Raw genomic sequence first — 223,086 nt, forward strand, 5'->3', positions numbered from 1 at the left:
GCGGTTGGGCACGATGGGCAGCACCGAGATGCGGTTGGCCTCGGCCTGGGTGGCCAGATCCTCGTGGCGCACCACCTGCAGCCAGTGCAGGCGCAGGGCCAGCAGGCTGAAGCCGAAGAGCACGGCCAGACCCGCCACCAGCACCCGGCGGTGGAAGCGCCGCAGTTCGCCCTGCGTGTCGCGCAGCTCGGCCAGGCGAGGCGTGTTCATCGCAGGCGGGGCTTCAAAGCGGCCGGTTCTCGTCCGGATCCGGCGCGCGCCGCTGCGGGGCTTGCAGCAGGTGCACGGCCAGCGGCCACAGCGCGGCCTGGATCAGCGGCGCCAGCATCAGCGACCAGCCCGGAAAGCTGCCGCCCGCGATCATGCGCACCAGCAGCGCCACCGCCTGCGCCGCGGCGAACAGCGGCAGCACCTGCAGGGCCTGGGTCGGCGTGGAGAACCACAGCAGGCGGCGGTGGATGGTGATCGCGAAATAGCTGAGCAGGGTGTAGGCCAGGGCATGCTGGCCGAGCAGGCCCGTCTGGTGCACATCGGTCAGCAGGCCGAAGACGAAAGCCCAGCCCATGCCGACGCGACGCGGCTGGTGCACGTTCCAGAAGACCAGCACCAGGGCCAGCAGGTCGGGCCGCATCGGCTCGCGGCCCAGCGGCAGCAGGTTCAGCAGCAGGGCCAGGCCCAGCGAGAAGGCGATGAACCAGGGCTTGACGGGCAGAAGCAGCCGGTCGGCCGCGCGCGGCAGGATCATCGCGACGCTCCGGCAGGGGCGGCCCGTGCGCCCGGGGCAGCCGCCGATGCGTCGGCGCGGGGCGCCGGCGCCGCAGCGACGCCGGGCGCCGACGCGGCGGCGCGGGCTGCGGGCGCGCGGCTGGGCAGCGCGGCGGTTGCCGAGGCCGAGGCCGCGGGCAGCGCGGCGGCCGCCGAGGCGGCCTCCTCGGGCCGGCCCAGGGCCTCGCGCAGCGGCGCGATCACCAGCACATGGCGCACGGCGTCCGGCCGGGTGAGGGGCGCCAGGGTGACCTTGGCGAAGGTCGATCCGGCGCGCCGGTCCACCGCCGCGATCCGTGCCACCGGCAGGCCGGCCGGGTAGATGCCGTCGATGCCCGAGGTCTGGAGCAGGTCGCCCGCCTGCACATCGGCATTGACCGGCATGAAGCGCAGTTCCATGCCGCCGCCGGTGGTGGCGGTCGAGGGATCGCCGAAGGCCGCCGCGCGCGACTGGGTGCGCTCGTTGAGCACCGGAATGGCGGCGTCCTTGTCGGTCAGCAGCGTCACCTCGGCGCTCAGCGGCTGCACGCGGGTGACCTGGCCGACCACGCCTTCGGCATCCAGCACCGGCGAGGCGATCAGGACCCCGTGCAGGCTGCCGCGGTCGATCAGCAGCTTGCGCGAGAAGGGATCGGCCGCTTCGTACAGCACCTCGGCGGCCACGCTCTGGATGGGCAGGGCCGCGCGCAGGCCCAGCAGCTTGCGAAGCTGCGCGTTCTCATCGGCCAGCTCGTCCATGCGGGCCTGGCGTTCGGCCTGGCGCAGCAGCGTGGCCTGGGCCTGGCGCTCGCGGGCCTGGGCGCTGTCCAGCCCATCCAGACGCTCGGCCAGCCCGTCCCAGAGATGCACGGGCACCACCAGGCCGCGCTGGAAGGGATGCAGCAGGGTGGCCAGGGTCGCGCGCAGCGGGTCGGCCATCTGGAAGCGGCTGTCCGCCACCATCAGGAACAGCGACAGCGCGGCAAAGAACAGCAACTGGGACAAGCCCGAGGGGCCCTGCTTGAAGAAGGGCGGCGGGCTGCGTTCCAGGGTGCCCAGCGGCATGGCGTTGGCGCTCGTGACGTCCGGAGAGGCGCGGCCCGCAGGCCGGCAGCCGGAAGGGCGGCGGCTTTACTCCGAGGTGAAGATGGCGCCGAGGCGCTCCATGCGCTCCAGCGCCATGCCGCAGCCGCGCACCACGCAGGTCAGCGGGTCTTCGGCCACCAGCACCGGCAGGCCGGTTTCCTCGGCCAGCAGGCGGTCCAGGTCGCGCAGCAGGGCGCCGCCGCCGGTCAGCATCATGCCGCGCTCGGCGATGTCGGCACCCAGCTCCGGCGGGGTCTGCTCCAGCGCGTTCTTGACCGAGCTGACGATGTTGTTGAGCGGGTCGGTCAGCGCTTCGAGGATCTCGTTGCTGCTGATGGTGAAGCTGCGCGGCACGCCTTCGGAGAGGTTGCGGCCCTTGACTTCCATCTCCTTGACCTCGGAGCCGGGGAAGGCGCTGCCGATGGTCTTCTTGATGGATTCGGCCGTCGGCTCGCCGATCAACATGCCGTAGTTGCGGCGGATGTAGTTGATGATGGCTTCATCGAACTTGTCGCCGCCCACCCGCACGCTGCCCTTGTAGACCATGCCGCCCAGGCTGATGACGCCGACTTCCGTCGTGCCGCCACCGATGTCGACGACCATCGAGCCCGAGGCCTCGGACACCGGCAGGCCGGCGCCGATGGCTGCGGCCATCGGCTCCTCGATCAGGTAGACCTCGCTCGCGCCGGCCCCCAGGGCCGATTCGCGGATCGCGCGGCGCTCGACCTGGGTCGAGCCGCAGGGCACGCAGATGATGATGCGCGGGCTGGGCTTCAGCACGGACCGCGGATGGACCATCTTGATGAACTGCTTGAGCATCTGCTCGGTCACGGTGAAGTCGGCAATCACGCCGTCCTTCATCGGCCGGATGGCCTCGATGTTGCCGGGCACCTTGCCCAGCATGGCCTTGGCTTCCTTGCCGACGGCCTGGATGGTCTTCTTGCCGCTCGGGCCGCCTTCCTGGCGAATGGCGACGACCGAGGGCTCGTCGAGGACGATGCCCTTGCCCCGCACATAGATCAGGGTGTTCGCGGTGCCGAGGTCGATCGCCAGATCGGTGGAGAGGTAACGGCGCAGGGATCCGTACATGGGGGAATCGGGTCGTGGCAACAGGCGGCAGGCGCGGCGGACAGCGCATCGACCGGATGGGCCGGTGGAACGGGGCCTGGGGCCAGGAGGTGAACCGGACGCGGGGGCGGGGCGGAGCGGGAGGGGCCCTCGGGCGCAGCCCGGAGCGGGTTGCGTGCGCCGCAGCCCTGGGGATTTCACCCTGGCGCCTGCACACGAACCGGCCCCGAACATGCCGGGGAACAGCCGCGGATAATACCCGACGCCTCCCCCTCTGGAGTGCTTCCGCAGCCTGCGGAACCCGGGGGGCCGGCAGGCCCCGACCGCGCCGCGCCCACCCCCGGGCCGGCGCCACCCCGAGACACCATGGCCCTGACCCCCCACGACGTGCAGCGCATCGCGATGCTCGCCCGGCTCGACCTGAGCCCGGCCGAATCCGACACCATGCTCACCCAGCTCAACGGCTTCTTCGACATCGTCGAGCGCATGCGCGCCGTCGACACCACGGGCGTCGAGCCGCTCCACACCCCCCTGTCGGCCGTGCAGGACGTGGCCCTGCGGCTGCGCGAGGACGTCGTCAGCGTGCCGCCCTCCGAGGCCGCCCGGGAAGCCAACCAGCGCAGCGCGCCGGCCCTGGCCGACGGCCTCTTCCTTGTGCCCCGCGTGATCGAGTGAGCCCGGCCCCCCTCCCATGAGCGAACTTCACACCCTGGGCCTCGCGGCCCTGGCCGAGGGCCTGGCGGCGCGGCGCTTCTCCAGCCTGGAACTTGCCGAAACCCTGCTGGCCCGCGCCCGCGCGCATGCCGGCCTGAACGCCTTCCTGCACTTCGACGAGGCCGCCGCGGCCGAGGCCACCCGGGCCGCCGCCCGCGCCAGCGATGCGCGCCGCGCCGCCGGCCAGGCCCTGGGCCCGCTCGACGGCCTGCTCATCGCGCACAAGGACGTCTTCGTCACCACCGACTTCCCGACCACCGCGGCCTCCCGGATGCTGGTGGGTGCGCAAGGCCCCTACCGCTCGCCCTTCGACGCGACCGTCGTCGAGCGCCTGCAAGCAGCCGGCACGGTCAGCCTGGGCAAGCTGAACTGCGACGAGTTCGCCATGGGCGGCGCCAACGAGCATTCCGCCTTCGGCGCGGCGAAGAACCCCTGGGACAGGGCCCGCATCCCCGGCGGCTCCTCCGGCGGCTCGGCCGTCGCCGTGGCGGCGCGCCTGCTGCCGGCGGCCACCGGCACCGACACCGGCGGCTCGGTGCGCCAGCCCGCCGCGCTCTGCGGCGTGACGGGCCTGAAGCCTACCTACGGCCGCTGCTCGCGCCACGGCATGATCGCCTTCGCCTCCAGTCTGGACCAGGCCGGCGTGCTGGCCCGCAGCGCGGCCGACTGCGCGCTGCTGATCGACACCATGGCCGGCTTCGACCCGCTGGATTCGACCAGCGCCGAGTTCGCCGGCACCGAGCCCAACCGCCCTGGCCTGATCGGCGCCCAGCTTGCGGCCCGCCGCGCCGCGGTGGCCGACCCGGCCCGCCCGCTGGCCGGCCTGCGCATCGGCCTGCCGAAGGAGTTCTTCGGCGAAGGCCTGGCCGCCGACGTGCGCGCCGCCGTGCAGCAGGGCCTGGCGCAGTTGCAGGCGCTCGGCGCCACGCTGGTCGACGTGAGCCTGCCGCGCACCGAGCTGGCCATCCCCGTCTACTACATCATCGCGCCGGCCGAGGCCAGCTCCAACCTGAGCCGCTACGACGGCGTGAGGTACGGCCACCGCGCCGAGGGCGCCAAGGACCTGCTGGAGCTGTATCGCAAGAGCCGCAGCGAGGGCTTCGGCGCCGAGGTCAAGCGCCGCATCATGATCGGCACCTATGTGCTGAGCCACGGCTACTACGACGCCTACTACCTGCAAGCGCAGAAGCTGCGCCGCATGATCGCCGACGACTTCCAGGCCGCCTTCCAGGCCTGCGACCTGATTGCCGGCCCGGTCACCCCCACCGTGGCCCGGCCGCTCGGCGGGGGCAGCGATCCGGTGACCGAGTACCTTGCCGACATCTTCACCCTGCCCGCCAGCCTGGCCGGCCTGCCGGGCATGAGCGTGCCGACGGGCTTCGGCGCCGGGGGGCCTCTCGGCCTACCGGTCGGCCTGCAACTCATCGGCAACGTCTGGCAGGAGGCCACCCTGCTGCACACCGCCGAAGCCTTCCAGCAGGCCACCGACTTCCACCTCCGCACGCCGGAGGGCTATTGAGATGAGCGCCCCCCTGATCCGCGGCTACGAGGTCGTCATCGGCCTCGAAACCCATGCCCAGCTCTCGACCACGTCGAAGATCTTCTCCGGTGCGCCCACGGCCTTCGGTGCCGCGCCCAACACCCAGGCCGCGCCGCTGGACCTGGCCTTGCCCGGCACCCTGCCGGTGATGAACCGCGGTGCGGTCGAGCGCGCCATCCAGTTCGGCCTGGCGGTCGGCGGCACGGTGGCGCCGCGCTCGATCTTCGCGCGCAAGAACTACTTCTACCCCGACCTGCCCAAGGGCTACCAGATCAGCCAGTACGAGAACCCGGTCGTGCAGGGCGGGGCGATCGACTTCCTGCTCGACGGCCAGGCGCGCAGCGTGCGGCTGACCCGCGCGCACCTGGAAGAGGATGCCGGCAAGTCGGTGCACGGCGCGGTGGAAGGCGCCAGCGGCATCGACCTGAACCGCGCCGGCACGCCGCTGCTGGAGATCGTCTCCGAGCCCGAGATGCGCTCGGCCGCCGAGGCCGTGGCCTATGCCAAGGCCCTGCACACCCTGGTGGTCTGGCTGGGCCTGTGCGACGGCAACATGCAGGAAGGCAGCTTCCGCTGCGATGCCAATGTGTCGATCCGCCGCCCCGGCGCGCCCTTCGGCACGCGGCGCGAGATCAAGAACCTCAACAGCTTCCGTTTCCTGCAACTGGCCATCGAGGCCGAGGTGCAGTGGCAGATCGAGCGACTGGAGGACGGCCTGCCCATCCAGCAGGCCACCGTGCTGTTCGACCCCGACGCCAACGGCGGCCGCGGCGAGACGCGCAGCATGCGCAGCAAGGAAGACGCGCACGACTACCGCTACTTCCCCGACCCCGACCTGCCGCCGCTGGTGATCGCGCCCGGCTGGGTCGAGCGCGTGATGGCCGCCATGCCCGAGCTGCCCGGCGTGATGGCCGCGCGCTTCCAGCGCGAGGACGGCCTGCCGGCCTACGACGCGGCCATGGTCACGCAGAGCCTGCCCTTCGCCCGCTTCTATGAAGCTGCGCGGGATGCCTGCAAGGCCCTGGCGGCCGGCCGCGATGCGACCGGCGTGCCCAAGCTCGTCGCCAACTGGCTGATGGGCGAGGTGAGCAAGCGCCTGAACACCGAGGAACTCGGCATCGAGACCAGCCCGGTGAGCCCGGCCCAGCTCGCCGCACTGATCGTCCGCATCGCCGACGGCACGATCTCCAACAATGCCGGCAAGCAGGTCTTCGACGCCCTGTGGGGCGGCGAGGGCGCCGACATCGATGCGCTGATCGAGGCCAAGGGCCTCAAGCAGATGAGCGACACGGGCGAGCTTGAAGCCATCCTCGACGCCGTGCTGGCCGCCAACGCCAAGTCGGTCGAGGAATTCCGCGCCGGCAAGGACAAGGCCTTCAACGCCCTGGTCGGCCAGGCCATGAAGGCCACGAAAGGCAAGGCCAACCCGGGTCTGGTCAACGAGCTGCTGAAGAAGAAGCTCGCCGGCTGAGCCTGGCGGGCTGGGCCGCCCCTCGGGCGGCCCGCAGCCGATCAGACGCCGTAGCGCTCGCGGTAGGCCAGCACGCGCGGGCGGTGCTCGGCCAGGGCCGGGTCGGCGCTGGCTTGCAGGTAGTCCAGCAGGTCGGCCAGGGTCGCGATCGGCTGAACCACCAGGCCGTGGCGGGCTTGCACCTCCTGCACGGCCGAGTGCGGCGTGTCCTGCACGCTGCCGTCGGCGGCCGGGGCGGTGCCGCGCTCCTGGCGGTCGAGCGCGATCGCCACGCCGACCGGCGTCGCGCCCGCGGCCGTGATCATCGCGATCGACTCGCGCACCGAGGTGCCGGCCGAGATCACGTCGTCGATGATCAGCACGCGGCCCTGCATGGGCGCACCGACCAGGGTGCCGCCCTCGCCATGGTCCTTGGCCTCCTTGCGGTTGTAGGCAAAGGGCTTGTTGTGGCCCAGGCGCGCCAGCTCGATCGACACCGCCGCGGCCAGGGTGATGCCCTTGTAGGCCGGGCCGAAGATCATGTCGAAGCCCAGGCCCGAGGCCGCCAGACGGCGTGCATAGAATGAAGCGAGCCGCCCCAGCTTGAGGCCATCGTCGAACAGGCCAGCATTGAAGAAGTAGGGGCTCAGGCGGCCGGCCTTGGTCTTGAACTCCCCGAAGCGAAGCACGCCGGCCTCGACGGCGAAGGCCACAAAATCTCGCGCCAGCGTGTCGCCGGTCGAGGCCTGGGGAAGGGTTGCATCGGACATGGGGGCTCGGCTTGCGGCTGGTTTCGTTGAATCTTAATGGCGTGCGCTCGGCCGCCTCCAAGGGCTGGATGGAATGGGCCGCGGCCACCGCGCCCGACCTGATGGGCGTGCAGGAGCTCAAGGCCCAGGCGCCCGACCTGGCCGGCCGCTTCGAGGCCGTGGCCGGCCTGCAAGGCCACTTCCATTGCGCCGAGAAGAAGGGCTATTCGGGCGTCGGCCTCTACAGCCGCGTCGCGCCCAGCGAGGTGCGCATCGGCCTGGGGGCCGCCGACCCTTCGGGCGAATTCGATGCCGAGGGCCGCTGGGTCGAGCTGCGCTTCGACGGCGCGGGCCAGGCCCATGGTTTCGGCAAGCTCAGCATCATCAGCTGCTACTTCCCCAGCGGATCCAGCAGCGAAGAGCGCCAGCAGGCCAAGTTCCGCTTCCTCGACCGCATGGCGCCGCTGCTGCGCGCGCTGGCTGCCGAGCGCGAATTCATCCTGGTCGGCGACGTGAACATCGCCCACCGCGAGATCGACCTGAAGAACTGGAAGGGCAACCTGAAGAACAGCGGCTTCCTGCCCGAGGAACGTGCCTGGATGGATGCCCTGCTGCGCCCCGCGGCCGAAGGCGGCGGCGGCCTGGTCGATGTGCACCGCATGCTGCGGCCCGAGGACGGCGGCGAGGCCTACACCTGGTGGAGCAACCGCGGCCAGGCCTGGGCCAAGAACGTCGGCTGGCGCATCGACTACCAGCTCGCCACCCCGCGGGTGGCGGCCACCGCGCAGGCCGTCAGCGTCTACAAGGACCAGCGCTTCTCCGACCATGCGCCGCTGACGGTGGACTACGGCTTCAGGCTCTGAGCCTGAGCCTGGACGGGCAGGGCCGCCGGCCGGCGGCCCTGCACCCGGCCCGGCCTCAGCGGCTGGCCAGCCCCACCCCGGGCGCCAGCACGAAGCGCGCGGCGGCCTCCGACAGGCGCACGGCCTGCTGGCGCAGGCTTTCCGCGGCGGCGGCGCTTTCCTCGACCAGGGCGGCGTTCTGCTGGGTCGACTGGTCGAGCATGGCCACGGCGCTGTTGACCTGCTCGATGCCGCGGCTCTGTTCCTCGTTGGCTGCGCTCATCTCGTGCATCAGGTCGGCCACCTGCTGCACCTGGGCGACCACCGAAGCCATCGTGGCGCCGGCCTGGCCGACCAGCTCGCTGCCGGAGGCGACCTTGCCCGTGGCATCGGCGATGAGGCCGCGGATCTCGCGCGCGGCCTGCGCGCTGCGCTGGGCCAGGGTGCGGACTTCGCCGGCCACCACCGCAAAGCCCCGGCCCTGCTCGCCGGCCCGCGCGGCTTCCACCGCGGCATTTAGCGCCAGGATGTTGGTCTGGAAGGCCAGGCCGTCGATCACGCCGGTGATCTCGCCGATGCGGCTGCTGCTGCCGCGGATGTCGTCCATGGTCTGAACGACCTGCTGCACGACGGCGCCGCCCTCGCGGGCCACGCCCGAGGCCGTGCTGGCCAGCTCGCGGGCATGGCGGGCATGGTCGGCATGCGAGCGCACGCTGCCGTTCATCTGCTCCATCGAGGCCGCGGTTTCCTGCAGGTTGCTGGCCTGCTGCTCGGTGCGGGCCGAGAGGTCCTGGTTGCCGGCGGCGATCTGGGTCGAGGCGGTCTGCACCGCGTCGACACCCTGGCGCACTTCGGCGATCACGGCGCCGACATGGTCCATCACGGCATCGAGGGCCCGGGCGATCTGGCCCAGTTCGTCCCGGCTGCTCAGGCTGATGCGACGGCTCAGGTCGCCGCGCGCCATGGCCGCGGCGGCATCGAGCGTGCGCTGCACGGCGCTTGCGGTCTGACGGGTCACGGCCCAGACCAGCAGGCTGCCCAGCAGCAGCATGGCGCCGGCCAGGCCCAGCACCAGCAGCACGCTGCGGTCGGCCCGGTCGACCCGCTCGTGCAGCAGGCCGTCCAGGGCGGCCAGGCTGTCGTCGATCAGCTTGAACTGGCTGTCGATGGCCTCGGTGCTGCGCTGGAAGAAGGCATCGGGGTCCAGCGCGGGCGTCCCGCCCTGCATCAGCGTGCGCTCCAGCATGGCCAGGATGGCGGTGAAGCGGGCGCTGGCCTGCTCGCGCACGGGCTTGAGGGTTTCGCCGATGGCCGGGTCCGCCTTGGCCGCTTTGTCCAGCGCGATGCTTGCATCCTGGGCCCGGCTGCGCAGCAGGCCTTCGGCCACCATCATGCGGCTGCGCTGCTCCGGCTCAAGCTGGCCGCGCACCAGGGCGGCGGTGCCTTGGGCGCGAAGCTGGCCCAGCGATTCGGTCACCTGCGGCAAGTGGCCCAGGCCGCCAAGGATCAGGTAGTAGCTGACCGCCTCCGGATCGAGCGCCATGGTCGAGTCATCGACCACGCCCTCCAGCAGGTGCAGCGCACCGGCCACCAGGGCGGTGTGGCGCCGGAAGCTTTCGGCCGCGACGATGCGCTTGGCAGCGATGTCGGCCGTCAGCACCTGCCAGTCGCGGCGCTGCGCTTGCAGGGTTTCGGCGAGCGGCGGGTACACGGCCAGGCTGCCCTGCCACTGCGCCAGCGCCTCCATCAGCCGCCCTTGCAGGGCGCTGCGGCGGCGTTCGAACTCGGGCTCGCCGCTGAGCGCGGCCTGGGTCAGGCCGCGGTGCTGCTGGGCCAGGCGAATGACGGCCAGCGCCGTCCGCGCCGGGGCCAGGCCGTCGGCCTCGGCCTGGGCCGCATCGCGCAGCGACAGGGCCTGGCGCAGGCCGGCCACGGTCGGGATGCCGGCCATGACCAGGGCCAGGATGCCGAGCAGCAGAAACTTCTGCCCGATCTTCAGGTGCTGCAGGAATTGCATCGACGCTCCACGACATCCGGACGCGGATCATGCCGATACATGCCCCTCCTGCCCGGGCGTCAAGGATGCGCGCCGCGGCCCGCCGCGCATCGGGCGAACAGCGGGGCGCCGGCGGCGCTGTTCCGGCCCCGCGGCGGCTCAGTTCGCGCTGGGGGCAGACCCGGGCGTGACGGGCTTCTCGGTCTCGGCCGGCGCGCACAGCACCCGGAACTTGTGCCAGAGCTGCTCGCGGCTTTCGACATGCGCCGGATTCACCGGGATGCAGGCCACCGGGCACAGGGCCACGCACTGCGGCTCGTCGAAGTGGCCGACGCATTCGGTGCAGCGCCGGGGGTCGATCACATAGACCTCGGGCCCCATCGAGATGGCCTGGTTCGGGCACTCGGGCTCGCAGACGTCGCAGTTGATGCACTCGTCCGTGATCATCAGCGCCATGGCCGCATGCTCCTCAGGCCTGGGCCGGCTTCTCGCCGACCTTCTCGTGCAGCCGGTCCAGCACGCTGGGGGCGACGAACTTGGAGACATCGCCGCCCAGCAGCGCGATCTCGCGCACGAAGGTGCCGCTGATGAACTGGTACTGGTCGCTGGGCGTGAGGAACAGGGTCTCGACCTCGGGCATCAGTTGGCGGTTCATGCCGGCCATCTGGAACTCGTATTCGAAGTCGCTGACCGCGCGCAGGCCGCGCATCACCACCTTGCCGCCATGCTCGACGACGAAGTCGCGCAGCAGGCCACGGAAGGCAATGACCTCGACATTCGGCAGGCAGGATGCGACCTCGCGCGCCATGTCCAGGCGCTCGGCGATCGAGAACATCGTGCGCTTGTGGTGGCCGGCGGCCACCGCCAGGATCAGGCGTTCGAACAGCCGGCTGCCGCGCCGCATCAGGTCCTCGTGGCCGAGGGTGATGGGGTCGAAGGTGCCAGGGTAGATGGCCGTCAGGCGGGTGCTCGATGTCATGGCGTGGCCGCTGCGAACGTCATGCAGTCAGTGTAGGGCCCGGGCCGGCGGCCTCCAGGGCTTGCAGCAGATGGGCATGGACGGCGCCGGCCCGCAGTTGGCGATGCAGGCGCAGGCCGAGCGCAGCCAGCTCGGCCTCGGGCCAGGCGCGCTCGGCTTCCAGGTAGATCCAGCCGCGCGGCGCCAGCAGCGGCCGGGCGAGTTGCAGCGCCGTGCGGTCCAGGCCCTGGTGGAAGGGCGGGTCGAGCAGCAGCAGCTCGAAGCCGGCCGGCGGGGCCCGGCGCATCCAGGCGCAGGCCTCGGCGGTTTCGACGCGCAGGGGGCTGTCCGGCCCCGGGGCGAGCAGGTGGGCGCTGGCTTGCAGGCCGCGGGCCAGGCGCGGGTCCTGCTCCAGCAAGCGGACTTCTGCGGCGCCGCGCGAGGCGGCCTCGAAGCCGAGCGCGCCGCTGCCGGCAAAGGCGTCGAGCACGCGCCAGCCGTCCAGGCTCTGGCCCAGCCAGTTGAAGAGGGTCTCGCGCACGCGGTCGGGCGTCGGCCGCAGGCCGGGCGCATCGGGCACGGGCAGCTTGCGGCGCTTCCAGCGGCCGCCGATCAGGCGCAGCTCGCCCGGGCCGCGGCGCGCGGCGGGCGCCGCGGGGCGGGAGGGGGCAGGGGGGCGAGCCGTCACGGCGGCGATTCTAGGAAGGCGATGGCGGCAGGCCGGCCGCTGCCCGGCCCGGGTCAGGTCGGCAGGTATCCTGAGCGCATGTTCAGTTTCTTTCGCAAGAAGAGCCCGGCACCGGCCGATCCGCCCGCGGTCGTGAAGCCGCCGCCGGCCGCGCAGCCGGCCGCGACGGCCCCCGGGGCGCCGGCCACGCCCGTCCCCGAGCCTGCCCCCGCGCCGCGTGCGTCCTGGTTCAGCCGGCTCAGCGCCGGCTTGAAGAAGACCGGCAGCTCCATCGCCCAGGTCTTCACCGGCACGCAGATCGACGAGACGCTCTACGAGGAGCTGGAGGCCGCCCTGCTCATGGCCGATGCCGGCGTTGGCGCCACCCGCCACCTGCTGGAGGACCTGCGCCGCCGCGTGAAGGCGGCCAAGGCCACCGATCCGGCGGCGGTGAAGGGCCTGCTGATCGAGGCCATCACCGAGCTGCTGCAGCCCTTGGAGCGCCCCCTGCAACTGGGCAGCGCCGAGCCCACCGTCTTGATGGTGGTCGGTGTGAACGGCGCCGGCAAGACCACGACCATCGGCAAGCTCACCCGCCATCTGGCCGACGGCGGCCACAAGGTGCTGCTGGCCGCGGCCGACACCTTCCGCGCCGCGGCGCGCGAGCAGCTTGCCGTCTGGGCCGACCGGGCCGGCGCCGCGCCGCAGGCCGACAAGCTGGTCGAGATCGTCAGCCAGGAGAGCGGCGATCCGGCCGCGGTCTGCTTCGATGCCGTCAAGGCGGGCCAGGCGCGCGGCTGCGCGGCGGTCATTGCCGACACCGCCGGTCGCCTGCCGACCCAGCTCCACCTCATGGAGGAGCTGAAGAAGATCCAGCGCACCCTGGGCAAGGCCATGGACGGTGCGCCGCATGAGGTGCTGCTGGTCCTGGACGGCAACACCGGCCAGAACGCGCTGAGCCAGGTGCAGGCCTTCGACGCCGCGCTGGGCCTGAGCGGCCTGGTGGTCACCAAGCTCGACGGCACGGCCAAGGGCGGCGTGCTGGCCGCGATCGCGCTGTGGGCGCGACAGCGGGCGGCCGGGCCGGTGCCGGTCTACTTCATCGGCGTGGGCGAGAAGCTTGAGGACCTGGAGCGCTTCCAGGCCCGCGAGTTTGCCGACGCCCTGCTGCAGGGGCGCTGAGCGCCGCCGGGCCCGGCCCCCGGCCGCGCCCTAGTGCTGGTGCGTGTCCAGCGGGCCGGCGCCGGCCATGGGCGGCGGCTCGGCATCGGGCGGCAGCTCGCCGAGGTAGCCCTCGCCGGCCGGCAGCGCGCCGTTCTCGTCCAGCCGGCGCGGCTGGCGCAGGCCGCCACGCAGGAAGCGCGTGCCGCTGCCCTGCGGCCGCGGCAGGTAGCGCGCCAGCTCGGTCAGCGCGAGCTGGTAGACGTCGCGCTTGAACTCGATCACCACCTCCAGCGGCACCCAGTAGTCGTTCCAGCGCCAGGCGTCGAACTCGGGGTGGCTGGTCGCGCGCAGGTTCATGTCGCTGTCGCGGCCGGTGAGTTGCAGCAGGAACCAGATCTGCTTCTGGCCCTTGTAGTGGCCGCGGGCATCCCGCCGGATGAAGTGGTCCGGCACCTCGTAGCGCAGCCAGTCGCGGGTGCGACCGACGATGCGGACATGCTCGGGCTGCAGGCCCACCTCTTCGTGCAGCTCGCGGAACATGGCCTGTTCAGGCGTCTCGCCGTGCTTGATGCCGCCTTGAGGAAATTGCCAGGAGTGCGTGCGGATCCGCTTCCCCCAGAAGACCTGGTTGCGCTGGTTCAGCAGGACGATGCCGACGTTGGGCCGAAAGCCTTCACGGTCGAGCATAATGAAACCTCGATAACGGATTGATTTCATTATTGCAGCGGGCCCGAGCGATGCCAATCGCCGACGGCCTGCCGGCACCGCGCAAGGCGGGGCCGGTCTCTCGGGGCAGGGTCACCCGCCGGTCCGCGGCAAGCAGCACCCGCCCCCCATGAAAGCCAGCCAGTTCTTCATCGCGACCCTCAAGGAAGCGCCGGCCGATGCCGAGGTCGTCAGCCACCAGTTGATGATGCGCGCCGGCATGATCAAGCGCCTGGGCGCCGGCATCTACAACTACATGCCCATGGGCCTGCGGGTGATCCGCAAGGTCGAGGCCATCCTCCGCGAGGAGATGGTCCGCGCCGGCGCCGTCGAGCTGCTGATGCCGGTGGTGCAGCCCGCCGAGCTGTGGCAGGAGACCGGCCGCTTCGAGAAGATGGGCCCGGAGCTGATGCGGGTGAAGGATCGCCACGAGCGCGACTTCATCATCCAGCCGACCAGCGAAGAGGTGGTGACCGACATCGCCCGCCAGGAACTGCGCAGCTACAAGCAGTTGCCGAAGAACTTCTTCCACATCCAGACCAAGTTCCGCGACGAGCGCCGCCCGCGCTTCGGCGTGATGCGCGGCCGCGAGTTCACGATGAAGGATGCCTACTCCTTCGACCGCGATGCCGAGGCCGCCGGCCGCAGCTACGAGCAGATGTTCGCGGCCTACCTGAAGATCTTCGACCGCCTGGGCCTGCAATACCGCGCGGTGGCGGCCGACACCGGCGCGATCGGCGGTGACCGCTCGCACGAGTTCCAGGTCATCGCCGAGACCGGCGAGGACGCGATCGTCTACTGCCCCAGCAGCGACTACGCCGCCAACATCGAGCTGGCCGAGGCCTTGCCGCTGGGCCCTGAGCGCGCCGCGCCCGCCGAGGCCCTGGCCCAGGTCGCCACGCCCTCGACCAGCACCTGCGCCGACGTGGCCAAGCTGCTCGGCCTGCCCATCGAACGCACGGTCAAGAGCCTGGTGCTGGCCAGCGACACGCTGGACGAGACCGGTCATCCGGTGAAGACCCAGCTCTGGCTGCTGCTGGTCCGCGGCGATCACGAACTGAACGAGGTCAAGGCCGGCAAGATCGAGCTGCCCGACGGCAGCGGCCTGAAGGCCGGCTTCCGCTTCGCGACCGCGGCCGAGATCGAGGCCGCCTTCGGCAGCAAGCCGGGCTACCTCGGTCCGGTGGGCCTGAAGGGCGTGAAGGTCGTCGCCGACCGCACGGTCGCGCGGATGAGCGATTTCGTCTGCGGCGCCAATGCGGCCGACGCCCACCTGCGCGGCGTGAACTGGGGCCGCGACCTGCCCGAGCCCGATGCCGTGGCCGACCTGCGCAATGTCGTCGCCGGCGACCCCTCGCCGGACGGCCAGGGCGTGCTGGCCATCCAGCGCGGCATCGAGGTGGGCCATGTCTTCTACCTCGGCACCAAGTATTCGAAGGCGATGAACGCCACCTTCCTCGACGAGACCGGCAAGCCCAGGCTCTTCGAGATGGGCTGCTACGGCATCGGCGTGACCCGCATCCTGGGTGCGGCGATCGAGCAGAACCACGACGCGCGCGGCATCGTCTGGCCGGCCTCGATCGCGCCCTTCCAGGTGGCCGTCTGCCCCATCGGATACGACCGCTCCGAAGCCGTCAAGGCCGCGGCCGACGCCCTGCATGCCGAGCTGCTGGCGGCCGGAGTCGACGCCATCCTCGACGATCGCGGCGAGCGACCCGGCGCGATGTTCGCCGACTGGGAACTGATCGGCGTGCCGCAGCGGGTGGTGCTGTCCGACCGCGGCCTCAAGGAAGGCCAGGTCGAGCTGCAAGGCCGCCGCGACGCCGCCGCCACGAGCTGCCCGGTGGACCAGGCGGCTGCCCAGATCCGGGCCAGGCTCGCCGCGTGAGCCCGAGGGCGCCCCTTCCGGCCCCCGGCCGGCGGGGCGTCCTGGGCTGCCTGCTGCTCGGCCTGCTGCCGGCGGCGCCGGTGCGGGCAGGCCGGCAGGTCGAGGAGGCGCTGGCCGACAGCGTGCGCACCGCGCTCAGCGCGGCCATCCACCGCGCGGCGCCGCCGCAGCTTGCCTTCGACAGCCCGCAGTCGCAGGCTGCCTACCAGCGTTGGCATGCAGCCGTCGGCCAGCGCCTGCTGCGCCGCATGCCCGAGGCGGCGCTGCGCGAAGCTTTTCTGGAAACCCTCTGGTACGAAAGCGCCCGCGCCGGGCTCGAACGGGCGCTGGTGCTGGGCCTGATCGAGGTCGAGAGCGGTTTCCGCAAGTACGCGATCAGCCGCGCCGGGGCGCGCGGCCTGATGCAGGTGATGCCCTTCTGGGTGCGCCTGATCGGCGATGGCGACCCGGCCCGGCTCTTCCACCTACAAACCAATCTGCGCTTCGGCTGCGTGATCCTGCGCCACTACCTGGACACCGAGCGCGGCAACCTCTTCCTGGCCCTGGGCCGCTACAACGGCAGCCGCGGCCAGGCGGCCTATCCGAATGCGGTGCTCGCCGCGCGCAGGCGCTGGGACTTGCCCGCCGAGGTACCGGCCGGCTGAGCCGGCGCCGGGCTCAGAGCCCCGTCCAGGCCTGCGGCTTCGCGCCCTGCAATTGCAGCAGGGCCAGCACCCGCTCGACCGTCTCGTCGACCAGTTCGTCGATCGAGGTCGGCTTCAAGTAGAAAGCCGGCAGCGGCGGGAAGACGATGCCGCCCATCTCGGTGACGGCCGTCATGTTGCGCAGATGGGCCAGGTTGAAGGGCGTCTCGCGCACCATCAGCAGCAGGCGGCGGCGCTCCTTGAGCGTGACGTCGGCGGCGCGGGTGAGCAGGTTGTCGCCCAGGCCGTGGGCGATGGCCGCCAGCGTCTTCATCGAGCAGGGCGCGACCACCATGGCCGCCGTCGCGAAGCTGCCGCTGGCGATGCAGGCCCCGACATCGCCGGGCGCATGCGCATGGTCGGCCAGGGCTTCCAGGCCCTTGCGGTCCAGGCCGAGTTCATGGTGCGCATTGAGCACGCCGGCCGGGGTGGCGACCAGGTGCGTCTCCACGCCCAGCGCCCGGGCGCGGCCCAGCAGCCGGGTGGCATAGACGGCGCCGGTGGCGCCCGTCAGGCCGACGACGAGGCGGGGCGTCGCCATCACCGGGCGGCGCTCGCCGCGCGTCCGCACCCCAGCGGCTGCCGCGGAGCCGGCGCGGCCGGTCCGCCAGCGGCGCCCGCTGGCGGGGGCGCGGCAAAGCCGCAACGGGGCGGGGTCACGTCGTCAGCAGTTGCTGGAGTTCGCCGGCCTCGTACATCTCCATCATGATGTCCGAGCCGCCGACGAATTCGCCCTTCACATAGAGCTGGGGGATGGTCGGCCAGTTGGCGTAGCTCTTGATGCCCTGGCGGATGGCCTCGTCGTCCAGCACGTTGACGGTGTGCAGGTCGGTCGCGCCGCAGGCCTTGAGGATCTGCACCGCGCGGCCGGAGAAGCCGCACATCGGGAACTGCGCGCTGCCCTTCATGAAGAGCACGACGCGGTGGGACTTGACGAGTTGGTCGATGGTCTGGAGAACGTCGCTCATGGCTTCCCGCGGGAGAAAAACGTGGAGTCCGGAGTATCGCCGCGCGGCGCAAGCCCTCCGGGCCGCCGGCCCCCGGTGCAGCGGCGGTGGCCGGCCAGGTCCTGGCGGTGCTGCACGGCCTCGAAGCCGGCAGCGCGCAGCAGCGCGGCCACCGCGTCGGCCTGGTCCCAGCCATGTTCCAGCAGCAGCCAGCCGCCAGCTTGAAGGTGGGCGGCCGCGCCGGCGCTGATCTGCCGGATCGCGTCCAGACCGTCGGGGCCGGAGGCCAGGGCCATCGCCGGTTCGTGATGCAGGGCGGCGAGGTGGGGATCGCCCTCGGCGATGTAGGGCGGGTTGCTGAGCAGCAGCTCGAAGCGCTCGCCGGCCAGCGGAAGCCACCAGTCGCCAAGGCGGGCCTCGAAGCGGGGGAGGGAAGATGCCGCTTCGGGGCCGTCCGCGCCGCGGGCCTCCCGGTCCAGGCCCAGGCGCTGCGCATTGGCGCTGGCCACGGCCAGGGCGGCCGCGCTGGCGTCCACGGCCACCAGGCGGGCGGCCGGCCGGGCGGCGGCCACGGCCAGGGCGATCGCGCCGCTGCCGGTGCCCAGGTCGGCCACCCGCCAGGCGGCCTCGGGCGGCAGCAGGTCCAGGGCCCAGTCGACCAGGGTCTCGGTGTCGGGCCGCGGCACCAGCACGGCGGAGTCGACGGCCAGTTCGAGGCCGTGGAAATCCTTGCAGCCGAGCAGGTAGGCCAGCGGCTCGCCGGCCGCGCGCCGTGCGAGCTGCGCGGCCCAGGCCGGCGCCGCGGCTCCGAGCGGGGCCTCGTCGTGGGCCATCAGCCAGCTTCGTGGGCGCTGCAAGAGGGCGCCGAGCAGGGCCAGCGCATCCAGCCGCTCGACGCCCGCCGCGCGGGCTGCGGCCAGGGCCTCGCCGAGGGTGGTGTCGGCGGACGGGCTCATGCCGCGGCCTCGGCCAGCGCGGCGAGCTGGGCCGCTTCGCGCGCGGCGATCAGGGCCTCGGTCACCGGGGCCAGGTCGCCGTCGAGGATGGCGCCGAGCTGGTAAAGCGTCAGGTTGATGCGGTGGTCGCTCAGCCGGCCCTGCGGCACGTTGTAGGTGCGGATGCGGTCGCTGCGATCGCCGCTGCCGATGAGCGCGCGGCGGGTGGCGGCCTCGCGCGCCTCGCGTTCGAGCTTGTCCTTGTCGCGCAGCCGCGCGGCCAGCACGGCCAGGGCCCGGGCCTTGTTGCGGTGCTGGCTGCGGTCGTCCTGGCATTCGGCGACCAGGCCGGTCGGCAGGTGGGTCACGCGCACGGCGGAGTCGGTCTTGTTGATGTGCTGGCCGCCGGCGCCGCTGGCGCGGAAGGTGTCGATGCGCAGCTCGGCCGGGTTCAGGGTGACGGCCTCGGCCTCGTCGGGCTCGGCCATCACCGCCACCGTGCAGGCGCTGGTGTGGATGCGGCCCTGCGATTCGGTGGCCGGCACGCGCTGCACGCGGTGGCCGCCGGACTCGAAGCGCATGCGGCCGTAGACCCCTTCGCCCGCCAAGCGGACGATGACCTCCTTGTAGCCGCCCAGTTCGCTGGGGCTGGCCGAAAGGATCTCGGCCTGCCAGCCCTGGCGCTCGGCATGGCGCAGGTACATGCGCAGCAGGTCGCCCGCGAACAGGGCCGACTCGTCGCCGCCGGTGCCGGCGCGGATCTCCAGGTAGGCGTCGCGCGCGTCGTCCGGGTCGCGCGGCAGCATCAGGCGCTCCAGCTCGGCTTCCAGGCGCGCCAGCTCGGCCTCGGCGGCGGCGATCTCCTCCTCGGCCATCGTCCGCATCGCCTCATCCTCGCCGGCTTCGTGCCGCAGGGCCTCGGCCGCGGTGCGGTCGGCGCTGCGGCGGGCATGGCGCTGGGCGCGCTCGACCTGGCCTTGCAGCTCGGTGTGTTCGCGGCTCAGGCGGCGGAAGGCCGCCGCGTCGCGCATCAGCTCGGGGTCGGCCAGCAGGCGGTCCAGGTCGGCCAGGCGTTCGGCCTGGCGCTGCAAATGCTGCCGCAGCGAGGGTTTCATGGGAACCGGCGACGGAGGAGGCGGGGGCGTCTTGAGAGCCTGCGGGGCCGCGGACAGGACGGGCCGAGGCAAGGAGCGGGCGGCAGCGGGGGAGGGCGTGGCCCCAGGCCGGCACCGGGGCGGCGGGGCGGCCCGGGCCGGCGGGCGGCGATGCAGGCGGGGCCCGATCGCCCCCCGTACGGACCGGGGGCGGCCGCGACGCGGCGCTAGGCCCCGTCGCCTTCGGCCGGCTCGCTGCCGCGCGGGCCGCGCAGGAAGAGCCGCGAGACCGTGCCCACCATCTGCTGCCGCTGCACCGGGTCGGCGCCGTGCAGCTCGGCCATCGTGCCGTGCAGCAGCTTCTGGGTGAGGCCGCGGCTCAGGGCATCGAGCACGGCCTCCACCGGCTCGCCGCGCGCCAGCAGGCGGCGGGCGCGGGCGAGTTCGGCCTCGCGCCAGACATCGGTCTGCGCATGCAGGGCACGGATCAGCGGCGGCACGGTGGCGCGCTGGTCCAGCCAGTGCACGAAGCTCTGCACGCCGGTCTCGATGATGGCCTCGGCCTGGGCCACGGCGGCCTGGCGCTTCTCGCCGGCGCTCTGCACGATGGCCGAGAGGTCGTCGACGGTGTAGAGGTAGATGTCGTCCAGCCGCGCCACCTCGGGCTCGATGTCACGCGGCACGGCCAGGTCGACCATGAAGACCGGCCGGTGGCGGCGGCGCTTGAGCGCCCGCTCGACCGCGCCCAGGCCGATCAGCGGCAGGCTGCTGGCCGTGCAGGAGACGACGATGTCGAATTCGTGCAGCCGGGTCGAGAGATCCGTCAGGCGCAGGGCCTCGGCGCCGAAGCGCAGGGCCAGCTTCTCGCCGCGTTCCAGGCTGCGGTTGGCAATCGCCATGCCGGCGGGCTGGCGCGCGGCGAAGTGGGTGGCGGCCAGCTCGATCATCTCGCCGGCGCCGACGAAGAGCACCCGCGTCTTCTGCAAGTCCTCGAAGAGCTGGCCGGCCAGGCGCACCGCGGCGGCGGCCATGCTGATCGAGTGGGCGCCGATCTCGGTGGCGGTGCGCACTTCCTTGGCCACCGCGAAGCTGCGCTGGAAGAGCTGGTGCAGCGTGCTGCCCAGGGTGCCGGCGCTGTCGGCCTCGCGCACGGCCTGCTTCATCTGGCCAAGGATCTGCGGCTCGCCGAGCACCATGGAATCGAGCCCGCTCGCGACGCGGAAGGCATGCCGCGCGGCGGCGTCGCCCTGCAGCAGGTAGCTGTGCGGGCGCAGGGCCTCTCCCTGGATGCCGCCCACGCTGGCCAGCCAGTCCAGGGCCGGCTTGACCAGGGCGGGCTCGGCCGAGCAGTACAGCTCGGTGCGGTTGCAGGTCGAGAGCAGGGCCGCCTCGGGCGGCCGGGCCACGCGCTTCTCGGCGCCCAGGCGCTCGCGGAAGGCTTGCAGCGTCGGCCCGAGCTGGTCGAGCGTGAACGCGAAGCGGCCACGCAGGTCGACCGGCGCGGTGGTGTGGTTCAGGCCCAGGGCAAAGACGCTCACGGGGCGGATTCTAGAATTCGAAGTCGATTTCGCCGAGCCCCGTTCGGATCGAAGGCCTCCGGCCCCTCGTGCTCCCCCGGCGAGGCAAGCCGATGCAGACGCGCCGGCCCCCGGATCGCCCCCGGCCGCCCCCACCCCGCCCCCGACCCGATGAGCCCCGGCCTGGCCCTGCTCCACCTCCTCAACCTGCTGCTGCCCGGCCTGCTGCTGGGCGCGCTGACGGCCGCGGCGGCCAAGCTGATCTGGCGCCGCGAGCTGGCCGACCGGCCCTGGCGCCGCCTGGCCGCCTGGAGCGGTGCCGCCGCCGCCGCGGCCACCGTGCTCGGCCTGGTCCTGCTCGGCCGCGATGGCAGCATGGCGGCCCATGCCGCCAGCGTGGCCGCGGCCGCGCTGGCCCTCTACGCCGCCGGTTTTCGCGCCGGTCGCTGAACCCGCGCAAGCCTGCTGAAGGACCGGCCCGTGGCCTACACCGTCAAGGAAACTTTCTACACCCTGCAGGGCGAGGGCACGCATGCGGGCCGGCCGGCTGTCTTCTGCCGCTTCGCCGGCTGCAACCTCTGGAGCGGCCGCGAGGCCGACCGCGCCGAGGCCGTCTGCCGCTTCTGCGACACCGACTTCGTCGGCCACGACGGCCTGGGCGGCGGCAAGTTCGCCGATGCGGCCGCGCTGGCCGCGCATGTCGCCGGCTTCTGGCCGGCCGCACCCGGCGGTCACCGTTTCTGCGTGCTGACCGGTGGCGAGCCGCTGCTGCAGGTGGACGGACCGCTGATCGAGGCCCTGCATGCCCAAGGCTTCGAGATCGCGGTGGAGACCAATGGCACGCTCGCCGCGCCGCCCGGCATCGACTGGCTCTGCGTCAGCCCCAAGGCCGGTGCCCCGCTGCTGCAGCAGGCCGGCGACGAGCTGAAGGTCGTCGTGCCCCAGCCCGGCCTGGACCTGGCCGCGCTGGAGGCCCTGCCCTTCGCCAGCCGCCGCGTGCAGCCCATGGACAGCGCCGACCCGGCCGCCCGCCGCGCCGCCGCGGACTGGGCGCTGCGCTGGTGCCTGGAGCATCCGGCCTGGTCGCTCAGCGTGCAGACCCACAAGGTGCTGGGCATCCGCTGAGACGCTGCCGGCCCGGTGCCGGCAGCGGCCGGCCGCCTGCCGGACAATCCGCGCCTCGCCGGCGCCTGCCGGCCGCCCCGTCCCCATGTTCGAACTCAGCCAGTCCTTCTACTTCGAGTCCGCCCACACCCTGCGGCGCCGTGTCGGCGATGCCGCCGAGGAGGCCGGCAGCCGCCGCATCCACGGCCACACCTACCAGGCCGAGGTGGTGCTGGCCGGCACGCCGGATGCCGAGAGCGGCATGCTGGTGGACCTGGCCATCGTGCGGGCCGCGGTCGCCCGCCTGCGCGAGCGCCTGGACCACCACCTGCTCGACGAAGTGCCCGGCCTGGGTCTGCCGACGCTGGAGCGGCTCTGCGTCTTCATCTTCGATGCGCTGAAGGCCGAGCTGCCGCAGGCGGTGGAAGTCAGCGTCTGGCGCGAGCGCAGCGGCGACCGCTGCACCTACCGGCCTTGAGCGTCCGTCCCGGACCCCCCGCGTCCATGGACCTGGCCGAGCGCAGCCGCCGCGCCGTCTGGCACCCCTGCACGCAGATGCAGCGGCACGAGGCCGAGCCGCTGCTGGCCATCGCCCGCGCCGAGGGGCCCTGGCTGATCGACGAGCAGGGCGGCCGCCATCTGGACGCGATCAGTTCCTGGTGGACCAATCTCTTCGGCCATGGCCACCCGCGCATGGTCGAGGCGCTCAGCGCGCAACTGCGCACGCTCGACCATGTGATGCTGGCCGGCCTGACCCACGGCCCGGTCGTCGAGCTGTCCGAGCGCCTGGGCGCAGCCACCGGCCTGGGCCATGCCTTCTATGCGAGCGATGGTTCCTCGGCCACCGAGATCGCGCTGAAGATGAGCGCCCACGCCTGGGCCAATGCCGGCCGGCCGGCCAAGCAGCATTTCGCCGGCCTGGCGGGCGGCTACCACGGCGAGACGGTGGGCGCCCTGGCCGTCACCGACATCCCGCTCTTCCGCGCCGCCTATGCGCCGCTGATCCGCCTGGCCGCCACCCTGCCCAGCCCCGATGCACGCGGCGCGCAGGCCGGCGAGGACGCGCATGCCGTGGCCCTGCGCGTGGCCGCCGAGATCGACACCTGGCTGGCCGCGCATGCCGACACCACCGCGGCCTTCATCCTGGAGCCGCTGATCCAGTGCGCCGGCGGCTTTGCCATGCACGACGCCGAATTCCTGCGCCGCGTGCGCGCCAGTTGCACGCGGCATCAGGTGCATCTGGTGCTCGACGAGATCGCGGTCGGCTTCGGCCGCACCGGCACGCTGTTCGCGCACCAGCAGGCGGCGACCCCGGACCAGGCCCTGCGGCCGGATTTCCTCTGCCTCTCCAAGGGCCTGACCGGCGGCGTGCTGCCCCTGTCGGCCGTGCTGACGACCGAGGCGGTCTACGCCGCCTTCTACGACCGCGAGCCCGCGCGCGGCTTCCTGCACAGCCACAGCTACACCGGCAACCCGCTGGCCTGCCGCGCCGCGCTGACCGTGCTGGACCTGTTCGAGCAGGACGATGTGCTGGCCCGCAATGCCGCCACCGCCGCCGCGCTGGACGCCGCGCTGGCACCCCTGCACACCCACCCGGCCCTGCGCCATGCGCGCCGCCTGGGCATGGTCTGGGCCTGGGACCTGGCGCCCGGATGGGCCGCCGCGCTCGCGCATGAGCCGGGCGGCTTCGCCGGCGCCTTCCACCGCGCGGCGCGCGCCCGCGGCCTGCTGCTGCGGCCCATCGGCCCCACGCTCTACCTGATGCCGCCCTATGTCCTGGGCGCGGCCGAGATCGCCCACCTGGCCGAGGGCACGCTGGCCGCGCTGGAGGCCACGCTGGCCGGCGCGCGGGCGCCCGACCCCCGGGCGGCCCCGCATGCCCCGCTGCCCTGAAACGGCATGAACGAAATCCCCGCGCTGCCGCCCTTCGCCTGCTTCGTCACCGGCACCGACACCGGCGTCGGCAAGAGCCGCTTCAGCGTCGCCCTGCTGCAGGCCCTGCACCGGGCCGGCCATGCGCGGGTGGTCGGCATGAAGCCGGTGGCTGCCGGGGCCGAGCGGCAGCCCGATGGATCCTGGCTGAACGAGGACGTGGCGGCACTGCGCGCGGCCTCCACCCTGGCCGTGCCGGCTGCGCTGGACAACCCGGTCGTTCTGCCCCTGCCGGCCTCGCCGCATGCCGCGGCGGCGGCAGCGGGCCTGCGCATCCACCTGCCGCCCATCGTCGCGGCCTGCCGCGCCTTGCAGGCCCAGGCCGATGCCGTGGTGGTGGAAGGTGCAGGGGGCCTGCGCGTGCCGCTGTCCGACACGCTCGACGGCGGCGACCTGGCCCAGGCCCTGGGCCTGCCGGTGATCCTGGTCGTCGGCCTGCGCCTGGGCTGCCTCAACCATGCCCTGCTGACGGCCGAGGCCCTGGCCGCCCGCGGCCTGCACCTGGCCGGCTGGGTGGCCAATGTCATCGAGCCGGGCATGCTGGCCGCCGCGGCCAATGTCGAGTACCTGCAGGCCCGCCTGCCCGCGCCGCTGCTGGCGCACTGGCCCTGGGCGCCCGGCCTGCCGCCGCCCGCGCCGGACCTGCACGCGCTGCTGCACCCGGCCGCCGCTGCGCCGCGGGCCGCTGCTTCTTCCTGATCGGCACATGCAGGCCGCGCGCCGACCGCGCCGGCCTGAAGCCGCGCCCGCTCAGGGCGATGCGCTGGCCGCTTGCAGCGGCGCCACGGCTGGCTCGATTCCCAGATCGCCATCGTCCGGATGGCGCCAGTCCGAGGCGCGCAGGGCTTCGCGCAGCGCCTCGGCCTCGGCCCGCCGGCCCTGGGCGAGCAGGGCGCGCAGCTTGACGGCGATCAGCGCCGGATTGCCTGCGCGGGCGCCGTCCTCGGAAAGGCGCAGGCTGTCGTCCCAGGCCTGATTGGCCTCGGCCGGACGGCCCGCCCGCTCGCAGGCGCGGGCCAGGGCCACGGCCAGCTCGGCCGCCAGGCGCTGGTGCGAGGCGAAGAGCCGCTGCTGCCCCGGGGCATCGCGCGGCAGGCGATCGAGGAGGGCGCGCGCTGCGGCTCGGCTGGCTTCGTCCTCGGGCCGCAGCCGCAGCCGCTCGGCCAGCAGCATGGCCGGCAGCAGGCGCTGCCATTCCACATCCTGCGGGTCGACCTCGGGCTGCGCACGCGCGAGCATGGCGTCCACCTCGCCCAGCCGCAGGGCGCTGTCGGCCGGCCGGCCCTGCAGGCGCAGCAGGCGCGCGTCCTGCACCAGGGCCACGCCAAGCTGCCAGGTGTTGAACACGCTCTCGCGCTCGGCCGCGATCATCTCGCGCAGCCGGTCCAGCCCCGGCGTCTGCGCCTGTCGGCTGGCGGCCAGCTCGCCCATCTCCAGCAGGTATTGCGCCGTGATGATCTGGGCGCTGGCCTCGATGTAGTGCACCCGCTGGTCGCTCCCCGCCTGGGGGGGCTGCCGCACCAGCGACAGCATCCTGCGGGCGCCCTCCAGCGCCTCGCGCAGCTTGCCGTGGGCGGCAAGCGCCCGGGCCTGCCAGCCGGCGCCGTGGGCGGCATAGATCCATTGCCCGGGGACGCGCTGCGCCAGCTCGATGACCTTCCGGCGGGCGGCCTCGTGCCGGGCCAGCGCGGCCGGCAGGTCGTGCTGCTCCATCAGCACCACGCCCATATTGCTCAGGCCGCCGGTGTAGCTGTCGAGCAGGCCGGGATGCTCCGGGGCGATCGTCAGCCCGCGCTCGGACAGGGCGAGCGAATCCTGGATAGCGGCCACCCACATCGCCATCTCGCCGCGCAGGCCGGCCACCCAGCCCAGCCGGTCGAGGCTCAGGCTGTGGGCGGCGATGCGGTCGGGATCGTCCGGCGACATCGCCAGCAGCATGGCGGTGGTGTCGGCGGCGGCGCGGCGGCTGCGCTCGGCCTCGGCGAGCCGGCCGCGTTCTTCGGCCAGGTCGCTCAGCATCTGGAGCACGGCGGCCTGGCGCAGCAGGTCCTCGCCGCGCTGACGGCGGGCGGGCTGGCTGGCGTAATAGGCCAGCACCTTGCTGCCGACGGCGTCGAGCACGTCCAGCCGGCCCACCGCATCCAGCCGTTCGCGCAGGTCGCCCAGCATGAATTCCAGCAGCCCCTCGGCCTGCTGGCGCTGGCGGTTGGCCTCTTCGGCCTGGCGCAGGGCCAGGCCGGCGCTGACGAGCAGCAGCGCGCCGGACAGGCTGCCCGCCAGCACCGCCCAGCGGTTGCGCTGCACGAACTTGCGCAGGCGGTAGGCCGCGCGGTCGGGCCGGGCGCGCACCGGCTCTTGCCGGAGCCAGCGGCGCAGGTCGTCGGCGAATTCGGCGGCGGTTGCATAGCGCTCGGCCGGGGCCTTCTTCAGCGCCTTGGCGACGACGGTTTCCAGGTCGCCGCGCAGCAGCCGCGCGCGCCGGGCCGCCGCCGCGCCGCCCTGGCGCAGCACGGTCTCGGACAGGCGCCGCGGCGTGTGCTCGACCACCGCGCGCAGCCGGTCCAGGGTGGTGGCGGTCGGCGCGGGCGTCGGGTGCTCGCCGCTCAGCAGGGTGTAGAGCAGCACGCCGAGGGCATAGACATCGGTGGCGGTGGTGACTTCGCCGCCCTGGAGCTGCTCGGGCGCCGCGTACTGCGGGGTGAATGCGCTGCCGGCCTCACGCGTCAGCTCGGTGGCCTGGCCGGGGGTCTCGGCATCGGCCAGCAGCTTGCCGATGCCGAAGTCCAGCAGCTTCACCTGGCCCTGGGCGCTGACGAGGATGTTCGAGGGCTTGAGGTCGCGGTGCAGGATCAGCCGGCTGTGTGCATGGGCGACCGCGCTGAGCACGTCGAGGAAAAGCCGCAGCCGGGCTGGCAGGTCGAGCCCGAGCTGCTCGCAGTGCTGGTCGATCGGCAGGCCCTCGACATGGTCGAGCACCAGGTAGGGCTGGCCGTCCGGCCCGACGCCGGCATCGATCAGCCGCGCGATGTGCGGATGGTCGAGCCGCGCCAGCAACTGGCCTTCGCGGGCGAAGCGCTCGGCCTCGCCGCGGCTGCGCAGGCCGGTGCGCAGCAGCTTGATCGCAACCCGGCCCTCGTAGCGGCCGTCGGTGCGCCGGGCCTGCCACACGCTGCCCATGCCGCCTTCGCCCAGCGCATGTTCCAGGGTGTAGGCGCCGAGGGTCTGGCCGCCTCGGGCTGCGGCGCCCCCGCCCAGGGCCGGCTGGTCGAGGAAGCCTTCGGCATCCAGCGCCGCCAGTTCGTTGAGCAGGGCGGCAAGCTCCTCGGCCTCTGCACCCTGGCCGGCGGCGCGCAGGGCATCGAGATGCGCGGCCCGCGCGGCCAGGTCCAGGTCGAGCAGCATGTCGATCCGGGCCGACAGTTCGGCCCAGCGGGCGGGGTCCGGCGGGCTCGGGCTCAAGCGCGCAGCGACATCGCCAGGAAGAGCCGCGCCTTCTGCCAGTCGCGCTGCACGGTGCGTTCGGTCACGCCCAGACCGGCGGCGATCTCGGCCTCGCTCAGGCCGCCGAAATAGCGCAGCTCGACGACCTGGGCCTGGCGCGGGTCGACCGCGGCCAGGCTGTCCAGGGCCTCATGCACCCGCAGCAGTTCCTCGTCCTGCGCGCCGATCTGCTCGACATGCTGGGTGTCCAGCGGCACATGCTCGATGCCGCCACCGCGGCGCTGCGTCTGCCGCGTGCGCACCAGGTCGACCACCACGCTGCGCATCGCGCGGGCGGCGTAGGCAAAGAAGTGCTTGCGGTCGGCGAAGGCCGGCATGTCCTGCATCTTCAGCCGCAGGAAGGATTCGTGGACCAAGGAAGTCGTGTCCAGCAGGGTCATCGCGCCGGCATCGCGCACCCGGCTGCGGGCGAGCTGGCGCAGCTCGGCATACAGCTTGGTGTAGAGCCGTTCGGCGGCTTCGGGGTCGCCGTCGCCAGCTTCGCGCAGCAGGAGGGTGAGGTCGGCGGCCATGGAGGAACGACGTCGGGACAAGGTCCGCGGATGCATCAGTCTAGTGCGCACCCCCATTCTTGGGGGGGTTGTCGTGTTTCCCGTCGGCTTCCCGTTTGAGCAAGGGAGAAGCGCTGCGTGTGCTTCCCGAGCCCCCAACCGCCCCGAGGACCCCGACCATGGACAAGATCGTTGTGCAAGCCGATCGCGACGCGCTGTACCAGCGCCTGGGCCTGCCCGGGGTGCCAGCCCGACCGGTGGCTTGGCTGGACCAGTTCCCCCCGACCGACGAGCGACTTCCCTCCGAGGCCATGCCCGCGCCCTCGGGCGATGCCGGCCGCGCGCCGCGCGTGCTGCTGCACAGCCTCCAGGGCGGCGTGGGCCTGAGCACCCTGGCCGTCGGCCTGGCCAGCCAGTTGGCGCGGGCCGGCCTCCAGGCCCGTCTGCTCGACCTGGGCCGCCAGGGGCAGGCCAGCTTCTATTTTCAGGAGATCGAGCCGCTGCCCGGTCACGATGCGGCCTGGCTCGATGGCCGGCGCTTCGGTCGGCGGCTGGGGGTGATCTGCCCGCCGGCAGCGCAGCCGCCCGGCTTCGACACCCTGGCCCTGCGCTGCCAGCAGGTCTTTGGCGAGGGCGCGGAGCAGAGCTTCCTCGTGGCCGATCTGCCCGCGGCCGGGCATGCCCATGCGCAGGCCCTGCTGGCCCAGGTCGATCTGGCGGTGATCCCGCTGCGGCCCGACCTCTTCGCCCTGCAAGCGGCCGACCGCATGCTGCGCCTTGTCGAGGCCGTCCGCGCCCCGGCGCTCTTCGTGCTCAACGGCTTCAACCCCGAGCTGCGCGCCCAGCGCAGCGTGCAGACCGCCTTGCACGATCTGCTGGGCAAGCGCCTGCTGGACGCAACCCTGCCCCAGGACCCGGGCCTGGCCGATCGCCACATGGCCTGCGAGCCGCTGGAGGCCGCCCTTTATCGCAGCGTCGGCTTCCAGGCCCTCTATGCCCGCTGCGCGCTGGCGGCCATGCGCCGCATGGCGCATCTCTGACCTTTGCCCTTTTTCATGGCCCTCGGCATTCATTCCCTGATCGTCCTGGCCGCGCTGCTTGCCGCCCCGGCACCGCATGCGGCCGACCCGCTCGCGCAGCCCGCGCATGGCGCCGAGCCACTTGCCCGTCCGGCACAAGATAGCGAGGCCGGCTCGGTTGGACTGCTGCTGCTCGGCCTGCTGGCCGTAGGCGGCCTCCTGCTGGTCCGCCGGCGGGAGTGACCGTCTCCCCTGAACGAGGGGGGTTCCAGCCTCCGATATCGATGGTGCTGCGTAACAACGACAACGTAAGTCGTTACGACACGCCACCCTGTACGCCCGGGTCCGGAGGCTTGTTCCTCCTGCCCCGCCGACTTCTCCAACCGACTGCCCCCATGCCCATCCTCCGTGCGCTCACCCTGGCCCTGCTGGGCCTTCCGGCCTTGGCCTCCGCCCAGCTTGTCACCACCGCCTACACCGACCGCGGCAGCTTCGAAGCCGCCGCCGGCACCGTGATCCAGCAGGACTTCAACGGCTACACCAGCGACATCGACCTGCGCAGCACTGCCTTCGACTTCGGCGATTTCTCGGTCCGCGGCCTGGGTGATGGACAGCGTGACGATGCCGGTGCCGATCGCAACTACCTCGATGCCCCCGTCTTCGCGCCGGCCAACATCGTGGGCGGCCTGCCGGTGTTCAACAGTGCGCACCTGAACCTGCTGGTCAAGTCCTCCTCGCTGCTCTCGCCGACCACGTCCAAGGTGAGCTTCGAGTTCGACAGCCCGCTGCTGGCCTTCGGCGCCAACCTGGCCGGCATCAACTCGCTGCTGGGTTCGGGCGTGAAGATCCAGGTCGACGGCATCGACCTCGCCGCCCAGCCGATGAGCACCGCCGGCCAGCCCAGCGACATCCAGTTCTTCGGCTTCACCTCGACCACCGGCTTCACCAAGGTCGAGTTCCTGAGCGACGGCAGCCTGCTCGTGCCGCATGTGCCCTTCCTGCTCGACAACCTTGTCTACGCCCAGGCGCCGGTGCTGAGCCCGGTGCCCGAGCCCGAAACCTACGCTCTGATACTCGGCGGCCTGGGCCTGCTGGCCGCCCTGCGCCGTCGCCGCGCCTGAGCGGCTGAGGACGCCTGCCCGGCGTCCGGCCCCTGCCCCGCACGGCTTGCGCCGACAGCCCCGCCCCGGCGGGGCTTTTTCATGCCCGGCTGGACAATGGCGGCGCCGCCTCCCCAGTCCCGCCTGCCCATGCCCACCCCCGATGCCGCGCTCGCGCCCGAACTGGACGACTGGATCGCCCAGGGCTTGCAGCGCCGCCGCCGTGCGGTGCGACCGGTGCCCGGATCGGGCGGCGTGCGGCTGCTGGTCGACGGCATTGAGTGCCTGGCCTTCTGCAGCAACGACTACCTGGGCCTGGCCCAGCATCCGGCGCTGATCGCCGCCGCGCAGGCGGCCACCGCCGGCTTCGGTGCCGGCGCAACGGCCTCGCCCATGGTCTGCGGCCACAGCGAGGCGCAGGCCGCGCTGGAGACCGAACTGGCTGCCTTCCTCGGCCGGCCGCGCGCGCTCTACTTCTACGCCGGCTATGCGGCCAACCTGGGCGCGCTGCCGGCCCTGGTCGGGCGCGGGGATGTGATCGTCTCCGACCGCCTGAACCATGCTTGCCTGATCGACGGTGCGCGGCTTTCCGGCGCCACCGTGCGGCGGGTGCCGCATGCCGACCTGGCGGCGGTCGATGCCGCCCTTGCCGGGGCGGCCGGCGCGCGGCGGCGGCTGGTGGTCGTCGACGCCGTCTTCAGCATGGACGGCGACCTGGCCGACCTGCCCGCCCTGCTGGCCCTGTGCGAGACGCATGACGCCTGGCTCTACATCGACGATGCGCACGGCCTGGGCGTGCTCGGCCCGCGCGGCCAGGGCAGCGTGGCGCATTGGGGTCTGGACGGTGCGCCCTGCCTGGAGCGGCTCATCCACATGGCCACCCTGGGCAAGGCCGCGGGCGTCGCCGGCGGCGTGATCGCCGGCAGCGAGACCGTGATCGAGTGGCTGCTGCAACGGGCGCGCACCTACATGTTCGCCACCGCCGCGCCGCCCGCCACCTGCGCCGCGCTGCGCGTGGCGCTGCGCCTGATCGCCGAGGAGCCGCAGCGCCGCAGCCAACTCGTCCTGCTGCGCGAGCGCCTGCGCGCCGGCTTGCAGGGCCTGCCCTGGCAACTGGCGCCGTCCGACACGGCCATCCAGCCGCTCATCGTGGGCGACAGCGCTGCCGCCCTGGCCCTGTCGGCTGCGCTGGAGACGCGCGGCCTCTGGGTTCCGGCCATCCGCCCGCCCACCGTGCCCGAGGGCAGCGCCCGGCTGCGCATCACCCTGAGCGCCGCGCACGGCCTGGACGATGTCGACCGACTGAGCCTCGCCCTGCAGGCTCTGGCCGCCGCCCAGGCTTGAGCCGACGCTGCCATGGACGCCCGCCGCCGTCGCCTCAGCCTGGCCCTGCCGCTGGCCGCACTGGGCCGGCCCGCCGCCGCCGAGCCAGCCGGCCAGCTGCCGGCCGACCCCGGCGGGCCCGGCCCCTGGGCCCGCGGCCGCATCGACCTGGACCTGCCCGCCGACGCGTCGCAAGGCAGCCGCCCGCTCGCCCTGGCCTTGCACCAGCCGCTGGACGCGCCGCCCGGCCCGCGGCCGCTGCTGCTCGTCTCGCACGGCGCCGGGGGCGACCGCGACAGCCACCGCGCCCAGGCCGAGCACCTGGCCTCGCACGGCTTCGTCGTGGCCTGCGTCGAGCATCCGGCCAGCGGCCCGGCCCGGCTGCGCCGGGGCGGTCGCCTGCGGGCGAATCTGGCCGCCATGACGCGCGATGCCGAGGAGGTGCTCGGCCGGCCGCAGGACCTGCGCCGCGTGCTGGACCGCCTGCTCGCCGGCACCCTGGAGGTCTCCGGCCCCGTGCCGCGCATCGACCCGGCGCGGATCGCCGCCCTCGGCCACAGCTTCGGCGCCGCCACCGTGCTGATGCTGGCCGGCGCGCGGGTCGCGCTCGACGTGCTCCAGCCGCCGCAAGCCGGCGCGCCGGGCTTCGGGCCGGACCGCTTCGAGCCGCGGCTGCGCACGGTGATCGCGCTGTCGCCGCAGGCCGAGGCGCCCCCCTTCTTCCGTCCCGGCAGCTTTGCCAGCCTGCGCTGCCCGGTGCTGGGCCTGAGCGGCAGCCGCGATGCCAGCCAGGGCGAGATCGGCCCCGAGGACCGCCGCGCCGCCTTCGACCGTTGGCCGGTCGATGGCAGCCGGCATGGCCTGGTCTGGATCGAGGGCGCAGCCCACCTCGACTTCGCCGACGACGGCGCGCTGCCGACCGCGCCGCGCCCCCGCCTGCGCCGCGAGGCCGCCCGGGCGCCCAGCGCACCCGGCCCCCTGGCGCGCGCCCGCGAGGCGGTGCAGCCGCTGGTCCGCGCGGCCTGCCTGCTGCATCTGCGCGATCGGCTCTTCGACGATGCCCAGGCCCGAGCCCGCCTCGGTGCCCCCGGCCTGACGCCCTGGCTGGGCGGTATGGCGCGCGGGGTCGAGGTGCTGCGGCGCTAGCGGCAAATCCCGGCGCTGCGGCGGGAAGGCCGCTCTTCCTACACTGCGCGCCCACCCTCACGATGGACTGCCATGACGATCCGCCACGTGCTTTGTCTCGCCGTGCTCGGCGCATCTGCCCTCGGGGCGGCCCAGGCCGCGCCGCCGCTGCCCTACAAGACCGTCGCCGAGGCGCTGGCGGCGCTGTCGGCCAAGGACGGCGCGATCAAGACCGAGGCCGAGGGCTGGGTCACGGTGACGGAGCCGGTCGAAGGGGTGCAGTGGAGCTTCGTGCCGCCGACGCATGGGGCCTACCCCAGCATGGTCCGGCGCAGCATCGCGCGCCCGCCGGGCGAGCCGGCGCGTGTCGAGATGGCGACGATCTGCGAAGCCTCGGCCAGTGCCTGCACGGCGCTGGCGCAGGAGTTCGAGGCGCAGAACAGCCGCTTCGAGCAGTACGTGCGCAGCCGCGGCCGCAAGCCGCCGCCCGGCGCGGCGCCGGGCACGCCCTGAGCCGGGCTTGAGCGCCGCAGGCCGCCCGGGCCTGCGGCACGGCATCAGCCGCGCAGCGGCGGGCGGGTGGGCGATCCCGGATCGTCGCCCCCGCCCTGGGCGGCCAGCCCGCGCTTGGCGCGTTCGCTGAGCGCGTTCGGAAAGTACAGCGCGGTCAGGCTCTTGCTGTGCACCGGCGAGTGGCCGCCGGCCTGGGCGGCCGGGTCGGGATGGTGGCGGCGCCAGTCGCGCACCCAGTGCAGCTCGTCGCACAGTTCCAGCAGGCCCAGCGTCTCGCGGTCGCCGACGAGCAGGCCGCAGACCTTCAGGCCCAGCGCGGCCCGGGCCTGATCCAGCGCATCGAGCGTGGCGGCAGTGCAGCCGAACTCGCCATCGCTCACCACCAGCAGGTCGGCCTGCTGCCAGCCCGCGGCCTGCACGCGCTGCAGGGCGGTGGTGATGGGCTGGGCCAGGTCGGTGCCGCCGTCGAAGGACTGGCCGATGAAGTCCAGCAGCGCGTCCAGTCCCTGGGCATCGAAGCCCAGGCGGTGCTCCAGCACCTCGCCCGCGCCGCCGAAGGCCAGCACATGGCAGCCGCGGCCCTCGCGGCGGGCGACCCGCGCGGCTTCCAGCACGACGGCCTTGGCCACGCGCTCGGGCGCGCCGCGCATCGAGCCCGAGGTGTCGACGCAGACCAGCATGGGCCCGCGCGCGGCCGGTGGCGGGGCCGCCTGCGCGGCGGCGGCCACCCACTGATCGGGCGCGCCGGGCCGCGGCTCGGGCCAGACCGCGGCTTCGTCCCAGACCATCAGCCGCGATTCCGCCAGCCGCGCCCGCCACAGGCGGTGCAGCAGCGGATGGCCGAACTGCGCGGCCTCGGCCGGCAGCATGCGGGCCAGATCGCGGCCGGGGCGCACGCCGGTGATCTCGCCCGGCGCGCCGGGCAGGCGGGTGTCGACCGCCGCGCCGCGCCGCCGCCGGGGCGATTCGGCCTGCGGCTGGGACTGCGGCGGGCTGGCATCCGGACGCTGCCGGCCGAGGCGGGCGATCAGCGCGGCCAGCTCGGTCTGGCGCCGCATCAGGGCCATCAGGTCGCGCGCCTCGTGCAGTTCGCGGCGGCGGAGCTGGCCGGCCAGGCCATCCCATTCCAGCTCGCCGAGTTCGCCCAGGTCCTTCAGCAGGCCGAGCAGGTCGGCCAGGTCGGCGCCCAGGGTCTCCCACTCGGCGCGGAAGGCCGCGACCATGGCGGCGATGGCCTCGTCACGCGACTGGCCGGCCGGCCGGTCGATCAGTGTGTCCAGATGCCACAGCGCCGTGCGCAGCACCTGTTCCGCCACGGCGGGCAGCGCGCGGGCGGCCTCGGGCAGACCGAGCGTACCGAAGGCCGCGCGCAGCGGCGTCACCGCCTCGGCATCGCCGAGCAGGGCCTCGGCCGGTGGCAGCTCGCCCGCCAGCAGGGCCGCGCGCCAGGCGGGCAACTCGGCCAGGCGCGGCGCGGGCCGGCCGCTGGAATTGATCAGGGCCGGCAGCCACAGCTCGCGCGGCAGCGCGGCCACGTCTGACCAGGGCCGGTCGGCGAAGCCGGGCGCGGCCGGGGGGCCCTCGGCGCCGGCTGCGGAGGCAGGCGCTTCAGGCCAGGCGGATGAGGGCAGGGCGCTCATGCCGGCACGCGTGGGCTGCGTCTCACGCCCCTTCAGGCGCGGGCGGGCGTGCCGGGGCGCTGGCTCAGGCCGGCGACGGCGGCCTGCACGGCATCGCGCGCTGCGGGCCGGGCGGGCTGGCCGTCGGCGGCCGGGGCGGGCTCGCCGGCCCACCGGGGCGCTTCGGGCGCCTCGGGCGCTTCCCCGATCAGTTTCGGATCGATCGGCAGGGCGGCAAAGCCCGCCCGGCAGGCCGCAAGCCGTGCCAGCAAGCCGGCCACTGCCGCCGCGCTGGCTGCCTGCGCCGCCTGCAAGCGGGCGGCCAGCGCAGGGGGCAGCCAGGGGCTGCGGGCCAGCTCGGCGCCCAGCCGGGCGGCGCGGGCTTGCAGCGGGGCCTGGGCCGCCTCGGCCTGGGCGATCAGCGCATCGAGCTGCGCCAGCCGGGCCTGCACATGCACGGGGCTCCAGCGGCGGCGGGACTTGGCTTCCAGCGCCGCGGCGCGGATGCGCAGGCCGCCTGCGTCGGCATGGTCCAGCCCTTCGCCACCGAGGTTGCGGGCCAGGGCCATCTTGCCGGCCTGGCCGGCGTCGTCGCCGGCTTCGGCCGGCGCGCTTTCCTCGATGCGGAGCTGGGCCTCGAAGGCCTGCACGGCACGGTCGAAGGCCTGGGTGTCGACCGGCTGCGCGCCGAGCAGCTCGGCCTCGACCCAGGCCTGCAGCTCGGCCACCTGGGCTGGCGTGCCGCCCAGGCAGTGCGGCAGCAGCCAGAGGTCCAGGGTCTGCACGGCCTGGCGGCCGCTGCTGGCCGCGGCGGTGCGCAGCAGGCCGGCGGTCTGGCGCCAGCGGCGGTCGGACACGGCGATCTGCCGCGCCGCGCAGCGCGCCCGGGCCGCTTGCAGCCCGGCCAGCACCTCGGCCGGCAGCGTCACCGTGCGGGCGGTGGCCGCCAGCTCGGCGCGTTCGGCGGCGGTGATGGGCGGGGCTTCGGCCGCGGGCGCGGCCTCGCCGAGTTCGAGCAGGGCGGCGAAGCTGGCATCGCCGATCGGCGCGACCGGCACCCGCACCAGGAAGCGGTCGTGGAAGGCCTGCAGGGCCTCGTCCTCCGGCACCTCGTTGCTGGCCGCGACCACGCAGACCAGCGGCACCGGCGCCCGCGTGCTGCCGTTGTCGAAGACGCGCTCGTTGAGCAGGGTCAGCAAGGCATTCAGGATGGCCGAGTTGGCCTTGAAGACTTCGTCGAGAAAGGCCAGGCCGGCGGTCGGCAGGTAGCCGTCGACCAGGCGCTCGTAGCGGTCGGCCTCCAGGGCCTTGAGCGAGAGCGGGCCGAACAGCTCCTCGGGCACCGAGAAGCGGGTCAGCAGGCGCTCGAAGTAGCGTGCGCCGTCGAAGGCGGTGTGTAGGCGCCGGGCCAGCGCGCTCTTGGCGGTGCCGGGCGGGCCGATCAGCAGCACATGCTCGCCGGCCAGGGCGGCCAGCAGGGCCAGGCGCACGGCCTCGCCACGTTCGAGCAGGCCGGCTTCGAGGGCGGCCAGCCGGGGGGGCAGCAGGTCGGGGAAGGGCGCGGTCATGCGGCGATTGTGGCCGCCGGTCGGCTGGGGCCCCATCGCGGGGCCATGCTCGGCGCCAACGCCCCGGCGTCGGCAGACAAGCTATGGTGTTCGCATGGGGCACCTACTGATCGTTCAGCACGGCGACTACGGCGCCGCCTTTCATCGGATGGAACAAGGTCTCCCCGAAACGTATCGCGACCAAAAGGCGTCGGTCGATGTCATGCGGGAGATTGCAGGCAGCGAGCGTGTTACCACACTGGCCATTTGTGACCGGCAACATGAAGAAGAACTTTTGCCCAACCTCTGGTCCATCGGCATCATGCGAGATCGGGCTTACTCGGTACGCCATGTTTGGGGTTTGCTGAACAGGCTTGCGCCCAGCAAGATCATCTTGCGCACCCCGCATCGCTACGCCATGCTTTGGGCACGGTGGAGCGGTTTGCCCACGCTTCCCATCTTTGCGAACACGTTTACCAGCACGACCTTGCGCCACAGGCAGGAAAACTTTCTGACCCGCTGGCTTGTATCTGGCGCAAACATGCCCTGCGTGGCCAACCACAGTTTGAATGCATCGGTTTCCCTTCAGGAACACCTTGGCCTGGCGCCTGAACGGATCGTTCCATGGGATCGGAGCATCCTCCATGCCGATTCGCACCCAAAGCCCGCTGCCCCGGACGACCGTCCTTTCCGCGTCTTTTACGCGGGTCCGATTTCCGAAGCCAAAGGCGTGGGCGACTTGCTGGAGGCCGCAGCGCTCTTGGCCCGCGAGGCAAGGCCTCTACATGTCGACTTTGCCGGGGCCGGGGACTTGTCTTCGTGGCGGCGGAGAGCGGCCGATCTGGGTGTAGGCAACTGGACGCGGTTCCTGGGCAGCCTGGCCAATGCAGAAGTCCGCCAACGCATGCGGGAGGCGGATGCCGTGGTCGTGCCCTCGCGACATACCTATGCTGAAGGCTTGCCCAACACCCTGTGCGAAGCCCTGGCTTCACGCACCCCGGTTGTGGTCTCCGATCACCCTTCGTTTGCCTCTCGCCTGCGCCACAACAAGGATTGCCTGATCTTCTGCGCAGCAGCCCCTCAATCCTTGGCAGCGGAACTTGCGAACCTGCGTAATAAGGCCGATCTGCAAATCGCCCTGTCACACAATGCCCCCGAAGCCCTCAGGCGCCTACCTTTTGGGATCAACTGGTTCACCCTGATCCGAACCTTTGTCAAAGATCCGCATGATGCAACAGGCTGGGTTGCACGAAACAGCCTTGCAGCCCTTCAGGCCAGTCAGGCCGCAGCCGCAGGCATGCCCGAGGCAGGCTGCTGAAGTAATCGCCCGTGCGAACTCGTCAGCCTTTGCCTTGGCCCAGGAAGGATGTCGGATCGATCCACGCTATGCGCTCGCGGTTCTGGCCGGAGCCGAGTTCATCGGCGAAGGCAAGGCATCCCGAGCCCGCCGGTTCAGCCTGGGGGCACGATTGGGCTGCACCCACCGGCACGGGATGAAGGTGCGCTCGCGGACTCGCAAGCGAGCCGGAGGGCGCCCACACGGAGTCCGATCACCGCGCCTGGGTCGGTGTCGGCTCAAGGGCGGGCCAGGCGACGCTGTGCACCCGGAGCGTTTCGCGGCGGTCTTCAGCAGCCGCTGGTTGCTGGGCTGACCATGCCTGGACTCCTTGGCCCTTGGTTGAGCCTTGGTCGCCTTGCTGCGGTGTGGCGGCGCCACGAGCAGGAGCTTTCCTCAGGCGGCCCCGGCCTTGGGGCCGCGCTGAAGAGATGCCTCACGGTCTTTCTCCCATCCATGCGGCTTCAGGATGGGATCTCGCGAGGCAGACTATTGCTTGACCGCCTCGACCTGGATGATCAGCTTGATGTTGTCCGGGATGCCCGGCAGGCCGTAGACCATGCCCCACTGGCTGCGCTGGATGGTGGTCTCGAAGTCGCCGCCGCAGACCTCGCGCTTGAGCATGGGGTTGGGGTAGCAGTTGAAGCGCTGGCCCTTGACGGTGACCGGCAGGGTCTTGCCCAGCAGGGTGAGCTGGCCGCTCACTTCGGTGACCTTGTCGCCGTCGAAGACGAACTTGTCGGACACGAAGCGCGCGGTCGGGAAGGCCTCGCTGTTGAAGAAGTCCTTGCCGCGCAGGTGCTTGTCGAAGGGCGCGGTGCCGGTGTTGATCGAGCCGGTCTCGATCGTCACGTCGAGCTTGCCGGTCTTGGCGGCCCGGTCGAGCGTGACCGTGCCTTCCTTCTTGTCGAAGCGGCCGCGGTTGGTCGAGGTGCCGAAGTGCAGGGCCTCGAAGGTGACGAAGGTGTGCGTGGTCTCGAGGGCGTAGTGGGCCACCTCCGCCTGGGCGGCGGTGCCGGCCAGGGCGAGCAGGGTGGCGGCGGTCAGGCTGCGGGAAAAGCGCATGGAAGGTCCTTGGGTCGGGGGGGAGGGAAGGGAAGGGGAAGGAAGGCGAAAGGGCTGTGGGCGGTGGCGCGACCGGCGCTTGTTCAGAGCGCCGGCACGCCGCGCAGTGCGAACTTGAAGCGCACCTGCACCTCGTCGGCCACCAGCGAGGTGTCGCCCCACTCGCCGCTGCCGATCTGGAAGGCCAGGCGCTTGATCGCGAACTGGCCGCTGGCGGTGCTCAGGCCGCCGGCCTGGCTGAGCGTGACCGGCACGGTCAGCGCCTGGGCCTTGCCCTTGAGGCTGAGCTGGCCGGCCACCTCGAAGCGGCCGCCGCCCAGGGCCTTGATCGCGCTGGACGTGAAGCGCGCCTGCGGGAACTTGCCGATGTCGAACCATTCGGGCTTGCGCAGCTCGGCATCGCTTTCCGGCACGCCGAGCGTCGCGCTGCCCAGGTCCACGCTGAAGGCGATGCGGCCGCTGGCCGGCTGGCGCGGGTCGAAGGCGATCTGCGCGTCGAAGCGCTTGAACACGCCCTCGACCGGCACGCCCATCTGCTTGCTGACGAACTGAAGCTGGCTCTGCGCGGCGTCCAGCGTGGCGGCGGGCGGGGTCTGGGCCAGGGCGGCGGTCGACAGGGCCAGGGCGGGCAGCAGGAAGAGGATGCGGTTCATGGGGTGGCGATGTTCGGGGTGGGGCCCCGCGGCGGGTCGGCCCCGGGGGCGTGGCGGTGGTGCTTGGCGTGGCCTGCGTGCGGCGGGGCTGCGGGCGGGCGGCTCAGCCGCGGCCCAGGCCCATGCGGGCCAGCAAGCCGTCGCGGTCGATCAACTGGTGCTTCAGGGCCGCGCCGAGGTGCAGTGCCACCAGGCCCAGCAGGCTGTAGGCCGCGATCCAGTGCAGCGGCTTGAGCGTGGCGGCCAGGGTCTCGCGGACCGGCACCCAGTCCGGCAGCGGCAGCACCCCGAACCACACGATGGGGAAGCCCTTGGCCGAGCTGTAGGCCCAGCCCGTCAGCGGCACCAGGAAGAACAGCAGGTACATCAGCCCGTGGGTGGCGTGATGCGCCCGCTGCTGCCAGCCCGGCATGCGCCGGGCGATGGCCGCCGGCAGCGGCGGCGGCCGGTGGCCCAGGCGCCACAGCAGGCGCAGCAGCGACAGGGCCAGGATCGTGATGCCGGCCCACTTGTGCCAGTTGTAGAGCTTGAGCTGGGTGGGTGAGAACTTCAGCCCGGTCATGTAGAGCCCGACCGCCGCGCTGCCGAGGATGGCCCCCGCCAGCAGCCAGTGCAGTGCGATGGCGGGGGCGGTGTAGCGGCCCAGGGGCAGCGTCTTGGCGGCGGGGGAGGCATTCATGGGCAGGGCATCCGGCGAGGCAGGCCTTCACTGTAGGCAGCCCCCCCGCCGCCAGGGCGCTGCGGGCTTGTCGGCAGCATGCAAAGCCGCTGAAGGCGGGGCCGAGGCCTGCTTGGGCTGGGGCGGGGCGCCGCGGCCGGCCCCGCCACAGGTGCGGGCTGGGGCGGGCCGTGGAGATGCCACACTTCGGGCGCTTTCGCCTGCCTGTCCCCCTCCCTTGCCGCCCTGATGAAGCACGATCTGACCCTGACCCAGCGTTTGCGCACGTCAGGCCTCTGGATGGCGCTGGGAACCTTCGCCGGACACGGCTTGCGCTTCGGCAGCAGCCTGGTGCTGACCCGCCTGCTGATGCCCGAGCACTTCGGCGTGATGGCTCTGGCCACCGTCTTGATGGTTGCCGTGAGTCTGCTGTCGGACATCGGCATCCAGCCGGCCTTGATCAACAGCCCGCGTGCGCGCGACCCCGTCTTTCTCTCCACCCTGTATTCGCTGCAGTTGCTGCGCTCGACCGCGATCTTCCTGCTGTGCTGCCTGCTGGCGCTCGGGGTGCACCATGCGGCCGCGGCGGGCTGGTTTGCGGCGGGCTCGGTCTACACCGCGCCGGAACTGCCCTGGTTGATCGTCGGCACCGCCGTGGGGGCGCTGATCAACGGCGGCCACAGCATCAAGCTGCTGACGGCCACCCGTGACCTGCAGATCGGCCGCGTGACGGTACTGGAGCTGGTCTGCCAGGCCTGCGGCCTCCTCGCCGCAGCCTTTGCCGCCTACCTCAGTCGCTCGGTCTTCGCCCTGCTGGTGGCGCCGCTGGTCGTCAGCATGCTGAAGCTGCCGCTTTCTCGCTATGTCCTGGCCGGCCCCCCGGACCGCCTGGGCTGGGACCCGAGCGTCGTGCGCGAGGTGCTGCATCAGGCGCGCTGGATCATCCTGTCCACCGTCTTCACGATGGTGATGATGAATGCCGACCGCCTCTTTCTGGCCAGCGTCATCGACCCCGCCACCCTGGGGCAGTATGCGATCGCTCTGGCCGTCTACAGCGTGTTCGACGCGGTGTTGCTGCAGACCCAGAGCAAGCTGGTCTACCCCGCTTTCAGCGAGGTGACGCGTAGCCGCCCCGCCGATCTGCCGCGCATCCGCAAGCGGACCCAGTTCTGGCTCGACTTGGGTCTGGGGGTCCTGGCCGGCGGCCTGTCCGCCATGGCCGTGACCCTGGTCGAGTTTCTCTACGACGACCGTTACGCCGGGGCCGGGCCGATGCTGGCGGTGCTGGCCCTGGGCATGGTCTTCACCCGCTCCGGGGTGGCGCAGGCGGTGTTCATGTCAGCCGGCAAGTTCCACAAGCTGACCCTGGTCAATGCCCTGAGCGCCGCCCTGCTGCTCATCCTGCTGCCCATCGGGCATGCCCTGGGCGGGCTCATGGGTGCGATCACCGTGGTCGCCGCCTATCGCCTGCCCGGCCAGATCCTGATCTGGGTGCTGGAGGCGCGCATGGGCTTCGCCTGGACGCCCCGCGAGTTGCTGGTGCTGCCGGCCCTGGCCCTGGGCTGGGGCCTCGGCTGGGGCCTGCGCAGCCTGCTGGCGCTGTTCGGCGCCTGAGCAGCGCCGGCCGCCTCAGAGGAATCGGTCGAGCAGCCGGCGCGAGGCCCGGTCCAGCCGGCGCGGCTGCGGCACGCGCAGGCACAGGCCGTGGCTGTCGCTGATGAGCAGGCTGCCATCGGTCAGCCGGCGGATGTCCTCCTCGCCCTTGAGCACCAGGCTGAAGGGGCCGCGGTCGGTCTCGACCGTCCAGGTGCTGGGGGTGGAGAAGCTGGAGACGGCGACCAGGCGGGTCAGTTCGGGGCGGAACTCGCGTTCGCGCAACTCGGCCTCGATCAGGGCGCGCGGGCCCTCGGGCAGTGCCGCCAGGCGCTCGATCCAGGCGGCTTCGTGACCGTCGGGGCCGACCAGGGACAGGCCCTCGTCCGGCGCGGTGAGCGGGAAGGCGCGCACCGGCACCACGGCGCAGGCTTCGCGGCCGTCGGCCGGCCGCAGCATCAGGCGGCCGAAGGCATCGCGGTGCAGGTCGAGCCCGGCGGGCGTCGCGGCGGGGCTCATGCGCGGATCTCCTGGGGGCTGTCGAGGGCCGCTTCTTCCCGCCGGGCCTGAGCCTCGTGCAGGCGCCAGTAGGCGCCGCCGCGGGCCATCAGCTCGGCATGCGGGCCGACTTCGACGATCTCGCCGCGGTCCATCACCACGATGCGGTCGGCCTTGCGCAGCGTCGACAGGCGGTGGGCGATGGCGATCGTCGTCCGGCCCTGCACCAGGTTGTCCAGGGCCTTCTGGATTTCCTTCTCGGTCTCGGTGTCGACCGCCGAGGTGGCCTCGTCGAGGATCAGGATCCTCGGGTCGATCAGCAGCGCACGGGCGATGGAGATGCGCTGCCGCTCGCCGCCCGAGAGGCCCTGGCCGCGCTCGCCGACGATGCTGTCGTAGCCCTGCGGCAGGCGCAGGATGAAGTCGTGCGCATGCGCGGCACGGGCCGCGGCGACGATCTCGGCGCGGGTGGCCTCCGGCCGGCCGTAGGCGATGTTCTCGGCCACGGTGCCGAAGAAGAGGAAGGGCTCTTGCAGCACCAGGCCGATCTGGCGCCGGTAGTCGGCCAGGCGGTGCTGGCGGATGTCGCTGCCGTCCAGCTCGATCGCGCCTTCGCTCACGTCGTAGAAGCGGCAGATCAGATTGACCAGGGTGCTCTTGCCCGAGCCGCTGTGGCCGACCAGGCCGATCATTTCGCCGGGGCGGATGTCGAGGTCCAGGCTGCGGATCACCCGCCGCGCGCCGTAGCGGAAGCCCAGGCCGCGCAGCGTCAGCCGGCCCTGCACCGGGTGGGCGAGGGGCTTGGGCTCGGCCGGGTCGGGCACGTTCGAGACATGGTCGAGGATGTCGAAGATGCGCTTGGCGCCCGAGGCGGCCTTCTGCGTGACCGAGACGATGCGGCTCATCGAATCCAGCCGCGCATAGAAGCGGCCGATGTAGGCGATGAAGGCGGTCAGCACGCCGACGGTGATCGCGTCGCCCGCCACCAGCCAGATGCCGCAGGCCCAGACGATCAGCAGGCCGATCTCGGTCATCAGGCCGACGGTCGGCGAGAACAGGCTCCAGGTCTTGTTGAGCTTGTCGTTGACGGCCAGGTTGTGGGCATTGGCGGCATGGAAGCGCTGGGCCTCGCGGCCCTCCTGCGCGAAGGCCTTGACCACGCGGATGCCGGGGATGGTGTCGGCCAGCACATTGGTGACCTCGCCCCAGACGCGGTCGATGCGCTCGAAGCCGGTCCGCAGCCGCTCGCGCACGCGGTGGATCAGCCAGGCGATGGCCGGCAGCGGCAGCAGCGTCACCAGGGCCAGGCCGGGGTGGATGGACAGCAGGATGCCGGCGGTCATCAGCATCATCAGCACATCGGTCGCGAAGTCCAGCGCGTGCAGCGAGAGGAAGACATTGATGCGGTCGGTCTCCGAGCCGATGCGGGCCATCAGGTCGCCGGTGCGCTTGCCGCCGAAGTATTCGAGGCTGAGCGTCAGCAGGTGCTGGAAGGTGGTGGTGCGCAGGTCGGCGCCGATGCGCTCGGACACCAGGGCCAGCACATAGGTGCGTGCCCAGCCCAGGCCCCAGGCTGCCAGGGCGCTGAGCAGCAGACCGCCGAGCAGCAGGGCGACCTGCATCGGGTCGATGGCCTGGCCGTTCTGGTGCGGGATCAGCACCTCGTCCATCAGCGGAATGGTGAGGTAGGGCGGGATCAGCGTGGCCGCGGTCGAGGCCAGCGTCAGGCCGAAGCCCAGGGCAAGCTGCCGGCGATAGGGCCGGGCGAAGCGGCCCAGGCGCAGCAGCACCCAGGTGGAGGCGGGCGGGGCTTCTTCGTCTTCGGTGCCGTGGCCGCAGGCCGGGCAGTCGCCGCGGCCCGCGGGCAGGGCCGCGCCGCAGGCGGGGCAGGGGGCGGGCGGCTCGGCCGCGGCCGGCGCCAGGCGGGCGTCGAAGGCCTTGAGGAAGGCCTGCGCCTGCGGCAGCCGGCCCAGGGTCAGGCGCCAGCGCGCCCGCAAGCCCTGCGGGCCGAGCAGGCTCAGGCTGGCCAGGCCGGCCAGCTCGCCCAGCTCCAGCCGGTCGTCCGGACGCAGCTCGAAAGCTTGCTCCAGCTTGTCGCCGAGCTGAACGGTGAGCCGATCAGGCCCGCTTGCATCGCCCCCCCACAGCAACAGCCGCTGTTCGGTGAATTGCCCCTGGGGGTCGACGTCAACCGTCAGGCTCGCGCTGGCGTTGACCCCGGCATCGAGCTGCGCCGGCAGATCGGCCCGCCCGGGCTGGTTCGGCGCCTCGGAGGCCAATCTCGAATGATGATCATGCATGGTGTGGAGGGGGGCTCGCCGGGCCCGGCGAGCGTTCCGGCGCCGATCCGGAGGGCGGCGGATTCTCGCCGAAGCGGCCCCTGGGACCCGGCAACAACGCGCGGCGCCCTCGCTGCGCCGACCGCCGCCGGGGGCGCCGCGACAATCGGTGCCCCTGCCGCCTGCTCGGGTGGCGTTCCCGGTGGATCGAGCATGCCCCCGCCCTTCGAACTCAAGATCCTCAAGGTCAGGCACCTGCGCGGCCCCAACGTCTGGACCTACCGCGCCTGCCTGGAAGCCTGGCTGGACCTGGGGGTGCTGGAGGATTGGCCGTCCAACCGCATCCCCGGGTTCACCGCGCGGCTGACGGCCCTGCTGCCGGCCCTGGTCGAGCACCATTGCGGCGTCGGCGAACGCGGCGGCTTCCTGCAGCGCCTCGAAGAAGGCACCTGGGCCGGCCACATCCTTGAACATGTGGTGATCGAGCTGCTCAACCTGGCCGGCATGCCGACCGGCTTCGGCCAGACGCGCAGCACCTCGCAGCCCGGCGTCTACCGCATGGTCTTCCGCGCCCGCGAGGAGCAAGTGGCGCGCGTCGCCCTGGCCCAGGGCCATGCCCTGCTGCATGCGGCCCTGAACGATCTGCCCTTCGAGGTGAGCCCGTCGGTCGCCGCCGTGCGCCAGAAGATCGACGAGCGCTACCTCGGTCCCTCGACGGCGGCCATCGTCGACGCCGCCAACGAGCGTCGCATTCCGCACATCCGCCTGAACGAGGGCAACCTCGTGCAGCTCGGCCATGGCGCGCGCCAGCGCCGCATCTGGACGGCCGAGACCGATCAGACCAGCGCGATTGCCGAAGGCATCGCCAGCGACAAGGACCTCACCAAGCGCCTGCTTGCCGCCTGCGGCGTGCCGGTGCCCGAGGGCGAGGTGGCCGAAAGCCCGGCCGACGCCTGGGCCATCGCGCAGGACATCGGCGGCCCGGTGGTCGTCAAGCCCTCCGATGCCAACCATGGCCGTGGCGTGTCGATCGAGCTGAGCGCCCAGGCCGACATCGAGGCCGCCTGGGCCGTGGCCGATGCCGAGGGCAGCGAGGTGCTGGTCGAGCGCTTCATCCCCGGCGACGAGCACCGCCTGCTGGTCGTCGGCGACCGCATGGTGGCTGCTGCACGCGGCGAGCGCGTCTTCATCACCGGCGACGGCCGCTCCACCGTACGTCAACTGATCGACCGCCAGGTCAACACCGACCCGCGCCGCGGCGAGACCGAGGACCTGCTGCTCGAAACCCTGGTGCTCGAACGCGAGCCCGCCACCCGCCTGCTGCTGGCCCGCCAGGGCCTGGACGGCGAGTCGGTGCCCGAGGCCGGTCGCCGCGTGCTCGTGCAGCGCAACGGCAACCTCGCGGTCGACTGCACCGACGAGGTCCATCCCGACGTGGCCGAGCAGGTGGCGCTGGCCGCCCGCGTGGTCGGCCTGGACATCGCCGGCATCGACCTGGTCTGCGAGGACATCGGCCAGCCGCTGCAGGCCCAGGGCGGCGCGATCGTTGAAGTCAATGCCGGCCCCGGCCTGCTGATGCACCTGAAGCCGGCCGTCGGCGCGCCGCAGCCGGTCGGCCAGGCGATCGTCGAGCACCTGTTCGGCGAAGCCGAGGACGGCAAGGCCGCCGGCCGCGTGCCCATCGTCGGCGTGGCCGGCTCGCGCGACAGCAGCACCATCGCCCGCCTGGTGGCCTGGCTGCTGCACCTGGGCGGCAAGCATGTCGGCCTGGCCTGCCGCGAGGGCCTGTACCTGAACCGCCGCTGCATCGAGCCGGTCGACGCGACCCGCTGGGATGCCGCACAGCGCCTGCTGATGAACCGCCGCGTCGAGGCCGCCGTGTTCGAGAACGATGCCGCGGCCATCCTGCGCGACGGCCTGCCCTACGACCGCTGCTGCGTCGGCATCGTCAGCGACCTCGGGGGTGCCGAAGCCCTGGCCGAGCACGACATCGGCGCCAGCGATCAGCTCGTCCGCGTGCTGCGCACCCAGGTCGATGTCGTGCTGCCCGAAGGCACGGCGGTGCTCAATGCCGAGGATGAGCGCGTCGCCGGCCTGGCCTCGCTCTGCGACGGCGAGGTGCTGCTGTATGCGGCGGCCGATCCGCGCGAGGCCGGGCCTGTCGGGGCCGCGCCGGCCGCGGCCCGCCTGGAGGCGCACCGTGCTGCGGGCGGCCGCATCGTGTTCCGCCGGGGCGAGCGCGTCGTGCTGGCGCGCGGCAGCCAGGAGATCCCGCTGCCGGCCTCGACCCGCCTGCCGCCCGGCCTGGCCGGTTCGCCGGAGGCCGACCCGCTGCTGGCCGCCGTCGGCGCCGCCTGGGCCTATGGCATCTCGCCCGACCTGATCGCCGCCGGCGTGCAGACCTTCGACCCGCATCCGCGCCCGTCGACCCACTGAAGGCACGCCCGTCCGGGCGGTGCGCGCCGGGTCTGCCGAAGGACCGCCGCGCCGCCCCCCTTGCCCGGCCCTGCCGGGCCTCCCAGCCCCCACCCATCCCATGGAAGTCTCCCGCATCCGGGCCCTGCGCGGCCCGAACCTGTGGAGCCGTCAGACGGCGATCGAGGCCGTCGTCCACTGCGGCCCGGACGAGCGCGATCTCGCCGCCCGGCCCGGCCTCGAAGGCCGCGTCCGCGCCCTCTACCCCGGCATCGGCCCGCTGCGCCCGCGCGCCGGCCTGGCCGAGGCGGTGCCGCTGGCCCAGGTGCTTGAAGCCGCCGCGCTGCAACTGCAAGCCCAGGCCGGCTGCCCGGTCAGCTTCAGCCGCACGACGGCGACGGTCGAGACCGGCACCTACCAGGTCGTGGTCGAGTATTCGGAGGAGGCCGTCGGCCGCGCCGCCCTGGCCGAGGCCGAGGCCCTGGTGCAGGCCGCGCTGCAGGCCGAGGGTCGCTTCGACCCCGAGGCGGCGATCGCCCGCCTGCGCGAGCTGGACGAGGACGAGCGCCTGGGCCCGAGCACGGGTGCCATCGTCGACGCGGCCCGCGCGCGCGGCATTCCCATCCGCCGCCTGACCCGCGGCAGCCTGGTGCAGATGGGCTGGGGCGCCAAGGCCCGGCGCATCCAGGCCGCCGAGGTCGACCAGACCGGCGCGGTGGCCGAGTCCATCGCCCAGGACAAGGACCTGACCAAGGCCCTGCTGCGTGCGGCCGGCGTACCGGTGCCGCTGGGCCGGCCGGTGCAGGATGTGGACGATGGCTGGACGGCGGCGCTGGAGGTCGGCCTGCCCGTGGTCGTCAAGCCGCAGGACGGCAACCAGGGCAAGGGCGTGACGGTCAACATCCAGACCCGCGAGCACTTCGCCATCGCCTACGGCGCGGCGGCCGAGTACGGCGAGGTCATGGTCGAGCGCTTCCTCGCCGGTCACGATTTCCGCCTGCTCGTCGTCGGCGACCAGGTGCTGGCCGCCGCCCGCCGCGACCCGCCCCAGGTGCTGGGCGACGGCGTGCACAGCGTGGCCCAGCTGGTCGACCAGCTCAATGCCGATCCGCGCCGCGGCGAGGGCCATGCCACCTCGCTGACCAAGATCCGGCTCGACACCATCGCCCTGGCCCGCTTGCAGGTGCAGGGCCTGGGGCCGGATTCGGTGCCCGAGCGCGGCCGGCGCGTCGTGCTGCGCAACAACGCCAACCTCAGCACCGGCGGCAGCGCGACCGACGTGACCGACGATGTCCACCCCGAGGTGGCGGCCCGCGCGGTCGATGCCGCGCAGATGGTCGGGCTCGACATCTGCGGCGTCGACATCGTCTGCGAGACCGTGCTGCGCCCGCTGGAGGAGCAGGGCGGCGGCATCGTCGAGGTCAATGCCGCGCCCGGCCTGCGCATGCACCTGAGCCCGTCCTACGGCAAGCCGCGCCAGCTCGGCCCGGCCATGGTCGAGCTGATGTTCCCGCATGGCGAGGACGGCCGCATCCCGGTCGTCGCCGTCACCGGCACGAATGGCAAGACCACGGTGACGCGGCTGATCGCCCACCTGTTCGCCAGCGCCGGCCTGCGCGTGGGCATGACCAACACCGACGGCGTCTACGTGAACGGCCGCACCATCGACCGCGGCGATTGCAGCGGCCCGAAGAGCGCGCGCAATGTGCTGGCCCATCCGGATGTCGATGCCGCCGTTTTCGAGACCGCCCGCGGCGGCGTGCTGCGCGAGGGCCTGGGCTTCGACCGCTGCCAGGTGGCCGTGGTCACCAACATCGGCAGCGGCGACCACCTGGGCCTGAACTACATCACCACGGTCGAGGACCTGGCGGTGCTCAAGCGCGTGATCGTGCAGAACGTCGCCCCCGGCGGCTGGGGCGTGCTGAATGCGGCCGACCCGAATGTGGCGCTGATGGCCGAGGTCTGCCCCGGCGGCGTGATCTTCTTCGCCGCCGACCGGCAACTGCCCGTCATGGCCCAGCACCGCGCCCAGGGCCGGCGCGTGGTCTACGTCGAGGGCGATGCCATCGTCGCGGCCGAGGGCTCCTGGCGCGAGCGCCTGCTGCTGCGCGAGCTGCCGATCACCCGCAACGGCAGCATTCCCTTCCAGGTCGAGAACGTGATGGCTGCCGTTGCCGCCGGCTGGGGCGCGGGCCTGAGCTGGGATGCGATCCGCCGCGGCCTGGCCAGCTTCGTCAACGATGCCGACAACGCGCCGGGCCGCTTCAACCTGATGGAGATCGACGGCGCGACGGTGATCGCCGACTACGGCCACAACCCCGATGCGATGCGCGCCCTGGTGGCTGCCGTCGACGCGCTGCCCCAGACCCCGGGCCAGCGCCGCAGCGTGGTGATCAGCGGCGCCGGCGACCGCCGCGACCAGGACATCCGCGAGCAGACCGAAATCCTCGGCGCCGCCTTCGACACCGTCGTGCTCTACCAGGACGCCTGCCAGCGCGGCCGCGCCGATGGCGAGGTGCTGGGCCTGTTGCGCGAGGGCCTGCGCGGCGCCGCCCGCAGCCGCGAGGTGCTGGAAGTCCATGGCGAGTTCCTGGCCATCGACACCGCGCTGGCCGCGCTGCGGCCGGGCGACCTCTGCCTGGTGCTGATCGACCAGGTCGATGCGGCGCTGGACCATCTGCGCCAGCGCCTGGGGCGGGCGGCCTGAGGTCTCTGGGGCGGCGGCGCCCTGTGGTGCGCTGCCCACAGCGGCGCAAGCGATGAGCGATCCCCCGTCTGAGGGGGGGGCGCTCCTGGGAAGATGGCGGGGTCAGCGTCATGGGCTTGCATGGCCCGCATGTCCCGGCCCGGTCGGCGGCATCGTCCTTGCAAGCTCCCGCCACCTGCCTGCGCGTTCTGCGGGCGCGTCCCCCCGGCCCATGCTGCGGAGCTGCCGCGCCCCTGGTGCCGCGGCCCGGCTTCCCGCCCGAGATGTCTGCCCCGCCCTCACCGTCTTCCCTGCACACCCTGCTGCTGAGCGAGCTGCCTGCCTGGATGGAGAGCCTGCGCAGCGGCCTGATCGCGCACCTGCCACTGCTCGTGCAGGCCGGTGCGCCCGCGGCGTCCTGCGCCGACGTGGCGGCCGTCGTCCGCCAGCACCTGCCGCTCTGGACGGCCGAGACCGCCCGGGCCTTGCACGACTGGCCTGAAAGCGCGCCCTTCCACCGCACCCAGCCCGGGGCCGGCGGCTTTCATGACGAAGGCGAAGCCGAGGCCTCGGCCGCCCTGCTGCGCCTGGCCGAGGCGCTGGAGGTTCAGCAGGCCCCGCGCCTGGCCCGGCTGCGCGAGCGCCTCGGGATGCAGTCCGCCGCCGGCACGCCGCAGGCCGGGCAGCACCGCCAGGACCCGCTGCAACCCGAGGGCCTGATCCATGCCGTCTGGCTGGGCAGCGCCGCGCTCGACCTGGCCCCGCCCAGCCGCTACCTGCTGCTGCAAGCGGCGGCCGGCCCGATGCTGACCCTGGCCGGCTCGGCCCTGGGCCATCTGGAGGCCCACCTGCCGCCGGCCGACGAGAAGGCCCAGCCCGCCGTCGCGCTGGACCCCAGCCTGCTGCGCCGCGCCCGGCCGGCCGGGCCGCCGGCCACGGGCCTGCCGCTCTACCGGGCGGGCGCGCTCGACAGCCTGCGCCTGGCCATCCAGCCCCGGGTCGAGGCGGTGGGCCCGGAGGTCGCCCGTTCCCTGCGCGAGCTGGACGAGATGATCTGCCGCATCGTCTCCGCGCCGGGGCCGGTGACCGGCCCCGAGGGGTCCAGCCGCCTGCCCAATCCCGTGCTGGACAGCCTGCCCTGGATCCAGTCGGTGGCGCGATACGACAGCGACCGGCAGGTGATCGAGCTGATCGCCCAGTTGTTCGAAGTCCTGCAGCAAGACCCGCAACTGCCGCGCAGCGTGCGCCAGCGCCTGGGCCTGCTGCAACTGCCGGTGCTGCGCACCGCGCTGGCCGAGCCCCGGGTGCTCGACAGCGCCGAGCACCCGGCCTGGCGGCTGATCGACCGCATCGGCCGGCACACCCTGGGTTTCAGCGATCCGCAGGACCCGCGCCTGCTGCGCGCCGCCGAGGGCATCGAGTGGGTCTGCGACCGGCTTTCCACCCGCGAGCGGCCCACCGGCGCAGCCTTCGAATCGGCCCTGGGCGTGCTGGAGCAGATCCTGGCCGGCGAGCTGGCCCTGGAGCGCCAGCAGCGCGGCGCCGACCGCGAACATGCCCTGCGCGAGCGCCAACTGCGTCGCGCCCAGACCGTGCAGCGCCGCCGCATCCAGGCCCGCCTGATGGAGCAGGAACAAGTGCGCGGCGAGCCGCTCCAGGCCCTGCTGCGTGGTTTCCTGCTGGGCGTCTGGCCGCGGGTGCTGGCCCAGGCCGCGCTCGACGAGGACGAGGGCCCGCAGGCTTTCGAGCGACTCGACCGCGTGCTCACGCCCCTGCTCCACACCCTGGCGCAGGTCGGACCGGACGGGCAGGAGCTGATGGATCCCTTGCTGGAGCGCGTGCAGCAGGGCTGCGCCGACGCCGGCGTGCCGCCCGCCCGTCACGAGGCGGTGAGCGCCTGCGTCGAGCGCCTGGCCGGGCGCCGCCTGCCGGCACCGGAGGCTGGCCCGCCCGCCGACGACGACGGGTCGGACTTGCTGCATGCCGCCATCCTGGCCTCTTTCTTCGACCTGGGGCAGCCGATCGACGAGCCGGTGCCCGAAGCCGTCGCCCATGTCCCGCGCGACTGGCTGCACCGCTTGCAGCCGGGCGACTGGTGCCGCATGCCGGTGGATGGCCGCTGGCGGGTGCTGCGCCTGCTCGAGGGCGGGCCGAGCGAGCGCGTCTACCTCTTCAGCGAGGCCGCGCGCGACGGCATCCACGCCTTCAGCGCCCGGGCCCTGGAGCGCCTGATGCTCGCCGGACTGGCCGGGCCCTACGAGTCCCGCAGCCTGCTCGAACGCACGGTCGATGGCCTGCTGGCGCGTGGGCACTGAGCGGCCCCGCGGCGCCTGGGCGCCCGCCGGCCGGCGGCGCCTGCCCGGCCTCTTGCTGGCGGCGCTCGCGCAGCTCGTGGCGCTCGCGCCGGCTGCCGCGGGCCCGGTGCCGCCTGCGGTGGCCGGGCTGCCGGCCCGGGCGGCTTCCGCCCCGGCCGAGGCCCGGCCCGGCGTGCCGGGGCGTCCGCGCATTGCCCTGGTCCTGTCGGGCGGCGGGGCGCGCGGCCTGGCCCACATCGGCGTGCTCAAGGTGCTGGAGCGCGCCCGGGTGCCGGTGGACCTGATCGTCGGCACCTCGATGGGCGCGATCATCGGCGGCCTCTATGCCAGCGGCATGGAAGCCTCGGCCATCGACGCCGAGATCCGGCGGGTCGACTGGGACGGCCTGTTCGCCAACCGCGTCGCCCGGCCCGAGCTGCCGCTGCGCCAGAAGGAGGACGACTACGCCGTCACCCCGGCGCTGGAGGTCGGCCTGCGCGACGGCGAACTGCGCGTGCCGCTGGGCACCGTCTCGACCCGCGGCCTGGAGCTGCTGCTGCGCCGCTACACCCTGCCGGTGGCCGAGCTGCGCGACTTCGACCGCCTGCCCATTCCCTTCCGCGCCGTCGCCACCGACATGGAGACCGGCCGGCCCGAGATCCTGGCCCACGGCGACCTGGCCCTGGCGATGCGCTCGAGCATGAGCGTGCCGGGCGTGTTCGCGCCCACCGAGCTCGGCGGCCGCCTGCTGGGCGATGGTGGCCTGGTCGACAACCTGCCGGTGGCCGTGGCGCGCAGCCTGGGGGCCGAGCGCATCATCGCCGTCAACATCGGCACGCCGCTGCAGCCGCGCGAGTCGCTCGACACCCTGCTCGGGGTGACGGCGCAGATGATCAACATCCTCACCGAGCAGAACGTGCAGCGCAGCCTGGCGCGGCTCGATGCGCAGCGCGACCTGCTGATCGCCCCCGACCTCGGCCGGCTGACGGCCGCCGACTTCCAGGAGGCTGCGGCCTTCATCGCCCTGGGCGAGGACCAGGCCGCGCAGCAATGGCCGGCCCTGCGCGCGCTGGCCCTGCCCGAGGCCGACTACCGGGCCTGGCGCGCGGCGCGCGGCGACTTCTCCACCCCGCGCAGCGCCCTGGCGCGGGTCGGCTTCAGTGGCTCCGACCAGACCCGGCCCGAGCGCTACGCCGGCCTGCTGGAGAGCCAGGCCGGCGAGCGCTTCGACGTGGCCGCGGCCGAGCGCGACGTGCGCCGCCTGGCCGCCGCCGGCGACTACACCCGGGTCGATTACCAGTTGCTGCCCGGCGCTGATGGCGACAGCCTGATCTTCAGCGTCGAGGAGAAGACCTGGGGCCCGAACTTCTTCCGCGTCGGCCTGGACTTCAGCACCGATTTCAGCGGCCGCGGCGGCTTCAACGTCAAGCTGCTGCATCACCGGCCCTGGCTGGACGAGGCCGGCCTGAGCTGGCGCAACCTCGTGCAGATCGGCACCGAACCCGGCTGGACCAGCGAGCTGCGGCGTCCGCTGGGTGAGCTGGCTTCGCCGCTGGGCGGCTGGTTCGCCGCGCTGGCGGGCGAGCTGGGCCGCGAGGAGGTACTCACTTACGCGGGTGCCGAGGGCGGGGAGACCGGCCGCATCCGCCGCACCCGCAGCCGACTGGGCCTGGACCTGGGCCAGCCCCTGGGCACCTTGGGCGAGCTGCGCCTGGGCGCCTACAGCGAGCGCTGGCGCGACCGCGTGGTCGTCGCCAGCGAGGCCTTCGACGGCCTGCGCGGCGGCATCACCCGGCGCGAGCGCGGCCTGCGCCTGCGCCTGGCCTTCGACCGGCTCGATTTCGCCAGCTTCCCGCAGGCCGGCTGGCGGGCGCGGCTGGAACTGGCCGCCGGCGCCCTGGACGACCAGGCCAGCACGGATCGCCGCCAGAGCTTCACCCGCATCGAGGCCGAGGGCACCCAGGCCTGGACCCTGGGGCGCCGCCATGTGCTGACGCTCTCGGGCCGGCTGCTGGCCAGCGGCCACGGCCGCAACACCGGGCAGGGGCTGGATGCGCTGGGGGGCTTCCAGCAGCTCTCGGGCTACAAGCCGGGGCAGATCGACGGCAACCAGATCCTCTTCGGCCGGGCCGTCTATTACGCGCGGCTCAGCCCCACGGCCCTGACCCGCGGCCTCTTCGCCGGCGCCTCGGCCGAGCTGGGCAATGCCTGGCGTCGGCGGGAGGACATCCGCCTGGGCGATCTGCGCAGCGGTTTCTCGGTCTTCCTGGGGGCCGACACCGGCCTGGGCCCGCTCTACCTGGGCCTGGTGCATGCGCCGCGCGGCGACACCGGCCTGGTGCTGCGCCTGGGCGCACCCTGATCAGGGCGCGGCGGGCGGCGGGCTGTCGCTTGCGCTGGCCTCGGTGGGCGCGTGGGCTTCGGGCGCCGGGCCGGGCTCGGGTACGGCGTCCTGCGGCGTGTCGCCCGCGGGTTCGGCGCCGGGTTCGGCGGCGGGCGCAGCGGCCAGGGCCGCGGCCCAGCGGGCGCGGCAGCCATCGGCCCATTCCCGCAGGCTGCCGGCGAGGTCGTCGACCCCCACCCGCTTGAGGGCGGAGAAAAGCAGCAAGCCGACGTCGGCATCCTCGGTGACATGCTCGGCCAGGGCCTCTTGCGCGGCGGCCAGCGCGCGGGTGGATTCGGCGCGGTTGAGCTTGTCGGTCTTGGTCAGCACGACCATCAGCTTGACCTCGCCGACAGCAATGCGCGGCCGCACGAAGTCGAGCAGGCGCTGATCCAGATCGGTCAGGCCCAGGCGCGGATCGACCAGCAGCACCACGCCGGCCAGGTTGCGGCGCTGGGCCAAGTAGTCGGCCATCACCTGCTGCCAGCGCAGCTTGGCCTGGCGTTCGACGGCCGCATAGCCGTAGCCGGGCAGGTCGGCGAACAGGGCCTCAGGCGCATCCTTGGGGCCGACGCTGAACAGATTGATGTGCTGGGTGCGGCCGGGGGTCTTCGAGGCGAAGGCCAGGCGGCGCTGCTGGGCCAGGGTGTTGATCGCCGTGGACTTGCCGGCATTGCTGCGGCCGACGAAGGCGATCTCGGGCAGCAGGCTGGTCGGAAGCTGGTCGAGACGGGCCGCGGTCGTCAGGAAGCGCGCGGTGTGCGTCCAGGCCAGGGCCGTGCGAAGGCTGCCTGCCTGGGGGGAAGCGTCGGGTATCAAGGGCTCAGTCATCCGGCATTGTAAAATCGAGTGTTTTCCCGAACCGCCATGACATCGCGAGACCGCGGTTTCTCGCGTGGTTGCCGATCTCTTCCGTCCACACAGCCTCCACCATGAAGTCCGTCCTGACCCTGCTGCTGGCGGCCGCGCTGGCTGCGCCCGCCCTTGCCGAGACCCCCCAGGCGCCGGTCAAGGCCGACCTGAAGAAGGGCGAGGCCATCGCCCAGACCTGCATCGCCTGCCACAGCGCCGATGGCAGCCGCGGTTCGCCGGCCAATCCCATCCTGCAAGGCCAGCACCCGGAATACCTCGTCCGCCAGCTCCAGGGCTTCAAGTCGGGCCAGCGCGCCAACGCGATCATGCAGGGCTTTGCCTCGGCCCTGAGCGAAGAAGACATGCGCAATGTCGCCGCCTTCTACGCCAGCAAGACGGCCAAGCCCGGCGCGGCCAAGAACAAGGACACCGTCGCCCTGGGTGAGTCGATCTACCGCGGCGGCATCCCGTCCAAGGCCGTTCCGGCCTGCGCGGGCTGCCACAGCCCCAGCGGTGCCGGCATCCCCTCGGTCTACCCCCGCCTTGGCGGCCAGCATGCCGACTACACCGCGGCGCAGCTCACCGGCTTCCGCGATGGCATTCGCAAGAACAATGCGCAGATGAGCACCATCGCCCAGCGCATGAGCGATCGCGAGATCCAGGCCGTGTCCGATTACATCGCCGGCCTGTATTGAGCCGACGGCCTCGGGCCCGTCCGGGCGCCGCGTGATCGCTCCCCCCGACCCGGTGTCGCCTGCGTGCGTCACCGGGTCGAGTTTTGTCCGGCCGCTGGGGGGCCTGCGGGCATCAGGCCCTTGTGGCCAGCTCAGACGAACTTAAGCCGCCGCTGATACGCTCCTTCAGTCGGCGCTGAACTTTCTCCGCGCTTCGCGCTCTGCCACCCGCCTTGCGGTGTGCGCAAGTGCCCTCGGCCTCCCCGGCCCGCCTGTTGTCCCCGTCCCCCGAACCATGTCCGCCAGCACCACCGGCCTGACCCTGAACACCCGCTCGCGCCCGCTGCGCGAGGCGGTCGAGGTGCTGTCCTCGATGCGCTTTGCCATCGCGCTGCTGACGGTGATCTGCATCGCCTCGGTCATCGGCACGGTCGTCACGCAGCGCGAGCCGGGCGTCAACTATGTCAACCAGTTCGGCCCCTTCTGGGCCGAGATGTTCGACCGGGTCGGCCTCTACAACGTCTACAGCGCCTGGTGGTTCCTGCTGATCCTGGCCTTCCTGGTGGTCTCGACCAGCCTGTGCATCGCGCGCAATGCCCCCAAGATCTTGGTCGATCTGCGCAGCTACAAGGAGCAGGTGCGATCCAACGCGCTCAAGGCCTTCCCGCACCGCGGCGAGGGTGAGCTGGGCGAGGCGCCCGAGGCCGCCCTGCAACGCGTGACCGGCCTGCTCGGCCGCCGCGGCTGGCGCTACAAGCTCGACGTGCGCGAGGCCCGTGCCGGCCAGGCCGGCGGGGTGATGGTCGCGGCCCGGCAGGGGGCGACCAACAAGCTGGGCTACCTGGCCGCGCATGGCGCCATCGTGCTGATCTGCATCGGCGGCCTGTTCGATGGCGATCTGGTCGTGCAGGCCCAGATGGCCCTGGGCGGCAAGCAGGCCTACAGCGGCGACGGCGCCCTGAGCACCGTGCCGCCCGAGCATGTGCTGAGCCCCGACAACCCGACCTACCGGGGTTCGCTCTTCGTCGGCGAGGGCCAGCGCTCGGGCGTGGCCGTGCTCAACCTGGCCGATGGCATCGTGCTGCAGCCGCTGCCCTTCGAGATCGAGCTGAAGAAGTTCGTCGTCGACTACTACGAGACCGGCATGCCCAAGCTCTTTTCGAGCGAGGTGCTGATCCGCGACCGCGAGACCGGGGCCGTGCGCGCCGAGACCATCCGCGTCAACCATCCGGCCGAGAGCCACGGCGTGGCCATCTACCAGTCCAGCTTCGAGGACGGCGGCTCGCGCCTGAAGTTCAAGGCCTGGCCGCTCAAGGGCGGTCCGGCCTTTGCCGTCGACGGCGCCGTCGGTGGCCGCACCCAGCTCAATGAGGCGGGTTCGGGCGAGCAGCTCGGCCTGGAGTTCACCGGCCTGCGCACCATCAATGTCGAGAACGTGACCGAGCCCGGCGCGGCCACGGCGGGCGCGGTCGACGTCCGCAAGGTCGACCTGGTCGACAGCGTGCAGCGCCACCTGGGCTCGGGCGCCAAGGCGCCGACCGAGCGCACCCTGCGCAACATCGGCCCGTCCTTCAGCTACAAGCTGCGCGATGCCGCAGGCCAGGCGCGCGAATTCAACAACTACATGCTGCCGGTGGAGCTCGAAGGCCAGCGCGTCTACCTGGCCGGTGTGCGCGACAACCCCAACGAAAGCTTCCGCTACCTGCGCATCCCCGTGGACGCCGAGGGTGGCATCGGCGACTGGATGCGCCTGCAAGCGGCCCTGCGCGACCCGGTGCGCCGCGAGGCCGCAGCCCGCAGCTACGTCGAACGCGCCACGCCCGACGAGCGACCGGAGATGCGCGACGCCCTGCGCGCCTCGGCCCAGCGCACCCTGGGCATGTTCGCGGGCGCCGAGCGCATCGACCCGCCCGGCGCGGCTGCGCCCGAAGGCCCGCCGCCGGCCGGCCTGATGGCGCTCTCCGCCTTCCTCGAGCAGAACGTGCCCGAGTCCGACCGCGAGCGCACCTCGGAAGTGCTGCTGCGCATCCTCAACGGCAGCCTGCTGGAGTTGCTGCAGCAGGCGCGTGCGGCCGAAGGCCTCAAGCCCCTGGCGCTGGATGAGTCGCTGCAGGCCTTCATGAGCCAGTCGCTGATCGCGCTGTCGGATGTCGCCTTCTTCCCGGCGCCGCTGCTGCTGACGCTGGAGAACTTCGAGCAGGTCCAGGCCAGCGTCTTCCAGGTCACCCGGGCGCCGGGCAAGACCCTGGTCTACCTGGGCTGTGCCTTCCTGATCGTGGGCGTGTTCGCGATGCTCTACATCCGCGAGCGCCGGCTGTGGGTCTGGCTGGAGGACCTCGGCGAAGGCCGCACCCGCCTGACGGCCGCCTTGTCCTCGACCCGCCAGACCCTGGATACCGACCGAGAATTCGATCAGTTGCGCACCGCCCTGCTGGCGGGACCGCGCACGGAGGAGCGTCCTGCATGAACACCACCACCTTGCGTCTTGAATCGCCCGGCCTGCTAGCCCGGCGTTCGGTTTACGACTGGGTCTTTGCTCTGTTGATCGTCGTCGGGGCAGGCTATGCCTGGCAACGCTACGGCGACAGCATGGACTTCTACGAGCGCGCCATCCTGCTGGGTGCCGTGCCTTCGGCCATCGCCCTCGGCTGGTTCTGGGGGCCGCTGCGCACGCTGATGCTGGGCGTGGGCGCGGCCAGCCTGCTGGCCATCGGCCTCTATGCCCAGGTCAGCGACGGTTTCGGTGCCGACCTGGACGCCGGCCAGAACAAGCTGCTGCTCAAGTATTTCCTGGCCAGCCAGAGCGCCATCCTGTGGATGGGCGTGCTCTTCTGGCTCAGCACCTTGTTCTACTGGATCGGCCTGCTGGGCCGCGGCCGCGCGGAAACCGCCGAGCGCCTGGGCAGCGTCTTCGCCTGGGGCGGCGTGGCCATGGCCCTGGTCGGCACCATGGTGCGCTGGTACGAAAGCCACCAGATCGCGCCCGATGTCGGCCACATCCCGGTCAGCAACCTCTACGAAGTCTTCGTGATGTTCGCCTGGATGACGGCGGCCTTCCATCTCTACTTCGAGTCGCTCTACCTCGGCCGCGCCCGCGAGGGCGGCACCGTGCACGGCGAATCCTCGGTGCGTTCGCTGGGCGCCTTCGTCATGCTGATCGTCAGCGCGGCGGTCGGCTTCCTGCTCTGGTACACGGTCACGCGCGAGGCGCAGCAGATCCAGCCCCTGGTGCCGGCCCTGCAGAGCTGGTGGATGAAGGTGCATGTGCCGGCCAATTTCGTGGGCTACGGCACCTTCGCGCTGTCGGCCATGGTGGCCTGGGCCTATCTGCTCAAGAGCGGCTCGCCGTCCTCGCTGCGCACCGCCTTCGTCTATGTGCCCATCGGCCTGAGCCTGGTGCTGCTGGGCTTCCAGAACTTCGGCGGCGTGACGCCCCAGGTCGAGACGGCGCTGGGCAAGAGCCTGCGCATGGTGGTGGGCGTCGGCCTGTTCTGCGCGCTGACGCTGGCGCTGCGCCGGCCCATCGTCGCCAAGCTGCCGAGCCTGGAACTGCTCGACGACGTGATGTACAAGGCGATTGCCGTCGGCTTTGCCTTCTTCACCATCGCGACCGTGCTGGGCGCGCTGTGGGCCGCCGAGGCCTGGGGCGGCTACTGGTCCTGGGACCCGAAGGAGACCTGGGCGCTGATCGTCTGGCTCAACTACGCGGCTTGGCTGCACATGCGCCTGATGAAGGGCCTGCGCGGCACCGTGGCGGCCTGGTGGGCCCTGGTCGGCCTGGTCATCACGACCTTCGCCTTCCTCGGTGTGAACATGTTCCTCAGCGGCCTGCACAGCTACGGCGAGCTCTGATCGTCAGGGCCGGGCTCGCCGCGCCGGGAGGCGGACGGGCCCCATGCCCGCAGGCCGGCGGCCGCGGGCGGCAGGCTGTAAGGTGAGTGATGCAGAGCCGACCACTCCCCATCGCCGAAGCCTGCCAGGAGCCCCCATGATCTCGTCCCGCGAACGCCGACTCGGCCTCGTCCACCCCCAAGCGTCCGACATCACCCCGCGGGCCGTGTTCGAGCAGCGGCGGGCCCTGATGCAGCGCATGGCCGCGGGCGGCGCCGGTGCGGTGCTGGCGAGCTGGGCCGCCCGCGACGCCCGCGCCCAGGTGGCCGCCACCGTGGCGCCGGGCCAGTTGCCGGCGCTCAAGTCGGTGCGCAGCAGTCTGGCCGGGGCCCTGGCCTCCGACACGGCCACGCCCCACAAGCTGGTCACGACCTACAACAACTACTACGAGTTCGGCACCGAGAAGGCCGATCCGGCCCGCCGCGCCCACACCCTGAAGACCGAGCCCTGGACGGTGTCCATCGAGGGCGAGGTGCGCAAGCCCATGAAGCTCGACCTGGACGCGCTGCTCAAGCTCGCGCCCATGGAAGAGCGCATCTACCGCATGCGCTGCGTCGAGGGCTGGTCCATGGTGATCCCCTGGATCGGCTGGTCGATGGCCGATCTGATCCGCAAGGTCGAGCCGACCGGCAATGCCAAGTTCGTCGAGTTCACCACCCTCGCTGACCCGGCGCAGATGCCCGGCCTGCGCTCGCGCGTGCTGGACTGGCCTTATGTGGAAGGCCTGCGTCTCGACGAGGCCATGAACCCGCTGACGATGATGGCCTTCGGCCTCTACGGCGAGGTGCTGCCCAAGCAGAACGGTGCGCCGCTGCGCCTGGTGGTGCCCTGGAAGTACGGCTTCAAGAGCGGCAAGTCCATCGTCCGCATCCGCTTCACCGAGAAGCAGCCGGCCACCTCCTGGAATGTGGCGGCCGCGCGCGAGTACGGCTTCTATTCCAACGTCAACCCCAAGGTCGACCACCCGCGCTGGAGCCAGGCCACCGAGCGCCGCATCGGCGACGACGGCCTGTTGCAGCGCCGCCGCCCGACCCTGATGTTCAACGGTTACGAGGCCCAGGTGGGCCAGCTCTATGCCGGCATGGACCTCGCCAAGTTCTACTGAGCCGCGCCGGCCCCGCCGGCCGCTGCTGCTGCATCCCCTGGCCCAGCCCCTGCTGGTGCTGCTGGGCCTGCTGCCGCTGGCCGAGCTAATCTGGCGGATCGCCGCCGACGCCTTGGGTGCCAACCCGGCCGAAGCCCTGATCCGCCAGACCGGCGACTGGACGCTGCGCATGCTCTGCCTGACCCTGGCCGTCACGCCGCTGCGCGAGGCCCTGGGCCTGCCCGCCCTGGCGCGCTTTCGCCGCACCCTCGGACTGTTCGTCTACTTCTACGCCCTGCTGCACCTGAGCGCCTATGCCTGGCTGGACATGGGCCTGGACCCGGCCGCCGTGGTGACGGACATCCTCAAGCGCCCCTTCATCCTGGTCGGCTTCCTGGCCCTGCTGCTGCTGACGCCGCTGGCCGCGACCTCCTTCAATGCCGCGATCCGGCGCCTGGGCGCGGTGCGCTGGAAGCGCCTGCACCGGGCCGTGTACGCAGTGGCCGGCCTGGCCCTGCTGCACTTCTTCTGGATGCGTGCGGGCAAGCAGGACTTTGCCGAGGTGGCGGTCTATGCCGCTGTGATCGCGCTGCTGCTGGGCTGGCGCCTGCGCGGCATGCTGGCCCGCAGGCGCAGCGCCTGAGCCTGGCTCAGGCGCTGCCGGGCGGCAGCGGAATGTCGGCCGGCAGCGGCCGCGGGATGGGCCGGCGCTGGCCCTGCCGGTCGATGGCCACATAGGTGAGCTGGGCCTCGGTCACCTTCACCACGATGGGGTCTGCCGGGTTGCGCTCGGCATAGACCTCGACCGCGACCGTGACCGAGGTGTTGCCCACCGCCACCACGCGGGCATAGAGGCTAAGCAGATCGCCGACCGACACCGACTGGCGGAAGACGAATTCCTTGACCGCGATGGTTGCGATGCGCCCGCGCGCGAGCCGGGCCGAGAGCACGGCGCCCGCCAGGTCCACCTGCGACATGATCCAGCCGCCAAAGATGTCGCCATTGCCATTGGCATCGGCCGGCATGGGCAGCACGCGCAGCACCGGGGACTCGCCGACGGGCAGGGCGCTGAGCTCGGGCTGGGGGCGGGAACGGGTGTCGCGCGGGTCTTCGATCATGGGATTCCGTGGCGTGGCTGCGGGGGCGGGCTCAACGGCGACACTGCGCGGCTGGCCCTTTCCTGGATTGTCGAATATGCGTGCCCATGACCCTGTCGCGCCCCCGGCGCCGGCCGCTCTGGCCGGGTCGGCTGCGGCTGCGCCGAACCCGCGCTCCGACTGGCGCACCCTCGGCCGGCTGCTGCCCTATTTCTGGCAATACCGCGTCCGGGTGGCCCTGGCCCTGGCCTGCCTGATCGGCGCCAAGGCCGCCAATGTCAGCGTGCCGCTGCTGCTCAAGCAACTGGTCGACAGCCTGGCCCTGCCGGCCGGCGATCCGCGCGCCGTGCTGGTGGTGCCGGTGGGCTTGCTGCTGGCCTATGGCGGGCTGCGCCTGTCGACCTCGCTGTTCACCGAGCTGCGCGACCTGGTCTTCGCCAAGGCCAGCGAGGGTGCGGCCCGCTCGATCGCGCTGCAGGTCTTCGAGCACCTGCATGCGCTGAGCCTGCGCTTTCACCTGGAGCGCCAGACCGGCGGCATGACCCGCGACATCGAGCGCGGCACCCGCGCCGTGCAGTCCCTGGTCAGCTACTCGCTCTACAGCATCGTGCCGACGCTGGTCGAGGTCGGCCTGGTGCTGGCCATCCTGGGCACGCAGTTCGATGCCGGCTTCGTGCTGATCACCTTGGCCGCGCTCGTGGCCTACATCGTCTTCACCGTGCTCGTGACCGAGTGGCGGACCAAGTACCGCCGCAAGCTCAACGAGCTGGATTCGAGCGCGCACACCCAGGCCATCGATTCGCTGCTGAACTACGAGACGGTCAAGGTCTTCAGCAACGAAGGCCACGAGGCCCGCCGCTACGAGGCCAGCCTGGAGGCCCTGCGGCGCGCAAGGCTGCGCTCGCAGTCGACGCTGTCGATCCTGAACACCGGGCAGCAGTTGCTGATTGCCGCGGCGCTGATCGCGATGCTGTGGCGCGCGACCGAAGGCGTGGTCTCGGGCCGGCTCAGCCTGGGCGATCTGGTGATGATCAATGCCTTCATGATCCAGCTCTACATCCCGCTGAACTTCCTAGGCGTGATCTACCGCGAGATCAAGCAGGCGCTGACCGACCTCGACAAGATGTTCCTGCTGCTCGAGCGCGAGCGCGAGATCCAGGACGCGCCCGGTGCCGTCGAACTGCTGCGCCCGCCCGGCAGCCCGCCGCCGGCCTTGCGTTTCGAGGACGTGCACTTTGCCTACGACCCCGGCCGCCCCGGCGCACCGGGCCGGCCGGTGCTTCAGGGCCTGAGCTTCGAGATTCCGGCCGGCCACACGGTGGCGGTGGTCGGCCCCTCGGGCGCGGGCAAGAGCACGCTGGCGCGGCTGCTCTACCGCTTCTACGACGTGCAGGGCGGCCGCATCACCCTGGACGGTCGCGACCTGCGCCAGCTCACCCAAGCCAGCCTGCGCCGGGCCATCGGCATCGTCCCGCAGGACACCGTGCTCTTCAACGACAGCGTGGCCTACAACATCGCCTACGGCCGGCCGGGCGCGGCGCAGGCGGAGATCGAGGCGGCGGCCCGCGCCGCGCACATCCACGACTTCATTGCCGGCGCGCCGGCCGGCTATGCCACGCGCGTCGGCGAGCGCGGCCTCAAGCTCAGCGGCGGCGAGAAGCAGCGCGTAGCCATTGCCCGCATGCTGCTCAAGGATCCGCCGATCGTGATCTTCGATGAAGCCACCTCGGCCCTGGATTCCGCCAACGAGCGCGCGATCCAGGCCGAGCTGCGCGCCGCAGCCCGGGGCAAGACGGCGCTGGTCATCGCCCACCGCCTGTCGACCGTGGTCGATGCCGACCAGATCCTGGTGCTGGAGGCCGGCCGCATCGTCGAGCGCGGCCGCCATGCCGAGCTGCTCGCCCGCGGCGGCGTCTACGCGCGCATGTGGGCCCTGCAGGCCCAGGGCGGCGAGGGCGCTGTGCGAGACTGACCCGTTACGCCCCGCGCGCGCCCGAGTCTTCCTATGGCCCTCAAGTCCACCATCTTCAAGGCCGAGCTGCAGATTGCCGACATGGACCGCGGCGTCTACGCCAGCCCGCAGCTCACCCTGGCCCAGCACCCCTCCGAGAACGAGGAGCGGCTGATGGTGCGCCTGCTGGCCTATGCGCTCAACACCCGCGGCGAGGTCGACCAGCCGCCCCTGGCCTTCGCCCGCGGCATGACCGAGATGGACGAGCCCGACCTCTGGCGCAAGACCTATGCGGACGAGATCGAGCTGTGGATCGACGTCGGCCTGCCCGACGAGAAGTGGATCCGCAAGGCCAGCCACCGCAGCCGCGAGACCCTGGTCTATGCCTGGGGCGGCAAGACGCCGATCTGGTGGGCCCAGCACAAGGGCACGCTGAGCCGCCTGCCGGGCCTGCAGGTCTGGCAACTGCCCGTCGAGCAGGTGGCGGCCATGGCCGGGCTGGTCGCCCGCAGCATGCGCTTGCAGTGCACGGTGCAGGACGGCCAGATCTGGCTGGGCGACGGCGAGCAGACGGTCGAGATCCAGCCGCAGCGCCTGCATCCAGCACCCTGAAGAGGCCGGCGCCGCGCCGCGCCGCCCGCGCATGCCTCCGACCGCCGGCCGCCCGGCGACCCGCCGCCCGGCATGCCGCAGGGCATGCGGCATGGCATGGAGCTTGCGCGAGCCTTGCGACCCGTGCGCTGCCGCCTCGGCGCTTTTTGACGCCGTTTCTGCCGCCGCTCCCCTGGGGTATGTCCGGGGGGTCGTGCACGTGGTCCCCACACGTCCGGCGCCGGATGCCTGGGTTAGATTGCCCCGAGGCATGCCGTCCCATCCTGCGGCGTCCGCACCTTTTTCTGGAGCTTTCCGATGAAACATACACTCCTGACCCTCGCCCTGGCCGGCCTCGCTTTTGGTGCCCAGGCCGACACCCTGAAGAAGATCAAGGACAGCGGCAGCGTCACCATGGGCGTGCGCGAGTCCTCCGGCGCGCTCAGCTACACCCTGGGCGACGGCAAGTTCGTTGGCTACCACGTCGAACTCTGCGAGCGCGTGCTCAAGGACGTGCAGAAGCAGCTCGGCCTCGGCGCCCTGACCACCAAGTACCAGCCGGTCACCTCGCAGAACCGCATCCCGCTGGTGCAGAACGGCACCGTGGACATCGAGTGCGGCTCGACCACCAACAACGCGACCCGCCAGAAGGACGTGAGCTTCGCCGTCACCACCTTCGTCGAGGAAGTGCGCATCGCCGTCAAGTCGAACAGCGGCATCACCGGCATCGGCCAGCTCAACGGCAAGAAGGTCGCCACCACCACGGGTACCACCTCCGTGCAGACGCTGCGCAAGAACGAGCGTGCCACCGGCGTGAACTTCGAAGAGGTCTACGGCAAGGACCACGCCGACAGCTTCCTGCTGCTCGAATCGGGCCGCGCCGACGCCTTCGTGATGGACGGCGCCATCCTGGCCGGCAACATCGCCAAGGCCAAGAACCCGGCCGACTTCAAGATCGTCGGCGAGGTGCTCAGCGTCGAGCCCATCGCCATCATGATGCGCAAGGACGACCCGGCCTTCAAGAAGGCGGTCGACGACAGCCTGATGGCCATGATGAAGAGCGGCGAGATCGCCAAGATCTGGGACAAGTGGTTCCTGCAGCCCATCCCGCCCGCCAACACCAAGGTCGGCATGCCGGCCAATGACAACACCAAGGCGGCCTGGGCGGCGCCGAACGACAAGCCGATGGAAGCCTACGCGGCCAAGTGAGTGCAGGGGGCGGGGCGGTTCGCGGTGCGCCGGGCGCACGCTAGCCGCAGCCCGCCCGAGGAAGGTCGGACGAGGAGGCGCCGGTGGGCAACTGGGATTGGCAGGTGTTCTGCAAGGACACCATCGACGGCGAAGTGCGGCCGTCCTGCTTCGGCGAGGGCGGGGACATCACCTACCTCGACTGGATGCTTTCGGCCTGGGGCTGGACGCTGTCGGTGGCCCTGCTGGCGCTGGTCGTCGCGCTGGCCGTCGGCTCGCTGATGGGCATCCTGCGCACGGTGCCCGACAAGCGCCTGGCCTTCCTCGGCAATGCCTGGACCGAGCTCTTCCGCAACATCCCCCTGCTGGTCCAGATCTTCCTCTGGTACCACGTGATCCCGGGCCTGATCCCGCCGCTCAAGCAGGTGCCGAGCTTCGCGCTGGTGGTGCTGGGCCTGGGTTTTTTCACGTCGGCGCGCATCGCCGAGCAGGTCAAGGCCGGCATCCAGGCCCTGCCCAAGGGCCAGCGCTATGCCGGACTGGCCGTGGGCCTGACCCTGCCGCAGACCTACCGCTACGTGCTGCTGCCCATGGCCTTCCGCATCGTCATCCCGCCGCTGACCAGCGAGAGCATGAACATCATCAAGAACAGCTCGGTGGCCTTCGCGGTCAGCATTGCCGAGCTGACGATGTTCGCGATGCAGGCGCAGGAGGAGACCTCGCGCGGCATCGAGGTCTACCTGGCGGTGAGCGCGCTGTACTTCGTCTCGGCCTTCACGATCAACCGCATCATGCTGGTGGTCGAGGACCGGGTCCGCGTGCCCGGCATGGTCGGAGGCAAGTGAGATGTTGAACCTCGACTACAGCTTCCTCGACTGGGGTGTCGTCAGCGGCTTCATCCTGAAGGGCCTGGTCTTCTCGGTGCAGCTCACGCTGATCGCCATGGTTTGCGGCATCGCCCTGGGCACGGTGCTGGCGCTGATGCGGCTCTCGGGCAAGCCCTGGCTGGTGATCCCCGCCTCGATCTATGTGAACACCCTCCGGTCCATCCCGCTGGTGATGGTGATCCTGTGGTTCTTCCTGCTCATCCCGCTGCTGATCGGCCAGCCCATGGGCGCGGAGTTGTCGGCCATCATCACCTTCACGATCTTCGAGGCGGCCTACTACTCCGAGATCATGCGGGCCGGCATCCAGAGCGTGCCCCGCGGCCAAGTGCAGGCCGGCTACGCGGTGGGCATGAGCTACGGGCAGACGATGCAGCTCATCGTGCTGCCGCAGGCCTTCCGCAACATGCTGCCGGTGCTGCTGACGCAGACCATCATCTTGTTCCAGGACACCTCGCTGGTCTACGCCATCGGCGCCTACGACCTGCTCAAGGGCTTCGAGGTGGCCGGCAAGAACTTCAACCGGCCGGTCGAGACCTACCTGCTCGCCGCGCTCGTCTACTTCATCATCTGCTTCAGCCTGTCGATGCTCGTGCGTCGTTTGCAGCAGAAGATCCAGATCATCCGCTGAACCACGGACCCCGCCATGATCGAGATCCAGAACGTCTCCAAGTGGTACGGCAGCTTCCAGGTGCTGACCGACTGCACGACCACCATCCAGAAGGGCGAGGTCGTCGTCGTCTGCGGCCCCTCGGGCTCGGGCAAGAGCACGCTGATCAAGACGGTGAATGCGCTGGAGCCCTTCCAGAAGGGCGACATCGTCGTCAACGGCATCAGCATCGCCGACCCCAAGACCGACCTGCCCAAGCTGCGCAGCCGTGTCGGCATGGTCTTCCAGCACTTCGAGCTGTTCCCGCACCTGAGCGTGACGGAGAACCTGACCCTGGCACAGATCAAGGTGCTGGGCCGCGGCAAGGACGATGCCCTGGCCCGGGGCCTGAAGATGCTCGACCGGGTCGGCCTGATCAAGCACAAGGACAAGTTCCCCGGCCAGCTCTCCGGCGGTCAGCAGCAGCGGGTGGCCATTGCCCGCGCGCTGTCGATGGATCCGATGGTCATGCTCTTCGACGAGCCGACCTCGGCCCTGGACCCGGAGATGGTCGGCGAGGTGCTCGACGTCATGGTCCAGCTCGCCAACGAGGGCATGACCATGATGTGCGTGACCCACGAGATGGGCTTCGCGCGCAAGGTCAGCCACCGCGTCATCTTCATGGACGCCGGCAAGATCATCGAGGACTGCAAGAAGGAAAGCTTCTTCGGCGAGCCCGAGGCGCGCTCGGCGCGGGCCAAGGACTTCCTTTCGAAGATCCTGCAGCACTGAAGCGGCTCGGGCGCCGCGATGCTCTGCTTGGCCCCGCCCGGGCAGGCCGGGCGGCTCAGTCCAGCAGACCGCTGAGCTTGAGCTGAAGTCGTGCCCGCCAGGCGCGCGGGGCCTGGATATCGGCGGCCACATGCGGCCGGTCGGACCGGCGCAGCAACATCGCCGCGGTGGCGGCGTCCAGGCTGCGCAGCTCGCGAAGGTCCCAGGACGCTGGTTTGTCGCCGGCCGGCTGGGCCGCCAGGGCCTGGCGCAGCGCCGGGCCGCCCTCGCCGCTGAGCTGGTAGCTGCGGCCGTTGACGCGAAGCTGGGCGGGGGCCTGCTCGCGCCCCGCCGCCGGTCGGGCGCCGAACAGCCACTGCGGCAGCACCCGCCCCAGCAGCAGCCGCAGCAGCCCGCCGCCGTCGTACAGGTAGCGCCGCCAGATGCCGCGCTCGGTGGCAATCCGCCACAGCCACTCCAGCCCCAGGCTGCGGGCCCAGACGGGCGCCCGGTCCAGCCGGCCGGCGGTGAAGTTCACGACCGCGCCGAGGTGGCTGATCAGCGGGGCCTGCACCCGGTCGCGGTTGCGCAGCGCCCAGGCCTGACCCTTGACCGCGCCGAGTGCGACGACGAGGAAGTCGGCGCCGCTGGCATTCAGCGCGGCCAGGGTGGCTTCGTCGCTGAGACTTTCGACATCGCCGAAGCCGGCCGCGAAGCCGCCCACGCCGGTCAGGCCGGGGGACAGGCCTTCGGCATGCCGCCGGGCGAGCTGGGCTGAGGCCTCTTCCGCCGCCCCGGGCGGGCCGCCGAAGAAGGCCACCTTCAGCGGCGGGCCGGGCAGGCGCTGAAGGTCCTCGAACAGGTCGGAGCCGGCCACCCGCTCCGGCAGCGGCAGGCCGAGCAGGCGGGCCAGCCAGACCAGGGGCTGACCGTCGACCAGCACGAGATCGCTTTCCAGCACCGATCGGCGAAAGGCCGGGGCCGACTGGGCGGCGACCAAGAAGTTGACATTGACCGTCGAGAAGAAGCAGCGCTCGCCTGCGCGAGCCCGGGCGCGGAGGAGTTCCGCCGCCTCGCGACGGCTCACCGCGTCAAAGGGCAGGCCGAGCAGGGCATAGGCATCGAAGGTCTTCGGCTCATGCTGCTTCACAGCGGCCCTTGAGCCGTCAGCAGGTCCATCCTTGACGGTCATGAATCAGGCGTGGCGCCACTGGGGGGGTGGGGCCATGCGCGGGCTCGGGCTCGGCCTTGCCGGGACCTTGGCAGTGACAGGCTTCAGCCGGCTGTAGGTCAGCGCCAGGCCGGCCACCAGGATCTTCAGGGTGATGACACCGACGATTGGGCTGCACGTCGCAACGAAGATCATCATGCCGATGCTTGCGGCAAAGATGCTCCGCCCCATGCCATCCAGCTCGACGTCACGCTTGCGGTTGCGCGCCCAGGCCTGGAAGGTGGCAAAGAGCACCAGCAGGAAGACGCCGACGTAAAGCACGAGGCCGAACAGGCCCGTCGACAAGGCAATGATCACGTAGGTGTTGACGAAGTCGATGAAGCCGTCGCCCTGCATCAGATGGGTGAAGGCATGGTTGGTCTCATAAGTGAAGGTGCCCAACCAGGGGTTCTGGCGAATCACTTCGATCGAGGCCTTGAGCAGTTCCTGTCGGAAGACCACGGTCTCAGCATCAAGGGTGCCGATGAAGGGTAGATGGTCAACGATCTTGGGGCCCAGTGGACTAATGAGCACCAGTGGCAGCACGAGCAGCCCCAATCCGCTGAGCTTGGCCAATCGCGCCACACCGTCGCGGCTGATGAGCAAGTAGGCGAACAGCCCAACCGCTGCGCCCAGCCAGGGGCCTCGGGAAAGCGGTGCCCAAAGGCCCGCGCAGACCACCATGATCAGGAAAGCATGGAGGGCCTTGGACGCCCGCAAGCCCATCGACACGATGAAGCACAGCGCCACCATCATGAACAGGCCCATGACCAATGGATGGCCCCCGGGGCCTGCGGCACGCAGACTATCTCCGCGGGTCAGGTGGACGTGGCGGAAAGTCTTCAAGTCCAGGGTGAGGATCAGGTCCGGGTAAAGCAGCCAGCCCTTGAGGTTTTCGAACACGACGATCGGCGCAACCACCATCCAACCCAGCACCAGGGCACCCATCACCTCCCGGACGTCATTGCGGCTGGTCAGGCCGCGGGTGACGGCGTAGTAGGGAATGATCACGTCGAGGAACATGCCGATGCCCTCGCGCACCGTCACAGTCAGCGGAAGGCCGGAGGTGCTGAGCAGGGTGATGCGCAGCACGATGTAGCCGAGCACCCACAGGTCGACGAGACGGATCCAGCCTGTCAAGCGCTGATTGCGGTTGTTGATCAGCACGCTCACGCAAAGCGGCAGCAGGAGGACAAGGTTCAACACCCGCAGGTAGTTCAGGTCCAGCAGGTAGTTGATGGCCCCCAGACCGGGCAACGGGGCCGAGTAGGGTGGGATGCAGAAAGCAAGGAAGGCATACAGCGCGATGGTCTGCTTGTCGCGCAGTTTCAGAAGAAACAGGATCAGGAAGAGCAGGAAGGCGAAGATCCAGAAACTGCTCGAGATAAAGGCCGCGAAGGTGATGCCCAGCCAGCCCGCAGCCCGTGTCCAGTAGGTTTGCGGCGACATGCCGCGCTGGATGTAGAACCTGCTGCACAACAGGAACATGCCCCCCGCCAGCACGAAGATGACGAAAAGCGCCTTGAGGTGAACGAGGGTCATGATCGGTCGGGCGTGAGGGTGCGGTCGCTGCGGCTGCTGGCTCAGGCACTCGGCGACGAGGTCGGGGTGCGCGTGTCCTGGCGCTTGAACAGGCGTCCGACCAGCATCAGCAAGGCGTCCATCGCGATGAAGCTGAGCAGGGCGACCAGCATCAGCACCATGCCGGCCAAACCGTGCAGGAAACCCTGACCCGCTTCATCACCCAGGTGGTAGGTGATCAGGACCAGGATGATCACGCGGATGATGTTGGCGGCGAAGGCGATCGGCGGGATCAGCAGCATCATCACCGCGTTGTGGACGATGCCCCTGCGCTGCATGATGTACATGTAGAGCACGCCCAGGGCCGTCAAGCTGAACATGGAGTTCAGGCCCGAGCAGGCATCGGCCACCAGCAACTGGTACTGGCCGACGGTCAGGGTGACGCCGGTCCGTGCGATCGGGTAGCCCGCGAAGTACAGCAGCTCTTCCGCGATCACCGAGACGTACTGCTTCAGGCTGGAGGTCGCTGCGTCGATCACGAAGCCCGGCAAGGGAATCATGAAGACCAGGTAGAGCAGCGGAAACCAGACGCGCTTCAGCAGTTCACGCCCGCCCAGCAGCAGCAGCAGCCCCGACAGGATGGGCAGTTGCGCCGCGAAGACAAAGATGGAGAGGTCGAGCGCGCGACCGCCGAGGTAGATCAGCAGGCCGAGCACGAGCAGCGGCCAGCCCATGGGCGAGCCTTGCCCGATGCGCCCCACGATGAGTTCGCGCTCGCGGTAGAACAACCAGGCGACCACCGCGAGCACGATGGTGCCGTGGCCATGCTCCTCGCTCTGCCAGATCGTCTCCAGCGCCCAGGCATAGACGGGGCCATAGAGCACCAGGAAGGCAAGCAGCACCAGCCCGAGCGCCATCTGAGCCGGACCGAGGCCGGGCAGCAGCTTCATCGTCTGGCCCGGACCGCTCATGCCACGCGGGCCTTCTGCGGCTTCTTCTTGCTGACCGGCACGTCGACCAGCACCGAGCCGACCGTCGGTGCACCCACGTCCGACAGCGCGCCGATCATGTTGCTGAACAGCTTGGATCGGGTCTGGTGGCTGCGCGCCACGGCCAGCGCGGCGCCGGTGAAGCGGGCCATCAGCAGCGCATCGTCACCCAGCTCGAAGGCCGGCGTGTCGATGATCACCACGTCGAAGGTCGACATGCTCTGTTCGAGGATGCGGTCGATCGATGAGGTGCCCAGCAGCTCGGACGGATTGGGCGGCGTGGGGCCGGCAGGCAGCACGGCCAGGCCCGGCAGGCCGGGGATGAAGCTCACCGCGCGGTCATGCAGCCGCCCGGCCAGCAGGCTGGATAGGCCGGAGCCGCCCTCCAGCCGGAAGAGCTCGTGCTGGCGCGGGTTGCGCAGGTCGGCATCGATCAGCAGGGTGCGCTCGCCCACCTGGGCAAAGGACACCGCCAGGTTGGCCGCGAGATGGCTGCGGCCGTCGCCGCGCGAGGTGCTCACCACGCTCAGCGCGGTGCGCTTGCCCGGGGCATTGAACCAGCGCATCTGCAACTGGCTGCGCAGTGCGCGGATCTGATCGCCCTCGACGCCGAAGGGCCGGTAGGCCGCGACCACCTCGTCGCTGACGGGCTTGTTCGGGCCCGTCGGCAGGAAGGGGTAATTGAACTGAAGCGACAGGGCGTAGAGCACGTCCGCCTCGGTCAGCACCCCCAGCCGGATGCCGGCTTCGCCGAATCGCAGGCCCTCGGTCTTTTGCATCTGCAGGACGCGCTCGGCGTCCTGCGGGCTCAGGATGCCCGCGTCGACCAGGATGGCGCCGATCGAGCGATCGGCTGTCCTGGCCTTGGAATAGTTCATGGTGGCTGCGTTCAAGACGACTCTCCGTTCATCGTCAGCTGCGGGGCCGGGCGAGCGCGCGGGCGCATCAGCGCGATCGGCACTGCCGCCCGGCTGCCACGCTTGGCCGTCGGCGAGATCACGCCCAGCAGCGGAATGCCTTCGATGTCGTTCAGGTCATTGGCTTCGCGGACCCGGCGGTCGAGCATTTCAAGGCCCAGGGCCAAGGCGACTGCAAGCACCACGCCCAGTGCAGCGGACAGCAACACATTGACTGCGACGCGAGGCTTGGCGGGCACCAGCGGCTCGATGGCCGGGCTGATCACCCGGGCATTGGACTGCTCCGACTTGCCTTCCAGGTTCAGCTGGTTGCGCCGGTCGGCCACCGAGAAGAAGGCCTTCTGGGCGCTCTCCACGTCTCTTTGCAGGTTGGAGATTTCGTCGAGCTGGGTGCGCATGGCCAGCACGGTGCGCTTCTGCTGCTCGACCAGGGAACGAAGCTCCTCGACCTTCTGGCCCGACTGGCGGCTGATACTGGCGGTGGCGCCACTCACCCGGCGCATTTCCGCGCTGAGTTGGTCGCGCAGGCCACTGATCTGCGCCTCAAGCAGGACGCGCTGGGGATGGCGCGAGCCCACCACGCTGCTGATCTCGGTCAACTTGGATTCGGCCGAGGCAAGCTGCGACTTCAAGCCCTGAACGGCTTGGCTGTCCTGGATGTCCGGCGACGTCTCGATGCCGGAGTCCCGCTGGCGCGCCGCGAACTCGGTGCGCTGGGCCATGGCCTGCGCAAGCTGCACATTGAGCGATTCGAGACGGGCCGACTCGGCGTCGATGCGCTGCGGCGAGGCGACGATGCCGTGCTTGTTCTGGTAGGCCGTCAGCCTGGCTTGCGCTTCCTCGAGCTGCTTGCGCAGCGACTCGGACTGCGACTCGTAGTATTCAGCGAAGTCCTTGGCCGGCTCGGTGCGCAGCGAGGAACTGGTGGCGATGTAGGCCTGCGCGAAGGCATTGGCTGCTGCCGCAGCGAACTTGGGATCCTGCGATCCGTAGGCCACAGTCACCACATTGCTGTAGCGACCGCCTTGAACGGACAGATTGTTCAGAAGGAGTTCGCCGAAGTAGCGGTCCATCGGCACCTTGCCCTCGGTCTCTGCCCGCCAGTTCTCCAGGGATTCGGCATGACGGTCCATGCCCAGCAACTGAACGGCCTTGGCCGCCACCCGTTCGCTTCGGATGATGTCCGACTGCGTGCCCAGGTAAGACGTTGCTGCGATGGCCGGCATGAAGGCGGACATCAGCGGATCGGACCGCATCTCGATGATCAGCGAGGTCTCCGCGACATAGACCTTGGGCAACAGCAAGTTGACCCCCAGGGTGCCGCCGGTGATCAACAGGACGAGGGCCAGCATCATCTTCCAGCGCAAGCGCAGGATGCTGATGAGTTGTTGAAGATTCATGGTGGGTCCTGCTCAATCAGAAGATCGACTCGCGCACATAAATGATGTCGTCCGGGCGAAGCAGATCGTTCATGCCGGGTTCGAGCACTTCAATCTTGCCGTCGGCCTTGCGGCGGTTGACACGCAGGCCCTTCTCGGTGCCGCGCGGGGTCAGGCCACCGCCGGCTGCCAGGGCCTGCATCAGCGTCATGTTGCGCTCGAGTCGCATGACGCCGGGTTTCTGGATCTGGCCGTAGATGTAAATCTGCGGCGCGCGGTCGACGAAGAGCACGTCGCCGTTCTGGAGCTCGATGTCGGCCGTCGTGTCCTGGGTCGGGCCGAGCACGGCGGGCATGTCGATTTCCTTGCGGAAAGGCTTGCCTTCGCGAACACCGGACAGCACCAGGGTGTCCGAGCCCGTCGGGGCCACGCCACCGGCCTGGGCCAGCACTTCCATCAGCTTGGTGCCACCCACTTCGAGCGGATAGCGGCCGGGCTTGCCGACCTGGCCGAGCACGGCCACCAGGTTCGCGCGGATCTGGGCCAGCAGCACCGTGACCTGCGGCTCCTTGACGAAGTCGCCCAAACGCAGGCCGTCGGCAATCGCCTTCTCGGCATTCGATACCGACAGGCCGCCGATGCGCACGCTGCCGATCAGCGGAAAGCGGATGGTGCCGTTCTCGTTGACCCGAGCCTCCAGGCCCAGGTCCGGGTTCTGGAAGACCGTCACCTTGATCACGTCACCCGGGCCGATGACGTATTCGCTGCGGTCGGCCGCCGAGGCAGCCTGGGCCACCGGGGCCTGAGCCTGGGCGTGCAGGGGTTGCGCCAGCAGGGCCACGGCAATGACGCTGCCCGTGGCCAGGGTGCGGAGGAAAGGAAAGACGTGCATCAAAAACTCCGGCTTCGGAAACTCACTTCAGGCCGCGGACACCGCGGTCGAGCATGTCATTGCTGGTGGCATCGGCGGCGGACGCCGGTGCCGGGGTGGGCGCAGGCGCGGGGGCCGGCGCTTGTTGTTCGGCAGCGGGCGGTGTCGGCAGGTCAAGCGCGTTGGCAGAAGCAGCTTCCGGGCCGCCGCTCGGCCGTGCGTCCTTCATGTCGGCGAACTTGCCCAGGTACTCCACCTTGCCGACATCCCTCAGGCCCTTGAGGTCCTTGGTGATCAGCTCGCGCTTGCGTTCGTTGATCAGGAAGCGCTCGATCGCGGGGCGGGCCTGCGCCTCGGTGACCGGCGCGTTGCGTGACGAGGCCAGGTAGATGACCTGCAGATTGGTGCCGCTGAGGTTGAGCATCACCTCGCCGTCACGCATCTTGGCGAAGCGGCCGATCGAGGCCAGCGGAATCTGCTCGGCCGAACGCACGGCCTGCGAGGCGCGCACCTTCTGGCCGCTTTCGCTGAGGATCTTGGCGATCTGGGTCGGATCCTTGGCTTTGGCCAGTTGGGCTTGCAGGGCCGTCAGGGCCTCGGCGGGACCCTCGACCAGGAACTCCTGCAACTGGAAGATGCGGCGCTCGCTGAACAGGGCCGGGTTCTTCTCGTAGTAGGCGGTGATTTCGGCCGCGCTGGGCGGGCTGACACCGTTGCCGATGCGGTCGATGTAGGCGCGGGAGATGATCTCCCGCCGGGCCGCGTCGAGCGCCTGCACCACGGCCGGGTCGCGGTCCATCTTCTGCTCGATGGCCTTCTGGACGGTCAGCTCCTGGTCGACCAGCCGATCCAGGACGAGCCGGCTGGCCGACTCCATCTGCTCGGGCTTCAGGTTCTGCTGGCGCTGGAGCATGAAGTTGATCTGGTGGACCGAGATCTCTTCCTTGTTCACCCGGGCCGCGATCTGGGACGCCGGCTTGTCCTTGTCCTCTGCGCCCCCGCAGGCGGCCAGCAAGAGGGCGCTGGCGAGGACACCCAGGTGGGCGCGCAGGCGGAAGTTGGCGGTACGGGCTCGGGGCATGGGGCTCATCGCACAGGTCCAGGATGGGGTTTGAAGGAGTGGGGCAAACAGGATCGCGGCCAGCGCGGGCTCAGGGTGGACGCCGGCCAGACCACGGCCCGCCGGATTCCGTCCCACGTCAGGCACTGGCCGGACCGGCGCCGCAGCGTAGACCAACATGCAGCGCCACCACCCCCCCACTGAGGTTGTGTACGTCGACGTGACCGAAGCCTGCGGTCTTCATCATGGCCTTGAGTTCCGCTTGCCCGGGATGCATGCGGATCGATTCAGCGAGGTATCGGTAGCTATCGGCATCGCCCGCCACAAATTGACCCAGGCGCGGCAGGACCTTGAAGGAATACCAGTCGTAGGGCGTTTCCAGCGGCTTGGCGACTTTCGAAAACTCCAGCACCAGCAGGCGACCGCCGGGCTTGAGCACGCGGTGCATTTCGGCCAGGGCACGCGCCTTGTCGGTCATGTTGCGCAGGCCGAAGGCGACGCTGACGACATCGAAGCTGCCTTCGCGGAAGGGCAGTTGCTCGGCGTCGCAGAGCGTGGTGGGCAGCACCGTCCCGGCATCGTGCAGCCGGTCGCGACCGCAGCCGAGCATGGCGGCATTGATGTCGGTGTGGACGACGGTGCCCTCGGGGCCGACGCGGCGGGCGAAGCCCTCGGCCAGGTCGCCGGTGCCGCCGGCCAGGTCCAGCACCCGGTCTCCGGGCCGGACCCGCGCCACCGCCAGGGTGTAGGCCTTCCAGACCCGGTGCAGGCCGAGCGACATCAAGTCGTTCATCAGGTCGTACTTGCGCGCGACCGAGTCGAAGACGCCGCGTACCCGCTGGGCCTTCTCGCGGGCCTCGACCGTCTGGAAACCGAAGTGCGTCTGTTCTGTCATGGCGGAAGGGCCGGGCTCAGTGGCTGCACGCGCCGCTGCCGCAGCCCCCGCCGGAGGCGCTGGCCGCGTCCTTCATCGGCGCATCGCGGTCCAGGCCGGCGGCGGCCAGGCGCTCCAGATGGGCCTGCCACAGCGCATCCTGGTTGCAGGCCAGGTGGTGCAGGTAATCCCAGGCATAAAGGCCCGAGCTGTGACCGTCGGAAAAAGTGGGTTGAATCGCGTAATGGCCGACCGCCTCAATCTCGACGATGCCCACCTCGCGCTTGCCGGTTTGAAGGGTTTCCTGCCCGGGACCGTGGCCTTGCACCTCGGCCGAGGGAGAAAGCACCCGCAGGAATTCAAAAGGAAGCCGGTAGCTCCGGCCGTCTGCATAGCCGATCTCCAGCACGCGTGACTGCTGATGCACGGTCAGCGCGGTCGGAATGGGGGTGTCGTCTTGAAGGCCAGCCATGGTTCGTGTCGGCTCGGGGCCACACCATTCAACGTTGCAGGGATCGGGCCAGATGCAGGTCCGACAAGCCGCTTAGTGTAGCCAGCCGCCATGACGGCTCCACGGCTTCGTGCACCGTCAGGGGGCGAGCCGTTCACGGATCCGGTGCCACACGGCGGGCTGCGCCGCGGCCCAGGCCGCTTGCCGGGCCGGGTCGACGCTGCGTTGCGCCGGGGCCCAGATCGGCGCCGGCCAGCGGCTGTCCGCATGGTCGCGGGCGATCACATGCCAGTGCAGGTGCGGCACCATGTTGCCCAGGCTGGCCAGGTTGATCTTGGCCGGTACCAGCAGCTCGCGCAGCACCTGCTCGACACTCAGCACCGCGGCCATCAGCCGGGCCTGCTGGCCGGCGTCCAGCTCGCTCATCTCGGCGACATGCGCGTTCCAGACCACGCGGTAGAAGGCCGGGACCTCCGGCTCCGCGGCCTGGATCACGCGCAGCTCCTCATTGCGCCAGACCAGCGCGCCGCCGTCCCCGGCGCAGAGCTCGCAGGGCGTGGCAGCGGCGGCGTTCACAGCAGCACCCGCTCGATGCCGCCCGCATTGGCGCGACGCACGTAGTCGGGCAGCCACTGCTCGCCGAGGATCTGGCGGGCCATCTCGACGACGATGTAGTCGGCTTCCAGCAGGCCATTGACCTTGCCCTCGCCGCCACCCTTCAGGTCGCCCTCGTAGCGCGACAGGCCCTGCAGGCAGCTCGGGCAGGACGTCAGCACCTTGACCGTGCCGCCCTCGGCCAGCTTGCCGCCGGCTTGCAGCGCGGCGGCGGACTTGCGCAGCTCCTCGGTCTTGCGGAAGCGCACCTGGGTGGCGATGTCAGGCCGCGTCACGCCCAGCGTGCCGCTCTCGCCGCAGCAGCGTTCGCTGGCCTGCACCTCGGGGCCGAGCAGGGCCTGCACCGTCTTCATCGGCGCTTGCAGCTTCATCGGGCTGTGGCAGGGGTCGTGATAGAGGTAGTTCGCACCGCTCGAGGCCTGGGGCAGGGTGATGCCCTTTTCCAGCAGGAACTCGTGGATGTCGATGATCCGGCAGCCGGGGAAGATGTCCTCGAAGCGATAGCCTTGCAACTGGTCGTAGCAGGTGCCGCAGCTCACCACCACCGTCTTGATGTCCAGGTAGTTCAGCGTGTTGGCCACGCGGTGGAACAGCACCCGGTTGTCGGTGATGATCTTGTCGGCCTTCTCGAACTGGCCGCTGCCGCGCTGCGGGTAGCCGCAGCACAAGTAGCCCGGCGGCAGCACGGTCTGCACACCGGCCTCCCACAGCATGGCCTGGGTGGCCAGGCCGACCTGGCTGAACAGGCGCTCCGAGCCGCAGCCCGGGAAGTAGAAGACCGCCTCGCTGTCGGCCGTGGTGCGCGCGGGGTCGCGGAGGATCGGCACGTAGTTGCGGTCCTCCACATCCAGCAGCGCGCGGGCCGTCTTCTTGGGCAGGCCGCCCGGCATCTTCTTGTTGATGAAGTGGATGACCTGCTCGCGGATTGGCGCCGCGCCCAGCGTGGCCGGCGGCGCGGCAGTCTGCGCCTTGGCCAGCGGCTTGAGCAGATCGTTCATGAAGCGCTGGACCTTGAAGCCCACGCCGACCATGGCGCTGCGGGCCAGCTTGATCGTCTCCGGATTGCGCGCGTTCAGGAAGAACATCGCCGCCGCATTACCGGGGCGGAAGCTCTTCTTGCCCATCTTGCGCAGCAGGTGGCGCATGGCCATCGACACATCGCCGAAGTCGATCTTCACCGGGCAGGGGCTGGCGCACTTGTGGCAGACCGTGCAGTGGTCGGCCACGTCCTCGAACTCCTGCCAGTGCTTGAGGCTGACGCCGCGGCGGGTCTGCTCCTCGTAGAGGAAGGCCTCGATCAGCAGGCTGGTGGCGAGGATCTTGTTGCGCGGGCTGTAGAGCAGGTTGGCGCGCGGCACATGGGTGGCGCAGACCGGCTTGCACTTGCCGCAGCGCAGGCAGTCCTTGACGCTGTCGGCAATCGCGCCGATGTCGCTTTGCTGCAGGATCAGCGACTCATGCCCCATCAGGCCGAAGCTCGGCGTGTAGGCGTGGCTCAGGTCGGCCGGATGCAGCTCGGCCGCCGCGGCGCCGTCCGGGCCGGCGGCCCGCAGCGCCTGCTGGGCGCCGCCGCGCAGCAGCTTGCCGCGGTTGAAGCGGCCTTCCGGATCGACGCGGCGCTTGTATTCGGCAAAGGGGGCCAGCTCCTCGTCGCTGAGGAACTCCAGCTTGGTGATGCCGATGCCATGCTCGCCCGAGATCACGCCGCCCAGGCTGCGCGCCAGCGCCATGATGCGGGCCACCGCCTCATGGGCGGTCTGCAGCATGGCGTAGTGGTCGCTGTTGACCGGGATGTTGGTGTGCACATTGCCGTCGCCGGCATGCATGTGCAGGGCCACCCACACGCGGCCGCGCAGCACCTCCTGGTGGATCGCGCGGCAGGCCGCCAGCACCGGCGTGAAGGCCGCGCCGGCGAAGAGCTGCTGCAGCGGCGCGAGAAGCTGGGTCTTCCACGAGGCACGCAGGCGCCCGTCCTGCAGATGCTCGCAGACCAGGCCCTCGGCCTCGATGCGCAGCGCGCCGGGCAGGGCCGCCACCGGCCGGTCCAGGCCGTCCAGCCAGGCCTGCCACTGCGCCTGCACGCCGGCGACCAGGGCCAGCGCGCGGGCGGCGCGGTCCTCGAGCAGCTCGGCGCTGGCGATCTCGGCGGCATCGTCGGTCTTGCCCAGCGGCAATTGGCCGGCGGCGAAGAAGTCGCCCAGCCGGGCGGCCAGCTCCAGCTTGTTGCGCAGGCTCAGCTCGATGTTGATCCGCTCGATGCCATTGGTGTAGTCGCCCATCCGCGGCAGCGGGATGACGACGTCCTCATTCACCTTGAAGGCATTGGTGTGCTTGGCGATGGCCGCGGTGCGCTTGCGATCCAGCCAGAACTTCTTGCGCGCCTCGGCGCTGACGGCGGTGAAGCCCTCGCCGCCGCGGGCGTTGGCGATGCGCACCACCTCGCTGGCGGCGCGCGCCACGCTGGCCTCGTCGTCGCCGACCAGGTCGCCGATCAGCACCATCTTCGGCAGCTTGCCGCCGCCGCGCTGGCTCTTGGTCGCGTAGCCGACCGCCTTCAGGTAGCGGTCGTCCAGATGCTCCAGGCCGGCCAGCAGCACCGGCGCCTGGCCTTCGGCGGGCTGGGCCAGGGCGGCCATCCGGTCCTTGATCTCGACGATGGCCGGCACGGCATCGCGCGCATTGCCGAAGAACTCCAGGCAGACCGTGCGAGCATGCGCCGGCAGGCGGTGCACGATCCAGCGCGCGCTGGTGATCAGGCCGTCGCAGCCTTCCTTCTGGATGCCCGGCAGGCCGGCCAGGAACTTGTCGGTCACGTCCTTGCCCAGGCCCTCCTTGCGGAAGACGCGGCCCGGGATGTCCAGGCGCTCGGTGCGCAGCACGCTGCGGCCGTCGCTGTCCAGGTGGCGCAGCTCGAAGCTCGCCACCTCCACATCATGGATCTTGCCGAGGTTGTGGTTCAGGCGGACCACCTCCAGCCAGGTGGCCTCGGGCGTCACCATCTTCCAGCTCGCCAGGTTGTCCAGCGCGGTGCCCCAGAGCACGGCCTTCTTGCCGCCGGCATTCATGGCGATGTTGCCGCCGATGCAACTGGCCTCGGCGCTGGTCGGGTCGACCGCGAAGACATGGCCGGCGCGCTCGGCCGCATCGGCCACCCGCTGGGTGACGACGCCAGCCTCGCTGGCCACCGTCGGCACCGGCGCGTCCAGGCCGGGCAGGCGGACCCACTCCACCTCGCTCATCGCTTCGAGCTTCTCGGTGTTGATCACCGCGCTCTTCCAGCTCAGCGGCACGGCGCCGCCGGTGTAGCCGGTGCCGCCGCCGCGCGGGACGATGGTCAGGCCCAGCAGGGTGCAGCCGGCCACCAGTTCGGCCATCTCGGCCTCGCTGTCGGGCGTCAGCACCAGGAAGGGGTATTCGACCCGCCAGTCGGTCGCATCGGTCACGTGCGACACCCGCGAGAGCGCATCGAACTTGATGTTGTCGCGCGCGGTGTGGCGGCCCAGCACGCGCAGGGCGCGGCGGCGCAGCAGGGCGCTTTCGTCGAAATGCGCGGCAAAGCGGTCGACCGCGGCGCGCGCGGCGGCCAGCAGCGCGCTGACCATCGCATCCCGCTCGGGGTTCTTCGGCTGGCGGCGCTTTTCCACCTCGGCCAGGCGGTGGTGCAGGGCCTCGATCAGCAGGCCGCGCCGCTTGGGGCTGCCCAGCAGATCGTCCTGCAGATAGGGATTGCGCTGCACGACCCAGATGTCGCCCAGCACCTCGTAGAGCATGCGGGCCGAGCGGCCGGTCTGGCGCTCGCCGCGCAGCAGCAGCAACTGCTCCCAGGCGGACGGGCCCAGCAGCCGCAGCACGATCTCCCGGTCGGACAGCGAGGTGTAGTTGTAGGGGATTTCGCGCAGGCGGATCGACGAGTGGGCCGCGTCGATCGGAGCCGGCTCGGTGGTCCCGGTGAGGCTCTGGGCCTGCACACGGTGGAGCGGGTGCGGTGCGTTCATGGACTCCGGCGCCCCGAAGAAGCGTAGGCGCGGGGGTGGGATGCTAGCGCAGTCCCGGGGAAACCCTGGGGTCCGGGGGATGGGCTTGGACTGCCCGGCCGCGCGAGACGCGTCCAGGCCTTCGCCCTGCGGGCTCTGACTGCCCTTGCGTGCGAGACACGCAAGGGCCTTCGCCAGGCACCGGCCCGCCCGCAGGGGCGGTCCGGTGTCCGGGCTTGGACTGCCCGGCCGCGCGAGACGCGTCCAGGCCTTCGCGAGGCAGATGCCGGCCCGCAGGGGCCGACATCTGTCCCTGCTTGGACTGCCCTTGCGTGCGAGACACGCAAGGGCCTTCGCCAGGCACCGGCCCGCCCGCAGGGGCGGACCGGTGTCCGGGCTCAGCTCCGGTAATCGGCGTTGATGGTGACGTAGTCGTGCGAGAGGTCGCAGGTCCACACCGTGGCGCGCGGGCGGTTCTCGCCGGCCGGGGCGCGGCCCAGGTCGACCTTGACGGTGATCTCGGCCTGCTTCATCACGCGCTGGCCGTCGGCCTCCCGGTAGTCGGGATGGCGGCCGCCGCGGGTGGCCACATGCACCTCGTCGAGCCACAGCTCGATCAGGGTCTGGTCCAGGTCGGCAATGCCGGCATAGCCGACGGCGGCCAGGATGCGGCCCAGGTTGGGGTCGCTGGCGAAGAAGGCCGTCTTGACCAGCGGCGAGTGGGCGATGGCATAGGCCACCTGCCGGCACTCTTCCTTGGTCTTGCCGCCTTCCACGCGCAGGGTGATGAACTTGGTCGCGCCCTCGCCGTCGCGCACGATGGCCTGGGCCAGTTGCTCGGCCACCGAGATCACGGCGGCGCGCAGCGCCAGGCCGGCCGGGCTGTCCAGGCTGTCGATCTCGTCGTGCGCGGCCTGCCGGCTGGCGATCAGCAGGAAGCTGTCGTTCGTCGAGGTGTCGCCGTCGATGGTGATGCGGTTGAAGCTGCGGTCCGCGGCCTCGCGCACCAGCTCCTGCATCAGGCGCGGGGCAATGTTCGCGTCGGTCGCGATGTAGCCCAGCATGGTCGCCATGTTCGGCCGGATCATGCCGGCGCCCTTGGCGATGCCGGTCACCGTGACCAGCTGGCCGCCGATGCCGATCTGCCGGCTGGCCGCCTTGGGCAGGGTGTCGGTGGTCATGATGGCCTCGGCGGCCGTGGCCCACTGGTTGGTCTTCAGGTCGGCAAGCGCGGCGGGCAGGGCCGCCTCGATGCGCTCGACCGGCAGGGTCTCCATGATCACGCCGGTCGAGAAGGGCAGCACCTGCTCGGGCGACAGGTTCAGGTGGCGGGCCAGCGCGATGCAGCCCTGGCGGGCGCGGACCAGGCCGTCCTCGCCGGTGCCCGCATTGGCATTGCCGGTGTTGATCAGCAGGGCGCGCACGCCGTGGCCGGCGGCCAGATGCTCGCGGCAGACCTGCACCGGCGCGGCACAGAAGCGGTTCTGCGTGAAGACGCCGGCCACCGCGCTGCCTTCGGCCAGGCGCCAGACGCTCAGGTCGCGGCGGCCGGCCTTGCGGATGCCGGCCATCGCCGTGCCGATCTCGATGCCGGGCACCGGCAGCAGGGTCGAGGGATGGGGGGCAGTCAGGTTCACCGGCATCGCGGGCTCCGTAGAAAGCGCAGGGGGTCGATGAAAACCGGGGCCTTGGGGCCCCGGGTGTCGAAAGCTTCGGCCAGCCCCGCTTGGGGCCGGGCCCGCATCATGCGAGCTTGCCGTGACAGGCCTTGTACTTCTTGCCGCTGCCGCAGGGGCAGGGGTCGTTGCGGCCGACGCGCGGGGCGGGCGGCGCGGCGGTGGCCGGGTCGGTCTCGGCGCTGACCGAACCGTCCTCGTTGGGATGGGTGTAGGTCACGTTGGCGAACTGCTCGGCCCGGGCCTCGACAGCCTCGGTGGCGCGCTCGGCCTCTTCGCGACTGCCAATGACGACGGTCAGCAGCAGCTTGCTGGTCTGGTCGCGCACGGTGTCGAGCAGCTTGGAGAAAAGCTCGAAGGCCTCGCGCTTGTATTCCTGCTTCGGGTTCTTCTGGGCGTAGCCGCGCAGGTGGATGCCCTGGCGCAGGTAGTCCAGCGCCGAGAGGTGGTCGCGCCAGTGCTGGTCCAGGGACTGGAGCAGCACGCTGCGCTCGAAGGGCGCGAACTGCGCGCGGCCGGCGAGGGCCACCTTCACCTCGTAGGCAGCATCGCCGGCCTGCACGACGCGCTCGACGATGTCCTCGTCGGTCACCGCCTCGGCCCCGGCCACCCAGCTCACCAGCTCGACCGGCAGCTGCCACTCGTCGCGCAGGGCGGATTCCAGGCCTGGCAGGTCCCACTGCTCCTCGACGCTTTCGGCCGGCACGAAGGTCCGCACCACATCGGTCAGCGCGCCGCGGCGCAGGTGGGTGATCTGCTCGCCGATGTCGCTCGATTCGAGGATCTCGTTGCGCTGCGCGTAGATGACCTTGCGCTGGTCGTTGGCGACGTCGTCGTACTCCAGCAACTGCTTGCGCATGTCGAAGTTGCGCGCCTCGACCTTGCGCTGCGCGCCCTCGATGCTGCGGCTGACGATGCCGGCCTCGATGGCTTCGCCCTCGGGCATCTTCAGCCGATCCATGATGGCCTTGACCCGGTCGCCGGCGAAGATGCGCATCAGCGGGTCTTCGAGCGAGAGGTAGAAGCGCGAGGCGCCCGGATCGCCCTGGCGGCCCGAACGGCCGCGCAACTGGTTGTCGATGCGGCGGCTCTCGTGCCGCTCGGTCGCGACGATGCGCAGGCCGCCCGCGGCCTTGACCTGAGCATTCAGCGCGACCCACTCGTCCTTGAGCTGCTGGATGCGGGCGGCCTTGTCGGCTTCCGACAGCGCGGCATCGGCCTCGATGAACTGGCACTGCTTCTCGACATTGCCACCCAGCACGATGTCGGTGCCGCGGCCGGCCATGTTGGTGGCGATGGTGATCACGCCAGGCCGGCCGGCCTGGGCGACGATCTCCGCCTCGCGCGCATGCTGCTTGGCGTTCAGCACCTGGTGCGGCAGGTCCGCCGCTTCCAGCATCTTGGCGATCAGCTCGGACTTCTCGACCGAGGTCGTGCCCACCAGCACCGGCTGGCCGCGCGCATGGCAGTCGCGGATGTCCTCGACCACGGCATTGAACTTCTCGCGGTCGGTCTTGTAGACGAGGTCGAGCTGGTCCTTGCGGACGGTCGGCCGGTTCGGCGGGATGACCACCGTCTCCAGGCCGTAGATCTCCTGGAACTCGTAGGCCTCGGTGTCGGCCGTGCCCGTCATGCCGCCCAGCTTGGCGTACATGCGGAAGTAGTTCTGGAAGGTGATCGAGGCCAGGGTCTGGTTCTCGGGCTGGATGGCCACGCCTTCCTTGGCCTCCACGGCCTGGTGCAGGCCGTCGCTCCAGCGCCGGCCGGCCATCAGCCGGCCGGTGAACTCGTCGACGATCACCACCTCCGGCCCGTGCTGGCCGGGCTGCACGACATAGTGCTGGTCGCGGTGGAAGAGGTGATGGGCCTTCAGCGCGGCATACAGGTGATGCATCAGGCTGATGTTGGCCGCGTCGTAGAGGCTGGCCCCCTCCGGCAGCAGGCCGGCCTGCTGCAGCAGTTGCTCGGCCTTCTCGTGGCCGTCCTCGGTCAGGAAGACCTGGTGGGTCTTCTCGTCGGCGGTGAAGTCGCCGGCCTCGATCACGCCCTCGCCGGTGCGCGGGTCGGCTTCGCCGATCTGGCGCTTGAGTTGGGGGATGACGGCGTCGATCTTCAGGTAGAGGCTGGTCTGGTCCTCAGCCTGGCCGCTGATGATCAGCGGGGTGCGGGCCTCGTCGATCAGGATCGAGTCCACCTCGTCGACGATCGCGAAGTTCAGGCCGCGCTGCACGCGGTCCTGCACCTCGTGGACCATGTTGTCGCGCAGGTAGTCGAAGCCGTATTCGTTGTTGGTGCCGTAGGTGATGTCGGCGCCGTAGGCGGCCTGCTTCTCCTCGCGCGTCATCTGCGCGAGGTTCACGCCCACGCTCAGGCCCAGGAAGTTGTAGAGCACGCCCATCCACTCGGCGTCGCGGCGGGCCAGGTAATCGTTGACGGTGACGACATGCACGCCCTGGCCCGACACCGCATTCAGCACGACCGGCAGGGTCGCCATCAGGGTCTTGCCCTCGCCGGTGCGCATCTCGGCGACCTTGCCGGCATGCAGGGCCATACCGCCGATCATCTGCACGTCGAAATGGCGCATCTTCAGCGCCCGCTTGCTGCCCTCCCGCACCAGGGCGAAGACCTCGGGCAGCAGGGCGTCCAGGCTCTCACCCGCGGCATGGCGGCTCTTGAAGCGCGCCATCTCCTCCCGCAGGGCCTCGTCGGCCATCGGTTCGTAGCGCGGCTCAAGCGCATTGATCTGCGCGACGACCTTGCGGTACTGCTTGAGCAGGCGGTCGTTGCGACTGCCGAAGATCGAAGTGAGGAGCTTGGGCAACATGCGGGGCAGGCGTCGGAAAACGCATCGGAAATCCACCGCCGCGAGAGTGCGACGGGGCGCCGCATCCCATGCATGCATCGCATCGGCCCGGCAAGGGCCCGCAGGGCGCGGACAAAGCGCGGCAGTCTAGCACCGGGCTTTTGACCGTCCGGCCCGCGCGGGAGGGGCCGCCTTATGATCCGCCGCAGCATGTCGCAGACCCCTTCCCGCCCCAAGCGGCCCGCCTCGGCGCTGGCGCGGCACCGGGTGGCCTCGGGCGGGCCGGCGGTGCCGGCCGCGCTGCCCATGGCCGAGGCCCTGGCCCGCTCGGGCCCCTTGCAGGACCTGATGAACCGCCTGCGTGCGGCCGAAGCCCGCGTCGCGGTGGTGCGGGCGCTGCTGCCGCCGGCCCTGGCCGAGCGGGTGCAACCCGGGCCGCTGGAGGCCGATGGCAGTTGGTCGCTGATCGCGCCGAATCCGGCCGCCGCCGCCAAGCTGCGGCAATGGCTGCCGACCCTGGCCGCCGCGCTCAAGGCGCGCGGCCTGGGCGAGGGCGCGGTCGCGGTGCGGGTCGGCGGCCGGGCGGTGCCGGCGCCGCCCGGGCCGGCGGGCTTCAGCCGTCGCCGTCCCTAGCCTCGGCGCCGGGCAGGGGGCTGGCCAGCACCTTGTCGATGCGCTTGCCGTCCATGTCGACGACCTCGAAGCGCCAGCTTTCCCACTCCACGGTGTCGGTGGTGGCGGGCACGCGGCCCAGCAGGAACATCATCAGCCCGGCCAGGGTGTTGTAACGGCCGCGGTCCTCCTCGGGCAGCTCGCGCAGCAGCAGGCGGTCCTTCAGCTCGGGCACGGGGATCAGGCCGTCGACCAGCCAGGAGCCGTCCGCGCGCTGCACCGCCCAGGCGGCCTCGCCCGGCGTGGGCGCGAATTCGCCGGTGATGGCTTCCAGCACATCCTGCAGCGTGACCAGGCCCTGCACCTCGCCGTATTCGTCGATCACCAGGGCCAGGTGCACATCGGCCGAGCGGAAGTGGTCGAGCAGCTCCATGCCGCTCTGGGTCTCGGGCACGAAGACGGCGGCTTGCAGGTCGCCGGCCAGGTCCAGCGGCTCGCCGCGCAGGCTGCGCGCAAGCAGGCTGCTGGCGCTGGCGATGCCGATGATGTCGTCGAGCCCGCCGCGGCAGACGGGAAAGCGGCTGTGCCCGGCGCTGCCGAGCTTGAGCAGATTGGTCTCCAGCGGCTCAGCTAGGTCGAGGTAGACGATGTCGGCCCGCGGCACCATCAGCGACAGGATCTCGCGCTCGTCGAGCCGGAAAACATTGCGCACCATCTGGTGCTCCTGCTGCTCGATCACGCCGGCGTCCGAGCCCTCGGCCAGCAGGGCCTCGATGTCTTCCTCGGTCACGGCCGAGTTGTTCTGGTTGCGCACGCCGAACAGCCGCATCATCAGCTCGGTCGAGCCGGTCAGCAGGCGCACGAAGGGCTTGGCCAGGGTGGCCAGCATCAGCATCGGCCGGGCGACGATGCGGGCGATCGGCTCGGGATTGATCTGGCCCAGGCGCTTGGGCAGCAGCTCGCCGAGCACGATGGAGAAGTAGGTGATCGCGAAGACCACGGTCGCGGTGGCGGCCAGGTCGGCAGTCTCTTCGGCGATCTCGAAACGGGCTTGCAGACTGTCGGACAGCGGTCCGGCCAGCGCAGCTTCGCCGACGATGCCGTTGAGCACGCCGATCGAGGTGATGCCGATCTGGATGGTCGACAGGAAGCGGGTCGGATGCTCGCCCAGTTCCAGCGCGGCGGCGGCGGACCGGTCGCCTTCGTCCACCATCTTCTGCAGCCGTGCCCGGCGCGCGGTCACCAGGGCGATCTCGCTCATCGCGAACAGGCCGTTCAGGACGATGAGGCCGAACAGTAACGCTATTTCCATGGGGTGCAGCGCGGGGCTGCCGGGGTCGGGATGGTCGGATTTTGTCAGGGCCCGCCCGACGCGCCGCGCCCGGCCGACCTTGCCCGACGGCGGCCCGCCGCAGGGACACTGCACCCATGCGCCCTCCCCATGATCCGGCGGCTTCCGAGGCCCGCCCCGCCCCGCCCGGCCCCGTGCCGCTGCCCCAGGCCCTGGCCTACTGGCTGCGGCTGGGCTGCATCAGCTTCGGCGGGCCGGCCGGGCAGATCGCGCTGATGCATGCCGAGCTGGTCGAGCGGCGGCGCTGGATCTCCGAGCGGCGCTTCTTCCATGCGCTGAACTACTGCATGGTGCTGCCCGGCCCCGAGGCGCAGCAGCTCGCCACCTACCTGGGCTGGCTGATGCACGGCCGCTGGGGCGGGCTGCTGGCGGGCGGCCTTTTCGTGCTGCCTTCGCTGCTGCTGCTGGTGGCGCTGAGCTGGATCTACCTGCGTCACGGCAGCCAGCCCCTGGTGGCCGGGGTGCTGGCCGGCATCCAGCCGGCGGTCGTGGCCCTGGTGGCGGTGGCGGCGCTGCGGATCGGCCGTCGCAGCCTGCGCGATCCGCTGTGGATCGGCATCGCCGTGGCGGCCTTTCTCGCGCTGGAGCTGGCTGGCCTGCCTTTCGTGCTGATCGTCGCCGGGGCGGCCGCGTCTGGCACCCTGGCCCTGCGCTGGCGACCGCAGGCCCTGCACGCCGGATCGGCGGCGGAGGGGGGCGCAGCGCTCGGCGCACCGCCCGCCTGGATCGACGACGACAGCCCGCCGCCGCGGCATGCGCAGCTCAGCCTGTCCGCGGCCCTGGGGGTGCTGGCCTGCGGCCTGGCGCTGGGTGGGGCCGGCCTGGGGCTGCTGGCCGGGTGGGGCGGTACCGACGGCCTGCTGGTCGAGTTGGCCCTGTTCTTCACCCAGGCCGCGCTGCTGAGCTTTGGCGGCGCCTATGCGGTGCTGCCCTTCCTCGTGCAGGGGGCCGTCGAGCAGCACGGCTGGCTGACGGCCTTGCAGATGCTGGATGGCCTGGCCCTGGGCGAATCGACCCCCGGCCCGCTGATCATGGTGGTCGCCTACATCGGCTTCCTGGCCGGCGCCGGGCGCGAGCTGCTGGGGCCGGACACCCTCTTCCTCTCCGGCCTGCTGGCGGCGACGGTGGCCACGGCTTACACCTTCCTGCCGTCCTTCGTCTTCATCTTCCTCGGCGCGCCCTTCATCGAACGCAGCCGCGGGCGGCTGGGCGTGATCGCGCCGCTGGCCGGCATCCATGCCGCGGTGGTCGGGGTGATTGCGAGCCTGGCGCTGTTTTTCGCGCGGCAGGTCATCTGGCCGGCCGGCTCGGGCTTCGATGCCGTGGCGGCGGCCCTGGCTCTGCTGTACTTCGGCTTGCTGGCCCGGGGATGGATCGGCGTGCTGCCGCTGATCGCGCTGGCCGGCACCCTGGGTGCCCTGCGCAGCCTGCTGGCCTGAGACCGGGGCGAAGGGTGGTGCCGACTGTCCGAATCGAACGGACGACCTGCTGTTTACAAGACAGCTGCTCTACCAACTGAGCTAAGCCGGCGGCTGCCCGGATTCTAGGAGCGGGTCCGGCCCGCGGGCCGGGCCGTCAAGCCGCACATGGCCTCACTTGATGCGCTTGAGCGCGGGGCGGCGGGGCGCCTTGCCGCCGGCCGGAGCGGGCGGCGGCTCGGGCGTGGGCTCATCCTCGGTCGAGCTGCTCTCCGGGGCCGGGGCCAGGCGCAGACCACCCTCGCTGGCCGGGCCGAAACGGCCGGCTTCACGCGGCGGCGTGGCGGCTTGCAGGCCGGGCGGCAGCCGGCCGGTGACATCGTTGGGCGCGGGAAAGGCCATGCCCTGGCCGTTCTCGCGAGCATAGATGGCCACCACATGATCGACCGGCACGATGATCTCGCGCGGCACGCCACCGAAGCGCGCCTTGAAGCGGATCTCCTCGTTGCCCAGCTCCAGGCCGCTGGTCGCGTCGAAGCTGGTGTTCAGCACGATTTCCTGGTTCTTCACGAACTCGGCCGGCACCTGCACCGTCGCGTCGACATGGACGGCGAGGTAGGGCGTGTAGCCGTTGTCCGTGCACCAGTCGTGCAGGGCGCGGATCAGGTAAGGGCGGGTGGATTGCCCCGGGCCCTCGGGTCGCAGCGGGATGTTCATGGGCGGGCTCTCCGTGCGGGGGTGGCGCGGGCCGCGCCCTCGCCCCGAAGGCGTGGCGCGGCAGTCCGCATCACTTGCGCATGACCTTCTCGGACGGCGTCAGCGCCTCGATGTAGGCCGGGCGCGAGAAGATGCGCTCGGCGTACTTCAGCAGCGGCAGCGCATTCTTCGACAGGTCGATGCCGTAGTAGTCCAGGCGCCACAGCAGCGGCGCGATCGCCACATCGAGCATGCTGAAGTCGTCGCCCAGCATGAACTTGTTCTTCAGGAAGATGGGCGCGAGCTGGGTCAGTCGGTCGCGGATCTGGCTGCGCGCCTTCTCCAGCATCTTGTCGGTCGCCTTCACGCCCCGGCCTTCGAGCGCATTCACATGGGTGAACAGCTCCTTCTCGAAGTTGAAGAGGAAGAGCCGCACGCGGGCGCGCGCCACCGGGTCGCCGGGCATGAGCTGCGGGTGCGGGAAGCGCTCGTCGATGTACTCGTTGATGATGTGCGACTCGTACAGGATGAGGTCGCGCTCCACCAGGATGGGCACCTCGTTGTACGGGTTCATCAAGGCGATGTCTTCCGGCTTCGCGAACAGGTCGACGTCGCGGACCTCGAAGTCCATGCCCTTCTCGAACAGCACGAAGCGGCAGCGGTGCGAGTAGGGGCAGGTGGTGCCGGAATAAAGGACCATCATGACGTCGGGCTCCTGTCTTTGTTCGTTCTGTCTCTCGGAAAACACGAAGCGGAGCAGGCGTCCGAACGCCTGCTCCGCCCTCACCCGGGCCGCCTCGGCGGCCCGTTCAGATCACACGCTTACTTCACTTCTTTCCAGTAGGCGGCATTCAGTCGCCAGGCGATGACCATGAAGACCGCCAGGAACAGCAGCACCCACACGCCCAGTCGGACCCGCTGCTGGGCCACCGGCTCGCCCATCCAGGTCATGTAGGCGACCAGGTCGGCCACAGCGTCATCGTAGGCCTGCGGGCCCAGCTTGCCGGGGCTCAATTGCTCGTAGCCGGCGAAGACCGTGTGCTTCACGGCCGGATCATGGTCGTCCGCGACTTCCTTGTACACCGCGGCGCGCTGGCCTTGCAGCTCCCACAGCACATGCGGCATGCCCACGCCGGGGTAGGCGAGGTTGTTCCAGCCGGTCGCCTTGCTGTCGTCGCGGAAGTAGGTGCGCAGGTAGGTGTAGAGGTAGTCGGCGCCGGTGCCGTTCTTGCCGGAACGCGAGCGGGCGATCACCGTCAGGTCGGGCGGCAGGCCACCGAACCAGTCCTTGGCGTCCTTCGCATCCAGGGCCACCTTCATGGTCTCGCCGATCTTGTCGGTGTTGAACATGAGGTTGGCCTTGATCTGCGCATCGCTCAGGCCCAGGTCGCGCAGCCGGGTGTAGCGCATGAAGGCCGCGGCGTGGCAGTTCAGGCAGTAGTTGGTGAAGAGCTTGGCGCCGTGCTGCAGGGCGGCCAGGTCGGTCAGCTTCTTCTCGGGGAAGGTGTCCCAGGCGATGCCTTCCGAGGCGGCGCGCGCGCCGCCCACGGTGGCCATCAGCGCCAGGAAGAGGGCAAGGAGCTTCTTCATGATGGAGGGTTTTCTCTCGGCGGAAGGCTTCAGTGCGCGGCGAAGACCACGCGGTCGGGCACCGGCTTGAAGTTGCCCAGGCGCGTCCACCAGGGCATCAGCAGGAAGAAGCCGAAGTACACCAGGGTGCCGATCTGCGAGAGCAGCTCGCCCATGGGCGAGGGCGCCTGGATGCCAAGGTAGCCGAGGATGACGAAGAAGACCACGAAGATGCCGTAGAGCGCCTTGTGCCAGTCCGGACGGTAGCGGATCGAGCGCACCGGGCTGCGGTCCAGCCAGGGCAGGAAGAACAGGATGACGACCGCGCCACCCATCACAACCACGCCCCAGAACTTGGCTTCGAAGGTCTTCAGCAGGGCCACGCCGACCAGCGCGCCGATCACCAGCATCAGCTTGCCCTTGGACGAGTAGCCGCCCTTGAGCAGGCTCAGCACCACGCTCAGGCCGATGATCACGCACAGCACGTCGATCATCGGATCGGTCGTCGCGCGCAGCATCGAGTAATAGGGCGTGAAGTACCAGACCGGGGCGATGTGCGCCGGGGTCTTGAGCGGGTCGGCCGGGATGAAGTTGTTGAACTCCAGGAAGTAGCCGCCGAACTCGGGCGCGAAGAACACGATGGCCGTGAAGATCATCAGGAAGCCCGAGACCCCCAGGATGTCGTGCACCGTGTAGTAGGGATGGAAGGGGATGCCGTCCAGGGGTTTGCCCGTCGCATCCTTGTGCGCCTTGATGTCGACGCCGTCCGGGTTGTTCGAGCCGACTTCGTGCAGCGCGATGATGTGCGCCACCACCAGGCCCAGCAGCACCAGCGGCACGGCGATGACGTGGAAGCTGAAGAAGCGGTTCAGGGTGGCGTCGCTCACCACATAGTCGCCGCGGATCAGCAGGGCCAGGTCGGGGCCGACGAAGGGCACGGCCGCGAACAGGTTCACGATCACCTGCGCACCCCAGTAGGACATCTGGCCCCAGGGCAGCAGGTAGCCCATGAAGGCCTCGGCCATCAGGCACAGGAAGATTGCGCAGCCGAAGATCCAGACCAGCTCGCGCGGTTGGCGGTAGCTGCCGTAGATCAGCCCGCGGAACATGTGCAGGTAGACCACCACGAAGAAGGCCGAGGCTCCGGTCGAGTGCATGTAGCGCACCAGCCAGCCCCAGGGCACGTCGCGCATGATGTATTCGACCGAGGCGAAGGCCAGGGCCGCATCCGGCTTGTAGTGCATCACCAAGAAGATGCCGGTGACGATCTGGATCACCAGCACCAGCAGCGCCAGCGAGCCGAAGAAGTACCAGAAATTGAAGTTCTTCGGCGCGTAGTACTCGGAGAGGTGCTCCTTGTACATCTTGGTCGCCGGGAAGCGGTTGTCCACCCAGTTCATCAGCTTCTGGGCGGCCGGCGCGTTCGCCGGGACGGTCTTGAATTCAGCCATGGTTGCCTCGTGATACTCGCGTTCAGGCCTTCTTGGCTTCACCGATCCGCAGGACGGTGTCGCTGACGAAAGTGTAGGGAGGCACTTCGAGGTTGTCCGGCGCAGGCTTGTTCTTGTAGACCCGGCCGGCCAGGTCGAAGGTCGAGCCGTGGCAGGGGCAGAGGAAGCCGCCGGCCCAGTCGGCCGGCAGCGAGGGCTGGGCGCCGGGGGTGAAGCGGTCCACCGGCGAGCAACCCAGGTGCGAGCAGATGCCGACCGCGACGAAGACCTCGGGCTTGATCGAGCGCCAGGTGTTGCGGGTCTCCTCCATGGGCGTGACCTCGGCGGCCTTGCGCTCGGAGTTCGGGTCGGCGACCAGGGCCTCGGTGGCCTTGAGCGACTCAAGCTGCTCGGGCGTGCGGCGGATGATCCACACCGGCTTGCCGCGCCATTCCACGGTCAGCTTCTCGCCCGGTTTCAGGGCCGAGATGTCGACTTCGATGGGGGCGCCGGCGGCGCGGGCGCGCTCCGACGGTTGCAGGGTGCTGACGAAGGGCACCGCGACCGCAGCCCCGCCGGCCACGCCGGCACAGGTGGATGCGATCAACCAGGTGCGCTTGCCCTGATCGACGGTCTGATCACTCATGAGGATCCTCGGCAAAAACGTTGGCAAGGCGGGACATTGGGGTCAACCCGAAATTCTAGACCAGCCACACCGCCGCGCCCCGGATGTCCGAGGTTGCCGCTTGCCCGCCCTGGGGCATCGGCCGCGGCGGCTTGCTTGACGCGTCCCGGCGCTGCGGAATACTCGCGCCGCCGGGGCCGTCCCGGCGACGGGCCGGAGGATGGGCATGGGCGTTGTCGACGAGTTCAAGCAGTTCGCGATCAAGGGCAATGTGATCGACCTTGCCGTGGGCGTGATCATCGGCGGCGCCTTCGGCAAGATCGTCGACTCGATGGTGGGCGACATCATCATGCCCCTGGTCAGCCAGCTCTTCGGCGGCCTCGACTTCAGCAGCTACTACCTTGCGCTGGCCGGCCAAGCGCCCGGCCTGCCGCTGGCCGAGGCGCGCAAGGCGGGGGCGGTCTTCGCCTATGGCAACTTCATCACCGTCTCGCTGAACTTCCTGATCCTGGCTTTCGTGATTTTCATGATGGTCAAGCAGATCAACCGCCTGAAGGCCAGCGAGCCGCCGCCCCCGCCGGCCGAGCCGGCGCCGCCGCCCGAGGACATCGCCCTGTTGCGCGAGATCCGCGACGCGCTGAGCCGGCGCTGAATCCGCGCCGCCTTGGGCCGTGGCTCAGGCCCCGGCCAGGCGGCGGGCCATTCGCGCGGCGGCGATCAGGCTGGCCGGGTCGGCGCAGCCAAGGCCGGCCTTGTCGAAGGCGGTGCCATGGTCCGGGCTGGTCCGCACGAAGGGCAGGCCCAGGGTCACGTTCACGCCCTGCTCGACGCCGAGGTACTTCACCGGGATCAGGCCCTGGTCGTGGTACTGGGCGATCACCAGGTCGAATTCGCCGGCCCGGGCCCGCATGAAGACGGTGTCCGGCGCGAAGGGGCCCTGGGCATCGATGCCCTCGGCCCGCGCGGCGGCCACGGCCGGCGCGATGTGGCGGATCTCCTCGTCGCCGAACAGGCCGCCCTCGCCGGCATGCGGGTTCAGGCCGGCCACCGCGATGCGCGGCCGCGGCTGGCCCCAGCCGGCCGCCGCGGCATGGGCGATGCGGATCGTCGCCAGCACGTTCTCCGCCGTGACCTGTTCGATCGCCTGGCGCAGCGCGACATGGATGCTGACCAGCACGGTCTTCAGCTCCTCGTTGGCCAGCATCATCCGCACCGGCGGCAGCGCCTCGCCCGGCCGGCCGCCCTCGGCTTGCAGCAACTCGGTGTGGCCGGGGTAGGGCTCGCCGGCCGCGGCCAGGGCTTCCTTGTGGATGGGAGCGGTCACCAGGGCGGCGGCCTGCCCGGCGCGCACCTGGGCGATGCCGGCGCGGATGCAGGCCGCAGCCGCCCGGCCGGCGTCGGCCGCGATGCGGCCGGGCGGCTGCGCGGCCAGGCCCGCCGGCAGGCCCGGCACCGGCCAGACCGGCAGCACGCCGGGCGGCAGGTCCAGGGCATCGGCCGGCTCGCCGATCAGCGCGACGGGCAGCGGCAGCACGGCGGCATGGGTGGCCGGGTCGCGGGCGTTGTCGGCCGCGGCCACCCAGGCGGCGGCGCGGCGCATCACCGCCGCATCGCCCAGCACATAGCCGCCGGGCACATCGCCTTGCGCAAAGGCGCGCACCAGGATCTCGGGCCCGATGCCGTTCGGGTCGCCCATCGTCAGGGCCAGGGGGAGCGGGGCGGGCATGCGGGGCTCAGGCCGGGTTGTCGATGTCGATGAAGCGGTGGCTCAGGCCGAATTGCGCGGCCAGGTGCTCGCCCAGGGCCGGCGCGCCGTAGCGCTCTGTCGCATGGTGGCCGGCGGCCAGGAAGGCCACGCCGGTCTCGCGCGCCAGATGGGCCTGGGGCTCGGAGATCTCGCCGGTCAGGAAGGCGTCCGCGCCGGCCGCGATCGCAGCCTCGAACCAGCCCTGCGCCCCGCCGGTGCACCAGGCGATGCGCGCCAGCGGCCGACCATCGCCGGTCACGACGGTGGCAGGGCGGCCCAGCGCGGCCTCAATCCGCTGCACCAGCTCGGCCAAGGGCAGGGGCTGGGCCGGCTCGGCCAGGGCGCCGAGCTGCTGCTCGCCAAAGCGACGGGCCACTGCCAGGCCCAGGCGCTGGCCGAGCTGGGCGTTGTTGCCTAGCTCGGGGTGGGCATCCAGCGGCAGGTGGTAGGCGAACAGGTTCAGGTCGGCCGCGATCAGCCGGGCCACCCGGGCCTTGAGCCAGCCGGTCAGCCGGCCGTCCTGGCCGCGCCAGAACAGGCCGTGATGGACCAGCAGCGCATCGGCGCCGTCGGCGATCGCGGCTTCGATGAAGGCCAGGCTGGCGGTCACGCCGCTCACGAGGTGGCGGATCTCCGCCCGGCCCTCGACCTGCAAACCGTTCGGCCCATAATCCTTGAACCGATCCATCTCCAGCAGGCGGCCTGCATAAGCCTCCAGCGCCCCACGCGTCGTCGTCATCGGCTGCCCTGCTTCCTTCATGCGCAAAACCTGGCTGATATTTTCGCAGGCGGTCACGGTCGCCCTGGCCCTGCTCTTCGTCGTCGCCACCCTCAAGCCGGAATGGCTGGACCGCCGGCCCCTGGCCACCGTGGTGCCGGTGATGCCTGCGCCCTCGGGCAGCCCGGCGCCGGTGATGATCAGCCAGGTGCCCGGCACCGCCGGCCTGGGCTTTGCGCCGGCTGCCAAGAAGGCCGCGCCTGCGGTGGTCAGCGTCGTCACCAGCAAGGCCGTGCAGCGCGGCCCGCAGTCGGTCGACCCCTGGTTCCGCTTCTTCTTCGGCGACCGTGGCGAGCCGCAGCCGCAGGGCGGCGTCGGCTCGGGCGTGATCGTCAGTGCCGACGGCTATGTGCTGACCAACAACCACGTGATCGACGGCGTCGACGAGATCGAGGTCATCGTCTCCGACGGCCGGCGCACCGCCGCGCGAGTGATCGGCAACGATCCCGAGACCGATCTGGCCGTGCTGAAGATCGAGATCGACAAGCTGCCCACCATCACCTTCGGCGCCTCCGACGCGCTGCAAGTGGGCGATGCGGTGCTGGCCATCGGCAACCCCTTCGGCGTGGGGCAGACGGTGACCTCGGGCATCGTCAGCGCGCTGGGCCGCAGCCAGCTCGGCATCAACACCTTCGAGAACTTCATCCAGACCGATGCGGCCATCAACCCCGGCAATTCCGGTGGCGCGCTGGTCGATGCCAACGGTCATCTGATGGGCATCAACACCGCCATCTACTCGCGCTCGGGCGGCAGCCTGGGCATCGGCTTTGCCATTCCCTCGGCCACCGCCCGGCAGGTGATGGACGGCTTGATCCGCGACGGCACCGTGGTGCGTGGCTGGATCGGCGTCGAGCCACGCGACCTCAGCCCCGAGATCGTCGAGACCTTCAAGCTGCCGATCCGCGACGGCGTGCTGATCACCGGCGTGCTGCAGGGCGGCCCGGCAAGCAGCGCCGGCCTGCGCCCCGGCGACGTCGTCACCCGCGTGGCCGAACAGCCGGTGGCCAACACCGCGCAACTGCTCAATGCGGTGGCTGCGCTCAAGCCCGGCAGCCGCGCGCCGCTGCAAGTGCAGCGCGGCGACGAGGCCATCGTGCTGAGCGTGGTGGTGGCCCAGCGGCCCAAGCCGCCGTCCCGCCCGCGCTGAGCGCGCTGCGCGCCGACCGGGCGCTCAGTCCGGCCGGGCGGGTTGCGGCAGATGCCGCCTGACCCCCAGCCAGGCCAGCAGGCCGATGCTCATCAGCCCCAGCGAGCCCAGCGCCAGCGCGACGGTGGAATGCATCACCAGCGGCGTCAGCAGGCCCGCCACGAGGCCGTTGGCCAGGCTGCCCACCCCCATTTGCAGGGATGAGGCCATGCCGCGCCGCGTCGGCGCCAGGTCCAGCACCATCAGCGTGACCACCGGCACCATCAGCGCCCAGCCGAAGGAGAAGATGGCCACCGGCAGCATCGCCCAGGCCGCATGGGCCGGGAAGGCCAGGTTGGCCGCCACATTGAGCAGCGAGATGCCGACCATGATGCGGAAGCCGCGCCGGATCTGCCGCGCCGGCGGCAGCTTGCCCGCCAGCCGCCCGCTCCACCAGGCGCCGGCCATGATGCCGGCGATGTTCAGCACGAAGAACCAGAAGTACTCGGTCGGCGCCAGGCCCAGGTGCTCGCCCAGCCAGGCGGGTGCCGCCATCACATAGAGGAACATGCCGTTGAAGGGCACGCCGCTGGCCAGGGCCAGAGCCAGGAAGCGCGGGTCGGCCAGCAGTTCGGCATAGCCGGCCAGCAGCGGCTTCAGGCGCAGCGGCTGGCGCTGGCTGGCATGCAGCGACTCCGGCAGCAGCCGGCCGTGGAAGGCGAGCAGCAGGGCGCCGACGCCGGCCAGGAACCAGAACACCGCATGCCAGTCGAGCCGGTCGAAGAGCAGGCCGCCGACCATGGGCGCGATCGCCGGCGCGATGCCGAAGAACAGCGTGACCTGCGACATCACCTTCTGCGCCTCGGCCGGCGGGAACATGTCGCGGATGATGGCCCGCGACACCACCACCCCCGCCCCGGCCGACAGGCCCTGCAGCGTGCGGAAGGCGATCAACTGGCCGATGGTCTGCGACAGGGCGCAGCCGGCCGAGGCGATCGTGAACACCGCCAGGCCCACCAGCACCACCGGCCGCCGGCCCAGCGCGTCCGACAGCGCGCCGTGGAACAGGCTCATGAAGGCGAAGCCGAACAGGTAGGCCGACAGCGTCTGCTGCATCTGCGCCGGTGTCGCGCCCACCGAGGCCGCGATGCCGGCGAAGGCCGGCAGGTAGGTGTCGATCGCGAAGGGCCCCAGCGCACCCAGGCCGGCAAGCAGCGCGGCCAGCATCCAGCGGGGGGCCCGCCAGAGGGCGGCGGCTTCGGGGTTCATCCGGACAAGGGTTGGAATCGCCGCCGGACGCAGGGCCGGGCGGCTGCCGCACGGTGGCGGAAGGTGCCCGCAGCCAGCCCCGCAGGCAAGCTGAAGGGCCGGGCCATGGGCCGATGCTTAGTGTGAAGCGGGCCGATAGGCCGGATTCTGTGCAGGGTCGAAGGCTTGCGCCCGCGACCCCGTGACCGCCATTCCTCTGGGCCAGGGATCGCTCGCCTGGCTCGGTGCTACCCACCCGCCGGCACGTGCGGGACCACACTCCACGCGACCCCGAGGGATCGCGCACGCCGGCCTATTCGGTATTGCTGCGCGCAGAGATTGCCCGTTTCACCCCACCCGGTCGCCCGGGCGGACTCGTCTCTGTTGCTCTGATCCTCACCTCGCGGTGGAGAGCCGTTAGCTCCTGCGCTGCCCTGTGCAGTCCGGACCTTCCTCCCGTGCCACCTTTCGGATCCGGCACCGGCGGCGGTCTGGCCCGCTTCACGGGTGCGATTGTCGCAGGCCGGGCGCGCTCAGGCCCGCGGCCGGCTGCGGCGCTTGTCACGCAGCAGGAACTGGCTGCCGCGGCGTTCCAGGTCGAAGAGCTGGGTGGCTTCGATCAGGTCGATCAGCTTGCGGTAGCCGTAGTTGCGCGGGTCGAAGCTGGCCTGGTTGCCGATCTGCTGACCGACGGCGCCCAGCGGCGACCAGCCGTCCTCGCCCTCGGCGCTCTCCACCGCATTGCGCAGCAAGCTGACAAGGCGGGCATCCTGCTTGAGCGCGGCGCGGTCCAGGCGCAGGGGGCCGGCGGCCCGCGCCGGTGTGGCGGCCGGTGCGGCGCTGAGGCTGTCGACCATCGCAGCCACTTGCGGGGGCAGTTCGGCCTCGCTCTCGTCCGAGGCAAGGGTCGGCGCGGGGCTGGCCGCTGGGAGCGCGGTCTTGCGGGCGGGGGCTTTCTTGGCCGCCGCCTTCTTGCCCGCCGGTCGTGCGGCGGGGGCGGGGCTCGGTTCGGGCTCGTCCAGCACGGCGGGTGCACCGAGGTTCTCGAGGAAGAGGAAGCGCGAGCAGGCGTTCACGAAGGGCGCGGGTGTCTTCTTCGCGCCGAAGCCGAAGACCAGGGCGCCCTTGGCCCGCAGGTGCATGACGAGGGGGGTGAAGTCGGCATCGCTGCTGACGATGCCGAAGGCCTCGGGCCGGTCGGTGTAGAGCAGCTCCAGCGCCTCGATGGTCATCACCATGTCGGTCGCGTTCTTGCCCTTGCTCACGTCGAACTGCTGCACCGGGCGGATGGCGTATTCGTGCAGCACGGCTTCCCAGCCCTTGAGCTCCTGCTTCTTCCAGTTGCCGTAGGCGCGGCGGATGTTGCTGACGCCGTGCTTGGCGAGCTCGGCCAGGATCACGTCGATCTTGGCGGCCGGCGAGTTGTCGGCGTCGATCAGCAGGGCGATGCGCGCCTCGCGCGGCAGGCCGGAGGGGGGATGCAGATTCATGCCCCCATCATGCCCGCAGCGCCGCCGCGCGGGCCGCGGCGCCCGGGAGGCGGGGGCTCAGGCTTGAAGCCGCCAGGCCAGGGTCTCGCCGCCGCGCAGGGGCTTGAGCACGGTTTCGCCGAAGGGCAGGGATTCGGGCAGGGCCCAGGGCGCGCGCCGCAGCGTCACGGTGCCGGCATTGACGGGCAGGCCGTAGAAGGCCGGGCCGTGCAGGCTGGCGAAGCCTTCGAGCTTGTCCAGCGCCCCGGCGGCCTCGAAGGCCTCGACATACAGCTCCAGCGCGCTCAGCGCGGTGTAGCAGCCGGCGCAGGCGGCGGCATGTTCCTTGAGCGGCGCGGCATGCGGCGCGCTGTCGGTGCCGAGGAAGAAGCGCGGGCTGCCGGAGGTGGCCGCCTCGACCAGGGCCAGGCGATGCGTCTCGCGCTTGAGCACCGGCAGGCAGTAGTAGTGCGGCCGCAGGCCGCCCTGGAAGATGGCGTTGCGGTTGTAGAGCAAATGGTGTGCGGTCACGGTCGCGGCGATCGGGCCCTCCGCGTCGCGCACATAGTGCGCCGCCTCGCGGGTGGTGATGTGCTCGAAGACGATCTTCAGCGCCGGGAAGTCGCGGCGCAGCGGCCGCAGCACGCGGTCGATGAAGACGGCCTCGCGGTCGAAGAGGTCGATGTCGCCATCGGTCACCTCGCCGTGGATCAGCAGCAGGATGCCCTCGCGCTGCATGGCCTCCAGCGTCGCGTGGCACTTGCGCAGGTCGGTCACGCCGGCATCGCTGTTGGTGGTCGCGCCGGCGGGGTAGAGCTTGAAGGCGACGACGCCGGCCGCCTTGGCGCGCTGCACTTCCTCGGGCGGCGTGTTGTCGGTCAGGTAGAGGACCATCAGCGGCTCGAAGTCCGTGCCCGGCCCGGTGGTCGGGCGGGCCGCCAGGATGCGTTCGCGGTAGGCCAGGGCCTGGGCCGCGGTGGTGACCGGCGGCTTCAGGTTGGGCATGACGATGGCGCGGGCGAACTGCCGCGCGGTGTCCGGCAACACGGCGGCCAGGGCCGCGCCATCGCGCAGATGCAGGTGCCAGTCGTCGGGGCGGGTGAGGGTGAGGAGGTCGGCGCTCATGGGCGAATTGTCGGCCCTGGGCGCATCCGCCCTCCGGCGGGCGGCGTAGACCGTTCGGTCACAATCCCAGCCCGTGCGGATGCGCTGGCAGGATGGCTGCTCACGGCATCGCCGCCCGGCCGATCCCCTGCCGCCTGTTTTTCCAGAAGGATGGATGTTCATGCAGCCTCTCGCCGTCCGACGTGCGTTCCTGGCCAGCGGCCTGATGCTGGGCGCGTCTGCCCTTGCCTATGCCGTGCGGCCGCGCCGTCATGCCAGCGAGTCGGGAAGCCAGTTGGACCTGGAGACCTTGGTGCCCGCCCGTTTCGGCGCCTGGGAAGTCGACACCACCCTGGCCCAGCCCCTGGTCAATCCGCAGACTCAGGAACTGCTCGACAAGCTCTACAACCAGATCCTGTCGCGCACCTACCTCGGGCCGCAGGGCGAGCGCGTCATGCTGTCGCTGGCCTACGGCGGAGACCAGCGCAGCTCGCTTCAGGCCCACATGCCCGAGGTCTGCTACCCGGCCCAGGGCTTCAAGCTGCTGGACCTGAACGACGGCGCGATCGAGCTGCCCGGCGGCAGCATACCGGTGCGTCGGCTGATGACCGAGCTCGGCCCGCGCAAGGAGCCGGTGACCTACTGGTTCACGATGGGCGGCGCCACCGTCAAGGACACCTGGGACAAGCGCATGGTGCAGTTGCGCCTGCTGCTGACCGGGCAGATTCCGGACGGCCTGCTCTTCCGCGTCTCCACCCTCGATGCCGACCCGCAGGCCGGCTGGGCAGCGCAGCAGCGCTTCGTGGCCGACCTGCTGGCGGCGGTCGATGCGCCGACGCGCACCCGCCTGGCCGGGCTGGCGCCAGCAACCGCGCCCTGAACCGGGCTGGCGCTCGCAATCGCGCCCCGAGGCCGCGCCGCTCGTCCGCGCGGTGGCGGCCGGCCGGCGCCCTCAGCCCAGGCCCTGGGGCTCGCGGGTCTGCCAGGCCCAACTGTCGGTGCACATGGCGTCCAGCCCGCGCTTGGCCTGCCAGCCCAGCAGCTCGCGGGCAAGCGCCGGGTCGGCCCAGTAGGCCGGCAGGTCGCCGGCCCGGCGCGGGCCGAAGTGATGCGCGATCGGGTGGCCGCAGGCGCGCTCGTAGGCGCGCAGCACCTCCAGCACGCTGTGGCCCCGGCCGGTGCCCAGGTTGACCGTCAGGCTGCCGGGCTGGCCCAGCAGGCGGTCGAGCGCGGCGACATGGCCCTCGGCCAAATCTTCCACATGCAGGTAGTCGCGCATGCAGGTGCCGTCCGGCGTCGGATAGTCCTTGCCGAAGATCTGCAGCGACTCGCGCCGGCCGATCGCCACCTGGGCGATGAAGGGCATCAGGTTGTTCGGGATGCCGCGCGGGTCCTCGCCCAGGCGACCGCTGGGGTGCGCGCCGACCGGGTTGAAGTAGCGCAGGCAGGCGAGCTGCCAGGCCGGCTCGCGCTGGCCCAGGGCGCTCAGCCACTGCTCGCCATGCAGCTTGGTCAGGCCGTAGGGGTGGGTGGCGCCCAGCCGCATCGTCTCGCGCCAGGGCGGGGGCTCCTCGCCGGCATAGACCGTGGCCGAGGAGCTGAAGACGAAGCGGTGCACGCCATGCGCGAGCAGGGCCTCGCAGACCGTCCACAGCCCGCCCAGATTGACCCGGGCGTAGTCGAAGGGCTTCTGCACCGATTCGCCGACCGCCTTGAGCGCGGCGAAGTGCACGACGGCATCGACGGGATGGCGGGCGAGCACCGCTTCGACCTCGGCCCGCACGGTGACGTCGGCCCGCTCGAAGACGGGCGTCCTGCCCGAGAGCTCGGCAATGCGCTCCAGCACCCGGGGCGAGCTGTTGGCGAAGTTGTCGAGGCCGACCACTTCATGACCGGCCGCCAGCAGGGCCAGCCAGGTGTGGGAGCCGATGTAGCCGGTGGCTCCCGTCAGCAGCACCCGTGCGCCGCGACCGCTCATTCGAGCGCGACCGAGGCCGTGCAACCGAAGGTGTTGGCCGAATAGCTGCGGGTGTTGGCCACGGCGTCGCGCTGGGCGTGGCTGAGCTCGCAGCTCAGGCCGACGATGCGGTGCACGGCCCAGGAGGCATTGAGCGAGGCGCGGCGGATGGTCGTCGTCTCGTCGGTGCCGGCCAGGGTCCGGTCCAGGTCCTCGCGGGAATAGGAGACCTTGCCCCGCACGGCGATCTTCGACGTGGCCGCCCAGGTCGCGCCGAAATCCAGGGTGTTGGTCACGCGAGCGTCCGAGAGGAAGCTCAGGTTGGGATCCAAGACCGGCGTGCCGCCCGGGGGCGTGCCCGCGCCGATGCGCTCGCTGGCCGTGGCGCCCGAGTTGGTCTGGCGCGAGAAACCACCTTCCAAGTTGATCTTGGAGGTCAGCGCATAGGTCGCGTTGAAGCTGCCGGTCAGGCCCGAGAAGTCGCGGGCGGTGATGTTGTCGTGCTGCTCGTCGGTGTACGAGATGTTGCCGCGCAGGCTGAGGCGGTCACCGGGCAGGTAGTTGACGGTGAAGCTGAGGTCCTTGCGGTCGTAGTCGTCGTCCGGGTACTCGCCGTCGGTGTAGCTGGTGCGCACGCCCAGGGTCAGGGCCGGGCTGGGCTTGTAGCGCACGCCCACGCCGATCTGGCGAGTATCGCGTTCGCGCAGGCCGGCCGAGTCGATGCTGTAGTCCACGCTGGTCAGGTCGCCGAAGGCATCCAGGCTCCAGGCCGCGAACAGGCCGTAGCGGGCGTCGAAGTTCAGGTAGCGGGTGCTTTCCTGGTTGCGCTGCTCGCGAACCACCGTGCCGCCGCCGATCGCGTCGACTAGCTGGTCCAGCGGCACCTGATCCCGCGTCACGCCCGCCTGGACCTTGCCGGCCCAGTTGCTGCCGATCTCCCACTGCAGCCGGGTGTTGAGTCGGTAGCCATTGCCATCGAGCTGGTCGTTGTCGCGGTACATGTGGCGCAGGACGGTGGCCTCCGCATTCAGCACCTGGCGGCTGAGGAAGAGCCGGGTACCGACCGTGGCCGACGTGGTCGAGACCATGTCGGAATCCTCCTGGTCGTTGCCGCGGCGGAAGAGGTTGTCCTCAAAGCGCAGGGACTGCGACAAGCGGTAGTACACGCCGCGGGTCGGCTCCGACAGGCCGCTGGGCGAGACCGCCACATTGCCGGACGCACCGCCTGCGGCGGCCTCGCTGGCCGAGCCGGCCGGCGCAGCGCCTCCGGCATCGGCCTGGGCCAGGGCGATGCCGCTCCAGGCGGCCATCACCGATAGGGCAAGCACCGAGGGCAGCAGGTTCTTGCGGAGCGAGGTGTTCTTGGCGTTCATCCGGTTCTCCTGGGGCAGTGGAATGGCATGGGGATCGGGTGGCGGGCCGTCAATAGGCCTGACGGTCGAACGCGAGCAACTTGATCGTACGCGCGATGATCTGGAGATCCAGGCTCAGCGACCAGTTGCGCAGGTACTCCAGGTCGTATTCGACCCGGGCCTGCATCTTCTCCAGCGTCTCGGTTTCGCCGCGCAGGCCGTTGACCTGGGCCCAGCCGGTGATGCCCGGCTTGACCTTGTGGCGAACCATGTACGCGCGGATCAGGCGTCGGTACTGCTCGTTGTGGGCCACGGCATGGGGGCGGGGCCCGACGATGCTCATGCGGCCCTGCAACACGTTGATGAATTGTGGCAACTCATCCAACGAGGTGCGCCGCAGGAAGGCGCCAAAAGGGGTGATGCGCGCATCGCCACGGGTGGCCTGCCGGACGACGGCGCCGTCGTCCATGGTCCGCATCGAGCGGAATTTGTAGACGACGATCTCCTCGCCGTCCAGCCCGTTGCGGCGCTGGCGGAAGATGACCGGGCCGGGCGAACTCAGCTTCACGCCCACGGCCAGCATCATGAGGAGCGGCGCGATGAGGACCAGGATCAGGCTGGAGATCAGCACGTCCGACACCCGCTTGATCAGCTTGTTGGTGCCGGTGAAGGGCGTCTCCAGGATGCCGACCACGGGCACGCCGTTGAGGTCTTGCAGCCGGCCCTGGATGATGCTGATGCCGAAGATGTCGGGCACATAGAACAGCGAGGCCGTGGTGCCCTGTAGCGAGGCCAGCAGTTGCTGGATGCGCGGCTGCGAACCCATGGGCAGGGTGATGTAGACCTCATGCACGCCGTAGGCGCGGATGTAGTCGGCCACCTCGTCGAAACGGCCCAGGCGCTGGGGGGCGGCTTCGGGGTCGAGTCGGTCGCCCTCGCGGTCGTCGAAATAGCCCGACAGATGCAACTGCCCCTCGACCTGGGCCATCAGCGCCCGCGCCACCTTCACGCCCAGGGGGCCGGCGCCGACGATCACCGCACTGCGCCGGTTCCATGGGCGCGAGGCCCGCTTGCGAATGATGCGGCGGCCGATCAGCACCGCGATCCACAGCAGCAGCGGCGTCAGCGCCGCCCACCAGGCCAGCACCCGGAAGTCAAAGAAACCGAAGCTGCTGGTTGCGTAACCGCACAACGCGAAGATCGCGAGCAAGGTGATCCACGAACTCAGGATATCCACCGCCGAGCTCAGCGGCCGATCGAGAAACCGATCGCGTCCGGGAAAGGTCAGCGCGAAGACCAGCAAGCAAAGCGTGAGCGTGGCCCTCTGCACGGACTCCCCGTGGCCGTGGGTGACGCCCAGAAAGGTGCCGACGATGATGGCCGGCTCGAGGAACGCCGCAACCAGCGAGCGCACCGACTGCGGTGCGCTGTAGAAGGTTCGCTTGTGGTCGCGTTGTTCGTACATCGTGGGGTCGAGCCAGGGGGGCGAGGCCGGCAATCGCACCAGCCAGAGGGGCGGAACGTCCGCAAGCGCACTCACCAACAGCCAGCGTCGCGGCCCGCATTGTGTCAAAGCCCGGTGATCCGCCCCTGCGGACCGGTCCGGCGTGGTGCGCCTCCTACAATCGATGCATGTTTCAGGCCTTTCAAGACGCGCTTGCGCCGGACCGCTGGTGGACCCCGGTCCATGAACGGCTCACCCTGCTGATCAACCACCTTCTGTTCAGCGAGCCGGCGGCGCTGGAGCGCCTGCGCCCGCACGCCGGGCGCTGCGTGGAATGCCGGGTCGAGGGCGAGGCCCTGCCCGGCCTGCGCCTGCCGGCCAGCCGCTGGCGCATCACCCCGGCCGGGGCGCTGGAGGCTGAAGCCCTGGACGAGCAGCCCGCCGACCTGCGCCTGACCGTGCATCTGCTGCCGCTGCCGCAGGCCCTGCCGCAGATGCTGGCCGGGCGTCGCCCGCCCGTCGACATCGACGGGGATGCCCAGCTTGCCGCCGACGCCGCCTGGCTGATGGACCACCTGCGCTGGGATGCCGAGGCCGATGTCGAGCGCCTGCTCGGCCCCCTGCTGGGGCCGCGCCTGGTCGAGGCCGGACGTGCCCTGGCCGCCGGGCTGCGCGCCTTTGCCAGCCGCCTGCAGGCGGCCTGGCCCGGCGCGGCGCGGGGATGAGGCATGCGCTGCGGCTCGCGTTCATCGCGCTGACCGCCCTCCGTTTCGGGCTCGACCAGCTCGTCCTCGGCAGCCTGCCGCACCCGGGCCTGCGCCTGCTGGGCCGCGTGGTGCGACTGGGCCGGCGCTTTGACGCGCCGCGCGGCGAACGCCTGCGCCAGGCCCTGGAGCGGCTCGGGCCGATCTTCGTCAAGTTCGGCCAGGTGCTCTCGACGCGCCGCGACCTGCTGCCGCCCGACGTGGCCGACGAGCTGGCGCGCCTGCAGGACCGCGTGCCGCCCATCCCCAGCGACCAGGCCCGTGCCCTGGTCGAGGCGGCCTACGGCCGGCCGGTCGACCAGGTCTTCGCGCACTTCGAGCGCGAGCCGGTCGCCAGCGCCTCGATCGCCCAGGTGCACTTCGCCCGGCTCAAGGACGGGCGCGAGGTCGCCGTCAAGGTGCTGCGGCCGGGCATCCTCGAGATCATCGATTCCGACCTGGCCCTGCTGCGCAGCGCGGCCCGCTGGATCGAGCGGCTCAGCGCCGACGGCCGGCGCCTGAAGCCGCGCGAGGTCGTCGCCGAGTTCGACAAATACCTGCACGACGAGCTGGACCTGGTCCGCGAGGCTTCTTGCGCCGCGCAACTGCGCCGCAACATGGACGGCCTGAACCTGGTGCTGATCCCCGAGATGCACTGGGACTGGTGCACGCCCACCGTGCTGGTGATGCAGCGCATGCACGGCGTGCCGATCAACCAGATCGAGCGCCTGCGCGCGGCCGGGGTGGACTTCAAGAAGCTCGCCCGCGACGGCGTGACCATCTTCTTCACCCAGGTCTTCCGCGACGGCTTCTTCCATGCTGACATGCACCCCGGCAACATCCAGGTCAGCCTGGACCGGGCCAGCTTCGGTCGCTACATCGCGCTGGACTTCGGGATCATCGGCACCCTGACCGAGACCGACAAGGACTACCTCGCGCAGAACTTCATCGCCTTCTTCCGCCGCGACTACAAGCGCGTGGCCGAGCTGCATGTGGAGAGCGGCTGGGTGCCGGCGGCCACCCGTATCGACGAGCTGGAGGGCGCGATCCGCGCCGTCTGCGAGCCCTACTTCGACCGGCCGCTCAAGGAAATCTCGCTCGGCCTGGTGCTGATGCGGCTGTTCCAGACCTCGCGCCGCTTCAATGTCGAGATCCAGCCCCAGCTCGTGCTGCTGCAGAAGACCCTGCTGAACATCGAGGGCCTGGGCCGGCAGCTCGACCCCGAGCTCGACCTCTGGAGCACGGCCAAGCCCTTCCTCGAACGCTGGATGAACGAGCAGGTCGGCTGGCGTGGCTTGGTCGAGCGCCTCAAGAACGAGGCGCCGCGCTATGCCCGCATGCTGCCCGAGCTGCCGCGCCTTGTGCACGAGGCCCTTGGCGCCCAGACCCTTCAGGCCCGCGAGCTGGCCGAGCAGCGCCAGCAGCTTGCCGTGCTGCTGCGCGAGCAGCGCCGCACCCATCGCCTGCTGCTGGCCACCGTCTTCCTGGGCCTGGGCTTTGCTCTCGGCGGCATGCTGGTCCTGCTGCTCCAGCACCTGAGCTTCTCGGTCTCCTGAGGCCGCGCGGGGAAGGGGCCTGGGCCGGGCCGGCACGGTGGCCGCAAGCCCTCTTCGGCACGGAGCTTGCGCACATAATCCGCCGCGCCCGCCGGGGGCCAGCCCCCTTCCGTCGACCCGCCCGCGACCTCCATGAACACGACGCTGATCAGCGCGATCGCGCTCTACCTCGTCCTGACCCTCGTGGTCGGCCTGCTTGCCGCCCGGCGCGTGCACAGCGCGAAGGACTTCGCGCTGGCCGGTCGCAGCCTGCCGCTGTATGTGGTCGTCGCGACCACCTTCGCCACCTGGTTCGGCTCCGAACTGGTGCTGGGCGTCAGCGCCAAGTTTGTCGAGGGCGGCTTCAATGCGGTGATCGAGGACCCGATCGGCTCCTCCTTCTGCCTGATCCTGGTCGGCCTCTTCTTCGCCCGCAAGCTCTACAAGAAGACGCTGCTGACCATTGGCGACTACTACCGCCAGCGCTTCGGCCCGGCGGTTGAGGGCCTGTGCTCGCTGATGATCCTGCTGAGCTACCTGGGCTGGGTGGCGGCGCAGATCACCGCCCTCGGCCTGGTCTTCAACCTGCTCAGCGACGGCGCCATCCCGGTGCTGGCCGGCATGGCGCTGGGCACCACGGTCGTGCTGGTCTACACCCTGTTCGGCGGCATGTGGTCGGTGGCGGTGACCGACCTGGTGCAGATGGTCGTCATCGTGCTCGGCCTGATCGCCATCGCCTTCATGGCGGCCGACCTGGCTGGTGGCGCCGACAAGGTGATCGCCGTCGCGGCCGAGCGCGATCTCTTCCGCTTCCTGCCCGAGCCCAGCGCGCACGAGTGGCTGTTCTTCATCGGCGCGGCCGTCACGCTCATGTTTGGCTCCATCCCGCAGCAGGACGTCTTCCAGCGCGTCATGGCCGCCAAGGATGCCGACACCGCCGCGCGCGGCCCGGTGCTCGGCGGCCTGCTCTACCTGCTGGTCGGCCTGGTGCCGATGTTCACCGTCACCAGCGCGCTGCTGGTCATGCCCGAGGAAGCCACCGCGCTGCTGGCCGACGACCCGCAGAAGGTGCTGCCGGCGCTCATCCTCAACCACATGCCGCTGGTGGCGCAGGTCTTCTTCTTCGGCGCGCTGCTCTCGGCCATCATGTCGACCGCCTCGGCCACGCTGCTGGCGCCCTCGACGATCTTCGTCGAGAACGTGCTGCGCCACCTGCGGCCGGCCATGGACGATGCGACCCTGCTGCGCACCCTGCGCCTCACCGTGGTCGGCTTCACCGTGCTGGTCTTCGCCTATGCGGTCTTCGTCGAGGGCACGCCGATCTATGACATGGTGGCCAGCGCCTACCAGATCACCCTGGCCGGCGCCTTCGTGCCCTTGGTCGCGGGCTTGTTCTGGAAGCGCGCCAGCACCCAGGGCGCGCTGCTGTCCATCGTGCTGGGCATCGGCCTGTGGGCGGTGTTCACTTTCGTCGGCGACCTCGGCGAGCGCTTCCCGGCCCAGCTTGCCGGCCTGGGGGCGGGCGTGCTCGGCATGGTGATCGGCTCGCTGGCGCCGCAGGTCCTTGCCAACCGGCAGGACCAGCCGCACGACATAGTCTGAGCGGGTCCGTCGCCGGCGGGCCGGCCGACCTCGGGGGGATCGGGGGCCCCTCCTATACTTGAGGGTTGCATTTCCCTGTGCGGGCTGCCTTTGCAGCCTGCGAGCCCGGTTCTGCCCTGACCTTCAAGATTCAAGCCCGAGGACACCCCATGCCGATCTACGCCTACCGCTGCGAAGCCTGCGGCCACGCGCAGGACGTGCTGCAGAAGATCTCCGACCCGCTGCTGAGCACCTGCCCCGCCTGCGGGGCCGAGGCCTATCGCAAGCAGGTCACCGCCGCCGGCTTCCAGCTCAAGGGCTCGGGCTGGTACGTGACCGATTTCCGCAATGGCAGCAGCGCTGCCGCCCCGGCGGCGGCGCCGGCTGCGGGCGGTGCCGCCGCTACAGCGACTGCTTCCGCCAGTCCGGCTGCCGCGGCCCCGGCGGCAGCCCCGGCCAGCGACAGCGCCGCGGCTTCGGGTCCGTCCACCGCTTGCGGCGGCCCTTGCGCCTGCCATTGAGCCGCGTCCGGCCGGTCCGGCGGATTCCCTGTGCCGCTGACATGAACCGGCTTCGACCGCACGCATGAAAAAGTACCTCATCGCCGGCCTGCTGGTCTGGCTGCCGCTGGCCATCACCATCGCCGTTCTCGTCTGGGCCTTTGGCCTGGTCGACGGCGTCTTCGGCGGCTTCGTCCAGGCCCTCTCGGCCGTGCTGCCGGCCCCCGCGGTCGAGGTGCTGCAACGCTTGGACGAGGTGCCCGGCGTCGGCCTGCTCGTCGTGCTGGCCGTGCTGCTGCTCACCGGCGTGGCCGTCACCAACTACATCGGCCAGTGGTCGCTGCGGCAGTGGGACCGGCTGCTGGGTCAGATCCCGATCGTCAAGTCGGTCTACAGCTCGGTCAAGCAGGTTTCGGACACGCTGTTTTCCAGCAGCGGCAATGCCTTCCGCGAAGCCGTGCTGGTCGAGTACCCGCGCCGCGGCGCCTGGACCATCGCCTTCGTCACCGGCCAGCCCGCAGGCGAGCTGATCTCGCACCTGCCGGCCGAAGCGCATGTCAGCCTCTACGTGCCGACCACGCCCAACCCGACCTCCGGCTTCTACTTGATCGTGCCGCGGGCCGAGGTCAAGCCCCTGGGCATGAATGTCGACGCGGCGCTCAAGCACATCATCTCGATGGGCGTGGTCGCACCGCCCGAAGCCGCGGCCCCGGCCGCCCTGCCGCCGGCGGCCTGAGCGCCCCGGCCCGCCCTTTTTCGAAGCGCCGCCCGAGCGGCCTGCCTATCCCGGAGACATCCCGCATGCGCACCACCTACTGCGGCCTCGTCAGCGACGCGCTGCTCGGCCAGACCGTCACCCTGATGGGCTGGGCCCACCGCCGCCGCGACCATGGCGGCGTGATCTTCATCGACCTGCGCGACCGCGAAGGCCTGGTGCAGATCGTCTGCGACCCCGACCGCGCGGACATGTTCAAGACCGCCGAAGGCGTGCGCAACGAGTTCTGCCTCAAGGTCGTCGGCCTGGTCCGCGCCCGGCCGGCCGGCACCGAGAATGCCAACCTGGTCAGCGGCAAGATCGAGGTGCTGTGCCACACGCTGGAGGTGCTCAACCCCAGCGTCACGCCGCCCTTCCAGCTTGACGACGAGAACCTCAGCGAGACCGTGCGCCTCACGCATCGCGTGCTGGACCTGCGCCGCCCGCAGATGCAGAAGAACCTGATGCTGCGCTACCGCGTGGCGATGGAGGTGCGCAAGTACCTGGACGAGCACGGCTTCGTCGACATCGAGACACCCATGCTCACCAAGAGCACGCCCGAGGGCGCGCGCGACTACCTGGTGCCCAGCCGCGTGCACGACGGCCAGTTCTTCGCGCTGCCGCAGTCGCCCCAGCTCTTCAAGCAGCTGCTGATGGTGGCCGGCTTCGACCGCTACTACCAGATCACCAAGTGCTTCCGCGACGAGGACCTGCGCGCCGACCGCCAGCCCGAGTTCACCCAGATCGATATCGAGACCTCCTTCCTCACCGAGGCGGAGATCCGCGCGATGTTCGAAGGGATGATCCGACACGTCTTCCGCCAGGCCATGGATGTGGAGCTGGGCGACTACCCGGTGATGACCTATGCCGACGCGATGTTCCAGTACGGCTCGGACAAGCCCGACCTGCGCGTCAAGCTGCGCTTCACCGAGCTGACCGATGCCATGGCCGATGTCGACTTCAAGGTCTTCAGCGTGCCGGCCACCAGCAAGGGTGGCCGCGTCGTGGCCCTGCGCGTGCCGGGCGGCGGCGAGATGTCGCGCGGCGAGATCGACGGCTACACCGAGTTCGTCAAGATCTACGGCGCCAAGGGCCTGGCCTGGATCAAGGTCAATGACCTGGCCAAGGGCCGCGAGGGCCTGCAAAGCCCCATCGTCAAGAACCTGCACGACCGCGCGATCGAGCAGATCCTGGCGCGCACCGGCGCGCAGAACGGCGACCTGATCTTCTTCGGCGCCGACAAGGCCAAGATCGTCAACGACGCCATCGGCGCTCTGCGCCTGAAGGTCGGCCACAGCGAATTCGGCAAGAAGGCCGGCCTCTTCGAGGACCGCTGGGCGCCGCTGTGGGTGGTCGACTTCCCCATGTTCGAGCAGGACGAGGACGAGGGCCGTTGGAATGCGGTGCACCATCCCTTCACCGCCCCGAAGGATGGTCACGAGGACCTGATGGACACCGACCCGGGCGCCTGCGTGGCCAAGGCCTACGACATGGTGCTCAATGGCTGGGAGCTGGGCGGCGGCTCGGTCCGCATCCACCGTGCCGAGGTGCAGAGCAAGGTCTTCAGCGCGCTCAACATCGACAAGGAGGACGCGCAGCTCAAGTTCGGCTTCCTGCTCGACGCGCTGCAATACGGCGCCCCGCCGCACGGCGGCCTGGCCTTCGGCCTGGACCGCCTGGTCACCCTGATGACCAAGGCCGAATCCATCCGCGACGTCATCGCCTTCCCCAAGACCCAGCGCGCCCAGTGCCTGCTGACCGGCGCCCCCAGCCTGGTCGATGAGAAGCAGCTTCGCGAGCTGCACATCCGCTTGCGCAATCCGGGCGCGACGGCTTGAGGCAAGGCCCTCGCTGGCATCCAGGGGCGCGGGCGACCGCGCCCTTTTTTCATGTGCGGCCCCGCTAGAAGAAGCCCCTTGCCTGACGCCTAAACTCGCCAGGACAGCCTGGAGCCGACGATGGACGTGACCGCCACCGACGCCAAGAACCGCCTCGGCCAGAGGCTGGAAGCCTGCCAGCGCGAGCCGGTGATCATCGAGCCATCGAGCCGGCGCCACAGCTTTCCGGACCGGGTGAGCGCCATGGCGCCATGGGACCTGCACCCCAAGCCGCAGGAGGCCGGCACCTTGCCGACCCGCGCATGGGGCCTGCCCCTCGCCTGCCTCCGCGACCCATCCCGCCGCATCGCCGACGCGCTCGCCGCCGTCGCCAGCGGCATTTGACAAGGCCCCCGTGCGCCCGCCCAAGATCCCCGAATCCGTCCTCGTCGTCATCCACACCCCGGCGCTGGAGGTGCTGCTGATCGAGCGGGCCGACGCGCCCGGCTTCTGGCAGAGCGTCACCGGCTCCAAGGACACGCTGGCCGAATCGCTGGTCGAGACCTGCCTGCGCGAGGTGGCCGAGGAGACCGGCATCCTCGTCGGCACGCCCAGCATCCCCCTGACGGCCCTGCGCGACTGGGGCCTTGCCAATGTCTACGAGATCTACCCGCGCTGGCGCCACCGCTACGCCCCGGGCGTGACGCACAACACCGAGCATGTCTTCGGCCTGTGCGTGCCGGCCGGCACCCCGGTGAGGCTGAGCCCGCGCGAGCACACCGCCCACGCTTGGCTGCCCTGGCGCGAGGCGGCCGACCGCTGCTTCTCGCCCAGCAATGCCGAGGCGGTGTTGCAGTTGCCGCGCCTGGCCGGCGCCGAACCGCTGGCATGAGCTTGCAGCCGCTGGCCTCCAGCCTGCTGCCGCCCGCCATGCGCCGGCCCGCGGGCGGGCGGCTGCTGCGGGTGGCGACCTACAACATCCACAAGGGCGTGCGCGGCCTGGGGCCGGCCAAGCGGCTGGAGATCCACAACCTCGGCGCCGCGGTGGCGGCCTTCGATGCCGACCTGATCGCGTTGCAGGAAGTCCGCCGCCACAACCACCGCGAGGCGCGCCGCTTCGACCACAGCCGCTTCGGCTGGCCGGCCCAGGGCCAGGCCGATTTCCTCGCCCCGCCGGGCTATGTGGCCGCCTACGTCAGCCATGCCCGCACCCGCCATGGCGAGCATGGCAACGCCCTGCTGAGCCGCCTGCCGCTGGGCGAGCCCCTGCACCGCGACCTGTCGGACCACCGCTTCGAGCAGCGCGGCCTGCTGCAAGTGCCGGTGCAACTGCCCGTGGAGTCGGGCGACACCGGGCCGCTGACGGCCGTGGTCGTGCACTTCGGCCTGCACCATGCCGGCCGGCGCCGCCAGGCCGAGCGCCTGATCGCCCACCTGGCCGAGACCGCGCCGCAGGGCCCGCTGATCGTGGCGGGCGACTTCAACGACTGGGGCGAGAAGCTCGACCCGCTCTTCGCCATCGCCGGCCTGCGCCGCGCCCGGGCGCCGGACGCGCGCCGCCGGCCGACCTTCCCCTCGCTCGCACCCCTCTTCGCGCTCGATCGCTTCTACGTGCGCGGCCTGCGCTGCTGCGCGCTGCACGTGCCCCAGGGCCTGGCCTGGGCGCGGATGTCCGATCACCTGCCGCTGGTGGCCGATTTCGAGCCCCTGCCGGCCGGGACCTGAGCCACCCGCCGCCCATGGACGCGCCCGCCCGCCTGCCCCGCCGGGCCGTCTCGGCCGCCGCCAACTGGCTGCGCGACCGGCGCTGGTACCTCAAGCACCGGCCGCTGGAGGCGGGCGGGCATGAGCTTGCGCTCCTGCGCGGGGGCGAGGCCTATTTCGCCGACCTCGTCGCGGCCATCGACCACGCCATGGCCGAGGTCTGGGTCGCCAGCTACATCTTCGAGGACCCGGCCGTCGACCCCTCGGCCGCCCGGGTGGCCGAGGCGCTGGCGGCGGCGGCGCGGCGCGGCCTGCGGGTGCGGGTGGTCGTCGACGGCTTCGGCTCGCGCCTGGCCCTGCCCGGCCTGCGCGCGGTGCTGGAGCCAGCCGGCGTCGACCTGGCCGTCTTCCGGCCGCTGACCGGCTGGTGGCACTGGCTGCAGCCCCGCCAGTTGCGCCGCCTGCATCACAAGCTGGCGGTGGTCGATGGTGCGCTGGCCTGGTGCGGCGGCATCAACCTGATCGACGACCGCCTGGACCAGCACCACGGCTGGAGCGACAGCCCCCGGCTGGACTACGCCCTGCGCCTGCGCGGCCCGGTGGTCGGCCCCATCGCGCAGACGCTGAGCGCCGTCTGGCACCGCGCCTGGCTGGGCCATGACTGGCGCGACGAGCTGCGCGCCCTGGTGCGCCATCCCCGGCCCATGGCGCGGGTGCGCGCTCTCTGGCGCGGGCTGCGCAGCCCCCGCCTGGCGCGACGCGGCTCCCGCCGTCCCGCCACCGAGGGCGCTGCCCCCGGCCGCGCCGCCTTCGTGCTGCGCGACAACCTGCGCCAGCGCCGCGCCATCGAGCGCGCCTACCTGGATGCCTTTCGCCGCGCCCGCGAAGGCATCGACCTCGTCTGCCCCTACTTCTACCCCGGCCGGGCCTTTCGACAGGCCTTGCTCGACGCGGCGGCACGCGGTGTCCAGGTGCGCCTGCTGCTCCAGGGCAAGGTCGACCTGCCCCTGGCCGCCTTGGCCGCCCGCGGGCTGTACGAGGAGCTGCTCGGCGGCGGCCTGCGCCTCTACGAATACACCCCGGCCTTCCTGCATGCCAAGGTGGCGCGGGTCGACGGCGACTGGGCCACGGTCGGCAGTTCCAACATCGACCCGCTCTCGCTGCTGCTCAATCTGGAGGCGAATGTCATCGTCCGCGACCCCGCCTGCGTCGCCGAGCTGCGCCTGGCCCTGGACCAGGACTTCGCCGCCGCCCGCGAGGTGCGGGCCGAGGAACTGGTCGCCCAGCCGCGCTGGCGCCGCGCCCTGCACCGCGGCCTGGTGGCGCTGCTGACCCGCGCCTACCTGTGGATGGCCAGCGGCCCCGATCGATCCTGAGCGGTCCCGGGCGCGCTTCAAGCCCGTGGCTGCCGGGCGGCGCCGGGCCCTGCGGCTAGCATCCGGGCTCGCCGACCGCTTGCCCGCGGCCGTCCGGAACATGCGCGACGAGAGGATCACTTGAGGGAACGACAAAGCTGGCCCGACCTCGCCAAGGGCGTGGGCATCGTCCTGGTCGTCTACGGCCATGTGGCGCGCGGCTTGATGAAGGCCGGCATCCTGCCCGCCGAAGGCTGGCCGCTGCTTGTCGACAGCTGGATCTACAGCTTCCACATGCCCCTGTTCTTTTTCCTGGCCGGACTGTTCTTCCTCGACAGCCTGGGGCGCCAGAAGCTGCTGGGCTTCCTGGGCGGGCGCATCGACAGCCTCGTCTATCCCTATGTGATCTGGTCCCTGCTGCAGGGCTCGGTCGAGGTGCTGATGTCCGGCCAGACCAATGGCGTGGTCCGCTGGGACGAGGTGCTGAACCTGGCCGCGCCACGTGCGCACTTCTGGTTCCTCTACGCCTTGTTCACGCTCTCGCTGGCCGGCCTGCTGGTCTACAGCCTTTCGCGCCGTCCGGCCTGGCTGGCTGCCGTGGTGCTCGGTGCCCTGGCGCTGCGCCTCGGGGTCGATCCCACCCGCGTGATCGCGCTGGACTACCTGATCTCGCTGGGTGTGTTCTTCACGGCCGGCGTGTTCTACGGCAGTCGCAGCGCGCCCCGGCCGAGCGCGACCGGGGTCCTGCTGGCCTTGGGCCTGCTGTTGCTGGCGCTGGCCGCGCAGTACCTGGCCCATGAGCAGCTCGGCTGGCGCTACCACCATCGCGGGCCCATCGGCCTGGGCCTGGCGGCCGTGTCGATCGCCGCCGTGGTCGCCTGCTGCCAGCAGGCCCAGGGCCTGGGTCGCCGCCTGGGCCTGGTGCAGCTCGGCCAGGCCTCGATGGTGATCTACCTGATGCATGTGCTGACCGGCAGCGGCCTGCGCGTGCTGCTGTCGCGCGGCCTGGGCCTGAACGATCCCGGGCTGCACCTGCTGGCCGGCTGCCTGGCCGGCCTGCTGCTTCCGCTGCTGGCCGACCGCCTGCTCAGGCGCTGGGGCATCGACTGGCATGTGCTGCCCCCCCGCGCGCTGCGCTTGCAGCCCCGGCTGGCCGGCGCGGCCGCGCGCTGAGCATGTCGGCGGACTTGGTCGTCGCCCGGCCCGAGGGTCTGTACTGCCCGCCGGGTGATTTCTACATCGACCCCTGGCGGCCGGTCGACCGCGCCGTCATCACCCACGGCCACGCCGACCATGCCCGGCCCGGCCATGCGCACTACCTGGCCGCGGCCGAGGGCGAGGGCGTGCTGCGCGCGCGCCTGGGCGACATCACCCTCCAGACCCTGGACTGGGGCGAGGCGGTGGAGCACCGCGGTGTGCGCCTCAGCCTGCATCCGGCCGGCCATGTGCTGGGCTCGGCCCAGTTGCGGCTGGAACATGCCGGCCGGGTCTGGGTGGCTTCGGGCGACTACAAGTTCGCGCCCGAGGATACGCCCGACCCGACCTGCGCGCCCTTCGAGCCGCTGCGCTGCGACTGCTTCATCACCGAATCGACCTTCGGCCTGCCCATCTACCGCTGGCGGCCGCAGCGCGAGGTGTTTGCCGAGATCAACACCTGGTGGGCCGCCAATGCCGCGGCCGACCGGCCCAGCCTGCTGCTGGCCTACAGCTTCGGCAAGGCGCAGCGCCTGCTGGCCGGGGTGGATGCGAGCCTGGGGCCCATCCTGGTTCACCCGGCGGTGGAGGCGCTCAACCGCGTCTACCGCGCCGCCGGCGTCGCCCTGCCGACGACCCGGCTGGTCAGCGAGTTCAAGGATGCCGCCGCCACGCGCCGCGCCCTGGTGCTGGCGCCGCCGGCCGTGCTGGGCAGCGTCTGGGCGCGGCGTTTCGCGGGGGGCAGCGAGGCCTTCGCCAGCGGCTGGATGCTGCTGCGCGGCGCCCGTCGCCGCCGCGGCCTGGACCGCGGCTTCGTGCTGAGCGACCACGCCGACTGGCCCGGCCTGCTGCGCGCCATCGGCGCGACCGGGGCCGAGCGCGTCATCGTCACCCACGGCGATGCCGCGGTCATGGTGCGCTGGCTGCAGGACCAGGGCCTGGACGCCGGGGCCTTCCAGACCGAGTACGGCGACGAGGCCGCGGCCGATGCCCCGCTGGCCGATGCGCCCTTGGCCGATGCGCCCTTGGCAGAGCCACCCTCGACCGATGCCCCGCCCGCCGAGGCGCCGGCCGGGGAATCCGCCGACGCCCAGGCCGGGCAGCCCGCTGCCGATCAGGCTGGCGGCTCGACGGGCAGCGGCTCCGGTACGGGCGGCCGCTCCGGCGGCCGCGTGCCGCGCCGCGATTCATCGACCTGAAAGACGACGCTGTGCGTGCCCGCCCGTTCGAAGACCAGGCGCATCGGCCGCCGCTCGCGGCGCCGGAGCGGGCGGTCCAGCTCGAAGAGCGCGATGTGCACGCCATCGGGCCGCATCGTCAGCACCTCGCCGGCCGGCAGCGGCAGGCCGGTGTCGAGCGGCCAGAGGCCGGCCACGCCTTCGAGCAGGCCGGGACCGCGCAGCTCGACCCGGCGGGCCCAGTCGCATTGCAGCTCCAGCAGGCGGTCGTCGCGCGGGCCCAGGCCGATCAGTTGCAGGCAGGCGACCGCGCCCCCCGGCACGCTGCGCATCCAGGCGTCGGCCATCTGCACCGCGCTGCGTTCGCGGGGCAGCACGGCGGCCGGCTGCGCACGCAGCGCGCCGCCGCCCAGCAGCAGGCCCAGGCCCAGCAGATGACGCAGCAGGGGGCGGCGGGCAGGGCAGGGGGGCAGGGCGCGGGGCATGGTGAAGGGCAGGTTCGGGACAGCGGGCCGCCGCAGTCTAGGCAAGCCTGAAGACGGCCGCGTGCCATGCAAGCCTTCAGCAGGCTCTATGCCCAGCTTGACGGACAGACGGCCAGCCGCGCCAAGCTGGCCGCGCTGCAAGCCTATTTCTCGACCGCCGAGCCGCGCGATGCGGCCTGGGCCGCCTACTTCCTGGCCGGCGGCAAGCCGCGCCAGACGGTGCCGACCGCCCGCCTGCGCGCCCTGGCCTGCCGGCTCGCGGGCCTGCCGGACTGGTTGTTCGAGGCCTGCTACCAGGCGGTGGGCGACCTGGCCGAAACCCTGGCCCACATCCTGCCGCCGCCGCTGCGGCAGGACGACACGCCCCTGGCCGACTGGGTCGAGCAGCGCCTGCTGCCCCTGCGCGGCGCCGCGCCCGAGTTGCAGGACGCCGCGCTGCAAGCGGCCTTCGAATCCCTGCCGGCCGAGGGCCGCTTCCTGCTCGTCAAGCTGATCGGCGGCGGCTTCCGCGTCGGTGTCGGCCGGCAGACGGTGATCCGCGCGCTGGCTGCCCTGGCCGGCCTGCCCGACACCCTGGTCGCCCAGCGCATGATGGGCTACACCGAGGCCGGCGCGCGCATCGACGCGGCCCGCTACCTGGCCCTGATCGCCCCGCCCGAGGCCGGTGCGCCGGCCGGCGGCCAGCCCTATCCCTTCTTCCTCGCCCATCCGCTGGAGGCCGGCGGGCCGGTCGAGCCCGAGGCCCTGGCCGAGCGGCTCGGCCCCTGCACGGACTGGCTGGCCGAGTGGAAGGCCGACGGCATCCGCGCCCAGCTCGTCTGCCGGCCGGCGACCGAGCCGGGCGGGCCGGCGGTCTGGCTGTGGTCGCGCGGCGAGGAACTGGTCAGCGAGCGCTTCCCCGAGGTGCTGGCCGCCGCCCGCGCGCTGCCGCCGGGCACCGTGCTGGATGGCGAGCTGCTCGTCTGGCCCGGCGCGCCCGAGGCGGCGCCGGCCAGCTTCGCCGTCCTGCAGACGCGGCTCAACCGCAAGACCCTGCCGCGCAAGCTGCTGGCCGAGGCGCCGGTGCGCTTCTGGGCCTATGACCTGCTGGAGTCCGAGGGCGTGGACCGCCGCGCCGAGCCGCAGCACCAGCGCCGCGCGCGGCTGCAAGCCCTGCTCGGCCCGGGCGGGCCGGCGGCGGGGGCCTTTCCGGTCTCGCCGCAGCTTGTCGCGGCCGACTGGCCGGCGCTGGCCCGGCAGCGTGCCGAGGCCCGCGCGCTGGGCTTCGAGGGCCTGATGCTCAAGCATGCCGCCACGCCCTACGGCGTCGGCCGCCGCAAGCCGGGCGAGGGCCAGGGCGGCTGGTGGAAGTGGAAGCTCGAACCCTACCGGGTCGATGCCGTGCTGATCCATGCGCAGCGCGGCCATGGCCGTCGCGCCAGCCTCTACACCGACTACGGCTTCGCGGTGTGGAACCGGCCGCCGCGCGATGCGCAGGAGGTCGCCGAGGTCTGCGCGGCCATTGCCGAGCGCCGCCCGCCGCCGCCGCGCACGCCGCCGGCCCCGGGCGAGCCCGAGCCGCTGCAGCTGCTCTCCTTCGCCAAGGCCTACTCGGGCCTGAGCGATGCCGAGATCCTGCGGGTGGACCGCGAGATCCGCCGCCACACCGTCGAGAAGTTCGGCCCGGTGCGCAGCGTGGTGCCGACCCTGGTCGTCGAGCTGGGCTTCGAGGGCCTGGCGCCCAGCGCCCGCCACCGCAGCGGCATCGCCCTGCGCTTTCCGCGCATGCTGCGGCTGCGCGAGGACAAGCCCCTGGCCGAGGCCGACACCCTGGCCCAGCTCCAGGCCCTGCTGCCCGGCGGGGCCAAGCCCGGACCGGCCGGGCGCTGAGTTGCTGCGTGGTACAACCGCGCCGACTTCAAGGGGGCCGCCGCGCGCCGGCCCCCGCGCCAGGCCCCGCTGCGGCCCCATGCCGCACTCGACGAGGCCCCTTCGATGAACGCACCCCATCCCTTGATGTCCGACCTGCCCCCCGCGACCGATGACGAGGACGGCGTGCCCGTCTCGCAGCGCATCCGCGAGCGCATCAAGGCCTCGCGCCAGCGCTTCCATGCCAACGACAACATCGCCGGCTTCATCGAGCCCGGCGAGCTGGAGCGCCTGCTCGACGAGGTGGCCGGCAAGATGAAGGGCGTGCTGGAAAGCCTGGTGATCGACACCGAGAACGACCACAACACCCAGGACACCGCGCGCCGCGTGGCCAAGATGTACCTGGGCGAGGTCTTCCGTGGTCGCTACGTGGCGCAGCCGCCGGTGACCGAGTTCCCGAACGTCGAGCACCTCAACGAGCTGATGATCGTCGGCCCGATCACCGTGCGCAGCGCATGCAGCCACCACTTCTGTCCCATCATGGGCCGGGTCTGGATCGGCGTGATGCCCAACGAGCACTCGGACCTGATCGGCCTGTCCAAGTACGCCCGCCTGGCGGAATGGATCATGAGCCGGCCGCAGATCCAGGAAGAGGCTGTCACCCAGGTGGCCGACCTGCTGCAAGACAAGATCAATCCCGACGGCCTCGCCATCGTGATGGAGGCCGACCACTTCTGCATGCAGTGGCGCGGCGTGAAGGACATGGATTCCAAGATGATCAACAGCGTGATGCGCGGCAGCTTCCTGAAGGACGCCAACCTGCGGCGCGAATTCCTCTCGCTCGTCAACCACAAGAAGGCCTGAGATGCTGGTACGTCTGCTCTACGCCAGCCGGGCGAGCGAGCCGGTCACGCAAGCCACGGTCGACGCCATCCTGGCCCAGTCGCGCGTGCACAACCCCTCGCTGGGCATCACCGGCATCCTGTGCTGGGGCGGCGACATCTTCATGCAGGTGCTCGAAGGCGGCCGCGGCACGGTCAACACCCTCTACAACACGATTGCCAGCGACCCGCGCCATGTCCGCGTCGAGGTGCTGCACTACGAGGAAGTGTCGGAGCGCCGCTTCGCCGGCTGGACCATGGGCCAGGTCAACCTGGCCAAGATCAACCCGTCCATCCTGCTGAAGTACAGCGAGAAGCCGCAGCTCGATCCCTACAGCGTCTCGGGCAAGGTCTCGATGGCCTTGCTGGAAGAGCTGATCGCTACCGCGTCCATCATCGGGCGAGCGGGCTGAGTCGGGACACGGGTGGCGGCCTGCGCCGCCGTCCGTGCCTGACGAAGCGCCCGGCCTTGCAAGGCCGGGCGTGGGGCAAGGCTGGCAAGCACAGTCGCCCGGCGTCTCTTCCGCGCATCGCCCCCCGTGCGATTGCAGATTTTCTGGAGGCGGCTCACGCCCCGAGCCCCTAGAGTCCCGGCGCCCGCCGGCCTGCTTCCTCCGGAAGCCTCAGGCCCTGCGACCGACCCGGAGACCTTTCGATGCGTGCCCACCTTGCTTTCGTCCGCCAGCCCGTCGCGCTGGCCGTCACCCTGTTCGCAGCGAGCCTCCAGGCCCAGACCGCCGAACCCGCGGCCGATCTGGCCACGGTGGTCATCAGCGGCAAGGGCTTCGAGCAGCGTGCCTTCGACACGCCCTACTCGGTCGACATCGTCGATGCCGAGACGCTGAAGAAGGGCGGCCTGCTGCTCAATCTGTCCGAGACCCTGGCCCGCGTGCCCGGCCTGACGGTGGCCAACCGCAGCAACTATGCGCAGGACTTGCAGATCAACTCGCGCGGCTTCGGCGCGCGCTCCAGCTTCGGCGTGCGCGGCATCCGCCTGTACACCGATGGCATCCCGGCCTCGATGCCCGACGGCTCGGGCCAGGTCTCGCACTTCGATCTCGCCGGCGCGCAGCGTATCGAGGTGCTGCGCGGCCCCTTCAGCGCCCTCTACGGCAACAGCTCGGGCGGCGTGATCTCGCTGTTCAGCGCGCCGGTGCGCGAGCGCTACCTCCAGCTTGACGGCGATGTCGGCGACGACGGCGTGCGCCAGGTCCGCGCGACCCTTCAGACCCCGCTGTCGGACACGCCGGGCCGCGGCTTCGACCTGCGCGCCAGCGTGTCGAAGTTCGAGACCGACGGCTTCCGCCCGCAGAGCGAGGCCGAGCGCACCCTGGGCAACATCCGCCTGGGCTGGACCGGCGCGCAGGACACCGTGGTCGTGCAGCTCAACCATGTCGACCAGCCGGCCGACGACCCGCTGGGCCTCACCCGCGCGGCCTTCGATGCCAACCCCTACCAGACGGCCACCATCGCCCTGCCGCAGGACGCGCCCGGCCAGCCCAGCCGCTTCAACACCCGCAAGACGGTCGAGCAGACCCAGATCGGCGCGAGCTGGCGCCACCGTTTCGAGGCCGCCGGCCCCCTGAAGGAAAGCGCCGTCACCGCCTACACCGGCACGCGCGAGGTGCGGCAGTTCCAGTCCATCCCCACGGGGGCCCAGGCCGCGGCCACCAGCCCCGGCGGCGTGATCGATTTCGAGCGCGACTACTTTGGCCTCGATGCCCGCCTGGCCTTCCGCTGGACGCTGGCCGGCGAGCGCCGCGCCAGCCTGGTCGTCGGTGCCGCGCACGAGGAGGCCGAGGACGACCGTCGCGGCTTCCGCAACTTCATCGGCACCGGCGGCACCCAGCAGCTCGGCGTGCTGGGCGAATTGCGCCGCGACGAGACCAACCGCGTCACCACCACCGATGTCTATGCCCAGGGCGAGCTGGACCTGAGCGAGCGCTGGACGGCCACCCTCGGCCTGCGCAGCGGCGAGGTCGATTTCCGCTCGCGCGACCGCTTCATCGTGATGGGCAACGGCGACGACTCGGGCTCGACGAGCGATCGTTACACCAACCCGGTGGCGGCCCTGCAGTTCCGAGCCACGCCCACGCTCAACCTCTACCTCAGCGCCGGCCAGGGCTTCGAGTCGCCGACGCTCAATGAGCTGGCCTACCGCAGCACCGGCAGCGGCCTCAACAGCGAGTTGAAGGCGCAGGAGAGCACCCAGGTCGAGCTGGGCGCCAAGTGGCGGCCGGCCGGCACCGGCCTGAGCGTGGATGCCGCGATCTTCTCGGCCAAGACCGAGAACGAGATCGGCGTGCTCAGCAACACCGGCGGCCGCTCGGTCTTCCAGAACGTTGGCGACACCACCCGCCGCGGCGCCGAGATCGCCGCCGGCTGGCAGATCAACCGCGAGCTGCGCAGCACCCTGGCCCTGACCTGGCTGCATGCCACCTACGACGACAGCGTCGGCAGCGTGGTGGCCGGCAACCGCATCGCCGGCACCTCGCCGCGCAGCGCCTTTGCCGAGCTGGCCTGGCGGCCCCTGGCCAGCGAGCGCACGGAGCTCGCCACCGAAGTCCAGTTCCGCGATAAGGTGGCGGTGAACGATGCGAACAGCGACTTCGCCGGCGCCTGGTCGACCGTGGCCGTGCGGGCGCAGCACACCATCCCGCTGGCCGGCCGCAGCCGCATCGAACTGCTGGCCCGGGTGGACAACCTGTTCGGCCGCGAGTACGCCGGCAGCGTGATCGTCAACGAGGGCAACAGCCGCTTCTTCGAGCCGGGCGCCCCGCGCAGCTGGCTGCTGTCGGCCAAGTGGCGGCACGCCTTCTGAGCCCCGGGCCATGAGCGCGGGCTTCGACGGCCCGCTGCTCGGGGTCGACTTCAGCAGCGCGCCCAGCCGCCGCAAGCCCATCACCGTCGCCCACGGCCGCCGGGCCGGCGCGGTGCTGCGGCTCGATCGCCTGGAAGCCCTGCCGACGCTGGACGATTTCGAGGCCCTGCTGGCCCGGCCCGGCCCCTGGCTGGGCGGCTTCGACCTGCCCTTCGGCCTGCCGCGCGAACTGGTCGACAGCCTGGGCTGGCCGCAGGACTGGCCTGCGCTGATCACCCACTACGCGGGGATGGAGCGCGCGGCGCTCCGCGAGGTCTTCAAGGCCTGGTGCGATGCGCGCCCGGCGGGCGGCAAGTTCGCCCACCGCGCCTGCGACCGGCCGGCCGGCTCCAGCCCCTCGATGAAATGGGTCAACCCGCCGGTGGCCTGGATGCTGCACGCCGGCGCGCCGCGCCTGCTGGCCGCCGGCCTGAGTCTGCCGGGCCTGTGCGAAGGGCCGGGCCGCGACCCGCAGCGTCTGGCCCTGGAGGCTTATCCCGGCCTGCTGGCCCGCGAGCTGATCGGCACGCGCAGCTACAAGAGCGACGACGCAGCCCGCCAGACGCCCGAGCGCCTGATCGCCCGCAAGGACCTGGTCGATGCCCTGGAGCAGGGCCGCAGCCGCCTCGGCCTGCGGCTCAAGCTGAGCCCGGCCCAGGCCGAGGCCCTGGTGGCCGATGCCAGCGGCGACCGGCTCGATGCCGTGCTCTGCCTGGTGCAGGCGGCCTGGGCGACCGGGCAGCCCCGCCATGGCTGGCCGGAAGCGGTGGACCCGCTGGAGGGCTGGATCCTGACGGCCTGAGCCGGCGGCTTCAGGTCTCCGGGTCCGCGGGATCGGCCGGACCGGTGCTTGCGCTGGCCGGATCGGCACCCGCAGCTTGCGGCCGGTCCTTGCGCGGCCGCACCACGGCCGGCACGCCGACCGCGATCGACCAGGGCGGCACGTCCTTCACCACCACGGCATTCGCGCCGATCAGGCTGTGGTCGCCCACGGTGATGCGGCCCAGCAGCACCGCGCCGGTGCCGATGTCGACATGGTCGCCGATGACCGGCGCACAGGGCTCGTCCACCCGGGCCAGACCGACCACCACGCCGTTGCGGATGCGGCAGTGCGCGCCGAACTTGGCGTAGCCGCTGATGACGATGCCGCCGCTGTGGTCGATGACGAAGCCGGGGCCGATCTCGGCCTCGCAGGGCAGCTCGATGCCGGTCAGCACCTGCACCAGCTTGAACAGCAGCTTGTAGACCAGGGACAGCGGCTTGCGCAGCCAGGGCGAGCGCACGGTGTAGCGCCAGCGTCCGAAGCGGTAGACCGCCAGGGCCCAGAAGCCCTGGGCGCCCCAGTCGCCCCGGTGGGCGCGCAGGTCGGCGCGGAGATGGTCGAAGGTCATGGCGCGGCTTCCGGTCTCAGCGCGTCGGCCGGGTGCCGAAGCCGGTCGCCCGGGCCAGCGTCCACCACTGGCGGGCGTTGCGGGCATGCACGGCGGCATCGCCGGCCGCGCCCCGGCCGAGCCGGGCCTTGGCCCAGGCCTTGAGCGCCAGCACCGCATCGGCCAGCAGGCCCAGGCCCAGGGCCGTCATCAGGCCAAGCAGGCCGCCATGCTTGCGCCAGTAGAGCAGGGCGCTTTCCACTTGCAGCACCGAGACCTGCCGCGCCCCGGCGGCAAAGCCCGGCATCTGCGCCGCACTGCCGCCGCCTACGTGGACGACCGTGGTGGTGGCCAGGCAGGCGATCTGCCAGCCGGCCTGGCGGGTGCGCAGGCAGTGGTCGACTTCCTCGAAATAGAGGAAGTAGCGCGGGTCGAACAGGCCGACCTGCCGCAGCACCGCGCCGCGCACCAAGTAGAAACAGCCCACCACCCAGTCGCAGGGGCGCAGGGCCGGCGCGCCGGGCGTGGTGGCCGGGTCGGCAACCAGTTCGTCGGCATGCGGGTCGCCGCGCTTGAGCCCGACCTTCTGGGCGAAGCCCGAGACCAGGCCGGGAAAGTGGCGGGCCGCTGGCGCCGGCAGCCCGTTCTCGTCGACCAGGCGCACGCCGAGCAGGCCCAGGGCCGGATCGGCCGCCAGCGCAGCCAGCGCGGCGTGCAGGCTGTCGGGGGCGACGAAGGCATCGGTGTTGAGCAGCAGCAGCGGCTCCTCGCCCAGCAGCGGCAGCACCTGGTTGTTGGCCCGGCCGAAGCCGACGTTGTCGGCATTGGCGATCACCACGGCATCGGGCGCATGCGTGGCCAGCCATTCGAGGCCGCCGTCGCCGCTGGCGTTGTCGACCACCACCACCCGCACCCGCAGGCCGGCGCTGGCGACGCGCAGGGTCTCGAAGCAGCGCGGCAAAAAGCTCAGCGAGCGGTAGCTCACCAGGGCCACCGTCAGGTCGGCCGGCGCGCCAGCGGGCACGAAAGAGGGCAGGGCGGAATCGAGGGGCATGGTGGACGGGAGTCGGAAGCGCGCGGATGGTAAGCGCCCCATGGGGCCGATCCGCCCCGCACGCAGGGGGCGTGCCCGGTGCTTGCGCCGCGCGACCACCGGCACGGATCGGCCTGTGGCTTGCTGCGGTGCCTGCGCGCCCGGCCCCGCCCGCCCCGCCCAAAGCCCCGGCTCGGCGGGCCAGGCGCGGCGGCTGCTAGCCTGCCGGCCCCATGCCGCGCTCACCCGCACCGTCAACCCCAGCCGCAGCCGCAGTCACGGCGGCGCCACAGCCAGCGCCACCCGCGCAAGAGGCCTTGCCCGGCGAAGCCTGGTTCGCGGCCCGCGGTTGGCAGCCCTTCGCCTTCCAGCGCCAGGTCTGGGCGGCGATGGCCGACGGCCGCAGCGGCCTGCTACATGCCAGCACCGGCTCGGGCAAGACCTATGCAGTGGCCCTGGGCGCCCTGGCCCGCGCGGCGCGCCAGGGCCTGCTGGCGGCCCGCGCTGCGCCGCCGCTGAAGCTGATCTGGGTCACGCCCATGCGGGCGCTGGCGGCCGACACCCTGCGCGCGCTGCAGGCGCCGCTGGCCGATCTGGCCCCGGCCTGGACGGCCGGCCTGCGCAGCGGCGACACGCCGGCCGCCGAGCGCGCGCGCCAGGACCGCCGCTGGCCCAGCGTGCTCGTCACCACGCCCGAATCGCTCAGCCTGATGCTGGCCCGCGAGCATGCGGCCGAGGAGCTGGCCGGCGTCGATGTGCTGATCGCCGACGAATGGCATGAGCTGATCGCCAGCAAGCGCGGCGTGCAGCTTCAGCTCGCCCTGGCCCGGCTGCGCGGCTGGAACCCGGGCCTGCTGGTCTGGGGCCTGTCGGCCACCCTGGGCAATCTGGCCGGCGCGGGCGAGACCCTGCTCGGCGCGCCGCCGCAGCCCCTGGGTGAGGGCGCCGAGGCACCGTCCGGCGCCCCGCAGCCCGTGCTGGTGCAGGGCCGCATCGACAAGACCCTGCGCATCGACACCCTGCTGCCCGCCCGGCCCGGCCGCTTCAGTTGGGCCGGCCACCTGGGCCGGCAGATGTTGGCGCCGCTGGTCGCTGAACTGGAGGGCGCCGGCACCGCCCTGGTCTTCACCAACACCCGCTCGCAGGCCGAGATCTGGTATCAGCTCCTGCTGGAGGCCCGGCCGGACTGGGCCGGCCTGGTCGCGCTGCACCATGGATCGCTCGATCCCGCCGTGCGGGCCTGGGTCGAGGCGGGGCTCAAGGAGGGCAGCCTGAAGGCCGTGGTCGCCACCGCCTCACTGGACCTGGGGGTGGACTTCCTGCCGGTCGAGCGCGTGCTGCAGATCGGCTCAGCCAAGGGCATTGCCCGCCTCTTGCAGCGCGCCGGTCGCAGCGGCCATGCGCCGGGCCGGCCCAGCCGCCTGACCCTGGTGCCCACCAACACCCTGGAGCTGCTGGAAGCCGTGGCCGCGCGGCGTGCCGTGCAGGCCGGCCGCATCGAGCCGCGCCATGGCCCCGAGGCGCCGCTGGACGTGCTGGTGCAGCACCTGGTCACCGTCGCGCTCGGCGGCGGCTTCCCGGTCGAGCCGCGGCCCGGCCTGCCCGGCGCCCACGATGCGCCGGCCCTGTTCGAGGAAGTGCGCCGCGCGCCGGCCTACCGCTCGCTCGGCCTGGAGGCCTTTCGCTGGGCGCTGGATTTCGTCGAGCACGGCGGCGCCAGCCTGGGCGCCTACCCGGAGTACCACCGCCTGCGCGTCGGCCCTGCGGCCGACGGCAGCCTGCGCGCCAGCGTGCCGGACCGCGGCATCGCGCGCCGCCACCGCATGGCCATCGGCACCATCGTCAGCGACGCGTCCATGCAGGTCGTCTGGGCCAGCCGCGCGGCGGGCGGGGGCGGCTCGCTCGGCAGCATCGAGGAGGGCTTCATCGCCCGGCTGCAGCCCGGCGATGCCTTTGTCTTCGCCGGTCGCCTGCTGGAGCTGGTGCGGGTGCACGAGATGCGGGCGCTGGTCCGCCCGGCCACCGCCCGCAGCGGCACCGTGCCGACCTGGCAGGGCGGCAAGATGCCGCTGTCGACCGAACTGGCCGATGCGGTGCTGGAGGTGCTGGAATCGGTGCGCCCCGCGCTGGAAGCGGCCCCCGGCCGCGAGCAGCCGCCGCCGGACCTGGACGAGCCCGAGCTGCGCGCCGCCTGGCCGATGCTGGCCACCCAGGTCCAGCGCTCCCGCCTGCCGACGCCCAGCACCCTGCTGGTCGAGCACGAGCGCACGGCCGAGGGCTTCCATGTTTGCATCTACCCCTTTGCCGGGCGGCATGTGCACCTGGGCCTGGCCTCGCTGCTGGCCTGGCGCTGGGCGCGCGAGCAGCCCAACACCTTCAGCCTCGCCGTCAACGACCTGGGCTTCGAGCTGCTTGCGGCCGAGCCGCCGGACCTGGACGCGCTCGGCCTGCCCGATGGGCCGATCGGCACCGCCTGCGGCCCGGGGGCGCCGGGGCGGCTGTGGTCCACCGCCGACCTGCTCGACGATGTGCTGGCCAGCCTGGCCACCGGCGAACTGGCGCAACGCCGCTTCCGCGAGATCGCCCGCGTGGCCGGCCTGATCTTCACCGGCTACCCGGGCGCACCGAAGTCGACCCGGCAGCTCCAGGCCTCCAGCAAGCTCTTCTACGAGGTCTTCCGCAAGCACGATGCCGGCAACCGCCTGCTCGGCCAAGCCGAGGCGGAGGTGCTGGCGCAGGAGCTGGACCTGGGGCGTCTGCGGGCCACGCTGCAACGCATGCAGGGCCTCCGGCTTGAGCGGGTGGCCCTGGACGGGCCCAGCCCCTTCAGCCTGCCGCTGCGCGTCGAACGACTGCGCGAGCGGTTGAGCACCGAGCAACTGGCCCAGCGGCTGGACCGGATGCTGCGGGCGCTCGGCGAACCGGACACAACGCGCGCCGAGGGCCTGGCGGCCCTGGGCCTCGCGTCCGAGAACGCAATCAGCGGCGGAAAGTCCGGCGCGGGCCGCCGCCGCCCCCGCCGCCGCTCCGCGGCTCCAGGTGACGGAAAGTGATCCGGCCCTTGGTCAGGTCGTAGGGCGAGAGTTCGAGCGAGACGCTGTCGCCGGCCAGGATGCGGATGCTGTGCTTGCGCATCTTGCCCGCCGCATAGGCGATCAACTGGGCGCCGCCTTCCAGCGTGACGCGGTAGCGCGCGTCCGGCAGCACCTCGTCCACCTTGCCGTTCATTTCGATCAGGTCTTCTTTACTCATCCACCGAGCTCCTCGGGGGGCACGGAGCCCACCCCAAAACAAAAGACCGCGACAAGCTTTCGCGGTCAGGCTGAAACGGAGCAGGTCGGGGGCAGCAAGAAGGCCGACCCTCGGTCGGCAAAGGCCAGCGGCCTGTCCACCCCTCAAATGTAGCCGGATCGGGCCTCCGGCAGGCAGCTTTCCGCCCGGAGCCGGCGGGGGCGCAGGGGGCTTCGGCCCGCTTCGGCGGCCATACTTTGGGCATGTCCTGGTTCACCGCCCTGGCCGGCCCGGCGGCCCGCCGCGCCCTCAAGATCCGCGTCTTCGCGCTGTGGAAGCTGTTGCGGCATGCCGACACGCCCTGGCCGTCCAAGGCCGTTGCCGGCCTGGTGCTGCTTTATGCGCTGAGCCCCATCGACCTGATCCCCGACTTCATCCCCGTGCTCGGCCTGCTCGACGAACTGCTGCTGCTGCCCCTGGGCCTGGCCCTGGCCGTGGCTCTGGCGCCCAAGCCGCTCTGGCAGGCCTGCCTGACCGAAGCCCAGCAGGAGGCCGACAGCCGCAACGCGCGGGCGCCAAAGTGGCGGGCGGGTGCCGTCTTCATCGTGCTGATCTGGCTGCTGCTGGGCGGCCTGGCTTTGGGGTGGTGGTGGTCGGGCCGGGCCTGAGTGGCGCGCTGCCGCGGGGGCTGATGGCCGGGCTGCTCCTCGCGGCCGCGTCGCTCGCGGCACGGGCCGAGGTGCTCGACGGCTGGGTCACCCGCGTCAGTGACGGCGACACGCTCTGGCTGGCGCCGCAGCGCGAGGACGGCCGCCGCGGCCGGCCGATCAAGCTGCGCTTGGTCGGCCTGGATGCGCCCGAGCGCTGCCAGCCGCATGGCGAGGCCGCCCGCGCAGCCCTCGCCGGCTGGGTGCTGAAGCGGCGCGTGCGGGTGGACCGCGGCGCGCAGGATGCCTACGGTCGCCCGCTGGTCAGCTTGCAGTTGGCGGGCGAGGACCTGGGCGCGCGCCTGGTGCGCGAGGGCCATGCCTGGTCGGCCCGCTACCGCGACGATCCCGGCCCCTATGCCCGCGAGGAAGCCGCCGCCCGTGTCGCGCGGCGCGGGCTCTTCGCCGATCCGGCCGCCGAGCGCCCGCGCGATTTCCGCCAGCGCCACGGCCCTTGCCCGAGCGAGGCGTCCTTGCCATGAAGCGGTTCTTCGCCTCACCGATCGGCGCCGCGCGCCGGCCCCGCGGCCCGGCGCGGTTCGGCCGGGTCGCGCGGGTCGTCCCGCTGCTTGCGCTGCTGTCCGCCTGCGCCCTCACGCCCCCCATGCCCGAAGGGCCGGCCTTGCAGGCCGCGCTGCAGGGCCTGTGGTGCAACAGCGAGGACGGCGGCCGCAGTTGCTGGGCGCACGACCGCTTCACGCCGGACGGCCGCTTGCGCATGTGCGGCCGCACGCCCGACAGCCGCCAGGCCTTCGACGGCCTGGGCCAGGTGGAGATGGCGGGCCGGCGCATGTGCTACCGGGTGCTGCGCGCCGAGGGCGCGTTCTGGTTGCCGCCCGGCGCGCGCTACTGCACTGAGATCGTCGAGCTCGGCCCGCGCCACCACCGCTACCGCGACCTGGACGGCGGCGGCGTCTTCACCCTGCACCGCCTGCCCGACACCGCGCCGGACTGCCCGGCGCCCTGAGCCGCAGCCGCCGCGCCCGCAGGAGCCGCAGGGGGCGGGAGCGAGGGTGAGTGCGAGACCGGGGCCAGCCCGCCCCGGCGCTCAAGCCGCCGGTTTCGGCGCCGCCGCGGCCCGCGCCGCGAATTCCGCGCGCAGGGCCTTGAGCTTCTCGCGTGGGTCTTCCTTGGTGGTCGCCTCGTCGAGCTTCATCTCGCCGATGAAGCGACTCGGGCTGCCCTTGACCATGTCCCGCCCGCGCTTGCGCCGGGTGAGCCAGCTCACCAGCAGGGTGCGGCGCGCGCGGGTGATGCCCACATACATCAGACGCCGTTCCTCCTCGATGCGCTGCGCCATGTCGGCGGCGTCCACGCCCTCGGTCTCCTCGCTGCGGAAGGGCAGCAGACCCTCGTTCACGCCGGCCAGAATCACATGCGGCCACTCCAGGCCCTTGGCCGCATGCAGGGTGGACAGGGTGACCACGTCCTGGTCGTCGCCGCGCTCGGCCAGGCTCAGGATCACGCTGATGGTCTGCGCGACTTCGAGCACCGTCTTGCGCTCGGTCTCGAAGGTGGCGCCGCCGGTGGCGTCGATCTCGCCGCCGCAGCGCTTGGCGATCCAATCGACGAAGTCCAGCACATTCCCCCAGCGGGCGGTGGCCAGCTTCTCGCTCTCCTCGTGGTCGCGCAGGTGCTGCTCGTAGCCGATGTCGCTCAGCCAGCCCATGAGCAGCACCTTGGCATCCTCGGCGCCGGCGGTGTGGCCGGCGCGGTGCGCCAGGTCGTTCACATAGCGGCCGAACTCGTGCAGCGAGCCGACGGCCTTCTTGCTGAGCGTGGCTTCCAGGCTGTCGGCGAACAGGGCTTCGAACATCGAGACCTTCCAGCGCCCCGCGAACTCGCCCAGGGCGCCCAGGGTCTGGTGGCCGATGCCGCGCTTGGGCGTGGTCACGGCGCGCAGGAAGGCGGGGTCGTCGTCCGGGTTGACCAGCAGGCGCAGCCAGGCGCAGAGGTCCTTGATCTCGGCGCGGTCGAAATAGCTCTGGCCGCCCGAGACCTTGTAGGGAATCTGCGCGGCGCGCAGCTTTTGCTCGATCGCCCGGGCCTGGTGGTTGGCGCGGTAGAGGATGGCGAAGTCCTTCCAGGCCTGGCCGCCGCCGGCCGTGCTGGCGCCGGCGCGCAGGCTCTGGATGCGGGCCACGGCGCGCTCGGCCTCATGCTCCTCGCCGTCGCAGGGCTGCACGCGCACCGGCTCGCCTTCGCCCAGGTCGCTCCACAGCTTCTTCTCGAAGATCTTCGGGTTGGCCGCGATCACCGCATTGGCCGCGCGCAGGATGGCGCTGGTCGAGCGGTAGTTCTGCTCCAGCGGGATGACGGTCAGCTCGGGGTAGTCCAGCGGCAGGCGCTTGAGGTTGTCGATGGTCGCGCCGCGCCAGCCGTAGATGCTCTGGTCGTCGTCGCCCACCGCGGTGAACAGGGCCGGCCGCGCCGAGGGCTTGCCATCGCCGCCGCCGACCAGCATCTTCAGCAACTGGTACTGCTGGGCATTGGTGTCCTGGTACTCGTCGACCAGCACATGGCGCAGGCTGCGCTGCCATTTCTCGCGCACGCTGGGGTTCTTCTCCAGCAGCGCCACCGGCAGGCCGATCAGGTCGTCGAAGTCCACCGCCTGGTAGGCCTGCAGCCGTTCCTGGTACTTGCCCCAGACGATGGCGGCCACGCGCTCGTCCTCGTCGGCTGCGGCGGCCAGGCCCTGTTCGGGCGTCAGGCCCTGGTTCTTCCACAGGCTGATCGTCCACTGCCAGTGGCGGGCGGTCTTGGCATCGGTGGTGCCGCCGGCCTCGCGCATCTGGCCCAGCACATCGTCGCTGTCGAGGATGGAGAAGGCCGGTTTCAGGCCCAGGGCCTGGCCGTCCTCGCGCAGCATGCGCACGCCCAGCGAATGGAAGGTGGCGATCACCAGCTCCTTGGCCGCCCGGCCGCCGACCAGGGCCTTGGCGCGCTCGCGCATCTCCTGCGCGGCCTTGTTGGTGAAGGTGATGGCCGCGATCTGCGAGGGCGCCAGCCCCGCCTGCAGCAGGCGCTGGATCTTGTGCGTGATCACCCGCGTCTTGCCCGAGCCGGCACCCGCCAGCACCAGGCAGGGGCCGCCGAGGTGATGCACGGCCTGCATCTGGGCCAGGTTGAGGGCAGGGGCTTCGGACATCGGGGCGGGGCCTCGGCGCCCGTTGCGGGCGCGCAAAGCTGGGCATCCTAGCCGGGTGCCGTTCGGGCTCGCACGTACAGTGGGCCGTGCGAAACCGCAGAGGCAGACATGAGAAACACGAGTCAGAAGGGCTGGACACGACGCGACTGGATCGGCGGCAGCCTGGCCCTGGGTGGGGCCGCCAGCCTGCCGGCCGCTGCCGGGCCGGCGACGCCCGCGTCCCTGGCCCCCTCCGCCGCCGGCGGCGCGGGCCGGCCGGTCTTCCGCATCGGCGTGAACCTGGGCTTGATCAACGACTGGTCGTCCGAGCTGCCCTTCGTCGACCTGATGCGCATCGCCCGGCCCTGGTCGACCCGCGACGGCTCCGGCACCTGGGACACCGGCCATGCCGCCCGCCTGCGCTGCGATGCCGATGGCTACCCCATCGGCCTGCCGCAGACGGTCGATGGCAAGCCGGTCTGGGTGCAGACGATCTGGACCAATGCCTCGCTCTGGCCGACCGGTCGCTACACCGTGCTGCATGCCGGCCAGGGCGAGATCCGCTTCCTGCAAGGGGCCAAGTCGCTGAAACGCGAAGGCCCGGGCCGCTGGACTTTCGAGCTGGGCCTGGACGCCCCCAATGCGCCGCTGGTGCTGCACCTCATCCGATCCAAGCCCGAGGACCCGCTGCGCGATCTGCGCGTGCTGATGCCCGGCCACGAAGCCAGCCACCGCGAGCAGCCCTTCAATCCGGCCTTCCTGCGCGCGCTCAAGCCCTTCGATTCGGTGCGCTTCATGGACTGGGGCGCCACCAACAACTGGGGCCAGAAGGGCCGCGGGGATTGGGACCAGCCCGAACTCTTCGACGCCGACCGCCGCCAGACGCCGGGCCATTACACCTGGGCCGATGGCCGCGGCGTGCCCTACGAAGTCATGATCCGGCTGATGAATGCGGCCGGGCTCGACGGCTGGGTCAATGTGCCGCACCGTGCCAGCCCCGGCTACATCCGCCACATGGCGGCGCTGTTCCGCGACGGCCTGAACCGCGAGCGCAAGCTGGTCGTCGAGTACAGCAACGAGACCTGGAACTGGGCCTTTGGCCAGACCAAGTGGCTGGGCAAGCATGGCGAGGCCAGCGCCCATGCGCTGCGCGCCAACCCGCTGGCCGGCAGCCAGTGGCCCGAGCGCATGACCGGGCATGTGCAGCGCTGCCTCGACCTGTGGACCGAGGTCTACGGCGCCCAGCGCCCCGGCCGCCTGATCCGCGTCGCGGGCGGCCAGACGGCTTCCTTCAACCAGAGCAAGCGCGTGCTCGAAGGCCTGCGGCCCGGCAGCTTCGATGCGATGACCGCCTCCTGGTACTTCTCCCTCAAGTCCGATTTCGTCGGCTCGGTCGAGGCCGGCGTGCGTCGCGACGGCTCGCTCGACCGCCTGGGCGAGAAAGCCACCGTCGCCGACATCGCCGCCGCCGTGCGCGGCAGTTGGGAGCGCGACAAGGACTGGCTGCGCAAGCTGCACGAGCGCGTTGCCAAGCCCCTGGGCCTGCCCGTCCTTTACTACGAGGGCGGCCAGCACCTGACCCCCCAGCCCCACGGCTACGACGCCTATGCTGGCGACGGCAGCGGCCGCGCCGGGCCGCGCTACCGCGAGGCCTTGGTCGATGCCATGCGCTCGCCCGAGATGGGCCAGCTCTACCGCGAGTGGTTCGACTTCATGCAGCAGGAGATGGCCCGCGGCCCCGAGCCGCTCTGGCTGATGCACTTCGGCTTCATCGCACCGCTCAAGGCCAACACCACCCGCTTCGGCCTCTTCAGCCTGCTCGAACGGGTCGACCAGGATCCGGCCGGCCCCGTCCCCGCGCCGCGCTACCAGGCCGTGATCGAGGCCATGCAGCGCCGCCGCTGACATGCCGCCGCTCCTCGCCGTCACCCTGCCCTTCTTCGCCCTGGTGCTGTGCGGCTGGCTGGCCGGCCGCTTCCGCGTGCTGCCGGAAGCGGCCATCCCGGGGCTGAACGCCTTCGTGCTGTTCTTTGCGCTGCCCTGCATGCTGTTCCGCTTCGGCGCGGCCTCGCCGGTCGAGGCGGTCTTCAACCCGCGCGCCCTGCTGCTCTACACCGCCTGCGGCCTGCTCATCGTCGCGCTCACTGCGCTGATGAGCCGGCGCGGCTGGATCGGCCGCCGCCTGGGCTGGAAGGACGCGGCCTTCGGTGCCTTCGTCGCCGCCTTCCCCAACACCGGCTTCATGGGCATGCCGCTGATGGTGGCCCTGCTCGGGCCGGCCGCCGCCGCGCCCATGATGGTCACCTTGCTGGCCGACATGTTCATCATCAGCGGCGTCTGCCTGGCCCTGGCGCAGATGCAGGGCAGCGGCCACCTGCCCTGGGCGCAGCGCCTGCGCACCCTGATGGCCGGGCCGCTGAAGAACCCGCAGCCCTGGGCGATCGCGCTGGGCGCGCTGTTCTCGGCCATGGGCTGGGCACTGCCCGCGCCCGCGGCCCGCATCGTCGAACTGCTCGGCGGCGCCGCCACCCCCGTGGCGCTCTTCACCATCGGCGCCGTGCTGTGGCGCAGCGGCCTCCATGCCCACAAGCGCACCCCGCCGGCCGAGGTGCTGCCGATCGCCGCGATCAAGCTCTTCGTCCATCCCGCGCTGATGTTCGGCGGCGGCCTGGCCCTGGCCGCCGCGGGCTGGCCGCTGGAGGCCTTCACCCTGATGGTGCTGACCCTGGCCGCGGCCCTGCCCTCGGCCAGTAATGCCTCGCTGCTGGCCGAACGCCACGGCGCCGACAACGGCCGCGTGGCCCGCATCATCCTGGCCAGCACCGTGCTGGCCTTCGCCAGCTTCACCGGGCTGGCGGCGGTGTTCGGGGTGGAGCCGGTGGCGCCCTGAGCGGCGCCTTCGACGGGCTAGAGCCGCCCCTGCGCCTGCCAGGTGCGCAGGGTGCGCACCATGTCGCGGTCGGCGGCCAGCCAGGCCTGCTGGCGCAGGCCATCGGTCTCGGGATCGTCGGTTTCGGCTGGCGAGGCGTAGACGAAGCGCAGGCAGAGCAGGCCGGGCTGCGGTTCCTCGATGCGCAGGCTCAGCACGATGGCGGGCATGCCCTCGCGCCGCTCGGGCTGGAAGCGCAGGCTGGCGCCGGCCTGGATCGTCACCTCGTCGACCAGGCGCAGCTCGCCGTAGTGCAGCTCGCGGCGCAGCCGGGTCGCGTCCTCGGGGCGGGTGCTGCCGTCCAGGGCTTCGGTGCGGCAGTCGTCGGGGCCGAAGGGGAAGCGCTCGGGGGCGTAGACGCGGGCCAGCAGGCCGCGCCACAGCGCGTCGCGGTCCATGGGCTCGATGCGCGGGTCGGCCGGGTCGGTGACCTGGATCAGGTGCTCGTAGTGCATGGCCGCGGGCTCAGAAGGTGTGAATGGACCGGCCGTGTCCGAGCAGGTCGCCCGGAGCCGTCCCATCAAGGCGCAAAGCGCAGCCGTAGCCCGTGCTACGGCGAGCATTTGCAACGCCGAGGGGGCGGCTCCGGGCGGCATGAGCGGGCATGGTGGGTCCGTTCACACCTTCTCAGTCGCGCGTGACGCGCAGCAGCTCTTCCAGCGCGGTCTGGCCTTCGGCGACGAGGCGTTCGCCGTCCTCGCGCATGCTGCGCAGGCCGCTGGCCCGGGCGGCTGCCGCGATCTCGGATTCGGCCGCCCGTTCGTGCACCAGGGCCTGCACGGCCGGGGTGACGGTCATCAGCTCGTAGACGCCGGTGCGGCCGCGGTAGCCGGTGTGGCCGCAGGCCGGGCAGCCGACGGGATGCCAGCGGCCGTCCTCGCCCAGGCGGCGGCAGTCGGGGCAGAGCTTGCGGACCAGGCGCTGGGCCAGCACGCCGAGCAGGCTGGAGCTGAGCAGGAAGGGCTCGATGCCCATGTCGACCAGCCGGGTCACGGCCGAGGGCGCGTCGTTGGTGTGCAGGGTGGCCAGCACCAGGTGGCCGGTCAGGCTGGCCTGCACGGCGATCTGCGCGGTCTCGTGGTCGCGGATCTCGCCGATCATGATCACGTCCGGATCCTGGCGCAGGATGGCGCGCAGGGCCTTGGCGAAGGTCAGGTCGATCTTGGGATGGACCTGGGTCTGGCCGATGCCGGGCAGCTCGTACTCGATCGGGTCCTCCACCGTCAGCACATTGGTGGTGGCGGTGTCGATCTGGCCCAGGGCCGCGTAGAGCGTGGTCGTCTTGCCCGAGCCGGTCGGGCCGGTGACCAGCACGATGCCGTGCGGCTGCGCGACCAGGCGCTTGAAGTCCTCCAGCGTCTCGCCGGCCATGCCCAGGGATTCGAGCGAGTAGCGGCTGCTGTCGCCCTTGTCGAGCAGGCGCAGCACCGCGCGTTCGCCGTGCGCGCTGGGCAGGGTGGAGACGCGCACGTCGATCGCCCGGCCGCCGATGCGCAGGCTGATGCGGCCGTCCTGCGGCAGGCGTTTCTCGGCGATATCGAGCTCGGCCATGATCTTCAGCCGGCTGATCAGCGCGCCGTGCAGGGCTTTGTTGGGCTGCACCACCTCGCGCAGCGTGCCGTCGACCCGGAAGCGCACCGCGCTGCTGCGCTCGTAGGGCTCGATGTGGATGTCGCTCGCGCCGTCCTTGGCGGCCTGCGTCAGCAGGGCATTGAGCATGCGGATGATGGGCGCGTCGTTGGCGGCTTCCAGCAAGTCCTCGACCGCCGGCAGGTCCTGCATCAGGCGCGACAGGTCGACGGCGCTTTCCACCTCGCCGACGACGGCCGCCGCGCTCGATTCGCCGCCGGCGTAGGCGCGGGCGATGCGCAGGGCCAGGGCCTCGGCGGGCGTGGTCTCGATGCGGTCGATCTCGAACAGGCGGTTCAGCTCGCCCAGCGCCGCCGGCGCGGGCGCCGGGCCGCAGTGCAGCACGAGCTGCTGGCCGTCGTCCTCCAGCAGCAGGGTGTGGGCCTTGGCGAAGGCATAGGGCAGGGGGTGGCGCATGGCCATGGCGGCGGCCTCAGCGGGCAGGCTCGACCGGCGCCGGGGCGCTGGCCGGGCCCGCGGCACCGGCCGGCACCGTGCCGGGCAGGGGCGGAAGCTGCGGCGCGTCGCCCACATCCAGGCCCGGCCGCTGCGGCGGCTGGGTGGCCTGCTGCTGGGCGCGGATGAGGTCGTAGCGGCCCAGGCTCAGGGCATTGGCGGCCTCGGCATCGCGCATCACCACCGGCCGCAGGAAGACCATCAGATTGCTCTTGGTGCGGGTGCGGTTGTCGCTGCGGAAGAGGGCGCCGATGCCCGGCAGATTGCCCAGGCCGGGCACCTTGCTGGAGTTATCCTGGAACTGCTCCTGCATCAGGCCGCCCATGACCAGGATGTCGCCATCGTTGACGACCACGGTCGATTCGATCGAGCGCTTGTTCGTCACCAGGCCGGCGGTGGCATCGGCCACGCCCTGCGAGACGTTCTGGTTCACCACGCTCGACGACTCCTGGTAGATGACCATGCGCACCGTGCCGTTCTCGCCGATCTGCGGCCGCACCCGCAGGGTGATGCCGACATCGCGCCGCTCGATGGTCTGGAAGGGATTGGTCGCGCCGTTGTTGCCGTTGGTGAAGGAGCCGGTCACGAAGGGCACGTTCTGGCCGACGACGATCTTGGCCTCCTCGTTGTCCAGCGTGACCAGGTTGGGCGTCGAGAGGATGTTGCCGTCGGCCTCGGTCTGCAGGAAGCGCGCGAGCGCGCCCAGCGTGATCACGTCGCCATAGCGCTTGAGCAGGCCGGCATTCAGGCCGGCCGAGGGCAGGGTGGTGCCGCTGACGGCGCCGGTCGCCCCGGCGATCGATAGGTTCAGCAGGTTGTTGCCGCCGCTGCCGAAATTGGTGCCGGCAAAGACGCGCACGTTGTCGCCGCCGCCCAGCAGGCCCTGGAACTGGAAGCCCAGGTCGGCCGCCTTGTTGGCATTGACCTCGACCAGCATGGTCTCGACGAAGACCTGCGCACGGCGCGCATCGAGCTGCTCGATCACCGCCCGCAGCTCGCGGTAGAGCGGCTCGGGCGCGGTGATGATCAGCGCATTCGTTGCCGGGTCGGCCTGGATGAAGCCGCCGGTCGAGGGCGCGGCCGCGGCATTCACCGGCTGGGTGGTCTGCGGCGCGGCCACGCTGCTGCCCGAACTGCCGCTGCTGCTGCCCGAGCTGCCCAGGCCACCGCTGCTGCTGCTGGACGTGCCGCCGCCGCCGCTCAGGGCGGCCAGCACGCCGCCGGCACCCCCGCTGCTGCCGCTGCCGCTGCCGGCGGCACTGAAGGCCGCGCGCAGCACCTGGGCCAGGCGGGTCGCGTCGGCATTCTTCAGGTAGACCACATGGATGCCGCTGCCGGCCATGCCGCTGCGGCCCGGCCGGTCAAGCTGGGCCACCAGCGCCCGCACTGCGCTCATGCGGCCGCGCTGGCCGGCGCGCACCAGCAGGGCATTGCCGCGCGGGTCGGCGATCACCGACACCCCGCTGCTGCCGCTGCCGCCGGGCACCGGCACGCCGGGCGGCGTCGACTGGCCGCCGCTGCTGCCGCCGTCGGACAGGCGCTGCACGATGGGCGCCAGGTCGGCCGCCACGGCATGTTGCAGGGGAATGATCTCGATCTCGGCCGATTGCGGCAGGTCCAGCGCGGCAATGATCTGGCCGAGGCGCTTCAGGTTGTCGGCATAGTCCGTCACCACCAGGGTGTTGTTGCCGGCATTGGCATTGATGGTGTTGTTGGGGCTGATCAGCGGACGCAGCACCGGCACCAGGCTGGCCGCGCTTTCGTGCTGAAGGCGGAAGATCTGGGTGAGCACCTGGTCGCCGCGGCGTTCGGTGTCTTCCACCGCCACGGTGCCGGTCTGCAACTTGGCATCGGCTTCGGGCACCACCTTGAGCAGGCCGGCCACCTCGACCACCGTGAAGCCCAGGCCGCGCAGCGCGGCCAGGAAGTTGCGATAGGCCTCCTGCGGCGGCACCGGCGTCTCGTTGAACAGCGTGATCGTGCCGCGCACCCGCGGGTCGACGACGATGGGCTTGTTCAGGATCGCGCCCACGGCCCGGGCCACGCCCTCGATCTCGGCATTGACGAAGTTCAGCGTCACCGGCGCGGCCGTGCGCCGGGCCGCCGGGGTCCGGTCGGCCGGGGCCTGGGCCGAGGCCGGCAGCACGGGCAGGCCCAGGGCCAGCGCCAGCAGCAGCGCCAGCGGCCGGGCCGGCCGGTCCATCGGGGGGGAAGTGCGCCTGGCGCACCGCAGCTCACGCAGCGTCATGGTCATCCGATCGCAAGGACGGACCGCGCACCCTGGCGCCGTCCGATGATGTTCAGCAGGTTGGCGAGCGCGGCTTCCTCGCCCGGCGCGGCCTCGGCCTCGCCACGAAAGCGCAGGCCGCGCGCGCTGAGTTGGCCGTCGCCGCGCAGTTGCAGCGCGCCGTCGCGCGTCGACAGGCTGAGTCGCGCGCGGCCCGGGCCTTCGCCGGCCAGTTGCAGCTCGTAGCTGCCTAGGCGCGGCAGCGGGCTGAGCCGGGCCGAGAGATCCTGCAAGCCGAGCACGGCCACGCCGTCGAGCTGCCAGCCGGCCCGCGTCCAGCCCAGGCCCAGGCCCTGGCTGCGCAAGCTGAGCCGGCCGCCGGCCTGCAGGGTGTTCCAGGGCGTGCCCAGGCCGCTCAGCCAGGCGGCCGGCCAGCGGGCCAGCTCGGGCGCGGTTTCAGCCGCCAGGGCCTGTGGCGGTTCCAGGCCCAGGTGCAGCCGGCCCCAACCGGCCTGCACGCGCAGCCGGGTGCCGGCTTCAATGCAGCAGGCCTGGGCCAGGTCCAGCACCGGCCCGCCCGACCAGCCCAGGCGCCAGTGCAGGCGGTCGGGCAGGGCCAGGGCATCGCGGCTGCCGGGGCCGCCGCTCAGCACCGGCACGGCGCTGCCCTGCCAGACGGTGCCTGCGGGCGCGTCCAGGCGCAGATGCTCGCCGCTGGCCGCTGCCACCGCATCGCCCAGCCAGGCCGCCGGGGCCAGGGCGAGGCCCGCCAGCAGGCCGCCAAGCAGCGCACCCGCCAGGCCCCAGCGCCGCGCCGGGCGGCTGCTGCCGTGCTCGGCCGGCGGCCCGGCCGGGCGCATGGCGCGGGCGGGCAGTGCGGGGGGGCGGCGCAGGCGGGCCATGGTCCGGGGGCGCGGCGCGTTCAGGGGGCGGGCGCCAGCGCGATCACGGCGCTGCCGCTGTAGAGCTCGCCCTGGCGGCGCAGCTTCAGCTCGACCGGCAGGGCGCGCGCACCGGCGCGCAGCTCGCGCAGCCAGCCCAGCAGGGCCTCGCCGGACACGCCTTGCAGCGTGACGACGGCCCGCTCGCCCTGCAATTGCACGCGGTTGCCGGCGCCGAGCGCGGCGGTGGCGGCCTGCAGCGCGGCTTCCGCCTGGGCGGGGGCCAGCGGCGGGCGTTCGCGCAGGCTGCGCACCTCGGTGGCGAGCTGGCGCATCTGCTGCAACTGGCTGGCCAGCACGGCGCGCTGCGGTGGCGCCTCGCGCAGCGTGCGCAGCAGGGGCTGAAGCCACAAGCTCCACAGCAGCAGGGCCAGCAGCAGCGCCGCGGCCGCGGCCAGGCCCTGGCGCTCGCTGGGCTTGAGCCCGGCCCAGCGGGCACGCAGCGCGGCTTGCAGTTCGGTCTTGCTCATGGCCGGGCCTCCGCAAGCCGGGCCGGGGCCAGGGCCGCAGCGCGCCGCAGGGCCAGGCGGCCGGCCTCGCCGTCAAGCTGCCAGCCGGCCGGGGCCAGGCTGGCGCGCAGCAGCTCGATGGCGGGCGGGCGCAGGCCGGTCGCGTCGATGCGGAGCTGGCGGTTCTCGTAGCTCAAGGCCTCGGCTTTCAGGCCCTCGGGCCAGGCGCTGGCCAGGGCGGCCAGGGCGGTTTCCAGATCGGCTTCGCCGGCCTCGCCGGCGGCATGGCGCAGGCGCGCGGTCTCGGTCTGCATCTGGCGCGGCGCGTCCAGCACCACGCGCAGTTGCGGGAAGCTCTCGCGCAGCAGGCGCGTCATCTCGGCGCGGTCGGCAGCCAGGGCGCGCTGCAACTGCCAGGCGCCGAGTTGCAGGCCCAGGGCCTGCACCAGCAATAAGGCGACCAGGCCCCAGCGCAAGGGCCGCCACAGCGGTTCGCGCAGGAAGCGCAGGCCGGCCTCGCGCAGCCGCGCCAGGCCGCGGTGGCGCAGGGCCAGGTCGAACTGGCGCAGGTTCCACGGCGAGGCCAGGGCCTCGCGGGCCTGCTCGACCCGGCCCAGCACCTGCACCGGCTGGTCTAGCCAGGCCTCGGCGGCGGCGGCAGCCGCCGGGCTGGCCTGCACGCGCAGCGCGCTGCGCTCGGCGGGCAGCAGGGCGCGGGCGCCGCTGCCGGCCAGGGGCCAGTGCCGCAGGCCATCGGCATCGGCCAGGCTGGCTTGCAGGCGCGGGCTGGAAGCGCTGTCGGCGGCGGCGTCGATCCACAGCCGGGCCGGGGCCTCGGGCGTGTCGGACGGGGCGAGGGCCGGCACCAGGGTGTGGATCGGCCGGTCGGCGGCCTCGAAGCGGGCCAGGACTTCGGCCAGGCCGGTCTTCTCGGCCACGGCCACCCAGCCGGTCTGGCCGCCGCGCAGGCCGGGCGGCAGGGCGAAGTGAAGCTGGCCGACCTCGTCGAGCAGGGCTTCCTCCAGCACGCCGGCCAGGGCCGCGGCGCGCTGGCGCGGCGGGGCCTTGGGACAGGCCAGGCGATGCCAGCCCAGCGCGGCGGGCGGCAGCACGGCGACGATGCGGTCTGCCGGCGGCAGGGCGGCCGGCAGGCCGTGGCCGACCTGCGGGCTCAGGCCCTCGGCGGGCCAGTGCACCCAGTCGCAGCTTTCAGCGGGCGGCGGGGCGGCGGGACGGCCGCCGGCCCGCAGGCGCGGACGGTCGGGCAGGAAGACGACCAGGGTGCTCATCGAGGGGCCTCGGGGCGCCCGCCAGAGGGGGTCTGCGGGGCGCAGCGGATTGTAGGAGCCGGTCCGGACCCGACCATGACGGCAACCGGCGGGGCCGCCCTTGGCGCGGCGGGGGCATGCAGGGCGGCTTGCATCAGCGTTCGAAGGCCGCGCGGCGCTCGCGGAAGATGGTCAGCACCTCGATGCCGCGGCGTTCCAGCACGGCATGTTCCTCGACGATGCGCTCTTCCAGCCGCAGCCGGCCGCGCACCTCGAACCATGAACTGGACACGGCCACCCGCTCCGGGTTGAGCTCGACCGTGGCCGGCAGCAGGCCGCGCGCCTCTTCCAGATTGGCCAGGGGCTTGCGCTGGCGGGCCAGCACCAGGCGTTCGGCGGTCGAGCTGTCGATGTCGAGCACGGCGGCCAGCACCTCGCGCGAGGCGGTGTTCAGGTTGATCGGCGTGGTCACCGGCAGCAGGGTCAGCAGCGGCTCCAGGGCATCGAGCGCGGCAGCGTCCAGGCCCATCCAGCGCAGGTCGCGCAGCCGGGCCGGGCGCAGCGGCCGGTCGGCCTGCGCGGTCTCGATGCCCGCCTCCGGCAGGGCGCCGGAGGCCGGGCTCATGCTGGGCACGGCCTGGCGCATGGTCTGGCTGAGGCCGCTGGCCAGGCCGGGCGCCAGGCCGGCGGCGGCCAGCACCCGGCCGAGGGCCAGGGTCTCGCGCTGCCGCACCTCGGCGGTGGCGGCCACCACATTGAGCAGGTTGTAGCGGGCCTGCAGGTCGCGGATCTCGCCGGACAGGAAGGCTTCGGGGCCCTGGCCGGCCCGGCGGTCGGGGTCGACGGCCAGGAAGCTCGACAGCCGGGCCTCGGCCAGCGGCGTGGCCCAGGGTTCGCTGAGCGCGTCGTAGCCGCCGTTGCGGGCATCCTCGCGCAGGATGAGCCGGGCGTAGTCGGTGGCGCCGGCCAGGATCCACTGGCTCTGCGCCCGGCCGCGTTCGGCCGATTCCACCTGCACCGCCTGCCACTGCTGCCAGACCAGGCCCGAGGCCAGGCTGGCGATCAGCGCGACCAGCAGCATCGCGGTCAGCAGTGCCACTCCGCGCGCGGCGCGCGGCGGGGCAGGGCGGCGGGGCAGGGTCGGCTTCAATTGCGGCGGCCCAGGGCCAGTTGCAGATCGCGTTGCAGCGCCAGGGCCTCGGCGGCGGCGCCGGCCGGCGGGTCCAGGCTGAGCAGCAGGCGCACGCCGCCGGGCAGTTGCTCCTGGCCCTGCAGGTCGGCATCGCCGGTCGACTGGGCATTGGTCCAGGCGGTGTCGCGCCAGTAGTAGAGCTGCCAGGCGCGCAGGCCCTCGAGCATGACCAGCCGGGCCGGGCCCTCGCGGTCCAGGGCCTCGCCGACGCTCTCCCACTGCGCTTGCAGCGCGGCCAGGCGCTGTTGCGGCACGCCGGCCCAGCGCAGCCACTGCCCGCCGCGCAGCGACCAGGCGACGATCTGCACCCCGTCGGCCGTGCTGCGGCTCAGGCGCAGGGTGGCGCCGTCGAAGCTCAGCGCCGGCAGCGTGCGGGTTTCGTGCAGGGCGGCGAGGTCGGCCTCCCACTGCGCGATGGCGTTCTGCCGGCGCAGCACGGTGTCCAGCGCCTGCTCGCTGCGCTCGCGGCTGCGCACCAGGCCGTCGATGCCCTGCCAGCCCAGGCCGGCCAGCACCGCGAAGATGAACAGCGACACCAGCAGCTCGACCAGGGTGAAGCCGGCCTGGGCCGGACGCGGGGTCCCCATCGCGCCCTGCCTTCAGTAGCGGCCGAGCACGGTGCTCAGGCTCAGGATGGGCCGGCCCTCGGCATCGCGCACCTGGGCGTCGAGGCGGCGGAAATTGGGGTTGGGCGTGCCCTCGACCCGCAGCAGCAGCCGGTAGATGCGGCCGAGCTGCTGGCATTCGAAATCCAGCTCGCCGGTGCCCGGGAATTGCTGGCTGAGCCGCAGCTCGGCCAGGCGGTTGTCGGCACACCACTGCGCGGCCTGCACCTCGGCCAAGCGGTCGGCGTTGTCGAGCAGGGCGGTCGAGGCCCGCACCGCCGCCGCCAGCGCCACGGCCAGGATGGCCAGGGCCACCAGCACTTCGATCAGCGTCAGCCCGGCGTCGCGCGCAAGCCGGCGGCCGGCGGGCTCAGCGCGGCGCGGCATCGCGTTCGATCCGGAAAGGCCCCAGGCCGTCGCTGGCCACGGTGATGCGCCGCTCCTCCAGGCCCAGCTCGATGCGCTGCGCGCCGATTACCGGCTCGGGCCCGAGCAGCACCTGGCCCGGCGAGCTGCTGCCGCCGGCATCGAAGCGGGTGATGCGCACGCGCGGGGCGGGCTGGTCCAGCCAGGCCTGGGGCGGCGGCTTCATGCCGGGCGGCAGGCCGAGGAAGCGGAAATCGATGCCCTCGACCCGGTCCGGCAGGGCCTGCCAGCGCAGGGCCAGGCCCAGGCTGCGCGATTCGGCCCGCATGCCTTCGAGCAGGGCAGCCAGGCGCTCGGCCTCGCGTTCCAGCCGGGTCTCGGCCGGGTCGCGCAGGGCCAGGCTGGCCAGGCTGGAGGCGATCGCGAGGATGGCGACGACGACGATCAGCTCGATCAGCGTGAAGCCGCGCGCCCGCTGGCGCATGGCCGGCCCCTCACTGCCAGGAGCCGATGTCGGCATCCTTGCCCTCGCCGCCGGGCTGGCCGTCGGCCCCCAGGCTGAAGACATCGATCTCCCCGTTCACGCCCGGGTTCAGGTACTGATAGGGCTGGCCCCAGGGGTCGGTGGGCAGCTTGTCGAGGTTGGGCTTCCAGTTCGGCGGAATGGGCTCGACCGTGGGCCGCGCCACCAGGGCCTGCAGGCCTTGCTCGGCGCTGGGGTAGCGCAGGTTGTCGAGCTTGTAGCGCTTGAGCGCCGTGACGATGCCGCTGACATCGGTGCGGGCGGCGGTCACGCGGGCATCGTCGGCCCGTTCCAGCACATTCGGCACGATCAGCGCCCCGAGCACGCCGATGATCACCAGCACGACCATCAGCTCGATCAGGGTGAAGCCGCGGGCGCGGCGGCGGCGGGCGGGGAGCGGGGTATTCGGCAACATCGGCCCATCATAATCACCGCCCATGTCACTCCCGCTTGCCGCCCGACTCGGGGCCTTTGTCGTCTGGGCTGTGGTGGCCGCTTCCGTCGTCGCCTGGGGCCTGCGCATCGCCCGGCCCGGGGGCGGGGCCAGCACGGCGCCGGCGGTTTCGTCGGCCGCGGGCCTGGCCGGGGACCCGCTGCGCTTGCTGGGCGCCGGCCCGGGCCCGGCGGCCGAGCTTGAAGCCGTGGCCGAGACCGATGCCGACCGCGGCCTGCGCCTGATCGGCGTCGTCGCTGCCCAGCCGCCGGGCGCCGGCGTGGCCCTGTTCGAGCAGGCCGACCGGCCGCTGCGCCCGGTGCGGGTGGGGCAGGTGGTCGATGGCGATTGGGTGCTGCTGGCGGTCGAGCGGCGCGCCGTGCACCTCGGGCCGCGTGGGGGTCCGGCCGAGCGGCGGCTCAGCCTGCCCGATCCGGCCGGCGGCGTCTCGGCGATGGCCCCTGCCGCGGGCCTGCCGCCCCGCCCCGGATTGCCCGCACCCGGCTTCCCGCCGCCGCCCAGCCCGCCGCAGGCTGAGCCCGACCCGGCGGTCTCACCCGAGGCCGATGTGCCGTTTGCGCCGGAAGGCCAGGCCGACCCGGAAGACCCGGTGGGCATGGCCCGTCGCGCCGCAGCGGCGGCGCGCTAAGCGGCGCCGGCCGCTGCACGCCGCTCAGGGCAATGGCCCGGACGGCTCCTAACGATCGGGCACCTCGTTCATCAGCGGCAGTTGCCGCATGTCGGCTGGCGGCAGCGTGCTGCGCAGGCGCGGCAGGCGCTCGGCCCCCGGCGGCGGGCTGACCTCGTCGGTGATCAAGGGCAGCTCGGGCAGCCAACTCGGCACGGTCTCGCTGATCTCGCCCAGCAGCGCCGCGGCGGCACTGAGCATGGGCCAGGCCAGCACGGCACCGGTGCCGTCGGGGGCGTCCAGGTCCAGTTCGAGCAGGGCATTGGCGTGGAACACGCCGAAGGCTTGGTCCAGGCCCGGATGGCTGCTGCTGCGGGCGAAGAAGGCGTAGTCGACCACCGAGGGCGCGAGCCGCGCGGCCAGGGCCAGTGCGGCACAGGCCGGCAGGCCGTCGATCAGCAGGGTGCGGCGCTGGCCGGCGGCGGCGATCATGGCGCCGGCCAGCACGGCGATCTCGTGACCGCCGAAGGCGCACAGCACCTCGATCGGCCCGCGCGCCGAGAGGTGGCGCTTCTGCGCCCCTTGCAGCGCGACGAGCATGCGCGAGAGCCGGTCGGCCGTCATGTGCGGATCGACCAGCAGCTCGCGCAGCGGCAGCCGGCCCAGTTCGCAGAGGATGAGGGCCGCCGATTCCATGCTGCCCACGCCCACGCCGGCGCAGGCCAGCAGATTGCCCGGCAGGCCCTCGACGATGTCCAGGCCGGCACGCAGGCCGGCTTCGGCCTGCGCCGTGCTCATCGCCAGGCCGAGCCGGGTGTTGTGCGTGCCGTAGGCGATCTTGCGGCTGACCAGGGTGGGCGTGGGGGGCAGGTCCTCGGCCAGGCCGGCGTCGACCACGGTCAGGCCCACCCGCTGCTGGAAGGCGAAGGCCGCCATCGGCACCCGGCCGCCCAGGATGTGGCTGACCTGGGTGGCGCTGCTGGGCAGGTGGCCGCGGCCGAGGTCCACCGCCAGGCCGTGGTCACCCGCGACGACCAGCAACTGCGGCGAGCGCAGCCGCGGCTTGACCGTGTTCTGGATCAGGCCCAGCCGGATGGCCACGGCCTCAAGCTCGCCGTGGTAACCCGTCACGCCATGGCGGCGGCGCAGCTTGGCTTGCAGGGCATCGCGCAGCCAGGGCTGGCCGTGGATGGGCGCGATGGGGGCGAAGCCGGTGGCCCGGCGCCGTTGTTGCGCGGCAGCCGGACGGGGCGGAAGCTCAGGAACGGCCATGGTGTGCGGGCGCCAGGTCAGCGAAGAAAAAGCCGGTAGACAGGATTGTCCGTCTCCTCGACGCAGGGCAAGTCCAGTTGCCGGAGGAAACGCTTGAGCTCCCCACCCTGCCCGCGGGGGATCTGCAGGCCGACCAGGATGCGGCCGTAGTCCGCGCCCTGGTTGCGGTAGTGGAAGAGGCTGATGTTCCAGGCCGGGTGCATGCTCGACAGGAAACCCATCAGCGCACCCGGCCGCTCGGGGAAGACGAAGCGGAACAGGCGCTCGTCCTGGGCCAGCTCCGAGCGCCCGCCGACCATGTGGCGGATGTGGGTCTGGGCCAGCTCGTCGTGGCTGAGGTCGACGGTGGCAAAGCCCTGCGCGCCGAATTCGGCCGCGATCCGCGCCGACTCGCCCGGCTGCGACAGGCTCAGGCCGACGAAGACCTGCGCGGTCGCGGCATCCGAGATGCGGTAGTTGAACTCGGTCACGCTGCGCGGGCCGATCAGCTCGCAGAAGCGGCGGAAGCTGCCGCGCTCCTCGGGGATGGTCACGGCGAACAGGGCCTCGCGCTGCTCGCCAAGCTCGGCCCGCTCGGCGACGAAGCGCAGGCGGTCGAAGTTCATGTTCGCGCCGCAGGCGATCGCGATCAGCGAGCCGCGCTCGCCCGCCGGCGCCTTGCCGCGCCGCGCCTCGGCGGCGCGCTGGCGCGCCACGTACTGCTTCAGCCCGGCCAGGCCCAGGGCCCCGGCCGGCTCGACGAGGGCCCGGGTCGTCTGGAAGACATCCTTGATCGCGGCGCAGACCGCGTCGGTGTCGACCACCTCGTAGCCGTCGACCAGGGCGCGGGCGATGCGGAAGGTTTCCTCGCCGACCTGCTTGACGGCGGTGCCGTCCGAGAACAGGCCCACGTCATGCAGCACCACGCGCTTGCCCGCCTCGACCGAGCGGACCATCGCATCCGAATCCTTGGTCTGCACGCCGATCACCTGGATCTCCGGCCGCACGGCCTTGATGCAGGCGGCGACACCGGCAATCAGGCCGCCGCCGCCGATGGCGACGAAGACCGCCTCGATCGGCCCTTGGTGCTGGCGCAGGATCTCCATTGCCACCGTGCCCTGGCCGGCGATCACGTCCGGATCGTCGAAGGGGTGGACGAAGGTGGCGCCGGTCGATTTCTCCAGCGTCAGCGCATGCGCGTAGGCGTCGGAATAGCTGGTGCCGTGCAGCACGATGTTCACCGCCGCGCCGCCGTGGCGGCGCACTGCGTCGATCTTGAGCTGCGGCGTCGTCACCGGCATCACGATGGTGGCCGCGCAGCCCATGCGCCGCGCCGACAGCGCGACGCCCTGGGCATGGTTGCCGGCCGAGGCGCAGATCACGCCGCGCTCGCGCTGGGCCGGGCGCAGCCGCGCCATCTTGTTGTAGGCGCCGCGCAGCTTGAAGCTGAACACCGGCTGGGTGTCCTCGCGCTTGAGGAAGACCGGCGCGCCCAGGCGCTCGCTGAGCTGGGGGGCGGGGTCGAGGGCGGACTCGATCGCCACGTCGTAGACCCGCGCCGTCAGGATGCGCTGCAGGTAGTCGGCCAGCATCGACGGGTCGGCGGCGGCACGAACGCGGCGCGCAGGGGTTCGGGAAACGCGGGAGGGCATGCCGGGAAGGGGCGGAAAATTCGCCGGATCATAGGCGAGGCCCTCGGGCGCCCCGCCGCGCGGCCGCGCCGCGATCCGGCCAGAAAAAAGGCCCCGGGTCCTGAGACCCGGGGCCCAATCCACCTATCGAGGAGGGGTGGAGGAGACAAGCGGCGGGAAGCGGGTGGCGTTTCGGGGGGAACGTGAGGCCTTGCGCTTCCGATGCCCCGTATTCTAGGGGCTAACCCTAGATTTGCAAGCGTCTCGACCGCCGGGAAGCGCATTTCAAGCCGCGATGAGCCGGTCCGGAACGGCCCGGATCCGGGCTTCACCGGCGTCGCCTGCGAGGGTGACAATCCGCCACCCGGCCGGCGGCGGCCCGTCCGGGGCCCCCGCATGCCGCCTGGGAAAGTCGATCGATGGAATGCACCGTGCGCTGGCAACCCGAGGCCGGCATGGCTTTCGTGGCCGAAACCGGCAGTGGCCACCTGCTGACGATGGACGGTGCGCCCGAGGGCGGCGGCCGCAACCTGGCGCCGCGGCCGATGGAGACCGTGCTGGCTGGCACCGCGGCGTGCAGTGCCTACGACGTGGTCCTGATCCTCAAGCGCGGCCGGCATGCGGTGAGCGGCTGCGAGGTCAAGGTGCAGGCCGAGCGTGCGCCCCAGGATCCCAAGGTGTTCACCCGCCTCAGCCTGCACTACCGCGTCAGCGGCAAGGGCCTGAGCGCGACGGCGGTCGAGCGCGCGGTGCAGCTTTCGCACGACAAGTACTGCTCGGCCAGCGCCATGCTGGCCAAGACGGCCGAGATCGGCCACAGCGTCGAGGTCGTGGAGGCCTGAAGCCTGCGGCTGAGGTCGGCCGCGCCGCAGCCGGCTTCAGATCCGGTGGGCCGTGAAGGTCATCACCTTGGCCGCGCCGCGCATCGCCCAGCGCAGCGGCGCCGGCAAGGCCGTACCGCCGGCCGCCTCGGCCTCGCGAGCGTGGCGCACCTCGTCGTCCCGCATCTGTTGCACCACCGCCCGGGAGGCGGTGTCGCCCGCCGGCAGGCGATCGAGGTGGCCGTCGAGATGCTGCTCGACCTGGCGCTCGGTCTCGGCCACGAAGCCCAGGCTGGCACGGTCGCCCGCCCGCCCGGCGAGCAGGCCCAAGCCGAAGGCGCCGGCATACCAGATCGGATTGAGCAGGCTGGGCCGGCCGCCCAGGGCGGCCAGGCGCTGCTCGCACCAGGCCAGGTGGTCGGTCTCGTCGCGGGCGGCCGCTTCGAAGTGGGCGCGCAGGGCCGCATCCTTCGTGGCCAGGGCCTGGGCCTGGTAGAGCGCCTGGGCGCAGACCTCGCCCACATGGTTGACCCGCATCAGCGCCGCTGCCTCGCGGCGTTCCGCTTCGCTCAGCGGTGTTTCGGCTTCGGTTGCGGTCGGGCAGGGGCGCTGGGCCGTGTGGCGCGCCCAGATCGTCCGCAGGGCATGGTCGACCGCGTGCAGGCCGCGGTCCAGGGGGGAGTCGAGGGGCATGATCAGACTGAAGATGTTTGCGGCTAAGTGTGCCGCGAGGCGTGGCGCCAGCCTGGTACAGGGCTTCCGCCCGCCGTTCCAGGCGGGCACTGTGTCCCGGAGGCGGCGCAGGGTGACCGTCAGGGATAGTTGTGGCTTGACAACGCTCCATGCCGGCCTGCGGCCTGGCCCCGTGGAAGCGTCACACAAAGTCTGGTGGAATGCATCGGCTTCCAAGACCGGGAGTTGCTATCCGTGAACCTCGTCAGCCCGGACGGACGGGGTTTACCCGGGAATACACAGGAGATCGTTCATGAAGAAGTCTTTGATCGCGCTGGCCGTTCTCGGCGCATTCGCTGGCGCCGCTTCGGCCCAGTCGTCGGTGACGCTGTATGGCCGCGCCGACCTGAACCTCACCCACGAGAAGGCGGGTGACAGCATCAACAACGCAGCCGCTGGCGAATCGACTACCAGGCTGAACGATGGCGGCGGCACCACCGGCATTGGTGGCTCGCGCTGGGGCATGCGTGGCGTCGAAGACCTCGGCAATGGCATCAAGGCGGTCTTCATTCTCGAGTCGGGCTTTGCCTCGGACACGGGTGCGTCGGGCCAGGGCGGTCGCCTCTTCGGTCGTCAGGCCTGGGTTGGCCTGTCGTCGTCCAGCCTGGGCGACATCCGCTTCGGTCGCCAGGAAACCTACTCGCGCCTGAACGCCCTGTACTGGGATCCTTCGTTCAACGGTCAGACCAAGCTCAACGAGAGCAATGCGGTCTCCCTGGACGCTGCAACGGCCAACGCCATCGTTGCCGAGGGCATTCCCGGCATCGCCACTGTCGCGCAGGCGCGTGCCGCCGTGACCCGCAACTACCTGCTGTTCCAGAACTTTGGCGACCGCCAGGACAACGTCATCTCCTACACCTCGCCGAACTTCTCGGGCTTCCGTTTCGGTGCCCAGATCGGTCTGTCGGAGCAGCCCAGCGACGCCACGGCTGACGTGGCCGGCCGCTACCAGGGCGTGACCGCGTCGTACACCAGCGGTCCCTTCGCCGCCGGCGTGTCCTATGAGTCGATCAAGGTCGGTGATGTCGCTCCGGGCGCCGAAGACGACCTGAACAAGACCTTCTCGATCGGCGCGAACTACAACTTCGGTTTCGCCACCGTCTACGCCGGCTTCCAGAAGACCAGCGACGTGGCCGATGGCAGCCAGATCACCTCGGCTGCCACCAACACCGTGGCGCCGAGCAGCCTGATCATCGAAGACCAGACTTCGTACACCATCGGCGTGAAGGTTCCGCTGGGCAAGTTCACCGTGCTGGCCAACTACGCCAACGCCGAGTACGAGATCCGCGCCTTCGGTGGCGAGGAACTGGAGCTGCGTAAGGTTGCGCTGGCCTGGAACTACTCGCTGTCCAAGCGCACCACCGTGTACGGCACTTTCACCACCCGCAGCGGCGATTTCGACGACAACGTCGCCGTCAAGCGCGAGTTCACCCTGCTGGGCCTGGCCCACACCTTCTGATCCTGGTCCTCCGGATCCAGACCAAGCAGCCCTTCGGGGCTGCTTTTTTTTGCCCCTCGCACGCTGGCGCCCGCACGATCCACAATGCGCGGCCCTGAAACGCCTCCCCCGTGACGACGTCGTGCTGAGCTTTCTGCTGCGCCGCCTGCTTGAAGCCCTGCTGGTCCTGCTGCTGGTGGCCGCCCTGGCCTTCGGCCTGTTCCAGTTCGTCGGCGATCCGGTGGCCCAGATGCTGGGCCAGGACGCCAGCCCCGCGCAGCGCGCTGCCCTGCGGGCCAGCCTTGGCCTGGACGAGCCCCTGCCGCAGCAATACCTGCACTTCATCACCCAGGCGGTGCAGGGCGAGTTCGGCCTCAGCCTGCGCCATGGCCGCCCGGTGGCCGAGATCCTGGCCGAGCGCCTGCCGGCCACGCTGGAGCTGGCCGGCGCCGCCGCGCTGCTGGCCCTGCTAATCGGCCTGCCGCTGGGCATGCTGGCCGCCATCCACCCCCGCAGCCGCCTGCTGCGGCTGGCCATGGGCCTGACGCTGTTCGGCATCTCGCTGCCCAGCTTCATGCTGGGCATGCTGCTGATCCTCGTCTTCACCCTGCAACTCGGCTGGCTGCCGGGCTTCGGCCGCGGGCCGGTGCCCGAAGGCGGCAGCAGCAGCCTGGGCAGCCTGGCCGGCTGGCGCCACCTGCTGCTGCCGGCCCTGACCCTGGCCCTGTTCCAGACCGCGCTGATCGCCCGGCTGGTGCGCGCCGAAATGCAGCAGGTGCTGGCCAGCGAGCACATCCGCTACGCCCGCGCTCGCGGCCTGCCGGCCTGGCGCGTGCACGGCCGCCATGCGCTGCGCAGTGCGCTCACGCCGGTCATCACCATCGCCAGCCTGCAACTCGGCAGCCTGATCGCCTTCTCGATCGTGACCGAATCGGTCTTCCAGTGGCCGGGTCTGGGCCTGCTCTTCATCCAGGCGGTGGCCTATGCCGACATTCCGGTGATGGCGGCCTATCTGTGCGGCAGTGCCGCGCTCTTCGTGCTGCTGAACCTGCTGGCCGACCTGCTGTGCCGCCTGGTCGATCCGCGCCTGCGCCGGCCCCTGGGCGGGGGCGCGGCATGAAGGGCATGCCCGGGCTGCGCGCCCTGGGCCGTAGGCTGGCGGCCGGCCTGCTGGGCTTGCTGGTGCTGGCCGCGGTTGCGGCGCCCTGGATCGCGTCGCAGGATCCGCACGACCTGGCCAGCCTCAGCCTGGCCGATGCCCAGCTTCCGCCCGCCTGGCTGCCCGACGGCGAAGCGCGCTACCCGCTCGGCACCGACGACCAGGGCCGCGACCTGCTCTCCGTCGTGCTGCACGGCAGCCGGGTCTCGCTGGCCCTGGCGGGGCTGGCGGTGGCGCTCTCGCTGCTGATCGGCGTCGGCGTCGGCCTGCTGGCCGGCTGGCGCGGCGGCCGCACCGACGCCCTGCTGATGCGCCTGTGCGATGCGATGCTGGCCTTTCCGGCCATGCTGATCGCGTTGCTGATCGATGGCATCGGCCGCGTCGTCTTCCCCGCCGCCGGCGAGCTGCAGGCCCTGGCCGTGCTCGTCTTCGCCATCGCGCTGGCCGGCTGGGTGCCCTATGCGCGCACCGTACGCGCGGCCACCCAGGTCGAGCGGCAGAAGGCCTACATCGACGCCGCCCGGCTGACCGGCGTGGGCGAATGGGCCATCCTGCGCGGCCACCTGCTGCCCAATGTGCTGGGTGCCGTCTGGGTGCTGGCGCCGCTGCAACTGGCGGTGGCGGTGCTGACCGAGGCCACCCTGTCCTTCCTGGGCGTGGGCGTGCCGCCGACCTCGCCCTCGCTGGGCAGCCTGATCCGCATTGGCGGCGACCACCTGCTCAGCGGCGCCTGGTGGATCGCCGTGGTGCCGGGCGCGATGCTGCTGCTGCTGGCCCTGGCTTTCAACCTGGTCGGCGAGGCCTGGCGCCGCAGCAGCGATCCCCGATGAGCCCGCCCCGTTCTCCTGCGCCCCCGGCCCGCCGCGAGCCGGGCTTCGACCCGACGGCCGAGCTGCCCGCCTTCGAGCCCGACCGCCATGTGCTTGGGCCGATCGAGCCGGCGGTCGACGCGTCTGCGCCCGCCGAGTCGCCACCAGCGGATGCCCCGCCGGCCGTGCCGCCCCCGGCTGCGCCGCAAGCGCAAGCTGCGCCGCGACCCGAGCCCGAGCCCGAACCTGAGCCTGAGCCTGAGCCTGAGCCTGAGCCGCAGCCGCAGCCGCAGCCGCAGCCGCAGCCGCAGCCGCAGCCGCACGCCCCAGCGGCGGTCCCAGCAGCGCCCCCGTTCGCTGACGCAGCCGCCGCCCCGTACGACCGCCCCGTGCTCGCCGTGCGCCAGCTCAGCCTCCACCGGCGCGATGCCGCCGACATGCGCCAGCCGGTGGTCGAGGACCTCGGCTTCGATCTGTACCGCGGCGAGCTGCTGGGCCTGGTCGGCGAGTCCGGGGCCGGCAAGTCCCTGGTCGGCGCGGCGCTGATCGACCTGCTGCCGGCCGGGGTGGAGTGCCTGGGCGGCAAGCTCTGGCTCGGCGGCGAGCGCATCGACACGCTTCCGGCGGCCCGGCGCGCCGGGCTGCGCGGCCGCCGCATCGCCGCCGTCTTCCAGGACGCCAGTGCGGCGCTGGACCCGCTCTTCACGGTCGGCGACCAGCTCATCGAGACGGTGGCCCATCACCACAAGTGCGGGCGGGCGGCGGCGCGCGAGCGGGCGGTCGCCCTGCTCGCCGAAGTCGGCCTGGCCCCGGCCGCCGACCGGCTGGCGCAGTATCCGCACGAGCTTTCCGGCGGCCAGCGCCAGCGGGTGGTGATCGCCCTTGCGCTGGCCGGCGACCCCGAGGTGCTGATTGCCGACGAGCCGACCAGCGCGCTGGACGTGAGCTTGCAAGCCCAGGTCATCGAGCTGCTGCAGCGCCTGGCCCGCGAGCGCGGCCTGGGCGTGCTGCTGATCAGCCACGACCTGGGCCTGGTTGCCGAGGTCTGCCAGCGCGTGCTGGTGCTCTATGCCGGCCGGCGGGTCGAGGACGGCCCGGTCGACGCGGTGCTGGCCCGGCCGCTGCACCCCTACACCGCCGGCCTGCTGGCGGCCATGCCGCGGCTGGATGCGCAGGCCGGCCTGCCCCAGGCCATTCCCGGCCAGATGCCGCCGCCCGGCCAGCGCCCGCCGGGCTGCGCCTTCCAGCCGCGCTGTCCCCGCGCCGACGGCGCCTGCCAGCAGCTTCCCCAGGCGCGCGACCGCGCCGAGGGCGAGGCCCTGCGCGCCCTGGGCGGCAGCGCATCCGGCGCATGGTCCCAGCCCCTCGGGCAGGCCCCCGGCCGCCCGCCCGGCCCCGGTACGGGCCAGGTGAGCTGCTGGCATCCGCTCGATATGCCCGGGCCGGCCGTTCCGCCGCGGGGCGGGCCGCGCGTTGCGCCGGGTGCGGACACCGCTGCCGCGGCCCCGGGCGGCTTCCGCCCGCCGCTGATCGACACCTTCGAGCTGAGCCGCCGCTTCGCGCTGCCGCGCCTGGGCCTGTTCGGCCGGCCGCGCAGCCTGCTGGCGGTGGACCAGCTCGACCTGGCCCTGCCAGTGGGTGGCAGCTACGGCCTGGTCGGCGAATCCGGTTCGGGCAAGAGCACGGTCGCCCGCATGATGGTCGGCCTGCTGGCGCCCAGCGAGGGCGAGCTGAACTTCGAGGGCGACGACCTGCACCGGCGCCTGGCCCGCCCCGGCGCCCAGGCCCTGCGGCGGCGCTTGCAGATGGTCTTCCAGGATCCGCAGGCCAGCCTGAATCCGCGCTGGACGGTGGGCCGCATCCTCGACGAGCCGCTGCGCCTGCTGGGCGACGGCCTGGCCGGCCTGGACACAGCGGCCGATCGCGCCGCCCGGGTGGCCGAGCTGCTGCGCCTCGTCGGTCTCAGTCCCGACGATGCCGCGCGCCTGCCGCACAGCTTCTCGGGCGGCCAGCGCCAGCGCATCGCGATCGCGCGGGCCCTGGCCTCGGCGCCGGATTTCCTGGTCTGCGACGAGCCGACCTCGGCCCTGGACATGTCGACCCAGGCCCAGGTGCTGGGCCTGCTTGCCGAGCTGCGGGCGATGGCGCGCGGCATGACCCTGCTTTTCATCTCGCACAACCTGGCGGTGGTGCGGCACATCTGCGACCAGGTCGGCGTGATGTACCTCGGCCGCCTGGTCGAGGAAGCGTCGGCCGGCCGCATCTTCCAGGTGCCGCGCCATCCCTACACCCGCCAGCTCGTCGCCGCGGTGCCCCACCCGGCGCGCCGCGGCCAGGCGCGCGTGCTGCCGATCGGCGAGGCGCCGGACCCGAGCCGCCCGCCGTCCGGCTGCACCTTCCACCCGCGTTGCAGCCTGGCCAATGAGCGATGCCGTGCGGAGCGGCCGGTGTTGCGGCGGCTGGATGCCGAAAGCCGCATCGCCTGCCACGCCGTGCAGGAAGGCCGGGCCTGAGGCCCGGCCCGCGGCCCTCACACGCTCAAGCCCCCGGCAGGCGCTCCAGCGCGTGGAGTGCCTCGACCGTCTCGCGGGTGCGCACCAGCAGGGCCTCGCCCCGGTCGATCAGCAGCTCGGCCGGGCGGCCGCGGCTGTTGTAGTTGCTGGCCATGGCCATGCCGTAGGCGCCGGCGCTCAGCACGGCCAGGCGGTCGCCGGCCTGCACGGCCAGGGCGCGGTCGCGGCCCAGCCAGTCGCCGGATTCGCAGACCGGGCCGACCACATCGCAGACCACCTCGGGCGTGCCGTCCGCGCGCGGGCGCAGCGGCACGATGCCCATCACCGCCTCGTACAGGGCCGGGCGCATCAGGTCGTTCATGGCCGCGTCGACGACGCAGAAGCTCTTGTCCTCGCCGGGCTTGAGGTAGAGCACCTCGGTCAGCAGCACGCCGGCATTGCCGACCAGGGAGCGGCCGGGTTCGAAGAGCAGCTCGCGCCCGCCGTGGCCGCGCGCGTCCAGCTTAGCCAGCAGGGCGGCGATCAGGGCATCGGCGCCGGGCGGCTGCTCGTCGGTGTAGGTGATGCCCAGGCCGCCGCCCAGGTCCAGGTGATGCAGGGGGATGCCGGCGACCTCGATGGCCTCGACCAGATCGAGCACGCGGTCCAGCGCATCCAGGTAGGGCGCGATTTCGGTGATCTGCGAGCCGATGTGGCAGTCGATGCCCACCACCTTCAGCCCCGGCAGGCCGGCCGCATGGCGGTAGGCCGCCAGCGCCCGGGTGTGGGCGATGCCGAACTTGTTGCCCTTCAGGCCGGTGGAGATGTAGGGATGAGTCTTGGCATCGACATCGGGGTTGACGCGCAGGCTGACCGGGGCGCGCTGGCCGCGTGCGGCGGCGACGGCGGACAGCACGTCCAGCTCGGCCTCGCTCTCGACGTTGAAGCACTTGATGCCGGCGTCCAGGGCCTGGGCCATCTCGGCGCGGGTCTTGCCCAGGCCGGAGAAGACGACCTTGGCCGGGTCGCCGCCGGCGGCCCGCACCCGGGCCAGCTCGCCGCCGGAGACGATGTCGAAGCCGCAGCCAGCCTGGGCGAAGGTCTGGAGCACCGCCAGGTTGCTGTTGGCCTTCATTGCATAGCAGACCAGGTGCGGCCGGCCGGCCAGCGCCTGCTGGTAGGGCGCCAGCGCGGACTGCATGGCGGCGCGGGAATAGACGTAGAGCGGCGTGCCGTGGGCGGTGGCCAGCTCGTCCAGGGCCAGGCCGTCGAGGCTGAGGCCGGCCTCGCCCCAGGCCAGATGCGGCGCGCCGGGCAGCGGCGGCCGGCTCATCGGGCCGGCCCCGAGGCCGGGGGCGCGGCCGGGCGCGGCGATGCGGTCGGCAGGGTGTCGGGCTTGGCCGCGCTCGCATCCGCCGGGCCGGGCAGGTAGAGCGGGCCGCGCTGGCCGCAGCCCGCCAGCAGCAGGGCCAGGCCCAGGCCGCCGAGCAGCGCGCCGCAGCGCAGGCCTTGCGGAGACCGCACGGCCCGCAGGGTGGGGCGGCCGGACGCCCGGGGGGCGCTGCCTAGAATCGATCGCAACATCAACATCAGAAGATTCTAAGGATGAGCACCGAAACCTCCCTGGGCCATACCGACCCGGCCGCCCGCTCCGGCCTGAGCGAGGCGCAGTACCAGGCGCTCAGCCGCGAGATGCTGGCCCGCATCGAGCTGCGGGCCGACCACTGGCTTCAGGTCGACGGCGTGGACATCGACAGCGCGCGCACCGGCGGCCTGATCGAGCTGAGCTTCCCCAACCGCAGCAAGATCGTCGTCAACACCCAGCCGCCGCTGCACGAGATCTGGGTGGCCGCGCGCCGCGGCGGCTTCCACTTCCGGCATCAGGACGGCCGCTGGGTCGACACCAAGACCGGCGAGGAACTGCTCGCCCTGCTGGCCGCCTGCGTCAGCGAGCAGGCCGGCACGCCGCTGGGCTTCTGAGCGCTCCCGTGCGGGGCCCCGCCGGCAGGTTCAGCGGAAGAGATCGAGGATGCTCTTCTTCTCGTCTTCCGTGGCCGGCGGCGCCTCGGGCAGGGCGGTGCCGAGGTGGTCGACACCGTGGCCCGGCGTGTACTCCTCGTAGTACCACTCGCCGTTGATCTGCGACACGCCCTCGGGCACGGGCACTTCGAAGACCGGCACGCCGCGTAGTGCGCTGCTCATGTAGTCGATCCACACCGGCAGGGCCAGGCCGCCGCCGGTCTCGCGCGAGCCCAGCTTCTTCGGCTGGTCGTAGCCGATCCAGCAGACCGCCACCACGCCCGGCCCGTAGCCAGCGAACCAGGCATCGACCGAATCGTTGGTCGTGCCGGTCTTGCCGTAGAGGTCGGGCCGCTTCAGCGTGGCCTGCGCACGGGCGGCGGTGCCGCTGCGGGTCACCTCCTGCATCAGGCTGCTCATCAGGAAGGCATTGCGCGGCGCGATCACGCGCTGGTCCTCGCTCGGCGGCCGCGGCGGCAGGTCGAGCAGCAGGCGGCCCTGGTCGTCCGACACCCGTGTGACCAGCCGCGGCGGCAACAGGTAGCCGCCGTTGCCGAACACGCCATAGGCGCTGGCCATTTGCAGCGGGGTGACCGAGCCGGTGCCCAGGGCCATGGGCAGGTAGGGCGGGTGGCGCGCGGCCTCGAAGCCGAAGCGGCCGATCCACTGCTGCGCATAGTCGGTGCCGATGGACTCCAGCACCCGGATCGAGACCATGTTCTTGGATTTCGCCAGCGCGGTGCGCAGCGGCATCGGGCCTTCGAACTTGCCGTCGTAGTTCTTCGGCTCCCAGGGCTGGCTGCCGGTGGCCTCGGCGCTGTAGAAGAGCGGCGCATCGTCGACCACGGTGGAGGGCGTGATGCCCTTCTCCAGCGCGGCCGAGTAGACGAAGGGCTTGAAGCTGGAGCCCGGCTGGCGCCAGGCCTGGCTGACGTGGTTGAACTTGTTCTTCGCGAAGTCGAAGCCGCCGACCAGCGCGCGGATCGCGCCGGTGTTCACGTCCAGCGCGACGAAGGCGCCCTCGACCTCGGGCAACTGGGTCAGGAACCAGCGGCTGACCGAGCCGGCGAGCTGGCCCTCGGCCGGCACCACCCGCACCACCGAGCCGCGGCGGATCTGCACCTTCGGATTGGCCTTGGTCGAGAGGCCCGAGGCCACCGGCTTCAGGCTCTCGCCCGTCAGCCGCAGGCGCTGGCCGTCGCGCAGCATCAGCCGGACTTCGCTCGGGCTGGCCGCCAGCACCACGGCGGCCTGCACCTCGTCGTTGTCGGGATGCGCTTCCAGCGCCTCGGCGATCTTCTCTTCGAAGGCCGGATCGGTCTCGGGCGGCAGGGCCAGCTCGGCCTCGGGGCCGCGGTAGTGCTGGCGGCGTTCGTAGTCGAGGATGCCGCGGCGCAGCGCGCGGTAGGCCACTTCCTGCTCGTCGAGCCGCAGGCTGGTGTCGACCCGCAGGCCGCGGGTGTAGGCGTCCTCGCCGTACTGCTGGAAGATGAGCTGGCGCGCCTGCTCGGCCACGTACTCGGCATGCAGCGGCACCTGCTTGCGTGCGCGGTACTTCAGCGGTTCGACCTTGGCGGCTTCGGCTTCCTCTTCGGTGATGAAGCCGTTCTCGAACATGCGGTCGATGATGTGCAACTGCCGCGTGCGCGAGCGCGCCGGATTGCTGAAGGGGTTGTAGGCCGAGGGCGCCTTGGGCAGGCCGGCGAGCATCGCCGCCTCGGCGATCGACAGGCTGGCCAGGGGCTTGCCGAAATAGGTCTCGGCCGCGGCGGCGAAGCCGTAGGCCCGGTGGCCGAGGTAAATCTGGTTCATGTACAGCTCCAGGATCTCGTCCTTGCTGAGCTGCTGCTCGATCTTCAGCGACAGCAGGATCTCGTAGATCTTGCGTGTCAGCGTCTTCTCGGTGGAGAGGTAGAAGTTGCGCGCGACCTGCATCGTGATGGTCGATGCGCCCTGGCTGCGCGCATCGGTCACATTGGCCAAGCCGGCCCGCACGATGCCCAGGTAGTCGATGCCGGAGTGCTGGTAGAAGCGCGCGTCCTCGATGGCGAGCACCGCCTCCTTCATGCGCGCCGGGATCTGCGCGATGGGGGTGAAGAGCCGGCGCTCCTCGCCGAACTCGCCGATCAGCCGACCCTCGGCCGAATACACCCGCATCGGCAGCTTGGGCCGGTAGTTGTCGATGCCCTCGATGTCGGGCAGGTTGGGATAGGCCATGGCCAGGGCCAGGGCCAGCAGGGCCAGACCCGCCAGCAGGCCGCCTGCGCCCAGCAGGACGATCGTCCCCAGGGCACGCAGCCAGAGGGGGCGGGGGGTCGGCGCCGGGCGGGCGCGCGGTTTCGGGGTGGGGTCCGGTGCGGGCATGGGATACGCGAAGTCGCCCAGATTGTAGGGAGGGGGCCTCCCTTCCCCCCGATGCGTGAGACAGGGCCGGTTTCCTGCCGATTCTTCGTCGCTAGCATCGATTCGCCCCGTGGGATGCTGAGTCCCGAAGAACATTGCGAGGACGCCATGAGCATGATCGACGCCTGGTTCGGCCGCCGTCCCACGGCCCTGCTCGGGCTCGACATCAGCGATTCGAGCGTCAAGCTCGTCGAGCTGGCCCAGGGGCCGGGCAGCGCCCTGAGGCTGGAGCATTTCGCCCGCGAGCCGCTGGAGAGCGGCTGGGTCGCCGACGGCCAGATCGAGAAGTTCGACGAAGTCGTCGAGGCCGTGCGCCGCGTGCTGGGCAAGAGCGGCAGCCGCTGCCGCCGCGCGGCGCTGGCCATGCCCTCGGCCACCGTCATCACCCAGAAGGTCGTGCTGCCCGCCGGCCTGCGCGAGGACGAGCTCGAGCTTCAGGTCGAGACCGAGGCCGCGCAGATCCTCCCCTTCCCGCTCGACGAGGTCAGCCTCGACTTCTGTGTGCTCGGCCCGCATCCCGGCCTGCCGGGCGAGGTCGAGGTGCTGATCGCCGCCTCGCGCAAGGACCGCGTGCAGGACCGCCAGGGCCTGATCGAGGCCGCCGGCCTGCGGCCGGTCGTCGTCGACGTGGCCTCGCATGCGGCCCGGCTGGCCTTGCGGCGCCTGGTCGCGGCCTGGCCCGGCGTTGGCCCCGAGGCCCTGCTGACCCTGGTCGAGATCGGCGCCGAAACCACGGTGCTGACCGTGCTGCGCGACGAGGAAGTGATCTACGAACGCGCCCAGGCCTTCGGCGGCGCGCTGCTCACCCAGCAGATCGCCCGCGAGGCCGGCTGGTCCCTGGAAGAAGCCGAGCGCCGCAAGATCGCCCGCGAGCTGCCCGAGGCCCTGGAGGCCGCGCTGCTGCCGCCCTTCGTCGCCGAGCTGGCGCAGGAAATTGAGCGCGCGCTGCAATTCTTCTTCACCAGCACGCCGCATCTGCGGGTGGACCGCGTGCTGCTCAGCGGCGGCACGGCCGGCCTGCCCGGCCTGGAGGCCGCCGTGCGCGGCGCCACCGGCTTCGACAGCCAGGTGCTCGACCCCTTCGAAGGCATGGCCCTGGGCCCCGGCGTGCGCGAGACGCGGCTGCGCCGCGAAGCGCCCGCCTACCTGACCGCCTGCGGCCTGGCGATGCGGAGCTTCCTCGCATGATCCTCATCAACCTGCTGCCGCACCGGGCCGAGGCGCGGCGCCAGCGCCAGAAGGCCTTTCTCGCCGCACTGGGCCTGGCCGCGCTGGCCGGCCTGGCCTGCGCGGCCCTGGGCGGCCTGGTGCTGCAACAAGCCACCGAGCGCCAGCGCGCCCGCAATGCCTACCTAGGCCAGGCCATCAGCCGGCTGGAGGCGCAGATCCGCGAGGTCGCCCTGCTCCAGGACGAGATCGACCAGCTCAAGGCCCGCCAGCAGGCGGTCGAGAAGCTGCAAGCCGAGCGCAACCTGCCGGTGCGCCTCTTCGAGCAGTTGCTGGCGCAGACGCCCGAGGGTGTGCTGCTCGCCAGCCTGCGCATGGACGGCGAGCGCGTGCAGCTTGGCGGCCAGGCCCGCAGCAACGAGCGCATCTCCGACTTCCTGCGCCAGCTCGGCCAGCCCGGCAACACCCTGCATGCGCCGGAGCTGCTGGAGATCAAGCTGGGCGGCGGGGCCGCCGCCGCTGCGGCCGGCGCCGTGACGCCGGCCCTGCGCCGGCCGGTCGACTTCTCGCTGCGCCTGCAACTGCCGCCGGCCCCCGGTGCCTCGGCGCCGGCGGCCGCGCCGCGCCGCAGCGCCTCCTGAGGGCTCCGACCATGCCTACCCTGCGCCTGCCCCGACGCATCCCGCGCCTGAACTGGTCCGGCCTGCGCCGCCAGTTCACCGGCATCGACCTCGACCTGCGCCAGGCCGGCCAGTGGCCGCCCGCGCCCCGCTGGACGGCTTATCTTCTGCTGGCCCTGGCCGCCCTGGCCGGCGGCGCCCAGGGGCTGGTGCTGCCCGCCTACGAGCTGCTGCAAGCCGAGCGCGAGCGCGAGCCCGCGCTGCGCGCCGACTACCGGCTCAAGCTCGGCAAGGCCATCCGGCTGGAGGCGCTGAAGCAGCAAAAGCGCGAGGTCGAGCTTGCCGTCAACCAACTGGAAAAGCAGCTTCCCGGCCGCGCCGAGATGGATGCCCTGCTGGCCGACATCAACCAGGCCGGCGTCGGCCGCGGCTTGCAGTTCGAGCTGTTCCGCCCCGGCATCGAGTCGGTGCGCGACCACTATGCCGAGCTGCCGATCGCGCTGCGCATCGGCGGCCGCTACCACGACCTGGGCGCCTTCGCGGCCGACATCGCCAAGCTCTCGCGCATCGTCACCTTGCACAAGCTGGTGATGGTGCAGCCCGGCGGCAGCGGCGCCGTGCCGGGCGTGCTCAGCTTCGAAGCCGAGGCCCGCACCTACCGCTACCTCGATGCCGAGGAACTGGCCGCCCGCCGCAAGCCGCGCGGCGCGGCGGGCAAGCGCGGCAAGCCGGCCGCCGCAGGAGCGGGCGCATGAAGCCGCACCCGAGCCCGCCACAGTGCCGCTCGCCCGGCCCGCACCGGCCCGGCCGGCTGTCCGCCCTGCTGGCCCTGCTCGCCCTGGGCCTGGCCGCGTGCAGCGACGACCATGCCGAGCTGGACGCCTGGATGGCCGCCCAGCACGCCACCCTGCCGCGCACGGTCGAGCCCTTCCTGCCGCCACCGCCCTTCGAGCCCCAGGCCTACCAGCCGGGCGAGAGGGTCGATCCCTACCAGCCCAGCCGCCTGGCCGGCGTGCTGCCGCGGGCCGAGGCGCGGCCCGACACCCTGCTCGCCGCCGAGCTCAAGCGCCCGCGCCAGCCGCTGGAGGACGTGCCCCTGGACCAGATGGTCATGGTCGGCACCCTGGTGCGCGCGGCCCGGCCGCAGGCGCTGCTCAAGGTCGGCCCGGCGCTCTTCCGCGTCAAGGTGGGCGACTACCTCGGCCCGCATTACGGCCGCATCACGGCCATCGCCGAGAGCGGCCTGGACCTGCGCGAGATCGTGCAGGACGCGGCCGGCGACTGGGTCGCGCGGCCGGCCCGCCTCGAACTGCAAGGCCAGGCCCTGACGGGCGCGAAGGATTCCCGATGACCCCCTCCCTGCCTGCCTGGGCGCTGCTGGCCTGCTGGGCCCTTCTGGCGCTGGCCGCCGATCCGGCGGCGCCGGCTGCTCCCGACCCCGTACCGGCCGCGGCCCCCGCCGCGATCGGCGCCGAACGCACTGCCCCGCTGCAAGTGCAGGCCCTGGACTTCCGCCGCGGCCCAGCCGGGGCCGGCCGGCTGGAGCTTCGGCTCTCAGCGCGCGAGCCGGTCGTCGAGGTGCGGCCCGAGGGCCGCAGCCTGGTCGTCGAGCTGGCGCAGGCCCATTTGCCGCAGGCCCTGCGCCGCGTGCTGGACGTGGCCGACCTCGGCAGCCCCGTGCGCCTGCTGCGCTGCGAGCAGCGCGGCGACAGCGTGCGCCTGCGGCTGGAGGCCGAGGGCGGCTGGGAACACAGCGTGACCCAGAGCGAGCACCTGCTCGTCGTCGAGCTGCGCCCGCAGCGGCCCGACCCCAACAAGCCGCTGCCCGGCCCTGGCTACAGCGGCGAGAAGCTCTCGCTGAACTTCCAGAGCATCGAGCTGCGCGCCCTGCTGCAAGTCTTTGCCGACTTCACCAACCTCAATCTGGTGGCCAGCGACACCGTCACCGGCAGCGTCACCCTGCGGCTGAAGGATGTGCCCTGGGACCAGGCGCTGGACATCGTGCTTCAGTCCAAAGGCCTGGGCCTGCGCCGCCACGGCAATGTGATGAGCATTGCGCCCAAGGACGAGATTGCCGCGCGCGAGAAGGCCGACCTGGAGGCCTCGCGCCAGATCCAGGAGCTGGAGCCGCTGCGCACCCAGTCCTTCCAGCTCAACTACAGCAAGGCCGAGGATCTGGTGCGGCTGCTGACCGGCGGCGGCTCGGGCGGCGCCTCGGCGGCGGCTTCGGCGGGCGCGCCGGCGGCCGGCGGCAAGGGCGAGGGCCCCACCGCCTCGGCTGGCAGCCGCATCCTGTCGCCGCGCGGCAGCGTGGGCTATGAGCTGCGGACCAACCAGCTCTTCGTGACCGATGTGGGCGCCAAGCTGGAGGAGGTCGGCCGCATCCTCGGCAAGGTCGACATCCCGGTGCGGCAGGTGGTGATCGAGGCCCGCATCGTCGAGGCCAGCGACAGCTTCGGCCGCTCGCTCGGCGTGCGGCTGGGCGGCCTGGGCCGGGTCGCGGGCAACGGCGGCTCGCCGCAGTTGCAGGTCGGCGGCAGCTACCTGGGCGTGCAGCCCACGCCCTCGGGCAGCCTGGGCGCGCCGACGCCCGCGCTCTACAACCAGAACCTGAACTTCGTGAACCTGCCGGCCCCCGGCCTGACGACCGCGCCTGGCGTGACGCCCGGCACCTTCGCGCTCTCGCTGTTCAACCAGGCGGCCAACCGCTTCCTCAGCCTGGAGATCTCGGCCCTGGAGGCCGAGGGCAAGGGCAAGATCGTCTCCAGCCCGCGCGTGGTCACGGCCGACCAGATCAAGGCCACCATCCGCCAGGGCACGCAGATTCCCTACCAGTCGGCCGCGCCGGGGGCGGCCGGCGGCACCCAGGTGTCCTTCAAGGATGCGGTGCTGAAGCTGGAAGTGACGCCGCAGATCACGCCCGAGGGCGGCATCCTGCTCGATGTCGACGTCAGCAAGGACAGCCGCGGCCAGGACACCACCGCCGGCCCCGCCATCGACACCAAGCAGGTTCGCACCCAGGTGCTGGTCGAGAATGGCGGCACCGTCGTCATCGGCGGCATCTTCGAGCAGCAGGACACCGAGAATGTGAACAAGGTGCCCGTGCTCGGCGATCTGCCCGGCGTCGGCAACCTGTTCAAGAACCGCACGCGCGAAACGCGCAAGACCGAGCTTCTCGTGTTCCTCACCCCCAAAGTCATCGCCGAGCGCAGCGGCTGGGCGCAATGAGCGCCGCCGGGCCGCGCTTTGCCCTGGTCGGCATGCCGGGCAGCGGCAAGTCCTCGGTCGGCCGGCAACTGGCGCGGCGCCTGGGCCTGGGTTTTGTCGATGTCGACAGCGCCATCGAAGAGCGCCTGGGTTGCAGCATCCGCGACTTTTTCGCCGCCGAGGGCGAGGCGGCTTTCCGCGAGCGCGAGGCCGAGGTGCTCGCCCACCTGCTGGCCGAGCCGGAGGGCCGCGTGCTGGCCACCGGCGGCGGCGCCGTGCTGCGGCCGGCCAACCGGACGGCGCTGCGCCAGCACAGCACGGTGATCTACCTCAAGACCACGGTCGAAGAGCTGCTGCGCCGCCTGAAGGGCGACCAGCAGCGTCCGCTGCTGCAGGGCGTGGACCCGCGCGCCAAGCTGCGCGAGCTGTTCACCCAGCGCGATCCGCTCTACCGCGAGACCGCGCACTATGTGATCGAGACCGGCCGCCCCTCGGTCGCGACCCTGGTCGGCATGGTGCAGATGCAGATCGAGATGGCCGGCCTGCTGCCGCCCGGCGCGCCCGACGAGGCCGCCGACGCACCGCCCGAGCTGCCGGCCTGAGCGGGGCAGGGCAGGGCGGGGCGGCAGCCGCCCGCCCGGTCGGGCGACGCAGCAGCGGCGCAGCGCGCGCGGCCGTCGACACAGCCGGCTCAGGAGGCCCCCCGTACACTCGAGCGCATGTCGATCGCCGCGCCCGCCCTGACGTCCGCCCGCCTGTCCGAAGCCCCGCGCCGCGTGCCGATCGCGCTCGATGCGCGCAGCTACGACATCCTGATCGGCCGCGGCCTGCTGGACGATCCGGCCAGCTACGAGGGCCTGCCGCGCTCGGCCCTGGCGGCCATCGTCAGCAACACCACCGTCGCGCCGCTCTACGCCGAGCGCTTGGCTGCACAGTTGCAGGGCCGCCACCGCCGCATCGAGACCGTGGTGCTGCCCGATGGCGAGGACCACAAGGACTGGGCGACGATGAACCGCATCTTCGATGCGCTGCTCGCCGCCCAGGGCGACCGCAAGACGGTGATCTACGCGCTCGGTGGCGGGGTCGTCGGTGACATGAGCGGCTTCGCCGCGGCCTGCTACATGCGCGGCGTGCCCTTCGTGCAGGTGCCGACCACGCTGCTGGCCCAGGTCGATTCCTCGGTGGGCGGCAAGACGGCCGTCAACCACCCGCTGGGCAAGAACATGATCGGCGCCTTCTACCAGCCGCTGCGCGTGCTGGCCGACCTGGCGACGCTCGACACCCTGCCGGACCGCGAGATCCGCGCCGGTCTGGCCGAGGTGATCAAGTACGGCCCGATCGCCGATACCGATTTCTTCGACTGGATCGAGCGCAACCTCGATGCCCTGCTGGCGCGCGATCCGGCCGCGCTGGCGCATGCGGTGCAGCGCTCGTGCGAGATCAAGGCCTGGGTGGTGTCGCAGGACGAGCGCGAGTCCGGCCTGCGCGCCATCCTGAACTACGGCCACACCTTCGGTCATGCCATCGAGGCCGGCCTGGGCTTCGGCGTCTGGCTGCATGGCGAGGCGGTGGGTTGCGGCATGGTGCTGGCGGCCGAGCTGTCCGCCCGGCTCGGCCTGCTGGATGCCGGCGCGGCCGCGCGCATCCTGCGGCTGATCGAACGCGCCGGCCTGCCGGTGATCGCGCCGGTGCTGGGTGGAGCCGAGGACTGGCTGGCCCACATGCGGGTCGACAAGAAGGCCGAGGGAGGCGAGATCCGCTTCGTGCTGATCGACGGCCTGGGCCGTGCCTGCATGCGCCCGGCGCCCGATGCCCTGGTGACCGAGGTGATTGCCGCGCGCAGCGACCCGGCCGTGGATGCCGCGGCCCGCGCCGCGCAGCCGGCTTGATCCTGCCGGACCTGGCCGAGTGGGCCGGTTCCGGCCCACGCGCCCCCTGGGCCAGCGACCCGGCGCGCAGCCGCGGCCGCCGCCACCCCGAGCCGCCGCCCGGCGATCGCAGCGAGTTCCAGCGCGACCGCGACCGCATCGTCCACGCCACCGCCTTCCGGCGCCTGGTCTACAAGACCCAGGTCTTCATCAACCACGAAGGCGATCTCTTCCGCACCCGGCTCACGCATTCGCTGGAGCTGGCCCAGCTCGGCCGCTCCATCGCCCGCCGGCTGGGGCTGGACGAGGACCTGGTCGAGGCCATCGCCCTGGCCCACGACCTGGGCCACACCCCCTTCGGCCATGCCGGCCAGGAGGCGCTCGATGCCTGCCTGCGCGCGGTCGAGCCCGAGGGCGGCGGCTTCGAGCACAACCTGCAATCGCTGCGCGTGGTCGACCGGCTGGAGGAACGCTATGCCGATTTCGACGGCCTGAACCTCAGCTTCGAGACCCGCGAGGGCATCCTCAAGCACTGCGCGCGCGCGGCGGCCGAGCGGCTGGAGGCAGTCGAGCCCGGCGGCGTCGCGGCCCGCTTCCTGCGCCCGCCGGGCCAGCCGCCCGGGCCGCCCAGCCTGGAGGCGCAGCTCGCCAACCTGGCCGACGAGATCGCCTACAACGCGCACGATGTCGACGACGGCCTGCGCTCGGGTCTGCTGACCCTCGAGCAACTGGAGGCCGTGCCGCTGTTTGCCGCGCCGCTGGCCGAGGTTCGCGCGGCGTATCCGCAGCTCGGCGGCCGGCGCCTGCTGTCCGAAACCCTGCGGCGCATGCTCTCGGCCCAGGTGCAGGACGTGGTGGCGGCCACGGCCCTGGCCCTGCGCGAGACGGGCCTGCGCCTGGGCCGCCCGCCCGATGCGCAGGCGGCGCGCGCGGCCGGCCCGCTGCTGGGCTTTTCGCCCGCCATGCGCGAGGCCGGCACCGGCCTGAAGCGCTTTCTCTTCGCCCAGCTCTACCGCCATCCGCAAGTGGAGGCGACCACCGACCGCGCCCGCACGGTGGTGCGGGTGCTGTTCGAGGCCGGCCTGAACGATCCGCCGGCCTCGGTGCGCCAGCGTCGCGACGACAGCAGCCTGCCGCGCAAGGTGGCCGACCATGTCTCGGGCATGACCGACCGTTACGCCACGCGCGAATACCAGCGCATCACCGGCCGGGAGGCCTTTCCCGAGCCCGCGGCACCTCCGCGCCGGCCGGAGGCTTGAGGGAAAAACCACAGGGGCTGGTGTTGTCCCGGGCCCCCCGCCCATTGGGGGGGGTCTAGAGTGCATGGAGGTCGGATCGACGGCCCGGCAGCGCGATCGCGCCAGTACACAACAAGCACAAACACAGAGAGACCCCCATGTCCCACACTCCCTTCGCCCGTTCCCTCCTGGCCCTTGCGCTCCTCGCTGCGGGCGCCGCCCAGGCCCAGAGCTCGCTCACCCTCTTCGGCCTGGCCGACATCGGCATCAACAACGTCACCGGCCAGAACGGCGCCAACACCCGCCTGTCGAGCGGCGTCATGGAAGGCAGCCGCTGGGGCATGCGCGGCAGCGAGGACATGGGCGGCGGCTACAAGGCCGTCTTCGTGCTCGAAAGCCGGGTCGAGCTTGACACCGGCAGCACCAACAACCGGCCGGCCTCGGGCAACCAGGTGCCGGACCGCCTGCGCTTCACCACCGCGCAGCTCGGCCTGCCGGCCTCGCCGCTGCTGCAGGGTGCGATCGACAATGTGTCGGCCGGCCTGGGCGCGCAGATCGGCGTGAACCACATCGAGAACAATCTCTTCGACCGGCAGGCCTTCATCGGCCTGGTCACGCCGGTCGGCGCCATCCTGATGGGCCGCCAGTACACGCCGGGCTACGAGCTCTTCTACATCTACGATGCGATGAAGACCGAGTCCAGCCTGTCGGCCGCGCAGATCGCCACGCTGCCGCCGGCCATCGACATCCGCCGCAGCAACACCCTGGCCTACCGGGTGCAGAAGAACGGCTTCACCGGCACCCTGTCGGTGGCCCTGGGCGAGGACGCGGATTCCACGTCGGACAGCCGCTACCTGGGCGCCAACTTCTACTACGACGGCGCCGGCTGGGGCGCCGGCGCGGCCTACGCGACCAACAACAACCGCGACGGCGAGACGGCGCTGCGCAATGTGGTGGCCGGCGCCTATGCCGATGTCGGCCCGGGCCGGCTGTCCTTCCTCTACGCCTCGGCCAAGGACGACAACCCGGATGCAGCGGTGCTGATCCGCAACCAGCTCGCGCCCTCGCCGCTGCCGGCGGCGGCCAAGCTGCTGATCGGCAATGCCTTCGAGGAGGCCCTGCGCCAGGACGCGCGCCTGCTGCACCTGGGCTACCGCATCCAGAGCGGCCCGCACCAGATCACCGTGGCCTACAACCACTTCCACGACAAGCTGCGCGACGAGGCCGACACCCAGTCCTACGGCGCGGTCTACACCTACGCCTTCTCCAAGCGGACCGATGTGAACCTGGTCATGACCCAGTTCCGCAACGAGGCGCTGGCCCAGGCTGCGCCGGGGGGCAATGGCTTCTTCGGCGGCGTGACCTCCGAGGGCGGCCGCGATGCGCGCAATGTCGCGGTCGCCCTGCGCCACCGCTTCTGATCCGGCTTCACAAGCCCTTCGCTGCCCAAGGCCGACCATGACTGTCCTGGACCGCTGCCGCCTGCCGGCCCTGCTGCTGCCCCTGCTGCTGGCTTCCGCCGCGCCCGGCGTCCAGGCCCAGTCGACGCTGACGCTCTACGGCCTGGCCGACGGGGGCCTGACCTACACGACCGGCCAGGATGCCGCCAAGCTGCGCCTGGCCAGCGGCATCATGGAAGGCAGCCGATGGGGCCTTCGCGGCAGCGAGGACCTGGGCGGCGGCTGGAAGGCGCTGTTCGTGCTGGAAAGCCGCTTCGAGCTGGACACCGGCGATGTGGCCAACCGCCCACCCAGTGGCGGGCGCCTGCCGGACCGTTTCAGCGAGCCCGACACCCTGGGCGCACCGCCCTTCACGCAGTCGGTGTTCAACAGCGTGCTCAACAGCGTCGGCCTGCCGATCGGCAGCCTGCTGCCGCTGGGGCCGCTGTTCAACCTGGCGCCGCAGGTGTCGGACCCCCTGGGCCTGCGCCGGCAGGTGGCCGATGCGGTCGTCGAGGAAGCCGGGCGCCGCATCGGCGTCAACCACCTGGAGCGCAATCTCTTCGACCGCCAGGCCTACATCGCGCTGGTCACGCCGGTCGGCGGCTTCGTGCTGGGGCGGCAGTACTCGCCGGCCTACGAGGTCTTCTACCAGTTCGACACGATGAAGACCGAGTCCGGCCTGTCGGCCGGGCAGATCGCGGCCATCCCGCAGGGCATCGAGATCCGCACGCCCAATGCCTTCCAGTACCGCATCGTGCTCAAGGGCTACACCGCCTCGCTGATGTACGGCACGCGGGAAGGCGGCAGCACCGTCCCCTCGATCGTGCCGGCCGGCCGTTTCGTCGGCGGCAATGCCTATTACAAGGACCCGGACGGGCGCTACAGCTACGGCGCGGCCTACGCCACGCGCAAGAACTCGCGCGGCAAGAAGGGCCTGACCAACTGGCTGGCCGGCGCCTCGCTGCGCCTGGGGCCGGGCACGCTGCACGGTCTCTTCACCTCGATCCGCGACGACAACCCGCAGTCCGGCGTCGATGTGCGCGAGGGCCTGGAGGCCAACCAGGCCCTGGCCAATCCCCTGCTGGCCGGTTTCCGCGAAGCCTATGCCCAGGCCTACAACGAGGCTTTCCGTCAGGACGCGCGGCTCTTCCACCTGGGCTACAGCCTGCCCCTGGGCCGCCACACCGTGTCGGTGGTCTACAACCTGCTCGACGACCGCCGGGCGCTGGAATCCGACCTGCGCTCCTACGGCTTCGCCTACACCTACGCCTTCTCCAAGCGCACCGACTTCAATGCCGTGCTGGTGCACTTCGACAACCGCGGTCTGGCCCAGCTCGCGCCCGGCGGCAATGGCTACCTGGGCGGCGTGACGCGCGCCGCCGGGGTCGATGCCACCCAGCTCGCGCTGGGCATGCGGCACCGCTTCTGAGCGCCGGCCCGCAGGCGGGGCTGAGGGACACTGCGGGCCCTGCCCGCTGCCCGTCCGACCCCCGCCCCGCCATGGCCCGCCTGCCCCGTGCCGTCTTCGACGGCCTGCCGCACCTCGTGCAGTTGCGGGGGCCGAGCCGGGAATCGCTCTTCCTTGACGGCGAGGACCTGCGCAGCGCCCACGCCCTGCTGCGCGAGGCGGTGCTGCTGCACCGCCTGGCCCTGCACGGCTGGTGCTTCCTGCCCGACCGGGTCGAGCTGCTGATCACCCCGCCCGCAGCCGAGGCCCTGTCGCGGGCCATGCAGACCTTCGCCCGCCGCCATGCCGCGGCCTACAACCGCCGCCATGACCGGGCGGGTAGCCTCTGGGCCGGGCGCTACCGGGCGGCGGTGATCGATCCCGGTGCGTGGATGCTGGCCTGCCTGTTGCGTATCGATGGCGCGGGTCCGGTCGAACCGCCCGGCTTTCCGGAGTTCGGCGCCTGGATGTCCAGCCGGGCGCACCACCTTGGCTCGGCCAGCGACAGCCTGCTCAGCGACCCGCCCGCCTACTGGGCGCTGGGCAACACCCCGTTCGAGCGCGAGGCGCGCTACCGCGCGCTGCTGGCGCAGGCCCTGCCGGCCCGCCAGGCCGAGCCCATCGAAGCGGCGCTGCGCGGCGGCTGGGCGCTTGGGCCGCCCGACTTCCTCGCCCGGCTGGGCGAACAGGCGGCGAGGCCGCTCCAGCCCCGGCCGCGCGGCCGGCCGGCGCGGCGGCGCGAGGGCGCTGACTCCGGCTCTTGATGTGTCCCCAATTATTTTGTATGGTTTTCGCGAGTCGTTTTAATAGAATCTGACCCCATTTATTTGCGCTTGCTGCGGTTTTTGCACCGCAGTAAATTCCTTGTCTTCTGACCACGTTCCGGGAGTGCCCCCATGGCCCAGCCCCTTCAAGCCACGCCGGCCGAACTGGCCCTCGCCAGCCAGCACGGTCTCTACAACGCGGCCCATGAGCACGACGCCTGCGGCGTCGGTTTCGTCGCGCACATCAAGGGCCAGAAGGCGCATGCCATCGTCGTCCAGGGCCTGAAGATCCTCGAGAACCTCGACCACCGGGGTGCGGTTGGCGCCGACAAGCTGATGGGCGACGGCGCGGGCATCCTGCTGCAGATCCCTGACGAGCTTTTCCGCGCCGAGATGGCGGCCCAGGGTGTCGCCCTGCCGCCCCAGGGCGAGTACGGCGTCGGCATGATCTTCCTGCCCAAGGAGCACGCCAGCCGCCTGGCCTGCGAGCAGGAGCTTGAGCGCGCGATCCGGGCCGAAGGCCAGGTGCTGCTGGGCTGGCGCGACGTGCCGGTCGACCGCGAGATGCCCATGTCGCCCACCGTGCGCGAGAAGGAGCCGGTGATCCGCCAGGTCTTCATCGGCCGCGGTGCCGACGTCATCGTGCCCGACGCGCTGGAGCGCAAGCTCTACGTGATCCGCAAGACGGCCAGCGCCGCCATCCAGCGCCTGCGGCTGACGCACAGCCACGAGTACTACGTGCCCAGCATGAGCTGCCGCACGATCATCTACAAGGGCCTGCTGCTCGCCGACCAGGTCGGCCAGTACTACCTGGACCTGCGCGACGAGCGCTGCACCTCGGCCCTGGCCCTGGTGCACCAGCGCTTCTCGACCAACACCTTCCCCGAGTGGCCGCTGGCCCACCCCTACCGGATGGTGGCCCACAACGGCGAGATCAACACCGTCAAGGGCAACTTCAACTGGATGCGCGCCCGCGAAGGCGTGATGAAGTCGCCGGTGCTGGGCGACGACCTGCCCAAGCTCTACCCGATCAGCTTCGAGGGCCAGTCCGACACGGCCACCTTCGACAACGCGATCGAGCTGCTGACCATGGCCGGCTACCCGCTGGCCCAGGCGGCGATGATGATGATCCCCGAGGCCTGGGAGAACCACGAAGGCATGGACGCCCGCCGTCGCGCCTTCTACGAATACCACGCCGCGATGATCGAGCCCTGGGACGGCCCGGCCGCCATGGTCTTCACCGACGGCCGCCAGATCGGCGCCACGCTGGACCGCAACGGCCTGCGTCCGGCGCGCTACTGCGTGACCGACGACGACCTCGTCGTGATGGCCTCGGAAGCCGGCGTGCTGCCCTTCCCCGAGAACAAGATCGTGCGCAAGTGGCGCCTGCAGCCGGGCAAGATGTTCCTGATCGACTTCGAGCAGGGCCGCATCGTCGACGACGAAGAGCTGAAGAACCAGTTCGCCCAGGCCAAGCCATACCGCCAGTGGATCGACAACGTCCGCATCAAGCTCGACGCGGTCGAGGCCACGCCCGCGCAGCCCCAGTTCACCGAGACCCTGCTGGACCGTCAGCAGGCCTTCGGCTACACCCAGGAAGACCTGAAGTTCCTGATGAGCCCGATGGCCATCGCTGGCGAGGAAGGCATCGGCTCGATGGGCAACGACAGCCCGCTGGCCGTGCTGTCGGACAAGAACAAGCCGCTGCCGAGCTACTTCAAGCAGCTCTTCGCCCAGGTCACGAACCCGCCGATCGATCCGATCCGCGAGGCCATCGTGATGAGCCTGAATAGCTTCATCGGCCCCAAGCCCAACCTGCTCGACATCAATGCGGTCAATCCGCCGATGCGGCTGGAGGTGGCGCAGCCCATCCTGGACTTCGCCGACATGGCCCGCCTGCGCGCCATCGAGGGCGCGACCGGCGGCAAGTTCAAGACCCATGAGCTCGACATCGTCTACCCGCTGGCCTGGGGTGCCGAAGGCGTCGAAGCCAAGCTGGCCTCGCTGTGCGCGGAAGCGGTCGATGCGCTGCAGGGCGGCCACAACATCCTGATCCTGACCGACCGCCGGATGGACCGCGACCATGTCGCCATCCCCGCGCTGCTGGCCCTGTCGGCCGTGCACCAGCACCTGGTGCGCGCCGGCTTGCGCACGACCGCCGGCCTGGTGGTCGAGACCGGCTCGGCCCGCGAGGTGCATCACTTCGCCACCCTGGCCGGCTACGGTGCCGAGGCCGTCCATCCCTACCTGGCGATGGAGACCCTGGCGGCGCTGCACAAGGATCTGCCCGGTGCGCTGAGCGCCGAGAAGGCGATCTACAACTATGTGAAGGCGATCGGCAAGGGCCTGTCGAAGATCATGTCCAAGATGGGCGTGTCGACCTACATGTCCTACTGCGGCGCCCAGCTCTTCGAGGCCATCGGCCTCAATAAGGGCCTGGTCGACACCTACTTCCGCGGCACGGCCACCCAAGTGGGCGGCATCGGCGTGTTCGAGGTCGCCGAGGAGGCCCTGCGCACCCACCGCGCCGCCTTCGGCAGCGACCCGGTGCTGGCCACCATGCTCGATGCCGGTGGCGAGTACGCCTGGCGCGCCCGCGGCGAAGAGCATATGTGGACGCCCGACGCGATTGCCAAGCTCCAGCATGCAACCCGCGCCGGCAAGTTCGACACCTACAAGGAATATGCGCAGATCATCAACGACCAGTCGCGCCGCCACCTGACGCTGCGCGGCCTGTTCGAGTTCAAGCTCGATCCGAGCAAGGCCATCCCGGTCGACGAGGTCGAGTCGGCCGCGGACATCGTCAAGCGCTTTGCCACCGGCGCGATGTCGCTGGGCTCGATCAGCACCGAAGCGCACAGCACGCTGGCCATTGCGATGAACCGCATCGGCGGCAAGTCCAACACCGGCGAAGGCGGCGAGGATCCGGCGCGCTACCGCAACGAGCTCAAGGGCATCAAGATCACCGCCGGCACCAAGGTGTCGGACGTGGTCGGCAAGAAGGTCATCGAGGCCGACTACGAGCTGAAGGACGGTGACAGCCTGCGCTCGAAGATCAAGCAGGTCGCCTCGGGCCGCTTTGGCGTGACGACCGAATACCTGGTCAGCGCCGACCAGATCCAGATCAAGATGGCCCAGGGCGCCAAGCCCGGTGAGGGCGGCCAGTTGCCGGGCGGCAAGGTCTCGGACTACATCGGCTTCCTGCGCCACTCGGTGCCGGGCGTCGGCCTCATCAGCCCGCCGCCGCACCACGACATCTACTCGATCGAGGATCTGGCCCAGCTCATCCACGACCTGAAGAACGTCAACCCGGCGTCCTCGGTCAGCGTGAAGCTGGTGTCGGAAGTCGGCGTGGGCACCATCGCCGCCGGCGTGGCCAAGGCCAAGGCCGACCATGTGGTGATCGCCGGCCATGACGGCGGCACCGGCGCCTCGCCCTGGTCCTCGATCAAGCATGCCGGCTCGCCCTGGGAACTGGGCCTGGCCGAGACGCAGCAGACCCTGGTGCTCAACGGCCTGCGCGGCCGCATCCGCGTGCAGGCCGACGGCCAGATGAAGACCGGCCGCGACGTGGTCATCGGCGCCTTGCTCGGCGCCGACGAGTTCGGCTTCGCGACCGCGCCGCTGGTGGTCGAGGGCTGCATCATGATGCGCAAGTGCCACCTCAACACCTGCCCGGTGGGCGTGGCCACGCAGGACCCGGTGCTGCGCCAGAAGTTCGCCGGCAAGCCCGAGCATGTCGTCAACTACTTCTTCTACGTGGCCGAGGAAGCGCGCCAGATCATGGCCCAGCTCGGCATCCGTCGCTTCGACGAGCTGATCGGCCGCGCCGACCTGCTCGACATGAAGAAGGGCATCGAGCACTGGAAGGCCCGCGGCCTGGACTTCAGCCGCGTCTTCCATCTGCCGGCCGTCGCGGCCGAGGTGCCGCGCCTGCATGTCGAGAACCAGGATCACGGCCTGAGCCGCGCGCTCGACCAGACCCTGATCCAGAAGTGCCTGCCCGCGCTGGAGCGCGGCGAGAAGGTGCAGTTCATGGAGACGGTGCGCAACGTCAACCGCACCGTGGGCGCCATGCTGTCGGGCGAGCTGATCCGCCGCCACGCCGAAGGCCTGCCCGACCAGACCATCTTCATCCAGATGGAAGGCACCGGCGGCCAGAGCTTCGCGGCCTTCCTGGCCCAGGGCATCACGCTCTACCTGATCGGCGAAGCCAACGACTACACCGGCAAGGGCCTGTCGGGCGGCCGCATCGTCGTGCGGCCCTCGATCGAGTTCCGCGGCGACGCGACCAAGAACATCATCGTCGGCAACACCGTGCTCTACGGCGCGACCCGCGGCGAGGCCTTCTTCCGCGGCGTGGCCGGCGAGCGCTTTGCCGTCCGACTCTCGGGCGCCACCACGGTGGTCGAGGGCACGGGCGACCACGGTTGCGAATACATGACCGGCGGCACGGTGGTCGTGCTCGGCAAGACCGGCCGCAACTTCGCGGCGGGCATGTCGGGCGGCATCGCCTACGTCTACGACGAGGACGGCCAGTTCGCCAAGCGCTGCAACCCCGCCATGGTCACGCTGGGCAAGGTGCTGTCGGCCGAGGAGCAGGCGCAGACCCAGGATCCGGCCACCTTCCACAAGGGCCAGACCGACGAGGCCCTGCTGAAGAAGCTGGTCGAGGACCACCACAAGTGGACCGGCTCGCTGCGTGCCCGCGAGATCCTCGACCAGTGGCCCGCCGCCCGCGACAAGTTCGTGAAGGTCTTCCCGAACGAATACCAGCGCGCCCTCAAGGAAATGGCCGCCGCCCAGGCGACCGACGAGACCCTGGCCAAGGCCAAGGGCGAGACCGGCAAGGCCGCCAAGGCCAAGACCGTGCCCGCCAAGTAAGCCACCCGCCGCGCCAACCGCCAGCCTCAGCCAGCAGAGATCCGATCATGGGAAAAGTCACCGGCTTCCTCGAATTCGAGCGTCTTGAAGAGGGCTATGCCCCCGTCGAGCAGCGCGTCAAGCATTACCGCGAGTTCGTCATCGGGCTCGACCCGGACCAGGCCAAGATCCAGGGCGCGCGCTGCATGGACTGCGGCACGCCGTTCTGCAACAACGGCTGCCCGGTCAACAACATCATTCCGGACTTCAACGACCTGGTCTTCCAGGGCGATTGGAAGAACGCGATCACGGTGCTGCACAGCACCAACAACTTCCCCGAGTTCACCGGCCGCATCTGCCCCGCACCCTGCGAGGCGGCCTGCACCCTGAACGTGAACGACGACCCGGTGGGCATCAAGTCCATCGAGCACGCCATCATCGACCGGGCCTGGGCCGAGGGCTGGGTCACGCCGCAGCCGCCGGCCGTCAAGACCGGCAAGAAGGTTGCGATCGTCGGCTCCGGCCCGGCCGGCCTGGCCGCGGCCCAGCAGCTTGCGCGGGCCGGCCACGACGTGACCGTGTTCGAGAAGAACAGCCGCATCGGCGGCCTGCTGCGCTACGGCATTCCCGACTTCAAGATGGAGAAGTCGCACATCGACCGCCGCGTGGCTCAGATGGAAGCCGAAGGCGTGGTGTTCAAGACTGGCGTGCTGGTCGGCGCCTGGCCGGCCGACAGCAAGGTCACCAACGACGCCAAGACCGTCATCACGCCCGAGGCCCTGAAGGCCGACTTCGACGCCGTGCTGCTGGCCGGCGGCGCCGAGCAGAGCCGCGACCTGCCGGTGCCCGGCCGCGAACTGGACGGCGTGCACTTCGCGATGGAGTTCCTGCCGCAGCAGAACAAGGTCAATGCCGGTGACAAGCTCAAGGGCCAGCTCCGTGCCGAGGGCAAGCATGTGATCGTGATCGGCGGTGGCGACACCGGCAGCGACTGCGTCGGCACCAGCAACCGCCATGGCGCGGCCAGCGTGACCCAGTTCGAGCTGCTGCCCCAGCCGCCCGAGCAGGAGAACAAGCTGCTGGTCTGGCCCTACTGGCCGATCAAGCTGCGCACCTCGTCCAGCCACGAGGAAGGCTGCGAGCGCGAGTTCGCGATCGCCACCAAGGAGTTCCTCGGCGAGAAGGGCAAGGTCAAGGCCGTCAAGACCGTCCGCCTCGAGTGGAAGGACGGCAAGATGGGCGAGGTGCCGGGCAGCGAGCAGGTGCTGCCGGCCGACCTGGTGCTGCTCGCCATGGGCTTCGTCAGCCCCGTCGCCAGCATCCTCGACAGCTTTGGCGTCGAGAAGGATGCGCGCGGCAACGCCAGGGCCGGGGTCGAGATCGACGGCGGCTACCGCACCGGGGTCGACAAGGTCTTCGCCGCGGGCGACATGCGTCGGGGCCAGTCGCTGGTGGTCTGGGCCATCCGCGAAGGCCGCCAGGCCGCCCGCGCGGTCGACGAGTACCTGATGGGCGCCAGCACGCTGCCGCGCTGAAGCCGGCGTCGTGGGCCTGCCGGAGGGCTCCGGCGGCTGTTGTCCTCAGGCCGCACCGCGGCTGGGGGCATCCCCTATCATCCGAAAGCCGGTGTCATGGACACCGGCTTTTGTTTATTCCGGATCCGATGCACGAGCCCTCCCTGGCGTCTGCCAACGCCGCCACCCCGCATGTCGAGCTTCACAACGTCAGCTGCGGCTACGGCCAGCGGGTGATCCTGCGCGACGTGAATCTGGTGGTGCCGCGCGGCCAGGTGCTGGGCCTGATGGGCACCTCAGGCGGCGGCAAGACGACGGTGCTGCGGCTGATCGGCCGCCAGCTCCGGCCCTTCAGCGGTGAAGTGCACTTCGACGGCCAGGACTTGGCCACGCTGGACGAGGAGGGCATTTACCGCGTCCGGCGCCGCATGGGCATGCTCTTCCAGCAGGGCGCGCTGTTCACCGACCTGTCGGTCTTCGACAACGTCGCCTTCCCGCTGCGCGAGCACACCGCCCTGGGCGAGACCCTGATCCGCGATCTGGTGCTGATGAAGCTGCAAGCCGTCGGCCTGCGCGGCGTGCGCGATCTCATGCCCAGCCAGGTCTCGGGCGGCATGTCGCGCCGCGTGGCCCTGGCCCGGGCGATCGCGCTGGACCCGGAACTCATCATGTACGACGAGCCCTTCGCCGGGCTCGATCCCATCTCGATGGGCGTGGCCGCGCGCCTGATCCGAGAGCTGAACCGCGCGCTCGGCGTCACCAGCATCGTCGTCTCGCACGATGTGCACGAGACCTTCGAGATCGCCGACCGCATCGTCTTCATCGCCAACGGCGGCATCGTCGCCCAGGGCACGCCGGCCGAGATGCGTGCCAGCGACGACCCCCTGGTGCGCCAGTTCATCGATGCCCAGGCCGACGGCCCGGTGCGCTTCCACCAGCCGGCGCAGCCGCTGGACGAGGATTTCGGCCTGGCCGCGCGGGGAGACGGGCGGTGATCCGCGCCATGCTGGCCTCGATCGGCGGGGGCGTGCGCGGCTGGCTGGGTGGCCTGGGGGCGGGCGCCCGCCTCTTTCAGACGCTGCTGCGCCTGGGCCCCACGGCCTTCCGCCGCGGCCGGCTGATCGGCGAGCAGATCCACTTCCTCGGCAACCACTCGCTGGCGATCATCACCGTCTCGGGCCTCTTCGTCGGCTTCGTGCTCGGCCTGCAGGGCTACTACACCCTGCAACGCTATGGCGCGGCCGATTCGCTCGGCCTGCTGGTGGCGCTGTCGCTGGTGCGCGAACTCGGCCCGGTCATCACGGCCCTGCTGTTTGCCGGTCGGGCCGGCACCTCGCTGACGGCCGAGATCGGCCTGATGAAGGCCGGCGAGCAGCTCGCCGCGATGGAGATGATGGCCGTCGACCCGGTGCGCCGCGTGCTGGCGCCGCGCTTCTGGGCGGGCGTGATCGCAATGCCCGTGCTCGCCGCGGTCTTCTCGGCCGTGGGCATCTTCGGCGGCTGGCTGGTGGGCGTGGTCATGATCGGTGTCGACGCCGGCGCCTTCTGGTCGCAGATGCAGGGCGGGGTGGATGTGTTCTCTGACGTCGGCAACGGCGTGATCAAGAGCCTGGTCTTCGGCCTGACCGTCACCTTCGTGGCCCTGCTCCAGGGCTATGCCTGCCAGCCCACGCCGGAGGGCGTGTCGCGTGCGACCACGCGCACCGTCGTCGTCGCCTCGCTGGCCGTCCTCGCGCTGGATTTCGTCCTGACCGCGATGATGTTCTCCCTCTGAACCGGATTCCCCGGGACGCCCCATGCAAGCTTCCAAACACGACGTCTGGGTCGGTCTCTTCGTGCTGATCGGCGGCGCGGCCCTGCTCTTCCTGGCGCTCAAGGCCGGCAACCTGCTGAGCCTGAGCTTCTCGCCCACCTACACGGTGACGGCGCGCTTCGACAACATCGGCGGCCTCAAGCCGCGCGCGGCGGTCAAGAGCGCGGGCGTCGTCGTCGGCCGGGTGGCGTCGATCGGCTTCGACGATCAGAGCTACCAGGCCAGCGTCGTGCTGGAACTGGAGACCGGCTACAACTTCCCCAAGGACAGCTCGGCCAAGATCCTGACCTCGGGCCTGCTTGGCGAGCAGTACATCGGCCTGGAGCCCGGGGCCTCCGAGAAGTCGCTGGCCGCCGGCGACACCCTCACCATGACCCAGTCCGCCGTGGTGCTGGAGAACCTGATCGGACAGTTCCTGTACAACCGCGCCGCCGACAACAGCAGTGCCCAGGGAGGCCAAAAATGAACACCGCACGCCAACCGCTACGCCTGCCCCTCGCACTTGCGCTTGCCCTGACGCTGGGGGCCTGCGCGACAACGCAGAACCCCGATCCGCTGGAGCCCGTCAACCGCAAGATCTTCGCCTTCAACGAGGCGCTCGACGAGGCCGTGGTCGAACCCGCCGCGCGCGGCTACCGGGCTGTCACGCCGGAACTGGTGCGAACCGGCATCACCAATGTGTTCGCCAACTTCCGCGATCTTTGGTCGGCACTGAACAACGTGCTGCAAGGCAAGGGCGAGGCCGCGGCCAGCGACTGGACCCGCTTCGCGACCAACACCACCCTGGGCTTCGGCGGCCTGCTCGACTGGGCCACGCCCATGGGCCTCAAGCGCTACAACGAGGACTTCGGCCAGACCCTGGGCCACTGGGGCGTCGGCTCTGGCGCCTACCTGGTGCTGCCGCTGTTCGGGCCGACCAGCTTGCGGGATGTCAGCGACCTGCCGCTGGGCAATGCCTTCTCGCCGCTCGTCTTCGTCGATGGCACGGGCGAGGTGATCGCGCTCACCGGCCTGCGCATCATCGAGATACGCGCCCAGCTGCTCGATGCCGGCCAGTTGATCGACCAGATCGCGCTCGACAAGTACAGCTTTGTCCGCAACGCGTTTCTGCAGCGCCGCCAAAACCTCGTCTACGACGGCGCGCCGCCCGAGCTGCCGCAAAACGAGGAACGCTACGACCTGCCCGCCCGGCCCTGACCGGCCCGGCTGAACCTCAGGCCGCTTCGCGACTCCCAAAGCCACCGCCCGCTGCCCGGGCTGCACCCAGAGGATTGCCCATGACCGTTTTCCGCCGCCTGCTGCGCTGGCTTGTGCCTGCCCTGCTGAGCCTGGGCCTGCTGGCCCCCGCGGCCCGCGCCGACAGTGGCGCGCCCGATGCGCTGATCAAGCAGCTCTCGACCTCGGTGCTCGACAGCATCAAGGCCGACAAGAGCATCCTGGCCGGTGATGTGCAGAAGGTGATGCTGCTGGTCGACCAGAAGATCCTGCCCCACGTCAACTTCCAGCGCATGACCGCCTCGGCCGTCGGCCGCAACTGGCGCCAGGCCAGCCCCGAGCAGCAGAAGCGCTTGCAGGAAGAGTTCAAGACCCTGCTGGTGCGCACCTATGCCGGCGCGCTGAGCGAGGTGCGCGACCAGACCATCGAGCTCAAGCCCCTGCGCGCCCGGCCCGAGGACACCGAGGTCATCGTGCGCTCCGAGGTGCGCGGCCGCGGCGAGCCCATCCAGCTCGACTACCGCATGGAAAAGGCCGACAGCGGCTGGAAGATCTATGACGTCAATGTGCTCGGCGTCTGGCTGGTCGAGACCTATCGCGCCAGCTTCGCGCAGGAGATTTCCGCCAGCGGCATCGACGGCCTGATCGCCAAGCTGGCCGAGCGCAACAAGAGCCTGGCCAGCAAGCGCTGAACCGCCGGACCGCGCCGTGCTGATGCTGCCCGAGACCCTGACCGAGGCCGAGGCCGAGGACGTGCTGCGCCTGGCCCGCCAGGCCTTGCAGCGCAGCCCGGCCGAGGAAGCCTTGCAGGTCGATGCCTCGGCCCTGGGCCGCTACGACTCCAGCGCGCTGGCCGTGCTGCTCGAAACCCGGCGCCTGGCCCGGGCCTGGGGCCGGGCGTGCAGCGTCAGCGGCCTGCCCGCGCCGCTCGTCGAGCTGGCGCGGCTTTACGGCATCGATGGTCTGCTGGAGCTTGCGCCCCCGGCCGATCCGCCGCCCGGCAGCGGCCGCCCGGCCGAGGCCGGCCCCTACGAGACCCCGACCAAGCCCGCGCCGCCCGCCAAGGCCTCGCGCAAGCCGCGCGCCGCCGCGGCTTCGGCAGACGCCCCGGCCGAGGCGCGCAGCCCGGCCAAGCGCGGCAGCCGCAAGGCCGCACCCAGCCGGGTCGAGCCCCCGCTGCTTGCAAGCGAGCCGCCCGCTTCGGCAGAGCGTCCTCAAGGCGACACCGGCACGGCTTAGGATGCGGGCCAGCCGGCATGGGGCCGGCCTCCCGCCGCCATGACCTGCCAGCTCGATCAGCTCAAGCGCCACACCATCGTCGTTGCCGACACCGGCGACTTCAAGCAGATCGCGGCCTATGCGCCGCGCGATGCGACGACCAATCCCTCGCTCATCCTCAAGGCCGTCCGCCAGCCGGATTACGCGCCGCTGCTGGCGCAGACCGCGGCGGCGCACCGTGGCGAGCCGCTCGACCGCCTGGTCGACCGCGTGCTGGTGCGTTTCGGCTGCGAGATCCTCGCCGTGGTGCCGGGCCGCGTGTCGACCGAGGTCGACGCCCGCCTGAGCTTCGACGCCGCCGCGACCCAGGCCCGCGCCGAACGGCTGATCGCGATGTATGCGGCCGAGGGCATCGCCCGCGAGCGCGTGCTGATCAAGATCGCCGCCACCTGGGAGGGCATCCAGGCGGCCCGCGCGCTGGAGGCCCAGGGCATCCACACCAACCTGACCCTGCTCTTCGCCTTCTGCCAGGCCCAGGCCTGCGGCGAGGTGGGCGTGCGGCTGATCTCACCCTTCGTCGGACGCATCCACGACTGGTACAAGAAGGCCGCCGGCCCGGCCTGGGATGCGGCGGCCCAGGCCGGCGCGAACGATCCCGGCGTGCAGTCGGTCGCCCGCATCTGGCGCTACTTCAAGGCCCACGGCATCGCCACCGAGGTGATGGGCGCCAGCTTCCGCAACACCGGCCAGATCCTTGCTTTGTCCGGTTGCGACCTGCTGACCATCGCCCCCGAACTGCTTGCCGAGCTGCAGGCCGCGCCGGCCGGGCCGGACACCGCACCGGCACTGGATGCCGCCGCCGTGCCGCCCGCCGCGGCGCCCGCGCCGCGCCTGGACGAAGCCGCCTTCCGCTATGCGCTGAACGAGGACGCGATGGCCACCGAGAAGCTGGCCGAAGGCATCCGTGCCTTTGCCGCCGACGCGGCCAAGCTCGACGCGATGATCCTCGCCCTTTGACCGCCCGGCCCCCACCGGGCCGCTGCCGACCCTGCCGATGCCGACGAATGACCCGACCCTGCCGCTCCGCGGCGACCGCTGCCCGGCCTGGGCGGCCCTGAGCGCACTGCCCCAGCGCCAGGGCGAGGCCTTCCAACTGCAAGACGCCTTTGCCGCGGACCCGCAGCGCGCGCGCCACTTCACCGTCGAGGCCCCGGGCCTGCGCGCCGACCTGTCCAAGCAGCGCTGGGATGCCGAGGTGCGCCGGCTGCTGCTTGCCCTGGCCGAACAGGTCGGCCTGCCGGCCGCGCGCGCCGCGCAGTTCGCCGGCCGGACGGCCAACCCCACCGAAGGCCGGCCGGCCCTGCACACCGCGCTGCGCGCGCCGCGCGGCAGCGGCGCGCCCTTCGAGGACGAGATCCATGCCGTGCTCGACCGCATGCTGGCCTATGCCGAGGGCGTGCGGGCCGAGGCCGAGGCCGGTGTCGGCCCCGGCGGCCGGCCGCCGATCCGCCACATCGTCAACCTCGGGATCGGCGGCAGCGACCTGGGCCCGCAGATGGTCGTGCCGGCCCTGCGCACGCACAGCCATCCGGCGCTCAGCCTGCACTTCGCCGGCAATGTCGACGGCCACGACCTGCTGCCGCTGCTGGCCCGGCTGAAGCCCGAGGAGACGCTGTTCATCATCGCCTCCAAGACCTTCACCACCCAGGAGACCCTGGCCAATGCCCGGCTGGCCCGCGCCTGGTTCCTGGCCGAGGGGGGAAGCGACATCGCGCGCCACTTCGTCGCGACCACGACGAATGTGAAGGCGGCGGCCGAGTTCGGCATCACCACCACTTTCGGCTTCTGGGACTGGGTGGGCGGCCGCTACTCGCTGTGGAGCGCGATCGGCCTGCCGATCGCGCTGGCGCTGGGCGAGACCGGCTTCCGCGCCCTGCTGGCCGGCGCCCATGCGATGGACCGCCATGCCGCCGAGGCGCCACTGGCCGAGAACCTGCCGACCTTGCTCGGCCTGCTCGATGTCTGGCTGCGCAACTTCCAGGGCTGTGCCAGCCGCAACCTGGCGCCCTATCACCAGGGCCTGGCGCGGCTGCCGGCCTGGCTGCAGCAACTGGAGATGGAGAGCAATGGCAAGGGCGTGGACCGCGCGGGCGAGCCTCTGCCCTTCGCGACCAGCCCGGTCGTCTGGGGCGAGGCCGGCACCAACGGCCAGCACGCCTTCTTCCAGATGCTGCACCAGGGCACGGACACGGTGCCGGTGGAGTTCATCCTCGTGCGCGAGCCCGCAACCGGCGTCGAGCGCATGAAGCCCGCCACCGCCGCCGCCCTGGCCCCGCTGCTGGCCGAGCAGCAGCGCATGCTGCTGGCCAATGGCCTGGCCCAGGCCCAGGCCCTGATGCTCGGCAAGACCGCCGAGCAGGCGCTGGGCGAGACCGTGCCGACCGCCGCGCCCGACCAGGCGCCGGATCTCATCGCCCGCCACCGCCGCTTCCCGGGCAACCGGCCCAGCACCCTGCTGATGCTGGAGCGGCTGGACCCCTGGCATCTCGGCGCGCTGCTGTCGATGTACGAGCACCGCGTCTTCACCAGCGCGACGGTCTGGGGCATCAACCCCTTCGATCAGTGGGGCGTGGAGCTGGGCAAGAGCCTGTGCAATGCCCTGCTGCCGCGCCTGGGCAGCGGCGACACCACGGGCCTGGACGGCTCCACCGCCGCCGCGCTGGACTGGCTGCGCGGCTGAGCCGCAGCCGGCTGGCCGGGCCGGCTGCGCCCGCCCGCATGCCGCGGTTCAGACCGGCTGCGGGGCGAGCCAGCGCTCGGCCAGCGCCAGCCAGAGCCGCGCGCCGACCGGGATCAGCCGGTCGTTGAAGTCGTAGCTGGGGTTGTGCAGCATGCAGGGCCCCAGGCCGTGGCCGGCCTCGCGGTGGCCGCCGTCGCCATTGCCCAGCACGAAATAGGCGCCGGGCTTGGCCTGCAGGAAGAAGCTGAAGTCCTCGGCGCCCATGGTCGGCTCGAAGACCAGGGTGCGCTCGGGGCCGACCACCTGCTGCATCACCTCGCGCAGCAGCGCCGTCTCGGCCGGGTGGTTGACCGTGGGCGGGTAGTTGCGGTGGAAGGCGAAGTCGCAGCGCGCGCCCCAGGCCGCGCACAGGCCCTCGGCCAGCTCGCGCATTCGGCGCTCGATCAGGTCCAGCACCTCGGTCGTGAAGCTGCGCACCGTGCCTTGCAGTTCGCAGCGGTCGGGGATCACATTGCTGGCCTCGCCGGCCTTGAGCATCGTGACCGAGACGACCCCGGTGTCGATCGGCCGCACATTGCGCGCGACGATGGTCTGGAAGGCCTGGATCAGGGCGGCGGCCACCGGCACCGGGTCGATGCCCAGGTGCGGCATGGCGGCATGCGCGCCCTTGCCGTGGATCGTGATGCGGAACTCGTTGCTCGATGCGAAGCAGGGCCCGTCGCAGACGGCGAAGCTGCCCTCGGGCAGGCCGGGCCAGTTGTGCAGGCCATAGATGGCATCCATCGGGCAGCGCTCGAACAGGCCGTCGCGCATCATTTCTCGCGCGCCGCCGCCGCCTTCCTCGGCCGGCTGGAAGACCAGGTAGACCGTGCCGTCCAGCCGCCCGGCGGCGGCCGCATCGCGCAGCGGCCGCGCGGCGGCCAGCAGGGTGGCGGTGTGGCCGTCGTGGCCGCAGGCGTGCATGCGACCGGGGTGGCGGCTGGCGTGCGCGAAGGTGTTGCGCTCGGTCATCGGCAGCGCGTCCATGTCGGCCCGCAGGCCCAGGCCGCGCGGCGAGCTGCCGCCGTTGATCACGCCAACCACCCCGGTCTTGCCCAGGCCGCGGATCACCGGAATGCCCCAGCCTTCCAGCGTGCGGGCGACCAGCTCGCTGGTGCGCTCTTCCTGGAAGCTCAGCTCCGGATGGGCATGCAGGTCGCGGCGCAGGGCGGTCAGGGCGGGCAGGTCCGCATCCAGCGCGGCGAGCACGGGGTCGGGGGTGGACATGGTTCGCGGTTCGGCTAGGGGCTCGACCATCGTAACCCCGGGCCGTGACGGCGGGCCGGCGTGGGGCCGGAAGGGCGCATGCCATCATCCCGGCCGCCATGCCCAAGCGCCTGCTCTCCCGACTGCTGCTGCTGCTGGCGAGCCTGCTTGCGCTCGCCGGCTGCGAGACGGCGGGCTATTACGCGCAATCCATCGGCGGCCACCTGGCCTTGCTGCGGGCCGCGCGGCCCGTGCCCGAGCTGCTCGCCGATCCGGCCACCCCGGCCGAGCTGCGCGAGCGCTTGCAGCGCAGCCAGCGGATGCGCGACTTCTCGGTGCGCGAGCTTGCCCTGCCGGACAACGCCAGCTACCGCCGCTATGCCGAGCTGGATCGCCCGGCGGTGGTCTGGAATGTGGCGGCGGCGCCGCCTTTCTCGCTGGAGCTGCGCCGCTGGTGCTTCCCGGTGGCGGGCTGCGTCGGCTACCGCGGTTACTTCGACCGCGCCGCCGCCGAGGCCGAGGCCGCCCGCCTGCGCGAGGCCGAGGGCCTGGAGACCGTCGTCCTGCCGGTGCCGGCCTACTCCACCCTCGGCAAGCTGCCGGGCGACTGGTTTGCCGACCCGCTGCTCTCCACCCTGATCCGCTGGCCCGAGCCCGAGCTGGCGCGGCTGATCTTCCACGAGCTGGCCCACCAGCGCCTCTACCTGGCTGGCGACACGGCCTTCAACGAAAGCTATGCCACCGCCGTCGAGCGCCTGGGCGGCGCGCGCTGGCTGGCAGCCGAGGCCGGCCCCGAGGCCCGCGCGGCCGATGCCGCCTTCGAGGCCCGGCGCGAGGCCTTCCGCGGCCTGGTCGCCCGCTACCGCGCCCAGCTCGATGCGCTCTACCGCACCGGCGGCCCGGCCGAGCGCCTGGCGGCCGACAAGGACCGCATCTATGCCGAGCTGCGCGCCGCCCATGTCGCGCTGCGCGACGGCGCCTGGGGTGGCGACCGTCGCTACGACGCCTGGTTCGCGCGGGCCAACAATGCCCTGCTCGGCTTGCAGGCCGCCTACTTCGGCTGGGTGCCGGCCTTCGAGGCCTTGTTCGAGCGCGAGGGCCGCGACTTCGCCCGCTTCCATGCCGCCGTCGAAGCCCTGGCCGGCTTGCCGGCGGCCGAGCGCGAGGCCACACTGCGCGCCCTCATGCCGCCCGAGCCGGTGGCGCCCCCGAACCCTTGACCCGCTGCCCGGCCATGCCCGTCCTTCACATCCGCCGCCCCCATGCCCTGGGCCTGGACCGGGCCCGCGAGCTGGCCACCCGCTGGACCGCCGAGGCCGAGGCCCGCTTCGGCATGCGCTGCAGCCCGCAGCCGGGGGACGGGGCCGATGTGGTGCGATTCCAGCGGTCCGGGGTGCAGGGCGAGCTGCGCGTGGCGGCCGATCATTTCAGCCTGGAGGCCCGGTTGGGCCTGGTGCTGGGTGCGTTCGCGCCGCGCATCCAGGCCGAGATCGAGGCCAACCTCGACCAACTGCTGGCCGGGGAAGCTGGCCTGCCGCCCACGGCCGCCTGATTGGCGCCGCCGGCCGGGCCGCTCAGCGCCCAGCCGGAAAGAAGTGGGCGATGCGCTGCCGGATCAGCTCGGGTTCCAGGGCGGCGTCGAAGCCGCTGGCACCGCGCTGACGGATCAGCGCGGCCCAGGGCAGGGCCTCGGTCTCGGCCTTCAGGCGGGCGTGGTAATCGTCGAAGCGGCCGATCACCCGGGCCGGCACCCCGCCGACGATGCTGCCCTCGGGCACATCCTGGGTGACGACGGCACCGGCCGCGACGATGGCGCGCGGCCCGATCGACACATTGCGCAGCACCACGGCGCCGTGGCCGATGAAGACATGGTCGTGGATGACGATGCGCCCGACCGCGTCGACCGGTTCAAGCCCAAGCTGCGAGAACACCGCCGCCGAGGCGTCATGCCCGATCAGGCTGCAATCGGACAGCACGATGTTGCTGCCGAGCCAGACATAGGCCGGGTCGGTGATGCTCGCGCCGAGGTTGATGTGCACCCGCTCGCCGATGTGCCGCAGGCCGCCGTGGGCTCGCAAGAATTCAACATGCTGCTTGACCGTGCGCACGTACAGGCGTCGGTACAACCGAACACAACGCCCGTGTCGCAGGGCCAGTTGGCGCAGCAGGCGTCTCAGCATGGTGCGGATGGGCGAGCGGGAGGGGAGGGGAAGGGCAGCCGGGCTTGCTCCGTATGCAGCCCCCCGACCGATTAGCACGAAAGGTGCCGGCCGGCCGTGGCGCTCAGGTGAGATCTTCGATCAGGTCGATGTACTTCTGCATCGCCGCATCCGGCGCCAGGCCCTTGAGCTCGGCCCAGGCGTCGAACTTGGCGCGGCCGACGAAGTCGGCAAAGCCCGGCCGCTCGCCCTCCGCATCGCCGGCGGTGGCCTGCTTGTAGAGCGCATACAGCTTGAGCAGGGTGGCGTTGTCGGGCCGCTCGCTGAGTTGCTTGGAGGCGGCGACCGCCTGTTCGAAGAGGATGCGCAGATCGGCCATGGGGCTTCCAGGGGAGGGGCAGGGCAGGCCTCGGGAGCGGGACTGCCGGGCCGCTGCTTTTACCACCGGACGGCCGGGGGCACGCTCCCTAGAATCACATGCTTCGCGTCCACCGGCCTGCCCCTTGCCCGATTCCCTTTCCGCCGCCCTGCCGGCCCCGGCCTCGCCGCCGCCCGGCCACCCGGCGGTGCGTTTCGAGGGGGTCGAGAAGCGCTATGCGCGCAAGGGCGCGGCCCCGCTTCAGGCCTTGCAGGGCGTCAGCTTCGACATCCAGCCGGGCGAGTTCTTCGGCCTGCTCGGCCCCAACGGCGCGGGCAAGACGACGCTCATCAGCCTGCTGGCCGGCCTGGCCCGGGCCAGCGCCGGTCGCATCGAGGTGATGGGCCATGACGTGGTCAGCGACTACGCCGCGGCGCGGCGCGCGCTGGGCATCGTGCCGCAGGAGCTGGTCTTCGACCCCTTCTTCAGCGTGCGCGAGGCGTTGCGCATCCAGAGCGGCTACTTCGGCCTGCGCCACAACGAGGCCTGGATCGACGAGCTGCTGGAGGCCCTGGGCCTGGCCGACAAGGCCGGCGCCAACATGCGCCAGCTCTCCGGCGGCATGAAGCGCCGGGTGCTGGTGGCCCAGGCCCTGGTGCACCGCCCGCCGGTGATCGTGCTCGACGAGCCGACGGCCGGCGTCGACGTGGAGCTGCGCCAGACGCTCTGGGCCTTCATCAGCCGCCTGAACCGCGCCGGCCACACCGTGCTGCTGACCACCCACTACCTGGAAGAGGCGGAGGCCCTGTGCCATCGCATCGCCATGCTCAAGCAGGGCCGGGTGGTGGCGCTGGATCGCACGGCCGCGCTGCTGGCCGGCGCGGCCCATCCGGTGCTGCGCTTCAAGACCGACGATGCGCTGCCGCCCGCCCTGGCTGCGCAGGCCCGTGTCACCGGCCGCACCGTGCAGTTGCCGGCGCGCGAGGTGCACGGCATCGAGACCCTGCTGGCCAGCCTGCGCGAGGCCGGCGTGCGTGTCGAGGACCTGGAGATCGGCCGCGCCGACCTGGAGGATGTCTTCCTCGGCCTGATGGCCGCGCAGGCTCCGGAGGCGGCCCGATGATCGCCGCCATCCGCCGCGCACTGGCCGGCGCCGCCCCGCTGTTCCACAAGGAGATGCTGCGCTTCTGGAAGGTGGCCTTCCAGACCATCGCCGCGCCGGTGCTGACGGCCGTGCTCTACCTGTTGATCTTCGGCCATGTGCTGGACGAGCGGGTGCAGGTCTTCGAGGGCGTGGGCTACACCGCCTTCCTCATCCCCGGCCTGGTGATGATGAGCGTGCTGCAGAACGCCTTTGCGAACAGCTCGTCCTCGCTGGTGCAGAGCAAGATCACCGGCAACCTGGTCTTCCTGCTGGTCACGCCGCTGTCGCACTGGGCCTGGTTCGCGGCCTATGTCGGCGCGGCCGTGGTGCGCGGCCTGGTGGTGGGCGGCGGGGTGCTGCTGGTCACGGCCTGGTTCGCGCCGCTGCGCCTGGCCGAGCCGCTGTGGGCGCTGGTCTTCGCCGTGCTGGGCGCCGGCATGCTCGGTGCCCTGGGCCTGATCGCCGGCCTGTGGGCCGACAAGTTCGACCAGATGGCGGCCTTCCAGAACTTCCTGATCATGCCCATGACCTTCCTGGCCGGCGTCTTCTACTCGGTGCACAGCCTGCCGGCGGTGTGGCAGGCGGTCAGCCACCTGAACCCCTTCTTCTACATGGTCGACGGCTTCCGGCGCGGCTTCTTCGGCGTCAGCGACGTCTCGCCCTGGCTGAGCCTGCTGATCGTCGGCAGCGCCTTCCTCGGCATTGCCGCGCTTGCGCTGCGGCTGCTGGCCAGCGGCTACAAGATCCGCCACTGAAGGGCCGGGAAGCCGGCCTCACTACAATCGCGCGATGGCTGATCCGACCCCCGACGACGTCCGGCGCTACATCGCGCTGGGCCTGCAATGCACCCAGCTCCAGGTCGAGGGTGACGGCCGGCACTTCTTCGCGACCATCGTCTCGCCCGAGTTCGACGGCCTGAGCCGGGTGGCGCGGCACCAGCGCGTCTACCGCGCGCTCGGTGACCGGATGCGCGAGCAGATCCATGCGCTGTCGATGAAGACCCTGACCCCGGCGGAGTTCGACGCCGCCGCGGCCCACCCCACCCACCCCTGATTCCGGCCGCGCGGCCCGCGCGGTCCGGCAGGCGGTGCGCGCATCCTGGCGCAGCCGCTTCCGGCGCGGGCCCGGCGGCTTTCCACGATGGACCAACTCCTGATCCGCGGCGGCCGCGCCCTCCAAGGCGAGGTGGCCATCGCCGGCGCCAAGAATGCCGCGCTGCCCGAGCTTTGCGCGGCGCTGCTGACCGCCGGGCCGATGACGCTGGCCAATGTGCCGCGCCTGCAGGACGTGGCGACCATGCGCAAGCTGCTGGCCCACATGGGCGTGCAGGCCGAGCGCCTGGACGACGACCGCTGCCCGGCCGGCGAATGCTGGCGCCTGGATGCCGCCGAGCTGCTGCGACCCGAGGCGCCCTATGAGCTGGTCAAGACCATGCGCGCCGCCATCCTGGCCCTGGGCCCGCTGCTGGCGCGCTGCGGCCGGGCGCGGGTCTCGCTGCCGGGCGGCTGCGCCATTGGCTCGCGGCCGGTCGATCAGCACATCAAGGGCCTGCAGGCCATGGGGGCGACGATCCGCGTCGAGCACGGCTACATCGAGGCCGAGGCCCCGGCCGGCGGCCGCCTGAAGGGTGCCCGCATCACGACCGACATGGTCACCGTGACCGGCACCGAGAACCTGATGATGGCCGCCACCCTGGCCGAGGGCACGACGGTGCTGGAGAACGCGGCGCTGGAGCCCGAGGTCACCGACCTGGCCGAGCTGCTGATCGCCATGGGCGCGCGCATCACGGGCCAAGGCACGCACCGCATCACCATCGAAGGCGTGGCGGCCCTGCATGCGCCGGCGCAGCCGCACCGCATCATCCCGGACCGCATCGAGGCCGGCACCTTCCTCTGCGCCGTGGCCGCCACCGGCGGCGAGGTGCTGCTGCGCGGCGCCCGCGCCGGCCACCTGGAGTCCGTGATCGAGAAGCTGGCCGAGGCCGGCGTCACGGTCGAGGCCCTGGGTGCGCCCGGCACGCCGGACGAAGCCCTGCGCGTGCGCTCGCCCGGCGCCGCTGGCCTGAAGGCAGTGGGCTTCCGCACCCGCGAATACCCCGCCTTCCCGACCGACATGCAGGCCCAGTTCATGGCCATGGACTGCGTGGCCGCCGGCACCGCGGTGATCATCGAGACCATCTTCGAGAACCGCTACATGCATGTGAACGAGCTGCTGCGGCTCGGCGCGGCCATCGAGATCGACGGCCACACGGCCGTGGTGCGCGGCGGCGCGCGCCTGTCCGGCGCCACCGTGATGGCCACCGACCTGCGCGCCTCGGCCAGCCTGGTGATCGCCGGCCTGGTGGCCGAGGGCGTGACCGTGGTCGACCGCATCTACCACCTGGACCGCGGCTACGACCGCATGGAAGCCAAGCTGCGCGCGCTCGGCGCCGACATCGAGCGCGTCAAGGCCGGCGCGGCCACGGAGGATTACGCATGATCACCCTGGCGCTTTCCAAGGGCCGCATCTTCGAGGAGACGCTGCCGCTGCTGGCCGCCGCCGGCATCACCGTGGGCGAGGATCCGGAGAAGTCGCGCAAGCTCATCCTGCCGACTAACCAGCCGGATGTGCGCATCGTGATGGTCCGCGCCAGCGATGTGCCGACCTATGTCGAGCATGGCGGCGCCGACCTGGGCGTGGCCGGCCGCGATGTGCTGCTCGAACATGCGGCCGGCGGCGTCGGTGCCAGCTCCGGCCTCTACCAGCCGCTGGACCTGAAGATCGCCCGCTGCCGCCTGAGCGTAGCCGTGCGCGAGGACTTCGACTACGCCAGCGCCGTGCGCCAGGGTTCGCGCATCCGCGTGGCCAGCAAGTATGTGCACCTGGCCCGCCAGCACTTTGCCGACAAGGGCGTGCATGTCGACCTGATCAAGCTCTACGGCTCGATGGAGCTGGCGCCGCTCACGGGCCTGGCCGATGCCATCGTCGACCTGGTCTCGACCGGCGGCACGCTGCGCGCCAACCACCTGCGCGAGGTCGAGAAGATCATGGACGTCTCCTCGCGCCTCGTCGTCAATGCCGCCGCGCTGAAGCTGCAGCGCGAGCCCATCCGCCGGCTGATCGAGGCCTTCGCCTCGGCCCTGCCGCAGGACTGAACCCCGGAAGGTCTGCCCGATGTCTGCCCCTGTTGCGATCCGCCGCCTTGCCACCACCGCCGACGGCTTCGAGGCCGATTTCCAGCGCGTGCTGCACTGGTCGGCCGAGACCGATGCCGCCATCGAGGACCGGGTGGCCGAGATCGTCGAGGCCGTCCGCATGCGCGGCGACGCGGCGGTGCTGGAATGCACCGCCCGCTTCGACGGCCTGAACGCCGCCAGCGTCGCTGCGCTGGAGCTGAGCCGCGCCGAGCTGAAGGCCGCCTTCGAAGGCTTGCCGGACGCCCAGCGCGTGGCCCTGGAGGCCGCCGCCGCCCGCGTCCGCAGCTACCACGCGCGCCAGCTCGAAGCCTGCGGCCGAAGCTGGAGCTACCGCGACGAGGACGGCAGCCTGCTCGGCCAGAAGGTCACGCCGCTGGACCGTGTCGGCATCTATGTGCCGGGCGGCAAGGCGGCCTACCCGAGCAGCGTGCTGATGAATGCCATCCCGGCCCAGGTGGCCGGGGTCGGCGAGATCGTCATGGTCGTGCCCACCCCGCGCGGCGAGAAGAACCCGCTGGTGCTGGCCGCCGCCTATGTGGCGGGCGTGCACCGCGCCTTCACCCTGGGCGGCGCGCAGGCCGTGGCGGCCCTGGCCTATGGCACGGCCACCGTGCCGCGGGTCGACAAGATCACCGGCCCCGGCAATGCCTATGTGGCCAGCGCCAAGCGCCGCGTGTTCGGGCAAGTGGGCATCGACATGATTGCCGGGCCCAGCGAGATCCTGGTGCTGGCTGACGGCAGCACGCCGGCCGACTGGGTGGCCATCGATCTCTTCAGCCAGGCCGAGCATGACGAGCTGGCGCAGAGCATCCTGCTCTGCCCCGACGCGGCCTACCTGGATGCAGTGCAGGCCGCCATCGACCGCCTGCTGCCCGGCATGCCGCGCCGGGAAGTGATCCGCGCCAGCCTGGAAGGCCGCGGCGCGCTGATCCTGACCCGCGACATGGACGAGGCCTGCGCCATCAGCAACCGCATCGCGCCCGAGCACCTGGAGGTGTCGAGCGCCGAGCCGCATCGCTGGGAGCCGCTGCTGCGCCACGCCGGCGCGATCTTCCTGGGCGCCTACACCAGCGAGAGCCTGGGCGACTACTGCGCCGGCCCCAATCACGTGCTGCCGACCAGCGGCACGGCGCGCTTTTCCTCGCCGCTGGGCGTCTACGACTTCCAGAAGCGCAGCAGCCTGATCGAGGTCAGCGCGGCCGGCGCCGCCGTGCTGGGCCCGATCGCCGCCGAGCTGGCCTACGGCGAAGGCCTGCAAGCCCATGCCCGGGCCGCCGAGCTGCGCCTGCCCGTGGTGCCGCCGCAGCGAACTTGACCGGGCACGGCATGGACACGAAAATCGTGCAACACGAACTTCGTGTCTTTTGCCTTGCGTCCCGCTGAGGGCCGGGCCCGGGAGCCTGCGATGAAAAACGTCACCGTCACCATGGAAGAAAGCGTCGCCGAATGGGCCCGCCTGGAAGCCGCGCGGCGCAATACCAGCGTCTCCCGCCTGATCGGCGAGATGCTGGCCGAGAAGATGCGCCACGACGATGCCTACGAGCGCGCGATGCGCGAGGCGCTGGAGTTCCGCCTGCTGCCCTTCGAAGGCCCGCCGCTGACGCGCGAGGAGATCTATGCCGAACGCCTCGACCGTTTTCGTTGACACCAACGTCCTGCTCTACGCGCAGGATCCACGCAGCCCGGACAAGCAGCGGGCCGCCAGCCGCTGGCTGCAGCAATGCTGGCAGACCGACAGCGGCCGCATCAGCACCCAGGTGCTACACGAGTTCTACGTGAACCTGCGCCGCCTGGCGCCCAAGCTGGCCCTGCGCGAAGCGCGTGCCATGGTCGCCCGCTACCGCCTGTGGCGGCCTCTGCTGGTCGACGAGGCCACCGTCGATCTGGCCTGGGAGATCCAGGACCAGCATCCCTTGAGCTACTGGGACGCGCTGATGGTGGCCGCCGCCCGCCAGCAAGGCTGTGCGGTGATGCTCACCGAGGACCTGCAGCACGGGCTGCAACTTGGCGGCGTGCGCATCGTCGACCCCTTCCGCGAACCCCCCGGGGCGCCGGCTTGAAGCCGCGCCCCCTGAAAGCCCCCCGATGAGCCGCTACTGGAGCGATGTCGTCCACCGCCTGACCCCCTATGTGCCGGGCGAACAGCCCCGCATCGAGGGCCTCGTCAAGCTCAACACCAACGAGTGCCCCTACGGCCCCAGCGAGGCCGTGCTGGCCGCGATGGCGGCGCAGACGGGCGAGGCCCTGCGCCTTTATCCCGACCCGCAGTCCAGCGCGCTGCGCGAGGCCATCGCCGCCCATCACGGCCTCAAGCCCGCCCAGGTCTTCGTCGGCAATGGCTCGGACGAGGTGTTGGCCCATGCCTTCCTCGCCCTGCTCAAGCACGAGGCGCCGCTGCTGCACCCGGACATCTCCTACAGCTTCTATCCGGTCTATGCCAAGCTCTATGGCATCCACACCCGCGAGCTGCCGCTGGCCGAGGACTTCGGCATCCGCGTCGATGATTTCCTCGCCGCCACAGGCGATGCCCAGGGCGCCGGCGCCATCATCTTCCCCAATCCGAATGCACCCACCGGCATGGCCCTGCCGCGGGCCGAGATCCGCCGCCTGCTCGACGGCGTGCCGGATGCGCCAGTCGTGATCGACGAGGCCTATGTCGATTTCGGCGGCGAATCGGCCGCGGCCCTGATCGACCGCTATCCGCAACTGCTGGTCACCCGCACGCTGTCCAAGTCGCGCGCGCTGGCCGGCCTGCGGGTGGGCTATGCGCTGGGCGACCCGGCGCTGATCGAGGCGCTGACGCGGGTGAAGGACAGCTTCAACTCCTACCCGCTGGACCGGGTGGCAGCGGCGGGCGCGGTCGCTTCCATGCAGGACGAGGCCTGGTTTGCCGCCACCTGCGCGCGCATCGTCGCCACCCGCGAGCGGCTGACGGCGGCGCTGGCCGCGCGCGGCTTCCAGGTGCTGCCCTCGGCCGCCAACTTCGTCTTCGCCCGCCACCCCGGCCATGCCGGCGCGGCCCTGGCCGCAGCGCTGCGCGAGCACAAGGTGCTGGTGCGCCAGTTCCCGCGGCCCGCGCGCATTGCCGATTTCCTGCGCATCAGCATCGGCACCGAGGCGCAGACCGACACCCTGCTGGCCGCGCTCGACCGCGTGCTGGCGGCCGCCTGATCCCTCTTTCCGCGAGTCGCCCGCCATGAGCAGCCTCCCCCGCACCGCCTCCGTCCAGCGCGACACCAAGGAGACGCAGATCCATGTGGCCGTCAACCTCGACGGCACGGGCGAAGCCCAGCTCGCCACCGGCATCGGCTTCTTCGACCACATGCTCGACCAGATCGCCCGCCACGGCCTGATCGACCTCCGCATCGACGCGAAGGGCGATCTGCACATCGACGGCCACCACACGGTGGAGGATGTCGGCATCACCCTCGGCCAGGCCTTTGCCCAGGCGGTGGGCGACAAGCGCGGCATCCGCCGCTACGGCCATGCCTATGTGCCGCTCGATGAAGCCCTGTCGCGCGTGACCATCGACTTCTCCGGCCGGCCCGGCCTGCACATGGACGTGAACTTCACCGCCGGCAGCATCGGCGGCCTGGACACCCAGCTCGTCTTCGAGTTCTTCCAGGGCTTCGTCAACCATGCCGGCGCGACCCTGCACATCGACAACCTCAAGGGCCACAACGCGCACCACCAGTGCGAGACGATCTTCAAGGCCTTCGCCCGCGCGACACGGTTTGCGCTGGAGATCGACCCCCGCGCCGCCGGCGTGATTCCTTCCACCAAAGGCAGCCTCTGATGGGACGCGTCGCCGTCATCGACTACGGCATGGGCAATCTGCGCTCGGTGTCGCAGGCCGTGATGCATGCCGCCCAGGGCCTGGGCGGGGCGGCGCCCGAGGTCATCGTCACCGCCGATCCGGCGGCCGTGCGTGCGGCCGAGCGCGTCGTGCTGCCCGGCCAGGGCGCCATGCGCGACTGCATGCGCGAGCTGCGCGAAGCCCACGATGGCGAGCTGCTCGCCGCCGTGCGGGAGGCGGCGGCCAGCAAGCCGCTGATGGGCGTGTGCGTTGGCATGCAGATGCTGCTCGACCATTCCGAGGAGCAGGACACGCCCGGCCTGGGCCTGATCCCCGGCCGCGTCCGGCGCTTCCGGCTCGACGACGCCCTGCAGGCCGACGGCAGCCGCCACAAGGTGCCGCAGATGGGCTGGAACCGCGTGCGCCAGCACCCCTTCCGGGGCGGGGCGGTGCATCCGGTCTGGGCCGGCGTGCCCGACGAGGCCTGGTTCTACTTCGTGCACAGCTACCACGCCGCGCCGGACGATGCGGCCCACACCGCGGGCAGCACCGAGTACGGTTTGCGATTTACCAGCGCGGTGGCCCGGGATAATATTTTCGCGACCCAGTTCCACCCCGAGAAGAGCGCGGCACACGGCCTGGCCCTTTACCGCAACTTCTTGAGCTGGCGTCCCTGAGGCCTGCAGCCGCGGTCCGTCCTTCCCGCCCCCATCCCTCGAACCGGCCATGCTCCTGATTCCTGCCATCGACCTCAAGGACGGCCGATGCGTCCGCCTGCAACAGGGCGACATGAACGTCTCCACCACCTTTGGTGAGGATCCCGCCGCCATGGCCCGCCGCTGGATCGATGCGGGCGCGCGTCGCCTGCACCTGGTCGACCTGAACGGCGCCTTCGCCGGCAAGCCGGTCAACGAGCCCGCGATCAAGGCCATCCTCAAGGAGGTCGGCGAAGAGATCCCGGTGCAGCTCGGCGGCGGCATCCGCGACCTCGACACCATCGAGCGCTACCTCGACGGCGGCTTGAGCTACATCATCATCGGCACCGCCGCGGTCAAGAACCCCGGCTTCCTGCGCGATGCCTGCACGGCCTTCGGCGGCCACATCATCGTCGGCCTCGATGCCAAGGACGGCAAGGTCGCGACCGACGGCTGGAGCAAGCTGACCGGCCACGAGGTGGTGGACCTCGCCAAGAAGTTCGAGGACTACGGCGTCGAAGCCGTGATCTACACCGACATCGGCCGCGACGGCATGCTGACCGGCATCAACATCGAGGCCACCGTCAAGCTGGCCCAGGCCCTGACCATTCCGGTCATTGCCTCCGGCGGCCTGTCGAACCTGGCCGACATCGAGGCGCTGTGCGCGGTCGAATCCGAAGGCGTGCAGGGCGTGATCTGCGGCCGTGCGATCTACACCGGCGCGCTCGACCTTGCGGCCGGCCAGCGCCTGGCCGACGAGCTGACCGGGATCTCGCAAGGCTGAGGCACGCGCGCCTGGGGCTGCGCGCCGCGCAGCTGCGGGCCACGCCTGGGCCGGGCACCCGGTTCTTCTGCTGTGCTTTGACCCGGTCGACCCGCCGCGCTTGGCCGCACCGGGTGCAAGCGTTAGGCCCCGTGAAGGCAGGTCGCTGCCGGGTGCTGACCGGCTTCCTACAATCCAAGCCATGTTGGCCCAACGCAGTCTCAAGACCCTCACCCGCGCCGTTGGCGTCGGCCTGCACAGCGGGCAGCGGGTCGAGCTGACTCTCCGGCCTGCGCCGGTCGACACCGGCATCGTCTTCCGTCGGGTCGACCTGCCGGTGCCGGTGGAGATTCCGGTCACGGCCACTTCGGTCTGCGACACGCGGCTGGCCTCGACCCTGTCGCCCGGTGGCGATCCCGGTGCGCCCAAGGTCAACACCGTCGAGCACCTGATGAGCGCCTGCTGCGGCCTGGGCATCGACAACCTGATCATCGACATCACCGCCGAGGAGGTGCCCATCCTCGACGGCTCCTCGGCCAGCTTCGTCTACTTGCTGCAGAGCGCCGGCGTGCAGGGCCAGGCCGCGGCCAAGCGCTTCCTGCGGGTGAAGAAGCCGGTGGAAGTGCGCGAGGGCCAGGGCGCCGGCCTCAAGTGGGCGCGGCTGGAGCCGCACCATGGCTACAAGCTGGCTTTCGAGATCGACTTCGACCATCCGGCGGTGGATGCCACCGGCCAGCGCGTCGAGTTCGACTTCGCCCGCGGTGACTACGGCCGCGACATCGCCCGCGCCCGCACCTTCGGCTTCACCAAGGACGTAGACATGATGCGGGCTCGCGGCCTGAGCCTGGGCGGCAGCATGGACAACGCCATCGTCGTGGCCGACCGCCGTGTGCTGAATGCCGACGGCCTGCGCTACGACGACGAGTTCGTGAAGCACAAGATCCTCGACGCCATCGGCGACCTCTACATCGCCGGCAAACCGCTGCTGGCCGCCTACAGCGCCTACAAGAGCGGCCACGCGCTCAACAACAAGCTGCTGCGTGCGCTGCTGGACGATCCCGAGGCCTGGGAGATCGCTTCCTTCGAGCGCGAGGCCGATGCGCCGCGCGGCTTCGCACCGGCTGTCGGCTTCGGCCGCTGAGCCCGGGGCCCCGTCATGCTGATCGCCCGCCTCGTCGTCGGCCTGCTGCTGCTGGCCTCCATCCTCTGCTTCGCGATGGCGATCGGCACCGGCCAGGCCGTCTGGCGCCGCCGCGGCCTGGTCATCCTGAAGTGGACGCTGCTGGCCGGTCTCGGCTTCTTCGGCGTGCTCTTCCTGGAGCGGCTGGTGGTGATGCTCTGAGCCCCGCGGCGGGGAAGGCTCAGTAGCTGCGCCCGCCCCGGTACTGGCTGTGCGCGCGCCGCTGCAGCGGCGTCACGGCGGCAATCGCCGCCTGCGAGCCGCCGACATGCACATGGGCGATCGCCAGGCCGAGCGCATCGGCCGCATCCGGCCCCGGCAGGCCCGGCAGCTTCAGCAGGTGCATGACCATGTGCTGCACCTGCTCCTTGCGCGCCTGGCCGGCGCCGACCACGGCCTTCTTCAGCTGGGCCGAGGTGTATTCCGACACCGCCAGCCCGCGGCTGACCAGGGCGGCCAGCGCCGCGCCGCGCGCCTGGCCGAGCAGCAGCGTGCTCTGCGGGTTGACGTTGACGAAGACGATCTCCAGCGCCGCCTGCTGCGGCTCGTAGCGCGCGACGATCTCGCGCACGCCGTCGAAGATCAGCTTGATGCGCCCGGGCAGGTCGCCATTGGGCAGGCTGTCGGTGCGGATGGTGCCGCTGGCCAGGTAGCGCAGGCTGGCGCCCTCGGCCTCGATCACGCCGAAGCCGGTCGTGCGCAGGCCGGGGTCGATGCCAAGGACGCGGGTGGCGGACATGGGCTCAGCGTCCGAGGCTGAAGTACCAGCGCACGGCATGGAAGAAGACCGGTGCGGCAAAGCACAGCGCTGCAATGCGGTCGAGCAGGCCGACCGCGCCGGTGACCGTGCCCAGGCCCTCGGCCCCGGCCGGCACCACGGCCACGCGGTGGCCCCAGTGGCGCACGCCGGCATCGCGCTTGAGGGCCTGCATCACCAGCTCGCCGAGCAGGCCGCTGCCGGCCGCGATCAGGGCCAGGCTCATGGCCTGCAGCGGCTTGAAGGGCGTGGCCCAGTACATCAGCGCGCCCGCCAGGCCGGCCGCCAGCGTGCCGCTGGCCCAGGCCCGCCAACTGAAGCGGCGGTCGATCTGCCGCACCACCGGCCGGCCCGGCAGGCGCCGGCTGGCCCAGCCCTGGACGAGCTGCCCGAGGCCGACGACGACGACCAGGAAGAAGACCAGGAAGGCACCCCGCCCGCCATGCCGCGGAAAGTTCAGCAGCAGCAGGGCCGGCGTGTGCGACAGGCCGTAGACGCAGACCATGATGCCCCACTGGATCTTGGCATTGCGTTCCAGGAAGCGCTGCGGATCGCCGGCCAGCGCGCTGGCCACCGGCAGCGCGAAGAAGGCATAGACCGGGATCATCACGCTGAACAGGTCGAAGCGCCGCGTGCCGACCAGCAGGTACTGCAGCGGCAGCACGACGAAGAAGGCCAGGATCAGCGCCCGGTGGTCGCTGCGGCCGGTGTGCATCAGGGTGATGAACTCGCGCAGCGCCAGGAAGCTGAAGAAGCCGAAGAGCAGGGTGGCACCCAGCGGCCCGCTGAGCCAGGACAGCCAGAACAGCAGGCTGCCGATCCAGACCGCGCGCAGGTCGCGCTGCAAGCTGGCCAGGCTCAGGCGCTGAGCCGGGCTGGGGTCGGGTCGCAGGCTGCGGGCGAACAGGGCCAGGCTGCTCAGGGCCAGCAGGCCGAAGACGATCAGGAACAGCAGGCCGGTCTGCTGGCTGACGCTGAGCGTGCGCAAGTCGCCCATGGCGACCTCAGGGACTGGCCGGCCGCAGGGCCAGCACGGCGGCGCGCGCGCGCGCCAGGAAGTCGCGCTTGTCCTCGCCGCCGGCCGGCGGCGCCAGCGGCGCGCCGAAGCTGACCGTGCAGAGGATGGGCACCGGCACGACCTCGCCCTTGGGCATCACGCGCTGGACGTTGTCGATCCAGGCCGGGATCAGCACCGCCTGCGGGAACTGCCGGGCCAGGTGGTAGAGCCCGGTCTTGAAGGCCTGCGGTTCGCCGAGGTTGCTGCGCGTGCCCTCGGGAAAGATCACCAGCGAATCGCCCGCGGAAAGCGCCTCGACCAGCGGCTCCAGCGGATCCTGGTCCTCGCTGCGGCTGCGGCTGACGTAGACGGCGCGGAAGACCTCGCGGGTGATCCAGTGCTTGAAGCGGCCGGTGGTCCAGTAGTCCCGGGCGGCGATCGGCCGGGTGCGGGCGCGCAGCTCGCGCGGCAGGGCGCACCAGATCAGCACCCAGTCGAGGTGGCTCTGGTGGTTGGCAAAGTAGATGCGCTGCTCGTCCTTCGGCACGCAGCCCAGCCAGTGGCCCTGGGCCCCGGTGACCAGGCGCGCGATGAAGGACAGCAACCAGCCCATGACGGTGGCGAGTCCGGTGCTCATGCGCGGCATGCTAGCCCGCGGTGCATGACGCCGGCCTCCGCGGCCCCCCGGCTTGACGGCGCGCGCACACCGGGGCGTACGCGCGCGGGCTCAATGGCGGAAGTGCCGCAGGCCGGTGAAGACCATGGCCACGCCGCGCTCGTCGGCCGCGGCGATGACCTCTTCGTCGCGCATCGAGCCGCCCGGCTGGATGACGGCGCTCGCGCCCGCGTCGGCCAGCACATCCAGGCCGTCGCGGAAGGGGAAGAAGGCGTCGCTGGCCACCACCGCGCCCCGCAGGCTCAGGCCGGCATGCTGGGCCTTGATGCTGGCGATGCGCACGCTGTCGAGCCGGCTCATCTGCCCGGCGCCCACGCCCAGGGTGCGGCCGCCGCTGCAGAAGACGATGGCATTGCTCTTCACGAACTTGGCCACCTTCCAGGCGAACAGCAGGTCGGCGACCTGGGCCGGCGTCGGCTTGCGCGTGGTGACGAGCTTCAGATCGGCCGCGGCGAGCACCGCGTTGTCCGCGCTCTGGATCAGCAGGCCCGAGCCGATGCGCTTGACGTCCTGCGCGTTCTGGCCGCGCGCCCAGGGCGTGGCGCCTTCGCGCTGCACGGCATCGAGCGGGATCTCCAGCACCCGGGTGTTGGCCTTGGCCGCCAGGATCCTCAGCGCCTCGGCGCTGTAGCCCGGGGCGATCAGCACCTCCATGAACTGCTTGCTGACGGCCTCGGCCGCTGCCGCATCCACCGGCACGTTGAAGGCGATGATGCCGCCGAAGGCCGAGTTCGGGTCGGTCGCGAAGGCGCCGGCATAGGCCTCGGCCGCCGTGCGACCCAGGGCCACGCCGCAGGGGTTGGCGTGCTTGACGATCACGCAGGCCGGGCCGTCGCTGGCGCCGTCGAAGGCCTTCACCGCTTCCCAGGCCGCGTCCGCATCGGCGAGGTTGTTGTAGCTCAGCTCCTTGCCCTGATGCTGCTTGGCGCTTACCAGCGAGCCGGGGGCGGGGAAGAGGTCGCGGTAGAGCGCGGCCTGCTGGTGCGGGTTCTCGCCGTAGCGCAGGTCTTGCAGCTTGACGAAGCGGCCATTGCTCTGCGCGGGGAAGGCGCTGCGGGCCGGCACGGCGGCATCGTCGGCCGGCAGCTCGAGGGACGACAGGTAGTCGCTGATCGCTGCGTCGTAGTTGCTGATGCGGTTGAAGGCCGCCACGGCCAGGGCGAAGCGGGTGGCGCGCTGCACGGCGCCGTGGGCTTGCAGCTCGGCCAGCACGCCGGCGTACTGGGCGGCATCGGTGAGCACGGCCACATCGTTCCAGTTCTTGGCGGCAGAGCGCACCATGGCCGGGCCGCCGATGTCGATGTTCTCGATCGCATCGCCCAGCGTGCAGCCGGCCTTGGCGACGGTGGCCTCGAAGGGGTAGAGGTTGACGACCAGCAGGTCGATGGTCGCGATGCCGTGGGTGCTGAGCGCATCGCGGTGCGCGGCCACATCGCGGCGGGCCAGCAGGCCGCCGTGGATCTTGGGATGCAGGGTCTTGACCCGGCCGTCGAGCATCTCCGGGAAGCCGGTGTGCTCGGCCACTTCGGTCACTGGCAGGCCGGCTTCGGCCAGCAGCTTGGCGGTGCCGCCGGTCGACAGCAGCTTGATGCCCAGGGCGTGCAGGCCCTGGGCGAGTTCGACGAGGCCGGTCTTGTCGGAGACCGAGAGCAGGGCGCTGAGATGCGAGAGCTTCATGGGGTTCAGCCGCGCGGGCCGTCTTGCTTGATGAGCTTGTGCTGCGAAAGCTTGCGGCGCAGGGTGTTGCGGTTGATGCCCAGCCACTCGGCGGCCCGGGACTGGTTGCCCTCGGCCTGCTGCATGACCACGTCGAGCAGCGGCTTCTCGACCACTTCCATCACCATGTCGTAGACGTTGTGCGGCTCGGCGCCGCGCAGGTCCTTGAAATAGCCTTCCAGGCTGTCGCGGATGCAGCCTTCGATCGTCTTCTTGTTGCTCATGGCTCAGGCCGCGGCGCAGGCGGCGGCGGGCAGGTCGTCGTGGGGGGCGGCGGTCTCGGCGGGCCGCTTGGGCTCGGCCGCCGGCAGCCGCGGATGCTGCTGCGCGAGGGCCTGGAAGTAGTCCCGCACGGCGGCTTGCTGGGCCGCGGCGGTGTCGATGCGGTTCATGCGGTCGCGGAAGTCCGCCCCGCCCGGCAGGCCCTGGACGGCCCAGCCGATGTGCTTGCGCGCGCTGCGCAGGCCGGCGGTCTCGCCGTAGAGGCTGCAATGGTCGACCAGGTGCTCCAGCAGCCAGTCGGCCACTTGCAGCGTGGCCGGCGCCGGCCGGTGGCGGCCGGTGGCCAGGAAGTGTGCGATGTCGCCGAAGATCCACGGCCGGCCCTGGGCCGCGCGGCCGATCATGATCGCGTCGCAGCCGCTGCGGGCCAGCACCTCGCGGGCGCGCTCGGGGCTGTCGATGTCGCCATTGGCCACCACCGGGATGGACAGCGCGCGCTTGATGGCGGCCACGGTGTCGTGCTCGGCTTCGCCGCCGTAGCCCTGCTCGCGGGTGCGGCCGTGCACGGTGACCATGGCAATGCCGGCGGCCTCGGCCTTGCGGGCGATCGTCAGCGCATTGCGGCCGCTCGCGCTCCAGCCGGTGCGCATCTTCAGCGTGACCGGCACGCCGTGGGGCCGGGCGGCCTCGACCGTGGCCTCGACGATGCGCAGGGCCAGATCCTCGTCCTGCATCAGGGCCGAGCCCGCCCAGACCTTGCAGACCTTCTTGGCCGGGCAGCCCATGTTGATGTCGATGACCTGGGCGCCGCGGGCGATGTTGTAGCGCGCGGCTTCGGCCATCTCGGCCGGGTCGGTGCCGGCGATCTGCACGGCGATCGGCGCGCTCTCGCCCTCGTGGTTGGCCCGGCGCGAGGTCTTCAGGCTGTCCCACAGCTCGCGGCGCGAGGTGACCATCTCGCTGACCGCATAGCCCGCGCCAAGCCGCTTGCACAGCATGCGAAAGGGCCGGTCCGTCACCCCCGCCATGGGGGCGACGAAGAGGCGGTTGGGCACCGTGATCGGGCCGAGGGCGAGGGGAGCGGTCACGGGGGCCTGCTGAAAAAGGAGGCAGAGTATAGCCAGGGGTTTTTGCCGATCCGGGGTCGGGAAGGGCTGGGCCGCGGTACCGCTCCGGCACACTGCGCGGCATGGATCTGCCCCCCCTGGCCCTGCTGCCCAGCGACCCGATGGGCTACCTGGCCGGGCTCTCGCAGGCCCTGCAAGCCCTGGCCGCCGGGCCTTCGGCGGCGGCGCCGCTGCTGCTGGGCCTGGGCTTGCTGGCCCTGCTGTCGGCCACCCTGCTGCCGGGTGGCTCCGAGCTGGCCCTGCTGGCCCTGGTGCAGTTGCGGCCCGAGCTGCTGCTGCCGGCCTTCCTGGCCGCCAGCCTGGGCAACACCGCGGGCGGCGCCATCTCCTGGGCCATGGGCCGTGGCCTGGCGCGGCTGCTGCGCCCCGGGGGCGCGGGCGCGCCGGCCCCGCCCGGGTCGGCCGAGTCCACCGAATCCCCCGCCCGCCGGCGTGCACGCGCGCTGCTGGCCCGGCATGGCGCCAAGGCCTGCGTGCTGAGCTGGCTGCCGCTGGTCGGCGACCCGCTCTGCGTGCTTGCCGGCGCGCTGCGCCTGCCCGCCGGGCCCTGCCTGGCCTGGATGGCCCTGGGCAAGGCCGGCCGCTATGCGCTGCTGCTGGCGCTGGCGCCCGGCGCCTGAAGCGGGCCGCCGGCCGTCACGGCCGCGCCCCGGGGCAACCCTAGAATTTGCGTCCCTTTCTTCACCGGCCGACCCCCGCCATGAGCAGCACCCCGACCCCCGAGCTGGCCGCCATCGCCCCGCGCGACAAGGCCGAGATCCTGGCCCAGGCCCTGCCCTACATCCGCAAGTTCCACGGCAAGACCATCGTCATCAAGTACGGCGGCAATGCCATGACCGATCCGGCCCTGCAGGCCGACTTCGCCGAGGACGTGGTGCTGCTCAAGCTGGTCGGCATGAAGCCCATCGTCGTGCACGGCGGCGGGCCGCAGATCGACGAGGCCCTGGCCAAGATCGGCAAGAAGGGCAGCTTCATCCAGGGCATGCGGGTGACCGACGAGGAGACGATGGAAGTCGTCGAATGGGTGCTCGGCGGCGAGGTGCAGCAGGACATCGTCGGCCTCATCAATGCGGCCGGCGGCAAGGCCGTGGGCCTGACCGGCCGCGACGGCGCGATGATCCGCGCCCGCAAGCTGAAGATGCTCGACAAGGACGACCCGAGCAAGGAGCACGACATCGGCCAGGTCGGCGAGATCGAGTCCATCGACCCGAGCGTGGTGCAGGCCCTGCAGGACGACCAGTTCATTCCGGTCATCAGCCCGATCGGCTTCGGCGAGCGCAACGAGAGCTACAACATCAATGCCGATCTGGTCGCCAGCAAGCTTGCCACCGTGCTGCGCGCCGAGAAGCTGATGCTGCTGACCAACACCACCGGCGTGCTCGACAAGGCCGGCAAGCTGCTGACCAATCTGTCGGCCCGGCAGATCGACGAGCTTTTCGCCGACGGCACCATCAGCGGCGGCATGCTGCCCAAGATCGCAGGCGCGCTGGATGCCGCCAAGAGCGGCGTCAATGCCGTGCACATCATCGACGGCCGGGTGCCGCATGTGATGCTGCTGGAGGTGCTGACCGATGGCGCCTTCGGCACCATGATCCGCTCGCATTGAGCTACCGCGCCGCCCGGGCGGGTGGGCGTGCCCGGGCGGCGGCGCCCGGCACGTCGCCGGCCTACGGCGCGCCGCCGGTCGAGCCGACCGCCTGGCCGCGCCGGCCGGTGTGGTTCTTCGACCTCGACGACACCCTGCACGACGCGACGCTCGCGGCCTTCGGCCCGCTGAATGGCGCGATGACGGACTACCTCCAGGCCAGCCTGGGCCTGGACCGCGCCGCCGCCGACGCGCGCCGCCGGGCCTACTGGCAGCGCCACGGCGCCACCCTGCTCGGCCTGATCCGCCACCACGGCACCGACCCGCATCACTTCCTGGCCGAGACCCACCGCCTGCCCGGCCTGGAGGCCCGGCTGCGCCGGCCGCGCAGCGATGCGCAGGCCCTGGCGCGGCTGCCGGGCCGCAAGTTCATCCTGACCAACGGGCCGGCGGCCTATGCCGCGCGGGTGCTCGGCAGCCTGGGCTGGCGCGGCTTCGAGGCGGTGATCGCGATCGAGGCCATGCGCGTTTTCGGCCAGTGGCGCCCCAAGCCCGACGCCCGCATGCTGCGCCACCTGCTGGCGCGGCTGAAGCTGCCCGCGCATCGCGCCGTGCTGGTCGACGACACGCCGGGCCACCTTCGCGCCGCGCGCCGCGAAGGCTGGCGCACGGTCTGGATGCAGGGCTACCACCGCCCGCAGTCGCCACGCCTGAAGCGCCTGCGGGCGGGGCCACCCACCGTGCCGGCGGGCTCGCCACCCCCCACGGCCTGGCAGCGCCCGGGCCGAAGGCCAGCCCATGTGTGTGCCAGAATTTCAGGCCTCAACCGCTTGCGTGCACTCACTTTCCATGGCTGATACCCCCGACCTTCCGCCGGCCGACAGCGGGGCTTCGCCCGTGCCTGCCGACGCACCGGCGTCGGGGCGCAAGCGGCCCAAGCCGGGCGAGCGGCGCATCCAGATCCTGCAGGCCCTGGCCGCCATGCTGCAGGAGCCGGGCGCCGAGCGCGTGACCACCGCCGCGCTGGCGGCCCGGCTCGGCCTGAGCGAGGCGGCGCTCTACCGCCACTTCGCGAGCAAGGCCCAGATGTACGAGGGCCTGATCGAGTTCATCGAGTCCAGCCTCTTCGGCCTGGTCCAGCAGATTGCCGACCGCGAGCCCGACGGCACGCGGGCCGCCGCGCGCATGGTGGCCGTGCTGCTGCAATTCGGCGAGCGCAACCCGGGCATGGTGCGGGTGATGGTCGGCGATGCCCTGGTCACCGAGCATGCGCGGCTGATCGCACGCATGAACCAGTTCTTCGACCGCCTCGAATCGCAGTGCCGCCAGGTGCTGCGCGCGGCGGCCGAGGCCGCCGGCTCGCCGACGCCGACGGTCGATGCGCAGTTGCGCGCCGCGGCGCTGATCGCCCTGGCCCAGGGCCGCTTGCAGCGCTATGCACGCAGCGACTTCCGCCGCCTGCCGACCGAACAGCTCGACGCCACGCTGGCCCTGATCGCTCGCTGAGCCCGGGGCGACGATGGAACTGGCCTGGGGCGGCGAGACCCTGCTGCTGCGCGCCGACCGCAGCATCTGGCTGCCCGGGCACGCCACCCTGCTGATCGCCGACCTGCATGTCGGCAAGGGCCAGAGCTTCCGCCGCCTGGGCGTGCCGGTGCCGCAGGGCAGCAGCGCCGAATCGCTCGATCGCCTGAGTGCCGCGCTGGCCGAGACCGGCGCCCGCGCGCTGATCGTGCTGGGCGACCTGCTGCATGCTGCCGCCGCCCGCGACGGCCCGGCCGGTGCGGCGCTGGCGGCCTGGCGGGCCGCGCATCCGGGCCTGGCCCTCACCCTGGTGCGCGGCAACCACGACGACCGCGCCGGCGATCCGCCGGCCGCCCTGGGCTTTGCCGTGGTCGACGAGCCTTGGCCGCTCGGCGGCCTGGCCCTGGCCCACCACCCCCGGCCGCAGCCCGGCCGGGCGGTGCTGGCCGGCCACATCCATCCCGGCCTGCGGCTGCGGGCGGCCGGCGAATCCTTGCGCCTGCCCTGCTTCCACTTCGACGCGCGCCGCCAGGTCGGCCTGCTGCCGGCCTTCGGCGCCTTCACCGGTTTGCATCCCATCCAGCCGCGGCCGGGCGACCAGACCGTGCTGATCGCCGGCTCGGCGCTGCGCCGCTGGCCGCCCGGCGGCTGAGTCGCCCGTGCCTGCGGTCGGGGCCGTCGACAGGCTCCTGCCACGGTCGGCCCGGCGACCGTGGCCGGGGGGAGGGCGCTGGCTACACTGCCGCGCTCCCGGGGAAGCCCCTGTCTGCACGAGCTGCCGATGTCCGATCTGAATGCCCTGATGGCCCGCGCCGAGGCCCTGCTGGCCCGGCTGGAAGGCCTGCTGCCGCCGCAGTTGCAGGCGCCGGACTGGTCGGCCGCCCATGCCTTCCGCTACCGCCGCCGGCGCGGCGCGGCCGTGCTGGAGCCGGTGCGCCATGCGGCCACCATCCAGCTCGACGCGCTTCAGGAAATCGATGCGCAGAAGGAGCGCCTGGTGCGCAATCTCGCGCAGTTCGTCGCCGGCCGCGGCGCGAACAATGTGCTGCTCAGCGGCGCGCGTGGCACCGGCAAGAGCTCGCTGGTCAAGGCCGCGCTGAACGCCTTCGCGCCGCAGGGCCTGCGGCTGATCGAGGTCGACAAGGCCGATCTCGTCGACCTGCCCGATCTGGTCGACCTGGTGGCCGAGCGCTCCGAGCGCTTCATCCTGTTCTGCGACGACCTCAGCTTCGACGAGGGCGAGTCGGGCTACAAGGTGCTCAAGTCGGTGCTCGACGGTTCGATCAGCCAGCTCAGCGACAACCTGCTGATCGTCGCCACCAGCAACCGCCGCCACCTGCTGCCCGAGCAGATGCGCGACAACCTGGCGGCCCGTCACGATGCGAACGGCGAGCTGCATCCCGGCGAGGCCATCGAGGAAAAGGTCTCGCTGTCCGAGCGCTTCGGTCTCTGGATCAGCTTCTACCCCTTCAGCCAGGACGAGTACCTGGCCGTGGTCGCGCAGTGGCTGGCGCATTTCGGCCTGGATGCGGCGGCCATCGAGGCGGCCCGCGGCGAGGCCCTGGTCTGGGCGCTGGAGCGCGGCTCGCGCTCGGGCCGCGTGGCCTGGCAATTCGCCCGCGACCATGTCGGGCGGATCCAGCCATGAGCGCGACCGAGGCGACGGACCGGGTGCCGGTCGATGTGGCGGTCGGTGTGCTCTTCGATGCGCAGGGGCGCTTCCTGCTGTGCTCGCGGCCGGAGGGCAAGGTCTACGCCGGCCACTGGGAATTCCCGGGCGGCAAGCTGGAAGCCGGCGAGACCGTGGAGCAGGCCCTGCGCCGCGAGCTGATCGAGGAGATCGGCATCACCATCGGTCCGGCCCAGCCCTGGCGGGTGCATGTGATGGACTATCCGCATGCCCGGGTGCGGTTGCACTTTTGCAAGGTGCGCGCCTGGACGGGTGGCTTCGAGATGCGCGAGGGCCAGCAGATGGCCTGGTCGCGCTTGCCGGTGGAGGTGGCGCCGGTGCTGCCGGGCACCCTGCCGGTGCTGGACTGGCTGGCCGAGGAAGCGGCGGGCGACTGAACCGGGCTTCCAGGCCCGGATTCAGCGCGGGCTGAGCACCGCGTCGTTGGCCGCTAGCGTGCCGACGGCCACCGTGGCCTGGCTCGAAAAAGTCCGACCGGTTGCAGAGTTTGCGGCCGGTGTGGCCGGGTAGCGACCCAAGGGCTCCGCCTCGCTCAGGCCTTGGGCTTGAGACCAGACGTCCGCCGTCACGGCATGCCGGTCCGCGGCCCAGGACTCAGGCAGATGGTGGGGGGTGCAGAAGCGAAACTTCATGACAACCTCAGGCAAGGTGGTTGTCAGCAGTGTGCATCCGTTTTGGGGGTTTTTACATATCGCGCGCGGCCCCCTGTCGGGGGTTCGCCGAGGATTCCTCCACGCCCGGGTCGAGTGGCTCGCTGGGCACGCGGTAATCGGCACTGGCCCAGGCGCCCAGGTCGATCTCCCGACAGGCTTCGCTGCAGAAGGGGCGCCAGGGGTTCTCGGGGGCGAAGAGGCTGGGCCGCCGGCAGGTGGGGCAGGGCAGCCGGGGTGCCGGGCGGGGCGAGGTGCTCATCCGCACAAGCTCAGTTCGAAGCTGGTGTCTTCCTGGGCGGGCCGGAGCCGGCCCTCGGCATCCTGGCGCATCAGGCGCACGGAGACGAGCAGGCGGTGGCCGCTGATCTCCGGCACCAGATCCAGCTCGCGCGGCAGGCGCAGGCGCAGCAGGTGGAAGCTCCGGTTCTGCGGCAGGCTCTGCTGGAAGAGCCCGCCGGGTGCGGCCACCATCTGCGGGTGGCCCGCCTCGCGTATCAGGCGCAGGGCCAGGGTCAGGGCGTCGACCCAGGGCTCGAGCGGTCGGGTCCAGTGTTGCAGGTCCTGCTGGCGACGCGTTGCCGGACCTTGCTGCCAGGCGTAGTAGGCCGGCAGGTCGAAGCTGCAAGTGCCGCCGGGGATGGTGATGCGGCTGCGGATGCTCATCAGCCAGTCGTTCCCGCTCAGCCCCTGGCCGGCCTTGCCGACGGTCTGCTGCAGGGCGGCATGGCAGCCGTCGATGCGCTGGATGAAGGCTTCGAGCCGGCCCTCGGCGATGGCCGGGTTGCCGCGGAACTGCGCGAGCTGGGCGCGATGGCGGTCCAGCTCGCGCAGCAGGTCGGTCTTCAGGTCGGCCCGGGCGGCGACGTCGACGATCTCAAACAGCGCCGCCAGGGCGTGATGATGGTCGAGCGCCTCCTCGCGCGCGATCAGCGTGGCGAGCCGGCCACAGAGGTGCTCCAGCCGCAGCAGGGTGCGGGTGCTCTCGTTGAACGGGTATTCGTACAGGATCAAGGCCGGCCACTCCGCGGACATGCGGCAGCGGATTGTTCCACAGCGACCCGGGTTCACCCGGGGGCGTGCGCGCCTTCGCCGGGGGGGGATGTGCCGAGCCAGCGGGCCCACAGCGCCCGCACCGCGGCGTCGAGCGCGGCCGGGTCGTCGCGGGCGTTGTCGATCACGGCATCGGCCACGTCCAGCCGCGCGGCCCGGCTGGCTTGCTGGGCGATGACGGCTTCCACTTGCGCGCGCGGCCAGCCCGAGCGGGCCATCGTCCGCTCGATCTGCCGCTCGACCGGGCAGTCGATGACCAGGATGCGGTCGAGCAGCGGTCGCCACCGCGCATGCTGCTCGACCAGCAGCGGGATCTCGACCACCTGCACCGGGCCCGTCGCCGCGTCCAGGGCTGCGCGCAGCGCGGCGCCGATGCGCGGATGCAGCAGCGCTTCAAGCCGCAGCCGCACGGCCGGATCGGCAAAGGCGCGGGCCCGCATCGCGGCGCGGTCGAGACCGCCATCGGCCGCCAGGATGTCCGGCCCGAAGGCGGCTTGCAGATCCGCCAGCGCCGCCCCGCCCGGTGCGGTGAGCGAACGGGCCACCGCATCGGCATCGAGCCGCTGCGCGCCCAGTGCGGCCCAGGCCTCGGCGGCCCGGCTCTTGCCGCTGCCGATGCCGCCCGTCAGGCCGATGCGCAAGCCGCGCGGGTTCATGCCCAGCCCATCCAGGCGCTCACGCGCGCCGGCCCGGCATAAAGCACCAGCAGCCCCGCACCGGCCAGGAAGGGGCCGAAGGGCACGTAGCGGCCCTCGCGCAAATGGCCGGCGGATTTCAGCCCCAGGCCCACCGCAGCCCCGATCAGCGAGGCTGCCAGCAGCACCGGCAGCAGCATGGCCGGCCCCAGCCAGGCGCCCAGCGCGGCCAGCAGCTTGAAGTCGCCCGCGCCCATGCCGTCCTTGCCGGTAAGCAGCTTGAACAGCCAGAACACCGTCCACAGCACGCCGTAGCCGGCCACGGCGCCCCACAGGGCTTGGTCGAGCGGCAGCGTCCAGCCCAGGGCGGCGGCGATCAGGCCGGCCCACAGCAGGGGCTGGGTCAGGCTGTCGGGCAGCAGGGTGGTGTCCCAGTCGATGCCGGCCGCGGCGATCAGCACGGCCACGAAGCCGGCCCAGGCCAGCAGCACCGGATCGGCACCGAAGCGCCAGGCCAGGCCGGCGAAGAGCAGGCCCGTCAGGCCCTCGACCAGCGGGTAGCGCGGGCTGATCGGGCTGCGGCAGGCCGCGCAGCGGCCACGCAGCCGCAGCCAGCCGATCAGCGGCAGGTTCTCGTGCCAGCGCAGCGCATGGCCGCAGTGCGGGCAGCGCGAGCCGGGACGCAGCAGCGAGAGCGGCGGGCCCTCATCGGGCGCCGGCAGCTCGAGCAGCTCGGCGCTCTCGCGGCGCCAGTCGCGCTCCATCATCTGCGGCAGGCGGTGGATGACGACATTGAGGAAGCTGCCGATCAACAGGCCCAGCAGGCCGAGGACCGGGGCGCTGAGCAGCAGGTCGAGGAAGACGTCGAAGGGCATCGGGAAGAGGAAGGGTCAGACCACCTGACCCAGCTTGAAGATCGGCAGGTACATCGCGACGACGATGCCGCCGATGATCGTACCCAGCACGACGATGATCACCGGTTCCAGCAGGCTGGACAGGGCCTTGACCGCCTCGTCGACTTCCTGCTCGTAGAACTCGGCGGCCTTGCCGAGCATGTGGTCGAGCGAGCCGGCCTCCTCGCCGATCGCGCTCATCTGCAGCACCATCACCGGGAACACGCCGGTGGCATGCATGGCCGGCGTCAGCGCGGTGCCGGCGGCCACTTCGCGCTGGATCTGCTGGGTCGCCTCGCGGTAGACGGCATTGCCCGAGGCCCCGCCGACCGAATCCAGCGCCTCGACCAGCGGCACGCCGGCGGCGAACATGGTCGAGAGCGTGCGCGTCCAGCGCGCGATGACCGACTTGGTGACCAGCGGCCCGAAGATCGGCAACTTGAGCAGCAGCCGGTCCATCACCCGCTGCATGGCCGGCGAGCGCTTCCAGCTCTGCATGAAGAAGTAGCTGCCGAAGCCCAGCAGGCCGAAGATCAGGTACCAGGATTCGACGAAGACATCGGACATCGCCATCACCGCCAGCGTCGGCGCCGGCAGGTCGGCGCCGAAGTTGCCGAAGACTTCCTTGAAGGCCGGGATCACGAAGATCATGATCACCGCCACGACCACGAAGGCCACCAGCAGCACGGCCAGCGGATAGACCAGGGCCGACTTGATCTTGGCCTGGATGGCGAGCGTCTTCTCCTGGTAGAGCGCGAGACGGTCCATCAGCGTGTCGAGGATGCCCGCCGCCTCGCCGGCCTCGACCAGGTTGCAGTACAGCGCATCGAAGTGCATCGGATGCTTGCGGAAGGCATCGGACAGGCTGGTGCCGGTCTCGATGTCGGACTTCAGCTCGGCCAGCAGCTTGCCGACCCGGGGCTTGGCGCTGCCGCGGCCGACGATCTCGAAGCTTTGCAGCAGCGGCACGCCGGCGCGCATCATGGTGGCGATCTGGCGGGTGAAGATCGCGATGTCCTTGGCCTTGATGCGACCGCCCTGCGGGCTGCGCCGCCGCCGCAGCTTCTGCACCAGGATGCCCTGGCGGCGCAGGCTGACCTGCACGGCCATGTCGCCGATGGCGCGCATCTCGCCGCGCACCAGCTTGCCGCTGCGGTCGCGGCCTTCCCATTCGTAGAGGTGGTCCCGCTCCGCGGACTTGCGGGGGGCTGGGCGGGCAAGGGGGGGCATCGCGGCAGACCGGCTATTCGTTGGTGACCGAGATCACTTCCTCCAGGGTCGTGACCCCGGCGCGCACCTTCAGCAGCCCCGACTGGCGCAGGTCGCGCACGCCTTCCTTCTGGGCCTGGCGGGCGATGTCCTGCGCATGGCCATGGGCCAGGATGATCTTCTGGATCTCGTCCGAAATCGGCATGACTTGATAGATGCCGGTGCGGCCCTTGTAGCCATTCGTGCAGGCTGCACAGCCGACCGCGCGGTAGGGCCGCCAGCGGCCGTCGAGATCGGCCTCGCGGAAGCCAGCGCGCAGCAGGGCCTCATGGGGGTAGTCGGCCGGCGCCTTGCATTGCTCGCAGAGCTTGCGGGCCAGGCGCTGGGCGGTGATGAGGATCACGCTGGATGCGATGTTGAAGGGCGCCACGCCCATGTTCAGCAGCCGGCTCAGCGTGGTCGGCGCGTCGTTGGTGTGCAGCGTGCTCATCACCATGTGGCCGGTCTGCGCGGCCTTGATCGCGATGTCGGCGGTCTCCAGGTCGCGGATCTCGCCGACCATGATGACATCCGGGTCCTGGCGCAAAAAGGCGCGCAGCGCGACCGCGAAGTTCATCCCCGCCTTCTCGTTGACATTGACCTGGTTCACGCCCGGCAGGTTGATTTCGGCCGGGTCCTCGACGGTCGAGATGTTCACGCCCGGCTGGTTCAGCAGGTTCAGGCAGGTGTAGAGCGAGACCGTCTTGCCCGAGCCCGTGGGCCCGGTGACCAGCACCATGCCGTAGGGCCGGCGGATGGCGGCCAGCAGGCGGTCGCGCTCTTCGGCCTCGTAGCCCAGGGCCTCGATGCCGAGCTTGGCGCTGGAGGAATCGAGGATGCGGATGACGATCTTCTCGCCGAACAGCGTCGGCAGCGTGCTGACGCGGAAGTCGATGGCCTTGCGGCCGAACTTCAGCTTCATGCGCCCGTCCTGCGGCACGCGGCGTTCGGCGATGTCGAGCCGGCTGATGACCTTGATGCGCGAGGCCAGCTTGTCCTTGATGGCCAGCGGCGGCTGGGTGATCTCGCGCAGCTCGCCGTCGATGCGGAAGCGCACCCGGTAGTTGGACTCGAAGGGCTCGAAGTGCAGGTCCGAAGCCCGCGCATTGACTGCATCGATCAGCATCTTCTGCAGGAAGCGCACGACCGGCGCATCCTCGACCTCGCTGCTCGTCTCGGCGGTCTCGGGGCCGGGGCGCTCCTCGGCGATGTCGAACTCGATCTCGCCGACGGTCAGCGCATCGATGGCCTCGTTGGCGCTGGTGGTCTGGTGCTCGATAAGGCGCAGCAGCTTGTCGTGCTCGACGATCACCCATTCGGGAAGCAACTGGGTCGCGAACTTGATGCGCTCGGCGGCTTCCTGGCTGGTCGGGTCGGCCGCGGCGATGAAGAGGCGGTTGCCGCGCCGGCTCAGCACCACCACCTGGTACTGCGCGCTGAGCCGGCTGTCGAGCATCTGGCGCGGCAGCTTCTGCACGTCGACCGCATCCAGGTCGAGCAGCGGAATGGCCAGGGCCATCGCAAGGGTGTGGGCCAGATCCGCGGCCTCGATCGCGCGCTGTGCGATGGCGGTGGCGACGAAGCTCTGGTTCTGCTCGCGCGCCAGCCGCACCAGGGCTTCGGCCTGCGGCAGGCCCAGCCGGCCCGCATGCACCAGCACGCGCGCAGCACCCGAAAGCGTGCTGCGCGGCGAGGCGGCCAGGGTTTCGGCCAGGGAGGGGCTGGAGGAGGGAACCATGGCGGGGCGATCATCGACCGTGGTCCCCACGGTGTAAGCCCGGAACAGCACGGGCGCATCCCCCCTGCTTGGCGGCTTGGCATGGTCGCCCGGTGGCGGCAGCGGCCATGCGGCAGCGCGGCGCGGGGCCGGAAGGCGGACAAACGGGGGGAAGAATCCATCCGAGCCTTCACAGGCTGTCTCGGATCGCGTCATCGTCCTGCGATGATAGTGGTCGGGGTGAGAGGATTCGAACCTCCGGCCTCTACGTCCCGAACGTAGCGCTCTACCAGGCTAAGCTACACCCCGATATTGGGTCTGCACGACCGGGCCCTCGGTGGGCCCCGCAAGGCGAATCACATCGCATTGCTTCGAGGATGCAAGGGCTTGTCGATGGAACGCCGGGTTGCGTTCAGGCCCTCATCCAGCTCAGAAGGTGCGTTGCACCGACTGAGCACAAAAGTATAACAGAGCTTCGTGAGCGTCCGAGGCCGGCAGTTGCGCGAGGCAGGACTGTGCCCGTCGCGCCTCGGCCTGGGCCGCTTCGCGGGTGGCCTGCAGCGCGCCCGTGCTGCGCACGATGGCGAGGACCTCGTCGAGCTTTTCGGTCTCGCCCTGTTCGATGGCCGTGCGCAGCAGGGCGCGTTCCTCGGGCGTGCAGCGCTGCATCGCGATCAGCAGCGGCAAGGTGGCCTTGCCTTCGCGCAGGTCGTCGCCGACGTTCTTGCCCAGCGCCGTGGCATCGCCCTCGTAGTCGAGCAGGTCGTCGACGAGCTGGAAAGCCGTGCCCAGAGCCTGGCCATAGGCGGCGCAGGCTTCCTCGACGGTCGGCGAGGCTTCCGCCAGCACCGCCCCCAGGCGGGCACTGGCCTCGAAGAGCTTGGCGGTCTTGCAGCGGATGACACGCAGGTAATCCGCCTCGCTGAGGTCGGGGTCGTGCATGTTCATGAGCTGCAAGACCTCGCCCTCGGCGATCACATTGGTCGCATCGGCCAGCACGTCCAGCACGCGCAGCCGGTTGACCGAGACCATCATCTGGAAGGCCCGCGAGTACAGGAAGTCACCGACCAGCACGCTGGCCGCATTGCCGAAGCGGGCGTTCGCCGTCTCGCGGCCGCGGCGCAGCGAGGACTCGTCGACCACGTCGTCGTGCAGCAGGGTGGCGGTGTGGATGAACTCCACCGTCGCCGCCAGTTCATGCCGCTCGCTGCCCTGGAAGCCCAGCGCACGCGCGAACAGCAGCACCAGCATCGGCCGGATGCGCTTGCCGCCGGCGCTCACGATGTAGTGCGAGATCTGCTGGATCAGCGCCACCTCGGAATGCAGGCGGCGATGGATCACGGCATCGACCGCAGCCATGTCCTCCGCAAGCAGTTCGGCGGGACTTCGGGCTTCAGCGGGACAGGCGGGGGCTTCTTCGGCGCAACTCATGACGGACCGGGATTCGTTCCAGATTATAGGAAGGGGGTCTCTTGCCCCCGGCTTCCCTCCGGGATCCGGCGCTGCGTTGCCCGCAGGCAGGCTGAGGGCGGGATGGTCTGTGCTATCCTCGCGGGCTTCGCTTTTCATGTGGCCGGCCGAAATGCCTGGGCCGCGAGTGTGGGCGAGGATGTTCCCGTGCCACCGGGCAGGGGCTGAGGACGGGCTGAGCGCCCGTTCACGGCCCGCCTGGCATGCCGGCGCGGGGACCGGGACGGGAGCGTTTCGCCCCGCGGATCGTTCCCAAGTGTGTCGCGCGCAAGCGCGTGAGAAAGGCTGATATGTACGCGGTCATAAAAACCGGTGGCAAGCAATACAAGGTTGCCGTCGGCGAGAAGATCAAGGTAGAACAGATTGCTGCGGACGTCGGCCAGGACATCGTGATCGACCAGGTGCTCGCCGTGGGTAGCGGCGCCGACCTGACGATCGGGACCCCCCTGGTTGCCGGCGCGACGGTCCAGGCCACGGTTGTGGCCCACGGCCGTCATGACAAGGTGCGCATCTTCAAGATGCGTCGCCGCAAGCACTATCAGAAGCGCCAGGGCCATCGGCAGAACTTCACCGAGCTGTCGATCAGCGCGGTGAACGTCTGAGGCCTCATTCCGCAAGGAGCTGAAACATGGCACAGAAAAAGGGCGGCGGCTCAACCCGCAACGGTCGCGATTCCCAGCCGAAGATGCTTGGCGTCAAGGTGTACGGCGGCCAGGTGATCTCGGCTGGCGGCATCATCGTGCGCCAGCGTGGCACCCAGTTCCATCCCGGCACCAATGTCGGGATCGGCAAGGACCACACGCTGTACGCGCTGACCAACGGCATCGTGTCCTTCGCCGTCAAGGGCGAGCGCAATCGCCGTACCGTGATCGTCACCCCGGCCTGAGCTTCAGGCCGCTGACGCGACCGTCCCGGTCGCGCCACGAGCCCCGGCCTGCCGGGGCTTTCGTGTTTCTGGGGCCCGCCCGCCGGGCAGCCCCGCTTCGGAGCCCAGGATGAAATTCGTCGACGAAGCCGAGATCGAGGTCATTGCCGGCAATGGCGGCAATGGCTGCGTGAGCTTCCGCCGCGAGAAGTTCATCCCCTTCGGCGGCCCCAACGGCGGGGACGGGGGGCGCGGCGGCAGCATCTTCGCGGTGGCCGATCGCAACCTCAACACCCTGATCGACTTCCGCTACACGCGCCGCTACGAGGCCAAGGGCGGCGAGCATGGCCGCGGTTCCGACCAGTACGGCGCTGCCGCGGGCGACATCGAACTGCGCGTGCCGGTCGGCACCATCATCCGCGATGCCGCCAGCGAGGAACCGCTGGCCGAGCTGCTGGTGCCCGACGAGCGCATCCTGCTGGCCCGCGGCGGCGATGGCGGCTTCGGCAACCTGCACTACAAGAGCAGCACCAACCGCACGCCGCGCCAGAGCACCAAGGGCTGGCCCGGCGAGCGCCGCGAGCTCAAGCTCGAACTGCGCGTGCTGGCCGATGTCGGCCTGCTCGGCATGCCCAATGCCGGCAAGTCGACGCTGATCACGGCCATCTCCAATGCCCGGCCGAAGATCGCCGACTATCCCTTCACCACCCTGCATCCCAACCTGGGCGTGGTGCGGGTCGGGCCGAGCCAGAGCTTCGTCGTCGCCGACATCCCCGGCCTGATCGAGGGTGCGGCCGAGGGCGCCGGCCTGGGCCACCAGTTCCTGCGTCACTTGCAGCGCACCGGCCTGCTGCTGCACCTCGTCGACTTCGCGCCCTTCGATGGCGTCGACCCGGTGCAGCAGGTCCGCGCCATCGTCACCGAGCTGAAGAAGTACGACGACGAGCTGCATGCCAAGCCGCGCTGGATCGTGCTGAACAAGCTCGACATGGTCCCGGCCGAGGAGCGCGAGGCCCGCCGCAAGGACTTCCTGAAGCGCCTGCGCTGGAAGGGCCCGGTCTTCGAGGTCTCGGCCCTGACCCGCGAAGGCTGCGAGCCGCTGATCCGGGCCATCTGGCAGCATGTCGCGCTGCGTCAGGTGCACCCGGTCGAGCCGGATGCCCGCTTCGACACGCCGGAACAAGGGCTGTCCGAAGCGCCGCCGCCTGCGCCCGATGCGGACGATCCGCGCTTCCGCTGAGCGGCCCCGCCCCCTTCCCCTACGTCCCGAGACTGCCTGAGCCGATGGTCGCCCCCACGTCCCCCCTTGCCCCCAGCCCGGTGCTGGCCGCTGCGCGGCGCATCGTCGTCAAGGTCGGTTCCAGCCTGGTGACCAACGAAGGCCGCGGCATCGACGCCGAGGCCATCGGCACCTGGTGTCGGCAACTGGCCGCGCTGGCACGCGAGGGCCGCGAGGTGGTGATGGTCTCCAGCGGCGCGATCGCCGAAGGCATGAAGCGACTGGGCTGGGCCACCCGGCCCACCGAACTGCACGAGCTGCAGGCCGCTGCCGCCGTGGGCCAGATGGGCCTGGCCCAGATGTACGAAACCCTGCTGCGCGAGCAGGGCCTGGCCAGTGCGCAGGTGCTGCTCACCCATGCCGACCTGGCCGACCGCGAGCGTTACCTGAATGCGCGCTCGACCCTGCTGACCCTGCTGGGCCTGAAGGTCATCCCGGTCATCAACGAGAACGACACCGTCGTCACCGACGAGATCAAGTTCGGCGACAACGACACCCTGGGTGCGCTGGTGGCCAACCTGATCGAGGCCGACCTGCTCGTCATCCTGACCGACCAGCCCGGCCTCTACGAGGCCGACCCGCGCAAGGTGCCCGATGCCGCCTTCGTGCACGAGGCCGCGGCCGGCACGCCCGAGCTGGAGCGGATGGCCGGTGGCGCGGGCAGCGCGATCGGCCGCGGCGGCATGCTGACCAAGGTGCTGGCCGCCAAGCGCGCGGCCGGCAGCGGCGCCTCCACCGTGATCGCCTGGGGTCGCGAGCCGGATGCCCTGCTGCGCCTGATGCGCGGCGAGCGCATCGGCACCCTGCTCGTCGCGCAGACGGCCAAGCTCGCGGCCCGCAAGCAGTGGATGGCCGATCACTTGCAGCTCCGGGGCGCCGTCGTGGTGGACAAGGGCGCGGCGGCCAAGCTGCGCGAAGAAGGCAAGAGCCTGCTGCCGATCGGCGTCGTCGAGGTGCAGGGCGAATTCGCGCGCGGCGACGTGATCGCCATCAAGGCCCCGGACGGCCGCGACATCGCCCGCGGCCTGGCCAACTACGCCAGCAGCGAGGCGCGGCGCATCGCGCGCCAGCCCTCGGCCCGCATCGCCGAGCTGCTGGGCTACATGAACGAGGCCGAGCTGATCCACCGCGACAACCTCGTGCGCGTCTGAAGCGCCGCACCGCGCGCCAACAAGAAGGCCCGCATCGCGCGGGCCTTGTCGTTGGTGGGGGCCGGCGTTCAGCCGCCGAAGCCGCCGGGCAGGCCGCCCTTCAGGCCGCCCATGCGCTTCATCATCTTCATCAGGCCGCCGCCCTTCATCTTCTTCATCATGCCCTGCATCTGGTC

210 protein-coding genes, 2 tRNA genes and 1 other RNA gene (2 of these 213 running past the window's edge) are annotated in these 223,086 nt (G+C 71.5%); 118 read left to right on the forward strand and 95 right to left on the reverse strand.

The features are described 5' to 3' along the window. The 4 genes from mrdA to JI742_RS03560 all read right to left on the reverse strand — a co-directional run. On the reverse strand, positions 1-210 hold the start of the coding sequence (mrdA, locus tag JI742_RS03545) for a penicillin-binding protein 2 (protein ID WP_434057627.1). The gene continues 1,851 nt to the left of window position 1, outside the view; the window shows 210 of its 2,061 coding nt (coding positions 1-210); it begins with the start codon at positions 208-210; its stop codon lies off the left edge, out of view. Between the two features lie 13 nt (positions 211-223). Next, a complete protein-coding gene (gene mreD / locus JI742_RS03550; protein WP_201824045.1) occupies positions 224-745 on the reverse strand; it encodes a rod shape-determining protein MreD in 522 nt (173 codons plus the stop codon). Then, positions 742-1,809, reverse strand: coding sequence for a rod shape-determining protein MreC (gene mreC / locus JI742_RS03555; RefSeq protein ID WP_201824046.1), 1,068 nt, complete (start codon positions 1,807-1,809; stop codon positions 742-744). Before mreC ends, mreD begins: the two co-directional genes overlap by 4 nt. 66 nt (positions 1,810-1,875) lie before the next feature. Further along, a complete protein-coding gene (locus tag JI742_RS03560; RefSeq protein WP_201824047.1) occupies positions 1,876-2,919 on the reverse strand; it encodes a rod shape-determining protein in 1,044 nt (347 codons plus the stop codon). A 345-nt stretch (positions 2,920-3,264) separates the two neighbouring features. Between JI742_RS03560 and gatC the strand changes: the two genes are divergently transcribed. Genes gatC through gatB form a run of 3 tightly spaced genes read left to right on the forward strand, consistent with a single transcriptional unit; the run spans position 3,265 to position 6,623 of the window. Next, positions 3,265-3,573 (forward strand): Asp-tRNA(Asn)/Glu-tRNA(Gln) amidotransferase subunit GatC, encoded by a 309-nt coding sequence (gene gatC, locus JI742_RS03565; protein ID WP_201824049.1) that lies wholly within the window; start codon positions 3,265-3,267, stop codon positions 3,571-3,573. A 16-nt stretch (positions 3,574-3,589) separates the two neighbouring features. Then, positions 3,590-5,131 (forward strand): Asp-tRNA(Asn)/Glu-tRNA(Gln) amidotransferase subunit GatA, encoded by a 1,542-nt coding sequence (gatA, locus tag JI742_RS03570; protein ID WP_201824051.1) that lies wholly within the window; start codon positions 3,590-3,592, stop codon positions 5,129-5,131. 1 nt (position 5,132) lies between these two features. After that, a complete protein-coding gene (gene gatB, locus JI742_RS03575) occupies positions 5,133-6,623 on the forward strand; it encodes an Asp-tRNA(Asn)/Glu-tRNA(Gln) amidotransferase subunit GatB (protein ID WP_201824053.1) in 1,491 nt (496 codons plus the stop codon). 41 nt (positions 6,624-6,664) lie between these two features. Here gatB and pyrE read toward each other — a convergent pair whose 3' ends face one another. Continuing rightward, positions 6,665-7,372, reverse strand: coding sequence for an orotate phosphoribosyltransferase (pyrE, locus tag JI742_RS03580; RefSeq protein WP_201824055.1), 708 nt, complete (start codon positions 7,370-7,372; stop codon positions 6,665-6,667). An 11-nt stretch (positions 7,373-7,383) separates the two neighbouring features. Here pyrE and JI742_RS03585 point away from each other — a divergent pair, with 11 nt between their 5' ends. Next, on the forward strand, positions 7,384-8,214 hold the full coding sequence (locus tag JI742_RS03585; RefSeq protein ID WP_201824057.1) for an exodeoxyribonuclease III: 831 nt from the start codon (positions 7,384-7,386) through the stop codon (positions 8,212-8,214). Between the two features lie 55 nt (positions 8,215-8,269). On the opposite strand, the gene JI742_RS03590 is transcribed toward JI742_RS03585, so the two are convergent. The 4 genes from JI742_RS03590 to rsmD all read right to left on the reverse strand — a co-directional run bounded on the left by JI742_RS03590 (position 8,270) and on the right by rsmD (position 11,844). Further along, the gene (locus JI742_RS03590) at positions 8,270-10,210 is read right to left on the reverse strand and encodes a methyl-accepting chemotaxis protein (protein ID WP_201824059.1); all 1,941 of its coding nucleotides are present in this window, start codon (positions 10,208-10,210) and stop codon (positions 8,270-8,272) included. Positions 10,211-10,348: 138 nt separating this feature from the next. Further along, a complete protein-coding gene (locus JI742_RS03595) occupies positions 10,349-10,645 on the reverse strand; it encodes a YfhL family 4Fe-4S dicluster ferredoxin (RefSeq protein WP_201824061.1) in 297 nt (98 codons plus the stop codon). 13 nt (positions 10,646-10,658) lie between these two features. After that, positions 10,659-11,168, reverse strand: a complete 510-nt coding sequence (coaD, locus tag JI742_RS03600; RefSeq protein WP_201824063.1) for a pantetheine-phosphate adenylyltransferase — start codon at positions 11,166-11,168, stop codon at positions 10,659-10,661. A 19-nt stretch (positions 11,169-11,187) separates the two neighbouring features. Beyond that, positions 11,188-11,844, reverse strand: coding sequence for a 16S rRNA (guanine(966)-N(2))-methyltransferase RsmD (rsmD, locus tag JI742_RS03605; RefSeq protein WP_434057642.1), 657 nt, complete (start codon positions 11,842-11,844; stop codon positions 11,188-11,190). Between the two features lie 69 nt (positions 11,845-11,913). On the opposite strand from rsmD, the gene ftsY reads away from it, so the two are divergent. Continuing rightward, positions 11,914-12,996, forward strand: a complete 1,083-nt coding sequence (ftsY, locus tag JI742_RS03610) for a signal recognition particle-docking protein FtsY (RefSeq protein WP_201824065.1) — start codon at positions 11,914-11,916, stop codon at positions 12,994-12,996. Between the two features lie 30 nt (positions 12,997-13,026). Here ftsY and JI742_RS03615 read toward each other — a convergent pair whose 3' ends face one another. Beyond that, positions 13,027-13,665, reverse strand: a complete 639-nt coding sequence (locus tag JI742_RS03615; protein WP_201824066.1) for an RNA pyrophosphohydrolase — start codon at positions 13,663-13,665, stop codon at positions 13,027-13,029. Between the two features lie 148 nt (positions 13,666-13,813). Here JI742_RS03615 and JI742_RS03620 point away from each other — a divergent pair, with 148 nt between their 5' ends. Together JI742_RS03620 and JI742_RS03625 are read left to right on the forward strand one after the other, a co-directional pair. Next, positions 13,814-15,571, forward strand: coding sequence for a proline--tRNA ligase (locus JI742_RS03620; RefSeq protein ID WP_201824067.1), 1,758 nt, complete (start codon positions 13,814-13,816; stop codon positions 15,569-15,571). Continuing rightward, positions 15,568-16,215, forward strand: coding sequence for a lytic transglycosylase domain-containing protein (locus tag JI742_RS03625; RefSeq protein WP_201824068.1), 648 nt, complete (start codon positions 15,568-15,570; stop codon positions 16,213-16,215). Before JI742_RS03620 ends, JI742_RS03625 begins: the two co-directional genes overlap by 4 nt. Before the next feature lie 13 nt (positions 16,216-16,228). On the opposite strand, the gene JI742_RS03630 is transcribed toward JI742_RS03625, so the two are convergent. From JI742_RS03630 to hemA, 5 genes are all read right to left on the reverse strand, one after another. Next, positions 16,229-16,795, reverse strand: a complete 567-nt coding sequence (locus JI742_RS03630; RefSeq protein ID WP_201824069.1) for a UbiX family flavin prenyltransferase — start codon at positions 16,793-16,795, stop codon at positions 16,229-16,231. A 115-nt stretch (positions 16,796-16,910) separates the two neighbouring features. After that, on the reverse strand, positions 16,911-17,222 hold the full coding sequence (gene grxD, locus JI742_RS03635; RefSeq protein WP_201824070.1) for a Grx4 family monothiol glutaredoxin: 312 nt from the start codon (positions 17,220-17,222) through the stop codon (positions 16,911-16,913). After that, positions 17,219-18,157 (reverse strand): peptide chain release factor N(5)-glutamine methyltransferase, encoded by a 939-nt coding sequence (prmC, locus tag JI742_RS03640; protein ID WP_201824072.1) that lies wholly within the window; start codon positions 18,155-18,157, stop codon positions 17,219-17,221. The genes grxD and prmC overlap by 4 nt, the downstream gene beginning before the upstream one ends. Further along, positions 18,154-19,251, reverse strand: a complete 1,098-nt coding sequence (gene prfA / locus JI742_RS03645; protein ID WP_201824074.1) for a peptide chain release factor 1 — start codon at positions 19,249-19,251, stop codon at positions 18,154-18,156. Before prfA ends, prmC begins: the two co-directional genes overlap by 4 nt. Before the next feature lie 206 nt (positions 19,252-19,457). Beyond that, positions 19,458-20,768 (reverse strand): glutamyl-tRNA reductase, encoded by a 1,311-nt coding sequence (hemA, locus tag JI742_RS03650; RefSeq protein WP_201824075.1) that lies wholly within the window; start codon positions 20,766-20,768, stop codon positions 19,458-19,460. 150 nt (positions 20,769-20,918) lie between these two features. Here hemA and JI742_RS03655 point away from each other — a divergent pair, with 150 nt between their 5' ends. From JI742_RS03655 to bioD, 5 genes are all read left to right on the forward strand, one after another. After that, on the forward strand, positions 20,919-21,197 hold the full coding sequence (locus JI742_RS03655) for a hypothetical protein (RefSeq protein WP_182663764.1): 279 nt from the start codon (positions 20,919-20,921) through the stop codon (positions 21,195-21,197). Between the two features lie 30 nt (positions 21,198-21,227). Further along, positions 21,228-21,872, forward strand: coding sequence for a 7-carboxy-7-deazaguanine synthase (queE, locus tag JI742_RS03660; protein ID WP_182663766.1), 645 nt, complete (start codon positions 21,228-21,230; stop codon positions 21,870-21,872). An 85-nt stretch (positions 21,873-21,957) separates the two neighbouring features. After that, entirely contained in the window at positions 21,958-22,329 is a 372-nt protein-coding gene (locus JI742_RS03665; RefSeq protein ID WP_182663768.1) for a 6-pyruvoyl trahydropterin synthase family protein, read from the forward strand. 26 nt (positions 22,330-22,355) lie between these two features. After that, on the forward strand, positions 22,356-23,744 hold the full coding sequence (gene bioA / locus JI742_RS03670) for an adenosylmethionine--8-amino-7-oxononanoate transaminase (RefSeq protein ID WP_201824076.1): 1,389 nt from the start codon (positions 22,356-22,358) through the stop codon (positions 23,742-23,744). A gap of 6 nt (positions 23,745-23,750) precedes the next feature. Next, positions 23,751-24,482 (forward strand): dethiobiotin synthase, encoded by a 732-nt coding sequence (bioD, locus tag JI742_RS03675; RefSeq protein WP_201824077.1) that lies wholly within the window; start codon positions 23,751-23,753, stop codon positions 24,480-24,482. Between the two features lie 51 nt (positions 24,483-24,533). Here the strand turns inward: bioD and JI742_RS03680 are convergent, their stop codons facing one another. Both JI742_RS03680 and JI742_RS03685 read right to left on the reverse strand, forming a co-directional pair. Beyond that, positions 24,534-27,242, reverse strand: a complete 2,709-nt coding sequence (locus JI742_RS03680) for a serine/threonine-protein kinase (protein ID WP_201824078.1) — start codon at positions 27,240-27,242, stop codon at positions 24,534-24,536. Further along, positions 27,239-27,796: an ECF-type sigma factor gene (locus JI742_RS03685; protein ID WP_201824079.1), complete on the reverse strand. Its 558-nt coding sequence runs from the start codon at positions 27,794-27,796 to the stop codon at positions 27,239-27,241. The genes JI742_RS03680 and JI742_RS03685 overlap by 4 nt, the downstream gene beginning before the upstream one ends. Positions 27,797-27,954: 158 nt before the next feature. Here JI742_RS03685 and JI742_RS03690 point away from each other — a divergent pair, with 158 nt between their 5' ends. The 6 genes from JI742_RS03690 (at position 27,955) to JI742_RS03715 (ending at position 32,855) form a co-directional block, all read left to right on the forward strand. Next, positions 27,955-28,815: a ParA family protein gene (locus JI742_RS03690; RefSeq protein ID WP_201824081.1), complete on the forward strand. Its 861-nt coding sequence runs from the start codon at positions 27,955-27,957 to the stop codon at positions 28,813-28,815. A 15-nt stretch (positions 28,816-28,830) separates the two neighbouring features. Beyond that, positions 28,831-29,037: a hypothetical protein gene (locus JI742_RS03695; protein ID WP_201824082.1), complete on the forward strand. Its 207-nt coding sequence runs from the start codon at positions 28,831-28,833 to the stop codon at positions 29,035-29,037. A 152-nt stretch (positions 29,038-29,189) separates the two neighbouring features. After that, positions 29,190-29,915 (forward strand): PEP-CTERM sorting domain-containing protein, encoded by a 726-nt coding sequence (locus tag JI742_RS03700; protein WP_201824083.1) that lies wholly within the window; start codon positions 29,190-29,192, stop codon positions 29,913-29,915. Between the two features lie 129 nt (positions 29,916-30,044). Beyond that, a complete protein-coding gene (gene bioF, locus JI742_RS03705; protein WP_201824084.1) occupies positions 30,045-31,238 on the forward strand; it encodes an 8-amino-7-oxononanoate synthase in 1,194 nt (397 codons plus the stop codon). Between the two features lie 12 nt (positions 31,239-31,250). Next, positions 31,251-32,363: an alpha/beta hydrolase family protein gene (locus JI742_RS03710; RefSeq protein ID WP_201824085.1), complete on the forward strand. Its 1,113-nt coding sequence runs from the start codon at positions 31,251-31,253 to the stop codon at positions 32,361-32,363. Between the two features lie 72 nt (positions 32,364-32,435). Further along, positions 32,436-32,855: a hypothetical protein gene (locus JI742_RS03715; protein WP_201824087.1), complete on the forward strand. Its 420-nt coding sequence runs from the start codon at positions 32,436-32,438 to the stop codon at positions 32,853-32,855. A gap of 44 nt (positions 32,856-32,899) precedes the next feature. Here the strand turns inward: JI742_RS03715 and JI742_RS03720 are convergent, their stop codons facing one another. After that, entirely contained in the window at positions 32,900-34,495 is a 1,596-nt protein-coding gene (locus tag JI742_RS03720; protein WP_201824088.1) for a VWA domain-containing protein, read from the reverse strand. A gap of 32 nt (positions 34,496-34,527) precedes the next feature. Then, positions 34,528-36,042 (reverse strand): AAA family ATPase, encoded by a 1,515-nt coding sequence (locus JI742_RS03725; protein ID WP_201824089.1) that lies wholly within the window; start codon positions 36,040-36,042, stop codon positions 34,528-34,530. Positions 36,043-36,136: 94 nt separating this feature from the next. Between JI742_RS03725 and JI742_RS03730 the strand changes: the two genes are divergently transcribed. Further along, positions 36,137-37,339, forward strand: coding sequence for a glycosyltransferase family 4 protein (locus tag JI742_RS03730; protein WP_201824090.1), 1,203 nt, complete (start codon positions 36,137-36,139; stop codon positions 37,337-37,339). Positions 37,340-37,846: 507 nt separating this feature from the next. Here the strand turns inward: JI742_RS03730 and JI742_RS03735 are convergent. The 3 genes from JI742_RS03735 to JI742_RS03745 all read right to left on the reverse strand — a co-directional run bounded on the left by JI742_RS03735 (position 37,847) and on the right by JI742_RS03745 (position 39,754). Then, on the reverse strand, positions 37,847-38,422 hold the full coding sequence (locus JI742_RS03735; protein ID WP_201824091.1) for a YceI family protein: 576 nt from the start codon (positions 38,420-38,422) through the stop codon (positions 37,847-37,849). 83 nt (positions 38,423-38,505) lie between these two features. Further along, a complete protein-coding gene (locus JI742_RS03740) occupies positions 38,506-39,075 on the reverse strand; it encodes a YceI family protein (RefSeq protein ID WP_201824092.1) in 570 nt (189 codons plus the stop codon). A 103-nt stretch (positions 39,076-39,178) separates the two neighbouring features. Further along, complete coding sequence (locus JI742_RS03745) at positions 39,179-39,754, reverse strand: cytochrome b (RefSeq protein ID WP_201824093.1); 576 nt, start codon at positions 39,752-39,754, stop codon at positions 39,179-39,181. 228 nt (positions 39,755-39,982) lie between these two features. Between JI742_RS03745 and JI742_RS03750 the strand changes: the two genes are divergently transcribed. Then, a complete protein-coding gene (locus JI742_RS03750) occupies positions 39,983-41,347 on the forward strand; it encodes an oligosaccharide flippase family protein (protein WP_201824095.1) in 1,365 nt (454 codons plus the stop codon). 15 nt (positions 41,348-41,362) lie between these two features. Here the strand turns inward: JI742_RS03750 and JI742_RS03755 are convergent, their stop codons facing one another. Together JI742_RS03755 and JI742_RS03760 are read right to left on the reverse strand one after the other, a co-directional pair. Further along, positions 41,363-41,845, reverse strand: coding sequence for a cyanophycin metabolism-associated DUF1854 family protein (locus JI742_RS03755; protein ID WP_201824097.1), 483 nt, complete (start codon positions 41,843-41,845; stop codon positions 41,363-41,365). Further along, positions 41,842-44,124, reverse strand: coding sequence for a cyanophycin metabolism-associated ABC transporter (locus tag JI742_RS03760; RefSeq protein WP_201824099.1), 2,283 nt, complete (start codon positions 44,122-44,124; stop codon positions 41,842-41,844). The genes JI742_RS03755 and JI742_RS03760 overlap by 4 nt, the downstream gene beginning before the upstream one ends. Before the next feature lie 192 nt (positions 44,125-44,316). Between JI742_RS03760 and JI742_RS03765 the strand changes: the two genes are divergently transcribed. The 4 genes from JI742_RS03765 to JI742_RS03780 all read left to right on the forward strand — a co-directional run bounded on the left by JI742_RS03765 (position 44,317) and on the right by JI742_RS03780 (position 53,860). After that, a complete protein-coding gene (locus JI742_RS03765) occupies positions 44,317-46,539 on the forward strand; it encodes a cyanophycin synthetase (protein ID WP_201824100.1) in 2,223 nt (740 codons plus the stop codon). Between the two features lie 100 nt (positions 46,540-46,639). Further along, positions 46,640-49,225 (forward strand): cyanophycin synthetase, encoded by a 2,586-nt coding sequence (gene cphA / locus JI742_RS03770; protein ID WP_201824103.1) that lies wholly within the window; start codon positions 46,640-46,642, stop codon positions 49,223-49,225. Positions 49,226-49,488: 263 nt separating this feature from the next. Continuing rightward, entirely contained in the window at positions 49,489-51,519 is a 2,031-nt protein-coding gene (locus JI742_RS03775; protein ID WP_201824105.1) for a DUF1631 family protein, read from the forward strand. Then, positions 51,494-53,860, forward strand: coding sequence for a patatin-like phospholipase family protein (locus tag JI742_RS03780; protein WP_201824107.1), 2,367 nt, complete (start codon positions 51,494-51,496; stop codon positions 53,858-53,860). The genes JI742_RS03775 and JI742_RS03780 overlap by 26 nt, the downstream gene beginning before the upstream one ends. On the opposite strand, the gene yihA is transcribed toward JI742_RS03780, so the two are convergent. Next, positions 53,861-54,712, reverse strand: coding sequence for a ribosome biogenesis GTP-binding protein YihA/YsxC (gene yihA / locus JI742_RS03785; protein ID WP_201824110.1), 852 nt, complete (start codon positions 54,710-54,712; stop codon positions 53,861-53,863). 101 nt (positions 54,713-54,813) lie between these two features. Between yihA and JI742_RS03790 the strand changes: the two genes are divergently transcribed. From JI742_RS03790 to msrQ, 5 genes are all read left to right on the forward strand, one after another. Then, a complete protein-coding gene (locus JI742_RS03790; RefSeq protein WP_201824112.1) occupies positions 54,814-55,428 on the forward strand; it encodes a c-type cytochrome in 615 nt (204 codons plus the stop codon). Between the two features lie 274 nt (positions 55,429-55,702). Next, positions 55,703-57,874 carry a cytochrome c biogenesis protein ResB gene (locus JI742_RS03795; RefSeq protein ID WP_201824114.1) on the forward strand — a complete coding sequence of 724 codons (2,172 nt, stop codon included), beginning with the start codon at positions 55,703-55,705 and terminating at the stop codon, positions 57,872-57,874. Next, entirely contained in the window at positions 57,871-59,259 is a 1,389-nt protein-coding gene (gene ccsB, locus JI742_RS03800) for a c-type cytochrome biogenesis protein CcsB (protein ID WP_201824115.1), read from the forward strand. The genes JI742_RS03795 and ccsB overlap by 4 nt, the downstream gene beginning before the upstream one ends. 136 nt (positions 59,260-59,395) lie before the next feature. After that, a complete protein-coding gene (msrP, locus tag JI742_RS03805; RefSeq protein ID WP_201824116.1) occupies positions 59,396-60,403 on the forward strand; it encodes a protein-methionine-sulfoxide reductase catalytic subunit MsrP in 1,008 nt (335 codons plus the stop codon). Continuing rightward, positions 60,372-61,025 carry a protein-methionine-sulfoxide reductase heme-binding subunit MsrQ gene (gene msrQ / locus JI742_RS03810; RefSeq protein WP_201824117.1) on the forward strand — a complete coding sequence of 218 codons (654 nt, stop codon included), beginning with the start codon at positions 60,372-60,374 and terminating at the stop codon, positions 61,023-61,025. Before msrP ends, msrQ begins: the two co-directional genes overlap by 32 nt. A gap of 7 nt (positions 61,026-61,032) precedes the next feature. Here msrQ and JI742_RS03815 read toward each other — a convergent pair whose 3' ends face one another. Next, entirely contained in the window at positions 61,033-61,500 is a 468-nt protein-coding gene (locus JI742_RS03815; RefSeq protein WP_201824118.1) for an acyl-CoA thioesterase, read from the reverse strand. A 76-nt stretch (positions 61,501-61,576) separates the two neighbouring features. Between JI742_RS03815 and JI742_RS03820 the strand changes: the two genes are divergently transcribed. The 6 genes from JI742_RS03820 (at position 61,577) to JI742_RS03845 (ending at position 67,474) form a co-directional block, all read left to right on the forward strand. Next, complete coding sequence (locus tag JI742_RS03820; RefSeq protein ID WP_201824119.1) at positions 61,577-63,451, forward strand: ABCB family ABC transporter ATP-binding protein/permease; 1,875 nt, start codon at positions 61,577-61,579, stop codon at positions 63,449-63,451. Between the two features lie 33 nt (positions 63,452-63,484). After that, positions 63,485-64,042 carry a YaeQ family protein gene (locus JI742_RS03825; RefSeq protein WP_201824120.1) on the forward strand — a complete coding sequence of 186 codons (558 nt, stop codon included), beginning with the start codon at positions 63,485-63,487 and terminating at the stop codon, positions 64,040-64,042. Positions 64,043-64,339: 297 nt separating this feature from the next. Next, the gene (locus JI742_RS03830) at positions 64,340-65,230 is read left to right on the forward strand and encodes an amino acid ABC transporter substrate-binding protein (protein ID WP_201824122.1); all 891 of its coding nucleotides are present in this window, start codon (positions 64,340-64,342) and stop codon (positions 65,228-65,230) included. An 83-nt stretch (positions 65,231-65,313) separates the two neighbouring features. Further along, a complete protein-coding gene (locus tag JI742_RS03835) occupies positions 65,314-66,054 on the forward strand; it encodes an amino acid ABC transporter permease (RefSeq protein ID WP_201824124.1) in 741 nt (246 codons plus the stop codon). A gap of 1 nt (position 66,055) precedes the next feature. Beyond that, a complete protein-coding gene (locus JI742_RS03840; RefSeq protein ID WP_201824126.1) occupies positions 66,056-66,724 on the forward strand; it encodes an amino acid ABC transporter permease in 669 nt (222 codons plus the stop codon). A 15-nt stretch (positions 66,725-66,739) separates the two neighbouring features. Beyond that, complete coding sequence (locus JI742_RS03845) at positions 66,740-67,474, forward strand: amino acid ABC transporter ATP-binding protein (protein ID WP_201824131.1); 735 nt, start codon at positions 66,740-66,742, stop codon at positions 67,472-67,474. Positions 67,475-67,529: 55 nt separating this feature from the next. Here JI742_RS03845 and JI742_RS03850 read toward each other — a convergent pair whose 3' ends face one another. The 13 genes from JI742_RS03850 to secA all read right to left on the reverse strand — a co-directional run bounded on the left by JI742_RS03850 (position 67,530) and on the right by secA (position 85,814). Next, complete coding sequence (locus JI742_RS03850) at positions 67,530-68,645, reverse strand: WecB/TagA/CpsF family glycosyltransferase (RefSeq protein WP_236676766.1); 1,116 nt, start codon at positions 68,643-68,645, stop codon at positions 67,530-67,532. 3 nt (positions 68,646-68,648) lie between these two features. Then, positions 68,649-70,205, reverse strand: a complete 1,557-nt coding sequence (locus tag JI742_RS03855; RefSeq protein WP_201824133.1) for an O-antigen ligase family protein — start codon at positions 70,203-70,205, stop codon at positions 68,649-68,651. Positions 70,206-70,246: 41 nt separating this feature from the next. After that, a complete protein-coding gene (xrtB, locus tag JI742_RS03860) occupies positions 70,247-71,155 on the reverse strand; it encodes an exosortase B (protein ID WP_201824134.1) in 909 nt (302 codons plus the stop codon). Beyond that, positions 71,152-72,066 (reverse strand): polysaccharide biosynthesis tyrosine autokinase, encoded by a 915-nt coding sequence (locus JI742_RS03865; RefSeq protein ID WP_201824135.1) that lies wholly within the window; start codon positions 72,064-72,066, stop codon positions 71,152-71,154. The genes xrtB and JI742_RS03865 overlap by 4 nt, the downstream gene beginning before the upstream one ends. Continuing rightward, positions 72,063-73,490: a GNVR domain-containing protein gene (locus JI742_RS03870; protein WP_286184037.1), complete on the reverse strand. Its 1,428-nt coding sequence runs from the start codon at positions 73,488-73,490 to the stop codon at positions 72,063-72,065. Before JI742_RS03870 ends, JI742_RS03865 begins: the two co-directional genes overlap by 4 nt. 16 nt (positions 73,491-73,506) lie before the next feature. Further along, positions 73,507-74,361: a polysaccharide export protein EpsE gene (gene epsE, locus JI742_RS03875; RefSeq protein WP_201824138.1), complete on the reverse strand. Its 855-nt coding sequence runs from the start codon at positions 74,359-74,361 to the stop codon at positions 73,507-73,509. A gap of 22 nt (positions 74,362-74,383) precedes the next feature. Next, positions 74,384-75,421: an EpsD family peptidyl-prolyl cis-trans isomerase gene (locus JI742_RS03880; RefSeq protein WP_236676767.1), complete on the reverse strand. Its 1,038-nt coding sequence runs from the start codon at positions 75,419-75,421 to the stop codon at positions 74,384-74,386. 118 nt (positions 75,422-75,539) lie between these two features. Next, on the reverse strand, positions 75,540-76,295 hold the full coding sequence (gene ubiE, locus JI742_RS03885) for a bifunctional demethylmenaquinone methyltransferase/2-methoxy-6-polyprenyl-1,4-benzoquinol methylase UbiE (RefSeq protein WP_201824142.1): 756 nt from the start codon (positions 76,293-76,295) through the stop codon (positions 75,540-75,542). A 16-nt stretch (positions 76,296-76,311) separates the two neighbouring features. Next, a complete protein-coding gene (locus tag JI742_RS03890; protein WP_201824144.1) occupies positions 76,312-76,746 on the reverse strand; it encodes a gamma-butyrobetaine hydroxylase family protein in 435 nt (144 codons plus the stop codon). 117 nt (positions 76,747-76,863) lie between these two features. Then, the gene (locus JI742_RS03895) at positions 76,864-77,301 is read right to left on the reverse strand and encodes an HIT family protein (protein WP_201824146.1); all 438 of its coding nucleotides are present in this window, start codon (positions 77,299-77,301) and stop codon (positions 76,864-76,866) included. Beyond that, the gene (locus JI742_RS03900; protein WP_201824148.1) at positions 77,298-81,335 is read right to left on the reverse strand and encodes a DUF3683 domain-containing protein; all 4,038 of its coding nucleotides are present in this window, start codon (positions 81,333-81,335) and stop codon (positions 77,298-77,300) included. Before JI742_RS03900 ends, JI742_RS03895 begins: the two co-directional genes overlap by 4 nt. Before the next feature lie 377 nt (positions 81,336-81,712). After that, the gene (argJ, locus tag JI742_RS03905) at positions 81,713-82,957 is read right to left on the reverse strand and encodes a bifunctional glutamate N-acetyltransferase/amino-acid acetyltransferase ArgJ (protein WP_201824150.1); all 1,245 of its coding nucleotides are present in this window, start codon (positions 82,955-82,957) and stop codon (positions 81,713-81,715) included. Positions 82,958-83,057: 100 nt separating this feature from the next. Further along, entirely contained in the window at positions 83,058-85,814 is a 2,757-nt protein-coding gene (secA, locus tag JI742_RS03910; RefSeq protein WP_201824152.1) for a preprotein translocase subunit SecA, read from the reverse strand. Between the two features lie 189 nt (positions 85,815-86,003). On the opposite strand from secA, the gene JI742_RS03915 reads away from it, so the two are divergent. Beyond that, positions 86,004-86,426, forward strand: a complete 423-nt coding sequence (locus tag JI742_RS03915) for a flagellar hook-length control protein FliK (RefSeq protein WP_236676768.1) — start codon at positions 86,004-86,006, stop codon at positions 86,424-86,426. Here the strand turns inward: JI742_RS03915 and JI742_RS03920 are convergent. Continuing rightward, complete coding sequence (locus tag JI742_RS03920; protein WP_201824154.1) at positions 86,407-87,717, reverse strand: hemolysin family protein; 1,311 nt, start codon at positions 87,715-87,717, stop codon at positions 86,407-86,409. The two genes, JI742_RS03915 and JI742_RS03920, sit on opposite strands and share 20 nt — an antisense overlap. A gap of 116 nt (positions 87,718-87,833) precedes the next feature. On the opposite strand from JI742_RS03920, the gene chrA reads away from it, so the two are divergent. Continuing rightward, positions 87,834-89,195, forward strand: coding sequence for a chromate efflux transporter (gene chrA, locus JI742_RS03925; protein WP_201824156.1), 1,362 nt, complete (start codon positions 87,834-87,836; stop codon positions 89,193-89,195). Positions 89,196-89,210: 15 nt separating this feature from the next. Here chrA and JI742_RS03930 read toward each other — a convergent pair. The 6 genes from JI742_RS03930 to petA all read right to left on the reverse strand — a co-directional run bounded on the left by JI742_RS03930 (position 89,211) and on the right by petA (position 93,515). Continuing rightward, a tRNA-Thr gene (locus JI742_RS03930) sits at positions 89,211-89,286 on the reverse strand. Between the two features lie 62 nt (positions 89,287-89,348). Beyond that, complete coding sequence (locus JI742_RS03935; protein ID WP_201824158.1) at positions 89,349-89,891, reverse strand: ClpXP protease specificity-enhancing factor; 543 nt, start codon at positions 89,889-89,891, stop codon at positions 89,349-89,351. 70 nt (positions 89,892-89,961) lie between these two features. Then, a complete protein-coding gene (locus tag JI742_RS03940) occupies positions 89,962-90,573 on the reverse strand; it encodes a glutathione S-transferase N-terminal domain-containing protein (RefSeq protein WP_182664587.1) in 612 nt (203 codons plus the stop codon). 119 nt (positions 90,574-90,692) lie between these two features. Then, positions 90,693-91,460 (reverse strand): cytochrome c1, encoded by a 768-nt coding sequence (locus JI742_RS03945; RefSeq protein WP_201824160.1) that lies wholly within the window; start codon positions 91,458-91,460, stop codon positions 90,693-90,695. 29 nt (positions 91,461-91,489) lie between these two features. Next, on the reverse strand, positions 91,490-92,890 hold the full coding sequence (locus JI742_RS03950; protein WP_201824162.1) for a cytochrome b: 1,401 nt from the start codon (positions 92,888-92,890) through the stop codon (positions 91,490-91,492). A 22-nt stretch (positions 92,891-92,912) separates the two neighbouring features. Next, a complete protein-coding gene (gene petA, locus JI742_RS03955; RefSeq protein WP_201824163.1) occupies positions 92,913-93,515 on the reverse strand; it encodes a ubiquinol-cytochrome c reductase iron-sulfur subunit in 603 nt (200 codons plus the stop codon). 205 nt (positions 93,516-93,720) lie between these two features. Here petA and mscL point away from each other — a divergent pair, with 205 nt between their 5' ends. Then, complete coding sequence (gene mscL / locus JI742_RS03960) at positions 93,721-94,146, forward strand: large conductance mechanosensitive channel protein MscL (RefSeq protein ID WP_201824164.1); 426 nt, start codon at positions 93,721-93,723, stop codon at positions 94,144-94,146. A gap of 24 nt (positions 94,147-94,170) precedes the next feature. Here the strand turns inward: mscL and pdxA are convergent, their stop codons facing one another. Together pdxA and JI742_RS03970 are read right to left on the reverse strand one after the other, a co-directional pair. After that, positions 94,171-95,220 carry a 4-hydroxythreonine-4-phosphate dehydrogenase PdxA gene (pdxA, locus tag JI742_RS03965; RefSeq protein WP_236676769.1) on the reverse strand — a complete coding sequence of 350 codons (1,050 nt, stop codon included), beginning with the start codon at positions 95,218-95,220 and terminating at the stop codon, positions 94,171-94,173. Positions 95,221-95,227: 7 nt separating this feature from the next. Beyond that, positions 95,228-95,980, reverse strand: a complete 753-nt coding sequence (locus tag JI742_RS03970) for a Nif3-like dinuclear metal center hexameric protein (protein WP_201824165.1) — start codon at positions 95,978-95,980, stop codon at positions 95,228-95,230. A gap of 19 nt (positions 95,981-95,999) precedes the next feature. On the opposite strand from JI742_RS03970, the gene JI742_RS03975 reads away from it, so the two are divergent. Continuing rightward, the gene (locus JI742_RS03975) at positions 96,000-97,166 is read left to right on the forward strand and encodes a S1C family serine protease (RefSeq protein ID WP_201824166.1); all 1,167 of its coding nucleotides are present in this window, start codon (positions 96,000-96,002) and stop codon (positions 97,164-97,166) included. A gap of 24 nt (positions 97,167-97,190) precedes the next feature. Here the strand turns inward: JI742_RS03975 and JI742_RS03980 are convergent, their stop codons facing one another. The 4 genes from JI742_RS03980 to pyrC form a co-directional block, all read right to left on the reverse strand. Next, positions 97,191-98,414: a multidrug effflux MFS transporter gene (locus JI742_RS03980; protein WP_201824168.1), complete on the reverse strand. Its 1,224-nt coding sequence runs from the start codon at positions 98,412-98,414 to the stop codon at positions 97,191-97,193. A 120-nt stretch (positions 98,415-98,534) separates the two neighbouring features. Further along, positions 98,535-98,896, reverse strand: an RNA gene (gene rnpB, locus JI742_RS03985) — RNase P RNA component class A. A gap of 30 nt (positions 98,897-98,926) precedes the next feature. Then, entirely contained in the window at positions 98,927-99,883 is a 957-nt protein-coding gene (locus tag JI742_RS03990; protein WP_236676770.1) for an NYN domain-containing protein, read from the reverse strand. A gap of 57 nt (positions 99,884-99,940) precedes the next feature. Beyond that, a complete protein-coding gene (pyrC, locus tag JI742_RS03995; protein WP_201824170.1) occupies positions 99,941-100,987 on the reverse strand; it encodes a dihydroorotase in 1,047 nt (348 codons plus the stop codon). Between the two features lie 160 nt (positions 100,988-101,147). Here pyrC and epsI point away from each other — a divergent pair, with 160 nt between their 5' ends. Then, positions 101,148-101,846, forward strand: a complete 699-nt coding sequence (gene epsI / locus JI742_RS04000) for an exosortase-associated protein EpsI, B-type (protein ID WP_201824172.1) — start codon at positions 101,148-101,150, stop codon at positions 101,844-101,846. Positions 101,847-101,918: 72 nt separating this feature from the next. On the opposite strand, the gene galE is transcribed toward epsI, so the two are convergent. The 3 genes from galE to JI742_RS04015 are packed head-to-tail and all read right to left on the reverse strand — an operon-like array spanning position 101,919 to position 105,740. After that, positions 101,919-102,944: a UDP-glucose 4-epimerase GalE gene (gene galE / locus JI742_RS04005; RefSeq protein WP_201824174.1), complete on the reverse strand. Its 1,026-nt coding sequence runs from the start codon at positions 102,942-102,944 to the stop codon at positions 101,919-101,921. After that, positions 102,941-104,296, reverse strand: coding sequence for a TonB-dependent receptor (locus JI742_RS04010; RefSeq protein ID WP_201824176.1), 1,356 nt, complete (start codon positions 104,294-104,296; stop codon positions 102,941-102,943). The genes galE and JI742_RS04010 overlap by 4 nt, the downstream gene beginning before the upstream one ends. 49 nt (positions 104,297-104,345) lie before the next feature. Then, the gene (locus tag JI742_RS04015) at positions 104,346-105,740 is read right to left on the reverse strand and encodes an undecaprenyl-phosphate glucose phosphotransferase (protein ID WP_201824178.1); all 1,395 of its coding nucleotides are present in this window, start codon (positions 105,738-105,740) and stop codon (positions 104,346-104,348) included. A gap of 167 nt (positions 105,741-105,907) precedes the next feature. On the opposite strand from JI742_RS04015, the gene JI742_RS04020 reads away from it, so the two are divergent. The 12 genes from JI742_RS04020 (at position 105,908) to JI742_RS04075 (ending at position 118,101) form a co-directional block, all read left to right on the forward strand. After that, positions 105,908-106,444, forward strand: a complete 537-nt coding sequence (locus tag JI742_RS04020; RefSeq protein ID WP_201824179.1) for a hypothetical protein — start codon at positions 105,908-105,910, stop codon at positions 106,442-106,444. Further along, positions 106,441-108,018 (forward strand): ubiquinone biosynthesis regulatory protein kinase UbiB, encoded by a 1,578-nt coding sequence (gene ubiB / locus JI742_RS04025; RefSeq protein ID WP_201824180.1) that lies wholly within the window; start codon positions 106,441-106,443, stop codon positions 108,016-108,018. Before JI742_RS04020 ends, ubiB begins: the two co-directional genes overlap by 4 nt. A 132-nt stretch (positions 108,019-108,150) precedes the next feature. Continuing rightward, entirely contained in the window at positions 108,151-109,599 is a 1,449-nt protein-coding gene (locus JI742_RS04030) for a high affinity choline transporter 1 (RefSeq protein WP_201824181.1), read from the forward strand. Between the two features lie 149 nt (positions 109,600-109,748). Continuing rightward, entirely contained in the window at positions 109,749-110,099 is a 351-nt protein-coding gene (locus tag JI742_RS04035; protein ID WP_201824182.1) for an FmdB family zinc ribbon protein, read from the forward strand. Between the two features lie 64 nt (positions 110,100-110,163). Beyond that, entirely contained in the window at positions 110,164-110,814 is a 651-nt protein-coding gene (locus tag JI742_RS04040; protein ID WP_201824183.1) for a DUF502 domain-containing protein, read from the forward strand. Positions 110,815-110,879: 65 nt separating this feature from the next. Next, complete coding sequence (gene aspS / locus JI742_RS04045) at positions 110,880-112,670, forward strand: aspartate--tRNA ligase (RefSeq protein ID WP_201824185.1); 1,791 nt, start codon at positions 110,880-110,882, stop codon at positions 112,668-112,670. A gap of 120 nt (positions 112,671-112,790) precedes the next feature. Beyond that, complete coding sequence (locus JI742_RS04050; RefSeq protein WP_201824188.1) at positions 112,791-113,054, forward strand: hypothetical protein; 264 nt, start codon at positions 112,791-112,793, stop codon at positions 113,052-113,054. A 10-nt stretch (positions 113,055-113,064) separates the two neighbouring features. Continuing rightward, entirely contained in the window at positions 113,065-113,541 is a 477-nt protein-coding gene (gene nudB, locus JI742_RS04055) for a dihydroneopterin triphosphate diphosphatase (protein WP_201824190.1), read from the forward strand. Further along, the gene (locus JI742_RS04060) at positions 113,538-114,374 is read left to right on the forward strand and encodes an endonuclease/exonuclease/phosphatase family protein (RefSeq protein WP_201824193.1); all 837 of its coding nucleotides are present in this window, start codon (positions 113,538-113,540) and stop codon (positions 114,372-114,374) included. The genes nudB and JI742_RS04060 overlap by 4 nt, the downstream gene beginning before the upstream one ends. 14 nt (positions 114,375-114,388) lie before the next feature. Then, positions 114,389-115,729, forward strand: coding sequence for a cardiolipin synthase ClsB (gene clsB, locus JI742_RS04065; protein ID WP_201824195.1), 1,341 nt, complete (start codon positions 114,389-114,391; stop codon positions 115,727-115,729). Between the two features lie 120 nt (positions 115,730-115,849). Next, positions 115,850-116,881, forward strand: coding sequence for an acyltransferase family protein (locus tag JI742_RS04070; RefSeq protein WP_201824197.1), 1,032 nt, complete (start codon positions 115,850-115,852; stop codon positions 116,879-116,881). Between the two features lie 2 nt (positions 116,882-116,883). Next, complete coding sequence (locus JI742_RS04075) at positions 116,884-118,101, forward strand: ligase-associated DNA damage response exonuclease (RefSeq protein ID WP_201824199.1); 1,218 nt, start codon at positions 116,884-116,886, stop codon at positions 118,099-118,101. Here JI742_RS04075 and JI742_RS04080 read toward each other — a convergent pair. Continuing rightward, the gene (locus JI742_RS04080; protein WP_201824201.1) at positions 118,017-118,565 is read right to left on the reverse strand and encodes a copper chaperone PCu(A)C domain-containing protein; all 549 of its coding nucleotides are present in this window, start codon (positions 118,563-118,565) and stop codon (positions 118,017-118,019) included. The two genes, JI742_RS04075 and JI742_RS04080, sit on opposite strands and share 85 nt — an antisense overlap. Before the next feature lie 66 nt (positions 118,566-118,631). Between JI742_RS04080 and JI742_RS04085 the strand changes: the two genes are divergently transcribed. From JI742_RS04085 to JI742_RS04105, 5 genes are all read left to right on the forward strand, one after another. Beyond that, positions 118,632-120,434: a cisplatin damage response ATP-dependent DNA ligase gene (locus JI742_RS04085; RefSeq protein ID WP_201824203.1), complete on the forward strand. Its 1,803-nt coding sequence runs from the start codon at positions 118,632-118,634 to the stop codon at positions 120,432-120,434. 105 nt (positions 120,435-120,539) lie between these two features. Then, on the forward strand, positions 120,540-121,277 hold the full coding sequence (gene folE / locus JI742_RS04090) for a GTP cyclohydrolase I (RefSeq protein ID WP_236676771.1): 738 nt from the start codon (positions 120,540-120,542) through the stop codon (positions 121,275-121,277). A 1-nt stretch (position 121,278) separates the two neighbouring features. Beyond that, positions 121,279-121,707 carry a BLUF domain-containing protein gene (locus JI742_RS04095; protein WP_201824205.1) on the forward strand — a complete coding sequence of 143 codons (429 nt, stop codon included), beginning with the start codon at positions 121,279-121,281 and terminating at the stop codon, positions 121,705-121,707. Positions 121,708-121,949: 242 nt separating this feature from the next. Next, positions 121,950-124,115, forward strand: coding sequence for a TonB-dependent receptor family protein (locus tag JI742_RS04100; RefSeq protein ID WP_201824206.1), 2,166 nt, complete (start codon positions 121,950-121,952; stop codon positions 124,113-124,115). 10 nt (positions 124,116-124,125) lie between these two features. Further along, the gene (locus tag JI742_RS04105) at positions 124,126-124,956 is read left to right on the forward strand and encodes a DUF429 domain-containing protein (protein WP_201824207.1); all 831 of its coding nucleotides are present in this window, start codon (positions 124,126-124,128) and stop codon (positions 124,954-124,956) included. A gap of 10 nt (positions 124,957-124,966) precedes the next feature. Here the strand turns inward: JI742_RS04105 and JI742_RS14020 are convergent, their stop codons facing one another. Together JI742_RS14020 and JI742_RS04115 are read right to left on the reverse strand one after the other, a co-directional pair. Beyond that, complete coding sequence (locus JI742_RS14020; protein ID WP_201824209.1) at positions 124,967-125,545, reverse strand: serine O-acetyltransferase; 579 nt, start codon at positions 125,543-125,545, stop codon at positions 124,967-124,969. 16 nt (positions 125,546-125,561) lie between these two features. Further along, entirely contained in the window at positions 125,562-126,578 is a 1,017-nt protein-coding gene (locus JI742_RS04115) for a glycosyltransferase family 2 protein (RefSeq protein ID WP_201824211.1), read from the reverse strand. A 212-nt stretch (positions 126,579-126,790) separates the two neighbouring features. Here JI742_RS04115 and JI742_RS04120 point away from each other — a divergent pair, with 212 nt between their 5' ends. Next, a complete protein-coding gene (locus JI742_RS04120; RefSeq protein WP_201824212.1) occupies positions 126,791-129,610 on the forward strand; it encodes a ligase-associated DNA damage response DEXH box helicase in 2,820 nt (939 codons plus the stop codon). Here the strand turns inward: JI742_RS04120 and infA are convergent. Further along, entirely contained in the window at positions 129,537-129,809 is a 273-nt protein-coding gene (gene infA, locus JI742_RS04125; RefSeq protein ID WP_201824213.1) for a translation initiation factor IF-1, read from the reverse strand. The genes JI742_RS04120 and infA overlap by 74 nt on opposite strands. Positions 129,810-130,051: 242 nt before the next feature. Here infA and JI742_RS04130 point away from each other — a divergent pair, with 242 nt between their 5' ends. From JI742_RS04130 to JI742_RS04140, 3 genes are read left to right on the forward strand one after another with little or no spacing between them, the layout of a single operon-like run. Then, positions 130,052-130,456: a YkvA family protein gene (locus JI742_RS04130; protein WP_201824214.1), complete on the forward strand. Its 405-nt coding sequence runs from the start codon at positions 130,052-130,054 to the stop codon at positions 130,454-130,456. A gap of 23 nt (positions 130,457-130,479) precedes the next feature. Next, positions 130,480-130,977 (forward strand): thermonuclease family protein, encoded by a 498-nt coding sequence (locus tag JI742_RS04135; RefSeq protein ID WP_201824215.1) that lies wholly within the window; start codon positions 130,480-130,482, stop codon positions 130,975-130,977. Beyond that, entirely contained in the window at positions 130,974-131,462 is a 489-nt protein-coding gene (locus JI742_RS04140; RefSeq protein WP_236676772.1) for a hypothetical protein, read from the forward strand. The genes JI742_RS04135 and JI742_RS04140 overlap by 4 nt, the downstream gene beginning before the upstream one ends. 81 nt (positions 131,463-131,543) lie before the next feature. Here the strand turns inward: JI742_RS04140 and JI742_RS04145 are convergent, their stop codons facing one another. After that, the gene (locus JI742_RS04145; RefSeq protein ID WP_201824218.1) at positions 131,544-133,643 is read right to left on the reverse strand and encodes an ATP-dependent helicase; all 2,100 of its coding nucleotides are present in this window, start codon (positions 133,641-133,643) and stop codon (positions 131,544-131,546) included. Positions 133,644-133,751: 108 nt separating this feature from the next. Between JI742_RS04145 and JI742_RS04150 the strand changes: the two genes are divergently transcribed. Continuing rightward, the gene (locus JI742_RS04150) at positions 133,752-135,527 is read left to right on the forward strand and encodes a hypothetical protein (protein WP_201824219.1); all 1,776 of its coding nucleotides are present in this window, start codon (positions 133,752-133,754) and stop codon (positions 135,525-135,527) included. A 1-nt stretch (position 135,528) separates the two neighbouring features. Beyond that, positions 135,529-136,512, forward strand: a complete 984-nt coding sequence (locus JI742_RS04155) for an AEC family transporter (RefSeq protein ID WP_201824220.1) — start codon at positions 135,529-135,531, stop codon at positions 136,510-136,512. A gap of 17 nt (positions 136,513-136,529) precedes the next feature. On the opposite strand, the gene JI742_RS04160 is transcribed toward JI742_RS04155, so the two are convergent. The 11 genes from JI742_RS04160 to gspG all read right to left on the reverse strand — a co-directional run bounded on the left by JI742_RS04160 (position 136,530) and on the right by gspG (position 146,622). Beyond that, a complete protein-coding gene (locus tag JI742_RS04160; RefSeq protein ID WP_201824221.1) occupies positions 136,530-137,006 on the reverse strand; it encodes an AtaL-like protein in 477 nt (158 codons plus the stop codon). 172 nt (positions 137,007-137,178) lie between these two features. Further along, a complete protein-coding gene (gspE, locus tag JI742_RS04165) occupies positions 137,179-138,597 on the reverse strand; it encodes a type II secretion system ATPase GspE (RefSeq protein ID WP_201826344.1) in 1,419 nt (472 codons plus the stop codon). Between the two features lie 16 nt (positions 138,598-138,613). Continuing rightward, positions 138,614-140,839 carry a type II secretion system secretin GspD gene (gene gspD, locus JI742_RS04170; RefSeq protein WP_236676773.1) on the reverse strand — a complete coding sequence of 742 codons (2,226 nt, stop codon included), beginning with the start codon at positions 140,837-140,839 and terminating at the stop codon, positions 138,614-138,616. Positions 140,840-140,886: 47 nt separating this feature from the next. Continuing rightward, the gene (gene gspN / locus JI742_RS04175) at positions 140,887-141,765 is read right to left on the reverse strand and encodes a type II secretion system protein N (RefSeq protein WP_236676774.1); all 879 of its coding nucleotides are present in this window, start codon (positions 141,763-141,765) and stop codon (positions 140,887-140,889) included. Between the two features lie 20 nt (positions 141,766-141,785). Next, positions 141,786-142,274, reverse strand: coding sequence for a type II secretion system protein GspM (gene gspM, locus JI742_RS04180; RefSeq protein WP_201824225.1), 489 nt, complete (start codon positions 142,272-142,274; stop codon positions 141,786-141,788). Next, positions 142,271-143,542: a type II secretion system protein GspL gene (gene gspL / locus JI742_RS04185; protein ID WP_201824227.1), complete on the reverse strand. Its 1,272-nt coding sequence runs from the start codon at positions 143,540-143,542 to the stop codon at positions 142,271-142,273. The genes gspM and gspL overlap by 4 nt, the downstream gene beginning before the upstream one ends. Before the next feature lie 133 nt (positions 143,543-143,675). Next, entirely contained in the window at positions 143,676-144,620 is a 945-nt protein-coding gene (gene gspK, locus JI742_RS04190) for a type II secretion system minor pseudopilin GspK (RefSeq protein ID WP_350309622.1), read from the reverse strand. A gap of 47 nt (positions 144,621-144,667) precedes the next feature. Then, positions 144,668-145,300: a PulJ/GspJ family protein gene (locus JI742_RS04195; protein ID WP_201824230.1), complete on the reverse strand. Its 633-nt coding sequence runs from the start codon at positions 145,298-145,300 to the stop codon at positions 144,668-144,670. A 12-nt stretch (positions 145,301-145,312) separates the two neighbouring features. Further along, positions 145,313-145,705, reverse strand: coding sequence for a type II secretion system minor pseudopilin GspI (gene gspI / locus JI742_RS04200; protein ID WP_201824232.1), 393 nt, complete (start codon positions 145,703-145,705; stop codon positions 145,313-145,315). Then, positions 145,689-146,168: a prepilin-type N-terminal cleavage/methylation domain-containing protein gene (locus JI742_RS04205; RefSeq protein ID WP_236676775.1), complete on the reverse strand. Its 480-nt coding sequence runs from the start codon at positions 146,166-146,168 to the stop codon at positions 145,689-145,691. Before JI742_RS04205 ends, gspI begins: the two co-directional genes overlap by 17 nt. A gap of 10 nt (positions 146,169-146,178) precedes the next feature. Beyond that, positions 146,179-146,622 carry a type II secretion system major pseudopilin GspG gene (gene gspG / locus JI742_RS04210; RefSeq protein ID WP_201824234.1) on the reverse strand — a complete coding sequence of 148 codons (444 nt, stop codon included), beginning with the start codon at positions 146,620-146,622 and terminating at the stop codon, positions 146,179-146,181. Positions 146,623-146,644: 22 nt separating this feature from the next. On the opposite strand from gspG, the gene JI742_RS04215 reads away from it, so the two are divergent. Next, complete coding sequence (locus JI742_RS04215; protein WP_201824235.1) at positions 146,645-147,289, forward strand: hypothetical protein; 645 nt, start codon at positions 146,645-146,647, stop codon at positions 147,287-147,289. Positions 147,290-147,337: 48 nt separating this feature from the next. Here JI742_RS04215 and JI742_RS04220 read toward each other — a convergent pair whose 3' ends face one another. Next, on the reverse strand, positions 147,338-148,540 hold the full coding sequence (locus tag JI742_RS04220; protein ID WP_201824236.1) for a nicotinate-nucleotide--dimethylbenzimidazole phosphoribosyltransferase: 1,203 nt from the start codon (positions 148,538-148,540) through the stop codon (positions 147,338-147,340). A gap of 17 nt (positions 148,541-148,557) precedes the next feature. Then, complete coding sequence (gene ilvA / locus JI742_RS04225) at positions 148,558-150,171, reverse strand: threonine ammonia-lyase, biosynthetic (RefSeq protein ID WP_201824237.1); 1,614 nt, start codon at positions 150,169-150,171, stop codon at positions 148,558-148,560. Positions 150,172-150,569: 398 nt separating this feature from the next. Between ilvA and JI742_RS04230 the strand changes: the two genes are divergently transcribed. Next, the gene (locus JI742_RS04230; protein ID WP_201824239.1) at positions 150,570-150,992 is read left to right on the forward strand and encodes an OsmC family protein; all 423 of its coding nucleotides are present in this window, start codon (positions 150,570-150,572) and stop codon (positions 150,990-150,992) included. A gap of 36 nt (positions 150,993-151,028) precedes the next feature. On the opposite strand, the gene coq7 is transcribed toward JI742_RS04230, so the two are convergent. Next, a complete protein-coding gene (coq7, locus tag JI742_RS04235) occupies positions 151,029-151,664 on the reverse strand; it encodes a 2-polyprenyl-3-methyl-6-methoxy-1,4-benzoquinone monooxygenase (RefSeq protein ID WP_201824241.1) in 636 nt (211 codons plus the stop codon). 292 nt (positions 151,665-151,956) lie between these two features. On the opposite strand from coq7, the gene JI742_RS04240 reads away from it, so the two are divergent. From JI742_RS04240 to JI742_RS14110, 4 genes are all read left to right on the forward strand, one after another. Continuing rightward, positions 151,957-153,162, forward strand: a complete 1,206-nt coding sequence (locus JI742_RS04240) for a porin (protein ID WP_201824243.1) — start codon at positions 151,957-151,959, stop codon at positions 153,160-153,162. 121 nt (positions 153,163-153,283) lie between these two features. Next, positions 153,284-154,261, forward strand: a complete 978-nt coding sequence (locus JI742_RS04245) for an ABC transporter permease (protein WP_201824245.1) — start codon at positions 153,284-153,286, stop codon at positions 154,259-154,261. A gap of 5 nt (positions 154,262-154,266) precedes the next feature. Further along, entirely contained in the window at positions 154,267-155,130 is an 864-nt protein-coding gene (locus tag JI742_RS04250; RefSeq protein ID WP_236676776.1) for an ABC transporter permease, read from the forward strand. A gap of 368 nt (positions 155,131-155,498) precedes the next feature. Continuing rightward, positions 155,499-157,622 (forward strand): ABC transporter ATP-binding protein, encoded by a 2,124-nt coding sequence (locus tag JI742_RS14110; protein ID WP_201824249.1) that lies wholly within the window; start codon positions 155,499-155,501, stop codon positions 157,620-157,622. A 25-nt stretch (positions 157,623-157,647) separates the two neighbouring features. Here JI742_RS14110 and lysA read toward each other — a convergent pair whose 3' ends face one another. Then, positions 157,648-158,934 carry a diaminopimelate decarboxylase gene (gene lysA / locus JI742_RS04260; protein ID WP_201824251.1) on the reverse strand — a complete coding sequence of 429 codons (1,287 nt, stop codon included), beginning with the start codon at positions 158,932-158,934 and terminating at the stop codon, positions 157,648-157,650. Next, positions 158,931-159,125 (reverse strand): LPS translocon maturation chaperone LptM, encoded by a 195-nt coding sequence (lptM, locus tag JI742_RS04265; RefSeq protein WP_350309623.1) that lies wholly within the window; start codon positions 159,123-159,125, stop codon positions 158,931-158,933. Before lptM ends, lysA begins: the two co-directional genes overlap by 4 nt. Positions 159,126-159,206: 81 nt before the next feature. Here lptM and cyaY point away from each other — a divergent pair, with 81 nt between their 5' ends. Then, the gene (gene cyaY / locus JI742_RS04270; RefSeq protein WP_201824253.1) at positions 159,207-159,581 is read left to right on the forward strand and encodes an iron donor protein CyaY; all 375 of its coding nucleotides are present in this window, start codon (positions 159,207-159,209) and stop codon (positions 159,579-159,581) included. A gap of 30 nt (positions 159,582-159,611) precedes the next feature. On the opposite strand, the gene JI742_RS04275 is transcribed toward cyaY, so the two are convergent. Next, positions 159,612-161,984, reverse strand: coding sequence for a penicillin-binding protein 1A (locus JI742_RS04275; protein ID WP_201824255.1), 2,373 nt, complete (start codon positions 161,982-161,984; stop codon positions 159,612-159,614). Positions 161,985-162,131: 147 nt separating this feature from the next. Between JI742_RS04275 and JI742_RS04280 the strand changes: the two genes are divergently transcribed. From JI742_RS04280 to pgi, 21 genes are all read left to right on the forward strand, one after another. Further along, entirely contained in the window at positions 162,132-163,211 is a 1,080-nt protein-coding gene (locus tag JI742_RS04280) for a pilus assembly protein PilM (RefSeq protein ID WP_201824257.1), read from the forward strand. After that, entirely contained in the window at positions 163,208-163,831 is a 624-nt protein-coding gene (locus tag JI742_RS04285) for a PilN domain-containing protein (RefSeq protein WP_201824259.1), read from the forward strand. Before JI742_RS04280 ends, JI742_RS04285 begins: the two co-directional genes overlap by 4 nt. Positions 163,832-163,842: 11 nt before the next feature. Continuing rightward, complete coding sequence (locus JI742_RS04290; protein WP_201824261.1) at positions 163,843-164,565, forward strand: type IV pilus inner membrane component PilO; 723 nt, start codon at positions 163,843-163,845, stop codon at positions 164,563-164,565. Then, positions 164,562-165,161 (forward strand): pilus assembly protein PilP, encoded by a 600-nt coding sequence (locus JI742_RS04295; protein WP_201824264.1) that lies wholly within the window; start codon positions 164,562-164,564, stop codon positions 165,159-165,161. The genes JI742_RS04290 and JI742_RS04295 overlap by 4 nt, the downstream gene beginning before the upstream one ends. After that, positions 165,158-167,038, forward strand: a complete 1,881-nt coding sequence (locus JI742_RS04300; protein ID WP_201824266.1) for a type IV pilus secretin PilQ — start codon at positions 165,158-165,160, stop codon at positions 167,036-167,038. Before JI742_RS04295 ends, JI742_RS04300 begins: the two co-directional genes overlap by 4 nt. Further along, the gene (locus tag JI742_RS04305; RefSeq protein ID WP_201824268.1) at positions 167,035-167,619 is read left to right on the forward strand and encodes a shikimate kinase; all 585 of its coding nucleotides are present in this window, start codon (positions 167,035-167,037) and stop codon (positions 167,617-167,619) included. Before JI742_RS04300 ends, JI742_RS04305 begins: the two co-directional genes overlap by 4 nt. A gap of 117 nt (positions 167,620-167,736) precedes the next feature. Further along, positions 167,737-168,906: a 3-dehydroquinate synthase gene (gene aroB, locus JI742_RS04310; protein WP_201824270.1), complete on the forward strand. Its 1,170-nt coding sequence runs from the start codon at positions 167,737-167,739 to the stop codon at positions 168,904-168,906. After that, positions 168,903-170,144: a deoxyguanosinetriphosphate triphosphohydrolase gene (locus JI742_RS04315; RefSeq protein ID WP_236676777.1), complete on the forward strand. Its 1,242-nt coding sequence runs from the start codon at positions 168,903-168,905 to the stop codon at positions 170,142-170,144. Before aroB ends, JI742_RS04315 begins: the two co-directional genes overlap by 4 nt. Before the next feature lie 137 nt (positions 170,145-170,281). Continuing rightward, on the forward strand, positions 170,282-171,544 hold the full coding sequence (locus JI742_RS04320) for a porin (protein ID WP_201824273.1): 1,263 nt from the start codon (positions 170,282-170,284) through the stop codon (positions 171,542-171,544). Positions 171,545-171,581: 37 nt separating this feature from the next. Then, positions 171,582-172,994: a porin gene (locus tag JI742_RS04325; RefSeq protein ID WP_201824275.1), complete on the forward strand. Its 1,413-nt coding sequence runs from the start codon at positions 171,582-171,584 to the stop codon at positions 172,992-172,994. 71 nt (positions 172,995-173,065) lie between these two features. After that, positions 173,066-173,776 carry a transposase gene (locus JI742_RS04330; RefSeq protein ID WP_201824277.1) on the forward strand — a complete coding sequence of 237 codons (711 nt, stop codon included), beginning with the start codon at positions 173,066-173,068 and terminating at the stop codon, positions 173,774-173,776. A gap of 132 nt (positions 173,777-173,908) precedes the next feature. After that, the gene (locus tag JI742_RS04335) at positions 173,909-178,660 is read left to right on the forward strand and encodes a glutamate synthase-related protein (protein ID WP_201824279.1); all 4,752 of its coding nucleotides are present in this window, start codon (positions 173,909-173,911) and stop codon (positions 178,658-178,660) included. Between the two features lie 47 nt (positions 178,661-178,707). After that, the gene (locus JI742_RS04340) at positions 178,708-180,174 is read left to right on the forward strand and encodes a glutamate synthase subunit beta (RefSeq protein ID WP_201824281.1); all 1,467 of its coding nucleotides are present in this window, start codon (positions 178,708-178,710) and stop codon (positions 180,172-180,174) included. A gap of 128 nt (positions 180,175-180,302) precedes the next feature. Next, positions 180,303-181,148 carry an ABC transporter ATP-binding protein gene (locus JI742_RS04345; RefSeq protein ID WP_201824283.1) on the forward strand — a complete coding sequence of 282 codons (846 nt, stop codon included), beginning with the start codon at positions 180,303-180,305 and terminating at the stop codon, positions 181,146-181,148. Between the two features lie 8 nt (positions 181,149-181,156). After that, positions 181,157-181,927 carry a lipid asymmetry maintenance ABC transporter permease subunit MlaE gene (gene mlaE / locus JI742_RS04350; RefSeq protein WP_201826354.1) on the forward strand — a complete coding sequence of 257 codons (771 nt, stop codon included), beginning with the start codon at positions 181,157-181,159 and terminating at the stop codon, positions 181,925-181,927. A gap of 22 nt (positions 181,928-181,949) precedes the next feature. Beyond that, entirely contained in the window at positions 181,950-182,432 is a 483-nt protein-coding gene (gene mlaD / locus JI742_RS04355) for an outer membrane lipid asymmetry maintenance protein MlaD (RefSeq protein ID WP_201824284.1), read from the forward strand. Further along, a complete protein-coding gene (locus JI742_RS04360; RefSeq protein ID WP_201824286.1) occupies positions 182,429-183,163 on the forward strand; it encodes an MlaA family lipoprotein in 735 nt (244 codons plus the stop codon). Before mlaD ends, JI742_RS04360 begins: the two co-directional genes overlap by 4 nt. An 80-nt stretch (positions 183,164-183,243) precedes the next feature. Then, positions 183,244-183,873: an MlaC/ttg2D family ABC transporter substrate-binding protein gene (locus JI742_RS04365; protein ID WP_201824287.1), complete on the forward strand. Its 630-nt coding sequence runs from the start codon at positions 183,244-183,246 to the stop codon at positions 183,871-183,873. A 22-nt stretch (positions 183,874-183,895) separates the two neighbouring features. Next, entirely contained in the window at positions 183,896-184,420 is a 525-nt protein-coding gene (locus tag JI742_RS14115) for an STAS domain-containing protein (protein WP_350309658.1), read from the forward strand. A gap of 39 nt (positions 184,421-184,459) precedes the next feature. Continuing rightward, a complete protein-coding gene (gene tal / locus JI742_RS04375) occupies positions 184,460-185,416 on the forward strand; it encodes a transaldolase (RefSeq protein ID WP_201824289.1) in 957 nt (318 codons plus the stop codon). Between the two features lie 37 nt (positions 185,417-185,453). Then, positions 185,454-187,139 carry a glucose-6-phosphate isomerase gene (pgi, locus tag JI742_RS04380; RefSeq protein ID WP_201824290.1) on the forward strand — a complete coding sequence of 562 codons (1,686 nt, stop codon included), beginning with the start codon at positions 185,454-185,456 and terminating at the stop codon, positions 187,137-187,139. A 48-nt stretch (positions 187,140-187,187) separates the two neighbouring features. Here pgi and JI742_RS04385 read toward each other — a convergent pair whose 3' ends face one another. Further along, positions 187,188-188,405 (reverse strand): M20 aminoacylase family protein, encoded by a 1,218-nt coding sequence (locus JI742_RS04385; protein WP_201824291.1) that lies wholly within the window; start codon positions 188,403-188,405, stop codon positions 187,188-187,190. A 98-nt stretch (positions 188,406-188,503) separates the two neighbouring features. Between JI742_RS04385 and JI742_RS04390 the strand changes: the two genes are divergently transcribed. Together JI742_RS04390 and JI742_RS04395 are read left to right on the forward strand one after the other, a co-directional pair. Next, on the forward strand, positions 188,504-189,604 hold the full coding sequence (locus tag JI742_RS04390; protein WP_201824293.1) for an aminopeptidase: 1,101 nt from the start codon (positions 188,504-188,506) through the stop codon (positions 189,602-189,604). A 14-nt stretch (positions 189,605-189,618) separates the two neighbouring features. Further along, complete coding sequence (locus JI742_RS04395) at positions 189,619-189,936, forward strand: polyhydroxyalkanoic acid system family protein (protein WP_201824295.1); 318 nt, start codon at positions 189,619-189,621, stop codon at positions 189,934-189,936. Between the two features lie 22 nt (positions 189,937-189,958). On the opposite strand, the gene JI742_RS04400 is transcribed toward JI742_RS04395, so the two are convergent. Together JI742_RS04400 and JI742_RS04405 are read right to left on the reverse strand one after the other, a co-directional pair. After that, positions 189,959-190,564 (reverse strand): acyltransferase, encoded by a 606-nt coding sequence (locus tag JI742_RS04400; RefSeq protein ID WP_201824297.1) that lies wholly within the window; start codon positions 190,562-190,564, stop codon positions 189,959-189,961. A gap of 103 nt (positions 190,565-190,667) precedes the next feature. Further along, positions 190,668-190,922, reverse strand: a complete 255-nt coding sequence (locus tag JI742_RS04405) for an acyl-CoA-binding protein (RefSeq protein WP_201824299.1) — start codon at positions 190,920-190,922, stop codon at positions 190,668-190,670. Between the two features lie 124 nt (positions 190,923-191,046). Between JI742_RS04405 and JI742_RS04410 the strand changes: the two genes are divergently transcribed. The 14 genes from JI742_RS04410 to JI742_RS04475 all read left to right on the forward strand — a co-directional run bounded on the left by JI742_RS04410 (position 191,047) and on the right by JI742_RS04475 (position 201,817). Further along, positions 191,047-192,024 (forward strand): ABC transporter ATP-binding protein, encoded by a 978-nt coding sequence (locus tag JI742_RS04410; protein ID WP_236676778.1) that lies wholly within the window; start codon positions 191,047-191,049, stop codon positions 192,022-192,024. Continuing rightward, positions 192,021-192,800, forward strand: coding sequence for an ABC transporter permease (locus JI742_RS04415; protein ID WP_201824301.1), 780 nt, complete (start codon positions 192,021-192,023; stop codon positions 192,798-192,800). Before JI742_RS04410 ends, JI742_RS04415 begins: the two co-directional genes overlap by 4 nt. A gap of 34 nt (positions 192,801-192,834) precedes the next feature. After that, positions 192,835-193,098 carry a BolA family protein gene (locus JI742_RS04420; protein ID WP_201824304.1) on the forward strand — a complete coding sequence of 88 codons (264 nt, stop codon included), beginning with the start codon at positions 192,835-192,837 and terminating at the stop codon, positions 193,096-193,098. 87 nt (positions 193,099-193,185) lie between these two features. Next, positions 193,186-194,523: a UDP-N-acetylglucosamine 1-carboxyvinyltransferase gene (murA, locus tag JI742_RS04425; protein ID WP_201824306.1), complete on the forward strand. Its 1,338-nt coding sequence runs from the start codon at positions 193,186-193,188 to the stop codon at positions 194,521-194,523. Next, positions 194,520-195,179, forward strand: coding sequence for an ATP phosphoribosyltransferase (gene hisG, locus JI742_RS04430; RefSeq protein ID WP_201824308.1), 660 nt, complete (start codon positions 194,520-194,522; stop codon positions 195,177-195,179). The genes murA and hisG overlap by 4 nt, the downstream gene beginning before the upstream one ends. A gap of 19 nt (positions 195,180-195,198) precedes the next feature. Then, positions 195,199-196,536, forward strand: coding sequence for a histidinol dehydrogenase (hisD, locus tag JI742_RS04435; RefSeq protein ID WP_201824311.1), 1,338 nt, complete (start codon positions 195,199-195,201; stop codon positions 196,534-196,536). Between the two features lie 90 nt (positions 196,537-196,626). Continuing rightward, positions 196,627-196,866 carry a CopG family transcriptional regulator gene (locus JI742_RS04440; RefSeq protein ID WP_236676779.1) on the forward strand — a complete coding sequence of 80 codons (240 nt, stop codon included), beginning with the start codon at positions 196,627-196,629 and terminating at the stop codon, positions 196,864-196,866. Beyond that, complete coding sequence (locus JI742_RS04445) at positions 196,838-197,281, forward strand: PIN domain-containing protein (RefSeq protein WP_201824313.1); 444 nt, start codon at positions 196,838-196,840, stop codon at positions 197,279-197,281. Before JI742_RS04440 ends, JI742_RS04445 begins: the two co-directional genes overlap by 29 nt. Positions 197,282-197,306: 25 nt before the next feature. Then, a complete protein-coding gene (hisC, locus tag JI742_RS04450; protein WP_201824315.1) occupies positions 197,307-198,392 on the forward strand; it encodes a histidinol-phosphate transaminase in 1,086 nt (361 codons plus the stop codon). Between the two features lie 25 nt (positions 198,393-198,417). After that, complete coding sequence (hisB, locus tag JI742_RS04455) at positions 198,418-199,017, forward strand: imidazoleglycerol-phosphate dehydratase HisB (RefSeq protein WP_201824316.1); 600 nt, start codon at positions 198,418-198,420, stop codon at positions 199,015-199,017. Continuing rightward, positions 199,017-199,694 carry an imidazole glycerol phosphate synthase subunit HisH gene (gene hisH / locus JI742_RS04460; RefSeq protein WP_201824318.1) on the forward strand — a complete coding sequence of 226 codons (678 nt, stop codon included), beginning with the start codon at positions 199,017-199,019 and terminating at the stop codon, positions 199,692-199,694. Before hisB ends, hisH begins: the two co-directional genes overlap by 1 nt. A 49-nt stretch (positions 199,695-199,743) precedes the next feature. After that, the gene (hisA, locus tag JI742_RS04465; protein ID WP_201824319.1) at positions 199,744-200,496 is read left to right on the forward strand and encodes a 1-(5-phosphoribosyl)-5-[(5-phosphoribosylamino)methylideneamino]imidazole-4-carboxamide isomerase; all 753 of its coding nucleotides are present in this window, start codon (positions 199,744-199,746) and stop codon (positions 200,494-200,496) included. A gap of 181 nt (positions 200,497-200,677) precedes the next feature. Then, positions 200,678-201,616: a UDP-3-O-acyl-N-acetylglucosamine deacetylase gene (gene lpxC / locus JI742_RS04470; protein WP_201824320.1), complete on the forward strand. Its 939-nt coding sequence runs from the start codon at positions 200,678-200,680 to the stop codon at positions 201,614-201,616. Between the two features lie 15 nt (positions 201,617-201,631). Next, a complete protein-coding gene (locus JI742_RS04475; protein WP_182664794.1) occupies positions 201,632-201,817 on the forward strand; it encodes a hypothetical protein in 186 nt (61 codons plus the stop codon). Positions 201,818-201,836: 19 nt separating this feature from the next. Here JI742_RS04475 and ruvC read toward each other — a convergent pair whose 3' ends face one another. From ruvC to dusB, 6 genes are all read right to left on the reverse strand, one after another. Further along, positions 201,837-202,394 carry a crossover junction endodeoxyribonuclease RuvC gene (gene ruvC / locus JI742_RS04480; RefSeq protein ID WP_201824321.1) on the reverse strand — a complete coding sequence of 186 codons (558 nt, stop codon included), beginning with the start codon at positions 202,392-202,394 and terminating at the stop codon, positions 201,837-201,839. Positions 202,395-202,398: 4 nt separating this feature from the next. Then, positions 202,399-203,409 carry a phosphatidate cytidylyltransferase gene (locus JI742_RS04485; RefSeq protein ID WP_201824322.1) on the reverse strand — a complete coding sequence of 337 codons (1,011 nt, stop codon included), beginning with the start codon at positions 203,407-203,409 and terminating at the stop codon, positions 202,399-202,401. A gap of 7 nt (positions 203,410-203,416) precedes the next feature. Continuing rightward, positions 203,417-204,046, reverse strand: coding sequence for a lysophospholipid acyltransferase family protein (locus JI742_RS04490; protein ID WP_201824323.1), 630 nt, complete (start codon positions 204,044-204,046; stop codon positions 203,417-203,419). A 90-nt stretch (positions 204,047-204,136) separates the two neighbouring features. Beyond that, entirely contained in the window at positions 204,137-205,762 is a 1,626-nt protein-coding gene (gene purH / locus JI742_RS04495; protein WP_201824324.1) for a bifunctional phosphoribosylaminoimidazolecarboxamide formyltransferase/IMP cyclohydrolase, read from the reverse strand. Positions 205,763-205,767: 5 nt separating this feature from the next. Beyond that, a complete protein-coding gene (locus JI742_RS04500; RefSeq protein WP_201824326.1) occupies positions 205,768-206,025 on the reverse strand; it encodes a Fis family transcriptional regulator in 258 nt (85 codons plus the stop codon). Between the two features lie 3 nt (positions 206,026-206,028). Further along, positions 206,029-207,111, reverse strand: a complete 1,083-nt coding sequence (dusB, locus tag JI742_RS04505) for a tRNA dihydrouridine synthase DusB (protein ID WP_434057628.1) — start codon at positions 207,109-207,111, stop codon at positions 206,029-206,031. A 101-nt stretch (positions 207,112-207,212) separates the two neighbouring features. Between dusB and JI742_RS04510 the strand changes: the two genes are divergently transcribed. The 7 genes from JI742_RS04510 to JI742_RS04540 all read left to right on the forward strand — a co-directional run bounded on the left by JI742_RS04510 (position 207,213) and on the right by JI742_RS04540 (position 212,326). Further along, a complete protein-coding gene (locus JI742_RS04510) occupies positions 207,213-207,770 on the forward strand; it encodes a YqaA family protein (RefSeq protein ID WP_236676780.1) in 558 nt (185 codons plus the stop codon). A gap of 80 nt (positions 207,771-207,850) precedes the next feature. Further along, positions 207,851-208,756 carry an acetylglutamate kinase gene (gene argB, locus JI742_RS04515; protein ID WP_201824328.1) on the forward strand — a complete coding sequence of 302 codons (906 nt, stop codon included), beginning with the start codon at positions 207,851-207,853 and terminating at the stop codon, positions 208,754-208,756. Beyond that, positions 208,753-209,592 (forward strand): HAD family hydrolase, encoded by an 840-nt coding sequence (locus tag JI742_RS04520; protein ID WP_236676781.1) that lies wholly within the window; start codon positions 208,753-208,755, stop codon positions 209,590-209,592. The genes argB and JI742_RS04520 overlap by 4 nt, the downstream gene beginning before the upstream one ends. Continuing rightward, on the forward strand, positions 209,585-210,241 hold the full coding sequence (gene slmA, locus JI742_RS04525) for a nucleoid occlusion factor SlmA (RefSeq protein WP_201824331.1): 657 nt from the start codon (positions 209,585-209,587) through the stop codon (positions 210,239-210,241). Before JI742_RS04520 ends, slmA begins: the two co-directional genes overlap by 8 nt. Positions 210,242-210,254: 13 nt before the next feature. Then, positions 210,255-210,911, forward strand: coding sequence for a ligase-associated DNA damage response endonuclease PdeM (gene pdeM, locus JI742_RS04530; protein WP_201824333.1), 657 nt, complete (start codon positions 210,255-210,257; stop codon positions 210,909-210,911). 129 nt (positions 210,912-211,040) lie between these two features. Then, positions 211,041-211,907 carry an ATP-binding protein gene (locus tag JI742_RS04535; RefSeq protein ID WP_201824335.1) on the forward strand — a complete coding sequence of 289 codons (867 nt, stop codon included), beginning with the start codon at positions 211,041-211,043 and terminating at the stop codon, positions 211,905-211,907. Next, positions 211,904-212,326 carry an NUDIX domain-containing protein gene (locus JI742_RS04540; RefSeq protein ID WP_201824337.1) on the forward strand — a complete coding sequence of 141 codons (423 nt, stop codon included), beginning with the start codon at positions 211,904-211,906 and terminating at the stop codon, positions 212,324-212,326. Before JI742_RS04535 ends, JI742_RS04540 begins: the two co-directional genes overlap by 4 nt. 307 nt (positions 212,327-212,633) lie before the next feature. Here JI742_RS04540 and JI742_RS04545 read toward each other — a convergent pair whose 3' ends face one another. From JI742_RS04545 to ispB, 8 genes are all read right to left on the reverse strand, one after another. Further along, positions 212,634-212,861: a DNA gyrase inhibitor YacG gene (locus tag JI742_RS04545; protein ID WP_201824339.1), complete on the reverse strand. Its 228-nt coding sequence runs from the start codon at positions 212,859-212,861 to the stop codon at positions 212,634-212,636. Beyond that, the gene (gene zapD, locus JI742_RS04550; protein ID WP_201826361.1) at positions 212,858-213,613 is read right to left on the reverse strand and encodes a cell division protein ZapD; all 756 of its coding nucleotides are present in this window, start codon (positions 213,611-213,613) and stop codon (positions 212,858-212,860) included. Before zapD ends, JI742_RS04545 begins: the two co-directional genes overlap by 4 nt. 53 nt (positions 213,614-213,666) lie before the next feature. Further along, positions 213,667-214,308, reverse strand: coding sequence for a dephospho-CoA kinase (gene coaE / locus JI742_RS04555; RefSeq protein ID WP_201824341.1), 642 nt, complete (start codon positions 214,306-214,308; stop codon positions 213,667-213,669). Continuing rightward, positions 214,305-215,162, reverse strand: coding sequence for a prepilin peptidase (locus tag JI742_RS04560; protein ID WP_201824343.1), 858 nt, complete (start codon positions 215,160-215,162; stop codon positions 214,305-214,307). The genes coaE and JI742_RS04560 overlap by 4 nt, the downstream gene beginning before the upstream one ends. 15 nt (positions 215,163-215,177) lie before the next feature. Beyond that, positions 215,178-216,410, reverse strand: a complete 1,233-nt coding sequence (locus JI742_RS04565) for a type II secretion system F family protein (protein WP_201824345.1) — start codon at positions 216,408-216,410, stop codon at positions 215,178-215,180. 13 nt (positions 216,411-216,423) lie between these two features. Further along, positions 216,424-218,166, reverse strand: a complete 1,743-nt coding sequence (gene pilB / locus JI742_RS04570; protein ID WP_201824347.1) for a type IV-A pilus assembly ATPase PilB — start codon at positions 218,164-218,166, stop codon at positions 216,424-216,426. A gap of 211 nt (positions 218,167-218,377) precedes the next feature. Further along, positions 218,378-218,454, reverse strand: a tRNA-Pro gene (locus JI742_RS04575). Positions 218,455-218,574: 120 nt separating this feature from the next. After that, positions 218,575-219,576, reverse strand: coding sequence for an octaprenyl diphosphate synthase (gene ispB, locus JI742_RS04580; protein WP_201824349.1), 1,002 nt, complete (start codon positions 219,574-219,576; stop codon positions 218,575-218,577). A gap of 329 nt (positions 219,577-219,905) precedes the next feature. Between ispB and rplU the strand changes: the two genes are divergently transcribed. The 4 genes from rplU to proB all read left to right on the forward strand — a co-directional run bounded on the left by rplU (position 219,906) and on the right by proB (position 222,910). Beyond that, positions 219,906-220,217, forward strand: a complete 312-nt coding sequence (gene rplU, locus JI742_RS04585; protein WP_182665018.1) for a 50S ribosomal protein L21 — start codon at positions 219,906-219,908, stop codon at positions 220,215-220,217. A 26-nt stretch (positions 220,218-220,243) separates the two neighbouring features. After that, positions 220,244-220,501 (forward strand): 50S ribosomal protein L27, encoded by a 258-nt coding sequence (gene rpmA / locus JI742_RS04590; RefSeq protein WP_201824351.1) that lies wholly within the window; start codon positions 220,244-220,246, stop codon positions 220,499-220,501. Between the two features lie 109 nt (positions 220,502-220,610). Next, a complete protein-coding gene (gene cgtA / locus JI742_RS04595; RefSeq protein ID WP_201824353.1) occupies positions 220,611-221,720 on the forward strand; it encodes an Obg family GTPase CgtA in 1,110 nt (369 codons plus the stop codon). Between the two features lie 44 nt (positions 221,721-221,764). Next, positions 221,765-222,910: a glutamate 5-kinase gene (proB, locus tag JI742_RS04600; RefSeq protein WP_201824355.1), complete on the forward strand. Its 1,146-nt coding sequence runs from the start codon at positions 221,765-221,767 to the stop codon at positions 222,908-222,910. 68 nt (positions 222,911-222,978) lie between these two features. Here proB and ffh read toward each other — a convergent pair whose 3' ends face one another. Continuing rightward, positions 222,979-223,086, reverse strand: the 3' portion of a protein-coding gene (gene ffh, locus JI742_RS04605) for a signal recognition particle protein (protein WP_201824357.1). Its footprint extends 1,287 nt past the window's final position; 108 of the gene's 1,395 nt are visible here — the last part of the coding sequence; its start codon lies off the right edge, out of view; its stop codon occupies positions 222,979-222,981.

Origin of the sequence: Piscinibacter lacus, from assembly GCF_016735685.1 — a bacterium.
Classification (GTDB): Bacteria; Pseudomonadota; Gammaproteobacteria; order Burkholderiales; family Burkholderiaceae_C; genus Aquariibacter; species Aquariibacter lacus.

Coding starts and splice junctions, on each gene's coding strand:
- mreD (WP_201824045.1), bottom strand. CDS start 745: ATGATCCTGCCGCGCGCGGCCGACCGGCTGCTTCTGCCCGTCAAGCCC.
- mreC (WP_201824046.1), bottom strand. CDS start 1,809: ATGCCGCTGGGCACCCTGGAACGCAGCCCGCCGCCCTTCTTCAAGCAG.
- JI742_RS03560 (WP_201824047.1), bottom strand. CDS start 2,919: ATGTACGGATCCCTGCGCCGTTACCTCTCCACCGATCTGGCGATCGAC.
- gatC (WP_201824049.1), top strand. CDS start 3,265: ATGGCCCTGACCCCCCACGACGTGCAGCGCATCGCGATGCTCGCCCGG.
- gatA (WP_201824051.1), top strand. CDS start 3,590: ATGAGCGAACTTCACACCCTGGGCCTCGCGGCCCTGGCCGAGGGCCTG.
- gatB (WP_201824053.1), top strand. CDS start 5,133: ATGAGCGCCCCCCTGATCCGCGGCTACGAGGTCGTCATCGGCCTCGAA.
- pyrE (WP_201824055.1), bottom strand. CDS start 7,372: ATGTCCGATGCAACCCTTCCCCAGGCCTCGACCGGCGACACGCTGGCG.
- JI742_RS03590 (WP_201824059.1), bottom strand. CDS start 10,210: ATGCAATTCCTGCAGCACCTGAAGATCGGGCAGAAGTTTCTGCTGCTC.
- JI742_RS03595 (WP_201824061.1), bottom strand. CDS start 10,645: ATGGCGCTGATGATCACGGACGAGTGCATCAACTGCGACGTCTGCGAG.
- coaD (WP_201824063.1), bottom strand. CDS start 11,168: ATGACATCGAGCACCCGCCTGACGGCCATCTACCCTGGCACCTTCGAC.
- ftsY (WP_201824065.1), top strand. CDS start 11,914: ATGTTCAGTTTCTTTCGCAAGAAGAGCCCGGCACCGGCCGATCCGCCC.
- JI742_RS03615 (WP_201824066.1), bottom strand. CDS start 13,665: ATGCTCGACCGTGAAGGCTTTCGGCCCAACGTCGGCATCGTCCTGCTG.
- JI742_RS03620 (WP_201824067.1), top strand. CDS start 13,814: ATGAAAGCCAGCCAGTTCTTCATCGCGACCCTCAAGGAAGCGCCGGCC.
- JI742_RS03630 (WP_201824069.1), bottom strand. CDS start 16,795: ATGGCGACGCCCCGCCTCGTCGTCGGCCTGACGGGCGCCACCGGCGCC.
- grxD (WP_201824070.1), bottom strand. CDS start 17,222: ATGAGCGACGTTCTCCAGACCATCGACCAACTCGTCAAGTCCCACCGC.
- prmC (WP_201824072.1), bottom strand. CDS start 18,157: ATGAGCCCGTCCGCCGACACCACCCTCGGCGAGGCCCTGGCCGCAGCC.
- prfA (WP_201824074.1), bottom strand. CDS start 19,251: ATGAAACCCTCGCTGCGGCAGCATTTGCAGCGCCAGGCCGAACGCCTG.
- JI742_RS03655 (WP_182663764.1), top strand. CDS start 20,919: ATGAGCCCCGGCCTGGCCCTGCTCCACCTCCTCAACCTGCTGCTGCCC.
- JI742_RS03665 (WP_182663768.1), top strand. CDS start 21,958: ATGTTCGAACTCAGCCAGTCCTTCTACTTCGAGTCCGCCCACACCCTG.
- bioA (WP_201824076.1), top strand. CDS start 22,356: ATGGACCTGGCCGAGCGCAGCCGCCGCGCCGTCTGGCACCCCTGCACG.
- bioD (WP_201824077.1), top strand. CDS start 23,751: ATGAACGAAATCCCCGCGCTGCCGCCCTTCGCCTGCTTCGTCACCGGC.
- JI742_RS03685 (WP_201824079.1), bottom strand. CDS start 27,796: ATGGCCGCCGACCTCACCCTCCTGCTGCGCGAAGCTGGCGACGGCGAC.
- JI742_RS03690 (WP_201824081.1), top strand. CDS start 27,955: ATGGACAAGATCGTTGTGCAAGCCGATCGCGACGCGCTGTACCAGCGC.
- JI742_RS03695 (WP_201824082.1), top strand. CDS start 28,831: ATGGCCCTCGGCATTCATTCCCTGATCGTCCTGGCCGCGCTGCTTGCC.
- JI742_RS03700 (WP_201824083.1), top strand. CDS start 29,190: ATGCCCATCCTCCGTGCGCTCACCCTGGCCCTGCTGGGCCTTCCGGCC.
- bioF (WP_201824084.1), top strand. CDS start 30,045: ATGCCCACCCCCGATGCCGCGCTCGCGCCCGAACTGGACGACTGGATC.
- JI742_RS03710 (WP_201824085.1), top strand. CDS start 31,251: ATGGACGCCCGCCGCCGTCGCCTCAGCCTGGCCCTGCCGCTGGCCGCA.
- JI742_RS03715 (WP_201824087.1), top strand. CDS start 32,436: ATGACGATCCGCCACGTGCTTTGTCTCGCCGTGCTCGGCGCATCTGCC.
- JI742_RS03720 (WP_201824088.1), bottom strand. CDS start 34,495: ATGAGCGCCCTGCCCTCATCCGCCTGGCCTGAAGCGCCTGCCTCCGCA.
- JI742_RS03725 (WP_201824089.1), bottom strand. CDS start 36,042: ATGACCGCGCCCTTCCCCGACCTGCTGCCCCCCCGGCTGGCCGCCCTC.
- JI742_RS03730 (WP_201824090.1), top strand. CDS start 36,137: ATGGGGCACCTACTGATCGTTCAGCACGGCGACTACGGCGCCGCCTTT.
- JI742_RS03735 (WP_201824091.1), bottom strand. CDS start 38,422: ATGCGCTTTTCCCGCAGCCTGACCGCCGCCACCCTGCTCGCCCTGGCC.
- JI742_RS03740 (WP_201824092.1), bottom strand. CDS start 39,075: ATGAACCGCATCCTCTTCCTGCTGCCCGCCCTGGCCCTGTCGACCGCC.
- JI742_RS03745 (WP_201824093.1), bottom strand. CDS start 39,754: ATGAATGCCTCCCCCGCCGCCAAGACGCTGCCCCTGGGCCGCTACACC.
- JI742_RS03750 (WP_201824095.1), top strand. CDS start 39,983: ATGAAGCACGATCTGACCCTGACCCAGCGTTTGCGCACGTCAGGCCTC.
- JI742_RS03755 (WP_201824097.1), bottom strand. CDS start 41,845: ATGAGCCCCGCCGCGACGCCCGCCGGGCTCGACCTGCACCGCGATGCC.
- JI742_RS03760 (WP_201824099.1), bottom strand. CDS start 44,124: ATGCATGATCATCATTCGAGATTGGCCTCCGAGGCGCCGAACCAGCCC.
- JI742_RS03765 (WP_201824100.1), top strand. CDS start 44,317: ATGCCCCCGCCCTTCGAACTCAAGATCCTCAAGGTCAGGCACCTGCGC.
- cphA (WP_201824103.1), top strand. CDS start 46,640: ATGGAAGTCTCCCGCATCCGGGCCCTGCGCGGCCCGAACCTGTGGAGC.
- JI742_RS03775 (WP_201824105.1), top strand. CDS start 49,489: ATGTCTGCCCCGCCCTCACCGTCTTCCCTGCACACCCTGCTGCTGAGC.
- JI742_RS03780 (WP_201824107.1), top strand. CDS start 51,494: ATGGCCTGCTGGCGCGTGGGCACTGAGCGGCCCCGCGGCGCCTGGGCG.
- yihA (WP_201824110.1), bottom strand. CDS start 54,712: ATGACTGAGCCCTTGATACCCGACGCTTCCCCCCAGGCAGGCAGCCTT.
- JI742_RS03790 (WP_201824112.1), top strand. CDS start 54,814: ATGAAGTCCGTCCTGACCCTGCTGCTGGCGGCCGCGCTGGCTGCGCCC.
- JI742_RS03795 (WP_201824114.1), top strand. CDS start 55,703: ATGTCCGCCAGCACCACCGGCCTGACCCTGAACACCCGCTCGCGCCCG.
- ccsB (WP_201824115.1), top strand. CDS start 57,871: ATGAACACCACCACCTTGCGTCTTGAATCGCCCGGCCTGCTAGCCCGG.
- msrP (WP_201824116.1), top strand. CDS start 59,396: ATGATCTCGTCCCGCGAACGCCGACTCGGCCTCGTCCACCCCCAAGCG.
- msrQ (WP_201824117.1), top strand. CDS start 60,372: ATGCCGGCATGGACCTCGCCAAGTTCTACTGAGCCGCGCCGGCCCCGC.
- JI742_RS03815 (WP_201824118.1), bottom strand. CDS start 61,500: ATGATCGAAGACCCGCGCGACACCCGTTCCCGCCCCCAGCCCGAGCTC.
- JI742_RS03820 (WP_201824119.1), top strand. CDS start 61,577: ATGCGTGCCCATGACCCTGTCGCGCCCCCGGCGCCGGCCGCTCTGGCC.
- JI742_RS03825 (WP_201824120.1), top strand. CDS start 63,485: ATGGCCCTCAAGTCCACCATCTTCAAGGCCGAGCTGCAGATTGCCGAC.
- JI742_RS03830 (WP_201824122.1), top strand. CDS start 64,340: ATGAAACATACACTCCTGACCCTCGCCCTGGCCGGCCTCGCTTTTGGT.
- JI742_RS03840 (WP_201824126.1), top strand. CDS start 66,056: ATGTTGAACCTCGACTACAGCTTCCTCGACTGGGGTGTCGTCAGCGGC.
- JI742_RS03845 (WP_201824131.1), top strand. CDS start 66,740: ATGATCGAGATCCAGAACGTCTCCAAGTGGTACGGCAGCTTCCAGGTG.
- JI742_RS03850 (WP_236676766.1), bottom strand. CDS start 68,645: ATGACCGTCAAGGATGGACCTGCTGACGGCTCAAGGGCCGCTGTGAAG.
- JI742_RS03855 (WP_201824133.1), bottom strand. CDS start 70,205: ATGACCCTCGTTCACCTCAAGGCGCTTTTCGTCATCTTCGTGCTGGCG.
- xrtB (WP_201824134.1), bottom strand. CDS start 71,155: ATGAGCGGTCCGGGCCAGACGATGAAGCTGCTGCCCGGCCTCGGTCCG.
- JI742_RS03870 (WP_286184037.1), bottom strand. CDS start 73,490: ATGAATCTTCAACAACTCATCAGCATCCTGCGCTTGCGCTGGAAGATG.
- epsE (WP_201824138.1), bottom strand. CDS start 74,361: ATGCACGTCTTTCCTTTCCTCCGCACCCTGGCCACGGGCAGCGTCATT.
- JI742_RS03880 (WP_236676767.1), bottom strand. CDS start 75,421: ATGCCCCGAGCCCGTACCGCCAACTTCCGCCTGCGCGCCCACCTGGGT.
- ubiE (WP_201824142.1), bottom strand. CDS start 76,295: ATGACAGAACAGACGCACTTCGGTTTCCAGACGGTCGAGGCCCGCGAG.
- JI742_RS03890 (WP_201824144.1), bottom strand. CDS start 76,746: ATGGCTGGCCTTCAAGACGACACCCCCATTCCGACCGCGCTGACCGTG.
- JI742_RS03900 (WP_201824148.1), bottom strand. CDS start 81,335: ATGAACGCACCGCACCCGCTCCACCGTGTGCAGGCCCAGAGCCTCACC.
- argJ (WP_201824150.1), bottom strand. CDS start 82,957: ATGCCGGTGAACCTGACTGCCCCCCATCCCTCGACCCTGCTGCCGGTG.
- secA (WP_201824152.1), bottom strand. CDS start 85,814: ATGTTGCCCAAGCTCCTCACTTCGATCTTCGGCAGTCGCAACGACCGC.
- JI742_RS03915 (WP_236676768.1), top strand. CDS start 86,004: ATGTCGCAGACCCCTTCCCGCCCCAAGCGGCCCGCCTCGGCGCTGGCG.
- JI742_RS03920 (WP_201824154.1), bottom strand. CDS start 87,717: ATGGAAATAGCGTTACTGTTCGGCCTCATCGTCCTGAACGGCCTGTTC.
- chrA (WP_201824156.1), top strand. CDS start 87,834: ATGCGCCCTCCCCATGATCCGGCGGCTTCCGAGGCCCGCCCCGCCCCG.
- JI742_RS03935 (WP_201824158.1), bottom strand. CDS start 89,891: ATGAACATCCCGCTGCGACCCGAGGGCCCGGGGCAATCCACCCGCCCT.
- JI742_RS03940 (WP_182664587.1), bottom strand. CDS start 90,573: ATGATGGTCCTTTATTCCGGCACCACCTGCCCCTACTCGCACCGCTGC.
- JI742_RS03945 (WP_201824160.1), bottom strand. CDS start 91,460: ATGAAGAAGCTCCTTGCCCTCTTCCTGGCGCTGATGGCCACCGTGGGC.
- JI742_RS03950 (WP_201824162.1), bottom strand. CDS start 92,890: ATGGCTGAATTCAAGACCGTCCCGGCGAACGCGCCGGCCGCCCAGAAG.
- petA (WP_201824163.1), bottom strand. CDS start 93,515: ATGAGTGATCAGACCGTCGATCAGGGCAAGCGCACCTGGTTGATCGCA.
- mscL (WP_201824164.1), top strand. CDS start 93,721: ATGGGCGTTGTCGACGAGTTCAAGCAGTTCGCGATCAAGGGCAATGTG.
- pdxA (WP_236676769.1), bottom strand. CDS start 95,220: ATGCCCGCCCCGCTCCCCCTGGCCCTGACGATGGGCGACCCGAACGGC.
- JI742_RS03970 (WP_201824165.1), bottom strand. CDS start 95,980: ATGACGACGACGCGTGGGGCGCTGGAGGCTTATGCAGGCCGCCTGCTG.
- JI742_RS03975 (WP_201824166.1), top strand. CDS start 96,000: ATGCGCAAAACCTGGCTGATATTTTCGCAGGCGGTCACGGTCGCCCTG.
- JI742_RS03980 (WP_201824168.1), bottom strand. CDS start 98,414: ATGAACCCCGAAGCCGCCGCCCTCTGGCGGGCCCCCCGCTGGATGCTG.
- JI742_RS03990 (WP_236676770.1), bottom strand. CDS start 99,883: ATGAATCTGCATCCCCCCTCCGGCCTGCCGCGCGAGGCGCGCATCGCC.
- pyrC (WP_201824170.1), bottom strand. CDS start 100,987: ATGAGCGCCGACCTCCTCACCCTCACCCGCCCCGACGACTGGCACCTG.
- epsI (WP_201824172.1), top strand. CDS start 101,148: ATGCAGCCTCTCGCCGTCCGACGTGCGTTCCTGGCCAGCGGCCTGATG.
- galE (WP_201824174.1), bottom strand. CDS start 102,944: ATGAGCGGTCGCGGCGCACGGGTGCTGCTGACGGGAGCCACCGGCTAC.
- JI742_RS04010 (WP_201824176.1), bottom strand. CDS start 104,296: ATGAACGCCAAGAACACCTCGCTCCGCAAGAACCTGCTGCCCTCGGTG.
- JI742_RS04015 (WP_201824178.1), bottom strand. CDS start 105,740: ATGTACGAACAACGCGACCACAAGCGAACCTTCTACAGCGCACCGCAG.
- JI742_RS04020 (WP_201824179.1), top strand. CDS start 105,908: ATGTTTCAGGCCTTTCAAGACGCGCTTGCGCCGGACCGCTGGTGGACC.
- ubiB (WP_201824180.1), top strand. CDS start 106,441: ATGAGGCATGCGCTGCGGCTCGCGTTCATCGCGCTGACCGCCCTCCGT.
- JI742_RS04030 (WP_201824181.1), top strand. CDS start 108,151: ATGAACACGACGCTGATCAGCGCGATCGCGCTCTACCTCGTCCTGACC.
- JI742_RS04035 (WP_201824182.1), top strand. CDS start 109,749: ATGCCGATCTACGCCTACCGCTGCGAAGCCTGCGGCCACGCGCAGGAC.
- JI742_RS04040 (WP_201824183.1), top strand. CDS start 110,164: ATGAAAAAGTACCTCATCGCCGGCCTGCTGGTCTGGCTGCCGCTGGCC.
- aspS (WP_201824185.1), top strand. CDS start 110,880: ATGCGCACCACCTACTGCGGCCTCGTCAGCGACGCGCTGCTCGGCCAG.
- JI742_RS04050 (WP_201824188.1), top strand. CDS start 112,791: ATGGACGTGACCGCCACCGACGCCAAGAACCGCCTCGGCCAGAGGCTG.
- JI742_RS04060 (WP_201824193.1), top strand. CDS start 113,538: ATGAGCTTGCAGCCGCTGGCCTCCAGCCTGCTGCCGCCCGCCATGCGC.
- clsB (WP_201824195.1), top strand. CDS start 114,389: ATGGACGCGCCCGCCCGCCTGCCCCGCCGGGCCGTCTCGGCCGCCGCC.
- JI742_RS04075 (WP_201824199.1), top strand. CDS start 116,884: ATGTCGGCGGACTTGGTCGTCGCCCGGCCCGAGGGTCTGTACTGCCCG.
- JI742_RS04080 (WP_201824201.1), bottom strand. CDS start 118,565: ATGCCCCGCGCCCTGCCCCCCTGCCCTGCCCGCCGCCCCCTGCTGCGT.
- JI742_RS04085 (WP_201824203.1), top strand. CDS start 118,632: ATGCAAGCCTTCAGCAGGCTCTATGCCCAGCTTGACGGACAGACGGCC.
- folE (WP_236676771.1), top strand. CDS start 120,540: ATGAACGCACCCCATCCCTTGATGTCCGACCTGCCCCCCGCGACCGAT.
- JI742_RS04095 (WP_201824205.1), top strand. CDS start 121,279: ATGCTGGTACGTCTGCTCTACGCCAGCCGGGCGAGCGAGCCGGTCACG.
- JI742_RS04100 (WP_201824206.1), top strand. CDS start 121,950: ATGCGTGCCCACCTTGCTTTCGTCCGCCAGCCCGTCGCGCTGGCCGTC.
- JI742_RS04105 (WP_201824207.1), top strand. CDS start 124,126: ATGAGCGCGGGCTTCGACGGCCCGCTGCTCGGGGTCGACTTCAGCAGC.
- JI742_RS14020 (WP_201824209.1), bottom strand. CDS start 125,545: ATGACCTTCGACCATCTCCGCGCCGACCTGCGCGCCCACCGGGGCGAC.
- JI742_RS04115 (WP_201824211.1), bottom strand. CDS start 126,578: ATGCCCCTCGATTCCGCCCTGCCCTCTTTCGTGCCCGCTGGCGCGCCG.
- JI742_RS04120 (WP_201824212.1), top strand. CDS start 126,791: ATGCCGCGCTCACCCGCACCGTCAACCCCAGCCGCAGCCGCAGTCACG.
- infA (WP_201824213.1), bottom strand. CDS start 129,809: ATGAGTAAAGAAGACCTGATCGAAATGAACGGCAAGGTGGACGAGGTG.
- JI742_RS04130 (WP_201824214.1), top strand. CDS start 130,052: ATGTCCTGGTTCACCGCCCTGGCCGGCCCGGCGGCCCGCCGCGCCCTC.
- JI742_RS04135 (WP_201824215.1), top strand. CDS start 130,480: ATGGCCGGGCTGCTCCTCGCGGCCGCGTCGCTCGCGGCACGGGCCGAG.
- JI742_RS04140 (WP_236676772.1), top strand. CDS start 130,974: ATGAAGCGGTTCTTCGCCTCACCGATCGGCGCCGCGCGCCGGCCCCGC.
- JI742_RS04145 (WP_201824218.1), bottom strand. CDS start 133,643: ATGTCCGAAGCCCCTGCCCTCAACCTGGCCCAGATGCAGGCCGTGCAT.
- JI742_RS04150 (WP_201824219.1), top strand. CDS start 133,752: ATGAGAAACACGAGTCAGAAGGGCTGGACACGACGCGACTGGATCGGC.
- JI742_RS04155 (WP_201824220.1), top strand. CDS start 135,529: ATGCCGCCGCTCCTCGCCGTCACCCTGCCCTTCTTCGCCCTGGTGCTG.
- JI742_RS04160 (WP_201824221.1), bottom strand. CDS start 137,006: ATGCACTACGAGCACCTGATCCAGGTCACCGACCCGGCCGACCCGCGC.
- gspE (WP_201826344.1), bottom strand. CDS start 138,597: ATGCGCCACCCCCTGCCCTATGCCTTCGCCAAGGCCCACACCCTGCTG.
- gspD (WP_236676773.1), bottom strand. CDS start 140,839: ATGGACCGGCCGGCCCGGCCGCTGGCGCTGCTGCTGGCGCTGGCCCTG.
- gspN (WP_236676774.1), bottom strand. CDS start 141,765: ATGGCCCGCCTGCGCCGCCCCCCCGCACTGCCCGCCCGCGCCATGCGC.
- gspM (WP_201824225.1), bottom strand. CDS start 142,274: ATGAGCAAGACCGAACTGCAAGCCGCGCTGCGTGCCCGCTGGGCCGGG.
- gspL (WP_201824227.1), bottom strand. CDS start 143,542: ATGAGCACCCTGGTCGTCTTCCTGCCCGACCGTCCGCGCCTGCGGGCC.
- JI742_RS04195 (WP_201824230.1), bottom strand. CDS start 145,300: ATGGGGACCCCGCGTCCGGCCCAGGCCGGCTTCACCCTGGTCGAGCTG.
- gspI (WP_201824232.1), bottom strand. CDS start 145,705: ATGCCGCGCCGCGCTGAGCCCGCCGGCCGCCGGCTTGCGCGCGACGCC.
- JI742_RS04205 (WP_236676775.1), bottom strand. CDS start 146,168: ATGCGCCAGCGGGCGCGCGGCTTCACGCTGATCGAGCTGATCGTCGTC.
- gspG (WP_201824234.1), bottom strand. CDS start 146,622: ATGTTGCCGAATACCCCGCTCCCCGCCCGCCGCCGCCGCGCCCGCGGC.
- JI742_RS04215 (WP_201824235.1), top strand. CDS start 146,645: ATGTCACTCCCGCTTGCCGCCCGACTCGGGGCCTTTGTCGTCTGGGCT.
- JI742_RS04220 (WP_201824236.1), bottom strand. CDS start 148,540: ATGGCCGTTCCTGAGCTTCCGCCCCGTCCGGCTGCCGCGCAACAACGG.
- ilvA (WP_201824237.1), bottom strand. CDS start 150,171: ATGCCCTCCCGCGTTTCCCGAACCCCTGCGCGCCGCGTTCGTGCCGCC.
- JI742_RS04230 (WP_201824239.1), top strand. CDS start 150,570: ATGGAATGCACCGTGCGCTGGCAACCCGAGGCCGGCATGGCTTTCGTG.
- coq7 (WP_201824241.1), bottom strand. CDS start 151,664: ATGCCCCTCGACTCCCCCCTGGACCGCGGCCTGCACGCGGTCGACCAT.
- JI742_RS04240 (WP_201824243.1), top strand. CDS start 151,957: ATGAAGAAGTCTTTGATCGCGCTGGCCGTTCTCGGCGCATTCGCTGGC.
- JI742_RS04250 (WP_236676776.1), top strand. CDS start 154,267: ATGCCCGGGCTGCGCGCCCTGGGCCGTAGGCTGGCGGCCGGCCTGCTG.
- lysA (WP_201824251.1), bottom strand. CDS start 158,934: ATGAGCCGGCCGCCGCTGCCCGGCGCGCCGCATCTGGCCTGGGGCGAG.
- cyaY (WP_201824253.1), top strand. CDS start 159,207: ATGAGCACCGAAACCTCCCTGGGCCATACCGACCCGGCCGCCCGCTCC.
- JI742_RS04275 (WP_201824255.1), bottom strand. CDS start 161,984: ATGCCCGCACCGGACCCCACCCCGAAACCGCGCGCCCGCCCGGCGCCG.
- JI742_RS04280 (WP_201824257.1), top strand. CDS start 162,132: ATGAGCATGATCGACGCCTGGTTCGGCCGCCGTCCCACGGCCCTGCTC.
- JI742_RS04285 (WP_201824259.1), top strand. CDS start 163,208: ATGATCCTCATCAACCTGCTGCCGCACCGGGCCGAGGCGCGGCGCCAG.
- JI742_RS04290 (WP_201824261.1), top strand. CDS start 163,843: ATGCCTACCCTGCGCCTGCCCCGACGCATCCCGCGCCTGAACTGGTCC.
- JI742_RS04295 (WP_201824264.1), top strand. CDS start 164,562: ATGAAGCCGCACCCGAGCCCGCCACAGTGCCGCTCGCCCGGCCCGCAC.
- JI742_RS04300 (WP_201824266.1), top strand. CDS start 165,158: ATGACCCCCTCCCTGCCTGCCTGGGCGCTGCTGGCCTGCTGGGCCCTT.
- JI742_RS04305 (WP_201824268.1), top strand. CDS start 167,035: ATGAGCGCCGCCGGGCCGCGCTTTGCCCTGGTCGGCATGCCGGGCAGC.
- aroB (WP_201824270.1), top strand. CDS start 167,737: ATGTCGATCGCCGCGCCCGCCCTGACGTCCGCCCGCCTGTCCGAAGCC.
- JI742_RS04320 (WP_201824273.1), top strand. CDS start 170,282: ATGTCCCACACTCCCTTCGCCCGTTCCCTCCTGGCCCTTGCGCTCCTC.
- JI742_RS04325 (WP_201824275.1), top strand. CDS start 171,582: ATGACTGTCCTGGACCGCTGCCGCCTGCCGGCCCTGCTGCTGCCCCTG.
- JI742_RS04330 (WP_201824277.1), top strand. CDS start 173,066: ATGGCCCGCCTGCCCCGTGCCGTCTTCGACGGCCTGCCGCACCTCGTG.
- JI742_RS04335 (WP_201824279.1), top strand. CDS start 173,909: ATGGCCCAGCCCCTTCAAGCCACGCCGGCCGAACTGGCCCTCGCCAGC.
- JI742_RS04340 (WP_201824281.1), top strand. CDS start 178,708: ATGGGAAAAGTCACCGGCTTCCTCGAATTCGAGCGTCTTGAAGAGGGC.
- JI742_RS04345 (WP_201824283.1), top strand. CDS start 180,303: ATGCACGAGCCCTCCCTGGCGTCTGCCAACGCCGCCACCCCGCATGTC.
- mlaE (WP_201826354.1), top strand. CDS start 181,157: ATGCTGGCCTCGATCGGCGGGGGCGTGCGCGGCTGGCTGGGTGGCCTG.
- mlaD (WP_201824284.1), top strand. CDS start 181,950: ATGCAAGCTTCCAAACACGACGTCTGGGTCGGTCTCTTCGTGCTGATC.
- JI742_RS04360 (WP_201824286.1), top strand. CDS start 182,429: ATGAACACCGCACGCCAACCGCTACGCCTGCCCCTCGCACTTGCGCTT.
- JI742_RS04365 (WP_201824287.1), top strand. CDS start 183,244: ATGACCGTTTTCCGCCGCCTGCTGCGCTGGCTTGTGCCTGCCCTGCTG.
- JI742_RS14115 (WP_350309658.1), top strand. CDS start 183,896: ATGCTGCCCGAGACCCTGACCGAGGCCGAGGCCGAGGACGTGCTGCGC.
- tal (WP_201824289.1), top strand. CDS start 184,460: ATGACCTGCCAGCTCGATCAGCTCAAGCGCCACACCATCGTCGTTGCC.
- pgi (WP_201824290.1), top strand. CDS start 185,454: ATGCCGACGAATGACCCGACCCTGCCGCTCCGCGGCGACCGCTGCCCG.
- JI742_RS04385 (WP_201824291.1), bottom strand. CDS start 188,405: ATGTCCACCCCCGACCCCGTGCTCGCCGCGCTGGATGCGGACCTGCCC.
- JI742_RS04390 (WP_201824293.1), top strand. CDS start 188,504: ATGCCCAAGCGCCTGCTCTCCCGACTGCTGCTGCTGCTGGCGAGCCTG.
- JI742_RS04395 (WP_201824295.1), top strand. CDS start 189,619: ATGCCCGTCCTTCACATCCGCCGCCCCCATGCCCTGGGCCTGGACCGG.
- JI742_RS04400 (WP_201824297.1), bottom strand. CDS start 190,564: ATGCTGAGACGCCTGCTGCGCCAACTGGCCCTGCGACACGGGCGTTGT.
- JI742_RS04405 (WP_201824299.1), bottom strand. CDS start 190,922: ATGGCCGATCTGCGCATCCTCTTCGAACAGGCGGTCGCCGCCTCCAAG.
- JI742_RS04415 (WP_201824301.1), top strand. CDS start 192,021: ATGATCGCCGCCATCCGCCGCGCACTGGCCGGCGCCGCCCCGCTGTTC.
- JI742_RS04420 (WP_201824304.1), top strand. CDS start 192,835: ATGGCTGATCCGACCCCCGACGACGTCCGGCGCTACATCGCGCTGGGC.
- murA (WP_201824306.1), top strand. CDS start 193,186: ATGGACCAACTCCTGATCCGCGGCGGCCGCGCCCTCCAAGGCGAGGTG.
- hisG (WP_201824308.1), top strand. CDS start 194,520: ATGATCACCCTGGCGCTTTCCAAGGGCCGCATCTTCGAGGAGACGCTG.
- hisD (WP_201824311.1), top strand. CDS start 195,199: ATGTCTGCCCCTGTTGCGATCCGCCGCCTTGCCACCACCGCCGACGGC.
- JI742_RS04440 (WP_236676779.1), top strand. CDS start 196,627: ATGAAAAACGTCACCGTCACCATGGAAGAAAGCGTCGCCGAATGGGCC.
- JI742_RS04445 (WP_201824313.1), top strand. CDS start 196,838: ATGCCGAACGCCTCGACCGTTTTCGTTGACACCAACGTCCTGCTCTAC.
- hisC (WP_201824315.1), top strand. CDS start 197,307: ATGAGCCGCTACTGGAGCGATGTCGTCCACCGCCTGACCCCCTATGTG.
- hisB (WP_201824316.1), top strand. CDS start 198,418: ATGAGCAGCCTCCCCCGCACCGCCTCCGTCCAGCGCGACACCAAGGAG.
- hisH (WP_201824318.1), top strand. CDS start 199,017: ATGGGACGCGTCGCCGTCATCGACTACGGCATGGGCAATCTGCGCTCG.
- hisA (WP_201824319.1), top strand. CDS start 199,744: ATGCTCCTGATTCCTGCCATCGACCTCAAGGACGGCCGATGCGTCCGC.
- lpxC (WP_201824320.1), top strand. CDS start 200,678: ATGTTGGCCCAACGCAGTCTCAAGACCCTCACCCGCGCCGTTGGCGTC.
- JI742_RS04475 (WP_182664794.1), top strand. CDS start 201,632: ATGCTGATCGCCCGCCTCGTCGTCGGCCTGCTGCTGCTGGCCTCCATC.
- ruvC (WP_201824321.1), bottom strand. CDS start 202,394: ATGTCCGCCACCCGCGTCCTTGGCATCGACCCCGGCCTGCGCACGACC.
- JI742_RS04485 (WP_201824322.1), bottom strand. CDS start 203,409: ATGGGCGACTTGCGCACGCTCAGCGTCAGCCAGCAGACCGGCCTGCTG.
- JI742_RS04490 (WP_201824323.1), bottom strand. CDS start 204,046: ATGAGCACCGGACTCGCCACCGTCATGGGCTGGTTGCTGTCCTTCATC.
- purH (WP_201824324.1), bottom strand. CDS start 205,762: ATGAAGCTCTCGCATCTCAGCGCCCTGCTCTCGGTCTCCGACAAGACC.
- JI742_RS04500 (WP_201824326.1), bottom strand. CDS start 206,025: ATGAGCAACAAGAAGACGATCGAAGGCTGCATCCGCGACAGCCTGGAA.
- JI742_RS04510 (WP_236676780.1), top strand. CDS start 207,213: ATGGATCTGCCCCCCCTGGCCCTGCTGCCCAGCGACCCGATGGGCTAC.
- argB (WP_201824328.1), top strand. CDS start 207,851: ATGAGCAGCACCCCGACCCCCGAGCTGGCCGCCATCGCCCCGCGCGAC.
- slmA (WP_201824331.1), top strand. CDS start 209,585: ATGGCTGATACCCCCGACCTTCCGCCGGCCGACAGCGGGGCTTCGCCC.
- pdeM (WP_201824333.1), top strand. CDS start 210,255: ATGGAACTGGCCTGGGGCGGCGAGACCCTGCTGCTGCGCGCCGACCGC.
- JI742_RS04535 (WP_201824335.1), top strand. CDS start 211,041: ATGTCCGATCTGAATGCCCTGATGGCCCGCGCCGAGGCCCTGCTGGCC.
- JI742_RS04540 (WP_201824337.1), top strand. CDS start 211,904: ATGAGCGCGACCGAGGCGACGGACCGGGTGCCGGTCGATGTGGCGGTC.
- JI742_RS04545 (WP_201824339.1), bottom strand. CDS start 212,861: ATGAGCACCTCGCCCCGCCCGGCACCCCGGCTGCCCTGCCCCACCTGC.
- coaE (WP_201824341.1), bottom strand. CDS start 214,308: ATGAACCCGCGCGGCTTGCGCATCGGCCTGACGGGCGGCATCGGCAGC.
- JI742_RS04560 (WP_201824343.1), bottom strand. CDS start 215,162: ATGCCCTTCGACGTCTTCCTCGACCTGCTGCTCAGCGCCCCGGTCCTC.
- JI742_RS04565 (WP_201824345.1), bottom strand. CDS start 216,410: ATGCCCCCCCTTGCCCGCCCAGCCCCCCGCAAGTCCGCGGAGCGGGAC.
- pilB (WP_201824347.1), bottom strand. CDS start 218,166: ATGGTTCCCTCCTCCAGCCCCTCCCTGGCCGAAACCCTGGCCGCCTCG.
- ispB (WP_201824349.1), bottom strand. CDS start 219,576: ATGAGTTGCGCCGAAGAAGCCCCCGCCTGTCCCGCTGAAGCCCGAAGT.
- rplU (WP_182665018.1), top strand. CDS start 219,906: ATGTACGCGGTCATAAAAACCGGTGGCAAGCAATACAAGGTTGCCGTC.
- rpmA (WP_201824351.1), top strand. CDS start 220,244: ATGGCACAGAAAAAGGGCGGCGGCTCAACCCGCAACGGTCGCGATTCC.
- cgtA (WP_201824353.1), top strand. CDS start 220,611: ATGAAATTCGTCGACGAAGCCGAGATCGAGGTCATTGCCGGCAATGGC.
- proB (WP_201824355.1), top strand. CDS start 221,765: ATGGTCGCCCCCACGTCCCCCCTTGCCCCCAGCCCGGTGCTGGCCGCT.